General features: G+C 67.5%; 197 protein-coding genes and 3 pseudogenes (1 of these 200 cut by a window edge). 95 read left to right on the forward strand and 105 right to left on the reverse strand.

Annotation, left to right across the window (positions count from 1 at the left end):
- Nucleotides 1-561: 561 nt before the first annotated feature.
- The 3 genes from QCZ28_RS11590 (at nucleotide 562) to QCZ28_RS11600 (ending at nucleotide 3,461) form a co-directional block, all read left to right on the forward strand.
- Nucleotides 562-2,085 (forward strand): hypothetical protein, encoded by a 1,524-nt coding sequence (locus QCZ28_RS11590; protein ID WP_279516636.1) that lies wholly within the window; start codon nucleotides 562-564, stop codon nucleotides 2,083-2,085.
- A 348-nt stretch (nucleotides 2,086-2,433) separates the two neighbouring features.
- Nucleotides 2,434-3,066, forward strand: a complete 633-nt coding sequence (locus tag QCZ28_RS11595) for a transposase family protein (RefSeq protein WP_279516637.1) — start codon at nucleotides 2,434-2,436, stop codon at nucleotides 3,064-3,066.
- Nucleotides 3,067-3,302: 236 nt separating this feature from the next.
- Complete coding sequence (locus QCZ28_RS11600; RefSeq protein ID WP_279516638.1) at nucleotides 3,303-3,461, forward strand: hypothetical protein; 159 nt, start codon at nucleotides 3,303-3,305, stop codon at nucleotides 3,459-3,461.
- Between the two features lie 487 nt (nucleotides 3,462-3,948).
- Here the strand turns inward: QCZ28_RS11600 and QCZ28_RS11605 are convergent, their stop codons facing one another.
- From QCZ28_RS11605 to fxlM (QCZ28_RS11630), 6 genes are all read right to left on the reverse strand, one after another.
- Complete coding sequence (locus tag QCZ28_RS11605; protein WP_279516639.1) at nucleotides 3,949-4,875, reverse strand: IS3 family transposase; 927 nt, start codon at nucleotides 4,873-4,875, stop codon at nucleotides 3,949-3,951.
- A gap of 941 nt (nucleotides 4,876-5,816) precedes the next feature.
- Nucleotides 5,817-6,584, reverse strand: a complete 768-nt coding sequence (locus QCZ28_RS11610) for a thiopeptide-type bacteriocin biosynthesis protein (protein ID WP_279516640.1) — start codon at nucleotides 6,582-6,584, stop codon at nucleotides 5,817-5,819.
- A gap of 27 nt (nucleotides 6,585-6,611) precedes the next feature.
- Entirely contained in the window at nucleotides 6,612-7,688 is a 1,077-nt protein-coding gene (locus QCZ28_RS11615) for a lanthionine synthetase C family protein (protein WP_279516641.1), read from the reverse strand.
- Entirely contained in the window at nucleotides 7,685-10,459 is a 2,775-nt protein-coding gene (locus tag QCZ28_RS11620) for a lantibiotic dehydratase (protein ID WP_279516642.1), read from the reverse strand. Before QCZ28_RS11620 ends, QCZ28_RS11615 begins: the two co-directional genes overlap by 4 nt.
- Before the next feature lie 90 nt (nucleotides 10,460-10,549).
- Nucleotides 10,550-10,714, reverse strand: a complete 165-nt coding sequence (locus QCZ28_RS11625; protein WP_279516643.1) for an FxLD family lanthipeptide — start codon at nucleotides 10,712-10,714, stop codon at nucleotides 10,550-10,552.
- Nucleotides 10,714-11,967: a methyltransferase, FxLD system gene (gene fxlM, locus QCZ28_RS11630; protein ID WP_279516644.1), complete on the reverse strand. Its 1,254-nt coding sequence runs from the start codon at nucleotides 11,965-11,967 to the stop codon at nucleotides 10,714-10,716. The genes QCZ28_RS11625 and fxlM (QCZ28_RS11630) overlap by 1 nt, the downstream gene beginning before the upstream one ends.
- 661 nt (nucleotides 11,968-12,628) lie before the next feature.
- Between fxlM (QCZ28_RS11630) and QCZ28_RS11635 the strand changes: the two genes are divergently transcribed.
- On the forward strand, nucleotides 12,629-13,516 hold the full coding sequence (locus QCZ28_RS11635) for a DUF5677 domain-containing protein (RefSeq protein ID WP_279516645.1): 888 nt from the start codon (nucleotides 12,629-12,631) through the stop codon (nucleotides 13,514-13,516).
- Between the two features lie 270 nt (nucleotides 13,517-13,786).
- Here QCZ28_RS11635 and QCZ28_RS11640 read toward each other — a convergent pair whose 3' ends face one another.
- From QCZ28_RS11640 to QCZ28_RS11660, 5 genes are all read right to left on the reverse strand, one after another.
- Entirely contained in the window at nucleotides 13,787-14,368 is a 582-nt protein-coding gene (locus QCZ28_RS11640) for a hypothetical protein (RefSeq protein ID WP_279516646.1), read from the reverse strand.
- 370 nt (nucleotides 14,369-14,738) lie between these two features.
- Nucleotides 14,739-15,623 carry a bifunctional diaminohydroxyphosphoribosylaminopyrimidine deaminase/5-amino-6-(5-phosphoribosylamino)uracil reductase RibD gene (ribD, locus tag QCZ28_RS11645; protein WP_279516647.1) on the reverse strand — a complete coding sequence of 295 codons (885 nt, stop codon included), beginning with the start codon at nucleotides 15,621-15,623 and terminating at the stop codon, nucleotides 14,739-14,741.
- Nucleotides 15,623-16,774, reverse strand: coding sequence for a hypothetical protein (locus QCZ28_RS11650; protein ID WP_279516648.1), 1,152 nt, complete (start codon nucleotides 16,772-16,774; stop codon nucleotides 15,623-15,625). Before QCZ28_RS11650 ends, ribD begins: the two co-directional genes overlap by 1 nt.
- Before the next feature lie 384 nt (nucleotides 16,775-17,158).
- Nucleotides 17,159-17,353 carry a DUF397 domain-containing protein gene (locus QCZ28_RS11655; protein ID WP_279516649.1) on the reverse strand — a complete coding sequence of 65 codons (195 nt, stop codon included), beginning with the start codon at nucleotides 17,351-17,353 and terminating at the stop codon, nucleotides 17,159-17,161.
- Nucleotides 17,350-18,276 (reverse strand): helix-turn-helix transcriptional regulator, encoded by a 927-nt coding sequence (locus QCZ28_RS11660; RefSeq protein ID WP_279516650.1) that lies wholly within the window; start codon nucleotides 18,274-18,276, stop codon nucleotides 17,350-17,352. Before QCZ28_RS11660 ends, QCZ28_RS11655 begins: the two co-directional genes overlap by 4 nt.
- A gap of 390 nt (nucleotides 18,277-18,666) precedes the next feature.
- On the opposite strand from QCZ28_RS11660, the gene QCZ28_RS11665 reads away from it, so the two are divergent.
- The 9 genes from QCZ28_RS11665 (at nucleotide 18,667) to QCZ28_RS11705 (ending at nucleotide 26,097) form a co-directional block, all read left to right on the forward strand.
- Nucleotides 18,667-18,924, forward strand: coding sequence for a hypothetical protein (locus QCZ28_RS11665; RefSeq protein WP_279516651.1), 258 nt, complete (start codon nucleotides 18,667-18,669; stop codon nucleotides 18,922-18,924).
- 268 nt (nucleotides 18,925-19,192) lie between these two features.
- Entirely contained in the window at nucleotides 19,193-19,426 is a 234-nt protein-coding gene (locus QCZ28_RS11670; RefSeq protein WP_279516652.1) for a hypothetical protein, read from the forward strand.
- Between the two features lie 32 nt (nucleotides 19,427-19,458).
- On the forward strand, nucleotides 19,459-20,160 hold the full coding sequence (locus QCZ28_RS11675) for a GPP34 family phosphoprotein (RefSeq protein ID WP_279516653.1): 702 nt from the start codon (nucleotides 19,459-19,461) through the stop codon (nucleotides 20,158-20,160).
- A gap of 39 nt (nucleotides 20,161-20,199) precedes the next feature.
- Nucleotides 20,200-21,693 carry an APC family permease gene (locus QCZ28_RS11680; protein WP_279516654.1) on the forward strand — a complete coding sequence of 498 codons (1,494 nt, stop codon included), beginning with the start codon at nucleotides 20,200-20,202 and terminating at the stop codon, nucleotides 21,691-21,693.
- Nucleotides 21,694-21,711: 18 nt separating this feature from the next.
- On the forward strand, nucleotides 21,712-22,386 hold the full coding sequence (locus QCZ28_RS11685) for a GNAT family N-acetyltransferase (protein WP_279516655.1): 675 nt from the start codon (nucleotides 21,712-21,714) through the stop codon (nucleotides 22,384-22,386).
- 133 nt (nucleotides 22,387-22,519) lie between these two features.
- Nucleotides 22,520-22,651: a hypothetical protein gene (locus QCZ28_RS11690; RefSeq protein WP_279516656.1), complete on the forward strand. Its 132-nt coding sequence runs from the start codon at nucleotides 22,520-22,522 to the stop codon at nucleotides 22,649-22,651.
- 15 nt (nucleotides 22,652-22,666) lie between these two features.
- Entirely contained in the window at nucleotides 22,667-23,464 is a 798-nt protein-coding gene (locus QCZ28_RS11695) for an aminoglycoside phosphotransferase (RefSeq protein ID WP_279516657.1), read from the forward strand.
- A 687-nt stretch (nucleotides 23,465-24,151) separates the two neighbouring features.
- The gene (locus QCZ28_RS11700; protein ID WP_279516658.1) at nucleotides 24,152-24,418 is read left to right on the forward strand and encodes a hypothetical protein; all 267 of its coding nucleotides are present in this window, start codon (nucleotides 24,152-24,154) and stop codon (nucleotides 24,416-24,418) included.
- On the forward strand, nucleotides 24,415-26,097 hold the full coding sequence (locus tag QCZ28_RS11705) for a recombinase family protein (protein WP_279516659.1): 1,683 nt from the start codon (nucleotides 24,415-24,417) through the stop codon (nucleotides 26,095-26,097). Before QCZ28_RS11700 ends, QCZ28_RS11705 begins: the two co-directional genes overlap by 4 nt.
- A gap of 348 nt (nucleotides 26,098-26,445) precedes the next feature.
- Here QCZ28_RS11705 and QCZ28_RS11710 read toward each other — a convergent pair whose 3' ends face one another.
- The 5 genes from QCZ28_RS11710 to QCZ28_RS11730 all read right to left on the reverse strand — a co-directional run bounded on the left by QCZ28_RS11710 (nucleotide 26,446) and on the right by QCZ28_RS11730 (nucleotide 33,675).
- The gene (locus QCZ28_RS11710) at nucleotides 26,446-27,786 is read right to left on the reverse strand and encodes a Wadjet anti-phage system protein JetD domain-containing protein (protein WP_279516660.1); all 1,341 of its coding nucleotides are present in this window, start codon (nucleotides 27,784-27,786) and stop codon (nucleotides 26,446-26,448) included.
- Nucleotides 27,787-27,788: 2 nt separating this feature from the next.
- Nucleotides 27,789-31,127, reverse strand: coding sequence for an SbcC/MukB-like Walker B domain-containing protein (locus QCZ28_RS11715; RefSeq protein ID WP_279516661.1), 3,339 nt, complete (start codon nucleotides 31,125-31,127; stop codon nucleotides 27,789-27,791).
- Nucleotides 31,124-31,729 carry a DUF4194 domain-containing protein gene (locus tag QCZ28_RS11720; protein ID WP_279516662.1) on the reverse strand — a complete coding sequence of 202 codons (606 nt, stop codon included), beginning with the start codon at nucleotides 31,727-31,729 and terminating at the stop codon, nucleotides 31,124-31,126. The genes QCZ28_RS11715 and QCZ28_RS11720 overlap by 4 nt, the downstream gene beginning before the upstream one ends.
- Nucleotides 31,726-33,171 (reverse strand): DUF3375 domain-containing protein, encoded by a 1,446-nt coding sequence (locus tag QCZ28_RS11725; RefSeq protein ID WP_279516663.1) that lies wholly within the window; start codon nucleotides 33,169-33,171, stop codon nucleotides 31,726-31,728. The genes QCZ28_RS11720 and QCZ28_RS11725 overlap by 4 nt, the downstream gene beginning before the upstream one ends.
- Nucleotides 33,172-33,297: 126 nt before the next feature.
- Nucleotides 33,298-33,675 (reverse strand): hypothetical protein, encoded by a 378-nt coding sequence (locus tag QCZ28_RS11730; RefSeq protein ID WP_279516664.1) that lies wholly within the window; start codon nucleotides 33,673-33,675, stop codon nucleotides 33,298-33,300.
- Nucleotides 33,676-33,861: 186 nt separating this feature from the next.
- Between QCZ28_RS11730 and QCZ28_RS11735 the strand changes: the two genes are divergently transcribed.
- Both QCZ28_RS11735 and QCZ28_RS11740 read left to right on the forward strand, forming a co-directional pair.
- On the forward strand, nucleotides 33,862-34,533 hold the full coding sequence (locus QCZ28_RS11735) for a DUF433 domain-containing protein (RefSeq protein ID WP_279516665.1): 672 nt from the start codon (nucleotides 33,862-33,864) through the stop codon (nucleotides 34,531-34,533).
- Nucleotides 34,530-34,970: a hypothetical protein gene (locus QCZ28_RS11740; RefSeq protein WP_279516666.1), complete on the forward strand. Its 441-nt coding sequence runs from the start codon at nucleotides 34,530-34,532 to the stop codon at nucleotides 34,968-34,970. The genes QCZ28_RS11735 and QCZ28_RS11740 overlap by 4 nt, the downstream gene beginning before the upstream one ends.
- A gap of 165 nt (nucleotides 34,971-35,135) precedes the next feature.
- On the opposite strand, the gene QCZ28_RS11745 is transcribed toward QCZ28_RS11740, so the two are convergent.
- The gene (locus QCZ28_RS11745) at nucleotides 35,136-36,110 is read right to left on the reverse strand and encodes a nucleotidyltransferase domain-containing protein (protein WP_279516667.1); all 975 of its coding nucleotides are present in this window, start codon (nucleotides 36,108-36,110) and stop codon (nucleotides 35,136-35,138) included.
- A 179-nt stretch (nucleotides 36,111-36,289) separates the two neighbouring features.
- On the opposite strand from QCZ28_RS11745, the gene QCZ28_RS11750 reads away from it, so the two are divergent.
- On the forward strand, nucleotides 36,290-36,703 hold the full coding sequence (locus QCZ28_RS11750; RefSeq protein WP_279516668.1) for an Imm1 family immunity protein: 414 nt from the start codon (nucleotides 36,290-36,292) through the stop codon (nucleotides 36,701-36,703).
- Between the two features lie 129 nt (nucleotides 36,704-36,832).
- Here QCZ28_RS11750 and QCZ28_RS11755 read toward each other — a convergent pair whose 3' ends face one another.
- Together QCZ28_RS11755 and QCZ28_RS11760 are read right to left on the reverse strand one after the other, a co-directional pair.
- Nucleotides 36,833-37,714 carry a site-specific integrase gene (locus QCZ28_RS11755; protein WP_279516669.1) on the reverse strand — a complete coding sequence of 294 codons (882 nt, stop codon included), beginning with the start codon at nucleotides 37,712-37,714 and terminating at the stop codon, nucleotides 36,833-36,835.
- Between the two features lie 178 nt (nucleotides 37,715-37,892).
- Entirely contained in the window at nucleotides 37,893-38,195 is a 303-nt protein-coding gene (locus QCZ28_RS11760) for a hypothetical protein (RefSeq protein WP_279516670.1), read from the reverse strand.
- 269 nt (nucleotides 38,196-38,464) lie between these two features.
- Here QCZ28_RS11760 and QCZ28_RS11765 point away from each other — a divergent pair, with 269 nt between their 5' ends.
- The 3 genes from QCZ28_RS11765 (at nucleotide 38,465) to QCZ28_RS11775 (ending at nucleotide 40,126) form a co-directional block, all read left to right on the forward strand.
- A complete protein-coding gene (locus QCZ28_RS11765) occupies nucleotides 38,465-39,109 on the forward strand; it encodes a hypothetical protein (RefSeq protein ID WP_279516671.1) in 645 nt (214 codons plus the stop codon).
- Complete coding sequence (locus QCZ28_RS11770; protein WP_279516672.1) at nucleotides 39,100-39,315, forward strand: hypothetical protein; 216 nt, start codon at nucleotides 39,100-39,102, stop codon at nucleotides 39,313-39,315. Before QCZ28_RS11765 ends, QCZ28_RS11770 begins: the two co-directional genes overlap by 10 nt.
- Nucleotides 39,316-39,460: 145 nt before the next feature.
- The gene (locus tag QCZ28_RS11775) at nucleotides 39,461-40,126 is read left to right on the forward strand and encodes a hypothetical protein (protein WP_279516673.1); all 666 of its coding nucleotides are present in this window, start codon (nucleotides 39,461-39,463) and stop codon (nucleotides 40,124-40,126) included.
- Between the two features lie 522 nt (nucleotides 40,127-40,648).
- Here QCZ28_RS11775 and QCZ28_RS11780 read toward each other — a convergent pair.
- The 3 genes from QCZ28_RS11780 to QCZ28_RS11790 form a co-directional block, all read right to left on the reverse strand.
- Nucleotides 40,649-42,025 (reverse strand): caspase family protein, encoded by a 1,377-nt coding sequence (locus QCZ28_RS11780; RefSeq protein WP_279516674.1) that lies wholly within the window; start codon nucleotides 42,023-42,025, stop codon nucleotides 40,649-40,651.
- The gene (locus tag QCZ28_RS11785; protein WP_279516675.1) at nucleotides 42,022-42,375 is read right to left on the reverse strand and encodes a hypothetical protein; all 354 of its coding nucleotides are present in this window, start codon (nucleotides 42,373-42,375) and stop codon (nucleotides 42,022-42,024) included. The genes QCZ28_RS11780 and QCZ28_RS11785 overlap by 4 nt, the downstream gene beginning before the upstream one ends.
- Nucleotides 42,376-42,642: 267 nt before the next feature.
- Nucleotides 42,643-42,999: a hypothetical protein gene (locus tag QCZ28_RS11790; protein WP_279516676.1), complete on the reverse strand. Its 357-nt coding sequence runs from the start codon at nucleotides 42,997-42,999 to the stop codon at nucleotides 42,643-42,645.
- Nucleotides 43,000-43,166: 167 nt separating this feature from the next.
- On the opposite strand from QCZ28_RS11790, the gene QCZ28_RS11795 reads away from it, so the two are divergent.
- The gene (locus tag QCZ28_RS11795; RefSeq protein WP_279516677.1) at nucleotides 43,167-44,282 is read left to right on the forward strand and encodes a hypothetical protein; all 1,116 of its coding nucleotides are present in this window, start codon (nucleotides 43,167-43,169) and stop codon (nucleotides 44,280-44,282) included.
- A gap of 56 nt (nucleotides 44,283-44,338) precedes the next feature.
- On the opposite strand, the gene QCZ28_RS11800 is transcribed toward QCZ28_RS11795, so the two are convergent.
- Nucleotides 44,339-45,514: a glutathione-dependent formaldehyde dehydrogenase gene (locus QCZ28_RS11800; protein ID WP_279516678.1), complete on the reverse strand. Its 1,176-nt coding sequence runs from the start codon at nucleotides 45,512-45,514 to the stop codon at nucleotides 44,339-44,341.
- A gap of 86 nt (nucleotides 45,515-45,600) precedes the next feature.
- Between QCZ28_RS11800 and QCZ28_RS11805 the strand changes: the two genes are divergently transcribed.
- Nucleotides 45,601-46,050, forward strand: coding sequence for a hypothetical protein (locus tag QCZ28_RS11805; protein WP_279516679.1), 450 nt, complete (start codon nucleotides 45,601-45,603; stop codon nucleotides 46,048-46,050).
- 114 nt (nucleotides 46,051-46,164) lie between these two features.
- On the opposite strand, the gene QCZ28_RS11810 is transcribed toward QCZ28_RS11805, so the two are convergent.
- On the reverse strand, nucleotides 46,165-47,007 hold the full coding sequence (locus QCZ28_RS11810) for an aldo/keto reductase (RefSeq protein ID WP_279516860.1): 843 nt from the start codon (nucleotides 47,005-47,007) through the stop codon (nucleotides 46,165-46,167).
- 235 nt (nucleotides 47,008-47,242) lie between these two features.
- On the opposite strand from QCZ28_RS11810, the gene QCZ28_RS11815 reads away from it, so the two are divergent.
- The 6 genes from QCZ28_RS11815 (at nucleotide 47,243) to QCZ28_RS11840 (ending at nucleotide 52,527) form a co-directional block, all read left to right on the forward strand.
- Nucleotides 47,243-47,824, forward strand: coding sequence for a type 1 glutamine amidotransferase (locus QCZ28_RS11815; RefSeq protein ID WP_279516680.1), 582 nt, complete (start codon nucleotides 47,243-47,245; stop codon nucleotides 47,822-47,824).
- A 417-nt stretch (nucleotides 47,825-48,241) separates the two neighbouring features.
- Complete coding sequence (locus QCZ28_RS11820; RefSeq protein ID WP_279516681.1) at nucleotides 48,242-49,003, forward strand: SRPBCC family protein; 762 nt, start codon at nucleotides 48,242-48,244, stop codon at nucleotides 49,001-49,003.
- A 155-nt stretch (nucleotides 49,004-49,158) separates the two neighbouring features.
- Entirely contained in the window at nucleotides 49,159-50,334 is a 1,176-nt protein-coding gene (locus QCZ28_RS11825) for a glutathione-dependent formaldehyde dehydrogenase (protein ID WP_279516682.1), read from the forward strand.
- Nucleotides 50,335-50,529: 195 nt separating this feature from the next.
- Entirely contained in the window at nucleotides 50,530-51,159 is a 630-nt protein-coding gene (locus QCZ28_RS11830; RefSeq protein ID WP_279516683.1) for a TMEM175 family protein, read from the forward strand.
- Nucleotides 51,160-51,259: 100 nt separating this feature from the next.
- Entirely contained in the window at nucleotides 51,260-51,640 is a 381-nt protein-coding gene (locus tag QCZ28_RS11835; protein WP_279516684.1) for a DUF2267 domain-containing protein, read from the forward strand.
- Nucleotides 51,641-51,678: 38 nt separating this feature from the next.
- Nucleotides 51,679-52,527 (forward strand): hypothetical protein, encoded by an 849-nt coding sequence (locus QCZ28_RS11840; RefSeq protein WP_279516685.1) that lies wholly within the window; start codon nucleotides 51,679-51,681, stop codon nucleotides 52,525-52,527.
- Nucleotides 52,528-52,589: 62 nt separating this feature from the next.
- Here QCZ28_RS11840 and QCZ28_RS11845 read toward each other — a convergent pair whose 3' ends face one another.
- Together QCZ28_RS11845 and QCZ28_RS11850 are read right to left on the reverse strand one after the other, a co-directional pair.
- Nucleotides 52,590-53,246 (reverse strand): DUF1345 domain-containing protein, encoded by a 657-nt coding sequence (locus QCZ28_RS11845; protein WP_279516686.1) that lies wholly within the window; start codon nucleotides 53,244-53,246, stop codon nucleotides 52,590-52,592.
- 162 nt (nucleotides 53,247-53,408) lie between these two features.
- Nucleotides 53,409-54,575 carry a site-specific integrase gene (locus QCZ28_RS11850; RefSeq protein ID WP_279516687.1) on the reverse strand — a complete coding sequence of 389 codons (1,167 nt, stop codon included), beginning with the start codon at nucleotides 54,573-54,575 and terminating at the stop codon, nucleotides 53,409-53,411.
- Here QCZ28_RS11850 and QCZ28_RS11855 point away from each other — a divergent pair.
- A complete protein-coding gene (locus tag QCZ28_RS11855) occupies nucleotides 54,574-54,972 on the forward strand; it encodes a hypothetical protein (protein WP_279516688.1) in 399 nt (132 codons plus the stop codon). The two genes, QCZ28_RS11850 and QCZ28_RS11855, sit on opposite strands and share 2 nt — an antisense overlap.
- 1,417 nt (nucleotides 54,973-56,389) lie before the next feature.
- Here the strand turns inward: QCZ28_RS11855 and QCZ28_RS11860 are convergent.
- Together QCZ28_RS11860 and QCZ28_RS11865 are read right to left on the reverse strand one after the other, a co-directional pair.
- The gene (locus tag QCZ28_RS11860; protein ID WP_279516689.1) at nucleotides 56,390-56,893 is read right to left on the reverse strand and encodes a DUF6036 family nucleotidyltransferase; all 504 of its coding nucleotides are present in this window, start codon (nucleotides 56,891-56,893) and stop codon (nucleotides 56,390-56,392) included.
- A gap of 20 nt (nucleotides 56,894-56,913) precedes the next feature.
- Nucleotides 56,914-57,300 (reverse strand): hypothetical protein, encoded by a 387-nt coding sequence (locus QCZ28_RS11865; RefSeq protein WP_279516690.1) that lies wholly within the window; start codon nucleotides 57,298-57,300, stop codon nucleotides 56,914-56,916.
- 226 nt (nucleotides 57,301-57,526) lie between these two features.
- On the opposite strand from QCZ28_RS11865, the gene QCZ28_RS11870 reads away from it, so the two are divergent.
- Both QCZ28_RS11870 and QCZ28_RS11875 read left to right on the forward strand, forming a co-directional pair.
- Entirely contained in the window at nucleotides 57,527-62,005 is a 4,479-nt protein-coding gene (locus QCZ28_RS11870; protein WP_279516691.1) for an AAA domain-containing protein, read from the forward strand.
- Between the two features lie 11 nt (nucleotides 62,006-62,016).
- Complete coding sequence (locus QCZ28_RS11875; protein WP_279516692.1) at nucleotides 62,017-62,835, forward strand: hypothetical protein; 819 nt, start codon at nucleotides 62,017-62,019, stop codon at nucleotides 62,833-62,835.
- A gap of 517 nt (nucleotides 62,836-63,352) precedes the next feature.
- On the opposite strand, the gene QCZ28_RS11880 is transcribed toward QCZ28_RS11875, so the two are convergent.
- A complete protein-coding gene (locus tag QCZ28_RS11880; RefSeq protein WP_279516693.1) occupies nucleotides 63,353-65,614 on the reverse strand; it encodes an alpha-L-fucosidase in 2,262 nt (753 codons plus the stop codon).
- Nucleotides 65,615-65,809: 195 nt separating this feature from the next.
- On the opposite strand from QCZ28_RS11880, the gene QCZ28_RS11885 reads away from it, so the two are divergent.
- Entirely contained in the window at nucleotides 65,810-66,010 is a 201-nt protein-coding gene (locus QCZ28_RS11885; RefSeq protein WP_279516694.1) for a recombinase family protein, read from the forward strand.
- A gap of 319 nt (nucleotides 66,011-66,329) precedes the next feature.
- On the opposite strand, the gene QCZ28_RS11890 is transcribed toward QCZ28_RS11885, so the two are convergent.
- The 8 genes from QCZ28_RS11890 to QCZ28_RS11925 all read right to left on the reverse strand — a co-directional run bounded on the left by QCZ28_RS11890 (nucleotide 66,330) and on the right by QCZ28_RS11925 (nucleotide 75,241).
- Nucleotides 66,330-68,102 (reverse strand): hypothetical protein, encoded by a 1,773-nt coding sequence (locus QCZ28_RS11890; RefSeq protein ID WP_279516695.1) that lies wholly within the window; start codon nucleotides 68,100-68,102, stop codon nucleotides 66,330-66,332.
- A gap of 198 nt (nucleotides 68,103-68,300) precedes the next feature.
- Entirely contained in the window at nucleotides 68,301-69,020 is a 720-nt protein-coding gene (locus tag QCZ28_RS11895) for a cupin domain-containing protein (RefSeq protein WP_279516696.1), read from the reverse strand.
- Nucleotides 69,014-69,940 (reverse strand): PmoA family protein, encoded by a 927-nt coding sequence (locus QCZ28_RS11900; RefSeq protein ID WP_279516697.1) that lies wholly within the window; start codon nucleotides 69,938-69,940, stop codon nucleotides 69,014-69,016. The genes QCZ28_RS11895 and QCZ28_RS11900 overlap by 7 nt, the downstream gene beginning before the upstream one ends.
- Nucleotides 69,937-71,052: a Gfo/Idh/MocA family oxidoreductase gene (locus QCZ28_RS11905; protein ID WP_279516698.1), complete on the reverse strand. Its 1,116-nt coding sequence runs from the start codon at nucleotides 71,050-71,052 to the stop codon at nucleotides 69,937-69,939. Before QCZ28_RS11905 ends, QCZ28_RS11900 begins: the two co-directional genes overlap by 4 nt.
- Nucleotides 71,053-71,092: 40 nt before the next feature.
- Complete coding sequence (locus QCZ28_RS11910; protein WP_279516699.1) at nucleotides 71,093-71,983, reverse strand: ABC transporter permease subunit; 891 nt, start codon at nucleotides 71,981-71,983, stop codon at nucleotides 71,093-71,095.
- Entirely contained in the window at nucleotides 71,980-72,924 is a 945-nt protein-coding gene (locus tag QCZ28_RS11915; RefSeq protein WP_279516700.1) for an ABC transporter permease subunit, read from the reverse strand. The genes QCZ28_RS11910 and QCZ28_RS11915 overlap by 4 nt, the downstream gene beginning before the upstream one ends.
- Nucleotides 72,921-74,045: an ABC transporter ATP-binding protein gene (locus QCZ28_RS11920; RefSeq protein ID WP_279516701.1), complete on the reverse strand. Its 1,125-nt coding sequence runs from the start codon at nucleotides 74,043-74,045 to the stop codon at nucleotides 72,921-72,923. Before QCZ28_RS11920 ends, QCZ28_RS11915 begins: the two co-directional genes overlap by 4 nt.
- Nucleotides 74,042-75,241 carry an extracellular solute-binding protein gene (locus QCZ28_RS11925; RefSeq protein WP_279516702.1) on the reverse strand — a complete coding sequence of 400 codons (1,200 nt, stop codon included), beginning with the start codon at nucleotides 75,239-75,241 and terminating at the stop codon, nucleotides 74,042-74,044. Before QCZ28_RS11925 ends, QCZ28_RS11920 begins: the two co-directional genes overlap by 4 nt.
- Nucleotides 75,242-75,919: 678 nt before the next feature.
- Here QCZ28_RS11925 and QCZ28_RS11930 point away from each other — a divergent pair.
- On the forward strand, nucleotides 75,920-76,741 hold the full coding sequence (locus tag QCZ28_RS11930; RefSeq protein ID WP_279516703.1) for a substrate-binding domain-containing protein: 822 nt from the start codon (nucleotides 75,920-75,922) through the stop codon (nucleotides 76,739-76,741).
- A gap of 307 nt (nucleotides 76,742-77,048) precedes the next feature.
- Here QCZ28_RS11930 and QCZ28_RS11935 read toward each other — a convergent pair whose 3' ends face one another.
- The 5 genes from QCZ28_RS11935 to QCZ28_RS11955 form a co-directional block, all read right to left on the reverse strand.
- Nucleotides 77,049-79,037, reverse strand: coding sequence for an alpha-L-fucosidase (locus QCZ28_RS11935; RefSeq protein WP_279516704.1), 1,989 nt, complete (start codon nucleotides 79,035-79,037; stop codon nucleotides 77,049-77,051).
- A 471-nt stretch (nucleotides 79,038-79,508) separates the two neighbouring features.
- The gene (locus QCZ28_RS11940) at nucleotides 79,509-79,901 is read right to left on the reverse strand and encodes a hypothetical protein (protein ID WP_279516705.1); all 393 of its coding nucleotides are present in this window, start codon (nucleotides 79,899-79,901) and stop codon (nucleotides 79,509-79,511) included.
- A gap of 232 nt (nucleotides 79,902-80,133) precedes the next feature.
- Nucleotides 80,134-81,948 (reverse strand): family 43 glycosylhydrolase, encoded by a 1,815-nt coding sequence (locus QCZ28_RS11945; protein WP_279516706.1) that lies wholly within the window; start codon nucleotides 81,946-81,948, stop codon nucleotides 80,134-80,136.
- 41 nt (nucleotides 81,949-81,989) lie between these two features.
- Nucleotides 81,990-83,420, reverse strand: a complete 1,431-nt coding sequence (locus QCZ28_RS11950; protein WP_279516707.1) for a glycoside hydrolase family 43 protein — start codon at nucleotides 83,418-83,420, stop codon at nucleotides 81,990-81,992.
- Between the two features lie 531 nt (nucleotides 83,421-83,951).
- Entirely contained in the window at nucleotides 83,952-85,358 is a 1,407-nt protein-coding gene (locus QCZ28_RS11955) for an RICIN domain-containing protein (protein WP_279516708.1), read from the reverse strand.
- A gap of 508 nt (nucleotides 85,359-85,866) precedes the next feature.
- Here QCZ28_RS11955 and QCZ28_RS11960 point away from each other — a divergent pair.
- Nucleotides 85,867-87,258: a glycoside hydrolase family 43 protein gene (locus QCZ28_RS11960; RefSeq protein WP_279516709.1), complete on the forward strand. Its 1,392-nt coding sequence runs from the start codon at nucleotides 85,867-85,869 to the stop codon at nucleotides 87,256-87,258.
- Nucleotides 87,259-87,398: 140 nt separating this feature from the next.
- Nucleotides 87,399-88,529 carry an NAD(P)/FAD-dependent oxidoreductase gene (locus QCZ28_RS11965; RefSeq protein ID WP_279516710.1) on the forward strand — a complete coding sequence of 377 codons (1,131 nt, stop codon included), beginning with the start codon at nucleotides 87,399-87,401 and terminating at the stop codon, nucleotides 88,527-88,529.
- A gap of 137 nt (nucleotides 88,530-88,666) precedes the next feature.
- Here the strand turns inward: QCZ28_RS11965 and QCZ28_RS11970 are convergent, their stop codons facing one another.
- A complete protein-coding gene (locus QCZ28_RS11970) occupies nucleotides 88,667-91,837 on the reverse strand; it encodes a BTAD domain-containing putative transcriptional regulator (RefSeq protein WP_279516711.1) in 3,171 nt (1,056 codons plus the stop codon).
- A 121-nt stretch (nucleotides 91,838-91,958) separates the two neighbouring features.
- Between QCZ28_RS11970 and QCZ28_RS11975 the strand changes: the two genes are divergently transcribed.
- Together QCZ28_RS11975 and QCZ28_RS11980 are read left to right on the forward strand one after the other, a co-directional pair.
- Nucleotides 91,959-92,603, forward strand: coding sequence for a DUF998 domain-containing protein (locus tag QCZ28_RS11975; protein WP_279516712.1), 645 nt, complete (start codon nucleotides 91,959-91,961; stop codon nucleotides 92,601-92,603).
- A gap of 114 nt (nucleotides 92,604-92,717) precedes the next feature.
- Nucleotides 92,718-93,161: an ester cyclase gene (locus QCZ28_RS11980; RefSeq protein WP_279516713.1), complete on the forward strand. Its 444-nt coding sequence runs from the start codon at nucleotides 92,718-92,720 to the stop codon at nucleotides 93,159-93,161.
- A gap of 59 nt (nucleotides 93,162-93,220) precedes the next feature.
- On the opposite strand, the gene QCZ28_RS11985 is transcribed toward QCZ28_RS11980, so the two are convergent.
- Entirely contained in the window at nucleotides 93,221-95,923 is a 2,703-nt protein-coding gene (locus tag QCZ28_RS11985) for a LuxR family transcriptional regulator (protein WP_279516714.1), read from the reverse strand.
- A 157-nt stretch (nucleotides 95,924-96,080) separates the two neighbouring features.
- Nucleotides 96,081-96,722, reverse strand: coding sequence for a DJ-1/PfpI family protein (locus QCZ28_RS11990; RefSeq protein ID WP_279516715.1), 642 nt, complete (start codon nucleotides 96,720-96,722; stop codon nucleotides 96,081-96,083).
- A 213-nt stretch (nucleotides 96,723-96,935) separates the two neighbouring features.
- Between QCZ28_RS11990 and QCZ28_RS11995 the strand changes: the two genes are divergently transcribed.
- A complete protein-coding gene (locus QCZ28_RS11995) occupies nucleotides 96,936-97,376 on the forward strand; it encodes a hypothetical protein (RefSeq protein ID WP_279516716.1) in 441 nt (146 codons plus the stop codon).
- A 16-nt stretch (nucleotides 97,377-97,392) separates the two neighbouring features.
- The gene (locus QCZ28_RS12000) at nucleotides 97,393-98,430 is read left to right on the forward strand and encodes a medium chain dehydrogenase/reductase family protein (protein ID WP_279516717.1); all 1,038 of its coding nucleotides are present in this window, start codon (nucleotides 97,393-97,395) and stop codon (nucleotides 98,428-98,430) included.
- Here the strand turns inward: QCZ28_RS12000 and QCZ28_RS12005 are convergent, their stop codons facing one another.
- Both QCZ28_RS12005 and QCZ28_RS12010 read right to left on the reverse strand, forming a co-directional pair.
- Entirely contained in the window at nucleotides 98,431-99,933 is a 1,503-nt protein-coding gene (locus tag QCZ28_RS12005; protein ID WP_279516718.1) for a multicopper oxidase domain-containing protein, read from the reverse strand. It abuts the gene before it with no gap.
- A 126-nt stretch (nucleotides 99,934-100,059) separates the two neighbouring features.
- Entirely contained in the window at nucleotides 100,060-100,509 is a 450-nt protein-coding gene (locus tag QCZ28_RS12010) for a VOC family protein (RefSeq protein ID WP_279516719.1), read from the reverse strand.
- 118 nt (nucleotides 100,510-100,627) lie between these two features.
- Between QCZ28_RS12010 and QCZ28_RS12015 the strand changes: the two genes are divergently transcribed.
- Both QCZ28_RS12015 and QCZ28_RS12020 read left to right on the forward strand, forming a co-directional pair.
- Nucleotides 100,628-101,428: a helix-turn-helix transcriptional regulator gene (locus tag QCZ28_RS12015; RefSeq protein ID WP_279516720.1), complete on the forward strand. Its 801-nt coding sequence runs from the start codon at nucleotides 100,628-100,630 to the stop codon at nucleotides 101,426-101,428.
- A 295-nt stretch (nucleotides 101,429-101,723) separates the two neighbouring features.
- Nucleotides 101,724-102,998 (forward strand): recombinase family protein, encoded by a 1,275-nt coding sequence (locus QCZ28_RS12020; RefSeq protein ID WP_279516721.1) that lies wholly within the window; start codon nucleotides 101,724-101,726, stop codon nucleotides 102,996-102,998.
- A 390-nt stretch (nucleotides 102,999-103,388) separates the two neighbouring features.
- Here the strand turns inward: QCZ28_RS12020 and QCZ28_RS12025 are convergent, their stop codons facing one another.
- The 8 genes from QCZ28_RS12025 to QCZ28_RS12060 form a co-directional block, all read right to left on the reverse strand.
- A complete protein-coding gene (locus tag QCZ28_RS12025; protein ID WP_279516722.1) occupies nucleotides 103,389-104,522 on the reverse strand; it encodes a site-specific integrase in 1,134 nt (377 codons plus the stop codon).
- Nucleotides 104,523-105,324: 802 nt separating this feature from the next.
- On the reverse strand, nucleotides 105,325-106,977 hold the full coding sequence (locus QCZ28_RS12030; RefSeq protein ID WP_279516723.1) for an oxidoreductase: 1,653 nt from the start codon (nucleotides 106,975-106,977) through the stop codon (nucleotides 105,325-105,327).
- Nucleotides 106,974-107,465, reverse strand: a complete 492-nt coding sequence (locus QCZ28_RS12035; RefSeq protein ID WP_279516724.1) for a hypothetical protein — start codon at nucleotides 107,463-107,465, stop codon at nucleotides 106,974-106,976. Before QCZ28_RS12035 ends, QCZ28_RS12030 begins: the two co-directional genes overlap by 4 nt.
- Before the next feature lie 8 nt (nucleotides 107,466-107,473).
- Complete coding sequence (locus QCZ28_RS12040) at nucleotides 107,474-108,709, reverse strand: nitric oxide synthase oxygenase (RefSeq protein WP_279516725.1); 1,236 nt, start codon at nucleotides 108,707-108,709, stop codon at nucleotides 107,474-107,476.
- Nucleotides 108,706-109,941, reverse strand: a complete 1,236-nt coding sequence (locus QCZ28_RS12045) for a tryptophan 2,3-dioxygenase family protein (RefSeq protein ID WP_279516726.1) — start codon at nucleotides 109,939-109,941, stop codon at nucleotides 108,706-108,708. Before QCZ28_RS12045 ends, QCZ28_RS12040 begins: the two co-directional genes overlap by 4 nt.
- Nucleotides 109,938-110,978 carry an aminotransferase class V-fold PLP-dependent enzyme gene (locus tag QCZ28_RS12050; protein ID WP_279516861.1) on the reverse strand — a complete coding sequence of 347 codons (1,041 nt, stop codon included), beginning with the start codon at nucleotides 110,976-110,978 and terminating at the stop codon, nucleotides 109,938-109,940. The genes QCZ28_RS12045 and QCZ28_RS12050 overlap by 4 nt, the downstream gene beginning before the upstream one ends.
- Before the next feature lie 125 nt (nucleotides 110,979-111,103).
- Nucleotides 111,104-111,826 (reverse strand): tryptophan 2,3-dioxygenase family protein, encoded by a 723-nt coding sequence (locus QCZ28_RS12055; RefSeq protein WP_279516727.1) that lies wholly within the window; start codon nucleotides 111,824-111,826, stop codon nucleotides 111,104-111,106.
- Nucleotides 111,827-111,905: 79 nt separating this feature from the next.
- On the reverse strand, nucleotides 111,906-112,523 hold the full coding sequence (locus QCZ28_RS12060; protein WP_279516728.1) for a hypothetical protein: 618 nt from the start codon (nucleotides 112,521-112,523) through the stop codon (nucleotides 111,906-111,908).
- Between the two features lie 1,082 nt (nucleotides 112,524-113,605).
- On the opposite strand from QCZ28_RS12060, the gene QCZ28_RS12065 reads away from it, so the two are divergent.
- Nucleotides 113,606-114,460 (forward strand): hypothetical protein, encoded by an 855-nt coding sequence (locus QCZ28_RS12065; RefSeq protein ID WP_279516729.1) that lies wholly within the window; start codon nucleotides 113,606-113,608, stop codon nucleotides 114,458-114,460.
- Between the two features lie 740 nt (nucleotides 114,461-115,200).
- On the opposite strand, the gene QCZ28_RS12070 is transcribed toward QCZ28_RS12065, so the two are convergent.
- Genes QCZ28_RS12070 through QCZ28_RS12080 form a run of 3 tightly spaced genes read right to left on the reverse strand, consistent with a single transcriptional unit; the run spans nucleotide 115,201 to nucleotide 117,757 of the window.
- A complete protein-coding gene (locus tag QCZ28_RS12070; RefSeq protein ID WP_279516730.1) occupies nucleotides 115,201-116,031 on the reverse strand; it encodes an SAM-dependent methyltransferase in 831 nt (276 codons plus the stop codon).
- 8 nt (nucleotides 116,032-116,039) lie between these two features.
- Nucleotides 116,040-117,266 (reverse strand): MAB_1171c family putative transporter, encoded by a 1,227-nt coding sequence (locus tag QCZ28_RS12075; protein WP_279516731.1) that lies wholly within the window; start codon nucleotides 117,264-117,266, stop codon nucleotides 116,040-116,042.
- Between the two features lie 11 nt (nucleotides 117,267-117,277).
- The gene (locus QCZ28_RS12080) at nucleotides 117,278-117,757 is read right to left on the reverse strand and encodes a hypothetical protein (protein WP_279516732.1); all 480 of its coding nucleotides are present in this window, start codon (nucleotides 117,755-117,757) and stop codon (nucleotides 117,278-117,280) included.
- A gap of 328 nt (nucleotides 117,758-118,085) precedes the next feature.
- Here QCZ28_RS12080 and QCZ28_RS12085 point away from each other — a divergent pair, with 328 nt between their 5' ends.
- Nucleotides 118,086-118,703: a phosphoesterase PA-phosphatase gene (locus QCZ28_RS12085; protein ID WP_279516733.1), complete on the forward strand. Its 618-nt coding sequence runs from the start codon at nucleotides 118,086-118,088 to the stop codon at nucleotides 118,701-118,703.
- 51 nt (nucleotides 118,704-118,754) lie between these two features.
- On the opposite strand, the gene QCZ28_RS12090 is transcribed toward QCZ28_RS12085, so the two are convergent.
- Nucleotides 118,755-119,225, reverse strand: coding sequence for a helix-turn-helix transcriptional regulator (locus tag QCZ28_RS12090; protein WP_347815100.1), 471 nt, complete (start codon nucleotides 119,223-119,225; stop codon nucleotides 118,755-118,757).
- Nucleotides 119,226-119,942: 717 nt separating this feature from the next.
- On the opposite strand from QCZ28_RS12090, the gene QCZ28_RS12095 reads away from it, so the two are divergent.
- Complete coding sequence (locus QCZ28_RS12095; RefSeq protein ID WP_279516735.1) at nucleotides 119,943-120,812, forward strand: DUF6545 domain-containing protein; 870 nt, start codon at nucleotides 119,943-119,945, stop codon at nucleotides 120,810-120,812.
- 105 nt (nucleotides 120,813-120,917) lie between these two features.
- Here the strand turns inward: QCZ28_RS12095 and QCZ28_RS12100 are convergent.
- From QCZ28_RS12100 to QCZ28_RS12175, 16 genes and pseudogenes are all read right to left on the reverse strand, one after another.
- Nucleotides 120,918-123,200 (reverse strand): annotated as a pseudogene (locus tag QCZ28_RS12100) (EAL domain-containing protein); the annotation flags it as partial.
- A 653-nt stretch (nucleotides 123,201-123,853) separates the two neighbouring features.
- Nucleotides 123,854-124,546 (reverse strand): hypothetical protein, encoded by a 693-nt coding sequence (locus QCZ28_RS12105; protein ID WP_279516736.1) that lies wholly within the window; start codon nucleotides 124,544-124,546, stop codon nucleotides 123,854-123,856.
- A 349-nt stretch (nucleotides 124,547-124,895) separates the two neighbouring features.
- Complete coding sequence (locus QCZ28_RS12110) at nucleotides 124,896-125,153, reverse strand: hypothetical protein (protein WP_279516737.1); 258 nt, start codon at nucleotides 125,151-125,153, stop codon at nucleotides 124,896-124,898.
- 113 nt (nucleotides 125,154-125,266) lie between these two features.
- Entirely contained in the window at nucleotides 125,267-126,421 is a 1,155-nt protein-coding gene (locus tag QCZ28_RS12115) for a tetratricopeptide repeat protein (protein WP_279516738.1), read from the reverse strand.
- Between the two features lie 18 nt (nucleotides 126,422-126,439).
- Complete coding sequence (locus QCZ28_RS12120) at nucleotides 126,440-127,114, reverse strand: hypothetical protein (protein ID WP_279516739.1); 675 nt, start codon at nucleotides 127,112-127,114, stop codon at nucleotides 126,440-126,442.
- 132 nt (nucleotides 127,115-127,246) lie between these two features.
- Nucleotides 127,247-128,038: a methyltransferase domain-containing protein gene (locus QCZ28_RS12125; RefSeq protein WP_279516740.1), complete on the reverse strand. Its 792-nt coding sequence runs from the start codon at nucleotides 128,036-128,038 to the stop codon at nucleotides 127,247-127,249.
- Between the two features lie 14 nt (nucleotides 128,039-128,052).
- Nucleotides 128,053-128,415 carry a hypothetical protein gene (locus QCZ28_RS12130; RefSeq protein ID WP_279516741.1) on the reverse strand — a complete coding sequence of 121 codons (363 nt, stop codon included), beginning with the start codon at nucleotides 128,413-128,415 and terminating at the stop codon, nucleotides 128,053-128,055.
- Between the two features lie 202 nt (nucleotides 128,416-128,617).
- Nucleotides 128,618-130,129 carry an ATP-binding cassette domain-containing protein gene (locus QCZ28_RS12135; protein ID WP_279516742.1) on the reverse strand — a complete coding sequence of 504 codons (1,512 nt, stop codon included), beginning with the start codon at nucleotides 130,127-130,129 and terminating at the stop codon, nucleotides 128,618-128,620.
- Nucleotides 130,126-131,115, reverse strand: coding sequence for a branched-chain amino acid ABC transporter permease (locus QCZ28_RS12140; RefSeq protein WP_279516743.1), 990 nt, complete (start codon nucleotides 131,113-131,115; stop codon nucleotides 130,126-130,128). Before QCZ28_RS12140 ends, QCZ28_RS12135 begins: the two co-directional genes overlap by 4 nt.
- The gene (locus tag QCZ28_RS12145) at nucleotides 131,112-131,990 is read right to left on the reverse strand and encodes a branched-chain amino acid ABC transporter permease (RefSeq protein WP_279516744.1); all 879 of its coding nucleotides are present in this window, start codon (nucleotides 131,988-131,990) and stop codon (nucleotides 131,112-131,114) included. The genes QCZ28_RS12140 and QCZ28_RS12145 overlap by 4 nt, the downstream gene beginning before the upstream one ends.
- Before the next feature lie 24 nt (nucleotides 131,991-132,014).
- Entirely contained in the window at nucleotides 132,015-132,827 is an 813-nt protein-coding gene (locus QCZ28_RS12150) for a class I SAM-dependent methyltransferase (RefSeq protein WP_279516745.1), read from the reverse strand.
- 18 nt (nucleotides 132,828-132,845) lie between these two features.
- On the reverse strand, nucleotides 132,846-134,201 hold the full coding sequence (locus QCZ28_RS12155) for an ABC transporter substrate-binding protein (protein ID WP_279516746.1): 1,356 nt from the start codon (nucleotides 134,199-134,201) through the stop codon (nucleotides 132,846-132,848).
- Nucleotides 134,198-134,758 (reverse strand): hypothetical protein, encoded by a 561-nt coding sequence (locus tag QCZ28_RS12160; RefSeq protein ID WP_279516747.1) that lies wholly within the window; start codon nucleotides 134,756-134,758, stop codon nucleotides 134,198-134,200. Before QCZ28_RS12160 ends, QCZ28_RS12155 begins: the two co-directional genes overlap by 4 nt.
- Nucleotides 134,759-134,782: 24 nt before the next feature.
- The gene (locus tag QCZ28_RS12165; protein WP_279516748.1) at nucleotides 134,783-135,190 is read right to left on the reverse strand and encodes a roadblock/LC7 domain-containing protein; all 408 of its coding nucleotides are present in this window, start codon (nucleotides 135,188-135,190) and stop codon (nucleotides 134,783-134,785) included.
- A complete protein-coding gene (locus QCZ28_RS12170; protein ID WP_279516749.1) occupies nucleotides 135,187-137,646 on the reverse strand; it encodes a nitrate- and nitrite sensing domain-containing protein in 2,460 nt (819 codons plus the stop codon). The genes QCZ28_RS12165 and QCZ28_RS12170 overlap by 4 nt, the downstream gene beginning before the upstream one ends.
- Before the next feature lie 59 nt (nucleotides 137,647-137,705).
- Nucleotides 137,706-137,921 (reverse strand): hypothetical protein, encoded by a 216-nt coding sequence (locus tag QCZ28_RS12175; RefSeq protein WP_279516750.1) that lies wholly within the window; start codon nucleotides 137,919-137,921, stop codon nucleotides 137,706-137,708.
- A gap of 363 nt (nucleotides 137,922-138,284) precedes the next feature.
- On the opposite strand from QCZ28_RS12175, the gene QCZ28_RS12180 reads away from it, so the two are divergent.
- Nucleotides 138,285-138,884: a hypothetical protein gene (locus QCZ28_RS12180; protein WP_279516751.1), complete on the forward strand. Its 600-nt coding sequence runs from the start codon at nucleotides 138,285-138,287 to the stop codon at nucleotides 138,882-138,884.
- Here the strand turns inward: QCZ28_RS12180 and QCZ28_RS12185 are convergent.
- Nucleotides 138,874-139,143: a hypothetical protein gene (locus QCZ28_RS12185; protein ID WP_279516752.1), complete on the reverse strand. Its 270-nt coding sequence runs from the start codon at nucleotides 139,141-139,143 to the stop codon at nucleotides 138,874-138,876. The two genes, QCZ28_RS12180 and QCZ28_RS12185, sit on opposite strands and share 11 nt — an antisense overlap.
- 9 nt (nucleotides 139,144-139,152) lie before the next feature.
- Here QCZ28_RS12185 and QCZ28_RS12190 point away from each other — a divergent pair, with 9 nt between their 5' ends.
- From QCZ28_RS12190 to QCZ28_RS12225, 8 genes are all read left to right on the forward strand, one after another.
- A complete protein-coding gene (locus tag QCZ28_RS12190) occupies nucleotides 139,153-139,944 on the forward strand; it encodes a metal-dependent phosphohydrolase (protein ID WP_279516753.1) in 792 nt (263 codons plus the stop codon).
- A complete protein-coding gene (locus QCZ28_RS12195) occupies nucleotides 139,941-140,921 on the forward strand; it encodes a phosphotransferase (protein ID WP_279516754.1) in 981 nt (326 codons plus the stop codon). The genes QCZ28_RS12190 and QCZ28_RS12195 overlap by 4 nt, the downstream gene beginning before the upstream one ends.
- A complete protein-coding gene (locus QCZ28_RS12200) occupies nucleotides 140,918-142,021 on the forward strand; it encodes a radical SAM protein (RefSeq protein ID WP_279516755.1) in 1,104 nt (367 codons plus the stop codon). The genes QCZ28_RS12195 and QCZ28_RS12200 overlap by 4 nt, the downstream gene beginning before the upstream one ends.
- On the forward strand, nucleotides 142,018-142,617 hold the full coding sequence (tmk, locus tag QCZ28_RS12205) for a dTMP kinase (RefSeq protein WP_279516756.1): 600 nt from the start codon (nucleotides 142,018-142,020) through the stop codon (nucleotides 142,615-142,617). The genes QCZ28_RS12200 and tmk (QCZ28_RS12205) overlap by 4 nt, the downstream gene beginning before the upstream one ends.
- Before the next feature lie 15 nt (nucleotides 142,618-142,632).
- A complete protein-coding gene (locus QCZ28_RS12210; RefSeq protein WP_279516757.1) occupies nucleotides 142,633-143,427 on the forward strand; it encodes an endonuclease/exonuclease/phosphatase family protein in 795 nt (264 codons plus the stop codon).
- A 213-nt stretch (nucleotides 143,428-143,640) separates the two neighbouring features.
- Complete coding sequence (locus QCZ28_RS12215; RefSeq protein ID WP_279516758.1) at nucleotides 143,641-145,155, forward strand: helix-turn-helix transcriptional regulator; 1,515 nt, start codon at nucleotides 143,641-143,643, stop codon at nucleotides 145,153-145,155.
- Between the two features lie 72 nt (nucleotides 145,156-145,227).
- On the forward strand, nucleotides 145,228-146,250 hold the full coding sequence (locus QCZ28_RS12220) for an asparaginase (RefSeq protein WP_279516759.1): 1,023 nt from the start codon (nucleotides 145,228-145,230) through the stop codon (nucleotides 146,248-146,250).
- A gap of 11 nt (nucleotides 146,251-146,261) precedes the next feature.
- The gene (locus QCZ28_RS12225; RefSeq protein ID WP_279516760.1) at nucleotides 146,262-146,720 is read left to right on the forward strand and encodes a DUF296 domain-containing protein; all 459 of its coding nucleotides are present in this window, start codon (nucleotides 146,262-146,264) and stop codon (nucleotides 146,718-146,720) included.
- Between the two features lie 149 nt (nucleotides 146,721-146,869).
- Here the strand turns inward: QCZ28_RS12225 and QCZ28_RS12230 are convergent, their stop codons facing one another.
- Complete coding sequence (locus tag QCZ28_RS12230; protein WP_279516761.1) at nucleotides 146,870-147,457, reverse strand: CYTH domain-containing protein; 588 nt, start codon at nucleotides 147,455-147,457, stop codon at nucleotides 146,870-146,872.
- 292 nt (nucleotides 147,458-147,749) lie between these two features.
- A complete protein-coding gene (locus tag QCZ28_RS12235) occupies nucleotides 147,750-147,899 on the reverse strand; it encodes a hypothetical protein (RefSeq protein ID WP_279516762.1) in 150 nt (49 codons plus the stop codon).
- A gap of 245 nt (nucleotides 147,900-148,144) precedes the next feature.
- Between QCZ28_RS12235 and ligA the strand changes: the two genes are divergently transcribed.
- The 13 genes from ligA to QCZ28_RS12300 all read left to right on the forward strand — a co-directional run bounded on the left by ligA (nucleotide 148,145) and on the right by QCZ28_RS12300 (nucleotide 160,025).
- Nucleotides 148,145-150,247, forward strand: a complete 2,103-nt coding sequence (ligA, locus tag QCZ28_RS12240; protein ID WP_279516763.1) for an NAD-dependent DNA ligase LigA — start codon at nucleotides 148,145-148,147, stop codon at nucleotides 150,245-150,247.
- Nucleotides 150,248-150,575: 328 nt separating this feature from the next.
- Entirely contained in the window at nucleotides 150,576-151,529 is a 954-nt protein-coding gene (locus tag QCZ28_RS12245) for a DUF5954 family protein (protein WP_279516764.1), read from the forward strand.
- Between the two features lie 167 nt (nucleotides 151,530-151,696).
- Nucleotides 151,697-152,239 (forward strand): AAA family ATPase, encoded by a 543-nt coding sequence (locus QCZ28_RS12250; protein WP_279516765.1) that lies wholly within the window; start codon nucleotides 151,697-151,699, stop codon nucleotides 152,237-152,239.
- A gap of 266 nt (nucleotides 152,240-152,505) precedes the next feature.
- The gene (locus QCZ28_RS12255) at nucleotides 152,506-152,685 is read left to right on the forward strand and encodes a hypothetical protein (protein WP_279516766.1); all 180 of its coding nucleotides are present in this window, start codon (nucleotides 152,506-152,508) and stop codon (nucleotides 152,683-152,685) included.
- Nucleotides 152,686-153,065: 380 nt separating this feature from the next.
- Nucleotides 153,066-153,818 carry a hypothetical protein gene (locus tag QCZ28_RS12260; RefSeq protein ID WP_279516767.1) on the forward strand — a complete coding sequence of 251 codons (753 nt, stop codon included), beginning with the start codon at nucleotides 153,066-153,068 and terminating at the stop codon, nucleotides 153,816-153,818.
- Nucleotides 153,815-154,204: a 6-carboxytetrahydropterin synthase QueD gene (gene queD / locus QCZ28_RS12265; protein ID WP_279516768.1), complete on the forward strand. Its 390-nt coding sequence runs from the start codon at nucleotides 153,815-153,817 to the stop codon at nucleotides 154,202-154,204. Before QCZ28_RS12260 ends, queD begins: the two co-directional genes overlap by 4 nt.
- On the forward strand, nucleotides 154,201-154,917 hold the full coding sequence (locus tag QCZ28_RS12270) for a 7-carboxy-7-deazaguanine synthase QueE (RefSeq protein WP_279516769.1): 717 nt from the start codon (nucleotides 154,201-154,203) through the stop codon (nucleotides 154,915-154,917). Before queD ends, QCZ28_RS12270 begins: the two co-directional genes overlap by 4 nt.
- Complete coding sequence (locus tag QCZ28_RS12275; RefSeq protein ID WP_279516770.1) at nucleotides 154,907-155,839, forward strand: PfkB family carbohydrate kinase; 933 nt, start codon at nucleotides 154,907-154,909, stop codon at nucleotides 155,837-155,839. Before QCZ28_RS12270 ends, QCZ28_RS12275 begins: the two co-directional genes overlap by 11 nt.
- 2 nt (nucleotides 155,840-155,841) lie before the next feature.
- A complete protein-coding gene (gene tmk, locus QCZ28_RS12280; protein ID WP_279516771.1) occupies nucleotides 155,842-156,462 on the forward strand; it encodes a dTMP kinase in 621 nt (206 codons plus the stop codon).
- A complete protein-coding gene (locus tag QCZ28_RS12285) occupies nucleotides 156,459-157,844 on the forward strand; it encodes an FAD-dependent protein (RefSeq protein WP_279516772.1) in 1,386 nt (461 codons plus the stop codon). The genes tmk (QCZ28_RS12280) and QCZ28_RS12285 overlap by 4 nt, the downstream gene beginning before the upstream one ends.
- Nucleotides 157,841-158,785 (forward strand): hypothetical protein, encoded by a 945-nt coding sequence (locus QCZ28_RS12290; protein ID WP_279516773.1) that lies wholly within the window; start codon nucleotides 157,841-157,843, stop codon nucleotides 158,783-158,785. Before QCZ28_RS12285 ends, QCZ28_RS12290 begins: the two co-directional genes overlap by 4 nt.
- Complete coding sequence (locus QCZ28_RS12295; protein ID WP_279516774.1) at nucleotides 158,785-159,636, forward strand: hypothetical protein; 852 nt, start codon at nucleotides 158,785-158,787, stop codon at nucleotides 159,634-159,636. Before QCZ28_RS12290 ends, QCZ28_RS12295 begins: the two co-directional genes overlap by 1 nt.
- Nucleotides 159,627-160,025, forward strand: a complete 399-nt coding sequence (locus tag QCZ28_RS12300) for a hypothetical protein (protein ID WP_279516775.1) — start codon at nucleotides 159,627-159,629, stop codon at nucleotides 160,023-160,025. The genes QCZ28_RS12295 and QCZ28_RS12300 overlap by 10 nt, the downstream gene beginning before the upstream one ends.
- A 5-nt stretch (nucleotides 160,026-160,030) precedes the next feature.
- Here QCZ28_RS12300 and QCZ28_RS12305 read toward each other — a convergent pair whose 3' ends face one another.
- The gene (locus QCZ28_RS12305; protein ID WP_279516776.1) at nucleotides 160,031-160,513 is read right to left on the reverse strand and encodes an NUDIX hydrolase; all 483 of its coding nucleotides are present in this window, start codon (nucleotides 160,511-160,513) and stop codon (nucleotides 160,031-160,033) included.
- Nucleotides 160,514-160,662: 149 nt separating this feature from the next.
- Between QCZ28_RS12305 and QCZ28_RS12310 the strand changes: the two genes are divergently transcribed.
- The 4 genes from QCZ28_RS12310 to QCZ28_RS12325 are packed head-to-tail and all read left to right on the forward strand — an operon-like array spanning nucleotide 160,663 to nucleotide 164,507.
- Entirely contained in the window at nucleotides 160,663-161,883 is a 1,221-nt protein-coding gene (locus QCZ28_RS12310; protein ID WP_279516777.1) for a hypothetical protein, read from the forward strand.
- Nucleotides 161,880-162,455, forward strand: coding sequence for a GTP cyclohydrolase I (folE, locus tag QCZ28_RS12315; protein WP_279516778.1), 576 nt, complete (start codon nucleotides 161,880-161,882; stop codon nucleotides 162,453-162,455). The genes QCZ28_RS12310 and folE overlap by 4 nt, the downstream gene beginning before the upstream one ends.
- Nucleotides 162,456-162,463: 8 nt before the next feature.
- Nucleotides 162,464-163,483 carry a pyridoxal-phosphate dependent enzyme gene (locus tag QCZ28_RS12320; protein WP_347815101.1) on the forward strand — a complete coding sequence of 340 codons (1,020 nt, stop codon included), beginning with the start codon at nucleotides 162,464-162,466 and terminating at the stop codon, nucleotides 163,481-163,483.
- Nucleotides 163,484-163,493: 10 nt separating this feature from the next.
- The gene (locus tag QCZ28_RS12325) at nucleotides 163,494-164,507 is read left to right on the forward strand and encodes an ornithine cyclodeaminase (protein WP_279516780.1); all 1,014 of its coding nucleotides are present in this window, start codon (nucleotides 163,494-163,496) and stop codon (nucleotides 164,505-164,507) included.
- A gap of 123 nt (nucleotides 164,508-164,630) precedes the next feature.
- Here the strand turns inward: QCZ28_RS12325 and QCZ28_RS12330 are convergent, their stop codons facing one another.
- Both QCZ28_RS12330 and QCZ28_RS12335 read right to left on the reverse strand, forming a co-directional pair.
- A complete protein-coding gene (locus tag QCZ28_RS12330) occupies nucleotides 164,631-165,296 on the reverse strand; it encodes a 2'-5' RNA ligase family protein (protein ID WP_279516781.1) in 666 nt (221 codons plus the stop codon).
- Nucleotides 165,293-166,645, reverse strand: a complete 1,353-nt coding sequence (locus QCZ28_RS12335) for a helix-turn-helix transcriptional regulator (protein ID WP_279516782.1) — start codon at nucleotides 166,643-166,645, stop codon at nucleotides 165,293-165,295. Before QCZ28_RS12335 ends, QCZ28_RS12330 begins: the two co-directional genes overlap by 4 nt.
- Before the next feature lie 535 nt (nucleotides 166,646-167,180).
- Here QCZ28_RS12335 and QCZ28_RS12340 point away from each other — a divergent pair.
- Complete coding sequence (locus tag QCZ28_RS12340; RefSeq protein WP_279516783.1) at nucleotides 167,181-168,323, forward strand: hypothetical protein; 1,143 nt, start codon at nucleotides 167,181-167,183, stop codon at nucleotides 168,321-168,323.
- A gap of 98 nt (nucleotides 168,324-168,421) precedes the next feature.
- Nucleotides 168,422-169,459: a methyltransferase domain-containing protein gene (locus QCZ28_RS12345; protein ID WP_279516784.1), complete on the forward strand. Its 1,038-nt coding sequence runs from the start codon at nucleotides 168,422-168,424 to the stop codon at nucleotides 169,457-169,459.
- A 153-nt stretch (nucleotides 169,460-169,612) separates the two neighbouring features.
- Here the strand turns inward: QCZ28_RS12345 and QCZ28_RS12350 are convergent, their stop codons facing one another.
- Nucleotides 169,613-170,164, reverse strand: coding sequence for an NUDIX domain-containing protein (locus QCZ28_RS12350; protein ID WP_279516785.1), 552 nt, complete (start codon nucleotides 170,162-170,164; stop codon nucleotides 169,613-169,615).
- A 265-nt stretch (nucleotides 170,165-170,429) separates the two neighbouring features.
- Nucleotides 170,430-171,091: pseudogene (locus QCZ28_RS12355) on the reverse strand (helix-turn-helix transcriptional regulator); the annotation flags it as partial.
- A 219-nt stretch (nucleotides 171,092-171,310) separates the two neighbouring features.
- On the opposite strand from QCZ28_RS12355, the gene QCZ28_RS12360 reads away from it, so the two are divergent.
- From QCZ28_RS12360 to QCZ28_RS12375, 4 genes are all read left to right on the forward strand, one after another.
- Nucleotides 171,311-172,576, forward strand: a complete 1,266-nt coding sequence (locus tag QCZ28_RS12360; RefSeq protein WP_279516786.1) for a sigma-70 family RNA polymerase sigma factor — start codon at nucleotides 171,311-171,313, stop codon at nucleotides 172,574-172,576.
- A 492-nt stretch (nucleotides 172,577-173,068) separates the two neighbouring features.
- Nucleotides 173,069-173,323: a hypothetical protein gene (locus QCZ28_RS12365; protein ID WP_279516787.1), complete on the forward strand. Its 255-nt coding sequence runs from the start codon at nucleotides 173,069-173,071 to the stop codon at nucleotides 173,321-173,323.
- Nucleotides 173,324-173,684: 361 nt separating this feature from the next.
- Complete coding sequence (locus tag QCZ28_RS12370) at nucleotides 173,685-174,314, forward strand: hypothetical protein (RefSeq protein WP_279516788.1); 630 nt, start codon at nucleotides 173,685-173,687, stop codon at nucleotides 174,312-174,314.
- Between the two features lie 91 nt (nucleotides 174,315-174,405).
- Nucleotides 174,406-175,224 (forward strand): hypothetical protein, encoded by an 819-nt coding sequence (locus tag QCZ28_RS12375; protein ID WP_279516789.1) that lies wholly within the window; start codon nucleotides 174,406-174,408, stop codon nucleotides 175,222-175,224.
- A gap of 43 nt (nucleotides 175,225-175,267) precedes the next feature.
- Here the strand turns inward: QCZ28_RS12375 and QCZ28_RS12380 are convergent, their stop codons facing one another.
- Together QCZ28_RS12380 and QCZ28_RS12385 are read right to left on the reverse strand one after the other, a co-directional pair.
- Nucleotides 175,268-175,843 (reverse strand): restriction endonuclease, encoded by a 576-nt coding sequence (locus QCZ28_RS12380; RefSeq protein ID WP_279516790.1) that lies wholly within the window; start codon nucleotides 175,841-175,843, stop codon nucleotides 175,268-175,270.
- Nucleotides 175,844-175,845: 2 nt separating this feature from the next.
- A complete protein-coding gene (locus QCZ28_RS12385; protein WP_279516791.1) occupies nucleotides 175,846-176,706 on the reverse strand; it encodes a hypothetical protein in 861 nt (286 codons plus the stop codon).
- A gap of 421 nt (nucleotides 176,707-177,127) precedes the next feature.
- Here QCZ28_RS12385 and QCZ28_RS12390 point away from each other — a divergent pair, with 421 nt between their 5' ends.
- The 6 genes from QCZ28_RS12390 to QCZ28_RS12415 all read left to right on the forward strand — a co-directional run bounded on the left by QCZ28_RS12390 (nucleotide 177,128) and on the right by QCZ28_RS12415 (nucleotide 182,928).
- Nucleotides 177,128-178,018, forward strand: a complete 891-nt coding sequence (locus QCZ28_RS12390; protein WP_279516792.1) for a hypothetical protein — start codon at nucleotides 177,128-177,130, stop codon at nucleotides 178,016-178,018.
- A 167-nt stretch (nucleotides 178,019-178,185) separates the two neighbouring features.
- Complete coding sequence (locus QCZ28_RS12395; RefSeq protein ID WP_347815102.1) at nucleotides 178,186-178,752, forward strand: NUDIX hydrolase; 567 nt, start codon at nucleotides 178,186-178,188, stop codon at nucleotides 178,750-178,752.
- A gap of 90 nt (nucleotides 178,753-178,842) precedes the next feature.
- Nucleotides 178,843-180,084, forward strand: a complete 1,242-nt coding sequence (gene fxlM / locus QCZ28_RS12400) for a methyltransferase, FxLD system (protein WP_279516793.1) — start codon at nucleotides 178,843-178,845, stop codon at nucleotides 180,082-180,084.
- Complete coding sequence (locus QCZ28_RS12405) at nucleotides 180,081-180,632, forward strand: kinase (protein WP_279516794.1); 552 nt, start codon at nucleotides 180,081-180,083, stop codon at nucleotides 180,630-180,632. Before fxlM (QCZ28_RS12400) ends, QCZ28_RS12405 begins: the two co-directional genes overlap by 4 nt.
- Nucleotides 180,633-180,670: 38 nt before the next feature.
- Nucleotides 180,671-181,537: a phosphotransferase gene (locus tag QCZ28_RS12410; protein ID WP_279516795.1), complete on the forward strand. Its 867-nt coding sequence runs from the start codon at nucleotides 180,671-180,673 to the stop codon at nucleotides 181,535-181,537.
- Complete coding sequence (locus QCZ28_RS12415; protein WP_279516796.1) at nucleotides 181,534-182,928, forward strand: MFS transporter; 1,395 nt, start codon at nucleotides 181,534-181,536, stop codon at nucleotides 182,926-182,928. Before QCZ28_RS12410 ends, QCZ28_RS12415 begins: the two co-directional genes overlap by 4 nt.
- Nucleotides 182,929-183,193: 265 nt before the next feature.
- On the opposite strand, the gene QCZ28_RS12420 is transcribed toward QCZ28_RS12415, so the two are convergent.
- The 9 genes from QCZ28_RS12420 to QCZ28_RS12460 form a co-directional block, all read right to left on the reverse strand.
- A complete protein-coding gene (locus QCZ28_RS12420; RefSeq protein WP_279516797.1) occupies nucleotides 183,194-183,964 on the reverse strand; it encodes a carbon-nitrogen hydrolase family protein in 771 nt (256 codons plus the stop codon).
- A gap of 178 nt (nucleotides 183,965-184,142) precedes the next feature.
- Complete coding sequence (locus tag QCZ28_RS12425) at nucleotides 184,143-184,967, reverse strand: sugar phosphate nucleotidyltransferase (RefSeq protein ID WP_279516798.1); 825 nt, start codon at nucleotides 184,965-184,967, stop codon at nucleotides 184,143-184,145.
- 234 nt (nucleotides 184,968-185,201) lie between these two features.
- A complete protein-coding gene (locus QCZ28_RS12430) occupies nucleotides 185,202-188,006 on the reverse strand; it encodes an RNaseH domain-containing protein (protein ID WP_279516799.1) in 2,805 nt (934 codons plus the stop codon).
- Complete coding sequence (locus tag QCZ28_RS12435) at nucleotides 188,003-191,347, reverse strand: hypothetical protein (RefSeq protein ID WP_279516800.1); 3,345 nt, start codon at nucleotides 191,345-191,347, stop codon at nucleotides 188,003-188,005. Before QCZ28_RS12435 ends, QCZ28_RS12430 begins: the two co-directional genes overlap by 4 nt.
- Nucleotides 191,344-192,582: a hypothetical protein gene (locus tag QCZ28_RS12440; RefSeq protein ID WP_279516801.1), complete on the reverse strand. Its 1,239-nt coding sequence runs from the start codon at nucleotides 192,580-192,582 to the stop codon at nucleotides 191,344-191,346. Before QCZ28_RS12440 ends, QCZ28_RS12435 begins: the two co-directional genes overlap by 4 nt.
- Nucleotides 192,583-192,651: 69 nt before the next feature.
- Entirely contained in the window at nucleotides 192,652-193,929 is a 1,278-nt protein-coding gene (locus tag QCZ28_RS12445; protein WP_279516802.1) for a hypothetical protein, read from the reverse strand.
- A gap of 279 nt (nucleotides 193,930-194,208) precedes the next feature.
- Complete coding sequence (locus QCZ28_RS12450) at nucleotides 194,209-194,922, reverse strand: sulfotransferase domain-containing protein (protein WP_279516803.1); 714 nt, start codon at nucleotides 194,920-194,922, stop codon at nucleotides 194,209-194,211.
- Between the two features lie 339 nt (nucleotides 194,923-195,261).
- Nucleotides 195,262-195,429 (reverse strand): hypothetical protein, encoded by a 168-nt coding sequence (locus QCZ28_RS12455; protein ID WP_279516804.1) that lies wholly within the window; start codon nucleotides 195,427-195,429, stop codon nucleotides 195,262-195,264.
- A gap of 398 nt (nucleotides 195,430-195,827) precedes the next feature.
- Entirely contained in the window at nucleotides 195,828-196,472 is a 645-nt protein-coding gene (locus tag QCZ28_RS12460) for a hypothetical protein (protein WP_279516805.1), read from the reverse strand.
- Nucleotides 196,473-196,953: 481 nt separating this feature from the next.
- On the opposite strand from QCZ28_RS12460, the gene QCZ28_RS12465 reads away from it, so the two are divergent.
- Complete coding sequence (locus tag QCZ28_RS12465) at nucleotides 196,954-197,814, forward strand: phosphotransferase (protein WP_279516806.1); 861 nt, start codon at nucleotides 196,954-196,956, stop codon at nucleotides 197,812-197,814.
- Between the two features lie 61 nt (nucleotides 197,815-197,875).
- Here the strand turns inward: QCZ28_RS12465 and QCZ28_RS12470 are convergent, their stop codons facing one another.
- From QCZ28_RS12470 to QCZ28_RS12480, 3 genes are all read right to left on the reverse strand, one after another.
- On the reverse strand, nucleotides 197,876-198,817 hold the full coding sequence (locus QCZ28_RS12470) for a hypothetical protein (protein ID WP_279516807.1): 942 nt from the start codon (nucleotides 198,815-198,817) through the stop codon (nucleotides 197,876-197,878).
- A gap of 134 nt (nucleotides 198,818-198,951) precedes the next feature.
- Nucleotides 198,952-199,845 (reverse strand): IS982 family transposase, encoded by an 894-nt coding sequence (locus QCZ28_RS12475; protein WP_279516808.1) that lies wholly within the window; start codon nucleotides 199,843-199,845, stop codon nucleotides 198,952-198,954.
- Between the two features lie 195 nt (nucleotides 199,846-200,040).
- Complete coding sequence (locus tag QCZ28_RS12480; protein ID WP_279516809.1) at nucleotides 200,041-200,376, reverse strand: hypothetical protein; 336 nt, start codon at nucleotides 200,374-200,376, stop codon at nucleotides 200,041-200,043.
- 593 nt (nucleotides 200,377-200,969) lie between these two features.
- Here QCZ28_RS12480 and QCZ28_RS12485 point away from each other — a divergent pair.
- Nucleotides 200,970-202,208, forward strand: coding sequence for an IS110 family transposase (locus tag QCZ28_RS12485; RefSeq protein ID WP_279516810.1), 1,239 nt, complete (start codon nucleotides 200,970-200,972; stop codon nucleotides 202,206-202,208).
- 294 nt (nucleotides 202,209-202,502) lie between these two features.
- On the opposite strand, the gene QCZ28_RS12490 is transcribed toward QCZ28_RS12485, so the two are convergent.
- The 5 genes from QCZ28_RS12490 to QCZ28_RS12510 all read right to left on the reverse strand — a co-directional run bounded on the left by QCZ28_RS12490 (nucleotide 202,503) and on the right by QCZ28_RS12510 (nucleotide 213,841).
- Nucleotides 202,503-205,892, reverse strand: coding sequence for an NACHT domain-containing protein (locus QCZ28_RS12490; protein ID WP_279516811.1), 3,390 nt, complete (start codon nucleotides 205,890-205,892; stop codon nucleotides 202,503-202,505).
- Nucleotides 205,893-206,065: 173 nt separating this feature from the next.
- Nucleotides 206,066-207,160 carry a Wadjet anti-phage system protein JetD domain-containing protein gene (locus QCZ28_RS12495; RefSeq protein ID WP_279516812.1) on the reverse strand — a complete coding sequence of 365 codons (1,095 nt, stop codon included), beginning with the start codon at nucleotides 207,158-207,160 and terminating at the stop codon, nucleotides 206,066-206,068.
- Complete coding sequence (locus QCZ28_RS12500) at nucleotides 207,157-211,575, reverse strand: hypothetical protein (RefSeq protein ID WP_279516813.1); 4,419 nt, start codon at nucleotides 211,573-211,575, stop codon at nucleotides 207,157-207,159. Before QCZ28_RS12500 ends, QCZ28_RS12495 begins: the two co-directional genes overlap by 4 nt.
- A complete protein-coding gene (locus tag QCZ28_RS12505; RefSeq protein WP_279516814.1) occupies nucleotides 211,575-212,201 on the reverse strand; it encodes a hypothetical protein in 627 nt (208 codons plus the stop codon). The genes QCZ28_RS12500 and QCZ28_RS12505 overlap by 1 nt, the downstream gene beginning before the upstream one ends.
- 92 nt (nucleotides 212,202-212,293) lie before the next feature.
- Nucleotides 212,294-213,841, reverse strand: coding sequence for a hypothetical protein (locus tag QCZ28_RS12510; protein WP_279516815.1), 1,548 nt, complete (start codon nucleotides 213,839-213,841; stop codon nucleotides 212,294-212,296).
- A gap of 333 nt (nucleotides 213,842-214,174) precedes the next feature.
- Here QCZ28_RS12510 and lexA point away from each other — a divergent pair, with 333 nt between their 5' ends.
- Nucleotides 214,175-214,825, forward strand: a complete 651-nt coding sequence (gene lexA, locus QCZ28_RS12515) for a transcriptional repressor LexA (RefSeq protein WP_279516816.1) — start codon at nucleotides 214,175-214,177, stop codon at nucleotides 214,823-214,825.
- A 79-nt stretch (nucleotides 214,826-214,904) separates the two neighbouring features.
- On the opposite strand, the pseudogene QCZ28_RS12520 reads toward lexA, so the two are convergent.
- Nucleotides 214,905-215,092: pseudogene (locus QCZ28_RS12520) on the reverse strand (transposase); the annotation flags it as partial.
- Between the two features lie 503 nt (nucleotides 215,093-215,595).
- Between QCZ28_RS12520 and QCZ28_RS12525 the strand changes: the two are divergent.
- Entirely contained in the window at nucleotides 215,596-217,506 is a 1,911-nt protein-coding gene (locus tag QCZ28_RS12525) for a hypothetical protein (protein ID WP_279516817.1), read from the forward strand.
- A 359-nt stretch (nucleotides 217,507-217,865) separates the two neighbouring features.
- Here QCZ28_RS12525 and QCZ28_RS12530 read toward each other — a convergent pair whose 3' ends face one another.
- A complete protein-coding gene (locus tag QCZ28_RS12530) occupies nucleotides 217,866-219,107 on the reverse strand; it encodes an IS110 family transposase (protein WP_279516863.1) in 1,242 nt (413 codons plus the stop codon).
- A 228-nt stretch (nucleotides 219,108-219,335) separates the two neighbouring features.
- Between QCZ28_RS12530 and QCZ28_RS12535 the strand changes: the two genes are divergently transcribed.
- The 9 genes from QCZ28_RS12535 to QCZ28_RS12575 all read left to right on the forward strand — a co-directional run bounded on the left by QCZ28_RS12535 (nucleotide 219,336) and on the right by QCZ28_RS12575 (nucleotide 228,805).
- Nucleotides 219,336-219,653 carry a helix-turn-helix transcriptional regulator gene (locus QCZ28_RS12535; protein WP_279516818.1) on the forward strand — a complete coding sequence of 106 codons (318 nt, stop codon included), beginning with the start codon at nucleotides 219,336-219,338 and terminating at the stop codon, nucleotides 219,651-219,653.
- A gap of 512 nt (nucleotides 219,654-220,165) precedes the next feature.
- On the forward strand, nucleotides 220,166-221,437 hold the full coding sequence (locus QCZ28_RS12540) for a hypothetical protein (protein WP_279516819.1): 1,272 nt from the start codon (nucleotides 220,166-220,168) through the stop codon (nucleotides 221,435-221,437).
- Nucleotides 221,438-221,912: 475 nt separating this feature from the next.
- Nucleotides 221,913-222,110 carry a hypothetical protein gene (locus QCZ28_RS12545; protein ID WP_279516820.1) on the forward strand — a complete coding sequence of 66 codons (198 nt, stop codon included), beginning with the start codon at nucleotides 221,913-221,915 and terminating at the stop codon, nucleotides 222,108-222,110.
- Nucleotides 222,107-223,153, forward strand: a complete 1,047-nt coding sequence (locus QCZ28_RS12550; protein ID WP_279516821.1) for a hypothetical protein — start codon at nucleotides 222,107-222,109, stop codon at nucleotides 223,151-223,153. The genes QCZ28_RS12545 and QCZ28_RS12550 overlap by 4 nt, the downstream gene beginning before the upstream one ends.
- Before the next feature lie 99 nt (nucleotides 223,154-223,252).
- Nucleotides 223,253-224,383 carry a hypothetical protein gene (locus QCZ28_RS12555; RefSeq protein ID WP_279516864.1) on the forward strand — a complete coding sequence of 377 codons (1,131 nt, stop codon included), beginning with the start codon at nucleotides 223,253-223,255 and terminating at the stop codon, nucleotides 224,381-224,383.
- A 71-nt stretch (nucleotides 224,384-224,454) separates the two neighbouring features.
- A complete protein-coding gene (locus tag QCZ28_RS12560) occupies nucleotides 224,455-225,738 on the forward strand; it encodes a hypothetical protein (protein WP_279516822.1) in 1,284 nt (427 codons plus the stop codon).
- Between the two features lie 339 nt (nucleotides 225,739-226,077).
- A complete protein-coding gene (locus tag QCZ28_RS12565; protein WP_279516823.1) occupies nucleotides 226,078-226,881 on the forward strand; it encodes a hypothetical protein in 804 nt (267 codons plus the stop codon).
- Nucleotides 226,878-227,357: a hypothetical protein gene (locus tag QCZ28_RS12570; protein ID WP_279516824.1), complete on the forward strand. Its 480-nt coding sequence runs from the start codon at nucleotides 226,878-226,880 to the stop codon at nucleotides 227,355-227,357. Before QCZ28_RS12565 ends, QCZ28_RS12570 begins: the two co-directional genes overlap by 4 nt.
- A 452-nt stretch (nucleotides 227,358-227,809) precedes the next feature.
- On the forward strand, nucleotides 227,810-228,805 hold the full coding sequence (locus QCZ28_RS12575) for an ATP-dependent DNA ligase (RefSeq protein ID WP_279516825.1): 996 nt from the start codon (nucleotides 227,810-227,812) through the stop codon (nucleotides 228,803-228,805).
- Nucleotides 228,806-229,126: 321 nt separating this feature from the next.
- Here QCZ28_RS12575 and QCZ28_RS12580 read toward each other — a convergent pair whose 3' ends face one another.
- Nucleotides 229,127-229,594, reverse strand: coding sequence for a hypothetical protein (locus QCZ28_RS12580; RefSeq protein WP_279516826.1), 468 nt, complete (start codon nucleotides 229,592-229,594; stop codon nucleotides 229,127-229,129).
- Between the two features lie 505 nt (nucleotides 229,595-230,099).
- Here QCZ28_RS12580 and QCZ28_RS12585 point away from each other — a divergent pair.
- Nucleotides 230,100-230,686 carry the 5' portion of a hypothetical protein gene (locus QCZ28_RS12585; RefSeq protein ID WP_279516827.1) on the forward strand. 409 nt of this gene lie beyond the right edge of the window, so the window shows 587 of its 996 coding nt (coding positions 1-587); it begins with the start codon at nucleotides 230,100-230,102; its stop codon lies beyond the right edge, outside the window.

Genomic DNA, 230,686 nt, shown 5'->3' on the forward strand with positions numbered 1-230,686 from the left:
CAAACGCCGACTACGCGCTTGTCAGCAACAGACCGATCTCCTCGCCGGTTTCTTCGCCAGCACCGGCATGACCCTCGAACCCGAACCACCGAAATAGCCCGAACCTTGGCCCTTCAACCTCTGTAGCGCAAGGGCTGGCACATCTCGCGCTGCGACGCAGCCTAGGCCTCGGGCCAGCTTCGGTTGATCGACGGCATTCTGCCCGGCCACCGGAAATGTCGGCACCGAGGCGACCGAGCAACGAGGTGCGGAGCCGACTCGCGCGAGTGCCTTGAACGCGCTGGCCGAGATCGAGGCCGTGGCCGGTCTGAGAGCATCGTCAAGATCGGTGCGTTCGTGGCGTCGGTGCCGGGTTCACCGGTTCGACTCCGATGATCAACTCGGTCCCTGAAAGCGGGTATGACGTCTCGGCGCAGGCGCGAGCGCACCGAAAGAGCGATGTCTCACCCCTCCGGACGCAGGGTAAGTAGATCGCTCTGTCCGAGGGCTCCATGCACAATGTCCGCTATGGCTTCATCGCGGAAACGGCCGGGTCACCCGAACAGGCCCCGGGTTTCCGCCGTGCCGCACGTACCGCAGCGGATCACCGGCGTGCGGTACGACGAGTTCGTGCCGGCGGTACGCCGATACCGGCCAATCGCACTGCTGCGCCTGCTCGCTCGCACGTCGACCGCGCAGTTAAAAGGTCACCCCTTCGAGGCCGTCGACGTCCGCGATCCGATCAAGCCGTGGGCGGTCAGCCTCGTAGCCCGCGAAGCCCTCGCGGGTGGCGCCCACGTCACCCGACGAGAGCAGCCCACCCTTCAGGCCCTGCGGGCCTTGGACGCCATGGTCATCGACCTGGAGGACCCGCTGTCGCTCAACGGCGACGCGAGCGTCGGGGAGGAAACGATCACGGGCTTCATGCTGCGCACCAGTTACCAGCAATTTCCGTACCAACAGCCGATCTTCGGGGACACCGCCCGGATGCGCCCCATGTTGAAACGAGCGTTCCCGCGCCCGAAGTATCAGGTCTTGAGCGACGCCGTGATCGCCGAACTTCTCGGTGCCGACATTGACACGTACACCGACCTGGCCCCCTTCTTCCTGGCCGCGGTGATGACCAACGCCGGCACCTTCGATCCGACCTGGCTGGACCAGCCTCACTTCGCGCCGATCCGTGAGACCGTGCCCAGGGAGCAAATCCTGCGGGTGTACGACACCCGGCTCAGTGCACCGGTTGCCTCGCTCCGAAAGCTGGCCAAGGCTGGTCGTCACCAACGTCCGGAGCTGCGGCAACACGACTTCAACCCGCTCGTCAACGCCCCTTTCATCATCCTGCCGGAAGGAATCGGCGTGGCCCCGCAGCCGGCCTTCGTCACTGGCCGCTTCTCCATGGCCGCGCTCTACTACGCCGGCGTGGACCGGTACGGCAACGCGTTCGCCACCGACCTCGGGCACGTGAACGAGGAGTACACCGTCGAACAGCTCAGCCTGCTCAACCAGGCCGGAGCTGCTATCCACGGCGAGATCGCCTACCGCGACGGGAAAGAGGAGAAGTTCAGCGTCGATGGCATCGTCGTCTATCCCGACCAGGTGATCTTCGTCGAGGTGAAGAGCCTGCGCCCAAGGATGGACCAGCGTCTCGATCCCGTCAGCTACGCCAAGGGGCTGCGCCGCGACTTCGTCAAAGCCAAGGACCAACTCGTCACCACGTACAACCTGTGGCGCGGCGGGCACGACGCCTTCGCGAGCCTGCCGTCGCCGGCAGAGGGCCGAGCGATCCGTGGTCTGATCGTCGTACCAGAGCCGCTGTACCTGGCCAACCACACGATGTTCGTGCAGGCAATCGGTGCGATGCCGTTCCCGAGTGCGGTCGTCTCGCTCACCCAGTTGGAGAATCTCGTAGCTGTGGCCGCGGCGGAGCGGTCAGGTCTCGTATTCCAGGACCTCACTGCCGGGTCGCGGCACCTGGTCGCTGACCCCACAGCAGCTCTGAACCGCGCACAGCAACGCGCCGGCGTTGCCACCCCCCGCAACGAGATCCTCGATGCCTCATTTGGTGCGATCCGCTGGCCGAAGGTCGGCGGCCGGCGGCCGGGATAACCGCCACCTCACCTATCGAACGGCATCGCAGGCCCGTCGTGCTCATTGCCCCGCCTGGCAGGGCCCCGGCAAAGTCGTGATGGTGTCCGGCTTGGGCGGTTCGGAGTAGAAGCGCCGGTGTTGGTAGCAGCAAGACGGGCATGACCGGTTCAGAAGATCATCAAGGTTCTCTACGCCACGATGATCTATCCGAAGTGAGCCATGCCCGCACTGCCATCATCGCTGATCTCTTCGCTGTCCTGCGCACCGGCTCTGACCGTTGTCGAAACCGCTGGCGGGCTGCCCGCAGCGCTCGCCGGTCTGCCTGATCCGCGAGCCCGACGAGGTGTCCGGCACAGGCTGCCGGTCGTGGTGACCGCAGCGGTCTGCGCCGTGGTGGCCGGCTACCGCTCGTATACCGCGATCGCTGAATGGGTCGCCGACGTTCCGGACGCGACCGTCCTGGCCCTGGGCATCGCCCCGGATCGGCGGCCGTCCGAAGCGATGATCCGCCGGCTGTTGCAGGCCCTGGATCCGCGGTTGCTGACCGCGGCGATCGGTCTCTGGCTCGCTGGGCGTGCCACGACCAGCGCCGCGACGGGCCGGCGGGCGATCGCGGTCGACGGCAAGTCGCTGCGCGGATCCCGCACCACCGACGCTGCCGCCCGACATGTGATGGCTGCTTGCGACCAGGTCAGCAGCGTGGTCCTGGCCGACACCGACGTGGACGGCAAGACCAACGAGATCACCCGGTTCCAGCCGCGGGACAGCGACATGCCCGTTGACGTCCGCGTTGCGGGAGCACTGCTGCTGCTCTACGGGCTACCGATGACCAAGATTATCAAGCTACGAGCCGACCAGCTCACCGAGGAATCTGGTCGCCGATACCTCACCGTGAAAGCCCACCGTGCGATCATTCCGCCTGCCGTAGGTCACCTCCTGGACTTCCTACCTACACGGCTACCGGCGGACGCGCTCGTCTCGACTCAGACGTCCCGGTGACTCTTTCCCGGCCGGCAGGCGGGAAGACCCATCTCTGTGGGCGGCATGCGGGCCCGCCTGCGCCGGCACGGCATCCAGGTCCGGCCCGCACGCAACGCTGCGTTGATATGCCTCGCGGCCGAACTACCCCCGGCCGTCCTTGCGGACTACTCGGCATAAGCATCAGCAACGCCATAGCCTGGGCACGCCGGGCCGCCCGGGACTGGACCCCGTACCTTCGGGCACGCGCAGAGCAGGTGACCCAGCCCGAAGGCCCAGCCGCGAGCAGCGGCCGGCGGAGTGACGGCAGTCAGCTCATCGAGGAGACGGGCGCCCCGTCCGCGGATCTCGTCGCGGACTTCCCGGACGACCCGTTGCGGCTGGCCGGCGGGGTCGGCGACGGCCACAGCGGGTAACGGTCAGCTCGGCCGCTACCGACGGGTGCTGCCCATAGGCCAGCACTCGTTCGCGCGGTGCGCTGGTGGCGCACTTAAATCAGCGCACCGCCAGCGCGCCACGTGCTCCGAGAACCTCCCGTCATTGACCACTGCTGGCCGACGGCCTCAAAGTCGTCTCGGTGGCGCTGTGGTTGAGTTGCAGAGTGCCGATCCCGCCATACACGAGGCCGATCCTGCGATCCGGATGGGAGTCCAACCCATTCGACTGAGCCGTTGAACGCCGCCCGTTACGGGTGCTGCTCGACCAGCCGCTGCTAGGCGGTGACGCGGACGGCCACGGCGAGTTCCACGGTTACCCGTTCCTGTCGGGCGGCTCCACCGGTCTCCCCGATGCCACGGCGGTCCTGCGCTCGTACGGTCGACACGAGGCGATCGAACTGCTTTTCGTAACTGACGATCCGGAAGCTATCGGGGGTGAGGTTCCCCCGGTTTGCCGGAGGGTTGGTTACCTGGCGCCGGTGAGCTCAGGCTGAACGATAGCCGTCTCGTTCTGTCTGGCCTGGTGGGCGTGCCAGGCGGTTTCGTACTTGTCTGGGGACCGCCAGCCGAGGTCTTTTTGGATCCGGCGGGTGTTGTACCACCCATCGATGTAGCTGAAGATCGCGTTCTCGGCCTCGTCGCGGGTCCGCCACGAGTTTCGGTAGACCAGTTCGATCTTCAACGTCGACCAGAAGTTCTCCATCAGAGCGTTGTCGTAGCTGTCGCCGACCGATCCCATCGAGGGCAGGATCCCGTTGTCGGCCAGGCGTTGCGCGAAGCGGAACGACGTGTAGTTCGAGCCCTTGTCCGAGTGGTGGATCAGTTGGCCGTCGCGGACGTCGCGGGACCAGATGCCGTATTCCAGGGCGCCGAGGATCAGGTCGGTGTCGCAGCGGTCGGAGCACCGCCAGCCCACGATGCGGTTGGAGAACACGTCCCGGACGGCGGCCAGCCAGAACACGCCCTCGCCGCAGGGGACGCGGGTCGCGTCGGCGACCCACAACCGATTCGGCGCAGCAGCCGTGAACTGCCGGTTGACCAGATCCGGAGCCGGTGTCGCCTTCGGATTCGACTGCGTCGAAGGGATGCGCCACTTCTTGCGCAGGAACGCGCCTTGCAGGCCGGCGTCGCGCATCAGCCGCTCGACCCGCTTGCGGCCCACCTGGCGGCCGTTGCGGCGCAACATGGCATGCACTCTCGGGCTGCCGTAGGTGCCGCCGGAGACGTGGTGGATCTCGGCGATCTCCACCGCCAGTTCGGCGTCCTCGCGTCGCCGGGCGCACGGGTTCGCGGCCTGGGTGAGCCAGCCGTAGTAGGTGGAGACGGCAACACCGATGACCCGGAGGACGGGCTCGACCCCGAAGCGGTCGCGTAGCTCGTCGACGAGCGTCACGACCGTCGCCGGGTCGGGTCGAGTTCCGAGGCGAAAAAGCCGAGGCGGCCTTCAGGATCTCATTCGCCCGCTTCAGCTCGGCGTTCTCCCGCCGCAGCCGGCGCAACTCCTCCGACTCCGAAGTCGTCGGCCGGTCGTCACGTTGACCTCGGTCGGCTTCGTCCTGGCGGATCCAGTTGCGCAACGCCTCGTGATGCACCCCGAGCTGGCGGGCCAGTCGACGGATCACGGGCTTCGGGTCCGACTCCCGATACAAGCGCACCGCACGTTCACGCAGCTCATCGGGGTACTTCTTCGGTGCTGCCACGGATGACTCCCTTCAGCTCCATCAGAGCATGATCGAAAGCCTCCGAGCTACCGGGGCAACCTCACGCATGCCAACCCAGCAACACCCAGCATCCTGTCTGCCATCGACCCGCCCAGTGGGGTGCGGGCCGCCGCCCGGCCCGCCACGGCCCTCGAACCTCGACGCCTCGTTCGTACGCTGGCGGGCCGGGCGGCGGTCTGCTCGGCTTGCCCGGGTCGATGGCAGACAGGATGTCCTCACCGCAGCCACCCACTGAGCCGGCGGCCGCGGACGAACTCCGGCAATCCTGGAGCCGGAGCGCCCCCGCCGGAGGCGCCGTAGCCGCGGCCCTCGCGGCGGCCGACCCACGGCACGAACGCATCGTGGTCCTGGGTAGGGCAAACCTCTTCGATGGTGCCGCCGTGGGCCGCGGACAGTGCCGCGCTGAAGATGTGCGCGCTTCTAGCGGTGTGGGCATCTGTGACGCCGGGCCTCCGTCTACAAGGCCAGGCCGAGCGCTGCGCGTCCCGGGGCTGGGTCACCGATGCGCTCACTACCGGTCCGGTCGGATCGTGACGCGGCCGGGCCGCAGCGGGTTGTCGTCAAACGATCTACAAGCGGGCGAACAGAATCTGTGGCTGCAGGCGCTCCCGCGTCAGGCGCATACGTCGTCAAAGATCGCATCTTTGGCAGCTCGGGCGAGGGTGGCTTGAGTGCCCGCGCGGACTCCGAGGCGGTTCATGTGGAAGATCACGTGCATCGCGATGATTCCGCGGATTCCTCGGGTGAGCTTGCCCGACTCACGGAGGATGCGCAGCGCCTTCCCGGTGTCTTCGAAGGCGCGGAGCCAGCCGCTGGCGATGCAGTCCGTGCGAGGTGAGCCGAGTAGGAGACAGCGGACGTCGGCGGTGAGACCAGTCTCCGATCGCGGGTCCTGGGTTGGTCCTGGGCTGGCCAACGCACCACGCTGATCGGCGATCCTGGCCCAGACGTCGCCTTGCTCGTTGATGTCGAGGTCGGCGGCGCGCATGAGCGCGGTACAGAGGATGAGTGCGTGTTCCCGCCGGTCGTCGGGGTTGTCGCTGAGATAGTCCAGGAGGTGGCGGCTGTCGTGGTGGAACAGGGCGTGAGCGGCGTTCATGCTGGCGGTGCCGCCGAAGGCGTGGACCTCTGGTTCGTAGATGTCGGTGGTCCAGGTGACGCTGTCGGTGAGCAGTAGGTGCGCCGGATCGCTGGTGGACGTGGCGGGGAGGTAGCGGATCCGCCAGGGGCCTTTGCGGATGAACCACCATGAGGTGATGAGGCCCTCGGCCTCGGCCACAGGTAGCACGCGGGTGAGGTGTTCGACGGCTTGCCTCTCCCGTTGTCTGGGGTCTGGGCTGGGGAAGGCGATGTTCACCTGCTTCCAGGAGATCTGTTCCACGAGTGCGGTCCGATCGGTGTTGGTGGGTTAGCAGAGGAGTAGGCAGGCGTCCCATGAGGTCCTCGTGGTCCCGGTCGCGGCCAAGGCAGCGCCGGACGTCCCGTCGAGGAGTCCTGCGGGTCCGTTGGCAGCGGTTGGCACCTGCTCGTGGAGGCGCTGCAGTGGGGCGAGGGGTATGGGTGTGAGGGCGTCGGCGGCGATGCGACGGGTGGTCGCGAGGAGTCCGGCGGTTCCGTGGCACAGGCTGCGGTCGGTGAGTTGACCGATCTGGGTCGGGTCGTTCAGGCAGGCGATGAGTGCGCCCTCGGCGAGGTGTTGACGTGTGGCGTCGCCGAGGGCGAGCGCGGTGAGTTGCTGGGCGCGGGCGACGCCGGGGGTGCCGTAGCACCAGGATGGCCGGAGTGGTCCGCGCTGGCTCGGGTCGCCGCGGCGGAGGTCGTCGAGCGTGACGGTTTGCGGCCACCACGGCCCGGTGTTGGTGTGGCGTTGCCAGGTGTCGAGCCACTGGCAGATGCGGTTGATTGCCTGGGTGTGTCCGTCGACGGTGGTGCCGTCGCGGAGGGTGAGCGCCAGGAGCGCGAGTGGGCCGCTGATGCCGTGGGCGATGCCGTGGTTGCTGTGGCCTCCGGCCGGTCCTGGCCCGGTGCGGTTGGGGCCGTGTGGGCACCACCAGCCGGGGAGCGCGCCGATGGGTTCGGTGAGTCGTACAAGGTAGGTCAGTACCTCCCGGAGGAGGTCGATTTCCCCGATGCGACGCAGGGCGACACCGAGGCCAGTCAGGCCGCGGATGAGGTCAAACTCGGCGTACGGCGGTTGTTGCCGTTGGTCGATGCGGCGGTGAGCGGCGCCCAGTCGTCGGCGGGTCACCGTGGCGGTCCCGGCGGCTGCGAGGGCTTGGGCCCGGGTGAGCGCGGGCCGGTCGGAAGCGGCTAGTACAAAGGCGAGCGCGGGTACGCCGTAATAGAGGCTGGCGTTGTCGGTGGCGCTGACACCGCCGGCGCAGGCCTCCTGGAGCGCGGCGTACGCCGCATCCCACCTGCCGGCTTCGAGGTGCCAGAGAGCGATGCCAACTGCCCCGTCGGCGAGTGACTGTCCCGCGGTCATGATCGGCCGCGAATGAGGGTGGTGTGGGCGACGGCGCGGGCGAGGCGGAGACAGTGTTTCTCGGAGGCGACGTCGACGCCGATCATGCGGGCGTGGTGCAGGTGAAGCAGATCAGCCAGCACCTGGTCCGAGTCGAGGCCGTCTCGCTCGACGAGTGCCCGGTAGGCGGTCAGCGCCGTGGTGAGCGCCGCTGTCAGGTCATCGCTTCTGTGGGGTCGGCGGGCGTGGTGGAGCTGGTTGGGGTCCAGGCGTGGGCCGCTGCGGTGCGGGACGTGTTCGGCTATCCAGTGTGGGCCGTCGCCGGTGAAGCCGTGAGCGATGGTGATCATGTTGGCCGCAGTGGTGGCCTGCCGGTCGCCGGTCAGGTTCGCGAGGACGGCGCGGGAGTCGGCGGCGAACACGGCTTCGGCTGCGGCGAGGGTGGGTCCGCTGCCGTGCCGTGTCTCGGGCCGGTAGGTGGCCAGGCTGTAGTCAGTCAGCAATCCCTGCCCGTCCAGCCGCTCGGCCCAGACGGCAACGGCTCGGGCAACGGTGGCGAATTGGTCGGCGTCGTCATGGGGGATGCGTAGTCGCAGGTGAGGTTCCGGGTCTGGGTAGCGCAGGAACCACCAGCCGGCTGGGAACGCGCCGCGGTCGTCGGACAGGTCGGCGAGGATGTACTCGACCCGGCCGGTAACGCGTACCTCCAGCCACTGTGATTGACCGGGGTGGTGCTGAACCCTGCTGGCGGGCCGCGCTGGGCGCGGAGGTGGGTCGTCGCGTGGCGGGGTGCGGGTGAGTGTGAGCAGGAGTTCGGCCGGCCGGCCGTTGATCCAGCCAGCTGGTCCGGGGGCCTCGGTGAGTGTCGCGGTATTGTGGCGGTCGAGGTGGCGGCGGAGCAGCGCGATGTGCGCGGGGTCGTCCAGGTCGAGGCGTAGTCGTGCGTCGTCGTTGCCGAGGAGTACGTCTGCGGGTAGCCGTTGCTGTTCTCGGTGGCGTTCCCAGGCGGATTGCCACTGCTGCCAGGGCTCTGCCCGCCTGGGTAGTGCTGCCGCGGTGATGACCCACCGTGCCGGGTGCAGGATCGACCGGCCCTTCCGTACGCGTGGCAGGAACGGCAGGGTCGAGCAGCGCCCCCAGTCGAACGGGACGCACGGGGCCGTCCATGCGATGGGGATCTCCGTCAGGAGCCGGATGATCGGCTGTTGGAGGGTCGGTAGCAGTAGGGAGTTGAGCAGCATGGGTTCAACAGGCTGTCCGGTGGTGCGGGACACCAGCCACAGTCGTTGGCCGTCACCCGTGACGCACAGGCCCGCGAGAGTCCACCTTGGATTGGGGTGAAAGTCGCCGACAGGCAGTACAGGTAGTAGCTCGGGGGCGCGGGCGAGTGCGGCCAGCCGGCTGCCCAGTGGAGGGCCGGAGATCTGTACCGCGTCCGCGCCGGGCAGCACTGTCGGCAGGTGTGCGTAGACGTCGGCGAACAGCGCGAGTTCGGACGGGTTGAGCAGGTGCAGAAACCGGGCCGCCGCTGTGCCGGCGTGGCGGGCACCGCTGACGACCGTCAGCGTGAAGTCGCCTCGGTCGAGATCCCGGAGCGCCTCCGCGGCGAGGGTGAACTGGAGTTCGGTGTGTGGGACCGGAGGCCGGTCGTCGTCGCCGCGCAATCGGTCGACGAGTCCGGCGTCGAGCACCACTTCGGCACAGCCCTGCAGTGCCGCCTGCTGGGCGAGCTCCGCGAGGAGAATGTCGCGGGCGGTCAGGGTCGCCGGGTCCCGGCGCGGCGACCCGCGGTATCCGGCGGGAAATCCCAGGGTACGCAGTACGTCGCGCAGCGGTACGGCCGCGCCCGGGCCCCACCGCTCGATGAACGCCGAGTGGTAAGCGGCCCAGCCTGGTAGGCGCGGCGCCACGCTGACGAGCACCGTCGCGGCCTCGCACGCCTCGCGAACCACGGCTGGCGGCAGCATCACGGAGCAGTCGACGCGCAGGTCGGCCTGAACACGGTCGCCAGGGTCGGGCAGATCGATGTGTTGGCTGAGGTGGGCGACTGGGTCGGTCGTCGTCACCGGTGGCCGGATCTCGGAAACCAGGACACCGGCGGTAACGAGCGCGGCCAGCAGGCGCTCGGCGCCGGCAGTTCCGACGGGCAACTCCGTGACCGTCCGCTCGACCATCTGAACGGTCAGATCGGCGAACGAGATCGGTGTGCGGGCGAGTTGCGTCGCCTTTCGTATCGGACCGGTGAGGTCGACTTCGACGTCGTAGAGCCGATCACCGTCGGCGTGGCCACAGGGCACCACCCACGCCCTGCCGCGTGGATATCCGATCGGGTTCGTGACGACCTTCAGGGAGCCGAGCATGTTCAGATCCCGTTCGGCCTGCGCTGTGTGCTCGGCGATGAACTGGCCATCGGGCTTCGTGACCTCGCAGTGCGCCGCACCCCAGCCCACCTGGGCGCGGGGACCGAGCTGTACGGGCGCCACACCTGCGAACCGGCCGAAGGGGGTCGCCCGCGTCGTCCACCTCAACAGGTACCGGACTGTCGCCTCGACCGTCCGGCGCAGCCGCGAGTCGGTCACGACATCGCCGCTGAGCACACGGGCGATCTGCTCGGCGAGCTGCGGTGCGGCGTGGGTGACAGCCGCAGCAAACGCTGGTAGCGCCCATACCTGCTGCAACCACTCCCGCCATTGATCCGGCTGCTCCGCGGACAGGTCGGGCCACCTCGGCAACGTCAGATCTGAGGGGTAGGAAGCTGCCCTGATCAGGGCTGCACCAGTCGCCTGGAACACCTCGCGCTCCTTGATACCGGCGGGGCAAGGGAGGGATAGAGGGCGGGGCCCAGCCCGTTCAGGGCCGGACCCCGCCAGGTGCCGTGACTGCTACTTGCCGCCGCCGGAGCACGCGTTCGAGCCGGTGTTGCCAGAGCCGCAGCCGTCGTCGGTGGCGGTGGCGTACGCGCTCAACGCCGGGCCGGCGTCGACCAGCCGGAGATTGAGCTCGCCCTCCACGAAATCCGGGCTGACCTCGTACTCGTCGAACTCCATCAGGAATCCCTTCCCTCAGTGGTGAAGGCCAGGACCAGGCGGCTGTGCCGCTTGTCCACGGCCGTCCCGGCAGGCAAGTCGCCGTCGGGGGTCTGTGCGGGCAGGACGTGCAACACCGGCGCGGGACAGCCGGCGTTCACCCAGGCCCGCATGTGCTCGACCATCCGCTGGGCCGCTGCAGCCGCTGCGGAGGTCGCAGGGCCGTGGGCGTACGCGCCCAGGTCGAACGCGTCGCCGGTCCACCGCAGCTCCGACCGGTAGGCGAGCGTGCCGTCATGGAGGACAGCGGGGGTACCGAACCGCCACGACGGCGCGACGACGCCGGATGAGATGGCGGCGTCCTGGGCGGTCAGCACCACGAACTGCTGTCCCGCGTCGGCGGCGCGGGTGGCGAGCCACAGGTCCAGGTCCGCCAGCACGGTGGGCGGCGGCAGGCTCACCCCGGCCCAGGCCTCCTGCCGTGGCGTCTCGAGCAGACCGTCGAGGCCCGGGGATTCGAGCCGCTGGCCCTCATCGAGCCGCAGATGGACCCCATCGGCCACGTCGACGTACTGCACGTCGTACGCCCCGTCGCCCTGCACCGGCACGAACCCACACTGCCGATCACTCACGCTGACCAGACCGCCGCCGGCACGACGGAGCGCCCACGATCGCGTCATCCCGAACGTGCGCAGCGGCACCACCAGGACACCCGTATCGGTGAGCTGCTCGCACCATGCCGGTGGGATGTCCCATGCTCCGGCGGTGACGATGATCAGGTCGTACCGGCAGCCGGGCTCGACAGGATGCTCGGCGTCCGCGCACACGACCTTGACGTCGTCGTACCCCGCCGCCTTGAGGCACTCGACCGCCCGATCCGTCACGTCCGGGTCGATGTCCACGGTGGTCACGGAACCGTCCTCGCCGACGAGCTCCCGCAGCAGCGAAGCGTTGTAGCCGCCGCTGCCGACCTCCAGTACGTGACGGCCCTTCAGACCGCTCAGCGCGTCGGCGGCTTGGCCGAGCATCTCCGCGATGAGGAAGGGCGCCGATACCGAGCTGATGTTCTCCTCACCTCGCCGCTTCGTGATGACCGCCCTGTTCTCGTACGCCTCCTTCAAGGGAAGACCCGGCGTGAACAGCTCGCGAGGCACCTTCCGCATCGCCGCCTCCACCTCAGGCCGCAACGTCAAGCCCTTGTCGGCGTGATCAGCGGCCAGCTGATCGACCATCGCCTGGCGCAGGCGTTCGCTGTTCATCGTGCTGACGCTCATGAACGTCCTCTCCGAAGTATTCGAGCCGCTACGGCTCGCGGCAGCTTCGTGCATGCAACGAACATCCGCCGCGGAACCACTTCGAGCCAGCCGCGCTCTCGACCGCGGCCGGGACGTGACATCGATGGCGCCCTCCGCAGTACCTGCGGAATGCACGAATTCGAGGTCATCACTCCGTGCGCTTAGACTCCTCGAGCGCGCAGCGGTTGGGAATGCCGACTTGCGGTCCGACCTTGTGTGCCGACCTTCGGTCCGACTTGACACTGAACTGCGCGTCCGTTCGGGCGTGAGAGTTTCCTAATGCTCGTCGTGGTGCCGTGCCAAGCAGATGCGTACGCGCTGGGAGCAGTTGGTACGCACCGTGCGCGGCACGACCGGAGGCACCTGCGCCTGGACACGCCGTCGCTGGTCACGAAGGGTGACGGGGTGCTCGGTGCCGACTCGCACGGCCGCTGGCATGAATGTGGCCCGAATCGTCGGCGCTGTGACGGTCGCGGTACGACATCGGCGTCCAAAATTCGGCGGGCGCCCCGTACCTCCGCCTCTGCCGGGTTGAGGTCGCGCCGATTCGTACCAGGCCATGCGCAGCTGGCACGGGCACCGTTCGCTGCCGGCGTTATTGCCTTGGGCAGGTGCACAGCTCGGCGATAGCCTGAGCGGCGTGCCCGAAACGTACCTGTCCGTCGCCGGCCCCTTGGGGGACGTGTTCGAACCCCCCTGGGCCGAGTTGCAGGATGCCATGGACGAGAACCCCTTCATCTACGCGGGCGTTGAACTGCTCAAATCCGCCGTCATGCTGTCCCGCGGACTCGCCTACGCCCCGCGGGAAGGACCCCTACCAGTCAACGCGGCCATACGCTGCGGGCTGATGGTGCGCGCTGGCAAACTCTGCCTGGATCTGCTCGCTGACGTCTGCAACGGCCAAGGACGCCAGCAGATCGGACTCCTCCGACAGCTCACCGAGACGCTGGCGAACGTCGCCTATCTGTCTCGCGACGACGAACAAGGCACCCGGCACCGCGCCTACCTGTACGACAGCCTCATCTCCGAGCGCGAGTTCCTCAAAGTGATCGAACGCCGCCGCGCCAGTGGCGACGACACCGAATTACCGATCGAAGGACGTCTGCGGCGGTCGATCGAGGACACAGCCAGGGCCGCAGGGATCGACCTGGACGCCATTCCCGGCCGACGCCAGATCGGTTGGCCTAGCGCGCAGGACCGGATCGAACAGGCCTTCGGGGCAACGGCATATCCGTCGTACCGGGTCGGGTCCGACGCGCTACACGGCGGCTGGTTCGATCTGATCCGCAATCATTTGAACCAGGTCGACGGCGGCTTCGAACCGGAATTTCGGCCCATTAGCCAGCGTCCGCAGGCGCTGTTAGCAGCCGCGATCCAGTTGTCCATGGTCGCCCTGGTCTTCCAGCAGCATCAGCCGCCACAGATGCAGCGGTTCTTCGGGGAGCACCTAGCCGCGGTCCTCGGCCGCGCCCACCGAGTCGACGAAATGCATGAGCGCTGGCTTACCTCCGATGCCGGGTCGTCCTAAATCAAACCAAATGGCCGTCAGCGTGGAGCGGCTTGCGAGCCTTCCATTCCGGCCTGGTGTGGCGTGTTCGGTCACCGATCTCGCCCGGTCCTCGACGCGGAGGCTAATCCCTTAGAGTTATCTTTATATTTTTTTTGAGGAGTTCAGGGAGTGATTCGATTTGCCGGGAGCAGCGAAATTGCTTGATGCTCGCTGTCTGACCGCCGAACCGATCATCTAGGAACGAACAGCGGTATGCGAGGGATTTCGATCTATCCGATTGCCCGGCGTTCAATACCGTTTCCGCGTGATCTCACGGCCAACCTCTTCCAAACTGTAGCGAGTATTGTCTGCGATCTTCTCCAATACATGCGGTGCGTAAAGTGCAACATCACCGAAGGCTGAATCTACTGACAGGATTGCGACGCCCGATTTCCCACGGTGATAATGATCAAGGTACTCCACGATCACCTTCCGCTCATCCTCCGGAAGCGCCATAAACGGATCGCGCTCGGTATGGTTATGCGCCTCAGTCAGGTGAACGAACCTATTTCCAAAGTCGTAAACACGCCGCTCCCACCCGCCGCTCGGAACCATAACTGTATCCCGAATTCGTCTGACCCCGACTCCGTCATGCCTCGGGATACCAAAGCCAAGACCAGCAACGCACGCAGATAGGATCTGCGACCTGTCATGCGGGTGAGTGCGGAGATAATTTACTCGAATGAGCGAGTCGAGCTCCATGCGTAGGAGTGATCCCGTGACTGACCACCACTTATTCTCGACCGCGATGTTGATTATCTGCCGGTGCTCGGCCGAGCGTGCTTCCGTCGCCCTCGCGAAAAAAGCGAACTCCTCTTCAAGGTCTGCCATCATCGCATCGTAGGGCAGCGCGCAAGTCCGGCTCCGGCGCAATACCCGCTGCACTGCCATCGGCAGATGAGGATGGGCTCGGACGGGCGCGGTCCTGGCCGCGCAGGCTGGGCCCGCCCGCTGCGATGACTCCCCGTGTTGACAGCTGCCTCTCCGCTTCGCGGCTGGGCCCGCTGCAGCCGTTCTAATAGAACCAACTGAAGTTGTTAGCCACTCGGGCCACATATACCTGCGTGCCTCTGCAAAGACCTACTTGGACATGAACTCGTTCACCCGGCACACCCGGCTCTGCGTGTGACGACTCTCTTGCGCCTGTTAGGTGTCGGTGGGCGGTGATCAGCAGGTGCCAGGTTCGAGCCCCTGCTCCGCGCTATGCGCGGAGGCGTCGCATGCGGGCCGTCAACGAGTCGGCATGAGCCGCGAATTCGACCAGCCGGAAACCGATCGGAATGAGGTCGGATTGGACCACCGCCAACGCTCGAGACGGGTCAGTTCGCGGCACAGCGACCACGAGCTCGTCAACGGCGTGCAGGTGCGGTCGCATCGCGGCGCCGTGCTCGTGACCGACTACGAGCACGCTGCGCACGCCGCCTTCGTAAGCGGCTGACAGCCACTGCGAGGGGTCAACGCCGATATCGGCATCGTCAGGTAGCGCGAAATGGGCGCTAGCGTGCCCTCCTGGGATGCCCTCGTAGAGAGTCTTGCCCGCGATGGCAAGGTCCGCGTTCGCGCAAAGGTCCAATAGGAGCCGTTCTTCGGCCGCCGGTTGATGCCCGCCATCCGCTGCAAACGCCCAGGTGACGTAAGGCCTACGGCGCACGGTTGCGGTCAACCACGGCTCAAGGACAGTCAAGGCTTCGTCACGCAAGACGTCAGTCTCGACCTCGACGCCTGCGGCGGCGAGCATCGAAGCGCCACCTTCACCGCGGGACGTCGGATCCATGACGGCGATGAACACCCGAGAGATGCCAGCATCGATCAACTCCTGACGACAAGCCGGAGTGACGCCGACGTGGTTGCAGGGTTCAAGCGTGACGACAGCCGTACCGCCACGCGCCGCACCTCCCGCCGCGTTGAGCGCATGTACTTCAGCGTGCGGCTCGCCCTTACGGCGATGAAATCCCGCGCCCACCACCGTTCCGTGCCGGTCGAGGATGACGCACCCGACGGGCGGGTTCGGGCTCGTGGTGCCCAGCCCAAGAGCTGAGAGCGTGATGGCCTGCCGCATCGCGGACAGTTCGAGGTCCGACGCCATCAGGCAGTCTCCACAAGGTCGTCGAGGAACGCACGGACGTCGGCCAGGTGACGCTGCCCGTCAACAGCGGAGCCGATCTGGCCGAGCTGGTGCAGGATCCGGCGTGAGCCTGCTTGCCGGGCGATCGGTAGCGCGATGTGGGCCGTGGCTGCAGCTTGCTCGGGTTGGCCCGCCGCTACATGGGCTGCGGCTTTGGTTAGAAGTGCTGCGGTGAAGTCCTGCCGGTGAAGCGACGGGATTGACGGCAGCGCGGCATCGAGAACCGCGATGGCCTCGTCCGGGCGGCGCCCGATCCGCAGGCAGGTACCTCGGTGGACCTCGATGTAGCCACTCGTGCAGTAGGAGGCGTGCTCGCCCTCAGGTTTACCTGGGCGGCGGTCCGCCGCCCACTCGTGAGCGCTATCCAGAAGCTGCATGGCCTTGCGGTGCTCGCCAACGGTCGCGAGCGCATGGGCATGCTGGACGCGAAGTGCCGCCCGCACGGGGCTGGGCACCTTCTTGTCCTGAAGCATTGAGGCTTCAGCCTCCGCCACGGCGCGGTGCGGCTTTCCGGCAATAAGCCAGTGCTGGCTGCTGCGGTACGTCGCCCAGGCCGTCATGGTCGGATCAACAATCCGCTCCGCCCAGATGAGCGCCTTCCGGGTCCACAGCTGCGCGGACGGCGCGTCGTTGAGGGAGTGGTTCAACCATGCCGCCGACTCGGCGTACTGGGCAGCGAGGCGTACGAGGCTGGGGCGAAACGGCGATGGCACCTCGTTGAGGAGCCGGTTGAGCAGCGTGAGCTGTGCTGTGACCCCGATCAACGCGTACTGCGGCCCGAACAGCTTGTCGTTCTGTACCAGCAGGTGCCACTGGGCTCGTAACTGATGGATCGTCTCATCCCAGCTTCCCGACATCGGTTGACCAGTACCGTGACTCGCGGTGCTGGTGACGTCGGTACGCCGCGGGCTGTAGAGGTCGAGTTCGCCGTCGCGGGCGGCACCGAGAACGTGGCGGAGGGCAGCACGACGCTCTTCGCTGGGCCAACGGTGTTCGCCGCGCTCGAGCTTGCCGATCCATCGCGAGTCAACGTAGTGGGCAGTGAGCACCCTGCCGGGGTAGAGCCGGTCAAGAGCGACGTTGACAGCGTCGGCCAGCTCACTGCGCGACATGGACTGACCTGCCCGCCGAGGGGAAGGTCGACGCCGCCGGGCGTCACTGAGCGCCGTGTTCGGGCTGATTACCGTATCCGGGTGGCGGGGCATTAGCGGTCCCGCGAGGTTGGCAGGTCAAGGTCGAGGCCTTCGTCCCCATCACCGCTGGGCTGGCGGTCTCGTACGACAGCGGTGTCAGGATGATGTGACACTGACTCCCCCTCCCACGTTCACCCGTAGCGGGCGCATCGTTGCTGTTGGCCAGCTACTCAAAACCATGTGGATTCGATGTCCAGGATGCCAACATCGGGCCCTTAGGGCCATGTTTCATCGGGAGCGAACCCACGCGCCGAAAGCCGAGTCGCACCGGTAGCAGCCAGCTGCAGCGCACCCTCGTCAGGATCAGCGGCAGAATGCGCCGGCGCGGAGCCCGCCAGTGAAGGCGCTCCACGTAGCCGGGCGGAATTCCAGTATCGGGCCGGTGACGTCCTTCGAGTCGCGTACGCCGATGGTGCCATCGACGGCGTTGGCGACCTCGACGCAGTTGCCGTCGTCGCTGCGGGTGGACTTACGCCACTTCGTGTATCGCGGGGTCATGCGGAGACTCCTTTGCTGGTTGACAGGCCCTGCGCCGCGACACGGAGCAGGTGAACGCTGATGTCGGGCGCAAGCGCGGCGGCCTTCAGCCGACTGTGCAGGCTCAGATAAGGCTGGACCTCGTCCGGCTCTGTGTAAATCAGATCACTCGTGAGCGTGTCGGCGGCGACGGCTACGGAGTCCGGCGTGTCGCGATAGCGGTAGATCGAGTACGCGGACCTGGGCGCGCTGTGGCCCTTGATAGAGGCACCGATGGGCAGCACGCGGACGGTCACGGTTGGGTGTGCAGCGCAGACGGCGACGATGTGCAGGAGCTGGTCGGCGACGATGTGCGGGTCGGCGGCGCCGCGTTGAATCGCGATTTCGTCGAGCACGACGTCGTAGCGCGGCCCATCGACCGCGAGCAGCCGTTTCTGCCGGTAAGCACGGGCGGCGACGGCTGCTGCGGGGTCGAAGGTCTCGGTGTGACGGGCCGGGTCACTCCGCAACCGGGCGTCCGCGAATGCTGTCGTCTGGAGCAGGCCGGGCACCAGCGCCAAGGCGTACTCGGTAATGGTCTTGGTGCCACTCTCGAGATCGGCGTAGGTGGCCTGCCGGGCGCCCATCCGCTCCGCATCGGCCATCCACCAGCCGTGCGCCCAGCCGTCGGTCGCGGCATCCATGATCGCGCTCCGCCGGCTGGCGCCGACGGCCAGGTAGTCACAGATCGCGCTGACCAGGTCGATGTCGGGGCCGAGGTGCCCGTTCTCCAGGGCACTGAGCTGTTGCCGCGGAAAACCGACGGCGCGCGCGAGTGGTTCGGCTGTCATGCCGTGCTCGTTACGCAGACGTCTGATCTCGCGGCCAAGCCATCGCCGTCGGACAAGCGGACTGGGTCTGGTCACCGGCAGCCTCCACGGCTTCGTCTCAAGCCGGTCGACCATGCAGCCGGCTCGGTGAGCCCAATGTAACCCCGATTAACGGCAGAAGGATCTTGGCAGCACCCCTGCTCAAGCATGAATCGCCAGCTCAGAGCACGGTCGGACCGGAGGTCGGCACACGAGGTCGGACCAGAGGTCGGCATTCCCAGGTGTACGGCATTCCGTGATCGTTGATTCGCAATCAGTTATCCGCCGGTCGGCCACAGCCCACTCGGCGGTTGCCCAATCGCCCGAGATCAACCGGGGCAGGCGCCTTTGAGGGTGCCACCCGGTCGAGCAGGGTGCAGGGCCCGTCACGTCCCCCCGTGCGAGGCGGTCCCTGCACCCGCCGGACAGGTGCGTGGCAGGTCCGGGGAGGGTCCGGCCGCGCACCACCAGTGAGGGGAGATGACGGTGGCGAAACGATTCAAGTGGTTCGTCCCGGCCCAGGACGGTGGGCAGTACCGGCCGTTCGGCATCGACTGCGAAGGCGCGGCGACGCTGTTCGGTCACCGCGGCGGATGGAACCGAACCGGCGTGGGTGGCCCGGATCAGCCATCAGCTCGTGAGCTCGCCGCTGAAAACCGCGCCTTCTGGGCCGATTCTGATCTGCCGCCCATCGATCAGCAGCTCGCTCTCGGCTCGCGCGTCGACGAGGAGGTCGCCTCGTGAGCGTCCCCCATGCTGTGCCCGCCATCGAGCCCGGGACGCTCTTGAGGCTCGGCCCCGACGATTGGTCTCTCGGGCGGGACCTGACCCCTGGCACGCACGTCGACGTTGTCGTCGCCTGGCTTCGCACCGACCTCGCGCACCTCAGCGACGAGTGGATGTGGGTGTGTGGCCATCGACCCCAGTGCGACTACCCGCAGGTTGATCTGCACCCGGCCTGTATGGAGCTACGTGTCAGCGTCGCCGCGCTACGGCGGATTGCGCAGACGCCGTGACCGGCACCGACGAAAGCGCCCGCCCGGTCGACCGTTTCGAGTCGGCCCGCCTGACGGCGCTCCAGCACGTGGATGAAGGCACCTGCTTCCACTGCAGGGACGGCGAATGCCCGCAGCACGCCTGGGCGATCGAGGAACTCACTCACCACGACGGCGGCCGACGCCTCCTCTGCCAACTCGGGCTCCTGCCCGCCGCCGATAACTCAGCTCTGAGAGGCGAGCCGCGGTGAACAGACCACCTGACGCAGCCGATGAGCAGGCCATGCCCGCCCACAATGAGCCGGCACCGCCGCGTCGGCCGGTAAGAGCCATCGGCACCGCTGCCGCACTCAGCCCTCGCATCGCCGACGAGTTCTTCTACATGGCGCACGACGACCAGACTGGCCGGCCCCGCCTCTTCGATACGGCACTGGCCTCGGGCCTCGCCGCCGCGCTGCTGGTCGAGCTGTACTACGAACACCGCATCGCGTTCGAGGACGGGAAGGTCGAAGTCCTACAGCGTTTCCAGCCAAAGGACTGGCTGCAACACCTCGTCCTCGACCGGTTGATCGCGCAGCCGCAGCACACCGACACCCGGACCTGGCTGGCGTTCCTAGCCACCACCGCATACGAGCAGGTCGCCACACGCATGTGGCAGGTCGGGCTCCTTCAGCAGCAGCAGACCGGCCTGCTCTGGCGGCAGCGCACCGTCTATGTGCCGACAGACATCAACACTGCCGCTTGGTCGTGGGCCCGACTGTCTCAGCAGGTGCGCAACTACCGCCAGCTCGACCACTTCGACATCGCACTGGCCGGCCTGACGCTGCACACCCAGCTGGACACAGCCCTGCTCGACGGCGCGCCAGACAGCGCACACGCGCACCTACGCCGACTGGTCAACCAGTCCTGGCTGCCGCTACGCGACCTCCTCGCCGACCTCAGCAGCGTCATCGGCGCCGGCGTTCTCAGCCACCGCACCTCCTGACGTGCGTTCACACACCACCCCTTAGACGAAAGAGAAGCCATGCCCCGCTCGAAACCTGACACGGTCACAGCTGTTCTGGCGCACGGCCGGCTCGGGATCCCCTCCGTGGTGTTCTTCGTGATCGCCGCAGCCGCGCCACTCACCGTCGTCGCCGGCGGAGCAACCACCGGGTACGCCGTTACCGGTGTGACAGGCATCCCCGTGTCGTACCTGGTCGTCGCCGCCGTGCTCGCCATGTTCGCGGTTGGTTACGTGGCGATGTCCCGGCGGATCGTCAACGCCGGCGCCTTCTATACCTACGTCACCTACGGACTCGGTCGCCCGGCCGGTGTCGCCGCAGCGATGGTCGCGCTACTGGCCTACAACGCCATGCAGATCGGCCTGTATGGCGGGTTCGGCGCGGTTCTCGCCCAGTTCCTGCAGAGCCGGTACGGCTGGGAGACCACCTGGTGGCTGTGCGCGCTGCTTGCCTGGGCCGTCGTCGCAGTGCTCGGTCTCCTGCGCATCGACCTGAACGGCAAGGTCCTGGCGGTCATGCTTGTCGCCGAGTGCGCCGTCGCCCTCGTCTTCGACGCGGTAATGCTCGGCCATCCCGCCAACGGGGCGGTCGCATTCGACACCCTCGCCCCGTCGCACATCTTCGCCGCCGGAATCGGCGCCGCACTGGTCACCGCGATCACGGGTTTCGTCGGCTTCGAGGGCACCGTCGTCTTCAGCGAGGAGACCAAGGACCCCCGACGGACCGTACCGCGTGCCACCTACATCGCCGTGGCGCTCACCGGCCTGCTCTATGGCCTGTCGGCGTGGGCCATGTCCGTGGCCACCGGCCCCGACAGGATCGTGGACGCTGCCCGCTCCGACGGGACCGATCTGATCTTCAACCTCGTCTCGCCGCACCTCGGCACAAGCGTCGTCACGATCGGCCGGATCCTCTTCATCACCAGTCTGTTCGCCGCGCTGCTGTCGTTTCACCACACCGTGGCCAGGTACGCGTTCGCCCTCGGGCGTGAGCGGGTGCTCCCCGCCGCGTTGGGTCGGACCAGCCGCCGCACCGGCGCGCCGAAGATCGGCTCGATCATCCAGAGCGTCGTCGCGCTGGTCGTACTCATCGGCTATGCGGCGGCGAACGCCGACCCGATCGTGCACCTGTTCTTCTGGGTCACCGTGACCGGTGGTCTCGGCGTCCTGGCCCTGATGACCGTGACCTCTGCCGCGGTGGTCAGCTTCTTCGCCCGCATCACGCACGGCGAGGGCCCATGGCGGGCCGTCGTCGCCCCGCTGATCGCCACGGTCGCGCTGACCGCGATCCTCGTCGTCACCCTGCAGGAGTTCGACACCCTCCTGGGTGTTCACCCGCACTCGCCGCTGCGCTGGCTGTTCCCGGCTGCGTACGCCATCGTCGCCCTTATCGGCGCGGCCTGGGCGCTGATCCTTCGCGCGGCCAGGCCGGACGTCTATAGCGCCATCGGCCTCGGCGCGGAAAGCGCCACCGCGTCCCTCCGCAGTCCCGCCATCGTCCGTCAACCGGCCTGACCCCTACCAGGAGCTTCAATGACCGACATCAGCACCGGCGTGACGGTGCGCCAGGCAACCCGAGGCGACGCGGAGGGCTTGATCTCAGTTCTCGCCGAGGCGTTCTTCGACGGGCCTGTCGCCGACTGGCTGGTCCCCGACCCCAACGACCGCCGGACCGTCTACCAGCGGTACTTCGAGCTGGCCCTGAACCACGGCCTCGACAACGGTCACGTCGACACCACGGCAGACCTGTCCGCCGTCGCAATCTGGTACCCGCGCACCGATCCCGAGCCGCAGAATGCACTGGAGTATTCAGCGGCGATGGAAGCGGCTACCGGGGTGTACGCGCCGAAGTTCACCCTTCTCGACACCATGTTCGAGGCGTTTCACCCGAGCGAGCCACACCACTACCTCGCCTACGTCGCCGTCAACCCCGAGCAGCAGAACCGCGGGATCGGCGCCGCGTTGCTGAGCCACCACCACCGCCAGCTCGACGCGCTCGGCATGCCCGCGTACCTGGAGGCAAGCAACCTCCGCAACCGCGAGCTGTACGTCAGACTCGGGTACCGGGCAGGACCGCCGATGATCCTTCCCACCACCGGGCCGACAATCTGGCGGATGTGGCGCGGGCAACCAAATACCCCCGGGCCGGTTGCCTTCCCCAAGAGCAGACCGCTGCCCCGCCGCCGACCTCTGCGACCTTCGCAATGACAACCCCTCCTCGAAGGGCAGCACCGGATTCCGGCCGTCCGGAACGCCCTGCAGATCAGCGAGCCCTACGCCGCCGACTGCGAAGAGTTCGCCGGCCACGAAGTGGCATCTTCGGCCGATCCTGACCGAGGCCGTGCAGGTCGGCACCGCCATCACCTACAAACTCGCGACGCTGCACCAGACCGGCTACCGGGTCGACATGGAATTCTGGGGTGGCGAGGCCGAGTCCTGCTGTCCGCCGAACCCGCCTCAGCCGGACCAGTAGCAGAGAAGAGGACCGATGCGTAGCGACTGGACCGCTCTGCCGAAGAGCATCACGGCAGGGATCACCGAACGGATCGGCGGAACTTTCGACGTCACCCCGGCTTCCAGTGGCAACCACGCCGAGATCGCCTCGACGGTCACCGGACCCGCCGGGCAGATCTTCGTCAAGGCGGCCTCCGGTGAGTTGAGCGTTCGGTCGCTGCGCTACGAACTGGCGGCAACCCGGGCCATCGACCGGCACCCGCCCGCGGTCTTGTGGCAGTTCGAATCCGAGGGCTGGCTGGTGGTGGGGACCGAGCATCTCGCCGGTCCCCACCCCAACCTGTCACCCGGCAGCACAGACCTCGATCTGCTCCTCGCCACACTGAAAGTACTTCAAGAGACGCCAGCGGCTGGCGAGATGTGGTTCACGCCCGCAGCCCGGCTCGGGTTCGCACACCCCGCCATGGACGGCGAGACACTTATCCACTCCGACCTCAACCCGACCAACTTGATCGTGACGCCACTCGGCCTACGGATCGTCGATTGGGCGTGGGCAACCAAGGCCGCCGGATGGGTCGAACTCGCCTTGCTCGTCCAGTGGCTGATCGGCAGCGGGCACAGCGTCGAACAGGCAGAAGAGTGGTTAGCGCAGCTTCCCGCATGGAATGCGACTGACCGTCAGGTCCTGGATCACTTCGCGTTACGGAACGCAACGAAGTGGGCGGCCAAGTCCGGGAAGAGCACCGAGCTCTGGGTACACGATCTTGCAATGTGGACCGACGATTGGGCCAATCATCGGGCCTACGGCCACCAGTCAACCCATGACCCATGATCCGGGGGCACCCTCTCGCCACAGCACCGGCAGCGGTCAGCCCCAACCACTCAACCAGCCAGCAGGCCCGCTCGGAACCGCACATCAGGTCACACAGCCGAGCGTTCCATGGCGGTCCGAACCACAACCAGCCGCGCTGCTCCCAATCTGCTCTCAATGTAAGCGGCACTCACGGCGAAGCCCGTTACCGACCACTCCGGTAACGGGCTTCTGACCTGCACAGACTAAGGGTGGGCGATGCTGGTATCGAACCAGCGACCTCTTCGGTGTGAAAGGAGTGCTCTTCAACGAGTTGGCCCGCCCCGGCGCGCGGCGCGGCGCGCCGTCATGCGCTTGCCCCCACGTCAACGGCCGCCGCCAACCAACCTGACAACTGCAGAGACGTAACGCCCCCACTGCCTCACGAGCGGCCGGTGCCTGACGGCACCGGCCGCTTCTTCATGCCCGCCGGAGCAACCGGCACCGACCAACCCGAAGGACATCTCCCATGACAACCCACCCATCTGCCACGGCCTCAGTGACCAGCGCTACGAGCGGCAGCGCCACGATCGCGCCCAAGCACGCGGCCGATGCTGCCATCGCCCTCCGATCCGCCCCCTCTCACAGCGAGCTGACGGAGGTCAAGGAGCGGACGGCGCAGGCCCACCGCAGCGTGCGCCAGCCGGGGCGACCGCCGGACGGAGGCGCATGACGCTGCCGCCCGACCACCATTCTGAACATCACCAACAGCCGGATTCGACCGCGCCGGCCGACGAGCGACTTGACCGGCCGAGCGAAGACGACCGTTCATGGACGGTCGAGACCATCGACAGCAGAACACCGCCCAGCGTCACCAGCGTGGTCGTACCCGGCCAGCCACCCGAGCTGAATCCCGGCGCCGCTGCCGCGCTGCTGAAGCTACTCAGACACGTGAACGAGCGCCGCACCGACAACTCGAACCAGGAGAACCGATGACCGCCCCTCAACCGAAACCCTTCGCCTTCTACGGCCGCGTGTCGACCGAGGACAACCAGGACCCTGAATCATCCCGAAGCTGGCAAATCACCCGAGCAACCACACTCATCCAGCCTCACGGTGGACGCATCGTCACCGAGTACTTCGACGTCGGCCAGAGCCGCTCCCTCCCCTGGCAACGCAGAGTCCAGGCCAGCCTCCTTCTCGCGGCGCTGCGCGATCCCCGGCGGGGGTTCTCCGACGTCGTCGTCGGCGAACCCCACCGCGCCTTCTACGGCAACCAGTTCGGTCTCACGGTGCCGCTGTTCGCTCACTACGGCGTCGAACTGTGGGTGCCCGAGATCGGCGGCCCGATCGACCCGGACAACGAGGCCCACGAACTGGTCATGTCCGTCTTCGGCGGCATGAGCAAGGGCGAACGCAACCGCATCAAGCTGCGCGTCCGCACTGCCATGGCCGCCCAGACCCTCCTCGAAGGCCGCTACCTCGGCGGTCGCCCGCCTTACGGCTACACACTCCGCGACCTCGGACCCCACCCCAACCCGGCCAAGGCAGCCGACGGCAAACACCTCAAGGGCCTCATTCCCGACGAGCAGACCGCCCCGGTCGTGCAGCGGATCTTCGCCGAGTTCCTCTCCGGTATCGGCCTGTTCGCCATCGCCGAGGGACTCACCGCCAATCACGTGCCCTGCCCGTCAGCACACGACCGCGCCCGCAACCGGCACCGTAGCGGCATCGCCTGGTCCAAGAGCGCCGTCCGCGTCATCCTCACCAACCCCCGCTACACCGGCCGGCAGGTCTGGAACAAACAACGCACCGACGAGGTACTGCTGGACGTCGACGACGTGGCCATGGGCCACACCGGCGTCATGCGCTGGAACCCCCGCGACAAGTGGGTGGTCTCCAAGGACATCACCCACGAACCACTCATCGACGACGCGACCTTCGAACAGGCCCAAGCCATCCTGCAGCGGCGGGGCCGGGGAACCGGCGGACAACACGTCCGGCAGCGCACCCGCAACCCGTACGTCTTCCGGGGCCTCATCTACTGCGCCGCCTGCGACCGACGCATGCAGGGCCAGTACAACCACGGCGACGCCTACTACCGCTGCCGCTTCCCGCAGGAGTACGCCCTCGCCAACCAGGTCCCCCACCCCCGCAACGTGTACCTGCGCGAGGACGCCCTCACCGACCCGCTCGACACCTGGCTGGCCTCCGCCTTCGCACCCCACCACATCGCGCAGACGATCACCGCGATGATCGACGCCCAACCCCTCAACCATCCGCCCACAACGGGCACCGCAGCCCAAGCGATCATCACCGAGTGCGACGCCAAGCTGGAGCGATACCGCGGCGCCCTCGACGCCGGCGCCGACCCGGCCGTGGTCACCGGCTGGATCGCCCAAACCCAGGCCGAACGCACCCGGGCAGAAGCCGAACTACGCGCCATCGCGGGTTCCACCCCGCGCCGGATGAGCCGAGCAGAGATCACCGCCCTGGTGACCGCGCTCGGCGACATCACCACCGTGCTCCGCAACGCCGACCCCGCCGACAAGGCCGAGGTCTACCGGCAACTCGGACTCCGGCTGAACTACCAACCGGAAACGCAAACGGTGCGCGCTGAAGTTAATCTCAGCGCGCACCGTGGGGCAATGGTTTGTGTCCGAGGGGGGAGTTGAACACATATTTAGAGCATCCACGCTTAGTGTGGGTGTTCATGCAATCAACTTACCAGCTCACGAGGCTGAGACAAAGCATCCCGCCCCAGCTCCTCGATAGGGCGGCTTTGACAGTGCTGTGAACTCTCCGCAAGGAGTTGAACCGCACTACTGGCTCGATGAACTGTAATCCATTCCCGTCGCCACAAGACCTTCGCCCGAGGCGAACCCGGTGGGCGTGCAAGCCTGCAGATGACCCTGGGACGACAGTGGCGCCTCGCGCCCTGACCAGTGCGATCCGACGGTCGCAACCTCGCTGGCAGCCCCCTAGTCATGCTGTCCCGGAAGTCAACCGGAAGTCGCTGGGCGTCATTGGTTCCTTCTCCAGCAGGCCAGCGATTTTCCGTCCGTCTGGTGAGGTGTGGTAGTCGCTGGGCGCGCCAAGGATCTTGTAACCCGCGTGGGCGGCAAGTGTCTGTCCTGGCCACGGTCGGCCTGCTCGGAGTGTGTTGTTTGACCACGCTGACTATTCAGCAGGGCATCAGTGATTGCGGAGTACCGGATGTACTCCTGCTCAAGCCGCAACGAAGGCGCGAAGACATCATCGAGGAGGTCACCGAGGAGCGACCGTTCTTCTGCGGTGAGCTCTGAGAGCGCGCGGCGAGTCGGACTGGGCTCGGATCCCCAGTGTCCACGGTGGGCCAGCAACGTCTTTCGGTCCATGAGTATCGAATGTGCATGGGGAAAGATTTGCCGGATACGATTAAGGATCGCAAAGCCGTGTGTGTCGATATCGCCCCAGTAGACGATATTTCGTTCGTGAAGCCACGTTAACGGCTCGAGTTTCGCTACCGCGTAGCCGCTTCCGTGGATTACGGCCGCGTCTTCGATGGCGGGGAAGGCAAGGAAGGTGGTCTCGTTCTCGACGACGTAGATGGTCGATACGGGCGATGGCGTCGCGGCCAACTCGTCGGCGCGCACAGTGATGTCGGCGAACGGCGCGGAGCGTCGGCGTTCGTCGAGGAAGCGGATCCGAACCAGCACCGGCTTGGGTCGCAGTCCGTAACGTTCGGCGAACGCAGACGGCGGATAATCGATCTTGACCCGCTCGGCGGGTAGGTGCCGATCCATGATTTCGGCAAGGATGCCGCGGCGTGTCTCGATGAACTTCGTGTCGACGCCGGGGACGTCCACCTGCCGCAGATAGGTGGCGGGGTTGCCGTGCCGACCGATCCAGGTGGCCGTGTCGAGGAGGCGAGTCCAATCTTGGTGATGGTGAAGGACCTTCATTGGGTGCTCCATGGCCCACTGAGCGACCGCCGGTGAGGCAGAGTGGGTCAGGTCGAGCAGGACTTGGTAGCGGTCGACTAGCTGGCGAACGCCTAGCGTTCGCCAGAGGGCGTCGGGGGTGTCAATCCACGCCTTGTGCGGTAGTTGGTTGGTGCCGACCAGTCGACCGCCGACGCGTCGATATTCGACCCGTACGGTACTGCCATCGGTCTGCCGCCAGCGGGACGCCCACTGTTGGACGTCGCCGAACTGGTTGGCGATCGCCGTGATGTTCGGCCCTTTGAGTGCAAAGCTGACCGGCGTCGGCGGGGTGCCTTGGGCGACGTGACGGAGAAAGTCGCCGCGGTCCCAGCGTCGTCTGAGGCTGGCGATGACGTCCTCGAAGGTGCTCCAACCGGTGGAGTCGCTCCTCGCGGGCATAGCTAGACCTCCGCCAAGGCGTCTGTGTGGGCTTGCCGCCGGTGTTGGTATTCCTCGATGCTGAGTGTCTGTAGTCGGGAGAAGTTGCCGCTGGGGTTGTCCACGAAGCCGACGGCGGATACGTGTGGCTCGATGACGTGGATCTTCTGCAGGGGCGTGACGATCAGCAGTTGCAGGTCGAGGCGCTGAAACAGGGCGAGGGCGAAGCGGGTGGAGTCGTCAGAGCCGCGGCCGAAGGCTTCGTCGATGACGACGAAACGGAAGGTGCCGGTGGTGTCGGCGTCGAGGCGGAACTGGTAGGCCAGGGATGCTGCCAGGATGGTGTAGGCGAGTTTTTCCTTCTGCCCGCCGGACTTGCCGCCGGAGTCGGCATAGGTTTCGTACTCGGCGTTGCCGTCTCTCCAGCGTTCGGTGGCGGTGAAGGTAAACCAGTTGCGGACGTCGGTGACGCGCCTGGTCCAGGCGCGGTCGGGTTCCGTTTGGCCCTCGCGGCCTCTGAACCGTTCGATGAGGGCCTTGACCTGGAGGAACTTGCGCTCGGAGTACTGCTCTGAGTCGTCGTTGCCGAGGGCGTCGTCGGTGCATGCCCGCAGCTCGGTGCGGAACTCGCGGATTTCGACGTTGGGGGTGGGGTTTCCGTCGAGCCGGATGTATCGACCTGGGTTGTAGTCGATGCCGACGAGGGACTCGTTGATGGTCGCGATGCGTTCTTTGATGAGCGCAGCCTGCTGACGTAGCTGGGAGTGGAAGGTGGCGATGTCGCGGATGGCGTTGGTGTTGAGGTAGGTCTTGAATTCGTCCTCGAAGCGGGGCAGGTCATCGTGGACGAGGCGCTGATGCATGGCCCGGTACTCAGCATGGGCGGCGAGCGAGGCGTCCATCTCGGCGCAGTCGACGGGATACCTGCTGCGGAAGGCCGCCATCAGGCCGACGGCCTTGTTGCTCTCCTGATTCTGCTTTTTCATGGTGTCCTCGCGTTGACGGTTCAGCGTCGTCGTGAGGCTGTCGCGGAGGCGGTACCAGCCGTCCGGGGTGGCCGGCGGGGCGGGGATGAGAGCCATCAGTTGGGGGAAGTGAGCGGTCGCTGCGTCATGGCTGGGATCGCGAAGGAAGTCGTCGGCCTCGGTGCGCCGTTGCGTGGCTGCGGCTGACTCGGTTTCCGCTACCGTGATTGCTCTATGGTGTTCGTCGCGGCGGGCTTTCGCGTCGGTAATGAGACCGCTGAGGCGTTCGAGTTCGGCGGTGAGCTCCGCGATTCCCTGGGCGCCTGCCTCGATGCGTTGTTTCTCCTCACGTAGAAGCCCGGCTTGGCGGGAGGCTGCTTCCCAGTCGAGGTCGGTGAAGTCACTGAACATGGTGATTTTGTGCAGGTCCGCCAGCCGCAGGCTCAGCTTCTTGAGGGTGTCGCCATGCTTGCGCTCGGTGGCGCGTGCTGCTCGCAGGAGGGCGTCGATACGTGTTGCCTCGGCGATGAGCGCCTCGATCTTGGACTCGCTGGACCAACCAAGGACGTACTGGCTGCGGTCGTCGATGCGCCTGCGGTCGTCCTTCTCGTGTCGCCCGGATGGGTCCTTGAGCTGCCCGGTACGGGTGATCGCCTTGGGTTCGTGCCGGAAGTCCGCCATCGAGGTGACGCATCGATGCGACGCGCGGTGCCGCAGCTCCCGCTTGAGCCAGGCGCTGAGCGGGCTGTCTTGCAGGTCGAGCGTGTCACAAAGCAGGAGAGCATCGTCGGCTGTTGGCTTGTCAGCCGGCCGGAGCACGGCGAGCGGCACGCGGTAGTAAACGAGCCGCCCGCCCAGGTGGTGACCGTCAACCCAGTCGGCGACCGCTCGGTAGTGCTCTTCGGGGACGAGCAGCGAGAGCGCGAAGCCTCTCAGCACGCGCTCTGCGGCGCCCTCCCACTCCGCGTGCTCGGCACGCACCTGAATCAGTTCACCCACGTAGGGCAGCTCGCCTTCGGGCAGTTCGATTGCGGCGCACAGTCGCTGCCGGAGGGCCAGGTTGTGCCGGGGGATGTTGCTCGGCCGGCCATTGAGGCTGCGCAGCTCATCGTTGACCTCTGCGGCCTCCTTTTCGAGGTCTCGAACAGCGACACCTGCGTCGGTGGCGGCGGTGTGCAGGTCGGTGACCTCGCTGTCGTGCTGCTGAATCTCTTGCGTCACGGCCGCCTGTCGGGCAGCGAACGTGGAGGCGTCAGCGATTCGCGCTAGCTTGGCGGCGTCGAGTAGCGCGTTAAGGCTGCTCAGGCGGTTGCGCCGCAGGTCGAGGGTGCTTTCCATGTCGGTGATGTGGCGTTCGAGTTCGCCGAGGCGGCCGCCGCCGAGGCCTTCCCGGGCGAGGTCGGCGCGGCGGTACGCGTCCTCCATGCCTTTGATGTCGTGATCGACCTGGCGAACGAGCTCTTGGTTGCGTTTTCTGCCGTCGGCCAGGGCTGCGATCTGCTCGTCCAGGAGATCAGCGCTACGGCGTGCGGTCAGGTGTGGCAGCGCGGCGCGTTGGGCATCGACTGTTTCCAGGGTTCGCCCGAGTCGTTCGTGTGTGTCGCAGGCGTCGATGATCGGGGTGAGTCCGGCGATCTGCTCTCGCGCCCGGAGAACGGCGTCATGGGCGCGGTTGAGGTCGTCGAAGTGGCTGATGAGTTGACGGATCACCGCTGCGGAGTCGAAGGGCTCGAGCATGTGGCTGCGGACGAAGTCGTTGAGGTTCCCGACCGCTTTCATCGACACAGTCTGGTGGAACAGGTCCATCGCCTGCTCTGAGGCGATGCCGAGGCGGCGACGGAAGTCCTGACCGTATTCGGGGAAGTGGTCGGCGATTTTCGCTCCGTGCTGGCGTAGCCGTCGACGCAGTTGGCTGATCTCGGTGCCGAAGTTGAGGAAGTCGTCGGCGATCGTCAGTGCGGTGCCGGCGGTGACGTAAAAGCGTTCCGGTTGGCCGGTGTTCCCATCGTGCAGCCAGAACACCTGTGCGAGGGTGACCGTCGTGCCCAAGCTCTCGTCGGTGAAGACCCCGAGGATCACGGAGAAGCAGCTACCTGCGCGCAAGCCGACCGGCCGGGATGTGCCGGTCGCGTCATTGCTTTCTGACTTGTAGTACCCGAGCACGTAGGAGCGCAGTGATCGTTCGCGGGTCTCGGCTCCGGCCGCCTTGTTGTAGGAGATCTTGTTGGCCGGTAGCAGGAGGGTGGTCACCGCGTCGACGAGGGTTGATTTCCCGGAGCCGATGTCGCCGGTGAGAAGGCTGTCGGCTCCGTCGACGTGGAATGTCCAGATCCTCTGGTCGAAGGTGCCCCAGTTGCGGACTTCGAGACGGTGCAGACGGTAGCCATGTTGTGTCATGCGGCGCCTTCCGCGTCTGGGGAAAGTTCGGCGGCGTACTCGGCGAGCCGGGCGTCGAAGTCCGCGAGCCACTGGGCGTCGACGAACGCCTTGACGATCCGGCGGACCTCGAAGCTGGGCTCCTTGTCCTTTGTCCGGCGTAGGAAGCCCAACTCGATGACCTTTATCAGATGCGCATCGATCTGGTCCACCAGGCGGGCGTCGTCGGCACCCGAGGGCATGAACACGGTGAGCATGTCGATGATCTGGCGGCGAGAGAGAACGAGTCGAGGGTCGGACCCGCTGGCGTCTGCCTCGGCAAGTTTGCGGCGCAGCAATGCCAGCAGGAGACTGACGTGAAACGACAGGGACCGACGAGGCACCAGCCGCGGCACGGGCGGAAGGTCCGGGTCCTCAGGTCGGGACTTCAGATAGGCGTAGCCCTCCGACTCGTCAACGACGACGACCAGGCCGAGCACGGCGACGTGATCGCGGACGTGCGGCTGCAGGACTGACAGGTGGTGCCACGCCGCCGTGTGGGTATCGCGGTAGACCACGCCCTTCATCAGCTGGGTCACTGCCACCGACAGCGATGGCTCGTCCTGCGAATCGGTTGGAGTCACCGGTCGCTGTCCTCCCTGTCGCCGACGAACGTCACGGTCGGGGCGGTCGCCGTGCGACGTCCGCCTGCGGCATCGGTCCAGGTGATCGATTCGCGACGCGCCTCGTCGAATGTCACCGTGAACGAGCCGTCGTCCAACGACAGGTAGGCGACAAGCTCAGCTAGGCCCTCTTTCAACGGATGACGGCTCATCACGTCTCGCAGGGGCACCTGAGACTGCTCGCGCAGCAGGTCATGCACGGCGGCTATCAGGCGGGCGGGGTCGACATAGACCTGTTCGAACAGCGCGGACAGGTCGACCTGCCCGGTCGGTTCCTCGGCGGTGACGCTGTCGACAGCATGCCCAGCGCGGGGCCGATACAGCGGCCGTTCCATCGGCAACACGACATCGACCTTCGTGTCGTCAATCGACGTCTTCACCGCCGACGTGTCGCCGTCGCGCAGGATCAGCGCGTGCGCTTCGATACTGCGCAGGACATCTATGACCCTGCGATTTTCCAACCACGCTTGGTCGTCGAGGAACCGGCGGAGCTGTTCCGAGAGCAGCCGGACCGTCGATTGGGTTCGGCCGGCCGCGTTCAACCAGTCGTGCTGCACGCGGATGATGCGGTGATCGACCTGTCCGACGGCGTCCAGGGTCTGCACGCGTTCCAGCAGGTCGGTGAACTCCTCCTGTCGTCGCATCGACAGGAGGAAGTCGTAGAACGCGTCGAAGCTGCGGCCCTGGTCTGACCCGGAGATCGCGTGGCGGCCACCGACAATCTCATCGAGCAATTCGCCCTTCGACCCCTGCCAGGCCGCGATCCGCTCACGTACCCGACGGTCCAGGGCGCGAAAGTTTTCCTCTACCTCCCGCAGATCCGCGAGCAGGCTGCGCGCTGTCGCCACGAACTGTTGATACCGGTCGCGTTGGGCAGCATCGTCGAGGACCGTGAAGTCGCCCACGCGAACCCGAGCGATCTCCGCGTCGATCTCACCGCGGCGTCGTTGTAACTCCTCGAGGCGTGCGTCGGGGTCGGTCTCGGCACCAAAGGCCATCTGCCGGAGCAGATCAACCGCGATGTTGAGCCGTGACTCCGTACCAACGAACTCGCGCGCCTGCAGAGTCCGCACCCATGCCAGAGCGCGTTCGACGGCAGGGGTCGCGTCGAAGTGCACCTCGTCGGAGTCCGGCGGGTAGTACCGGCGTAGCCAGCCAGCGTCCGCCCAGTCACCGAGGTAGGCGCGGGCGTTCTTCGGAAACGTTGCCTCGCCGTACTGTTCGTTGAGCGCGAACAGGGTGTCATCGAGCCGTTCGGCCAGCTGGTCCCCCGAAATTGACCGGATGTTGTCGTCGACGAACACCTGTCCCAGGAACCGCAGCACCAGTGGGGCGTGGTCGGCGCGAAGCAGCCGCCAGGCCTGGTCCTGCCTGCGCAGCCAGTCAATCTCGTCGTACTCCACCGGCGCCTTCCCTCTCGGGCTCGCGTAGCGGCGGTAGGTTAACCGCACCCTGCGACGAAACCAATACCTGTGGTGATCAACCGACAGAGTTTCGGCTATCGCGGTGACAGCGCAGCGCGGGCTGCCTCACCGGAGCTTGCTGAGCGGCGTCCCGTCGCGCTCGCGGCGCCAGGCTGTCCAGCCGTTGGCCGCTCCAGCCGCACAGGCACTGGCAGCGTCTGATGGTGACTGATAGCGGCGGCCAGCGATCTCCAGCTCTCCCGATGCCAGGACAACAGCGATGAAGGTCTTACCAAGGCGAGGTCGATGCCAGTAAAGGCGCTCCCCCACCTGAAGATCTCCGCGGGCCATGAGAGGGGCAAGCGGACCTTTCGGCGGACCGACCGGCTGCGCCGGCGCGCTCGGCTGATCGGCGACGTCGACGACGACTCGCACTCGTAGGGGTTCCTTGCGACGCAGCCCGTCAATGACGAGTTCGTCGTCAATCACCAACGTGATCTCCACAGCCACCACTCTCCGCCTCGACTCTTCTGAGATCTTAGAGTTCTTCAGACTTCAGCGATTGTCAAGTACGGATGCGGCAATGAGCCCAACGACGACGAGCACGACGACAGCGAGTCATCGCCATGTCTCGCGCGTCATCACGAGGCGCGACCAGAAGACCCGCCGGTCCCGTGCAAGACTGTCCACGTGGCGAGCGTCCTTGAGCGTGAAGTCTTCTCCGAGGCCGAGGCGGCACGGCTGCTGCGCGTCGCCCAGTCGACGCTGCACTACTGGCTTGAGGGCGACGAACGGCGAGGCAAGAGCTACAAGCCGATCCTGCGCACCGAACCGCGCGGCGGCCGCTCCGTGACGTGGGCCGAGTTCGTCGAGGCTGGCCTACTGCGTGAGTACCGCCGAACCCACCGAGTGCCAATGGTGGAGCTGCGGGCCTTCATTGACCTGCTCCGAGAGCGGTTCGACGTCCCCTACCCCCTGGCCGACCGCCGCCCCTACGTCGCCGGCCGTAAACTGGTCCTCGAAGCACAGACGGCCGCTGGCCTCGACCCGGACTACTGCCTAGTGGCTGTCGTCGGTGGCCAACTGCTGCTCACACCACCCTCGGCCGCCTTTTGGGAACGCGTGACGTGGGACGGCGACCTTGCCGCAGGCTGGCGTCCAGACCCCAACCCCCAGTCCCCCGTGCGCATCCTGCCGGACGTCCGCTTCGGCCGGCCGTCGATCAAGGGCATCAGTACCGAAACGATCTGGGAGCAGGACGAAGTCGGGCTCAACGTCGATGAGATAGCCGAGACCTACCAACTCGACATCGCCGACGTTCGATGGGCGCTGGCATACGAGAACTCCCAGCGAGCGGCGTGAGCCGGATCAAACCCGCCGAGGTTCGCTACTACCTCGACGCTGACCTCCTCGGTCTCGCACGGGTTCTCGCAGGACTTCGCCCCGACATCACCTACCCCGGCGACCCCGGGGCAGTGATCCACAAGCGGCACCGGCCGCCATGCCCGATCGCCAGCCCCTCGGTGAAGGACACCGTGTGGATCCCGGAGGTAGCCCGTCAGGGCTGGTTGATCATCACCCGCGACCGCCACATACAAGAACACCGGCTGGAAATCGCCGCAGTGCGTGACCATGCGGCAAAGATGATCGCGCTCACCGGCGAGGACGCGTCCAGCGTGTTCGCGCAGCTCGAGGTGGTCATGAGTCGTTGGCGCGACATCGAGCGCTGCGCGGCGGAACCGGCACCCTTCATCTACGGCGTCACCCGCACTGGCATGCGCAAGATCTCGCTTTTCTAGCACCGCCCGTCATCCGGCATCCAACACCTGCAACTGGCAGACGGATCTCCCCGCTGTCGGACTCACCGAAGCCGGGCCTGGCCCGGGATACCTGCGCACCAGCTTCCCGCTGCATACGATTGTCTGAGGGGTCGCTGTGCCGGGCCCTGTCATCGCAGCTCAGCCCTACCAGCGCAACTTGCGCAGGCGCGTTCGGTCAAGCGGGCGGATCCGAAGTGCCGTCAGTTCGCCACGCAGTGTCGGACGGACAACCTCAAGCCACTCCACACCGTCGTAGTCGGCAAGGCATCGGGGCACCGAAGACAGGTACCGCAGCCCGAAGCCAGCGAAGTACGGTGTCACCTCGCCTCGGACGTCCTGCCCATGCAGGTGAATAGATCCTGAGTCCACCCCCTGCTGCTCGTAGTGGGCGAGCACGGCTTGCCCCGCTCTGAACGACACACCGCCGGGCTGCCATCTCTCCCGCAGGTACGACGCACTTTCAGCGCTATCCACGACGCGGTCCTCAAGAGCCACACGTTCCAGTTCGATCGCACGCATGGCTACCGCTTCAAGAAGCTGCTCACGCACCGGTCGCGGCAACCACCGGTCAAGCCCCTCAAACAAGGGGCTCATCGCGTCCCGTGGGGCACGGGCCGCCGTCGGATCTACCGCGATGCCACGCAGCCTCTCCAGAGCGACGCTCAGGTCGTCACCCCGGCGCCACAACAGCGTCAAGTCGAAATCCGCCCGCGCCCGCATGTTGTAGACCACCTGACATCCTCGTGTCCGGCCGACCAGCGTCCGGCGCAAGTCTCCGTGTGGATCCCGGCCAGCACTGAGCGCCTGCGCCCTCTCACCCGCAAACTGCCAATCAGTCCCATCGAACTCGATATCCAGATCAACGTCAGCAGGCTCCGGAGCCCCCCGTGCGAACGAACCAAACACGTACACCTCGATCACCAACCGAAGCGGCCATTCGTCCTGCAGCTGGTCAAGACGCTCGAGGAATTGCTCGACAAGCAGCGACGCCCGCTGTCTCTTCATGCCGCTGATAGTCACATCGCTGATCCCGAACGTCGAGCTGCTCCATGCACGCAGATCAACGAGCCCTACTCGCGCGCTGCTCACCGCGGGCCGCAGCATCACAGTGATTGCCAAGATGGTCAGCGGTCCGGTCTCCTATGTGCCGGGCGGCTCCTCCTTCAGCCACTGTCGCCGCCCCGCCGGGTTCTCGCCGCGATCCTGCCGCAAGGAACACGCCTAACGGTGTTCCTCACCGACGGCGACCGCACATGGCTCCATAAGCTGTACGTCGGAACAGGAGAAGGGATCCGGCGATGAGCATCGACATCACCTGGGGACGCGGCGACGGCGCCGCGTCGGTCAGCACCGTCGCCGAACTCGACGTCACACTGGACACGATCAGTCGCGCCCACAGCGCACAGCTGCCCTACTGCGTCACTCTCGTCGCTCCCGGCGGCGGCGAGTTTCCCGTCATGCTCGACATCTGCGTCGGGCACCCCGATCGGTCGTTCGTCTATCACGTCACTGCCGACGGCAGTAGCGCGTGGGGGTACCAGCCAGACCTCGAACCCGGGCCCGCGTTCACCTTCGACTACGCCGGCACGCCCACCGACGCCTGGCCTGAACGCACCCGCGTCACCAACGCGACCGCCCGGCAAGCGGCACGACAGTTCCTGACCGGCGGCGGGCAACGAACCGCCGCGCTGGCCTGGGAAGCCGACGAATAGCTGCGAGTGTGAATGGCTCACAGGGCAGGCGCGGCGACCACGGTAGGGCGTCAGTCGCGGGGCCGCGCCGCGTGCGGTGCACCCTGGAGCCGCCGACATCCCGGGAGCACCGCACGCGGCCCCCATCCCTTACTCGATGGTGGGTGAGACGGCGCCGCTCGCCTGCGACCACCGGTCGGCGTGATCTGCCAGACGGGCCAGCGGATGGGGTTGGCCGGTCATAGCCGACAGTGCGTTGGCCACGTCGTGCAGATCAGCCTTGACGTAGGTGGTGGTGGAAGATCCGGGGCTGTCGGTGTGACCGGCGTAGGCGCGGGCGATGCCGTAGCCGAAGTGCCGTTCCACCCAGGTAAGCGTGGTGTGGCGCAGCCAGTGGGTGGATACGCCGTGCACAGCGACCCACGGCAGGCGCTCACCGAGGCGTTTCCACAGGTGGTCGTAGCGGCGGCTCGCAATCGGTTGGCCCGCACGGTTGCGCAGCAGTGGGTCGGCGAGCAGGACCGCGCCGCGGGCGCGGGTGTGCTCGTGCAGGTGCTCGGCGAGGTCGAGGGTGATCGGTTGCCACCGTATAGTGGCGCCTTTCTCGCTGAGGCGGACGAGTCCGTTGGTGGTGTCCAGGTCGACCAGGCGCAACGCGAGGGCTCCGCCGCGGCGGCAGGCGGTTTCGGTGTGCAGGCGCAGGAGCAGTGCATCGAGGATGACATCGTTGCCGCTGGTACGAGCCTCGATATTGATTTCATCCAGCTCGTGTGGGGTCAAGGCGCGGCGCGTGCTGGGCAGGCGGCGGGGTTTCGCGACCCGGTGGGCGGGGCTGGCGGAGGCGTCGATCAGACCGTCGGCGATGGCCCGGGTGTAGAAAGCGCGCGCGGCGGCGACGACATGCTCGCCAGCATGCCGGCCGCTGCGGCTGTTGCGCCGCGACACCGCGCTGGACATCATCACCTGCTTCAATGCCTCGATATCGCTGGCGGCAATGCTGTCCAACGGTCGGTCGGGCCAGGCGGCGGCCATTCGCTCCCAGTAGGTGCCGTACGTGCGGCGCGCTCCAGGCCCGGCTGCAGCGAGAACGCGCGGCAGGTACTCCACAACCGTGGGTAGGGCGGCCCGAGCGCAAGGGTGGGCTTGGAGGTCGGCCACGGTGACGCCCAGGTGAGCCAAGACCTGGTATGCGGCGGCGACAGTCGAAGGGTTAGCGGTCACTGTCACCTCCTGCCAACTGGCGGTGCAGATCGGTGAGGAGGCGGGCGACGGTGCCGACGGGATGAACGACGAGCAGGTCATGCGTGATGAAGGCGGCCAGGAGCACAGGCTGGCCGGGCTCGATCCGGCACATCTGCCGGGCGCTCGCCGGCAAGGGCAGTTCGCCTCGGCTGCCCACCTGGTACCGGTCGTCCTGCGCGGAGGTGATGACGACCATGCCTAGGCGCAGCTGGATGTCGAGGCGATGTCCCGGCGACCAGCCGATCGAGTGCAGGAGGTGCTGCGCGGTCACCCGGCCACAGCGAGTTGGGAGAGCCATCCACAGAAGCAGCCCCGAGGCGTCGATGATTGCCGGCGGGCAAACGCGGGCGGGTAACGCTGGCAGCGGCATCGGGCGTGGGCTCGGCCGCGCGGGCAACGTAGCAGGGATGAGCGGACGAACGAGTTGCTCAAGGGCGTGGGTAGGTCGTGTCATGACGACACAACGTCGCGACTGCCGACACACCTACGGCCTGCACGTAGGGGCTTGGATCGGCGATTGGCGCCTGCGACGATGAGTTGGTGTTGCTCTACGTCAATGCCACCGCCGCTTACCGCAACGACGAAAGGTGGGGCTTTCACCTGGCTAACGAGATGGCCCGACGGCTCCGGGTCTCCTTCAGCGCTGACGAAGTGACGCGAATGCTGGAGCGAGCCGCGCTGTTTGCTCCTCCTGAGGGACCGCACTTCGTGTACGAGGACAATGTGTGGCTCTTCGCGGGACGACGAGGGCGAGGTCCCCTGCATGTCGCCTTGGACACGAATCTGTTGATCGATTACTTCACGTATGGGCATCGGCTCTGGACGGGCGACAGCGTCGTTGGTCTTGTGTCCGGCGAGGATTACGCGACAGACCTGGAATCGCTGCAACTTATTCTTGCCCTGTGGGCGGTCCGAGACATCCGCTTCATCATGCTCGCGGCGTCCGTCGACGATGCGAAGAAGACCCTGTCCCAGGAGCGTCGTGTGCACCGGCTGCTTGCCTTCGAGGAGTTCACCGCCGCGCTACGTCTTCTGGGATGGGGGGAACCGGAGGAGCGCCCCTCCCGCGAAGGGCTGCTGATCCTGCCCGAGCGAGAGATGACGCGAGCCTTGACGGCTGTTCCAGCCGGAACGACCGCCAGCTGGTGCACGACGCGCTCCAGGTCGGTGCGAACGTGTTCTTGACGCGCGACGTCGGGATCCTCAAAGCCACGAACGCGTTGCGGCCGTTTGGTCTGCTCATCGCGACGCCCGCTGACCTGTTCGAGGAGCTGTTCGCCTGCGGGGCTTTCCATTGCTTCCTCGGTCCGCGATACCTGTACTGGCCGGCACCCGACCAGCAAAGGATCGGACATCTCATCCACGCCCTCGATCCCGACAAACGACCGTAGCGCGACCGCATCAGCGTCGACAGCCTCTCCAGGGGCCTGCTGCTGTTTGGCAGGATGCCTCGGTTACCGGTACGTCGGTCCGATACACCTTCTGACGTCAGGGGTCGCTGTCATCCCTGAAGGGCTATACGGACCGAACGTCATCATGGCCGGGACGTCGCAGCTTCTCCTCGCCGTGGTCAGTGGAGGCAAGGCCGTTCACCTCGTACGCCGCAACAACCCGGCCGAAGCAGGCCGCGGCGCCCTGTCCGACGCGCACTTTTATCAGGCGGACGGCGACCGGGACCTGGTCGAGCGACGATACGACCTCGCTGCGCTTGAGGAACCGGGCTGGGAGCAGACGACGATGTGTGGTCGGGCCTGGTTGGTGATGGCCGGCGGTGATGATGGACCCGTCGGCCGGTCCCGGAAGCCGGCGTTTGCGCCAACGTGTCGACGATGTCTGGCGTTGATGGACCGTCTGTTCCCGGCTCCTGCGGTCGATGAACGGGTGCCGGTCGTGGCGCAATTGGTCGTAGACCTGTTGCGGCAGCACGGGTATGCCGAGGTGCGAAGGGTGCCTGGCGACCAACTTTCCGGACTGCGCAAAGCCATTCAATTAATGATCAAGCAGCAGCTAGGCCAGCCGTGTCGGACGTTCGTACACGACGACGTGCTGATGGTGGTACGCGAGTCACTCGGCGACCGCGAAGCCGAACAGCAGGCTGCCGTCGAAGCAGTCGAAGCAGTGCTGCCGGGGCGAGAACAACTGCCCGCAGCCCGGCCAGGACCGGAATGGGCTGTCTCGTGGAGCGCCTGGAAGCGAGGGTGACGTACCCGTTGCACATCTCCCCTCCCCCTTGTGCCTATGCCCGATTCGCCCGTGCCCCTCATCGTGAGCATCGAGACGCGAAGGATGCTGCCCAATATTGACGTTCAGGTCCTCAGCTCTTATGGGTCAGGCGAGCCGCGCCTAGATCCGTAACGTCGTCCCCGCCGGCGACGCACCGCCAATTTCGCCTCCTCGGCAGAGCAATGGTCACTAGCGCCGCGGCCATAATGGACAGGGTGTTCGATGAGCCGCGTATGACTCGATAGCGTGGAATCAGCCCGGCGGAACCGCCGGTGAATTGGTTCTTGGAGTGCACCCGGCCCCAGGCCGCGCAGGGGCGGCGCATCATCAACGAGATATACTCGCGGTTCCCCGACCGAAATGGGCGGCTGCACGCCGAGCTGCGGGCGCCGGACGACACGCGGCTGTACCACGTCGCATCTTCGACCCGGAAAGTCCTCGCCGATGTGCTCACCCCCATTGGCGGAACCGAGATAGATTTGGCGGTCATGGCTTAGATTTTTACTTGCGACGGTTGATGTAGAGAACTCTACCGCTCGCCAGGACCGCGCCACCAGAAAGCAGATTCGCCGTGACGGCGGTTCCGACACCGTGGTCGTCCCAGTTGTCGGTTACGGTCGCGGCTATCACGATGGCTTCGAGAAGCCCGGCGAGGATCCCGAGGGCCCACAGTAGGCCGCGTCCGATTGCCGCCCAAGCGCTGTTCTTGGCTGTTGATGCGCGAAGGGCGCGTGGCGGGATACCGATGGCTGTTTCGATGGCATCTCGCATCTGCTGCATTTCGGCGTTGGCGGATCTGGCAAAGGAGACTGAGGCACCGTCCTCCATGGGAGGTCGTCCCGCGCCAGGTCCGAATCGGCTGATCGGTGCTGGCTGGACGCCTTTCTGGATCACTTGTAGGTAGCCATAGTGCAGGGAGGTTGCCGGCTTGAACGAGACCCCGGCGACATCGCTGACGTGTAGGCGGCGCTCGCCCCTCATGACGGGCCCGAAGCCAGCCTTGCCGATGACGACGGACTGGCCATCAAAAGCCGCATAGCCGAGGACACCTCGCGCTCGAAGGACAGGCGCGGCGGCTCTGCCCGTCGGGGGTGATACCTGGGCGGGTATGGGCACCGGCTGTCCCAGCGGCTCAGCAACCACCATCGTCCCCTCGCCCATTCCAAGTTTGCGTGGGCGTTGGGGCGACGGCCCGTTCATGACGTGGTGGTAGACGTACTCGTACAGTTCATCGACAGTGATCCGACCGTCGCGGTTCAGGTCCGCGGCGCCGGTGGCGACGCCAGCTACAACGGCTTCTGTGAAGTAGGAGGTGCGCGCCGTGGGTGATTCGACGTCTTCGAAACTAGCCTCATGCTCACCCGACGCGGTAAGTACCGCGACCCCGCTGCCCTGAGGTAAGCCTCGGACAAGCACGTCAACGTCGGGTTCGCCGCTGGACCGGGCCTGCATGCCCGTGATGAAACTCCCGCTGAAGCAACAGTCAACAAGGATGAGCGTGGACTTTGAGCGGCTGTCATAGACTCGGTCGCGCACCCACTCGGCGCCCACCGCAGTAGCACTCAGGTATCGCTTCTCAGTGTCAGTGAACGCGAAGTACAACTTACCCTGCCTGTCCTGAAGCCCGTGCGTGGAGAAGTAGATCAAGTTCAGGGCATCATCAACCCGGGCTTCAAGCAGGAATGCTTCGACGGCACGCTGCGCCGCACGGGTGGTGCAGTCAACGTCAGCAAACACCTGCGCGTACCCCGCCTCGTACAGCATGCGGCTCATGTCCTCGACGTCGCGACGAGGCGATCTGAGCTGTGCCAGCGACGAGTCGGTGAACGTCCCGCAACCGATCAACAGCGCCCTACGCTGGCGGGTCACCTCTGTCATGACCCGCTGTTCATCCGGTTCAGGTAAGCGGCGACGAGTTCGTCGCGCTGCGCCTTCGACACACGCCCCTTGAACCGACGGCCGTCGATCTCAATCTCGACGTCGGCCGGCTGCCGGCTCAGCCACGACGCGATGACGCCCATCAGACTCTCGACCACTATCGGCGCCAGCGTCACCGCCAACGCACCAGCCGCGACCGCGATCCCAGACTTAGCCCCGGCCGGTGCATCCCCAGCCGTAGCCCATTCGGCGCCTGCTACGTCCGTGGTGAGAACCTCTCGTCGAAGCTCAGCGGTCAGGTCCTTCACACCATCCGCGTCCAACTCCGAGCAGCCCACTCGCACAGACATCCGAATGTGATTCATCAAATACCAATCCCGCCGGCGTGTCGGGGCCGGACGACCGCGGTCCCGTGGCCTGCGGCGCATACGCCTCTACTCACCGGCGAAAGGTCTGGCCCCACACGCAGCTCGGGCTACGTGTTCCTGGAGCACGCTGTCGGAGCCAATACTCGATGCAGGATACGCGGCATCCCACCGCAGATGCGCTTCCTGTCGTCGGCCCGCCGTGATGACCGGTGGCCGTCCACTGTTCACAGCGCTGCGACGGAGAATCGCTCAGACGGGGACGATCATTGACGTGCCGACGATCGGGACGGGTACGACGAGGCAGCTCGGACCGTAGACCTGCTTGACGAGGTCGCCGTTCACCAAGTTGACAAGGTCTCCCTCAGTGACGATCGCACCGTTGGACATCGCGATGAGGTGGTCGCAGTTCGATTTGGCAAGCCATTCGAGGACTTTATCGACGGTAGGGCTCCCTTCCCGGTTGCTTTCATGACCATCGAGCCGTACAACTCGTTGTGCTCTGCGTCGAGGATGGCCGGGAGTGGTGCGGTGATGTGGACCGGTCGGTCCGACATGGTCACCGGCCAGCAGGCCGGTGTGTGGCGTGACGACCTGGCTGGCGTCCACTGCCGTCGAAAGACCTAAGCCCAGCGAATCCGCTGCACCCCTCGGGGCGGTCTTTTAGGCTGCGTGGGCGGACGGCCGTCCAGTTTCACGCAGGCGTCGCATTGCCGTGTCTGGATTGGCCGGGCATCCTCGTTCACGGCCTGCCCGGCTACCGGTAAGGAGCAGCGGTGACCCAGAGCGAGCGACATCGCCCGGAGATTGTCGTGGGACTGGTGGCAACCCCACCGGACCACCCGGCCCGGGTGGCGGGCAGAGTCACGGCGGAGCTTGCCCGGGTGCTTAGGGAGCGGGTGAGTGCGGACGTGCGGTGGACCGTCCGGGAAGGCTGGGGGGAGGTGGCGCCCCGTCGCGATGGCGGTGCGGAGGCGCTGCTCGACGATCTTGCCCGGCGGCGCACGGACGATCGGTGGGACGTCGCCATCTGCCTGACCGACCTGCCGCTGCATGCTGGGCGGGCGCCTCTGGTCGCTCAGACCTCTGGTCGGCGCTACGTCGGGATGATTTCTCTGCCCGCGCTGGGACTACGCCAGATGCGCTCGGTCCGAGCAGCCGTCCCGGATTTGGTGGGCCAACTGCTGGCAGACGCCGCCGATCACCGGGTGCCGGCGGCCGAGACGACGCGGCGCCTTCCCGCTGTCCGTCGAATGATCGACGGGGCCGACGCCGGTGAGCGGCGCTACGTCGCCTCGGGGCTGATCGGCCGGGCGCGACTGTTGACCGGCATGGTTCGCGCCAACCGTCCTGGACGGGCCCTGCTTGGCCTGTCCAAGCTGTTGGTCGGCGCATTCGGCACGGCCGCGTTCGCGCTCACCACGGACACCATCTGGCAGATGGGCGATGCCCTCGGCGGACTCCGGCTCGCCGTGATCATGGTGCTCGGGTTAGGCGGGTTGGTGGCCTGGTTGATCGTTGCGCACGACCTGTGGGAGAAGCCGAGCCGCGAGACACCGGCCGAGCTGGCACGGCTGTTCAACCTGGGTACGATCCTCACCCTCAGTCTGGCCACAGCGGTGTCCTACGTGGTGCTGTTCGCGGGAACGGTGCTCGTCGGGGCGCTGCTGATCGACACGTCCGTGTTCGAGCAGGTTTTGCAGCGGCCGGTGCACGCCAGTGACTATGTGTCGCTCGCCTGGATCACCAGCTCACTTGCCACCGTGGGCGGCGCGATCGGCTCAGGGCTGGAAAACGAGAATACAGTGCGGGCCGCCGCATACGGCTATCATCCCCACCCCGGCGGCTGGCAGGACGAGAAGAGCAGGGAGCGGTCCAGCGGCGCGAGCTGAGCGGGGCCACGCTGCCGGGGCCGCGGTAAGCGCGACGGGTACTGGCGACGGTATCCTTAGTTGGTGGGCTGGAAGACGGCGCGCACGCATCCGTCGAGTTTCTGTTTGAACATCTCGTAGCCGCGCGGCGCCTCGTCCAACGGCATCGTGTGTGTCGCGAGATGTTCGGTGACCAGTTCGCCGCGGGCCATCCGCTCCAGCAGCATGGGAATGTAGCGCTGTCCGTGCTGCTGTGCGCCACGCAGCGTCAGCCCTTTGTTCATCACCGCACCGAGCGGAAACTTGTCGACCAGGGCGGCGAACACGCCCAGGATGAACACGCTTCCACCTTTGCGGCAGTTGTAGATCGCCTCCCGGGCGGCGACCGGTCGGTCGGACTCGATGCGCAGCTGCTGCTTGACCTGGTCGTACCAGAATTGCGGACCGCTGCTGTGCGACTCCATCCCCACTGCCTCAATGCACACGTCGGGGCCTCGGCCACCACTGCGCTCCAGCAATTCGCCGCTGACGTCCTGCTGCTCGTAGTTCAGCGTCTCGACACCGAGATGTGTCTGGGCCATCTGGAGCCGGTTGTCGAGCCGGTCGATCACGATCACCCGATCGGCACCAAGCAGCACGGACGCCCGAGCCGCCATCTGCCCTACCGCACCGGCACCCCAGACCGCCACGACATCGCCCGGCTTCACCCCGGCGAGGTCAGCGCCCATCCATCCCGTCGGCGCCGAGTCGGAGGCGAAGAGCGCGCGCTCGTCGCTCACCTCGTCCGGGACGGTGAAGGCGCCCTGGTCGGCGTAGGGGACGCGGATGAACTCGGCGTGGCTGCCGGCGAAGCCCCCGAGCGCGTGCGAGTAGCCGTAGCAGCCTCCGGGCGCGGCGCCCCAGACGTTCTCGGTGATCATCGGGTTCGTGTTCCCGTTGTCGCACAGCGAGAACTGTTGTTGCTGGCAGTACCAGCACTTGCCGCAGGAGACGAACGAGCAGACGACGACGCGGTCGCCCACTTTGTGGTTGCGGACCTGAGAGCCGACCTCGACGACGTCGCCGAGGAACTCGTGCCCGAGGACGTCACCGCGTTCCATGAACGGGATGTACCCGCCGAGCAGGTGCAAATCCGAACCGCAGGTCACCGTCCGTCGGACCCGCACGATGATGTCCTGCTTGTTGCGGATCTGCGGCTCCGGCACCTGCCGCACCGCGAGTTCGTTGGCTCCCTCCCACACCAGCGCCTTCACAGCCGTCCCTCCCGTCGACCCTGTGCGGTGGCCACTCGCAGTGGTTTGTTGATCGGAGTCGGCTCGGTCGTGGGCGGATAGTCCGGATGCAGGACCTCGCTGGTTTCGATCAGCTGCTTCGACTCTCGCAGCGCAGCCCGGATGGCCTGGTCGGGATCCCGGCCGATGACCCGTCGGGCCGCGACGGCAACAGGGAGTCGGGCGCCGTCGCGCAGCCGTACGGCGATCTCGGTTCCCCGGTCACCGGGGGCCGGCCGGACCTGGACCTCGACGGCGTCGCCAAGCCCGGCAAGCGGCTCGGGGAACCGGCCGCCCGGGGCGACATCACCCGCCGGGCGGTTCACCGTCGCCACATGCCACCGCGTCCCGCGCCGCCGGCCCTGAACCCGTTGCCACTGGTCACTGCCCCGGCCAGCCCCACCGAGCAGGCGCCGGACCACCATCCCTCCGGCAATCGCGACCGCACCACCGATCAGCCATCTCATGTCCGCCCCTGTCACCTGGCCTGCTCGTTCGGCACTGTCGAAGATCGGTAACCTTCAGAGCAAACCCTTTCATAAAGGGCGAGCCCCGCAGGGGCGTTTGTGACACTCGCGGAGTTCGCGCTGGTCAGGGCACTGGCACTGCTCCCGCTGGAACGGCCACCGGCCCTACAACATCTCCAACGGTTGCGCGCCAGCAGGTGGCGGAAACGCCCTGTCGAGGGCCGCGGTGTCGTCCTCGGTCAGGTGCAGGTCGCGCGCCTCCGCGTTCTGGCGGGTGTGTTCCGACTTGGACGATCGGGGAATGGCCGCGACCATCCCCTGCCTCAGCACCCAGGCCAGTGCGACCTGAGCGGGCGTCGCCCCGTGCCGGGCGGCGACCTCTGCGACCTGGTCGTGGCCGAGTAGTCTGCCCTGCTCGATCGGGGAGTACGCCATCACCGGGATCCGGTGTTCACGGAGCCACGGCAGCAGGTCGTACTCAGGCCCGCGCCGGGTGAGGTTGTACAGGATCTGGTTGGTCGCGCAGTGGTTCCCGCCCGCTTCGAATAGCTCGGTCATGTCGGAGAGGTCGAAGTTGCTCACACCCCACTGCCCGATGTCGCCGGCGTCGATGAGTTCAGCGAACGCCTCGATCGTCTCCGCGAGTGGATGCATGCCGCGCCAGTGCAGCAGATAGAGGTCGATGTGGTCGACGCCGAGTCGTTGCAGGCTGCGGCGGCAGGCCTGCACGGTCCCCTGCCGGCTGGCGTGTGACGGCAACACCTTGTCGACCAGGAACACATCGCCCCGTCGTCCGACAATGGCCTCGCCGACAAGCTCCTCCGAGGCGCCGTTGCCGTACATCTCCGCAGTGTCGATCAAGCTCATGCCCAGGTCCAGGCCAGCCTGCAGGGCGGAAATCTCATCCCGTCGCCGCGCAGGGTGCTCACCCAGGTACCACGTGCCCTGGCCGAGCACGGGCATGCTCTGGCCGGACGGCAGTTCGATGGAAGCGGTAGGGAGAGTCATGTCGGCCTTTCGGGGGCCTCGGCACCAGTGGTTCAGTGCGTTACCCGCTTCGAGCGAGGGCAGTCTCGTTGGGCGACCCATCCTCCGTCGCCCGCCGCATCGGCGGGCGCACCTATCCGTCCATCCCTGAGCGACCTTCGGTGACCTGTTTCCCGGTTCCAACACCGGGAAGGCAGCCCGCGAGCGAACGACGCGCCGTCGACGGGGCGGCGCCGCGAGGGAGAGGCCACCCGATATGGCGCAGAGCCAGCAGCCACTGACCGGCAAACCAATCGCTTGTCTCGCCGCCGACGGGGTGGAGGACGTGGAGTACACCCAGTCCCGGGCCGCCGCGGAGCAGGCGGGCGCCGAGGTCCACCTGATCTCCTTGAACCCCGGCGAGATCCAGTCGATGAACCAGGACATCGACCCGGCCAACCGCTATCGGGTGGACCGGACCGTGAACGAGGCCAACGCGGCCGACTACGACGCCCTGCTGCTGCCGGGCGGGACGGTCAACCCCGACCGGCTCAGGATGAACCCGCAAGCCATGGACTTCGTCCGGGCGTTCTTCCAGCAACAGAAGCCGGTGGCGGCGATCTGCCACGGCCCCTGGTCCTTGGTCGAGACCGGCATGGTCAGCGGCCGGACCGTCACCTCGTTCCCCAGTCTGCGCACCGACATCCGCAACGCGGGCGGGAACTGGGTGGACCAACAGGTACAGGTCGACAACAGCCTGGTCACCAGCCGCAACCCCAGTGACCTTCCGGCCTTTTGCGCCAAGATGGTCGAGGTGTTCGCCCAGGGCGAGAACGTCCGCCAGATGGCGACCGCCTGACGCGGTGAAGGGTCAAGACCCAGAGGATCAGAAACGGGCTCCTAAGCCCGCACACAGCGGCGGCGCTCTGCCGGTCGAAGCGCCGCCGCCGCGAGGCTCTTGGACCGACGTCCGGATACAGGCGCTTGGCAGGGGTCGACGACGACCTGGACGTACCGCTGCTAGCGGTAGCGGCCCGCACGCCCTGCTGAGCCGCAGGACAGGGATCACCTCCGTGCCGCGACCGATGCGCGGATTGAGGTGATTTTCGAGGGGTATGCGGGGCCTCTGTGGGTCGGGTCCGGGACCTCTTGAGCCGGAATGGCTCGGCCGGGCTGCGACCGGATACGGAGGCGACCCGTGACTCAACTAGCAACCCGAGAGGCCGCGCAGGCCAGGCAGGAAGACGTGCGACGGCGAGGGCGCCGGCTCGGCTGGATGAGTCTCGGTCTGGGGGTGGCACAGCTGGCGGCACCGGACACGGTGCGCCGGATCAGCGGGGTGGATGACTCCTCGACCTCCCGGGCCGTGGTGCCACTGGTCGGAGCACGGGAGTTGGTCCATGCGGCCGGACTACTGACGAGCCGGCGCAAGGGCATCTGGGCGTGGACCCGGGTCGTGGGCGACGCGATGGACCTCGCCTCTCTCGGGGTGGCCATCGCCCACCGTAGCGGGCACCGCCGGCGTCGCCTCGTCGGTGTCACCGGCGCCATCGTCGGGATCACGGTGGTGGACCTGCTGACCGCCGTGCAAGCCACCCGCGACACGAGGATCGGTTCGGCGCTGCCGGTACGAGGCCCACGCGAAGGAGGATCCATGGAGCTGACAGCCACGACAACCATCCGCAAACCCCCACCCACGGTCTACGCGTTCTGGCGTGACCTGGACAACCTCCCCACGTTCATGGCACACCTTGAGACGATCCGCCCCACCGGCGACCGTACGAGCCACTGGTCCGCCAGCGCGCCCTTCGGCAAGAACGTCGAGTGGGACGCGGAGATCATCGACGAGGCACCCGGGAAGAAGATCGCGTGGCGGTCCACCGGGAACGCCGACGTGCCGAACGCCGGCACGGTCCGGTTCGTACCCGCCCCGGATGGAGTCAGCACCGAGGTGCACGTCGTCATGTCGTACGACATCCCGGGCGGCGCGGTCGGCAAGGCGGTCGCCAAGTACTTCGGTGAGGAACCGCACCAGTAGCTCGACGACGACCTGCGCCGGCTCAAGCAGGTGCTGGAGACCGGGCAGGTGGTCCGATCCGAGGGCGCCCCGTGGGGCAAGCGGGCCCGCAAGGAGTTCCCGCAGCGTCCGGCGCAACCGCTGTCGGACGCCGAGCTCGCGAAGGGGGCAGACGCGTGAGGGCGAACACCTGGGCAGGCCGCAACAAGGTCAAGGTCCGTGACGTGCCGGACCCGAAGATCCTCAATGACCGCGACGCCATCGTACGGATCACCTCCACCGCGATCTGCGGCTCGGACCTGCACCTCCTCGACGGGTACGTGCCCACGATGCAGGACGGCGACGTCATGGGCCACGAGTTCATGGGCGAGGTGGTCGAGGTCGGCCGGGGCGTCGACCCGGGCCGGCTGCGCGTCGGGGATCGGGTCGTTGTGCCGTTCCCGATTGCCTGCGGCGCGTGCGGTGCCTGCGCCGCCGAGCTGTGGTCGTGCTGCGAGAACTCCAATCCGAACGCCGGCATCGCCGAGAAGATGTTCGGCCACCCGGTCGCCGGGATCTTCGGCTACTCGCATCTGACCGGCGGCTTTGCGGGCGGCCAGGCGCAGTACGCGCGGGTGCCGTTCGCCGACGTCGGTCCCCTGAAGATCGAGTCGGACCTCACCGACGAGCAGGTGCTGTTCCTCTCCGACATCCTGCCCACCGGCTACATGGGCGCCGAGATGTGCGACATCCAGCCCACCGACGTCGTCGCCGTGTGGGGCGCTGGTCCGGTCGGGCAGTTCGCGATGGACAGTGCCCGGGCGCTCGGCGCCGCGAAGGTCATCGCCATCGACAAAGAGCCGTACCGGCTGCAGATGGCCGAACGGGCGGGCCACACGCCGGTGAACTTCGAGGATGTGGACGTGCGGTCCCGGCTGCTGGAACTCACCGGTGGGCGGGGACCGGACAAGTGCATCGACGCGGTCGGCATGGAATCCACCCACGGTGCCGCGCACGTGCACGCCTACGACCGGATCAAGCAGGCAGTCCGCTCGGAGACCGAGCGGCCGCACGCGCTGCGGCAGGCGATCCTGTCCTGCCGCAGCGGCGGCATCGTCTCGGTCATCGGCGTGTACGGCGGCTTGCTCGACAAGTTCCCGGCCGGAGCGTGGATGAATCGCGCGCTGACGCTGCGTACCGGTCAATGCCACGTGCAGCGCTACATGAAACCGCTGCTGCAGCGCATCGAACGGGGGGAGATCGACCCGACCCGGGTCATCACCCACACCCTGCCGCTCGACCAGGCAGAACGCGGCTTCGAGATCTTTAAGAACAAGCAGGACAACTGCGAAAAGGTCGTCCTCAAACCCTGACCACCACCCGCATCCGGCCACCGCGGCACGCCCGGTGGCTGGATGTGGCGTCTGTCCGCGGGCACCCATCTTTAAGGACGGCCTGCATTCGCAGCCCCGGCTCTCCATCTGTTTGCAATAGACGACCCTGGGTAGGCGCAGTCGGTGAGCGGGCCAGAGGCAGACCTAGGCACCCGGTCAGACACCAGCCGCGCGGTGGCGTTCAGCGACGCCATCTTCGCCATCATCATCACGTTGCTGGTCCTGGACCTGCGGGTGCCGGACGTTCCTCCTGGCCGCCTCCTGTCCGGCCTCCTCGAGCAGTGGCCCTCGTACGCCGCGTATCTCGCGTCCTACTCGTATGTGGCCGTCGTCTGGCTCAACCACAAGGCGGCGTTCAACCGCATCCAGCAGGTCGATCGCGGCCTGCACTGGATGAACCTTTTCGTGCTGTTCAGCACGGCGCTACTGCCGTTTCCGACCTCCGTCGTGTCGGACGCGCTGCAGAAGCACAACAACGCGGACCAGCGGGTGGCAGTCGCCTTCTACGCGCTGATCGGCGCGTTGCTGTGCGCTACCTGGCTGGCGTTCTACCACTACCTGGCAAAGAACCCGGACCTGCTCAAGAACCAGGCCAAGCGCGGCTTCTTTCCCGTCGAGCGGTTCAGAGCCCTCGCCGGGGTCGTCCTGTACGTCCTCGCGGGGTTGGTCGGCTACCTGGTCGCACCGTTGATCGGCCTGGCCATCTTCATCCTCCTGCCCGTCTTCTACGCCATCACCAGCGCTGGCCTGTACCAGTCGCCCGTGACCCGACGTATCACCCACAGTCCTCCGCCACGGCCCTGAGGGCGGACGAACCGCCGTTTCACCCCGACGGCGGCGGGTACCCGCCGCAATCCGGTTCGAGAGAGGATCCGAGGTGAACTACAGCGAGTTCATTCAGTCTGTGGCAGCACGACCCACGGTTCTGCACGAAAGGGCCGAACCGATCACCCGCGCCACGCTGGAGAGCGTGGCAAGACGGGTCACCGGTGGCCAGGCGAGGGACCTTGCCTCCCAACTCCCCGAGGAGCTACGCGGCCTGGTGTCCAGGCCCACCGAAGATCCGGATCGGTTCGGCTTCAGCGAATTCCTGGAACGGATGCAGTCCCAGACAGGGGTGGATCACCAGATGGCCACCGATGGAGCGCGAGCCGTGTTGGACACCCTCCGTGAGGCTGCGAGCGCGAAGGAGTACGGGGACTTCGTCGACCAGTTGCCGCAGGAGTTCTGGCGGTTGACCGGGCCGGGGTCGGGACAGCTCCAGCCCCGCCGGATCGGCACCTAATCCCGTTCGGACGGTAGGCGAGGCCCGAGGAGTACGTGATGACCGAACCGAAGAGCCGGGACACGGGCGCACGGGAGCCGCCGACGCAACCGCGTGAGCGGGTTGATGGGCAGCGCAACGCCGGGGACGGCGCGGAATCCGCCGGTCCGGGCGAGAACCGCGGTGTCGGCGCCGGGCCGACGGATGCCGAGCCCGGCGAACGCCCCCTCGCCCCGGAGAGTGGTGCGCACGGCCTTCCTCAGCCGGCTGGCGGGCGCAGCAGCAAGACGATGTCAGACCCGGACGTCGTCCTCCAGATCCCGCAGGTCAAGGTTGAGCAGATCTACGTCGAGGTAGACGATCTGGACACCTCTGTTTCCCTGCGAGCACGGCTGGGCAGCCTGCTCCAGCTCGACGTGGGCGTTCAGGCGCATCTCGGCACGGTGAAGGTCGACATCAAGGGCGTAGAGGCCGAGGCGATGCTCGAGGTTCGCCTCGATGAGCTCCGGGGCATTCTCGACAGCGCCCTGCGTACGATCGAGCGCAACCCCCAGATCATCGAGTCGCTGGTGAAGACGGTGGACAACGCCGTCAACGAGGTCGGGCAGACGGTGCAGGAGGCGCTGGGACCCGATGGACCGCTGTCGCAGACGCTGCAGCAGGCGACCCAGCAGGTCGGCCAACAACTCGGGCAGGCCACCCAGCAGCTCGGACAGAGCACCCAACAACGTGCGCAGAGCAGCGGGACGGTGGCTGGCGGCGGCGTGGGGGGTCTCGGCGGAGTGCTGGGAGGGTCTCCGGCCCACGCCTCGTGGCAACGGATGAAGAAGATCATCAACAGTAGCCAGCCACTGAGGCAGGTCACGAGGTGGCTGGGCGGACCGCAGGGGCAACAGCCGCCGAGCTGACCGGCGCCTGCCGTGGTGGTGGCGGCAGAGCAACTGACCAGGTCACACCCACTGCCCGCAGGTCACGACTGGCCCAGATTGGTGACCAGGTTGACCGCGACGGCCAGGATGCCGGTTCCGAAGGTGTAGGAGAGCAGCGCGTGCCCGAGCGCGATCCGGCGCACCCGGTTGCTTGTCGGTTCGTTCTCGCCCGGGGCGTAGGACATGCCGACTGTGAAGGCGACGTACGCGAAGTCGGCGTACGCCGGCGGATCCTCCTGCTTGAAGTCGATGCCGCCATCGTGACGGTAGTACAGCCGGGCGTACTTCAGCGCGAAGACCGTATTCACCAGCGCCCACGCCAGGACCACCGCGACGACGCTGAGAATCACCAGCGTGACAGCCACCACGTCCTGCTGGTCCGAAGCGCGGATGAGCGCCTCGGCCACGGCGGCGAGGCTGATGGCGGACGCGATCAGGATCGCCGCGTCGGTGGACCGGGACTGCTGCTCCGCCTCGGCAAGCTGCTCGGTACGCCGTGGGTCCGCCGACCAGCACACCCGCCACACCCAGACAAGGATCGTGCCTGCCGCGATCGTCCACATCACCAGCGGCGCCAACTCCGGTGCCCCGACCAGCGCGGTGGCGGACCCTGCGACGACACCGACGGCTAACGACCACAGGGCACGCCGGACCGACAGCAGCCGTCCCCACGCCGGTCGTCCCGATTGCTGCTCCACCTACTCAGCGTTCCAGGTCGAGCGGATCATATGGGACATACCCGACGGGATTACCGGTTCAGGGTGTCAACACGCCTGAACCGTGCAGGCACCCCGGGCAGACTGACCATCACCCGCCAGAAGCTGCTCAGCCTCACGACGCGAGTACGAGGGCAGCGACGCTCAGCCGTCTACTCCGTTGGAGGTGTGCGCCGCGCCAACCGGCTTGGACTGCGAGGACCCCCGTTGTCGCAGGTAGATCGACAGCACGACCATCGAGGAGACGGCCAGTAGCTCCGACTGCCAGTTCTCCAGCGTGCGGTTCCAGAAGTCGGGCCGGAGGAGGTACTGGCCCCAGGACACCGGATCTTGGAGATTGCCGAGCTGATGCTCGTTGTAGGCGGCGACCCCGGTGACGGACTGGGCGTCGCTGCCACCACCGGAATGCCCCGCGTACTCGCGGGCCACAGCGTAGCCAAAATTCCGCTCAACCCACGTCAGCGTCGTGTGTCGCAGCCAGTGCGTACTGATCTGCTGGACATACACCCACTGCAGATGCTCGCCGATCCGCACCCACAGGTGGTCGTAGCGGCGGTACGTGATGGGCTGCCCGTTGCGATACCTCAGCAGTTGACCTGCCCCCGTCGCACCTCGCTCCTCGGCATGCCACTGCAAGTGCCTCATTAGGATCGGCGACACCGGCTGCCAGCGCACCGTGTCGCCCTTCTCCCGCAGGAGGATTAGGCACTGTTCCGGGTCCAGGTCGACCGGCCGAAGTGCCAACGCGCCACCCCGGCGACATGCCGTCTCGGTGTGTAGCCGAAGCAGGAGGCTGTCCAACGCCGGATCATCACCTGTACTCGCCGCGACGGCATTGATCTCTGCCAACCGTGTGTCGGCCACTGCTCGCCTCGTGCTGGGCAGGCGCCGTGGCTTGGCTACCTTGAGAGCGGGGTTATCCGCCGCAGCGATGTGTCCGTCAGCGACCGCCCGCCGGTAGAGGCACCGCAGCGCGGCGATCAGGTGCTCTGCCGCACTTCGGCCACCTCGTGCGTTTCGCCGAGCTACCACGTGCGTCTTGACGTACTCCGCAAGCTGCTCGATCTCCGACGGGGTGGGTTCATTGAGTCGCCTCTGCCCCCACTGTTCCAAGACCCGATTCCAATACGATCCGTAGGCACGCCGGGTTCCATCGCTGACCGCCGCCGACACGATCGGTACGTAATCTGCGAACGTCGGCGCTTGCGGACGGTTCGTCGCCGCCTCAATGAGATCAGCGGGCGAGATGCCCATCCTCGCGAGCAACAACCGAGCGGCATCCAGTTCAGCTTGGCTTGCCGTGTCACTCATGCTGTTCACCGCCGAGAGCAGCAGCGTGAATCTGAGCGACCACGGCGTCCAAGGCCGCGGGTGGATGCACGACAAGCACGCCACCATCGCGGTCCGCCGCCAGCAACAACCGGTCGCCCGGCTTGAGGCCGCACCATTTTCGAACGGCTGCCGGCAGATGAAGATGACCTTGACCCGTCAGGGTGAAGACGCCCTGCGGGTCCAGACGGACGACGATGAGCCCGGCGCTCTCGTAAATATGAAGACGGGTATCGCAGTCCCATCCGAGAGCGCGAACGATCATACGATCAGCGATCCGGCCACTGACATCGATGGCAGCCAGGCCGTAGACCGACGAGCCAGCCCGAGGGATTGGGAGGTCAGGCAGGGGCAATGGGGGACGCCGCAATGCGCCTAGCCGCCGGCCCGTCCCCTGGCCCTGCTCGGGCGGCGTCAACCGCGGGATAAGCGGAGCCACGGTCACATCAGCCACGGCGATCACCGCCGCCGAGCGTCACATCCGTGGAGGCTGTCGCGAAGATGCGATACGGGTGGTCAAGCGAGCTCGACCACCCGTACGTCAGATACAGCAGGGATGCTTCAAATCTGTGTCCGAGGGGGGATTCGAACTCTTGTACGTATCACCGGTGCTCCATCTCGGGTGCACATGCTCATAGATTACGGCACGTTCAGGGTTGGCTCAACCTCGCGCGCCTATTACCGGGCGTGAGCATGAATCGAAGTCGGGCCGCGTATGGTCCAACCTTGCCAGCCAGCTGGCTGGGTTATCGACTGACCGAAATGAACGTGCAGCATCAAGCTTGAGCCCCACCGCAGGGGTCCTGGCGAGTTCCAGTCGACCGGCGTTGACGGCAACCCGTGCCGCTCGCGTCCTTCGGTAGCGAGCACAACAGGTTCACCGCCTTCGTCGAACTCTGAAATTCACCACAACCGCGCACAGCGCCAGAGCATCCAGCGCCGACCAACGCCATGCAACGAGGTGTTCCCGCAACGTGCAGATCTGCGCTCGCACCGCCAGGGCGAGGGTCTGGATCCGCATGAGTCGCCGGACCGCCGCGGTGTCGGAGCTGGGGTAGACAGTCATGGCGACGGCATAAGCCCTGACGAGCAGGCTGGCATACCAGGCCGGGGCGGGCCTCGAGGCCACCCCGCACCTGCTTTGCGCAGAGCATCACTCCACTTGACCCTGCGCACTCTGATCGATACTTTCCGTGCATGACTCAAGCTGCGTTGTCCCTGAGTAGAGGGGACCTCGATCGGGCCTCGGGCAGCATCCGCTCATGGCTGCCCCGCGCATCAGCCCTGAAGCGTTACAACGAATGCAGTGGCAAATCCCGTCTGGACGCCGATCGGTGCCGAGAGCGTCCGACACGGGAGGTCGCTACCCTTGGCTCACTGTGACGTCTGTTGTCTGCGCCTGAAGCTCACGAAGATCAAGACTTTGCCGAAACATTACAGTGAAGAGACGTACGGCTGGCTCAGCCACGGCGCCCATGAAGGAATGCAATGGCTCGGGAACGACTCGTCACACTGCGGATCGTGATATCCCAAGACAGTGCAGGCGTCCACGCAGCCGTCAGATCTGTCCATCCTGCCGTCGCACGTCCCTCACGCTGAACAAAAACGGCAGATTCCCGAAGCACCTCTCCCCCGACGGCACCAACTGTTCCATGTCCGAGGCGAACAACCGCAGATAGGATTCTGAGCAAGCGCCGCGTATGACGGTCACGTTTCACGCGCTACCGGCGGACAGGTGAAAATCCCGCCCAGAGGCCTGGGCCATCGGAAGTGATCAGGTTGACCACCGTGCCGCATCATCCGAAAAGCTCGCGGATAACTCCCATTGCTCGTGGCGAGATCGCTTCGTCGGGGTAGAAGTCGGCGCACAGACGTAAAGCGTCGTCCACCGTTGCTACCTTGGCCAGCGCCGCCAGGGCGCGAAGGTCGTCCACGTCGCGGGTTCGCGCCGCGAGCGCTTTCATTGCGAAGATGTGCTCCGGCGAGGCGGCCATCACGCGCAGGCCAGGGTGGTCGAAGACTCGCCGCTTGCCCGGGTCGTCCTTGCCGGATACATACACGCTGGCCTGCTCGTTGAGCCACCACGGCGGTAGGCCCAGTTCGTCGGCCACTGCCCGCGCCTCATCGAGGACGACTCCGTGCGGGACGAACATCGCGTCGACGTCCCTGGTCACCCGTTTCGCGTCGTAGGCGAGCGCCATCGCGGCACCACCCACGATGAAGATGTCAGCGACGACTCCGCGGCGGACAAGCCGGTCGCCCAGGTGAGCGAACGCGCGTTCGAGTTCCGCGCGCCCCATGAGGACGCCGTCTGATCCGCTCACGCCGCGGCCAGGTCGTGAACGGAAAGGTACACACCGTGCTTCCGGAATGCAGCCGGGGCCCATGCCAGGGCGTCGGCCCGGTGGATGGCCAGTTCGGCCGGGAACCATGCCCGGCGCAGCACACGTGCGTCGACCCATGCGGGCGGTGCAAGATCTGCCTGAGCTAGCAGGTGCTCCGCGAGCGCGGCAAGCAGCGCGTCCCACCGTGGGTCTCCGGTTAGCCCGGGCTCATCCCTGAGCAGGTCAACCCTGGTTTGAGCGGGTTCCCAGCGGTACTCCTCCAGAAACTCCCATACGAGTTTCCAGCGAGTCTGGTCGGTGTCCGCGGATGCCAGATGGGGGGCCAACCTGGCCAGACTCATCGGTTCGTAGCTGGTACCCATCGGGCAGGCCTCACCTTCGAGCCGACGGCTTCATTCGTTGCAGACTATCGCGATACCCCCCCGCGAGCACCGCAGAGGTGAGGTGGCGACGGGTGCCCGATTTTGGGTCGCGCCCCTGCGCGGACCGTTCACTCATGCTGCGCGCACGACATCACCCTTGTGATCTTGGTTGTAGGCAGCGCAGTCTGTGACGTTGCCTGTCAACTAACAGGGGGTGCATGCGAGCGTGACTCTCAGTCAGGATGCGATCGAGAAGACGACGAAGTTGGTCGAGTTTCTCGCTGAGGTGACGGCCGCAGTCGAGCGGAACCCAGTGTGCGACATTCTGGAAGACCCGGACGCGCCTGATCCCGTCATCTGGCTCGATGCCCTACCGCGGGGCGTGCAGTGGATGGCTAGCCCTGCCGATGATGTGATCATGCGGCTGCGTCCGTCTCGGCCACCGACGGAGCCGACGCCGCCGGAGTTGCTCCACGAGTGGATCGACATGGACCCCGTGGGCAGGTTCGCTGGTTCTGCGCCGCGCCTGTTGGACGCTCGACTGAGCGGTGATGACAGCCACGAGGCACCGCCGGGGCGGATTGTGCGAGCTTTCGACGCTTGGGTTGAGCAATGGCAGGCATGGTCCGACGAGGCTCGACGCCTGCACGCCGTTGGGCAGTTGTATGAGCAACTTGAGCGGGCTGCCAAGACGATGGAGCAGCAGGACGACGAGTACGAGTTCGTTCTCGGGATCGGTCTGCTTCGGTGGACGGCGCCGGACGGCACCCGTTTTCGTCGTCATGTTGTGGCCGAAGGTGTAGTCGCTCGACTGGACAGAGCGACGGCCGAGGTGTCGGTGTCGATGGGGACGGGACGTAGAAGGGTCGAAGACCGGGAAATCCTTGGCGATCAGGACCTGTTCCGGGGTGAGCGTGGGAGGTATCGCCGTCAGGAGATCGTCGACGGGGATCTGCCGTGGCTAGCTTTGCTGCCTCCGATCGTGGGCCTTCTCGAGGAATGCCTGGATACGGAGGTGCACCAGGAAGCCCATCCCGCGGTGGCGGGTGAGGAGTTGCCGAGCATCCCGGTGGTCAGCTTGTCGCCGGCGCTGTTGGTACGTCGGCGAAGCCGGGTGCTCCTTGCCGAGGCTTATCAGCACATCCGAGAGGCGCTGCGCCAACCTGACGCACAGGTTCCCGTTGCGCTTGCTCAGCTTGTGGTGGACACGGAGCCCGACCAACGTAACGGCTGGCTGAGCAGTCAGGGCGCTACCAACGGCGACGTGCTCGGTGGCGACCCTCTCTTTCCCAAGGCGACGAACGATGAGCAGATGCGCGTCATCGAGCTGCTTCGCTCCGAGACGGGGATCGTGGTTCAGGGGCCGCCGGGAACCGGCAAGACGCACACGATCGCCAATCTGGTGTCGGCGCTCCTGGCGCGCGGTCAGCGGGTGCTCGTCACGAGCCAGAAGGATCAGGCGCTGCGCGAGCTTCGCGAGAAGGTACCAGCGTCGTTGCGTGATCTCTGCGTGCTGATGACCGATGGCAGAAACGCCGCCACCGAGGTCGGCTTCGGTCTTGACGCTCTGTCCCACCTGACCGCGTACGCCCACACGGAGGAACTGACCAGAAAGGTTGAGGCGCTTCGCGGCGAACGGCACACCTTGCGGTCTCGATCCGCCTACCTCAACCAGCGCATACAACAGCTACGTGAGGCGGAGTTCATCGCTCACGACCCGATCGTTCCCTGGTTCAGCACCGAGCTCTACCGGGGATCACTTGGTCAGATCGCACGCCAGGTCAAGGGCAACGCGAAGCAGTTCGACTGGATGCCGACGGCCGTACCTGACCTGCCCGACAGGCCACCCTTGACAACCGCGGAGGCTACCGAACTGGTGCATCTGCTACGAACGACGAACCCAGCTCGACGTGCCCGCCTCACCCAAGTGATCCCTGACCTGTCAGACCTGCCCACGCCGGCCGCGCTCGCCGAGGCGTTCGACGCCGAAGTCGACGCCACGGCCGCCGTCGAGGAACACACCACTATGTGGGCGCCCCGTTTAGCGGCTGCCGGTGAGGACATGCTGAAGGACCTGGACCTGCTCGGGCAGCGTTTCACCGCCATCGTGGAGCGTCTCGGTTTGGACGCGGACGCTGAGTCGTCGCCGAACTGGGTGGCACGCGCCATCGCAGATCACTTCTCGGGACGGCGGCAATCCCTGTGGCGGCACGTGGCCGAGGTCGCCGGCCGCGCCGAGCGCCTGCAGGCCAAACTTCGGGTGCACACGTTGGGCGCGGAAGTACGTTTCACGAACCTTGGTGAGCTCGACCTGGGGCAAGCCCGTCACATGCTCGCCGTGGGCCGCGAACTTCGCGCTCACCTTGCAAGTCTGACCTGTCGCACGCTTCTCGCCGTGCAACCGGCCCGCATCAAGGCCGCCGCGCTGATCAACGGCATGCGTGTCGATGGAAGGCCGCCGACTACGGTGCCTCTGCTAGACGTCGCACTTGATCATCTTGAAGTTCATATCGAAACCACGCAACTCCTGCGGTTGTGGGCCGACGTCGGAGTAGTTATCGCGCCCGGCCGTGTGACCGCGACCCTGTCCGAGCTGCAAGATTCGTACCGCCAACTTCAGCACGTCCAACAACTCGCCGGGGTCCACACCACCATCCGCGACCGCCTGGAAGCCGCTGGCCTGCCGACCAGGATGCCCACCACTGACGACGTCATCGCGGTAACCTCGTCCACCGCAGCCGCCCGCCACCACATCCGCCTGCGAGCAGCGCAGGCCGCCATAGCCGGACACCGCGACGCAGTCCGAAGGAACCTCACCCGCGAGAATCCGTGCCCCGAGGTTGAACTCCTCATCGCCGCCATCGACCAGCGATCCCTTGAGGAATACCACCACGCAATCGATGCACTGGGCACCGCGCATCGCGAGCAGCACGCCGAGCGACGCCACCTCAGCCTCACCTACCAACTGGACAGTGCACATCCGCAGCTGCTTCGCCTGCTGCAAGACAGCTGCCTCGAATCTCACTGGGACGCCCGCATACAGGATCTGCCTGCGGCATGGGCCTGGTACCACGCGGACCGTTTCGTGCGGGCCCAGCGCACAGCCGGCACGGAACAACTGATCAGACGGGACTACGACGACGTCGAAATACACCTAGCCCAGGTCACCGAGCAGCTCGCAGCGGCCGAAGCAACTCGGGCGTTCGTCAACCGCCTGACTGACGCCGACATGCGGGCCCTCCGCAGCTTCCGCGGCTTCCGCAAGCAGATTGGGGCTGGCGGCGGACGTAAGGTTCGCGAGCTGCGTCAGGCAGCGCAGGCGGCGATGGGTAAAGCCCAGAGCATCGTGCCTGCCTGGGTGATTCCCCTGCCGAGCCTACTAGAGAATCTGACCGTCGAACGCAATACCTTCGATGTGATCATCGTTGATGAAGCGAGTCAGGTTGGTCTGGAACATCTCTTTCTCTTGTGGCTGGCGCCAAGGATCATCGTTGTCGGCGACGACCAGCAATGCACCCCGGCACCCAATCGGATGGGCAGGACCTTCGACGAACACTTTCGGGCTATTGGGGAGCACCTCGGCGACCTTGATCCCGAAATTCGATACCACTTCACCCCTAAAGCTCATCTGTATGGCCTCCTCTCGGCGCGATCCGGAAGAGACGCCGTCGTCCGTTTACGGGAACACTTCCGATGCATGCCTGAAATCATCAACTGGTCGAAGGAGCAGTTCTACCGCGGTGCCAGTGAGATCATTCCGTTGCGCGAGAGGAAAGCTTCCGATCTGGAGCCGCTGCGCGTCGCTCACGTTGAGGGCGCCTACCAGGAGGGATCTGCACAGGCAATCCGCAACCCGGTAGAGGCAAAACGTATCGTGTCGCAACTGCTCGAATGCCTGAACGATCCCATGTATGCGGGCAAGACGTTTGGCGTTATCGTGCTGCACGGACATGGACAAATCAAACTCCTTGAGCACGAGATCAACGCGGCTATCGCACCGGAAGTCCGCGCCGCCCGTCAGATCAACGTTGGCTCGGCGCCCACCTTCCAAGGAGCAGAGCGTCACGTCATTTTCCTGTCCACAGTCGTCACTGCGGCGCCTCGACGGGTCGGCGAGAACCTGTACCAGAACTACAACGTCGCCGCCAGTCGCGCTCGTGATCAACTCTGGCTTTTCACCTCCGTGCCGCCCAAAGACTACAAACCCGACGACCTACGCGCTTCGCTGATCAACTACATGCTGAATCCGCCGTCCGTGTTCGGTACCTCGCCGGACCTCAAGAGCGTCAGCGCCGACCGCCAGTGCCCTCCGTTCGAATCCATTCTCGAACAGCGAGTATTTCGAATCCTCAAACGTCGCGGCTACCACGTCGTGCCCCAGTTCAAGGTCGGATCGCGCACGCTTGACCTCGTGGTTGTAGGAGACGGCGGCAGACTCGCAGTGGAATGCGACGGCCACCGCTGGCACACCCGACCGTCGGACGTCATCTCCGATGGGCGTCGCGACCGAGAACTTTTCCGCATGGGCTGGGAAGTCATCCGCATACGCGAAAGCGAATTCGAGCTCGACGCCAACAAGGAGCTCGCAACCCTGTTCACCCGGCTCGCCGAACGTGGAATCTCCCCGCGAACCGCATCGGACACACCTGCCAGCGCGTGGAAGCCGATCGAGTTGCCTTCCGAACATGAGGAGCAGAATAGATGAAAACTGATCCCATGAACAACAGCAGCGAGGCCACTGTCGAGCTCGACGGCAACGTCCTCGACCGACTCGCAGACCTCATCTGCGGCGACGACAGCACCCCCTACTATCGGACCGGCCGACAGATCACCGCCCTGTTCGAGGCCGCAGGCTGGCGCCGCGTAGGCGACGTCAACGGCGGTCGCCGTGAATGGGTCCTCCATACGTTGCGTCGCCGCCGCGACCCTGATGGGCTCCGCCGGCTGCTACTCCGCCTCGCCGACCCCCGCGAATATCTCGGCGACGACGAGGCGCGGTGTCACCTCGTCGACGACCTCAACGGGCTACTCGCCGTGGAGGGCTACCAAATCCGCTACGCATCGGGCCGGCCCGAACTCGTCACGCAGACCCCGACGATGACGCGACCTACCATGCAAGTGCCGCTGGAACTCACCGCGAGCCTCGGCAATATCCTGAAAGACCCAGACTTCGGCCGCCACCTCACCGACCGACTCAACGAGGCCCACATCTGCTGGCAATCCGGTGCCTGCACCGCCGCCGTCATCATGCTCGGAAGCCTGCTCGAAGGCGTCCTCTACGACGTGGCGCTCGCTCAACACACCGGAGGCCCGCGCCCCACCGATCACCTGGAGTCGCTGATCGATTTGGCTGCCGAGAAAAAGTGGGTCGCTCGAGACGTGACCGACTATGCCCACGTATTGCGCAACCACCGCAACCTGGTACACCCAAAGAAACAGATCAAGCAGCACTACTCGCCCGATGACGACACTGTCCGGATCGCCTGGAACGTCGTCGTAGCCGCACTGAACGACCTCGAACAGCTCAAGGCATAGACGCTGTTCCAACCGGGATCGGATCAACATGGCGCACGGGACGATCGGGCCATCCGGGGCCGCGCGATCACCACGCTGGCACCCCATCAACGCGCTTGGCCCGAGCGCGTCAGAGTCCCAACGCGACCGCTTGAGACGCCGCACGAGAAAAGACCCAACGATGGGGCAGCCGTGACGTGCTGCCCAAGAACCTCTCAACTCATGATCATGCCGTCATCGTGGGAGGCCACGAGAGCGTATTACCAAGGCAGGCAGCGCATTACTCAAGATACGTGGGCGCCTTGCCGCCAATAGCGAGCGAAGGTTTTGGACGAATTTCTCACGACACAGCTACCACCGCCCGCTGCAATGCAAGCGGCAGACGCCGCTGCGTCTCCGACCGCCATTGGGCAGGGTTTACGCTGTGGCACGCGGCCACCGCCAGATCCGGAAGTTGGTCCACAACATACCGACGATCACGCGGCGGCCGCACCTCGTCCACCCGGCCCCACCAGCAACATCCCAAACGGGCGAGGAATCAGGCTGCGGTGATGGTCCACAGCAGGTTGGTGCTGCTGTCCCAGCTCCACTGTTTGACCGGGGAGCCGGATGCGACCTGGCCGCCGCCGTCGAGCACCAGCCCGGTCGCCCGGTTGGCGATGCGGTAGCGCCGGTTGCCCTGGTCGGTGATCTGCCACTGTTGGCTGTTGCTGCCACTCCAGGACGCCTGCTGGGCTGCGGACCCGTTGGCGGTGAGCCCGTAGCCGTCGATGACCATGCCGGTGGTCCGGTTGACGATCCGGTAGTAGCCGGTGCCCAGGTCGACGATCTGCCATTGGAGATTGGTGCTGCTGTCCCAGCTCCACTGTTTCAGCGGCGCCCCGGCGGCGGTGGCGCCACCGCCGTCCAACGCCAGGCTGCTGGTGACGTTGCTGATGCGTTGGTACGTGGCGGGGTTGAAGGTCACCCGCAGAGAGGCGATGGCGTCGTTGTTGCCGGTGTTACGCAGGTCCGGGTTGTCGGCGTTGAACGTCCAGCTGGTGCCGCTGAAGTTGTCGTTCGCGTACCCGATGATCTGGTGTCCGGTCGGCACCCGGACCGACGAGACGCTGCGCAGCCCGATCCCGGCAGACTGGAGTTGGGCGGCGGTGTAGCTGCCGACGGCGAGGGCAGCCCCGGTGCCGTAGTCGACGTCGGCATACACCCCCAGCGCCGCCGTCGGGGTGGAGCCACCACCGAGGGTGGGAATGGGGCCGGAGAAGGTCAGCTTCACCACGTACGCAGGTGCGCTGAACGGCGCGCTCGACGACGGCAGGGTGATCCGGAGCCCGGAGGCGTCCTGGGTACGGGTTGGCAGGTTGAGGTAACTGCCGGCGGTCGACCCGAGGAGTTGCACCCCGGTCAGTGTGCTGAGGTTGATCCGGTTCGTCGACAGCGTGGTGATGTTCACCGTGCTGCCCGGCCAGCCGAGGATCGTCGCGTACAGGATGCGGTTGTCCTTGGTACGGGTGAACCGGATGTCCTGCGCGTTGCCGGCGACCGGTGCCACGAAGTAGCCGCCGCCCATCTTGGTCGGCCCTTCGCCGTACGCCGACCAGGCGCGCGTCGAGTAGACGGACTCGCCGAAGCGTCGGAGGTAGTCCCCGATGCCGAGCAGGATGCTGCGCTGGCCGGACGGGATGGTGCCGTCGGCCATCGGCGCGATGTTGAGGACCATGGTGCCGTTCTTGCTGACCCGGTCGATCAACGAGTGCAGCATCTGGTTCAGCGAGTAGTAGCCAATGCCGACCGTGTAGCACCAGCTGGAGCTGCTGATGCTGTCGTCGGTCAGCCAGTATGGGTTGCGGATCTCGGCGGGCCCGCCGCGCTCGTAGTCGTAGACCGTGCCGCCGTTTTCCAGGCCGTCCTTGTAGGTGGCGACGACCTCCTTGTCCCAGGCGACGGCTCGGTTGTAGTAGTACGACAGGAACTTCAGTCGTTGCGCGTCGCTGATCCGTCTCAGGTCGAAGTCCTGCCAGATGAGGTCCGGCTGGGCCTGGTCGATGACCTCGCGCAGCTTGTCGTACCAGAGCTGCTCCTGCGCGGCGGTGCCGAGTTGCCCGTAGAGCTTGCGCAGACTGGGGTCGGACTGCTGCGGCGCCCATTGGTAGAAGCCGGTGAAGTTGAACGCGTGGTGCATCGCGACCAGAACCTTGAGCCCTCGGCCGCGGATAGCGTCGGTGTGCAGGCGGAGCAGGTCGAGCTGGGGGCCCTTGGCCACCGAGTTCCATTCGTTGACCTGGCTGTTCCACATCGAGAAGCCATCGTGGTGCTCGGCCACCGGCCCGGCGAACTTCGCGCCGGCGTCGACGAACAGCTGCGCCCACTCGTCCGGGTCGAAGTTGCCGCCGGCCGACCTCAGCTTCGGCGCGAACTGCACGAACCGGCCGGACCGGTCGTACGCGCCGTTGATGAAGTTGTGGTACGGCCAGGCCGACGGGTCGCCGTAGGTGTTGCGGTGATGGTTGTTCTCGCCCGAGCCGGAGTTGTACATGTTGCGCGGGTACCACTCGTTGGCGAACGCCGGGACGCTGAACACGCCCCAGTGGTAGTAGATGCCGAACTTGGCGTCCTGGAACCACTCGGCGGCCGGGGGATGTTGGCCGACCGACGCCCAGGTCTCGGAGTAGTTGGTCGGCCCGGGGATGGCGGCGCGGGCGGGGATCGCGCGGATCAGACCACTGGCGCCAACGGCAGCGGCGGCTCCTCCCACACCGAGAGCGGACAGCAGGGTGCGACGGGTGATCGGGGGACGGGACATGGGAATCCCTCCAGGGGAAAGGTGGTGGCAGGCGGCGGGGCATGCAACTGGAAGATCCGACGTTAACCGTTCCCATTACTTGCTGTCAATGCGATTATTGTCCAATTTGATGTTTTTAGCGCAGAGAATCGGTAGGATCAATGCAGTCAGAGAATTGAAACATCAGACGTATTAGGCTTGGGTTTCGACGCTGCCATGCGCAGGAACTCCGCCAGCCCGGCCCGGTCGATCTTCGAGCAGCGGCTCGCCGACGGCGGCCTGGCCAGCATCGCCCGCGCCCTCAACGACAACGGCGCCCCATGCCCGTTCGGCGCCGACCCAGCACGCAACCCCCACCGCAGCGGCCGCCAATGGATGCTCACCACAGTCGCGGCGACCCTGGCCAACCCCCGCTAAACCGGGCGGCAGGGAACGGGAACCGCCCGCAACGCTAAGGGAAGTCACGCTTCGTGGGGAAATAATGCGTCCCGAAGGGAGAGGGTGGTCGATACCTCCGCCCCAGACGAAGCGGTGCCGCTACAGAACGGGTTCACCCACCCCGGCCTCGTCGCCCGTGCCCAGAACCGCACCAGCGCCCGGTTCAACCGGGATCCGGCCCACCTGTCCCCGGCTCGACCTGGCGAAGCGCTACCAGGTCGAGCCGCTGGCGAGCGGTGGGTCGACCGGAACGCGGTCGACCCACCACCCGACAACCCGCTCGGGACCGGGGACAGCCCTAACCGACCCTGACCAGGTCGAAACGGTCGAACACCATAACGTACCCGCTGGAGCTCGGGTTCTTGCCGACGGCAACGGCCCGGACTGTGTGGTTGCCTGCGGACAGCGACAGCGTTCCGTAGTCGGTCCCGTAGTAGCCCACGTTCCCGTACTGGTCCTGCGGTGGGCCGACCATGACACCGTCGATGTAGAGGGCGTGGAACGCCCGGTTGGTGAGGCGCTTTTCGACCGCGCGCAGGTCGTAGACGCCGGAGGTGCTCACCGGGAGGGTGAACTGGAGGTACTGACCCCTGGCGGTTCCGTCCAGGGCGGCCGCCGCACCGCCGCTGGCCCCGGCCTCGGTGAAGGCCCGGCCGGCCAGGCCCGGTGAGGCGGTCATCGGCAGCGACTCCGCCTCGTACCGGGTGACCGGTGCGCTCGCCGTGGCCGGGGTGACCAGGACCTTGTACACCGCGTTACCGGGCAGCGTGCCGAGGGAGACGGTTGCGCCGTTCGAGGCCAGCGTCACGTCCGAGTCGAACACGACAGTCGGCGCGGAGAGGGTCGATGCGTTGCTGATCCGTTCCGCCCGCACTCGGACGACGTTGGACAGCGCCAGCGCTGACGCGTTGTTCAGTCGTAGCGACACATCCTGGTCGCTGGCGGTCTGATTACCGATGAGGAGCACGCCGCGGCGCTGCCCGGTGTCCAGCGAGCCGAGCGCGTCGACCGTGGTCGCCGATGACGAGGTGACGTTCACCATCCGGCCGGTCATGGTCTTGTAGGTGTTGTAGTTCCACCACACACCCTTGGGTAGGGTCCCGGTCGCCTTGTCGGCGGAGTTGCCCAACGTGGCGATGAAGTTGCTGTCGTCGCCGATGTAGTCCCAGTCCGAGGTCAACGCGTCCTCCAGACCGTTGGGAACGCTCCGCTCGAACTGCGCGAGCCAGCGGACGTTCGGTCCCGCCGCCCAGGCGTCCGGATTGCCGTAGCTGCTGCCCTGGTACTCGGTGATCGCGATCGGCATCGGGGTGATGCCATTGGCCTGCATCCAGCTTCTGATCTGCGCCGTGTGGCCGGGCACGTCCGTCGTGGTCGGGTTCAGCTCGTGCCAGGACAGGACGTCGGGCAGGCAGCGGTTGTCGCGGCAGTAGGTAAGGAACTGCTGCAGCTTGGTGAAGTTGTAGGCGCTGAGCTCCGGAGCCTCGACCCGGTACGACGAGTTGCGGGCCTTCACCGCGTCGTAGGCCACCTTGTGGGCTTGGAAGTAGGTGGTGGTGTAACGGCTCCCCCACTGCGCTTCCGGCTCGTTCCAGGGAATCCAGGCATTGACCTGGTAGCCCTTCTGCTCCGCCTCGGACATGACGCCGTTGACGATGGTCGTCCAGGTGCTGAAGTTGCCGTTGTCGCCCGGGCGGTAGCTGCGGTACGGGCTGCTCGGGTTCGCCGTGTAGTAGTAGAGACCGACCCGCAGGTTCGCGCCGGTCGCGGAGACCCGCTGGTACGTCGCGGTGTCGTAGAGGCTCGGCAGGTTGGGGTGGTGGTCGGCGCCTCTCAGCGACCTGACCTTCACGCCGTCCACGAGATACTGCGCGGGCGAGGTCGCCGAGATTCCGTGCAGGAAGCCGCTGGCGATCTGGGTGGCCGGGCCCCGGTCGGCGCCGTAGTCGACCGTGATGGTGCTGGTGGCCGCCGCCTGCGCCGCGGGGGCCTCGACCGCGGCCAGGCCGGCGGCCACGAGGATGCCGGCGGCGACGGCGGTGAACGTTCGTCCTGTTCTGACGGATGTCATCGATCTCCTCCTGGGAAGATCCGGGGACGGGAGCCGCGGTCGCCGGAGGTCCGGCGCGCGGGCGGAACGCGCACCGTGCGGCGGTGCACGGTGCGGTGGTGCGTGGTGCGGCGGTGCGTGGTGCGGCGGTGCGTAGTGCGGTGGTGCGCCCGCACCGGTGGTGGTGGTTCCAGTGGACCGGCGGGCCGGCGACCGCGTTCAGGTCGTTCGGTAGGGGCTGAGTCGTCCGCACATGCCGAACGGCCGCTGGTCGGGCTCGGGCACCGTCCGCACGCGGACGTTCGCCTCGGCCAGGTGCGCGCCCGAGCCGTCGGCCAGGGAGCGCAGGCGACGCCGGACCTCGCGGAGGGAGGCGGCGGGACCGGCGTCGAGGATGCGGTGCCAGGCCGCGGTCCGGGTCGCGGTCAGCGACACCGCCGCGCGGTAGAGGCTCCACAGCGACGTGGGGTCACCGGCGGCCAGGTCGCGCCGGATCGCGAGGTAACCCCGCACCGCGAGGTCACGGCGGTCGCGGGCGCGGCGCTCGGCCGCCGGGGAGGTGGCGGGATCCGGCCCGACACTGGCGGCTTCGGCGTACGCGGCGGGGTCCGCGAGAATCTCCGGCGGGAAGGTGAGGACGGCGTCCCCGGCCTCCGGCAGCCCGGAGTTCTCCATGATGACCACCACCCGCAGGTCGCCGAGGTTGACCGCCCGGTGCACCGTCCCAGGGGTGAACCAGACGACGGTGCCCGGCAGCAGCGGCGTGGTACCGGGACCTGCGGGGGTCAGGGTGTGCAGCTCGCCGCGCCCGCCGACGACGACGTACGCCTCGGTGCACGCCGTGTGCAGGTGCGGCGAGCCTCCGTGGCAGCCGTCGGACGCCGCCCAGGGGTAGACCTCGAGTCCGGATACGCCGATGCCGTTTGGGAGATTCACCACGGATGCTCCTTCAGGTACTTCTCGACGCGATCGGCGTCCCACGTCCCGTCGGCGACCATGACGCGGTACCGACGTCGCAGGGTGGTGCCGGCGGGCAGGGTCACCTCGTCGGCGAACGCCAGCGATGGATTGATCGCCGGGAAGGGCTCGTTGCGGACGAACCAGACCGGCGGGCTGTCCTCGGCGGCCGGGTCGGGGACCACGACCAGGGTCGAGGCCGCGTCGACGACGTCGTGCGTGCCGGTGTAGGCGAGCCACGCCGCGCGCCGGCCCATCACCTGCGGCCCTTCCAGGCCGCCTGCGGCCAGGATGGTGCCGCCGGTCAGGTCCCGTGGTCCGCGCCAGAAGAAGCCGCTGTAACCGGCCGCCTCCCGGCCGAAGATGGTCGGGCTGCCGATCTCCAGCCGTGCGCCGCTGACGTTGGTCAGCGCGGTGGCGACGGTGAGCTCCCAGGTGCCGGCCGCCGCGTCGACGTCGTGGACGGCGATGTCGCGTCGCTCCTCGATCCAGTGCCGGCCCCGGGCGTTGTGCCAGTGCACCTGCTCGGTCAGGTCGAGCCGGTCGACCTCGGCGTCGAACCGAGAGAACGCGCGGTGTCGCAGTGAGCCGACGTTGTCCAGCCGGCGGTAGCCCGCGTCTCGCACGTAGCTGTAGCCACCCCAGAAGTTGTCCCCGGACAGGTGGGAGATCGTCATCGCGAGGCCCTTGTGCCAGCGGTGGTCGTGCGGGCGGTGCGCCGAAACGAGGTTCCCGGCGGTGGTACGGATCGGGTGGAAGAAGGGCGCCGGGCACTCCCACGGGTCCGCTTCGGCGCCGTACACGTACGACACCAGTTCCTGCTGCCGCACGCTGACCGTCACGGCTGTGCCGATGTCGTGCCGGACCCGCAGCGCGGAGCCGTCCGGGAGGTCAGGTGTCATGCGCTGCTCCTCGCCGGCGCCCAGCCGGCCGTGTGGCCGTGCAAGGCGTGGTAGAACGGGTTCTCCGGGACCAGTTCGCTCCGTCGGACCGACCGGCCGGTCAGGGCCGACTGGTAGAGGGCGGTGACGAGTTCGAGGGTGCGCCGTGCGCTCGCCCCACTGGCCGGTGGCCGCACACCGGCCCGCATTGCCGCCAACAACAGCGAGAACTGAGCCGTGTGTGAGCTGGGTACGTCGGCCTCCGGCGGCTGCCACCGCCGCTGACGGTCCTCGTCCACCTCCGGTGCGGCGGTGTACGTCCAGTCGCTGTTGCGGTAGCCGTACAGGTGGGTGAGTTCGACTGTCGCGTCGGTCAGGTCGATCCGCAGGTAGCTCTCCTCACGGGGCGACAGGACGCTGTTGGTGATGCTGGCCAGCGCGCCGTTGGTGAACCGGACGAGGGCGAGCGAGACGTCCTCGGTCTCGACGTCGCGGTCCAGCCGCCCGGCGAGTGCAGTGACCTCTTCCCAGGGCCCGAGCAGGGTCAGCAGCAGGTCCATCTGGTGGATCCCGTGTCCCATGGTCGGACCGCCTCCCTCGGACGCCCAGCTACCGCGCCAGGGGACGGCGAAGTAGGCGGGCGGGCGGTACCAGGCGGTCGTGCACTGTGCCAGCAGCGGTCGGCCCAACTCACCCGCCGTGATCAGCGCGGCGGCGTGCCGCGCGGCGGAGCCGAACCGGTGTTGGAACACCACCGAGGCGTACGCCCCGCTGGTCTCCTCGGCCACGGCAATCCGATCGAATTCGGCGAGCGTGCGGCACGGTGGTTTCTCCACCCAGGCCCAACTGCCGGCGGAGAGGACTGTTTCGATCTGCCCGATGTGTTCGGCCGGTGGCGTGCACACGTGCACCAGGTCCGGTTGTCGCGCGGCGAGCATCTCGTCGAGATCGGTGTAGCCGGCGGTGATGCCGGCCAGCTCGCAGAACTCCGCGGCCCGGGACGGGTCCGCGTCGACCGCGGCGACGAGTTCGACCCGGTCCCGGTGGGCCTGGATGGCGGGCAGGTGGCTACCGGTGGCGATTCCGCCGGTCCCCACCACGGCCACCCGGATGGGCTCGTTTCGACGTGTCACGCGGCCGACTCCTTAGAGGGTTGGTTCGAGGGCGACGGGTTCACTGGCCGGACCGCCGGTCCCGGGCGGCCACGGAGGTCGGATCGACGAACCGCAGGGCGACGAGCAGTAGCGCGAGGGTGGTCAGCATGTAGACCACCGCCATGGCGTTGATCTCCTGTGAGGCGAGCTCGCCGGCCTGGACCGCCGCGCCGTATAGCGCGACGACGAGTGTCTGGCTGTCCGGTCCGGAGACGAGAAAGGTCAGCTCGAACTGGCCGACCACCCGGACCAGGGTCAGGACACCTGCCGCGAGCAGGCCGGGCACCAGCAACGGCCCGAGGATGTGCACGAAGACACGTCGGTTCGTCGCCCCGCATACCCGAGCCGCCTGCTCGACGCGAGGATCGATCTGCTCCACGAACGGGATGAGCACCAGGACCGCGAATGGGATGGCGGGAACCAGGTTGACCAGCACGATCCCCGCCAGGGTGTCGTTGAGTCTCAGCCGGTAGACCAGGGTCGCCAGCGGCACCGCGTAGGTCATCACGGGCACCACCTGCGGTACGAGGAACAGCAACAAAAGCAGCTTGCGGCCCGGGAAGGTCAGCCGGGCCAGCACGTACGCGGTCGGCAGCGCGACCACCAGCGTGACCGCCACGACGGTCACCCCGACCTCGACCGTGGTCACCAGCAGCTGTCCCAGGTCGAAGGTGGCCCACGACTGCGTGTACCAGCGGGTGGTGTAGGCGCGCGGCAACCAGCCTTCGGCGAGCTGCGCGGTGAGCGAGGCGAGCAGGACGGTGGCCACGGCCAGCAGCAGGCCACCGACGAAGAGCCAGAGCCCGCCCCAGGTGATCGCGCCGGTGAGCGTGTGACGGATGGGCCGGCGTCCGGCTTCGGGGAGCGTGGCAGTGGTTTCCTCGGCGGACGTGACGGCGACGTCGGTCATCCCTTGCCCCCGCTGGTCGGCCCTCGGTGGAACAGACCACGCCCCCAGAGCACGAGGCCGAGGACGGCCAGCTGGACGACCGCCATGATCACGGCGGCGGCGGACGCGGTCGGGTAGTGCCCGTAGCTGTACTCGGTGTAGGCGATCTTCGAGAGCACGCGGGTCGGGCCGGCGTCGTTACCCACCAGTGTGGCGGAAGGAAACACTCCGAACGCCAGCACGAACGACAGGCAGAACGTGATCGTCATCCCGGGCAGCAGCAGCGGGAAGGTCACCAGCCAGAACCGCTGGGCGGGACGCGCACCGCAGACCGCCGCGGCCCGCTCCAGGCTGGGGTCGATGCCGGAGGTGTAGCCGACCATCAGCAGGAACGCGAAGGGCAGCCCGGTGAACACCAACGACAGCAGCACCCCGGTGAAGTTCCCGACCAGTTGCAGGGGCTGGTCGATCACCCCGGTGTTCAGCAACGCCCGGTTGAGCCAGCCGGACGGGCCGAGGAACTCCTTCATCGCCGAGGCGACGAAGACGGTGCCCAGGGTCATGGGCACCAGGACGATCGCCATGATGGTGCGCTTGGCCCGGACCGTCCCGCGCATGCGGTACGAGATCGGCACCGCCAGCGCGACGTTGATGATCGAGGCGGCGAGCGCCAGTTCCAGCGTGACCAGGATCGACTCGCGGCTTCCGTGGTTGTTCACGAGCCGGTCGGCGAAGAAATCGTGATAGGCCGAGTACCAGCCGTCCGCCCCCTGCAGGGACAGCCCGACGCCGTAGCCCAGTGGATAGACGAAGAACACGGCCATGAACACCACACCGGGTACGGCCAGCCACAGCGTCGGTATGACGCCCCGCTGGCGGGCCCGGTCCCGCCAGGTGAGCCGGTACGCCTCGGCGTGGTCGGGACCGGCGGCGGTGGCTCCGGAGTGCCCGCCCGCCCTCACGACGGCTCCCGGCCGACCAGCAGGGCACGGTCGGTGGCCGGCGCTGCCTCCGCCGGTGCGGGGAAGGTCCGGATCCGATCCGGCGCGACGACGGCGACCGCCCGTTCGCCGGGCCGGAACGGCTGGTCCGACCGACCGTGCAGCAGGCGGCCGCCGGGACCGGTCCCCTCGACGGCGAAGGTCCGGCCCTGGTACTCGCACACGCGCACGTCGATCGGCAGCTCGTTCCCCGTGCCGCCTGCGGGTTCTCGGGTGATCAGCAGGTCCTCGGGTCGGATCATCGCGACGACGCTGCCCTGCTCCGGCAGGCCGCTTGCGGGGTCGTCGATCCGTAGCGCGACGGGACCGGCGTCGACCACCCCGGCAGTCAGCTCCCCCGGCACGCTGTTGCGGTAGCCGACGAACGCGGCCACGAACGCGTTGGCCGGCCGCTCGTACACCTCGGCGGGCGTGCCGACCTGCTGGACCGCCCCGTCGCGGAGCACCACCAGCCGGTCGGCCAGGGACAGCGCCTCGACCTGGTCGTGTGTCACGTAGATCGTGGTCAGGCCGAGCTGCTGATGCAGCGACCTGATCTCGGTGCGCAGATCCAACCGCAGGCTCGCGTCAAGGTTGGACAGGGGCTCGTCCATCAGGACCAGGCGCGGTTCGACGACGACGGCGCGGGCGATCGCCACCCGTTGCTGCTGGCCTCCGGAGAGCTGGCGGGGATACCTGTCGGCCTGGGCCCGCAGCCGTACGAGGTCGAGAGCCCGCCAGACCCGCTCGCCCCGTTCGGGCTTCGGGCACCCGCGCATCCGCAGGCCGAAGGCGATGTTGTCGGCCACGGTCAGGTGCGGGAAGAGCGCGTAGTTCTGGAAGACCATGCCGATGCCGCGCTTCTCCGGTGGCAGCCGGTCGATGCGCCGGCCATCGAGGCTGATGGTGCCGGTCGTCGGTTCGAGCAGCCCGGCCAGCAGGTTCAGCGCCGTCGACTTCCCGCAACCGGACGGCCCCAGCAGCGCCACGAACTCTCCAGCCGGCACGTCGAGGTCGAGGCCTTCCAACGCGGTGAACGAGCCGAACTCGCGGCGCAGGGCGCGGATCCGCAGCGCACCACCGGCGCTGTGCTCACCGGTCATTTCTTCGAGCCGATCAGCTTGTTCCAGATGTCGTACTTGGCCTGTACGTGGTCGCCGACCACGGGGTTACGGACCTGCGCCGTCGCCAGGAGCCGCTTGTTGAAATCGGGGCTCCCGAACTGCTGGTACCGCGTCCGCGCGTCCGCGGGAGCCATCGACAGGTCCACGCCCTGGACCGGGAAGGCCGCGCGGAACGGAATCGTCAGCGCCTGCTGCTGGGGCTGCAGCAGGTACGTGATCAGGGCCAGCGCGACGGCCAGGCGAGCCGGATCGACGCCCTTCGGCACGGCGGCCCACTGCGCCACCTCGATCGTGTACGGGTTGTCGAAGGCCTGCAGGGCGAAGTGGCTGCCGAGTACACCCTTGGCCTTCATCTGGACGTCGAATCCGGTCTCACTCACCGCGATGTCGAGTGATCCCTTGGCGAGCGCGTCGAAGGTGTCGACGGTCTTGGTGGCGTAAGGCGCCGTGTACCTGTTCAGTTCCTCCAGATACGCCCAGGTCTTCGTCCAGGTCGACGGGTCGGCCGGATTCGTGTCGCCGAGCATGTGGGGCAGCGCGTCGGTGAACTGGTTGGCCGGCCCGCTGCCGGTTGGTACGGCCGCGTACCCGAACCGGCCCGGATGGGCCTTTGCCCAGGCCAGCAGGTCCTGCGCGGTCTTCGGCGGATTCGGGACCGTCCGGGTGTTGTACGCAAGCACCGGGCCGTCCGGCTGACCGGAGATGATCATACCGTTGCCCGCCAGGGCGTCCTGCAGCTGCCGGGCGGCCGGCGTCATCACGGTGGCGGGATCGGGCAGGGCGGAGGCATAGCCGGGCAGCAGCGGTACGACGGTCTGCTGCTTGGCAAGCAGGGACAGTCCCTCGGTGCCGGTGAGCACCAGATCGTCGGTGACGTTGCCCGACTGCTGCTGGGCGTAGAGCTTGCCGACCACGTCGCTAGGGGTACCGCTCTCGTACCGTACCGACGACACCAACTGCGAATGTTCCTTGGCGAAGTTCTCGATGATCGGCTTGGTCAGGGCAAGAACCCCGGACACGTCCAGGATCCGTAGTTCGACCGGCTCGGACGGCAGGTCCGGCACGGTGGTCGGGGGCGCCGTGACCGGGGCACGTTCTGGAGCGGCACAGCCGGTAACGGCCGTGACCACGAAGGCGAGGACGGTCAGGAGCGCGGCGGGACGGGAACTCGTCATGGGCGGTCCTCCTGGTGATGATATGGGGAGGCGGTGCCGGTGATGGCCGCCGACGGACGTCGGCGCACGGCGGTGCGACGGACACGCGACACACCCGACGCGGGCCGGCCCCGTTGGCCATGGGTTGCGACATGAACCACCCGGGACCAGGTCGGCGGCCCGCCCGTGGATCCACCGGACGCCAATCCGGCCAGGGTGGGGCACGAGTGCCGCCCGGAGTTCCAGCCGTGTCGAAGCGAGGCGGCCACGCCGGGTCCGAGCGCGACGGAACCGAGCGCAGTACCCTGCCAACGGACGGCAACCATCACCGACCAGCCACTGGCGAATGTGTCGAGTTACCGCAGAAAAATTAGACTGGAATCTATGTTGGATTGACGATAGTGATCGATCACTTTCTTGTCAACGTCGATCGATCACCGCCGCCCACCAGGGGGAATGAGAGAGATGGCTATCGGGCATGCCGCGTCGGACGGTCCTACCGGGAAGGCCGCCACGATCCATGAGGTCGCCCGCGTCGCCGGGGTCTCCCACCAGACGGTGTCCCGGTTCCTCAAGGGCCAGGGAGGGCTCAAACCCCAGACGGTGCAGAAGGTCACGCGGGCCATCGAGCTGCTCAACTACCGGCCGAACCTCGCCGCGAGATCGATGCGGACCCGGCGGTCGGGCAGGGTCGCCGTCGTGCTGCCCGGACCCGCCGACTACGTACCGACTCGGTTGCTCAACGGCGCCGCCGACGTGGCCCACGAGTCCGGCTACCTGTTGGACGTGGTCGGGCTCGAGGGAGATGCGTCGGCCAGGGCCGAGCGGATGCGCACCTTGCTGCACCCCGAGAATGTGGACGGCATCCTGTCCTTCACCCCGCTCAGTACCGGGATGGCGGGCGTCGACCTGACCTCCTTTACGGTGCCGGTGCTGGTCGAGGGCGAATATGACGACAACATGCGGGCGCAGGGTCTACTGGCGGATGCCTCAACGATGGCCCAGATCGTCCGCCGGCTGGCCGCCGACGGGCACCGACGTTTCGTCCACGTGGCCGGCTCCGACCTGTGGACCTCCGCGCGCAACCGCCGCATGGTGTACGAGACGACCGTTGCGCAACTCGGCCTCACCTCCTGTGCGGTTGTCGAGGGCGATTGGACCGTCCGGTCCGGCTGGGACGCCGCCACCACGGTGATAGCCCGGTGCGGGGCCACCGCCGTGCTGGCCGCCAACGACCGGGTGGCCTTCGGGATCATCCAGGGCCTGCAGAGTATGCAGGTCGACGTGCCCGGGCAGGTCAGTGTCGTCGGCTGGGACGATGAGGAGATCGGCCGGTTCATGCGGCCCGCGCTGTCGACCGTCAGCATCGATCGGGAACGGCAGGGCCGGGAGGCGATGGGGCGGCTCCTCGCCCTACTTCGCGGCGAGGCCCCGGCAAGCCTTCCGGCCCCCTCTGACTTCAGCCACCTGGTACTACGCGAATCCACCGGCCCGGCGCCGGATGCCCCGCCGCCCGTTTGAACCCGACCGTCGACACCCGGCTGGTCGCGGTGGAGCGGCCTCGGCGGGGCGTCGGGGCCAATCTCTGAGGACCGTCGTGGGAGCGAGCACCCCGCGACGCCAAGCTCGCTCACGCTCACGCCGTGCCTCCACCGCGGCGGCCCGGGCCGAGCAGGGTCCTGCTCAGCCCGGGCCAGGCGCTGGCCGGCTCGGACCGGTGTTCGGGTGGCGGCCGCGTGACCACCCGTGTTCCCACATGCGCCACCGACCAGGGTCATCGACAACGAGCTGCGCATGCTGGGCCCACCGCCTGAGGAGACCGGCGGGCTCAGATGGCGGTGATGATCCACTGGTTGTTGGCGCTGCTGTTCGGCGCCCACATCGCCACCGTGGAGCCGGAGGTGGCATTACCCATGCCGTCCAGCGCCGTGCCGGTCCCCCGGTTGATGATTTGGTAACGGCCGCTGCCCACGCTGTTGAGCCGCCACTGCTGGTTGTTTCCACCGTTCCACGGCGCCTGCAGGGCGCTGGCCCCGTTCGCGGTGTTGCCCCAACTGTCCACGACCATGCCGTTGGTGCGGTTGACGATCCGGTAATAGCCACCGCCCGCGTCGATCAGCTGCCATTGCAGGTTGGAGCTGCTGCCGTCGCTCCACTGTTTCACCACCGAGCCCGAGGCGACGCTCCCGCCGCTGTCCAGCACCAGGCCGGTCGCTCCGTTGGCGATCTTCACGTAGCCGGTGGGAGTGGGCCCGGTGCCGAGCGCGGGAATCTGGCCGGAGAAGGTCAGCTTCACCACGTACGCCAGGGCGCTGAACGGTGCGGTGGTCGACGGCATGGTCAGGCGCAGTCCGGAGCCGTCCTGGGTGCGGTTGGGCAGGTCGATGTAGGTGCCGGCCGTCGAGCCGAGCAGCCGTGCCGACGTCAGGGTGCTGAGGTTGATCCGGTTCGCGCCCAGCGTGGTGATGTTCAGGGTGCCGCCCGGCCAGCCGAGCACCGTGGCGTACAGGACGGTGTTGTCCTTGCTGCGGGTGAAGCGGATGTCCTGCCCGGTGCCCTCGCGGGGGGTCTGGAAGGAACCGCCGCCCATCTGGGTGGGGCCCTCGCCGTGGACCGACCAGGCCCGGGTGGAGTAAACCGCCTCCCCGAACCGGCGCAGGTGGTCACCGAATCCCTGCAGGATCGTGCGCTGGCCGGACGGGATAGTGCCGTCGGCCATCGGCGCGATGTTGAGCACCATCGTGCCGTTCTTGCTGACCCGGTCGATGAGCGCGTGCATCAGGGACTTGGTGGAGTAGTACCCGATGCCCTGGGTGTAGCACCAGCTCGAACTGGAGACGCTGTCGTCGGTCAGCCAGTACGGGGTCTGGATGGCCGCCGGGCCGCCGCGCTCGAAGTCGTAGACCTCACCGCGGTTGTTGAAGCCGTCCTTGTAGGTGGCGACGACGTCCTTGTTCCAAGCGACCGCCTTGTTGTAGTAGTACGACAGGAAGTTCAGCCGATACTGCTCCGGGATCTTGGACAGGTCGAAGTCCTGGTAGATGAGGTCCGGCTGATAGCCGTCGATGACCTCGCGCAGCTTGTCGTACCACAGTTGATATTCGGCTGTGGAGCCGAGTTGGCCGTAGAGCTTCTTCAGGCTGGCGTCGGACTGGGCCGGAGCCCACTGGAAGAAGCCCGTGAAGTTGAACGCGTGGTGCAAGGACACCCAGAGCTTGAGGCCCTTGGCCCGGATGGCGTCCGCCTGCAACCGCAGCAGGTCCAGACGTGGTCCCCGGGCCACCGAGTTCCACTCGTTGACCTGGCTGTTCCACATCGAGAAGCCGTCGTGGTGCTCGGCCACCGGCCCGGCGAACCTGGCCCCGGCGTCGACGAAGAGCTGCGCCCACTCGTTGGGGTCCCAGTTGCCGCCGGCCGACTTGAGCTGGGGCGCGAACTGCACCCAGTTGCCGGCCTTGTCGCGGGCCCCGTTGATGAAGTTGTGGTACGGCCACGCCGCCGGGTCGCCGTACACGCTCTTGTGGTGGTTGTTCTCGCCTGAGCCGTTGTTGTACATGTTGCGCGGGTACCACTCGTTCGCGAAGGCGGGGACGCTGTACACCCCCCAGTGGTAGTAGATGCCGAACTTGCCGTCCTGGAACCACTGGGCGGCCGGCGGGTGCTGATCGACCGACGCCCAGGTCGGGGTGTAGCTCTGCGGCCCTTCGGTGGCCAGGGCCAGCCTCATCCGGGACAGTCCGGTGGCCGTGGCGATGCCGGTGAGCCCGACGGCGGCCAACAGCCGTCGCCGGTTGAGATGCGGAGAGGTTGGATTCATCGATGACATCCCTTCTCGTGGTCCGCCCACGGACCGACGGGGCCGCGGGTCTTTCGTCGGCGCGCCTCCGCTGCGACCTCTGGCACCGGGGCTGGGGGCACGTTCGCTTCGCTGCGCAGGCGTGACCAGAGCTGGCCAGCATCCGAGGTAACACCTGCATTCGTTGGGCTGCGCCGGGTGTCCACCGCCGGTGACTGGCCGCGGCCCGGACGCCCGCTGGGCCGCCGTAACCGCCGAATCACCGACTCGCTACTGCCCTGTTATCGCTAACATGAGCTCGACGTCCTTATGTAACAGTCGAATGAACGTCGATGTCAATAGGAGATTTCTTAGTCCCATCAAGAGCCCGCGAGAAGTAGCCCGCAGCATCCACCTCTCCGTCGTCGGCTTCGCTCGCCACGCCGCCACCAATCGTCGGGTCTGACGCGTAGAGGTGTGATCACAACTGGTCAGAGGTATTACGTATTAACATCAATGCCACTCCACGCACGCGGAGGTGACCCAGGCCGCGGGCCACTTCGTCACCTGCAATCCATCCGATGCCATCGACGACCGCCGAACACAACGTCGACAGGCGCCTATGTGTACGCCACACCAATCATCGACATTAGCGTTAACATTCCCGTCATCGCCGCAGGTGTGCGTCGCGACGGTGTAGGCGGCGACGGCGGTCACCAGGAGGAGGGCCGGAGGTTGGCCGCCCGCGGGGACGGCGGCGAGCAGGGCCGAGACGGGCAGCGGCGAGACGGGCAACGGCGACCGGCGGCGCACCAGTACCAGCGTGAACGCCGCTCCGGCGGCCAGCGCGTCGAGCCGGGTCGTCGGGCGGCAGAGGATCTCCCCCGGCCGCCCGACGGCCGTCATGACGCGGATCAACGTCGCGACGGCCGCGCCGAGCAGGGCGTCGCGTACGCCGCGGCGGCAACCCGTCGCCAGGCTGGCGCCTGCTGGGTGCCCGGTTGGTCTACGAAGATCACATCACCCGGGCGATGCGCCCTTCGCTACCGCAAGTAGCGGAGGACAGTAGCCGGGTTCGTTCCGGCGGGGCCGGCGCGGCCTATGGACGCCGGCCCCGCCGGAGGCGGGTCGCCGACTGTCAGGCGCGGGACCACTGCATGCTGGCCGCAGAGGCGCAGGTCCGCTGCTCCAGGGCGGCGCCCGGGGTGGTCGAGCCGCCGACCACGTTGAGGCACTTGTTGCTGTTGAGGTTGACCAACTGGTAGTAGCCGTCGCCGGTCGAACGCCAGGTGAACACCTGGTTGGCCCCACCGTGGCAGCTGTACTGGACGATCTGCGCGCCGTCGGCGGTCGAGAAGTCGCGCACGTCCGCGCACTTGCCGCTGTTGACGCTCTGCAGGGTGACGTTGCCGTTGCCGGCGTCGTTGAACCGCCACTGCTGCCAGGGGTTGCCGTTGCTGGTCCACTGGCCGATGACGGCCAGGTCGTTCAGGTTGGGCGACTGCACGTCGATGACCTGGCCGCTGTTGCGGTTGGTGACGCGGTAGGACGTGGCGGGAGTGCTGCTGGTGGCGAACTGCCACCAGTCGAGGTTGAACAGGTCACCGCCGCCGCCGGTGAAGCGCAGGTAGAGGTCGCGGGTGCCGGTCGCGCCGGTCACCGCGCACGACGTGTTCGCCCAGGTCTGCCAGCCGCCAGTGCCCGACACCCGGCAGGTGCCGACCAGGGGCCCGCTGGTGCTGTCCAGGCGTACCTCGATCGTGCCGCCGCTGGCGGCGGACGCGGTCCGGGCGGTGAACGAGGCCGCGCCGGCACCGAACGCCACGCCCTTGACCTTGATGTGGTCGCCGTTGTTGATCGACCACACGTTCTGCGTGCCGCCGCTGGCGGGCTGCGTCTCGACCCCGGAGGACCAGGCGATGGTTTCGGCCTCCTGACGCACGTACGGGTTCAACGTGCCGACCTGCGGCGCCCCGGCCGTGGTCATGTTCATGCTCGGGATCGTGCCGTCACTCCGGTAGGTGAACTTCTCCACCGCCACCGAGCGAGTGAAGCCGCCGCCGCCAGGCAGGGCCCCGTTGTGGTAGAAGAAGTACGACCCGCCGTTGAAGTCGACGACGCCCGGATGATTGGTGAAGCTGGCACCCTGACGCGGCATGACCGTCCCCCGATAGGTCCAGGGCCCGGTGGGCGTGGGCGCGGTGGAGTAGGCGATGAACTCACCACAGCACTCGGCGGCGAACACGTTGTAGTAGAGCCCGTTGCGCTTGTAGACCCAGGGGGCCTCCTCGTACAGCGTGGGCCGGCTCGCGTTGCCGTTGCGGGTGCCGAACCCGGCGGTGGTCAGCGGGATCTTCGTCGGGCTGCCCGAATAGGAGATCATGTCGGCGTTGAGCTTGACGTACCACAGGTTGGGGTTGCCCCAGTAGAGGTACGCCTGCCCGTCATCGTCGATCATCACGTTCGGGTCGATCTCACCGTTGCCGAGCAGCGGGCGGCCGATCGCGTCGCGGAACGGGCCGGTGGGGCTGTCGGCGACGCCGACGCCGATCACCATGCCGCCACCGCGCTGCTTCACCGGCACGTACCAGTAGAACTTCCCGTTGCGGGCCGCGACGTGACCGGCCCACGCGTCGGACTCGGCCCAGGAGAACGTGGCCAGACTCATCGGCGAACCGTGATCGGTCCAGTTGACCATGTCCGCCGAGGAGAACACCCGCCAGTCCTTCATCGTGAAGTACGTCGAACCGTCCTCGTCATGCCCGGTGTAGAGGTACACCCGACCGTCGTGCACCAGCGGCGCCGGGTCAGCGGTGTAGATCGTCTGCACGATCGGGTTGTCGGCGTGGGCCGGGCTTCCCGGGAGCAGCGTCGCGATCAGGAACAGGCTCACGAGCCAGGCGCCGGCGCGTCTGATCCGGGCCCTGGCCGCAGGTGGGGTTGGGACTGCCATCGTCATCTCCTGGTGGTGGTGTGAGGGGGCCGCAGGTGCGGTCAGTAGCCGACCCGGAAGGTCGCGTTCTCCCGCTCGGTAGCGGTGGTGATCTCGTGGATGTAGAGCTGGTTTCCCTGCTGCCGCAGGTACCTGGTGGGGAAGTTGTACGAGCGGAACGACGACCAGCCCGAGTTGGCCAGGCCGGCGACCCGGTAGAAAGTCGCGTCGGCGCGGAAGAGCGCGGTGTTGTCGTTGGCCGCGAGCACCATGCTGTAGTTCGAGTGCCGTAGGTACCGTCCGGGCTGGTTGACCGACTCGAACGACACCCCGGCCGGGTCCGCGAGTCCCGGCACGAGCCGCCACTGCGAATCCTGGTACGGGTCGAACGGCATCGCGTCAACGCGGCCGACCCCGTCGGCGTGGCGGACGTACGACCCGGGGGTGCTCCAGGACTTGATGCGGTTCCACTGGGTGGTGCCGCCGTAGCGGTTGAGCAGGTTCGTGCGGTCGGTGGCGCTGATCGGGTGGATCGAGTTGTGCTTGGCATTGAGCGGGGGCGTGTAGTTGCGCTGGTTCACCGCCGTCCAGGTGCCCGCGACGATGTCGCCCTGCCAGGCGAGGAACACGCTGTTCGGACAGAACGTGTCGCCCCACAGCCACCACGTCGACGAGCTCAGCGACTTGACCAGCGTCGGCGCCTCGATGCATCCGCCGCCGGTGCCGTTGGTGTAGCGGACGAAGCTGCCGGGGTTGAGCGAGGTCGACCGGGCACCGTGCAGGGTGGAGGGAGAGTTGCTCTTGTAATAGAGATAGTTCATACCGTTGACGCCGGTGACGATGTGCGAGTCGATGACACCGCTCGGACCGCCGTCGAAGAGGACCATGGGCGAGGTGACAGTGGTGAAGTTGGCCGTGTAGACGACCATGATCACCGAGTAGTTGTAGCCGGCCGGGACGGTCGAGTAGGTGATCGCGTACTGGCCGCGCGACGCGTCCCAGTAGATCGACGGGGCCCAGGTGAATGAATTCGGGTTGGGCCAGTTGATGTTGAGCAGGCGATCCGACGACCAGTTCACCAGGTCGGGCGAAGTCCAGATGTGGATGTTCGGGTTCGGGGCCCAGAAGTTACCCCCGACGGGGATGTCGGTGGCCGCCAGCACCCAGGTGCCGTCGTTGAGTCGGAACAGAAAGGGGTCACGGATCCCCCGGGTACCGACCGTCGGCGTCAGGATCGCCTGGTTGTTGTTGAGGGGCGTCCACTCCAACGCGTCGGAACTCACCGCCAGGTGGACGCTGTTGACATTGCCGGCCCCGCTGACGGACTCCTTGAAGTACGCCATCACGTAGGCGGAGTCGGCGGCCATCGCGGGCGCGGGGGTGACGACCACCGCCGCGAGCGCGGCCATCAGCGCCATCGCCACCGCGAGCGCTGACGCGCGCAGTGGCCTCGATCCTCGTCTGGGTCCTCGCGCCACAGACTTCCCGGGCATGGGTATCTCCTCTCAGGACGGGTTTCGCCGGCCGGGCAGGGCCACCGAACCCGACGGACGGCCGTCGGACCGGGTCGGGTGAGAGTGCTGTCGCCGCGCGTGGGTGCACCCTGCCGCGCCTCGACCGCAAGCACAGCCCGACCCGCGCGGCACAACTGTGAGCGATAACATCGACTTTCGTCAAGATTTGACAAACACGGAACTGCAATTGTCAAAAAAGCTGCTGGCAGCGGCAGTTGAAGCAACGCGGCCGGCCGATGACCCGATGTTATCGCTCTCAAACCAGCCGTCCGCCCGGTCCTGCCGGTCCACGTCGGCGGCTGAGATCCCGCTTCACCCAGATCCGATGCCGCCGACCGGGATGCCGGCGATCTCGGTGCGAGGCCAGTCCGTTGTCGTCACCATTCGGTTGGCCCCTGGCTGACGGGCAGGAGGCGCCCTTCACCAGGAGCCCGCCGACGACCGTCATGGTCCTGCGGGTCGTCACCCGGCACCGCCCGCCCGCTGGTGCGCTACGGGGCCTCGGTACGGTCACTGGAACTGGGTGATGAAGCCCCACGCCGCTGCGGGAACCCAGGTCCGCGGACCACTGTCGCCGGGTGCGCCGTCCTGGGGCGCCGCGATGTGCCCGCCGTCGAACGCGGCCCAGACCACCGGATACCCGGATCGGCAGCCGGAGTAGGTGGTGACCACGTGGGTAAGACTGCCCGCCGACGGCTCGCGGGGCGACTGCGGCGTGCAGCCGTTGTTGGTGACGAATCGGTCGCGCAATGCGCGTCCGCTGGCGATGTTGTCACCGATGCCGTGCACGCCCATGTACGCCACGGGCTGGCTGCCGCCGCTGCAGCCACTGAGCGTGCCGGGCGAGGACTGCACCACGACCGCGCGGAAGATGCTCGGACGGGAGCAGGCCAGGGAGAAACTCATCGCGCCGCCGTAGCTGAACCCGATGGAGAAGCGCTGCCGCGTGTTGACGCAGAGCGCTGCCTCGATGCGGCTGAGCATGTCGTCGACGAAGGTGACGTCCTCGCCGCCGGAGTTGGCCCAGCCGTTGCCGATGCCCTGCGGCGCGACGAAGATCGTGGAGTTGTTCGCCAGCCGCTGGAGCCCGTAGTAGGACCAGGTGTTGCGATCCACGGTCTGCCCGGTGTCCACATCGATCGCCGTACCGCCCCACCAGTGGAACCCGAAGACCAGGCGGTAAGGGGTGTTCTGGTTGTAGTTGGACGGGATCCGCAGGATGAAGCTGCGGTTCTTGCCGCTGCTCGCAATGGTGTGCGTACCGCTGGCGAGGCCCGGTGCCTTGCCGCAGCCGGCGGTGCCGCTGCCCGACGGCGGCGGGGTCGTCGGCGTCGTACCACCATCGACCCGGACGAGCTGCCACTGCTGGTTCGCCCCGTTCCAGTCGGCGTACTGAACGACGTTCGCGCCGTCGGCGGTCGAGGCGTTCTGCACCTCCACCGCCTTGTTGCTGTTCCGGTTGACCAAGCGGACGTAGCCGGCGTCGGAGTCGACCAGCCGGAACTGCTGGTTGGCGGCGTTCTGGTCGGTCCACTGGTTGACGGCCGCGCCGTCGGCCGTCGACCAGTTGGCCACGTCCAGCACCTTGCCCGAGTGCCGTGACTTCAACCGGTAGTAACCCCCGCCGGAGTCCACGAACTGCCACTGCTGCTGGTTGCCGTTGTTACGTGTCCACTGGGTGATCCGCGCCCCGTCGTTCGTGGCGAAGTTGTACAGATCCAGCGCCTTGTTGCTGTTGCGGTTCAGCAGTACATACCAGGAACTGGTGTCTACCGTCGCCGCGGCGGCCGGTGTCGAGCCAACCGCGACGACCACACCACCGGCCAGCATCGCCGCCGCAGCCGCGGCGGTGGCCCGGGCCAGCCACCCGCGTGGCCGGAGCGACGCGAGCGACAGATGTCTTGCGAGAGAGACCATGATTCCTCCAATGACGATGGTTGGACCGGAGGCCCCGAACGAGCCACGCTGTGACGGAGGGCAGCCACCGAGGAGCATCTGGTTTCGGACGTTCACCAGGGCGCGCACCCGTCCGACCGAGCGGAATCCCGAGTCGACGTGTGACCCGCATGCGGACCACATCACGGGGCCCGCCCTCCGACTGTGATCGATCACATGACGTTCGTCAAGTTGTAACCATTGATGTCTTGCGCCGCTTCTACAGCGGATGCACACGACCAGCCGACTGGTCTTGCGGCGACGTTACGAGCGGGTTATGTTATCGATCACATTTACCTCGCTGCATGGCTCGCACCGACCACGCATGCCTTCGGCCTGGGTCTCGGCGCGCGCCAAGATCCGTCCGGAGCACCCGAAACCGGCGGCGTCGCAGCCCCACTCGACTCCGGTCACGCTGCGACGACAAGCCGGGGACACTCCGCGCCCCAGTCAGCCCGTACGCCGCTGCGACCAGAAAGGCCGACACACCATGGCGTTGACCCGACGGCAGTTCACCCTGGGGGCCCTCGCCTCCACCGCGCTCACCACGACCGGCCTGTCCCTCGGCCCGCGGCCCGCCTTGGCGGCCACCTACACGGCCTACGCCATGACCTACTTCACCGAGTCGCCGAGCTTCACCGGGGCCAACTACGGCCTGCACGTCGCCGTGAGCCGCGACGGTCTCAACTGGACGCCGCTCAACCAGAACAACCCGGTCGTCACCCCGACCGCCGGCGACCTCGGCCTGCGCGACCCGTACATCTACCGCAAGCAGGACGGCACCTTCGTCGTGGTCGCCACCGACCTCTACGGCACGAACTTCGGACGCAACAGCCAGTACCTGCACGTCTACGACTCGACGGACCTGACGAGCTTCACCGGGTACCGGCGAATCCAGATGCACACGTACAGCAACGTGCACACCTGGGCACCGACCGTCTTCTGGGACGCTGGACGCGGCCAGTACGGCATCGTCTACTCGGCCAACACCACCACGGACCTGTTCCTGGTCAACTACACATCCGACTTCCGCACCGTGAGCGCCCCGCAGACCTACTTCAGCCCGGGTTTCCCCGTCCTGGACGCGGACATCCGGGTCAGTGGCGGCGTGACGTACCTGTTCTACAAGAACCTCTCGAACGGCAACCTCTACGGCGCCCGGTCCGCCACCGGCGCCCCCAACAGCTTCACCACCTACACCAGCGGCCTGCGCCAGGGCAACGCCATCGAGGGCGCACACCTGGTCCCGCGCAACGACGGCGGCGCCTGGTGGCTGTGGGGCGACTCGTTCTCCCCCGTCAACAACGACATGTATCTCTGGTCCACCGGCAGTGTCGGCGGGAACTCGTGGACGGTGATGAACCAGCGGGACTACACGCCACCGCTGAACAGCAAGCACGGTTCTATCACCGGCATCACCGATGCCGAATACAACGCCGCCACCAGCCGCTGGGGCACCCCGAACTGGGTCCGGCTGAAGTCGTCCAACCTCCCTGACTACTACGTCCGGCACTCCAACGGATCGGTCCGCATCGACCCGTACCCCTTCGACCCCTACCAGGACCAGATGTGGCGCATAGTGCCCGGCCTCGCCGACTCCGCCGCGGTGTCGTTCGAGTCAGTGAACCGCCCCGGCAACTACCTGCGGCACAGCGGGTACGTGGCAGGGCTCGCCGCCAACGACAACACCGCCCTCTTCCGGGCCGACGCGACCTTCTACCGCACCGCCGGCCTGGCCGACAGCTCCTGGTCCTCGTTCCGCTCCTACAACTTCCCCGACCGCTACCTACGGCACAGCAACTACGTGCTGCGCATCGACCCCCTCAGCGCGAGTTCGCCGGCGGCGGACCGCCAGAGCGCCACCTTCCGGGTCACGTCCTAGTCGTTCCGCCCGGCGGCCGAGCGGAACGGTCCGGTGACCGCAGGACGGCTGGTGGTGCGCCGTGTCCGCGCCGTGAGAGCCAGACGTCAGCGGCGGTGGCGACTGTTGGCGAGCAGCGATCCGCGCACCGGGAGGGCATCATGAACAACCCAGTCACCATCATCGGCGCCGGGCTCGGCGGTCTCGTCCTGGCCCGAGTCCTGTCCGGGCACGGCATGCCGGTGGAGGTCTACGAAGCCGAGGCCACGGCCGCAGCACGGTCGCAGGGCGGAATGCTCGACATCCATGACTACAACGGGCAACTCGCCATCGAGGCCGCCGGGCTGACCGACGAGTTCCGCCGCATCGTCCTGGCGGGCCGCCAGGCGATGCGGTTCCTCGGCACGGACGGCACGGTGCTGTTCGAGAAGGGCGACGACGGCTCCGGCGGACGCCCCGAGGTACAGCGCGGCGACCTGAGGCGAATCCTGCTCGACTCGCTCCCGACCGGCACGGTCCGCTGGGGGGCGAAGGCCAGGACCGTACGGGGTCTCGGCCACGGTCGCCACGCGGTCACCTTCGCCGACGGCTCGACCGTGGAGACGGAACTCCTGGTCGGTGCGGACGGCGCCTGGTCACGGATCCGGCCGCTGCTGTCCGACGCCGTTCCGGAGTACACCGGTGAGTCGTACGTCGAGACCCACCTGTACGACGCCACCACCCGGCACCCGAGGGTGGCGAAGATGGTCGGTGAGGGATCGATGTACGCGCCGTCGGCCACCGAAGGGATCGTCGCCCACCGGGAGAGCGGCGACACCCTGCACGCCTACGTCTCCCTCACCCGCCCGCTGGACTGGTTCGACGACATCGACTTCACCGACCGCGCCACGGCCGCCGCCCGGATCGTTCAGGAGTTCCAGGGCTGGGCCCCCGAACTCACCGCGCTGATCACCGACGCCGACGGCGGACCGGTCCTGCGGCCGTTGCACGCACTGCCGCTCGGCCACCGATGGGATCGCGTCCCGGGCGTCACGCTGCTCGGTGACGCCGCGCACCTGGTCGCCCCGAACGGCGAGGGCGCGAACCTCGCCATGCTGGACGGCGCCGAACTCGGCAAGACTCTCGCCGCCCGCCCCGGCGACATCGAGGCCGCCATCGCGGAGTACGAACAGGCCATGTTCCCGCGTACCGCCGAGGTCCCGCAGGACGACGAGCTGATGGCCAGCATCTTCGGCGACACGCCACCCGACAGCGTGCTCGCGCTTCTGGCCGAGGAAGGTGAGCGCCCGTGAGCCGGTCCCGCCGGACGTAAGGCTTACCCGTCGACAGCAGGTCCGGCCCGTCCGCGACGGCGTGACGCGCCGCGCTACCGGTCGCTGTCGGTCACGGTGCGGGTGGCAGCCGCCACCTGCACCGTGGTCCGCTGCGCTCAGCGACGACCCGCCGCGTACGCCGCGTCGAACCCGTCCTCATCCAGCGCAGCCTTTCCCCTGCGGGTCAGCTCCCTGACCTGCGGGTCGGTGTGGTCGTGCGCGCCGCGCAGGCGGGCGGCGACACCGAGGAGCGCGGCCGATTCGTGATGTCTTCCCCGCCGGGCGGCAACCGCGGCCATCTGTACTGTCACCTGGGCGAGGACCGGCCGCTCCCGGGTGGCCCGGGCCGCCTCGTGCGCTACCGCCAGCGCCTCGTCCGCGCCGGGCAGGTCGCCCAGTTCCAGAAGGAGCGCCGCCCTGGTGCTACTCACCAGCGCGCGGGCGTGATCGGTCGGGTAGGCCGGGACGACGGACAGCCCCCGCTCGGCGGCGTCGATCAGGTCACCCGCACGGTCCAGGTCGCCGAGCCGCACCCTCAGGGCCGCCTCGTGCACGTCGATGAGGACCAGCATCTCCGTCGAGGACGCGCGCCGGGCACGCGCTCGTGCGGCGTCGAGCAGGTCTGCCGCCAGATCGGTGTCACCGCGGCGCAGGTGCAGGTCGATCCAGCGCAGGTCGCTGTGGAACTGGTCGCTGACGCCGAGCGCACCGAATCGGCCGGTCAACGTCCGGGCCTCGGTGAGGTCGGACAGGGCGCCGTCGACGTCGTCGTACCGCCGCAGGGCCGCACGCATCGGTAGCACGGCAGCCGTGGCCCACTGGTCACCGATGCGCCGGAAGTGGTCCAGCGCCACCTCGACGTGACGGCGCATCCGGTAGAGCGCCCCTTCCTTTTCAGCGATCTCGGCCTGGAACATGTGCGCCAGCCCGGCCGACCACCGGTCGTCGCCGTCGGTGAAACGCGTGAAGGTCGCGAGCGCGGCCGGCTCGTCCTGGAGAAACAGAAGGATCGAACCCAGCAGGCGGAAGTGGCCCGGCAGGTGCGGATGGGCGAGCAGCCGACCGGCCAGCTCCCGCACCGTCGTTCGTTCGTCGACCTCAGACCGCGCGGAGACGCCGGCGGTGATGTCCGCTCGGTTGAGCAGATAGGCGGCACGGGCGCAGTCGCGTGCGACGGTCCATTCGCCATTCGCCACCGCCAGCGCCTCCCCCAGCCAATGGATGCCGTCGGCATGGCGGCCACGCATCTGCCAGTACCACGTGAGGTCGAGAGCGAGAGCGATCGCACCCGTGGCGTCCCCGGCGGCGCACAGATGGTCGAGGGCGGCAAGGATGTTGTCGTACTCTGCGTCGACGATCCCGATCGCGGCCAGTTGGCCGGGTCCACGCAGCCGGGGATCCTGCTCGGCCATCAGCGCGGCGAAGTGGGCCGCGGCCAGGTCACGAGCCCGCCCGAGCGCGCCAGTCTCGGCCAGCCGCTCCCTGCCGTACTCCCTGATCGTTTCCAGCATGCGGTAGCGGCCGGTGGTCGGATCGAGCTGGAGCAACGACCGGTCGACGAGTGCGGCTAGCACATTCGGGACATCGACGCCCCCCTCGCAGACCGCGGTGGCGGAGCTGGCCGTGGCGCCGCCGGGCAGGATGGCGACGTGTTCCGCGACGGCCCGCTCGCCGGCGTCGAGCAGATCCCAACTCCACGCGATCACCGCGCGCAGGGTGCGGTGCCGCAGCGGTGCGGTGCGGCTGCCCCTGCCGAGCAGGTGGAACCGATCGGCCAGCCCCTCCGCGAGGTCGAACAGCGACAGCGTCCGAAGCCGGGCGGCGGCCAACTCCAACGCGAGAGGCATGCCGTCAAGTCCACGCACGAGGCGCACGACGTTGGGCAGCGTCGTCTCGTCGACATCGAAGCCCGGGCGTACGGCGGCAGCGCGAGCGGTGAACAGGCGTACCGACGCGGTCTGCCGCGCCTGCGCGACGCCGGCATCCGGGCCGGGCAGTTCGAGCGGAGCCAGTGGGACGAGCCCCTCGCCGTCGACCGCGAGGGGTTCACGGCTGGTGGCGAGCACCCGCAGGCCGGGACAGCGGGGCAGCAGCGAGGAGACAACGCGCGCCACGGCGTCGATCAGGTGCTCGCAGTTGTCCAGCAGGAGGAGGATCTCCCGGCCGCTGAGTTCGGTGAGGAGGACGTGGAACTCGTCGTCGCCGGTCCGCCCGAGCGGGCCGCCGGTCCGCAGACCGATCGCGGCGAGCAGAGCCATTATGATCTTGGTGGAGTCGGTGACGGATGCGAGGTCGACCAGCCGTACACCGTCATGGTAGTCGTGACGGTGGCGGCGGCCGGCTTCCAGCGCGAGGCGGGTCTTTCCGGCGCCGCCCGGTCCGACGACGGTGACCAGCCGGCCGGCCGTGAACAGGGCGGAGATCCGGGCAAGGTCGTCATCGCGGCCGACAAAGCTGGTCAGAGGCACGGGCAGGTCAGCATTCGGCCGCCCGGCCCCGAGGCTCCCGGCCGGGAGCCCGGGCACGACCGTCGGGGCGTCGGGCGCCGGTCCGGGCGGCTCGGGTCGCAGCAGTCGCAGATGACGCTCACGCAGGGCGGTACCGGGATCGGCACCCAGCACGTCGGCCAACGCCTCGCGGACCCGCTCGTAGACGGCGAGAGCCTCCGCCTGTCGCCCCAGACTGGCGAGCGCGTCCATCAGCAGGGCGGCCGCCCGCTCATGTCCCGGCTGCTCCCGTAACAGCACGGACAGCCGGGCAGTCGCGGCTTCGGCCCGTCCGGAGGACAGTTCAGCACCGGCGAGGTCGGCGACCACCTCGATCGAGGTCTGCACCAGGCGGGTCGCGACGGTGGGCGCGACCGCCGCGATGACTGCGGGCTCGACGCCGGGCCGGTCGCCCCACAGTGCCACCGCCTCGGCGAATGCCGCCTCTCGGCCGGTCGCGGCGAGTTCCTCGAACCGCACGGCGTCGACATCGGATGCCTCCACCGCCAGCCGGTATCCACCCGCGACCTGCCGGACCATGGCGGGATCCGGGGCGTCCGGGGAGAGCGCGCGGCGTAACCGGGAGACGAGTCGCTGGAGCGCCTGCGTGGGGTCGGACGGCAGGTCCTCCCCCCAGATCGCGTCGACCAGCACGGCCGGTGCGACCGGCCGGCCGCCAGCGAGCGCCAGCCGGACGAGCAGATTCCGCAGGCGCGTTCCGGGTACGGCCAGGGTGGTGTCACCACGGGCGACCCGGAAGGCGCCGAGCAGCGTGATCCGTAGCCGTTCAGCTCCGTCCATCCGCCGATCCTCCCGCGCTCAGCTGTCCGGTCCGGCGGCGGGGCGGTGTCCGCGCGATGTGTGCCGCGTGTCAGCGCCGCGCCGCAAGCTGACGCCACTGATTCACCAACAGGAGGACGTCGTGACCGACATCAGGCAGCGCACCGCGGCCGCAGTGGCACTCATGGCCAGCGGAATCATCTACTTCACCAGCGAGTTCGTCGCCGCCGCGGCGTGGACGGATCCGCCCTACAGCTACACCCACCACTTCATCAGCAATCTCGGAGTCCACGGGCCGCTCACCGCGTTCGGTCAGTACATGTACTCCCCGCTGGCCCCGGTGATGAACACCGGACTCGGGCTGACCGGCCTGGCCGCGCTGGCCGGAGTCGCCATGCTGAAGGGCCTGCCGGGTGGGCGGCGGGCGGCGACCGTCATCTCGGCGGTCGTACTGGCGGTCGGCATGGTCCTGGTGGGGCTGTTCCCAGGAGACGGCGGCACCGACGGCACCGACTACCACGGAATCGGCGCGATCCTGGCCTTCGTCGCCGGCAACGTGCTCGTCATCCTGCTCGGTCGAGCGTATCGGCTACTCGGAATGTCGTCCGGGCTGGGCCGTCTGTTGACCATGTCCGGGACGTTCGGCCTGCTCTCGCTCGTGGCCTTCGGAACCATGGTGGCCTCAGGTGCGGACGTACTCATCGGCCTCTTCGAACGCGGGATCATCTATCCGTTCCTGATCGGCTTCATCCTCGCGGGAGCGGCACTGCGCAGACGCCGCGCATAGCCGCCGGAATATTCCGGCATACGTAGGTTCTGCCGACGCGGACGCGCAATCGCCAGGGCACGGTGATCCCGTGCGGACCGCTGCGCGGTTGACCACGAGAGACATGGAGATGGCATGAGCGACGACATCACCCGCCTGGTCGGTGCCTGGAAAGCGTTGTGGAACGGAGACTTCAGCGACGTCGATGAACTGATCGCACCCGGCGTAAGGGTGCACGCGGCCCTGGCCGACGGCGGCGACGGCAGCGCGATCGACGACGCCAAGGCCATGACCGGTTGGGTGGCACAGCTTCGCGGTCCCCTACCCGACCTGGTGTTCGACATCGAGGTCGGTCCGATCGTCCAAGACGACCTGCTGGCCCTGCGCTGGCATGCCACGGGCACCTACGGCGGAGGCTTCCCCGGCGCCGGCGCACCGGTCGGCACGCCCGTCGACTTCACCGGCGTCGACCTCCTGCGCGTCCGCGACGGTCAGATCGTCGAGTACTGGCTCAACTCCGACATGCTGCTGCTCCTCACCCAACTGCGCGTGCAGCCGGCCGAGCCTTCCGCTGTCTGACCGAATTCCCCCCAGCTGGACCGGCCGGCGCCGCGCAGCCGCCGGCCGGGCCGGCGATGTCACGCGCCGAGATCGGACCGGTGCCGGAGTTGCCGGCGGGAGTTGATGCCGAGCTTGCGGAAGATGTTGCGCAGGTGGGTGTCGACGGTGCGCGGGCTGATGAACAGCTGGGCAGCCACCTCGCTTGACGTCGCACCGGCGGCGACCAGCCGGGCGATGTGCAGCTCCTGGATCGTCAGTTGGTCGTCCGCGTGTGATGACCGTTGGCGTGGCCGTTCCCCGGTGGCGCGCAGCTCGACGGCGGCCCGTCGGGCGAACGCATCGAATCCGGCCTCGGACAGCAGGCGGTGTGCCGCGCGCAGGTGCGTTCGGCAGTCCCGCCGGCGGCCCTCGCGTCGCAGCCATTCTCCGTACACGAGATGGGCTCTGGCCCGATAGGTCGACAACGGGCTTTCCTCCAGGTGCGCGACGGCGGTCCGATACTGCTCCTCGGACCCGGTCACCAGCCCTCGGGCGTACGCCGCGATGCCCAGACCGGTGGCGGTTCCGCTGGCATCGGCGCGTTCCACGAGTGATTCCAGCGCCGAACCCGCGGTGTCGGAGTCACCGCAGCGGACCGCCGCTTCGACCAGTTCGGGCAGGGAGAAACTGGCGAGGAAGAGGGTGCCGTCCGCGACGGCCCGACGAGCGGCCACCAGTGCGGCCGGATAGTCGGCGAGGCCGTTGTGCAGCACCGCCGACGCCCAGTCGATGTTGCCGGTCAGGAGACCACTGCCGCTGGTGGTCGCCGCGACCGTGGCCCTGTCGAACAACGCGAGAGCCTCGGCGCGGCGACCACGCATGGCCGCCAGATGGATCCGGTGGTAGTGCATCGGCGGCCCGCCGATCGCGTCGGCGATCGCCTCCTCCTCGGCGATCGAGGCCATCGCCAGGCCAGGGTCGGCGGTGAGCGCGCCGTACGACCCCGCCTGCGCGAGCCCGAGACGCAGCAACAGCGGCGAACCGGACTCGCGGCCGGTCCGCACCAGCCACTCGACGATCGCCGCATACCGATCGGGATCCCAGATCTCCGCCGCGAGCATGAGGGCGAGCGCGGGGTGCTCGATCCAGCCGGGCCTGCTGGAACCGTGGCGGCCGTCGAGAACCTGCCGGATCAGCGGTATCGCGCTGCGATGGCCCGCCGAGTTCAGCAGGCCCAGCGCATCCAGCACGTCCGGCGGACGCGACGCGGTCGCCGGCACCGACCGCACGGCGGCCAGCGCCAGGTCCAGCACGCCGCTGGCCCGGCCGACGAGCAGACTCGTCTCGATCGCGTCCAGGAAGCACCTGCGGGCCCGTTCCGGATCCAACCCGGCCAACCGCCTACCCGCGCGGATCATGAACTCCGGGCCGCTCTCGTCCCGATGGCTCTGGAAGGCGACCTGTCCCCGCACCAGGTCGGCGTGGGCGAGCTGGAACTCGTCGAGCCCGGTGTGCTCGACGGCCCTGACCAGGATGGCGGCCCGGTCGGGACGGCCCGCGACGAGGGCGGCCTGCGCCGCCGCGAACGTTCGTTCGACCCGGCCGGCGGGGTCCAGGGAAAGCTCGGCCGCCCGTTCCAGGAAGGCCGCCGCGGCCACCACGCCCCCGCGCGACCGGGCACGGGTGGCCGATCGGACGAGTTCCGCGGCGACGTCGTCGTCGGGGCCGACGGTGGCCTGGGCGCGGTGCCAGGCCCGCCGGTCCGGGTCGGTGCCGGCGTTGGTCGCCTCGGCCAGTGCCCGGTGGGCCCGCTGTCGTTCCCGCGCCGACGCGGCCCGGTAGACCGCGGACCGGGCCAGCGGGTGGCAGAAGCGAATGTCGGCGGCGAACTCGACAAGCCCGGTCGCGGCCACGCCGGCGCTGGCGGTCGGCACGTCGATGCCCAGCAGTCGCGCGGCCGGCCACACCAGGGCGGCATCGCCCGTCGGGTCGGCGCTCGCCGCGGTCAGCAGGAGACGGGCGTCGTCCGGCAGTGCCGACAGCCGGGCTTGGAAGCTGCGCTCGATCCTGGTCGACACCGGGGAGGTGTCCGGCGGCCCGAAGCCGCCCGCCTCGGGCAGTTCGAGCAACGCCAACGGGTTACCCCGGGCCTCGGCGAGCAGTCGGCTGAGCACCTGCTCGTCGAGGACGAGGTGCCGTCGGGCCGCGAGCACCGTCCGCGCCTCGGCGTCGGTCAACCCGGTGAGGTCGAGGCCGGGCAGTTCGTGCAGCTCGTCCGAGGCGGGCAGCCGCAGCGCGAACACCATGGCGATCGGCTCGGTGGCCACCCGCCGGCCGACGAACGTCAACGCCCTCGCCGACGCCGTGTCCAGCCAGTGGGCGTCGTCGACCACGCACAGCAGCGGGCGTACCTGGGCCGCGGCAGCCAGCAGACCCAGCGTCGCCACACCGATGTGGAAGAGGTCGGGCGTGCCCGCCGCCAGCCCGAACGCGACCCGGAGCGCGTCGGCGTGCCGGGTGGGCAGGTCCGCGAGGTGACCCAGCACCGGCACACATAGTTGATGCAGCGCGCTGTAGGGCAGCTCCCGCTCGAACTCCGCCCCGGCCACGTGGATCACACGTACGCCGGACGCCGCGTCGCGGGCGTGTGCCAGCAGCGTGCTCTTGCCGATGCCGGCCTCGCCGCGCACCACCAGCGCACCGCCCCGCCCCGCCCGCGCCTCCCCGGTCAGTTCGTGGAGAACCTTGAGCTCGACCGACCTGCCGACCAGTGAGCCCCGGGAGCCAGCCACGGTTCGCACGCCGGCCAGGCTACCTCCTGCCCGATCCGAAGGTAGCAGCCGGGAAGTCACGCTGTTCGCCTCCTGCAGTGAGCCAGACGGTTGCCGCTTCCCGCTGATGGGGGACCGAGTCAGCGACCGGGTGACCGCCCGCTGACGATCGAGCGGACGACGCGGGTCATGAGGACCAGACGGCGCCCCGGGGCTCGTACTCCAGGACCCGCGTCACCAGATCGGCGGCATCCGCGCCGAACCCACGGCGCACCAGGTGCAGTCCCAGATCGAGCCCGGAGGTGACGCCGCCGCAGGTGACCAGGTCACCATCGTCGACCACGCGGGCCTCGGTGACGATGCCGCCGAACGCCGCGAGTTTGTCCTTGACCATCTGATGCGTGATGCAGCGCCGACCACGAGTCAGACCCGCCGCGCCGAGCAGCAACGCGCCAGTGCAGACCGAGGCGACGACCAGGCCGGGGCGCGGTGCCGCGGCGAGTGTCCCCGGTAGGTCACCCTTCGCGATCTCCACTTCGACACCGGGCCGGGTCGGGCCGGTCAAGCCGCTGCCCGGCACGACCAGAAGATCCGCGTCCCACGGCGACCAACCCGTACCGACCTCGACCCGGGTGCCGCCACCGGCGGTGATCGTCCGCGGGACGTCGGCGGTGACGTAGTCGATGGTCAGCGACGCACGGGCGGCACTGCGGGCGATACTGAAGACCTCGTACGGCCCGACGAAGTCCTGCTCCTCGACGCCGTCGTACAGGAGAACCTGCACGCGCAGCGGACCGGTCGCCGCGCCGGGCCGGTGGTGAGCTGTCATGCCTCGTTAGTCGTCCCCATCGAGCCTCCGGTTCCGGCTCCATCACGTGTCGTCGACATGCCGCCTCTGGCCCGGGCGAGCCACCCGACGTCACCCGACGCATCCGCGACGACCGAAACGGTTACGCAATTCCCACCGACGCGACGCCGCTCTCCGATGACCGATGGTCTCCCTGTCCACGCGCACGAAGTGATTGAGCAGACAGGAAATCTCATGACATTCCGCACCCATGTCATCGCGGAAGCACCAGCCGCGGCACCGACACGCTGGCAGGATCGGACCGGCCGCATCCTGATGGCGATCACGGCAGCCGCCACCCTGGTGCCGTTCGTCGAGGGCGTCTCCCGCCTCGGTGGTCTCTCCGACGACCTGATCCTGACCGAGTACTGGCGGACCTGCGCCTACATCGTCTTCGCCGGGATGTGGGCCATGCTGGCGATCGCACCCCGCAAGCAGCGCGGCATGTGGGAACTCCTGCTGTTCCACAAGCTCGCGGTCACCGTCCAGGCCGCCTTCATCCTCGACGTCCCGCACGCGCTGCGGACCCTGCTCGCCGACGGGTTCGTCTCGGCGACCACCATCGCCGCCTACGTGCTGTGCCGTGGCTGGCACACCTGGCGCCGCGGGGCACTGGGCCCCGACGACAACCGCTGACCGGAGGAACGCCGTCATGACCAACCCCGTCACCACGAGCACGACCGAGATAGTCCTACCGGGCGTGGTCGACCCGAGCGGGCTGCAGGTACGCGCCCGTGAGCTGCCCGCGCCGGTTGCGGGACAGGTCGTCCTGCGGATGGAGGCGACCGGTGTGTCGTTCGCCGAGCAGCAGATGCGCCGGGGCAAGTACTACGATCAGCCGCCGTTCCCCTTCGTACCCGGATATGACCTGGTCGGCACCGTCGCGGCCGTCGGGCCCGGCGGGGACACCGACCTGGTCGGACGCCGGTTCGCCGCCGTCACCAAGATCGGCGCGTGGGCCACCCATGTGCTGGTCGAGGCCGCCGACCTGGTTCCGGTGCCGGACGGGGTGTCCCCCGCCGCCGCCGAGACCGTGGTCGTCAACGGCATCACCGCCTGGCAGATGCTGCACCGGCTGGCCAAGGTCCGCTCCGGGAACGTCATCGTCGTGCTCGGGGCGAACGGCGGGGTCGGCTCCACGCTCGTCCAGCTGGCCCGGCACGCCGGCGTCCGCGTCATCGGCACCGCCTCGCCGCGCCACCACGACGCGGTACGCGCGCTGGGCGCCACCCCTGTCGACTACCGCGAGCCCGGCATGTACCACCGGATCAGGGCGTTGGCCCCGGACGGTGTGGACGCGGTGTTCGACCACGTGGGCGGCCCCGGCGTGGAACGGTCCTGGCAGTTGCTGCGCAGGGGCGGCACGCTGGTGTCCTACGGCACGGCGGCGACGAAGGACGAGGCGGGCAACTCGCGGCTGCCGGTACTGAAGCTCTTCGCGCAGCTGAAGCTCTGGCACACCCTGCCCAACCACCGAAGCGCCTACTTCTACAACTTCTGGGCGGGCCATCGTGATCTGGCAGCCTTCCGGCGCAGCCTGGCCGAGGACCTGACCCAGGTGTTCCGGCTGCTCACCGACGGTGTGCTGGACCCGCAGATCGCCGCGGAGATCCCCCTGACCGAGGCCGCGTCGGCGCTGACGCTCGCCGAGTCCCGCACCGTCGCCGGCAAAATCATCCTGGTGCCCTGATCACGGATGCCGGTGGTGACCCGGCGGGACGCCGACCTGCTCGCCCTCGCCCAGGACGACGAACTGACCCATCATCCCGTCGTCCTCGTGGGCGAGCAGGTGGCAGTGGTACATGTACGGCGTGTTCGGATCGGTGTGGCCCCGGAAGCGCAGCGCCAGCCGGTAGCGCTTCCCCTGGACCAGCAGGACGGTGTCCTTCCAGCCGCGCAACGGTGGCTCCGGCGCACCGCCATCGACCGTCAGCACCTGGAACTGCACGTCGTGGACGTGGAAGTTGTGCAGATACCCGTTGTCGTTTGTCACCTCCCACACCTCCACGGTGCCCTCCCGGACACCGAAGTCGATCCGGTCCATCGCCATCGAGCGACCGTTGATCCGGTTCGACGCGAGCACGAAGGAGCGTTCCTGGGCAACCGTGCGGCCCGCAAGGTCCGGTGCGGCGCCGAGCACGGCGGGCACAGCGGCGGTGGCGGACAGCGAACCCGCGGCCCGGAACTGGCAGATGTCGAAGCGGTCGTCAAAGCCGTCGAGCCGTCCCAGCAACCCGCCGTGCGCCGCCGGGTAGGAACGCAGCTCCACCCGCTCCCCCGGCTCGAAGGCCACCACGATCTCCGCGCGTTCCCCTGGCGAAAGGTACAGCCGGTCGGTCTCCCACGGCGCGGCGAGCAGCCCACCGTCCGTGGCGACGAGCGAGAAGCGCCGATCATCGGAGAACCCGAAGTGGTACAGGCGCGCGTTGGAGCCGTTCAGCATCCGCAGCCGCACGAGCCGGGTAGTGACGTCGAAGTACGGCCCGATCGTGCCGTTGACGAGGATCTCGTCGCCGATCACACCCAGCGAGCCCGTCAGCGGTTCCCGCTGCACGAACTGCTGGTCCCCGTCGAACGCCCGGTCCTGCACGATCATCGGGACGTCGTCGACGCCGTACTCCGACGGCAGGTTCAGCGCCTCGACCCGCTCGTCGTCGACGAGGAACAGCCCGGCCACGCCCCGGTACATGTGGTCGGCGGTCGCGCCGTGCACGTGCGGGTGGTACCAGAGCGTCGCGGCGGCCTGGTCGATCGTCCACCGCGGCGCCCAGGTGTCTCCGGCCGCGATCGTCTGGTGCGGGCCGCCGTCCATCACCGCCGGCAGGTGCATGCCGTGCCAGTGCAGCGACGTCGCCTCGTCCAGGCCGTTGTGCACCGCGAACTCGACCCGCTCGCCGCGCCGAGCCCGGATGGTCGGGCCCAGGTACGTGCCGTTCACACCCCAGGTGCGGGTGGCCTTCCCGTCCTTGAACCGGGTCTCACCCGGCTGGATGCCGAGCGTGAAGACACGGGCGCCCGAGGCGCCGCTCGTCGACCGGGCCAGGGCGGGAATCGACAACGCCGTGTCGAAGGCAAGTTTTCCCACGGTGTCCCGCTTCACGCTCAGGTAGTAGGCGCCGAAGCCACCGCCACCCAGGGCGACCGCGCCCCCGACTCCCCACCCGAATGCCTTCAACACCGTACGACGTCTCATGAGACAAGGGTTTCGCAGCCGGCGATGCCATCGCGTCGGCGACAAGTGCGTAGCCATGAGGGCAGCACCAGGGGCCATCCCTCCGGGTCCCGGCCGAAGATGCCGGAACCCAGAGGACGGTGGCTCCTAGGCAGGCAGTTCGAAGAGTTCCAGCTGGATGCCGTCGGGATCGCGCAGGTAGAGGATCTTGGTGCCGGCCAACGCCCCCGCTTCGACACCGTCGCCGTCCTGGAGCACGACCGGATCGGCGTTGACGTGCACGCCCCGCTCCACCAGATCCCGGTGCGCCGCATCGAGGTCGTCGACCTCGAAACACAGGTGCATCACCCCGACGTCGCAGTTGCGTCCGGTGAAGGACTTCGGCTGCGGGCTGTCGTACTGGATAAGTTCCAGGAGGACGTTGTCACCGGCCAGCGCGAACGATGCCCGCATCGACGCGTTCTCGACCTCGACGACCGCACCGATCGCCGGGTTCGTGGCGGAGATCGTCACGCCGCTCGGCGCGATGCCGAGGACGTCCTCGTACCACGTCACCGATCGGGCCAGATCGCTGACCGGCACGCCAATATGGTTCATTCTCGTCACTCTGCTCATGAACCCATCCTGGCGAGCGAGCCACGGTGGTGGAAGGCACGGATCTTCCGCGTACCGCTGATACCACCCAGTCCCCAGACCGATGGCGGATCATGTGGTCATGAGTGACCTCGGCGCTGCGCTGCGGGCCTGGCGGGAGCGTACGGACCCGAATGCGGTCGGCGTCCCCAACGCATCACCTCGCCGCGTCGCCGGGCTTCGACGCGGCGAGCTGGCGACGCTGGCCGGCATCTCCCCCGAATACGTGGCACGCCTCGAACAGGGCCGGGCCGGCACGCCGTCGGCGCAGGTGTGCGCCGCCCTGGCCTGCGCGTTACGACTCTCCGACGACGAGGAGGCGCACCTGATGCGCCTTGCCGGCTTCGCCACGGCCCCGGACCGGATACCCTGCCGGATCCCCGGCAGCCTGCACCGCGTCATCGACCACCTGGGCGACGTCCCGGCGGCCGTCTACGACGCCGCGTGGCGACTTCTGCACTGGAACCGGCTGTTCGCGGCCGTCTTCGGCGATCCCACGGACGCATCCGCCGACGACCGCAACGCGCTGATCGTCCAGTTCGAATCCCGTAATCCCCGCGTCCGCCAGACCGACACCGAGCGCGCCTACTTCGAACAGTCGCTGGTGGCCGACCTGCGCGCCACCAGCGCCCGCTACCCGAATGATCCCGACGTGGCGGCGCTGGTCACCCGCATGGCGGGCAACGACCGGTTCCGCCGCCTCTGGGCCCTCGGCGCGGTAGCCCTGCACGAGAGCGCACACAAGACCGCCGTACATCCGGACGTGGGCCCAATCCCGCTGGACTCCAACGTCCTGACCACTCGGAACACCGACCTTCGCCTCGTCGTCCTCACACCCCGACCCGACACCACCGCCCGCGAAAAGCTGGACCGACTGGGTTGACGAGGGCCGGTTACGCGGCACCCCCCATCAAGACCGTCGCGGTGCGAATTCGTCGTCGAAGCCGCGGAGGTGGCGCTGACGACGCCTCCGAGATGCCCGGCTACGGTGATGAACGCCAGCGGACTACTTGTCCGACCTGACCGCGAAGATCCTTCGTAGGAATATCGGCGTGTCAGACAGCCCGCATGACGATCTGGACGATCCCCTGAATCGATGGCTCAACAGCCAACCGCAAGCCAGCGCACCACCGTCCGCACGGCGGCGCAGTGGCCTGCGGTTTGTGTTCTACGGTCGGATGTCGACCGTCGAGCACCAGGACCGGGTGACGTCCCGGCACTGGCAACGGGATTGCGCTAGTGAGCTCGTCGCCGGTCACGGGGTGATCGTCGCCGAATACTTCGATGTCGGCTGCTCTCGACGCCGCGGTTGGCGGCAGCGCCCGCAGGCCGCTGCGCTGCTGGCCGCGCTCGACGACCCAGATCGCGGGTTCGACGCAATTGTGGTCGGCGAGTACGAGCGGGCGTTCTCCGACAATCAGCTGCAGCACCTGGCACCGGTGCTCGAACAGCACGGCGTGCAGCTGTGGCTGCCCGAGACGGACGGGCCTGTCGATTACCACGACCCGACCCACCAGGCGCTGATCCTGATGCTGGGCGCCCAGTCGAAACGCGAGGTGCAGCGCGCCCGGTTCCGGGTCGTCACGGCGATGCGGGCCCAAGCGCGGGAGCAGGGACGGTATCTCGGAGGCCGGCCGCCGTACGGCTACCGACTCACCGACGCCGGCCCTCATCCGAACGCCGCCCAGGCGCGCTGGGGTCGCCGGCTTCAACGCCTCGAACCGGATCCGGCCACGGCCGCACACGTGCGGTGGATGTTCGCCCAACGCCTGGCTGGCCAGAGTCTCGCCAGCATGGCGCGCGCCCTCAACGACGCCGGCATACCGTGCCCGTCGGGCATCGATTCCGCCCGCAATCCCCACCGCAGTGGTGACCGGTGGACCTTACGAACAGTCGCGGCGATCCTCGCCAACCCGCGCTACACGGGCCGACAGGTCTGGAACCGGCAACCCGCGCACAACCACACCGATGCCAGCCGCTCGGAGCGAGAACCCGTCCGGCGGAACCCGACCGTGGACTGGGTGGTCTCCACGCAACAGGCTCACACCGCGCTGGTCAGTGAGCAGGACTTCGTCGCGGTCCAGGCCATCCGCTCCCACCGGGGCGCCCACGACGGCACCACCCGCCGCTACCTCTTCACCGGCCTACTGCGCTGCGGACCCTGCGGCCGACGACTGGAATCCCATTGGATCAACCAACGCCCCGGCTACCGATGCCGTCACGGCCACACCAGCACCCGACAGCCCACCAACCCCCGACGCAAGATCCTCTACCTTAGAGAAGACCACATCATCGCCCGACTCGCCGACCATCCACGCCTCCCCAGCGGCATCCAGACCCCACACGACCTGGTCACACTCCTACACGGGAGGAAGATCACCATCGTCTGCGACCAGGAACACTGCACACCAACCATAGAAAAATCCGCGCAGGTCAACCTGCGCGGATCATGATCGATATGTGGTAATGATGTGTCCGAGGGGATTTGAACCCCCACCGGTACCATGTGTGCACCCATCGAGTGCACATGCCTTATAGGTTACAGCCCGACTTGCTTTGGCCAGAGTAGCACGGAGGCCGCTGACATTGTGACGCTCCGTACGAAGATTCGCCGTGTCGGCCAGGATGAATCCGGCCAGAAGCGGGGGTCAGGTCACGCATGCACAGCCACGCAGCCCCCCGGGCTGCGCGCGCCGGCCGCCATCTATCCAAGGCTCCGGCCCGACCGCATTGTGAGCCCCGCTCCCGCTCCTGCTCCCGCGCAGGCAACCAGATTAGCGTCGGCAACCTCCACAATGGCGGGTGGAGCGCCGAATCGCGAAAATTCGCTCGCTTATGAGCCGCTAGTTGAGGAACTTTTTCTCAGCTAGCGGCTCATCCAGCCACAATGGCGCGGCCGGCATCGCGCCGGCATCCCGCGCGGGCCTTGGTCGTACAGTGCCGGACGCAAGCTCAGCCACTAGTGGGTGCTTTTCGCCAGAAAGCGCACTGAGCGCTTTCGCCACCTCATATATGTCCGCTTTGACGTAAGTCGTTGTCGTGCCAGCAGCAGATCTACCGTCGTGCCCTGCGTACGCGCGAGCAATCCCATAGCCAAAGTTGCGCTCTACCCACGTTAGGGTCGTGTGACGAAGCCAGTGAGTGCTAACTTGCTGCGTGGTCACCCAAGGCAACGACTTACCTAACCGTTTCCAAATGTAGTCGTAACGACGGCGCGTGATTGGCGCCCCATTCCGGTACCTCAGGAGCTGGCCGCCGGACCCTCGATCGTCGTTGAGTTGCGCAAGAGAGCGCGCCAGGGTGGGCGAAATGGGCTGCCACCGAACCGTTTCGCCTTTCTCTCGTAGTTGCACCAAACAATCGTCAAGGTCCAAGTCGTCTCGGCGAAGCGCGAGAGCACCACCCCGCCTACAGGCCGTCTCCTCGTGAAGCCTAAGCAGAATCGAGTCAAGCCAGGGATCGTTTCCGCCGCTAGCCGCCTCTTTGTTTATCGCAATCAACTGATGATCCGAGAGTGCCCTGCGAGTGCTAGCAAGGCGACGAGGCTTCGCGACGCGCACAGCAGGATTCGCCGATTCGGAAATTAGCCCATCAGCTACCGCGTAGCCGTATAGACAGCGCATAGCAGAAATGAAGTGTTCCACTGCGGTACGGCCGCCACGTGAATTCCGCCGCACGACGACGTTTTTCTTAATGAATTCGGCGAGGTGTCTTATCTCCATGGGAGACGGTTCATCGATACGCCGGTCGCCCCAGACTTCTCCGATTTTCCGCCAGTAAGTCCCGTAAACCCGCCGAGTGCCCGCGGCGACCGCGCCGGAAACCCTTGCTATGTACTCCTCGAAGGTCGGGATTTCTCTCGCCGGCTTGACGTCCTTGAAGACTTCTTCGGCTGTCACTCCTAGCCGATCGATCAGGAACCGCAGCGCCTCCAACTCTGCACCGCCTGCTGGGCGATGACGCTCGGCGTCAGCCATCAGCTGTCCTTCGCAGAGATCGCTGGAGCTCGAGTGCCCGACCGAGCCTGCCCATCGTGAATAAACGGAGTTCCAACCCTTGTGAATCCGCTGCTATCAGGAGACGATCTACCGGCCTGATAGCAGCGGCAATTCGTACACTTAGTGGAAGGCGGAGGTGGCCTTGCCTGGTAACCGTCCAACTGCCTGAATCTGACTTTGTCACAATGACTAATCCTGGCTCGACTGCATATTCGATCGGCTGAAGGGCAGCCCATCGAATGAAGCGGAGAGCCGATCGGTCGGCTAAACGGCCTCGATCGTTAACAGAGGTAACGCAACAGTAGAATGGCAAGTTCTCTTCGACTTCAATCAGGCTGACAAGAGGGAAGCCTCGGGGCCTATCTCGAAGAGAGGCTTCAGCGCCACCAACAACCGGCCGATCGGCAAATTCGCCAACGTCCCGATCGGACCAATCCTCGCTTGACAATGCCACTCCTCCCCCTCTCATCGCTTCCCTTGGTCCTTAATGGCCCGACAGCATGCGCAGATGATCCTCTGCGGAGAAGAATCACGACTCACGGGCCAACTCGACGAAATCCGGCGCTCCCGACCCCTGGTTCAGGTAGCGAGCCGGAGTACCAGGAACGCGCTGTCCGACGACTGCGCCCAGAAGCGGATTCACAATGTGAGTCGCAGAACGGCCGCTAGAGCGTCCTAGGACAATGGTCATGCCTGTCGCTCGCCCCTCCCCTTCCGGCGGTCGGGCCGCCTCGATAAACCTCTGGCCCGACCGGCCCAGAAACAGCAGCATCACTGCCCCCTACACCGCCGGGACTCCTCCCTGCGGATTGGCGCCTTCGCTGGAGGTGGAGCCCGCAGTCAAGGAGATCCTCAGGAAGGCAGTTGAGCCTTCGCATTTGACTTCAGATCGACAGTCGAGCCGCGCCACGGTGCGGAGCATCGGCGTGTTCTGTGATTGGAGATGCAGGACAACGGCCCTTCTGCCGGACTTCTCTGCGTAGTCCAGCAGGCGCCGCAGCAGGCCCGTCCCGATGCCGCGCCGCTGCCAGTCATCTCGCACAAGGAGACCGACCTCTGCATCAGCACCTTGAGCGATCAGGTTTGCCACAGCGATGATCGGCTGGCCGTGCTCTGACCGGTCCTCGCTCACGAGAAGGGTGAGGCCCTGTGGTGGATCGAGCAGGCGGCGCAGTTTCTCCGGCGTGGGCGATGAGCCGCCCATGTAGCGCTGGTAACGGCTTCGGTTTGAGCAATTTCGGTGCAGCTCCTCCACTGCCCCAACGTCTGCTGCGGTGGAGGGCCGTACTGTGAGGACCTCACCATCCGGGAGGACAAGTGGTTCTGGTCTCACGTCCGGCTGATTAGGCACCTTCCGAGGTTCGGAGGTACCGCGATCTCCGGGAAGATCGGGAGTGAGGTCGGCTGCCGCGGATCCCGCGAGAGCTGAATAGTCCACACCGCACAGTTCGACCGACAGGTCCCACAGCAGGCGGCCCGCCTGTGCGTCATGAGAGTTGGCGCTCGATCTCTCGATTGTGGCGGGACCCCGCGTCCGCCACCAACGGCTTGGCCCGAGGTATACACCGGACGGAACGTCGGCAGTGGCAGCGCGCAGTAAGGGCTGCGCGCCGCTTTCTGCCGGCTGAGCGATGAGGGTGCCGACTGCCTGTAGCGCCGCCAGGCTTGCTCGGTGTTTCGGGCTTCGCGGCCGGGGCGACAGGAGCCGTGTTGCTGCCCAGCCCGGCTGGCACGCGATGCTGCGCATCGGGGCTCCGGCTGCTGCAATCAGGCTGTGCAGGTGGTAGGCGAACAGAAGGTTCGCGAGCTTGCTCGCGGCGTAGGCGTGGTAGATGTTGGGGCTTTGTGGGCTGGGCCATTCTTGCGGGTTCAGACGTGCGACGCGGTGGGCGGTGCTGCTGACGGTGACGATCCGCGCGTCGGCCGCGGCGATCAGCTTGTCCAGCAGGAGCCCAGTCAACGCGAAGTGACCCAAGTGGTTGACGCCGAAGCAGGATTCGAAGCCGTCGAGCGTTCGCCATCCGGGCTCGCCGATCACCCCCGCGTTGTTGATCAGGATGTCGACGTGTGGGTGGCTGTCGCTGATGATGCTGGCCGCCGCTCTGATGGAACGGAGACTCCCCAAGTCGATGCTGACCTCATCGATTGCGGCGTTGGGGAACTCCTTGCGGATGGCTCGGGCCGCCTCTGCCATCCGGCCGGGGTGTCGGCAGGCCAGGACGACGGTTGCTCCTGCTGCGGCGAGTTGACGGGCGGCTTGGTAGCCGATGCCGGCGTTGGCGCCGGTGATGACGGCGATTTTGCCAGCTTGGTTTGGTGCCCGTTGGGTGTCGTTGGCTGCCCGGAGGGCAGCGCGGGACCGAAGTCCCGACGCTGCCTCCCGTTCGCCGCCCAGTCGAGGTTGATCGGTCGGCATTGTCAGCGGCTGGTTCACCAGTCACCGACCGCGTAGGCGCCGTTGTAGGTGCCGAGGTTGACACTGATCCAGATGTTGAAACGGGTGCCGTCCTTGACGTTGGTGGCCAAGTTCCTCCATTGCCCCGGCGGCACGTACGTCCAGCCGTTTGAGCAGGTCGCCCGGCCTGAGTAGACGACGCACGCATTGAAGGGTGCGCCCCAGCTGCCGCCGTCTCCGGTGTTCTTGACCTGGATGTCGCGGCACTGACTCGTGGTGCGGTAGGTCCCCGTGCGCGGTGCCGATGCGACCTCCACGCCGTCGAAGACCATGAAGTGGTCGGCCAGGCCGAAGCTGGCGCTGTAGGGCGCGCTGCGGCAGCCGGACGCTGCCTGTGCCGGTGCCGCCGCTACGGCGAGTCCGGCGGCGATGACCACCAGGCCGACGATGGCGGACATGGCGCGCCGGATCTTGCCGGTCGCCGGCCGCTGGTCGATCTCGGGCGGCGGCTGGATGGATGCTGACATTGCTCCTCCTAGGTTCTTGCGGGACAAACGGCAGCGGCCGTGGAGGGAGCGGCGCGCTCGTGGTTGGGTTCGGCGACGGGTGCCGTCGAGCCCGTGTGGGGGACCTTCAGACCGGTCCCGGCGGCGGGGATGGCCGCGGCGGGATCGGGGCAGAGGGCCGGCCGGAGGGTGGCCGGGCTGTAGTAGCGCTTCCAGGACGGGTCTTGGGGGGTCATGGGGTAGCTGTTCAACCAGGTCCAGTCGCCGACGACGGTGCGGCCGGCGGCCTCTTCGCGGCGGACGAACCGCGCGAAGTGCTCGCTTTCGCGGTGATGGTCAGTGATCGTCACGCCGGCGCGGTCGTAGCTGTGCAGGACTGCTTCCTGAAGCGCGAGCAAGGCTTTGTCGTGTCGCAGACGGTCGTTCTCGTCGAGCTTGAGGCCGTCGATGACGGCGGGTATCTGGTGGTATCGGTCGACGTCGGCAAGGTTGCGGGCGGCGATCTCGGAGCCCATGAAGAAGCCGTTGAACGGCGCGGGGTACTGCACCCCGCCGATGGAGAGCAGCATGTTGCTGATGACGGGCACCGCCGGCCACCGCAGTCCGAGGTTGGCGATCCAGCGGTGCTGCGGGTGCTGGATCGGAACCTCGAGGATGTCGGTCTGATCGACAGGTAGCGCGTGTAGGTGGCCGTCGTCGGTGGCGACGATCCACGGCAGGATGTCGAACGGCCCGCGCTCCGGCGGGCCGGGCCAGCCAAGCGCGGTAGCCAGGCGCGTGAGTGTGAGATTGGCGGGATCGCCGAGGATGTGTCCTCGATCGGTCCAGGCGGCGTACCGGACGAGCTGCGGGTTGACTATTCGTACTGGCGCAGGGCCGCCTGCCGGGACGGGCGGGAAGATGGTGATGGTCGACCGGATGCGGCCTGTATTGGTTGCATGGTGCAGGTGGCTGACGAGTGCGCGCTGCACGGCGGTGACGTCGGTGCTGTGGCGGTGGTCGTGTACCTGCAGGCTCTGCCAGCGCAGGCGGCCAATGCAGCGGGCGGAGTTGCGCCACGCGACCCGGGCACCGTAGGTCAACTCATGGGTGGTCTGCCGCCATGTGCCGGTGGTGGTGATCTCCGCGCGCACATCACGCCAGCGGCGCGTGAACCCTGCTTGGCCGGTCTCGTAGTGCAGCAGGCGGAGGAAGGCGTGCGCTTCGTCGAGGACGGAGTTGTGCGTCGTCGATGAAGATGGGTTGGCGACGTCTGCGGTGTTCATCCGTCGACTCCGGCGTCCGGGTCGGCAGATGGGTGGCGGCGGAAGACCGGCTCGTAGCGGGCGTTGTTCAGGTAGGGGGTGCCTTGGGTGTAGCCGGTGCCGCTGCGCTCGGGGCCGAGGACCCGGACGGCGAGGCGGTAGTGGGTCTGGCGCCACTGGGTGATCGCTGCGCTGAACTCGCGCATCGCGGCGGTGAGGAATGGGTCGGTGGAGGCCGACTGCCAAGCCGCTGCCAGGGCGTCATCGAGACTGACCTGGCCCTGCAGGATTGCCGTGCGGACCTCGGGAACTGACAGGTACGCGGGAGAGTTCAGACGCTCGCCGTCTGGGATCCGGCACAGCGATTCGAGCATCTTGTAGTGGCGGGACTGGATGGCGCTCGCGCCGTCGGTGTACGGGCGAAAGGCGTGAAACGCTGCGGGCTGGATCGTGGCCAGCAGGGGCCAGAGCGCAGCGCTCTCGCGTAGCAGCGACGCCGCCGCGGACAGTCTGGTCGCGGCGAGCGGCATCCGGCCGGCCTGTACGGCGTTGATGATCTCGGTGAGGTCCGTCGCCAGCATCGCGAAGGTCGTCTCGAAAGCCTGCAAGACGCGAATGAACATCCACTCGTCGTGCACCGTGTGTACCGGCAGCATGCTGACCTGCAGGGCGCGCCGATCTTCGGCGGTGAGGTCCACGGTGACGGCGGCCGTGACGCGTCGCAGCAGTGCGATCTCCGAGAGATCGGTGGAGTCGTCGACGAAGCTGAGGCGCCGCAGTGCTGGCATCACCGCGCGGAGCGCGTGTCGCAGTCTTTTGGCTGCCATGGGCGGTGTCGGGCGCTGTTGTGGTAGCGGTGCTTGGTCGTCGTGGGCAGCTCGGAGTTCGAAGGCGATGAGGTCTGTCAGCAGGATCGCGTGGAGGCGGTCGCGTTGGGCGAGCTGTTGCGCCGCACCCAGAGCCTGGTTCGGATCAGGTATCGGCAGCAGTGCCAACCCGAGATATGAGCGGTAGTCGAAGGTGCCGTCAATCTTGTCGAGCGCGCCGGAGAGGAACGCGGACAGGTAGGTGACGCTGGTGCCGTTGAGCTGCGGAAGGCGGTCCCTTGCCGCGATCAGCGCTTGTGTCCACTCGTCGGGGACGAAGTGCTTGCCGTAGTGCTGGTAGGCGGTCACGACCGCGTCGAAGGGGAACCGGGCGGCCGAGGGGCGGCGCTGTGCCAGCCACCAATGCAGAGGCTGCGCGCTGGTCACCGTGATGCTCCGATCGGTGTCCCGCTGCGGGATTTGATGCGGTACTTGGCGATGGCGTCGCAGAGCGCGTCGATGTCGCCCGCGTTGGTGTAGGCGTGCGCGGCAATGCGTACGACGCCACGGCGGGGGGCGACGGCAATGCTCTGGTCGTCAAGCCACGCGGCCATCGCCCAGGCACGTGGCTCTCTCAGCGTGAGGTGCGCCCCGCGCTCGTCGACGCTGGGCGCCAGGTCCACGACCTCGCCTTGCCGTGTGAGCCGGTCGGCGGCACAGGCCAGGAGCCGTTGCGTGTGTTCACGGACTGCGGTCAGGTCCAGGTCCTCGATGAGCGACAGCCCAGCGACTGCGGCGTACGCCGCGGGCACCGATGGTGTGCCGGTCTCGAGGCGGCGGGCGTGCGCCGGGAAGTCGAGTCGCGTCGCGTCGAAGGCGTGCGGATCGATGCGGCCGAGCCAGCCGGTCAGGGCCGGGGCGGGTCCGTTGGGGTGACGCGCGTAGAGAAAGGCGATTCCCGGTAGGCCCAGCAGGTACTTTCCGGTACCGGCCATCAGGTAGTCGCAGCGCAGCGCGTCGACGTGCAAGGGCATGACGCCGGCGGCCTGGTAGGCGTCGACGATCACGGCGGCGCCGGCGGCGTGAGCGGCGTCGACGACTCGTCGGATGTCAAGGCGGGTCCCGTCGTGGTGAGTGACGGCGGGCACGGAGACCAGCGCAGTGTCGGTGGTGATGGCGCGCAGGTAGTCAGTGGAGCTGACCCGACCGGCGCGGGGGCCGCACCAGCGCACTCGCGCTCCACGGGGCTCCTGGGCCAGCCACACGTGCGCGACGCCGGGGAATTCGGCGGTGGTGGTCAGCAGGTCGCGGCGGCGCCGCCACCGCAGGCTCGCCACGGCTTGGTGGGCGGCGACGCTGACGTTAGGAAGGATCGCGACCTGGTCGACGTCGGCACCGATGAGTCGGGCGAATCGGCGCCGGGCCTCGGTCACCTGTTCCTCGGCGGCGCTCCAGAAGCCGGGGCGGGACAGGTCGTCCAGCATCGCGGCCAGCGCCTGATCCATCGCGGTGCTGCGCGGGCCGATGCTGCACGCCGCCAGGTGCACCGTCTTGTCCAGGCTCGGAAATCGGCTGCGGATGCCCGCCGGGATCGGGATAGCTGTGGCGCTCACTGCTGGGCCTGCCTGCACTGGCGACCGCGAGGGCTGGATTCGGTCAGCTCGGTGCGCGCCTCCCAGAGCGTGGGGAAACAGCGATGCGAAATGAGCCGGCTCAAGCTGTCGACTGGGGTATTGCGGGTGCCGAGCACGCCGTCGCCGATGATGCGGGTCGCGATGGTGTAGTGCTGGGTGCGCCAGAGCGAGATCTGCTCGTCGAGAGACACGAGCGCTTCGGCGAGCCGGTACAGCGGGTCGGATGCCTGTCCGCGGTAGAGGTCGATCGGCGTGAGGTCGAGTGAGGCCAGGAGCCGGCTCACCGCGATGTCGAGTTCGGTGGTGGCCTGGCGCAGCAGTTTCCAGCCGGGCGATTCGAATCCGGAGCCGTTGCCCAACTCGCCGCGGAAGGACGCGAACTGCATCGGGTGCAGGTGCCGCAGGATGTCCAGTTGCTGCGTGACCAGCCGCAGGCTCTGCGCCGCCCGCTGGATGAGCAGCTCGGCCGCGCCGGGGTGGTCGTCGGCGATGTGGTCGAGCGCGCGCGCCAACTCGTCGTAGATCAGCTTGAACCACAGTTCCGAGGACTGGTGCACGACCTGAAACAGCAACTCGTCGGGGTGCGCTCCCTCGGTGGTGCTGCGTTGCAGCGAGAGCAGTACGTCGGTACGCATGTAGCGGGCGTAGTCGGTCGCTGCGGTGCCGGGCAGCACTGCGGGCAGGGGTGTCGTGGACAAGGGTGGTCCTCCGCTTGGATCGGATCGGTTACGCCGCGGCCCGGCGCGGATGCGGTGAGGGTTCGGCGTGAGGTAGCGGTCAGGCGCGCAGCGCGGACAGCGCGGACGCGGCCACGCGGGCCGTCGGCTCTACCAGGGCGGGGTCCGGGATTGTGTCCAGACGCAGCGGCGCGACCGTCAGCGTGAGATAGAGGTTGGCGTCGTAGGTGACGATGTGGCTACCGGCTGCGTCGGTGTACTGGTAGGCGCCAGCGCCCAGGGACGTGATGTCTCGAACAGACTCGGTCTCGTTATGAACGCGGCGCAGTCCCTCGTACATGACCCGCCCCGCCTCCGGCGCGCCGATGTTGGCCGCCACGGTCACGACGACGCCTCCGGGCAGTTGACCGAGCGTCGCGGTACACGTCAGGTTGGTGGTGGCACCGACCGGACGATTCTGGTGCTGTTGCTGTCTCACCGGGCCGAACAGTTCGCTCAGCGGCCGGAAATCCAGCGCCGGGCACAGCGCGTCAACGCTTCGGTAGGTCGCTGGTGGGCCCGTGGATGTCCCAGCAGTGCCGAATCCGGCGGTGGAGGACGGCGCCACCGGCGCGGTCACGGACGTGTCGTCGGCCTCCGAGCAGCCGGTCAGCGCCAATGCTGCAAGACCGAGGAATACAACAAGAGCCGAAGCAGCTCTGCGAGCAGGCAGGCTCACGCGGTGCCCTGCGTCATCAGCCGAGGGCATCAGCGCGAGAGCTGCCCGCCGTTCTCGGCTGCCCCTCACACCAGAGATGGATTGATTTGCTCGACCGTTCATTCGCGGCAGCACCTATCTGGGGGCGCAGCGCATCAGCCCACCGCAATATGGCGGCGAGCCTGAACCCATGTCCCTTCCCCCGTTGTTGAGGACTGGGTTGTTCGGCTTCGAATCCACCACAGCACCTTTGTGTGTGTCTACCAATGCGACTACACCTGGCCGGATGCCAAACAACCACATAGGCCAGCCGTAGCCATGTTGAGCTGCGCAAACAGTGGCTATAAAGGCAGGTCGCGGAGATGGTGAAGCTGGTGCGTCGGTGGTGGAAACGCTAGCGTCCAATCCGCCATTGGACGCGGCGGCAGTTTGCACCACCGCCGGCCAGGACCGTGCAACACGGGGAGGTATTAGATCGTGAATCAACCTGACTCGCAGGTGCGGCAACGCCTAGCGGCATTCGCGGCTTCGGCATTCGCCCTTGCGACAATCGGCGCGTTGTCCGCGTCACCAGCGAGGGCGGAGGTGAGTCCTTCGAGTTCGGCGACCGCTACGGCCAGCCCTGACAAGCCAAAGCCACAACGGTCCACCGTCGAGACGGAGCCCTCAACGTCGAAGCCGACCGCCCCCAGTGCTCCCGACCCGACCGATCCTCCGCCGGAGCCCGACCCCACCACTGCCCCGCCCGATCCCACCACCAGGCCGCCGGAGCCCGATCCGAGCACTCCCCCGCCCGACTCCCCACCCGCGCCGGAACCAACCCGGGCAAGTCCTCGGCCGTCGAGCAGTGCGCCAAGCGGGGGGCGGAATCCGCAGCAGCCAGGCGGGGGCGCCACAGATGGGGGCGACCAGCCGAGCAACGACGGCGGCGGTAACGCCGAATCATCGGCACCGTCGCTCCCGGTGACCGGCGGGAGTATCGCTCCTATCGCTGCCACTGGGGGCGCGGCCCTCATCGCCGGCGTCGCGCTGCTACTGGCCGGCCGTCGGAAGCCACGATGAGCACAAGCTGGCCCAGCTGACGCAGGCGGAAGGAGCAGCCAGTGACGACGCAGCACCCGGACCGGGCGGTCTGGCCATCCTCGATCGAGGACGTCCCCACCACCGCGCCCGGCCGGGCGCCTGCGGTCGAACCCGTTCGCCGCACCGCTGCCTCACCCAACAACGGCATCCGCACCGGCACGCAACCCGCTGGCTCCGACGCGGCACCGTCCTTGGCGGCCGGTGACCGAAGCGGCCGACGGAGGCGATGGGCGCGCGGACCCGCGGCGCTCGCTCTGGCGTCCCTGCTCACGGGCGCGTCCATCGGATTCGGCCTGCGCTACTCGGTCGTGCCACCGCCGCGTCAGACGCCGACAGCCTTGGCGCCCACCGCATCTGCCGGCGCAGCATTCGCGCAGCGCCAGGCAGCGGTCAACCGGGCTAGCCTGCCGGCGCCCGACATCGCGGACTTCGCCGATCCTTGGCTCGCCACGGTTGGAGGGTGTTCCGTCGATGCGATCAGCGAAGCGCAGCGCAGCAACGGTGAGACGACTCGAACCCGCTGTACCGCAGGCATCGTCACCGGTTACTGGATCACGTACCGCAACCTCGCCGACCGGGAGGCCGCAGAGGCCCGATACCGCAGTCAGGCGGCCAATGCGGCCACCCTGGCACCGGGTGCGGCGGCTCCGACGCAGCAGCGCACCGCGGCCGGTCGCACCGTGCAGTACATCGAGTACGCCTACCGAATCCCCACCGGCGACCGGGCGGGACAGGTCGTGGTCGCCATCTGGTGGAGCGACCTCACGAAGCCCATCGCAGGAGTCTTCACCTGCTACTGGGCTGAGCTGGCATCCTCGTGGCTGCCACTACGCGACCTGTGGGCACAGGCCGCCACGACGCCCGTTCAGCGGTAGCCGGCCAGTGCTGGCAGCCGCCCGGCGGCGATCTCCGCGACGGCGTAGGGCACAGCCGCCGCCGGTACGACGACCTCTCGGCTCGCCCACGGAACGGGAAGTGTCGCTTGCCCGCACTGCCCGCACCACGATCCCGCCTGCCAGACCTGCCACGCACGGCCAGCCAGCGTGCCGCGTCGTCGACCTCGTTAGGCTGCGACCCCGAACCACCAGAACTCGCGGTGCCAACATGGTGGTGCTGGTGTGAGTCGTCCTGATCCCTGCGGCGTAGACCGGGGCCAAATGGCGTCGACCGCCGGTGGCGCCACAACACGGGCTAGCGGCAAGAGATGACATATCACGAGTATGAACGCCTGCACCGACAATGCGATGACCGGTGCTAGACCGTCCCAGCGGGCTCATCGTAGCGATCGGCGAGCAGCCGTCCACAGGTACGGGCGCCATACGTGGTGCGCGTCCGTGCTACTCGTATCCCAGCCGCGTCGATGGCGGGGTAACGTCGCCGGCTGTTGAGCTGCACGCAGTTGGGGCATCCTGAACCAAGACTCACGAAGGGCGATTATGGCCGAAGCCATCGACATCTGGCCTAGCTCATTGGATCGATGAGGTAGGGGAAAGCGCCAACCCTCAAACCTCCGCCGGTCGCGGCTCGCTCCTCACTACGTCATCGACTGGACAGCTTTGGTCCCACGGAGGTACCTCGACCAGTACCGGTAGGTAGTCAGCTCCGACGATCAGGGTCAGCGGGTAGCGACGGCTCCGTGCATCGGCGAACGAGTCGGTGCAGTGGAGTAGGGGTCGGGCCCACTCAACTCTGGACGCCAATCACTGAGTGGCACTAGTCCGGGTGCCATAATGGTGAAGTCACCAAACAGAGCGCCGAGCTGCGCGTCCGTTCGGAGTGTGATTTCGGTGGCCGCTTGCGCTTTGAACACACTCTTTGCCGTGGAGACGGTTGTCTCGTCATAGGCGTCGGTTACGTCGACGGCGCTCAGGTGCGAAATGACCATCGCGCTTCCTGGAGCAAGCTGGTCTCGGATGGGTGCGATAACGGCATCTATCCGATTGTCGGGCACCTGCTGGAGCACCGCGCAGTAGAGCACGGCGACTGGCCTGTTCAGGTCAATCACCGTTGCTAGGTCACTGTCGCTGAGGGTGTCCAGCAGAAGCTCAGGCTGGGTGAAGTCGCCTTCCAGCGCGCGGTGCGGGCCGCCCATTAGGATTTCGTTGGATGCGACAACCGCGACTGGGTCGATGTCGACGTAGAGCACCCGGCTGTCTGGAGCGATTGCTTGCGCGACCTCGTGAACGTTACCTTGAGTAGGAATGCCCGAGCCTAGGTCCAGGAATTGCCGGATGCCGGTCTCGGCCAGCACATGTACGGCTCGGCGCAGGAACAGGCGATTCGACCAGGCAATATCCCGAGCCTCCGGGACGGCCCTCAGGAGCTGATGCGCCGCCGCCCGATCAGCGGGAAAGTTCCTCTCACCACCGAGGAGGTAGTCGTAGATACGGGCGACCGTGGCGCGACCGAAGTCCACGCCGCCGGCAGCAGTCCGCTGGTCAGTCAAGATTTCTCCTACTTTCGATGCGCGGGCACTACCGCGCTATTGGAATCCCTTGCCAGCAGCTCGATGAGCGCGTCCGATACCAAGGCCAGCCGCTGTGCATCGGCCTCAACATCCGGATGTGAAACACGCGATTCCTGCGGCTCCAGACCCGGCTCCTCCTGCAGGTCCGGCCCAGCTTTTGCCGGTGATTTGAGCCTCTGCATGGCGGCTAGAATTGCCGCTGCCTCGCCAGCCGCCGCAGCCCGGTCGAAGCTGTAACCGGCGCCTGCCGCGCTTCGCTTCGCCTCAGCAATGACTCCTGCGTCCAGCGGGCCGAGCGCTTTTAGGCCGTCGGCGATCTCTACGCATCGCCGATACAAGTGCTGTCCGGCGCCCAGCAGTACACCTCTGGCCCGCTCGGGTTTATGAGGAGGGTCAAGCGCGATAGTAGGCGTCGCCTGGAAGAGGGCGTACCACAGTGGATGTAATCGCCGATAAAGGCGACGTCGACGCGGCAGCGCTCGCACCGCATCAGCGAATTTCCATGCGGACGAAAATACGAGACTGATGCACACTAGCGGCAGCGCCAACGTGATTAGCGCCTGCGACACGATCGGTTCAGACCACGGAGGATCGATGCCTCTTAGCTTCAAGGCAATGAAGAGACCTTTGTGCACTACGTATCCGGCACCGAAAGTGGCGCCAATCGCGAGGAGTCTCATACTGACACGCAGCCGACGCTCGGCGAACTTTGCATAGCGGATCGACATTCGGAGAATGTCGCCAATTGCTACAGCTAGGCAAACTAAATAGCCCAGCATATAAATGCCGATTTCCGGCAATTCCGCATACCTCTCCGCGAAGCGCAGAGGCTCGGATACAGCGACGTCGGCCGCCACGAACATGGCTACCATCAGACAAAGTACGGCGGTAAGCACCACCAACCGGACCCGAAGCCGGCGCGGGGCCTTCTCCGGGTCACCGAGATATAGAAACAATATTTGCACCGCAGCAGCAACTACCAGAACGGAGCCGTTCTCCAGGATCTTCGTGACGTTCGGTATACCGGTGGCTTGATCGACTGCGGTATACACCGGCGCCCAGCCCACGATGACGGCCACTGCGCAGCCAAGGCAGATAGCCGCGCTCGCCTGAATTTTGGGATCCTCAGGGTCTCGCCTCAGGGCTCCGAGCTTGACCAGAAACGCCGCCATAGCGAGCACCGCAGTGACTATATGGCCGATCGCCACCAGCATGTCGGCCCCGTCTAGTCCGTCAAAGCTGCAGCAATGCGGTACACCACTGCGGCGGCGTCGTCGTGAAGGCCAGCGACGTTGACGACGTCCCCTAGGCCATCCAACCGCGCCCCGAGGTATGTTGCGACCACCTCAGCGTCTCGCTCCTGCTGCTGGTCATAGGTCCTTGGTGATCGAGCCATCACAGAGTCGACGCCCTCGACGCTGAACACTTCAGCCATGACCTCGCCGGCCCCGTCTATTACAGGCCTGCCTACGTGGTTCAGTGCCATATGCATGAGCTCGTGCAGGAGGGTCTGCACCTCCAAGACCATCGACGTCGCCCTGCTGTAGAGGACGTAGTCCGTTTCGGGCGTCGCCACCCATAGGCCGCACGGCAGGGTCGAGGTCTGAGATGTCATCGCGACCAGCTGGATCGGACGGTCTCGTGCAGCCTCCAGTGCCGCGATCAAGGACTGGACCGTCAACGGCACGGGCAGCTCAACCGCCACCCGACGGAGCAACCACTCAGCCCGGCGCTCTTGCCGCCGCCACATACCTTCACCTCCTGAGGCGGGCGCGCCGAGGCACACCGTGCGCCGAGCAGCGCCCCGGCCCCACTAAGTGGCGGCTCAGTGACTACGCTCAAGAGCCGACCACAATAGTGGTGAGACGCTAAGGGGGCAGCATAGCCACCAACACGCTCCGGAGGCACCCCCTCTACCGCTTGCAGCCATGGAACTTCCACAAAAGAGTGTCCTGAAGCATCGCCAAACGGGGCGAATCGCACTTCGCACGCGCCCACTGAGATGATGACGCGTCCACGGAGAGGCCCACCCCTTGAACGTAACTATCGACCTGCCCCAGCGCCCCAGCCTCGCCGACAGGGTGGCGCGCGCCGCGACAGAGGTGTTCGCTCCGACCCATCTCACGGGTGCTATGCCGATCGTCATCGGAATCCAAAGTGCAGCCACTGCACGCATCGGCCTTGCCTGGGGCCTGACGGCTGCGCTGTTCTGCTCGGTTTTTCCGAGGAGCGTCGTTTGGCTCGGTGTCCGCCGCGGCCAGCTCACCGACCGGCACGTCGGGCGCAGAGAGCAGCGCCGAGCACCAATGGTGTGGGGTTTGTTGTCGGTCTTGGGCGGACTTGCGATATTGGTTGGCTTCGGCGCCCCCCGTTCGTTGACGGCGTTGGTCGTCGCGACGTTCGCCATTGGACTGACTTTGACCGCGGTCAACCTCGTCTGGAAGATCAGCGTGCACGCAGCAGTCGCGGCTGGTTCGGCCGCCGTGCTGGTGAGCGTGCTTGGTCCACCGCTGCTGCTTCTCGCTGTTCCGGTTGTTGCCCTTATCGGCTGGTCCCGCATCCGGCTGCGCGACCACACGCCTGCTCAGGTGGTGGCTGGCACCGGCGCGGGTCTGGTCATCTCGATGCCGATATTCCTTGTGCTGGCTTGACCGACGCCGGGTCCACGCCCACCAGGAGCTTTGCCGTTCAGTTCAGGCCTGTCAGGCCGATCCGGGGCGACCGCCACGACGCGGCGGGGGGTTCCGCCGCGCCTCCAAAGCGGCAACCTGCTCGACAATCGCCCGCAAGGTAGCCCTTGGCATGCCGGGAGGTAGGTTTCGCGCCAGGACTGTGATCTGAGCGAGGTCAGGGTCCGCCTCGGGAGCCGAAGCATGGCCGGCAGGCGCGGCCGAGTCGAAGAAGTAGCTCGGACTAACACCCCAGAAGTCAGCCAGGCGCTGGATGTTCTTCATGGTGGGGTTATCCCGCTCGCCGCTCAAAAGATAGTTCAAATAGGACACCGACAGGCCTGTGGCGGCCGAGACCTCCTCCGGCGTGAACTTCTTCTCCGTGTCCTTGTTCAGGCGTTCGTCGAACAGAGCTTGGAGTCGACCCGCGAACGTGGAGCCTCCAGAGCCTGGCCCAGCCGAAGGGTGCGACCCTGGTCCACCCCCAGAGTCCGTCATAGTCATTCCCCAACTTCTCGACGCGCCACTATCGTGGGCAAAGTGAATTTTCGACCACAACAGTTGCGGAGCCGTGCCGCCCGGTGCGAAGCTTGCTCGGGCACGGCCACTGCTGTGGCAGTGACACGGTATCGGACAACCATAGTGTTGCAACAGGTGTCCGTTGTTCCGACACCTGGCGGAACCGGCGATGCCGTATCGGAGACGGGCAGCGCATCTAGAGGCGGGATCGGGGGGATGCGCGATGCGCGCCGGAGAGCCTGCGCCAGGCAGAAGTCCGCGGGGCAAATGCCTCCGCGGATGCCGTCACGCGGCACCCCTGCGTCGAAGCGAGCTGGCGTCAGTGGCCTCGGAGCAGCAGACTTCGGGGCCACTGCCGTTCCTGGCCGACACTCGCGGCAGCGACTTGCAACAGCACCACACGTGGCACAGCGAGTGCGGCGCTCCTTCGTACGTTGTCCTCGCAGACCGTCGCGCTCAGCGGCTTCATCTGAGCATTGGACTGCCGTCTTCACATCGCCGGCGACCGTCGCTGGGGCTCTGGTCACATACTGACTGTAATGCCAGGAGACCCACATGATTTGGGCACGCGGCCGTATCGCACGTCGCCTACGGGATGCCGGGCTGCCGCCTCCGCCCGCTCCATACACCGTCGATGCCTGGTGCGAGGCCATCGCCCACGGCCGAGGCCGCCCGATCCACCTTCGCGGCGAGCACCTCGGTATGGAACTCCCCTCTGCGTTTCTCATCAAGCTCGAGCATGCAGACGTCATCATTGTTGACTCGGCCCTACCGACGCTGCCTCGAACGCAAGGCATCCTGCACGAGCTGGCTCACCTTGTCCTCAACCACAGTGGCGACGCCCTGCATGCCGAGGTCGACGCAGCCGTTGAGGCTGAAGCGGAGCTCGCAGCGGACCTGCTCTTCCAGCGGCTGTCCAATGCTGCGACGGTCGCGAGCCGGGCATTGACCTCCGGCACCGCCAACTCGATCCGTAGCCAGCGGCTGTGGTGGCCTACGAGTTGGTGGACCGATCGCCGAACGGACTGGCAGGTCAACCAGCTGTGGATGACCCTACGAGCGGGCATGCCCGAGGCAGCCATCATCACGACCACTACTGCTGAAAGGGTCCCGGTAGAAATTGGCGGCAGCCGGCAGCGTTACCGGCGGGCCGTCGAGGTGCACGAGGCATTGCGGTTGCTGCGTCCGTGGTACTCGCGGCAGGTACACGACAGCGCCACCCAGCGTGCCCAGCGCTATCAACTGGATGCCACGAGTACGGCTGCGGTGGTCGAGGCGGCTCAGGTGGCGGTGGCGCTGCGGCGCCATCAGACCGAGCCGCCCTCGGACGACGTCCCACGGTTACCTCAGCGACGGCTTGCTGCATACGACATTCGCGCGGAGGCCCGCCGCCTGGCGCTCGTGGGTCTTGCGCTACATGACTCCCCCCTCGTCGCTGCGGAACTCGCTCGCTGGAGCCCGGTGGCCTACGGCTCGCCGCCCGAGGAACCTGGGTCCACGGCCTTCGATAGTTTCCCGATCACCCCGCTGAACAGAGCCGCGACTCGAAACGGCTGGGCCGGCGCGACGTAGACGGAGCGGTAGGACCTCCGCTCCAGCGGCGTCCAAAGCTGATGGCTGCCAGAGTGTGGCGTGATCCCTGATCTGGGACGGGAACATCTCGCCGCCAAAGTGCGGGCCGCTTCCGAGGGCGCAACCGAGAGTAGCTAGTTCGCGTCGCTCGTCGTCGCTGGCGATCCCCGGTGCGATGACTGCCAGGTCGAGATCGATCGCTAGGTCAACGGCCGCGCGGATCACCGACCGCGCGGGGCGCCAACCCGCGTCCAGCGCGTAGGCCGGGTGCACTCGCAGGAAATGCCACGGTGCCGCGTCCAGCGACTCAATGCTCCGTGTGCTACTGCCGTAGTCCTCTAACAGCAGCCGGACACCCAAATGGCGGAGTTGCTCCGAGGCATCTCCGGGAGGTAGATCCGCTGGCTGGCCTACTGCGAGCACGAGCGAGGAGGCCGCCAGGTTGCCTTGCAGCGCCTCTCGCAAGCCATCGACGAATCCGGGTGTCACGGCGCGGGCGGGGATCGGCACGACCAGTGCAGCGTGCGGGAGGGCGTTCCGCCACGTCGCGGCGGCGGCTATCGATCGGGTCAACACGGTTCTCGCGAGACCCTCCAACGCGTCTTGGTCGTCAAGGAGTTGGTACGCGTACCCGTCGGCGGCGAGCACGTCATAGCGCGAGTACAGCCAACGGGGCACGGACTGAACCATCGTGATGCTGCCACGGGCGAGATCAACGATAGGTTCGAAGGAGATCGACATGCGTGCGTGTTCGAGCTCTCGTACGAGCGGAACGCTCTGAATCGGGCCAGCCTGATACGTGACCAAACGGTCTTGGCCTTGCCGGATGGCCCACCACATCACCCGCTCCGCCGCGTCGAGTAGAGCGGCGATCTCGTCGGGAGCGCCTGAGGTCATGCCTGCGCTCACCCGGACCGCTAGCTGCGAGCCTCCGATGTTGATGGGTCGGCGCAGGGTTGCCACGGCGTAGCACGCCCGCTGGTAGGCGCTCATCTCTGTCGTAGCCCACATCACGAATGCGAACTCCGCGTCGCCAACCCGGGCGACCTCCGCCGCGTCTCTTGATGTTCGACTGAGCCGTGTCGCCAGCTCGTTCAGCAGGACAAGAGCTTTATCGCGACCGACCGCGTCAGCCAGGAACTCATAGTTCTCTAGCCGGATTGCCACCACGTGACAGGTGTCCGAAGCCTTCTCAGCAACCCGGGTGAGCAGCGTCGCCCGGTTCGGCAGGCCGGTGTCGCGGTCATGATGCGCCTCGTGCCTCACCAAGGCGTAGGCATGCGCGATGTCCAGGCTCGTCGACAGCGTCGCCGAGAATGCCCGCAGAGTCGACCGCTCGCGAGCCGACAACCTGTCGCGAGCACCCCGAAGGTAAAGCCTCAACGTGCCTTGCAGTCCAGTCGTCTTGGCACCAATCTCGTGCGCGATGGGCAGCGGGGCGCCAGCGGCGTACACAGGGACTTCTGCCGCCGGACCGTCGAACACCACCGCCGCGTCGCGATCGGCACGCACCAACCGGCCGCCGCCCGCAATCTCGATATCTGCAGCCTGAGCACCGAAGAGCTTCACCGCCCCGGCAGCCGCGGTCCGGAGCACGACATCGATGTCCCGGCTCGCCAGGGCATCGCTCAGCACAGCGAGGTGCTCCCACGCGCGCCGTTCCTCACGGATCCGAAGGCGATGTGTCAGCACCAGATGCAGGACTAACATCGCGGCAGGCAGAGCTATCAATGCCCGCATATCAAGGCCGGTGAGAACCGAAACCAAACCTGCCGTGCCGACTTCAGCGAAGCCCACGATCAGTCGTGTACGCCACATGTAGCGCAAAACCGTCAGGACGGGACGGCCCGTTGCCAGCGCCGCTGCGGCCGTCGTGACTATTTCCTGTAGAGCTAGCACCGCGATCCCTGCGACAAGGAATCCCAGTACATAAAGTTGCCACCCCGAAGTTGCCAGCCCCGAGTCCTCAAATCTCGGACGTATACCGAAGGCGTGCATAGTTACGGCGGCCAGCGCGGCGGCTACGACATCCATACTGACGTTGTGGATAGCCTTATGCAAACCAGCGGAACGTGGGTATCGTGTGAGGATTCGGGCCACGGTGACGCCGACGGCGGCGCAGATAATCACCCACGGGACTGGCAAGACTGATGCGCACAACAGCGTCGCCGTCGGCGTCAGCGTGATCCGAAAAGGTATACGGGGCGGCACAGGCGCCGAAAAGATGGCACCGACCGCCATCACGGCCGTGCCCATTATTGGGTACACCAAATAATACGGCGTCGGTTGATGTAGGTTTATCGCCGCCCACAGAACGCTTGAGAGCGCCGCCGCAAAGACTGTGATCGTCAACAGCACCAGCGCAGGCCCGCGTCGTCGGGATGACATCAATCATTCCCCCGTATTCATCAACCTCAGCCCTCTCTGCAACAGATCGTCCACATTAACAGGTGAAGCCAACCTTAGTCCCACTCAACGCCCTTGCGCATCACTGAACCCCCTCTCCCGCCTCTCCAATGGTTGGAACATATGACCGCGTGTCGACCATTATCAACTGCAAAGAGTCGTTTTCGTCACTAACCGCGCACTGGGACGCACCGACGTAACGAAAAGGCAATCGCCTGCGCACTTGGGGCGACCATTGGTGGCTTAGTGTGACCTCGCAGCCACATGAGGTGCGCCATCGCCCTTGACGCCCACAGCATGGTCACTCGGCGCAACGGACAGATGACTATGGGGATGGGCGCGCGATCCACGAACTGACAACGCCCGCCCTGGGGGGCAGCCGAGTTGGTCGTCATTCACGTGCTCGTCGACTCCCTGGCCAGGAGTTAAGCCGCCGCCTCTCCGCGCCCGCACTGGTGGCGCTATCGTCCTGATATCGACTATTTAGGACGGCCCACAGTGCGGTAGTTGTGGACCGGCAGACCCGAGGAGCCGTTGTTGCGCGGCGGCTTGCAGGACGAGCGCGGGTGGCGGATCTGTCCCCGCCGGTCTTGCGTTGTCGATTCATGCCTGCCCGACCCGACGAACCGCTTAGGTCAGGGTCGTGAGGACGGTGTGCTCGTGTAGGTGGCGGCGCGGCCGCGATCGAGGATCAGCACAAGGGAGAAGAGGCCCGCCCGAGCGCCGGTCACCTGTTCGTGGGCAGAGAGGACCTCACCGGTGCCAGGGTTGAGGATGAGCTGCGTTGTGGAGCCGTCGACAGTCACGCTGAATCCAAGGCCGGCCCGTCCGGCCAGGTCTGTCTGCTCGCCTCCGAAAGAGATGTTCGGCACGCCGGCCAGGACGCGCAAAATCTCCGCGCGCTGCTCCTGACTGAGGTATTGGCTAGTGGCGAGGCCGATGACGCCGTGGACGAGCATTCGGGGGTAGGCAGGCTCGTTAGCCAGCTCCCGTGGTGCTAGGGAGCCGGCGAGCGTGGTGGCATCGGCGGGCAGCGGTTCCGCCAGATACGGCGGCAGTTCGCCCGCCAGGTATCGCGTGGTCTTTTCTGAGGCTGCCGGGAACCTGCTCCGCTCCGCCGGTGTCGGGCGGTGGGTGAGGCCAGGCACATCGGGAAGCCGGCGTGTCAACTCCCGGCCGGAGCTGTCAGTGTCGCGGCGCCAGCGACGCACATCAGAGCGTGTAATCACGTTGGTAGCGCGGGTCCACGACTGAGTGTGCAGGTAGGTGTACGGCAGGTTGGTGGAGGCGTCGGCGGGTGTACTGCCGACGCTCGCGGCGAGGGTCATCAGGCGTTCGTGCGGGGTGAGGCCGGGATCGGTGGCGGCCGTTCGAGGGGTTGTGGTGCTCTGCTGCCGCGGTGATACGGATGCAGGTTGCGAGCCGGTTTGGCCGGCGGGGTTGCTTGATTGGCAGGCAGTGAGCAGGACTCCGAGAGCGCTCGCAGTCACCAGGTGGGCGAGAGCAGTCCGTCGGGGCATGGGCATCGTGGTGATGATTCCTCGCTGGATAGGTAAGCGGTCAGATGGCTGGCGCTGGCGCGCTTCGGCGTTGAGGCGGCCCAGCGTCGCTGTGGTCGGTTAGCAGCCGGGAGGTCTGGCACGGACGTCGATAGGGCTGCTTGGTTGGCCTGTCGCGCTAATTGGCCCTGAGCAGGTTGGTCAGCGCCTGTCGGCCGCGGTCGGTGAGCATGGCCGTCAGGGATCGCCGGTGTGGCACCTGTCGCAGGTGTCCGTCGGCGAGCAGCACGTTGAAGGTGTCGCGGACGGTGCCCTCTGAGGGCCGGTTGGTGCCCTCAGCAGGGGTGTTGACCGTGGCGGCAAGCTCACGCACCGTCCATGTCCGGGTGGGATCCGCGAGCAGCGTCGTGTAGATGCGGCGCCGCTTGCCCGCCATCGACCCACCGTCCGAGCGCAAGTCCTCACCGCCGGGTCAGATCGGCCTGCCCCGCTGTGCGCAACTGCTGTCCGCCGGTCGGCCCGCCGGTGTTGTTGTTTCGGTAAGCATGGCTAGGGCTGTGAATCATGGCGTTGAGCTCCCATCGGTGATGCCGCTGCCGAGTCGTGTGGCGGGTCGTCGATTCCGGCCGGGTGGCCGTGGCGTTGGTCGACGCAGGTGGTACGCATGCGGGTTAGTTCCTGGCGCAGGCGCGGGCCGTCGCGGTGACCTGGATGCGCGGCGCGGTGCTCGGCGGCGGCCCGGGCGAGGAGTTGACGCGCGGGTGCGCAGTGCCCGTCTTGATAGAGGACGAGGGCGAGGGTCGCTTGGGCGGCGAGGGTGGGCAGTGCCCGGGGGCCGTCGGCGGAGGTGTGGTGGCGGATGAGATCGCGGTAGCAGTCGGCCGCTTCGGGGAGTTTGCCGGTGCGGCGGTACGTGTTGGCCAGGATCTTGAGGGCGGCACGTGCCTCCGGTGATGTGGCGCCGCGCAGGCGGCGTAGGGAGCGGCACGCCCAGCGGGCCCAGGGCAATGCGGCGCTGGGACCGTCGTCCGTGAGGGTGAGTTCTGCGAGCAGGGCGGCAGCGTTTGCGGTGGCGACGTCCAATGCGGGGAGGTCGTCGGTGGGATCGATGTGTAGCAGGCCGGCCTGCAGAGCTTCGATCGCGCGTGAATGGTCGCCGTGATTGGCGTGGGCCCGGGCGTAGGTGAGGCGTTGTGCCATGGACATCCGGGGTCCGACGAGCTGTCGAGGCTCGGATCGCCACGTGATGTACAGGTCATCGGGCCCGGCACCGACCGCGACGCAATGGATGCCACCGGGGGCGTACGCGGCAGCGCAATGGATCTTGCCGCGAGGTACGAGGTGAGGGGCGCGATGCAACACGGCTTTAGCGACCGCGTCGCGCAGCGCTTGCGCTGGCACGGGTGCACGCCCGCAGGCGGGCATGCACAGGTAGACCGGCGGGCACCCGGGAAGCTGCACCAAGATCATCGGATGGCCGCAGTTGTGGCAGGTCACCAGTCCCGGCGGGACGGGGGCGGCTGGCACCGCGCGGGCACGCGCCACCCATTCGTCGATCGTGGCCTGTGATAGGCCGCGCTCGCGGGCCACCGCACTGATCGCCTGGTGTAGGTCGTGCTCAACGGCACGCTTGAGCGTCGCGGCGACCGCGTCTGCGACGAACGCAGGCGTCCATGGGGTAACCGACGTGCTCCGCGACGGCATAACGTATTCCTCTCCTGATCACGCGGTTCTCGTGCTTGATGACAAGCCGGTCAGCGCTGGCCGTGAGGGGGTTGCCTGGGTGCAGACGGCGCGGTGGTTCTCACTGGCGGGCGTCGCAGCGATGTCCGTGATGCGGGCGCCATGTGGATCGCCTTGGGGCAGGTAGCGTGCGGCGATGGTCATGGCGACGGTGAGGCAGCGCTGGGCGACGTCGCACCATCCGCAATCGCGGTAGAGGCACGCGAGGTGTGTGAGCGTTTTCAGGCTGACCGGGGCTTCGGGTCCGTGCCGTCGTGCGGCAGTGGTGTAGACGTCTGCGAGGTCTCGGATTGCCTTCTCACAGCGGCCGACGCGGTGGTGTGCCTCGGCCATGCCGGCGCGGGCGTACAGGGTCCGCTCGTGGCTGTGGCCGAGTTCGGCGGTGGCGAGGTCGACCAGGTCGCGGTAGGTGGTGACGGCCTGGTCGACGTGTCCGGTCAGCGCGGCCAGGGGTGCCAGCATCGCCGCCGCGTCGAGGCGCTCCGCGGAGTGATTAGTGCGGTGGGCGAGCGTGTGGGCGTAAACCGCCCACTGATAGGCGTCATGGAGATCACCCAGCGTCTGCCGCGCGGCGGCGTGGTCGATTGCCCACCGAGCGGGCATCTGGTGGAGCCCTCGCGCCGGTTGCGGTGCCCGGGGCATCGTGAGGTGCATGGTTGTTCCCTTGCGTTCGTCGAAAGGCAGGCGGGGACTGTGCGGCCCGGCGCGAGTCGCCGGTCAGGTGCTGCTCACGTCGGTGGGCGTGAAGTGGCAGCCAGCCGATGGGTTCCGTCCTGGCCCGGCGCGCTAGTGGGCGGGGCTTTGGGCAATGGTCGAGGTGAACTGATAGGAGCGCAGCACCACCATCGGATCGGCCATCAGCTCGGCGAAGCGGTCCAGGTCCTCTTCCGTCGCGCCGTCGACCAGCAGCTGGTCGGTCAGTTGGTGAACGTTGTCGGCGTAGAGCTGGCAGCCGGGGCCGCCGCCGGTCCAGGTACGGGCGGTGGTGCGGGCGTGCACGTGGTTCATCCCGGCGTGCAGCAGCAGAGAGGCTGCCCTGTCGCCCCAGTGCAGGTCGACGCCCTGGCTGGCGAGGACGTCGAGAACGCGGCGCACCACGTTGGCGAGTAGTTCCGCGTCTTCGGGGGAGGGAGCGCGGTGCACCCACATCTGGGCGTAAACGATGTCGCCGAGGACCAGCCATCCGCCCGGCTTCAGTAGGGAGATCATCTCGTCGAGTAAGTCGGTTCGGTTGGCAAGCGGCGCCAGCGCGCAGCGCGCATTGATCAGGTCGAACGGCGCGGCTTCGGCGGGTAGTTGCAACCCGTGGCGCAGGTCGCGTTCGTAGACGTGGACGATCGCGGTGGGGTCGAGCAGTTTCGCGTCGTCGTCTAGGGCGACGACGCGACCCGACGATCCGACCAGGCCGGCGAGGTAACGCGTGAGCGAACCAGCTCCAGCGCCGACATCGAGAGCGCGCTGCCCGCTTCGGACTCCGATACGCGCGAATTCCCGTGTCGTGATCGGGTCGAACACCTTCGTGAGGTCTAGGGGCGGCGTGCTGCTGCTTATCTGGTGGCGCTGGTGGGTGGACGTCATCGGTTCCTCCTGGTTCAACGCTGGTTCGCGAGAACGCTGGTGCCGCTGTGGGCCCAGCACAGCTCGACGGACTCGGGGCTATGGACGAGGGCCAGCTCGACAAGCCGGATCAGGTGTTGGCGTAGGTCGGCACGGGTGGACTCCTGCCATCGCTGGTAGGTAATAAGTGGCCGGGTGGCCGCGGTGCGTCGGTCGTAGGCGGCGGCGAAGCCGACAACGAGCGCTTCCAGGTGCGCCGCGTCGTACAGGACTGCGGGGCAGAAGCAGACATAGAACCTGCGACGCGGGGCAGCGGCGTAGGGCTGGAGGTACTGCTCGCAGGTGGTGCAGCGGGCCAGGTCGGTGAGCAGCCAGAGGCTGGTGTCGTCGTCATTCACGATGTCACCGCCTTTGCCTTCTTGAAGGTGGGTGGGGTGGTCGGCGGCGCCGTTCGGGTCGGCGACGCCAACCACCCACCGCCGCCCGCGATGGATGCTCGGACGGCGGCCCCGCGCCTGGTGGGACCTGACCCGCCAGGTGCAGGGGTGCAAGCGAGGCGCGGAGCTCGCCTCGCTGGGCTGTGAAGGGAGACGTTGGTGGTCATCGTGGGGATCCCGTAGGTACGGCAAGCACGTCGTGCAGGCGGGCGGGATCGGCGCGCAGGTCTGCTGCGGGGGCGTTCAGGGCGATGGTGCCCCTGTCGAGGACGGCGACGTCGTGCGCGATGTCGAGGGCGAGGGCGAGGTTCTGCTCGGCGAGTAGGACAGCGCTGCCGGTCTCGGCAAGGCCGGTGATGATCGCGGCGAGCTGGCCGACGATGGCGGGGGCGAGGCCTTCGGAGGGTTCGTCGAGTAGCAGCACCTGCGGCGCGGCGAGCAGGGCGCGGGCCAAGGCGAGCATTTGCTGTTCGCCGCCGGAGAGTTGGTGGGGCCGGTGGTGACGGCGTTCGCCCAGCGCGGGGAACAGGTCGAGGATCTGCCGTGCGGTGATGGTGCGGGGGCGGCCGGGGTGCGGTCGGGGTAGCGCTAGGTGCTCGGCGACGGTGAGGCCGGCGAACAGGCGGCGTCCTTGCGGGACGAGGCCGATGCCGGCGCGGCAGCGGCGGCGGGCAGAAAGGCCTGTCACCAGTCGGTTGTTGAGGAGGATTTCAGTACCCGACAGCGCGGGGTGTAGGCCAGCGATGGTGTTGATCAGAGTGGTTTTGCCGGCCCCGTTGCGGCCGACCACGGCGCTCACCCTCCCGGCCCGCACATTGAGCGTGACGCCGGTGAGCAGAGGTGCGCCGTGGTGCCCGGCTCGCAGGTTGCGCACCCGCAGGATGGGCGGCGCAGCTGCGGGCGGGTCGGTGGTGGCCTTCGGCGTTGTGGGCACGTGGTGGGTGGGGTCCGTCTCGGCGAGGTACACGCGGCGCACGTCCGGGTGGGTGCGCACGTCGCTGGGGGTGCCGGTGGTGAGGTGTTGGCCGTGGTGCAGGACGGTGACGGTGTCGGCGACCGCGGTGACGAAGTCGAGGTTGTGGTCGACCAGCAGCACGGCGATGTCGGTGGGCAGTGCGCGGATCAGCTCGGCGAGGCGGGTGACCTCCGTGGTGGCGAGGCCGGCGGAGGGTTCGTCGAGCAGGAGCAGTCGGGGTTGGGCGGCGAGGGCGACGGCGACTTCGAGGCGGCGTTGGTCGCCGTACGAGAGTTGGCTGGTGGGCCACTGGGCGTGCTCGGCCAGCCCGACCCGGGCCAGGGCGTCCAGGGCCGCCGCTGACGCGCGAGGCCGCAGGCGCAGCGCGGCCAGGTGCTGCCCAGGCACGGCGAGTAGCACGTTCTGGACGACCGTCAGCGGGCGGGCGAGAGCGGGATGCTGCCAGGTGCGGGCGATTCCGGCGCCGGCGCGGCGGTGGGCCGGCCAGCGGTGGATGTCGTGTCCGGCGTAGTGGATGCGCCCCGACGTCGGGCGCAGGGTGCCGGCGATTAGGTGTAGCAGGGTGCTCTTGCCGGCGCCGTTGGGTCCGATGAGGGCGTGCCGGGCCCCGGGGTGCAGGTCGAGGCTGACCTCGTCGACGGCTCGGCGGGCGCCGTAGGCGCGGCTGACGGTGTCCAGTCGCAGCAGCGGTGTGCTCATATCCGCTCCCGATCGCGTCGGCCGACGAGCCCGGCCAGCCGGTGTCGGGGTAGGTAGGCCAGGGCGAGGAAGCTCAGGCCGAGCAGGGTGCTGCCGTGGCCGCTGAGCAGGCCGCCGGCCCAGTCCCGCGCGGCCACGAGGAGGATCGCGGCGGCGCAGGCGCCGATCATGCTGCCGGACCCGATCAGCGCGGCGGCGAGGGCGATCGCGGAGATGCCCATGGCGGCGTCAGCGGGCGAGACGTAGCGGGTCACCGCAACGAGCAGCGCACCGGCCGCGCCAGCGATCCCACCGGCGAGGGTGTAGGCGGCGAGAAGGAGCCGGCTGGTGTGGTGGCCGGCGGCTTGCACACGGGGCTCGTGGGCGGCGATGCCGCGCAGAAGCAGGGCGAAGCGCGTGCGGGTGAGGACGATGACCGCGGCACCGATGATCAGGGTGCACGCGAGGACGTACAGGTACACCCAGCCGGGCCGGACCAATGGTGCCAGGCCGGGCAGCGCGACCACCGGTGGTATGTGGGTGCCTTCGCTGCCGCCCGGCGCCCACTGGCCGGCGGCGGCGTGCACGAGTTCACCGACACCGAAGGTGACCATGAGGAAGGTGGTGGTCCGGACCCGCACCGCGAGCAGGCCGGTCACGGCGGCGGCGACGGCACCGGCGGCGGTCGCCGCGAGCAACTGGACCGGACCGAGACTGGTCAGCGTGGCGAGCGTAGCGGCGGCGTAGGCCCCGACGACGAGGTACGCGGCCTGCCCCAGCGGTGGTTGCCCGACCAGCCCGACCAGCAGTTGGGCGCTCATCGCGAGCACGGCCATGACCAAGGCGGTGGCGGCGAGCGAGACGAGGTAGGCGTTGACCATCCACGGCAGCGCCACCGCCACCGCGACGACGATCCCCGAAGCGACAGGTACCAGGCGCGCCGCCCGGCTGACGGGTCGCCGTTGCGCCGTTGCGCTGGTGGGTGCGGGTGTGAGGGTGGTGGTCACGCAGGCCGTCCCGCAAGCGAAGGGCGGTGCCGGATGGTGAGAGCGACCAGCATCGCGGCGGCAAGGACAAACGCGGCGGCGCCAGGGACAAGAGCGACGCCGAGCGTGAGGATTTGTCCGACACCGAGGGCGGCGAGCAGGGCGCCGCGGATGCTGCCGAGGCCGCCGACGACGCAGACGATCAGTGAGTAGACGAGGATCGTGGTGTCCACGCCGGGGGCCGGGCCGATGACCGGGGCGCCGAGCACGCCGGCGGTGACCGCGAGGACTCCCCCACCGACCAGCACGGCGGCCCGGGTCCTGCGGGTGCGTAGTCCGGTGGCGGCGGCCATGCCAGGGTCGGCGACCACGGCCCGCACCATCGCTCCGGTGCGGGAGCGCTCGACGAGCCAGATCAGCAGCACGATGATCAGGGCGGCGACCGCGATGAACCCCAGTCGGTAGACCGGGTACTGGTAGCCGCCGAGGCTGACCGACCCGGCGAGCGCGCGGGGTGGGTCGACTGAGCGCGGTTCGGCGCCGAACACGGTGCTGAACCCGTCGGCGGCGATGTACGCCACCCCGAGGGTGGCGAGCACCTGGTCCAGCGGCCGATCCGTGAGGGGGCGCACGGCCGCGGCGAGGCCCGCGCCCCCGATGGCACCGATCAGGACCGCCGCGACGAGGGCCAGGCCGAGGCCGACCCATCCGCCGTCGGCAAGCTGCCAGGCGATGTAGGCGCCAGCGAGGTAGAGGGTGCCGTGGGCCATCGAGAACACGCCGGCCACGCCGAAGATCAGCGTGAGTCCGGCCGCGATGACGAACAGCAGCAGTCCGTACGCGACCCCGTCCAGCGCGGTGATCGTGTAGGGGTTGACCAGCCCGCTCAGGCCCACGGCACTCCTCCTTCCGAACGCAGGTCAGGCGGAGGCGAGCCGCCGGCCGATGGTGGTGTGCATCAGGTAGCCCGACAGCATCAGCTGCGGGTCCATCAGCACCTCCCGCAGCTCGGCCAGGTCATCGCGGCTCATGCCGGCAGCGACCAGCTCGTCCTCGCGCTGGATCGAGTTGGAGTGGTGCAGCTGGCAGATGCCGGTGCCGCCGCGCCACGAGCGGGACTCGATGCGGCTGTCGACGTCGACCAGGCCGAGGCGCAGCATCACCTCCGGCGCCCGCTGCGCCCAGCCCATGTCCGCCCCGCGGGACTCGCCGTAGGCGAGCAGCGCGTCTTGGAACCGCTCGATCAGCTCGGTGGCCCGAGGGCTGGGGCTGCGGCGGATCATGTCCCGCCAGGTGCAGTCCCAGTCCGCCACCACCATCGCGCCGCCTGGGGCGAGAGCGCGCGTCAGGTCGGCGAGGACCTGCTCCCGCTCCGGCAGGTGCATCAGGACCAGGCGGGCGACGATTGCCTGCTGCGACCCTGCGGGCAGTTCCATCTCGCGGATGTCGCCGGCCCGGACGGTGACGTTGGGACCCTCGGGGATGTAGCGGGGGTCGAGGTCCACGGCGGTGACGTGCCCGTCCGGGGCGACCTGGTCGGCCAGCCAGGTCGTCAGCGTGCCCGCCCCGGCGCCGATATCCGTGACGTTCCAGCCCGGCCCGACCCCCAGCTCGAACAGGGTCCGGCGAGTGCCAGCGTCGAGGATCTCAGCGAGGTGCCGCAGCTGGTTGGCGGCCTCGTCGGTGGCGTTGTCGAACATGTACCCGGCATGCGGCGTCTCGGTCGTGGTCATGATTTGTCCTTCCTGATTTCAGGAGCCGAGGGTGGTGAGCGTTTGCACCGTGCGGTTGACCCACACCTGCCCGTCCTGGGCCACTTCCCGCAGGTAGTACGCCTGGACAGGGGTGTGGTTGGTCGGTCCGAACTGCCAGGCGCCCCGCGGCGAATCGATCGACCCCACCCGCGGCAACGCCGCCGTGAGCGTCTGCGACGTCAGCCCGGTGGCCGCCCCACTCGCGGCGGCCGGCGACGCAGCCGGGCTGCTGACCGCCGGGCTGCTGCTCGGCGCAGGGCTGCCGGAGGCCGGTGCAGTGCCGGTGGCGGTGGGTGTATTCGCGGGGGCATCAGACTGAGCGAGCGCTTCCGAGATGGCCCTGTCCAACACGAGCGCCGCGTCCCACGCGCAGACGTGGTACACGTTCGGGAGCTTCCCGTCGTTACCTGCGGTGAACCGGCTTACGAAGTCTCTGTTTGCTGCGTTGTCCAGCGTCGGCGAGTAGTTCAGGGCGGTGTAGATGCCCTTGGCTTGGTCCTTCAACGCCGCCAGTGGCGCGCCTTCGGTGAGGAAGCCCGAGGCGTACAGCGGCGTGGTGATGCCGTACTGGCGGTACTGCTTGACGAACTCGATCGCGGACGCGCCGGCGTAGAAGGTGTAGACGGCCGCCGGCTGGGCCTCCTTGATCTTCGTCAGGTAGGGGGAGAACTCGGTCGTCGGCGCCGGCGCCCACGGCGTCCACGTCGGCTCCCCGCCTGGGTTCGCCAGCTGCCCGCCAGCCTTGCGGAAGGCGGTGACGAAGCCGCCGATCTGATCACGGCCGCCGATGTAGTCCGGGCCGATAACCCATACCCGGCCGTTGCCGACGGTCGTGCGCAGGTAGCCGGCGATCGACGCGCCGGTCTCCTGGCTCAGCCACGACGTCGACCACAGGTAGGTGGGATTGGCGATCGTTGAGGGCCGCCCACCCATGCCGATTAGCGGCACCTTGGACTCGTTCAGCAGCGGGTACAAGGTCTGTACGGTGTCGGCGGTACCCCCGCCGACGAGGGCGAGGACTTTGTCCTGCTCGATGAGCTTGCGCGCCGACGCGAGGGCGGTGGCCTTGCCGTCGCCCTCGTCGGCCTCGATCACCTTCACGGGTCGGCCGCCGAGCTTGCCGCCCAGCTTGTCCAGGGCCAGCCGCCACCCCGCGGCCTGGTCATCACCGATCGACTTGTAGTTGCCGGTTTTTGGCACGATCAAGCCGATGCGGATCTCGGCCGCGTTTGTATCCGCGTCGCCGAGACTCGATCCGGCACAGCCGGTGGCGAAAAGCAGGATGGTGGCAGCGATGGCGGCGATCGCCATTCGCCAGCGATGATGCCGGCGGCCGGTTGGTTGAGGAGTCACGAGAGTCGACGTCCTTCCGTTGTGAGGGGATGGTGCGAGGGCCGTGCGTGGTGCTCGGGTGGTACGACGGGGCCGGTCAGGTGGTGTAGGACGGCCAGGACGGAGGCGGGTTCCGTGGCGTCGCAGGTCAGGACCGGCACCTGCGCGCTGACCCGTAGGGCATCGCGGATCTCGCGGCGGTTGCGGGAGCCGCCGAGCGGCCGGTTGATCGCAACCAAGTACGGCAGGGCACGGGCGTCGAGGTAGTCCATTGCCGGATAGGACACCGGCAGTCGGGTGGTGTCGACCAGCACGACCGCGCTGGTGGCGCCCAGAGCGAGGTGGTCCCACACCCACCACCAGCGCCGCAGCTCCGGCGTCACGTGCAGGACGACGGTGACCCCGGTGGAGAGGGTTGCGTAACCGACCTCTCCGACCACGCCCGACTGGCCGGGCAGCGTCGCGCGGCCACGCTGAGCGGCCCGCAGGAAGCAGGACTTCCCCACACCCGCGCCGCCGGTCACCAGCACCTTGACCGTCGAGGCCGCACCCCCCATCACGCCCGAGTTCGTGCTCATGCTCATCGCCGCCCACACGCCGGCTCAGCCGGCCGTTCGCGGCCCTGGCCTGACCGCGTCGCCGATGCGCGCCGCCATGGTCGCCAGCTCGTAGGCGACCTGCGACGGGTCACAGTCGTTGCGGGCCAACGCCGCTAAAGACGACCCGTCGGGCACCTGCTGCACGACGAGGATCCCGTCTCGCATCATCAGCATCTGGAAGTGCACACCGCCGGTCTGCAGCAGGTCGGTGGCGCCGCGCGCCAGACTGACCAGCCCGGACACGATCGCCGCGAGCTGATCGCCGCGGTCGGTGTCCAGACCGTCGGTGCTGGCCAGCAGCAGACCGTCGCCGGAAACCGCAACGACGTGCGCCACTGCGGGAATCTGGCTGGCCAGGTTGTTCAGAACAGTCGCCAGCTGCGAATTGCGGGCAGTAGTGGCGAGGCTCATCGGCGTTCTCCTGTCGGGAGGGGAGGGGTGGACGGCACGGCTCGCAGGCCGCGCATCGTGCCGGCGACCTGCGCCCGAATCGCCGCCGGGTCGATTTGCACGTAAGGCTCCGATGGGGTCCGCTGTGCCGGCAGGCCACCCGGGACGACGTGTGCCTGGGGGCGACGTCGAGGCAGACCGGAGGTGGTGCGTCCATCGGTTGCTGGTTCGGCGGCGGACGCCGCCGCCTGCCAGCCCGCGTCGGCGTCGGTGCTGAAACCACGCTCGTCGCTGCGAGACGGCCACAACCACGGCGACTTGGCAGCCATCGCCTGAAACATCGGCGGATCCGGCGGTAGCGGCGCGCCCACCGGCAACGACACCGGGCCCCGCTGGCGAGGCACAGGCGGCAATTCCATCGTCATGTCCGCGCTCGGCGATGCCGGTGGCGCCGGCACTACCGGCATCTGTTGGGTCTGACCAGTCCACCCAGTCCCCGCCCACGGAGTCGCCACCGCTGGATGAGGTGCAGGCTCGGGAGCCGGCCGCGTCGGGCGTTGGATCTGGCTCGGCACCACGATCTCCCGCACGTGCACCCGCGTGACGTACTCAGCTGGCACCAGGACCTCGGCGGTCACGCCGGTCGGCTGGCTGGCACCCAGCCGTACTCGCACCCCGAATCGCGCTGCTAGGCGGGATGTCACGACCAGTCCCATTTGGTCGGTGACCGCAACCTCGATCTCCGGGCTCGCCAACAGAGCGTTAGCGCGGTCGAACTGCTCCGGGATCATCCCGAGGCCGGAATCGACGACAAGGATCTGCACGTCATGCCCAGACCACCCCGCCACCACGCGCACCTGGTCGGCGGAGAACCGGGTGGCGTTGTCCAGCAGCTCCGCGAGGATCGACTTGACCGCGTAGACCGCGCGGGCGTCGATCTCGACCTCGACCAACTGCCCCGTGGTGATTCGGGCGAAGCCTTCGATCTCGGACAAGGCCGCGTTGACCAGGTCGGCGAGCACCACCGGACTTGGCTGTGATTGGGCCGGGCCGCCGCCGGCGACGATCAAGAGATTCGACCCGTAGCGGCGCAGCTGGGTGGCCTGCTGGTCCGCCGCGAACACCATCTCCAGCCGGTCGGGGTTCGCCTCGTCGCGCTCAAGACGATCAATGCTGGCCAGTAGTTGGTCAGTCAGGGTCTGCACGCGTCGACCAACCGACGTGATCATGGCGCTGACCAAGGCGCGTCCCCGTGCCTGCCCCACCGCCGCGTCCACCGCCGCGACCAGCACCAGGTTGAACGCGCCCGCGAGCTGGCCGACCTCGTCGCGGCCAACTACCGGCACCGCCACGCCTCCGGCGCCCTCGGCCAACCGTGCCGCCGCCGCCGGATCCGATGTCGCCCGCAGCCGCGCTACCAACGCAGGCAGTTCCACGTCCGCGACCCGGCGTGCACCCTGCTCCAGGGACGACAACTGCGCGACCAGCGACCGGGCCACACGCACCGCCGTCACCGCGGCGACCAGCAGCATCAGCAACAAGATCGCGGCTTGCACCGCCGCCGCGCGGACCTGGGCCATCCACAGGTCATCAGCAGCAGCCGCGATGTCAGCGTTTACCGTTGCCTGCACCTGGGCCAACAAGTCTGCTCGAGTGGTCATCACCCGACTCCATTGCTCGGCGCCGCCCGGAAGCCGCACCGGCTCGTACACGCCGGTTCCAGAGACCAGCCCGTCAAGGCGCACCGCGGCGAGGACGTCCCCGCCGGTCAACGTCCGCCCTAACCGCGCCCTCCACGACGGGCGCGCCAAGGCGTCGAACTCACGCAGCGCCTCATCCTGGCCGGACCGGGCGGCCACAATCTCCGCGTGCAGCGCCGGAGTCAACCGCCGCGCCGCCACCGCCTGCAACACCGCCACCTGTTGCTGACCCACCGCCTCGCGGGCCCGCGACGCCGTCGCCGACGCCCGCATCTCATCCGCCAACTGCGGTTCCACACCGCTCTGCGCCACCGTCAACAGCAGATCCCCGAGATCGGCGATGACGATCCGATAGCCGAACGCCACGGCGGACAACGCCACCGGGCCATCCCCGCGCACCCGCTGCCGCTGCGCCTGCACATCCGCCAAACCCGCATCAGCACGGGCCAGGACAGCCCGCACACCCCCGGGCGGGTCTTCGAGGTCTCCACGCAGCACCCGGAACCCGGAGATCGCCTCGTCGGCGCGCTGCACGGCCCGCTCGAAATCCGCAGGCTTCACCTTCGACCCCGGTAGCAGCAGACCCACCGCGGCAATCCGCTCCGCCTGCAGACGCTGCGTCACCTCGGTCGCCGACGCACCCACAGCGAACAAATCCCCGGCACTCTTGGCGGCCCTGGCTTCCCCCACGGAAGACCACAATCCGAAACCCGCCGACACCACCGCGACCAGCACAGTCGGCAGCACGATCAGCCCGGCCTTCCACCGCACCGACATATCCGCCAACCGGCGGCCCACTCTTATCCGCGAGACCCGCGCACCGCCACTAGCCGTGCTCACACCGCCGCCCAGTTGTCCGCAGCTGCGGCACCGCTGCCACGCCCGCTCCACGCCGCGTCACGCGGCCAGCGCCGGCCGGTCGCCGAGAGAGTCGCCGTAGCAAGCGCCTGCTCGTTGACGGGCCTGCCGGCGGAGAGTTGCCGGCCGGTCGATACCAGCAGCTGCGGCGCGATGGCCAGATGCGCCACCAGCGGCGTGATCAGCAGAGGCATGAACCTCCTGGCAACAGGCACGGCGAACCTTCCCTCGGTGAGTTGGCATCGCTGGCTGGTGACTACAGCGCAGCAGCGGCGTTGATGCCGGCATAGAGCGACCTAAGACGAGATCGATCAATGTCGGCCAGCCCTGCCAAGCGGTTTTGACAATCCGCCGACATTCCCGGCATCAGCAACATCCGTTGAAGATGAATGTCAGTGGATTGTCGGAATTAGACGAAATCCCTTATCGACACCACCGGTGACGCCTTTTGATGATTGAGTCAGCGCCCGCGTGGACGTCGCTGGCGATGAGGGACCGCAGCCGCGATGCGGCGTGACGGTCTGCCGTGTCCACGACCCCTTGGGAGGGCATGCACCATGACCATTTCATCCATGCCGGAGGTTGGAGAGGTTGGCCGTCGGGCCGCCGAGATCCTCGACAACATGCAAGCGCACCCGGCCTACGGCCGGCTGCAGAGCTCGTCGATGAAGTACTCCACCTGCTGGGCCACATTCACCGGCTACCCGGCAATCAGCCGTTGGTCGCTGGAGCGCGATGCCGCTCCGCTACTGGACGAAGCGCTGCGCGTGCTGGCGCTCAAAGCTGCCGTGTTCGATCTTTCCGGCGGCGACGAGCGCGCCGCTGAACTGCTGGTGCCGGCGCCGGTGGACGAGATGATCCACGCCGTGCTGGCCCAGTTCACGCTGATGACGCGCCTCCAGAGGGACTTGGGCGTCACCTTCCCCCATGCCACCGAGTTGGAGGAGTTCACCTACACCCGCGGCAGCATCACCGACGCCTACTACGCCGCCGCCGGGTGGGGAGAGCAGCCACTGCGGTACTGGCTGGACTCGGCCGAGGTGAATCGACGTCTCGGCCTGCTCAACGAGCGCTACCAGGCCGCTGGTCTCGGCCGGGATGGACGCAGCCACGACTTCGACTTCAACGAGCCGGTCGGCGCCGGGGTCAGCGGTTAGCCAACTCCACCGACAGCACCCGCCGCAGGGCCGTCACCGCTTCCTTCGCTCCGAACCGTTCGGCGGCCAGCCGCTCGGCGCGGGCAACAGCGGCGAAGATCCCTTCGGCGGGTGCCTGCCGCAAGACGGCTACAAGCCAACCATCCAGATCGACCACGTCGGCGGGCAACTCCAGCGCCGCCGCCGTCGGCGCCGGTCGGGGCACCTGATCGGGGACCAGCTCCCCCTGCGAGGCGTACCGGCCGGCGGGAAGGCCCACCCGGAACGGATGAACGCAAACGGCGACACCGTCGGCGGTCGCCCGCCACCCCAGGTCAGGTCGGTACGCGAATTCGGGTCCCGGCCGCTCGATCACATCGAACTGGCCCGGCCCGAGCTGCTGAGCCGGACACACCACGCAGGTCTGTTCACACCACTGCGGAAGGGGCCCCGACATGCCGCCGATCGTACGGCAATCAGGAGGTACCAGGGTATGCCGGTCTTATCGCCTCCCCGCCCCGCCGACATCGAGCGCGCCCTGCGCGACGCTCGGACGTGGTGCGCGGGGCACACCATCGACGACCGACCAGCCCTGGTCCACGCGCTGCGCGTCGCGGTGACCATCGGGCAACACGTCCTCACTCCAGCACAGGACGTGATCATCGCCGCGCTCCTGCACGACGTACCGGAATTCGCCGCGGCGGAAGCGGACGTCTACCAGACCCTCACCGCCGACTACGGGAGCGAGGCCGCCCGGATCATCGCCGCTCTCCAGGTCGAACACCGCGCCCTCGACGAACCCGACCCGCCCATCCGCGTCGACGACCAGCCCGTCCTGCTCGCCTCGACCGCCGACAAAATCGTCGCGCTGACCTCGCTGCTACGCCGGGCCCACAGCACGGGCAACGCAACGGACTTTTTTGACCGGCGCCCGGTGCTGTGCGGGCTACTGCCGCACTTTCGGGCGTTCCAACGCGCCGCACATCCTCGGCTGCCCGCCAGCATGTCAGCGCATCTCGACGCCGCCCTCACGCCGCTCGAGCGCGCCACCGCTCGTGCGCACGGTGCGGGTGCACGGTGAACAGCACCATGCTCGACGAGCGGGTCGGCACGCGACTACGTGGCGACCTGCTTGCCGCATCACGACGGGTACCGACGCGGCGACACATCATCCAGACATGGGAGCTGTCCTCCGTCGAGCGCTGGTTCTACCCCGACGGCAGCAGCCTCATCTGCAAAATCGCCACCGCACCGTTCACCGGCGAAGCGAACATCCTTCGCGCGCTCAACAATCAGCAAGCCCCAGTCCCGCTGCTAAACGGCTACACGATGCGCCCCGACGGGGTGGGCATGTTGATGGAGGACCTGGGCGAGGCAAGTCGGACCGCGACGCTCGCGGAGGCTGCCGCAACGGCCCGATGGGTTCACGCCACTGCGGGCATTCCCAACCTCCCGACCTTCGACGAAGCGGGCCTGGCGCGGCTACCGGAGCAAGGACTCGACGCGTTGGACGAGCTGCGTCGGCAAGGGCGCTTCACCCGCGACGCGGAAGGGATCGAAGCGGTGCTGCAGCGACTCGCTGCCACCGCACGACACAGAGCCGACGGTGCCGAGCGACCACCGTTCGGGCTGTGCCACGGCGAATTCCACCGCACGTCGCTGCACGTCAGCCGCACCGGCTGCCGCCTCGTCGACTGGGCCAAGGCATTCACCGGACCGGGCCTGTTCGACCTGGCCACCTGGTTCGGCACCCGCACACCCACCGAACCACGACTCCTCACCAAGCTCATCCACGCCTACGTCGCCGCAGGCGGCCACCCCGACGCCGAAGCCGACCGGGGCGGGCTTCCCGCTGCCCGATGGGCGCTGGGCTGGCACCGGGTGTGGGCGGCCTGGTGGCTGCTCACGACCGCCGCCGCTGACCACCACCCAGCTTCCGCCGATCGGCGCCATAGCCAAGTCGTCCTCCGGCAACTCCAGGGCGCCGTGGACCTGTTTGGAGCACCGCTGCCCCCTAGCGCCGGCCACCCATCTCTTACTACAGGAAGATCCTCGTGAAGCGCCTCGTCGTCGACACCCACGCCTCGTCCTGCTACTTCCGCACCTCCGTCGGAGGCGACGGGCGCAAAGCCTTGGTGCAGATCACCGAACGGTGCAACCTGCACTGCGCCCACTGCTTCGTCTCGTCGACTGCCGCCGGGTCCGACCTGTCCCGACTCGATTTCACTACCCGGGTGCTGCCGCGGCTGCTCGACGCCCGGGTCGAACGCCTCACGCTCACCGGGGGCGAGCCCTTCGTGCACCCCGACCTGATCGCCATGTGCCAGGCCGTAGCCGACCGAGACCTACCGCTGGGAATCTGCACCAACGCGACGCTGACCCGCGACGCTGACATCGACGCCCTGGCTGCCTTCGGCAACGTCCACGTCAACGTGTCCTTCGACGGATTCCGTCCCGACAGCCACGGCAAGTTCCGCGGTGACCGGTCGTCCTTCGACACGACCGTCGCGACCACCCGCAAGTTCGCCGACGCCGGCTTACTCAAGGGCCTGCTGTCCACACCCAACGCGCTGACCACCCCGCAGGAGTTCGCCGACCTGTGCGCGTTCGCCGTCGACGTCGGCGCCGAATACGTGCTGATGAACCCGCTGTCGTCCTTCGGCCGAGGAGTGAAGAGCCGCAGCAAGCTCGCCGCGACCACGACTGCCATGGAGGCGATCCGGGCGGTGACCGACCGTTTCGCTGACCAGCTCGATCTCGTCCGTATTCGCTTCCCCAACGACAACCTGCCGCTGGGTGGCTGCGACGCCGGCAAGCTGATCTACGTCTTCGTCGACGGCCAGGTCGCCGTCTGCCCCTACTTGGTCTTCGCCGCCCGCACGCCCGCCTCAGCGCACCGCGACACCGAGTTCCTGACGGGCAACATCCTCGACGGGGAGGCCGCCCCCAGCCTCGACGCCTACGACTTCCACACCCGCTACCAACTCGGCGCTAACCCGACCTGCGGCTCCTGCCAGGTGGCCGGGCAGTGCGGCAAGGGCTGCCCGGCCGCGGTCGTCGCCGCAGGTGGCCGCATAGGCGACGTCGACAGCAACCAGTGCCCCATCACCACACCCAACGGCCGCCGCTTGCTGCCGCTGTCCCCGTCGAAGGGGTGAGCAGTCTGTTCATCGCCGTCGAAGGGCCCAACGGAGTCGGCAAAACCACGATCGCCCGCCTTCTAGCCGACCGTCTCGCCGAACTCGGATCGGCCGGGGTCCACCTGACCGGTGAGCCCACCCGCACACCCTTGGGCCAACTCCTGCGCCGGCAGGAATCCTTCCTACACGGCAAGGCCCTGGCCCTCGCTCTCGCGGCGGACCGGGCCGCGCACATCGAAACGGAGATCATCCCCCGCCTCGACGACGGACTGCACGTCGTGACCGACCGGTACGTCGCCTCCTCGCTGGTGCTGCAACGCATCGACGGCCTCGACCTCGGTGAGATCTGGTCCTACAACCGCTACGTCCTGCCCGCCACCGTCATCTACCTCGAAGACCACCCAGAGGTCATCCGCACCCGTCTGGCAGCCCGGCCGCATCTGACCAGGCTGGAACTTGCCGGCTCACCCGAGAAAGAACTCGCCCTCTACCGCGACGCCGCAGCTCACCTGCGCCGGCAGCAGTGGCGTCAACACGTCGTCGTCTGTCACGGCCTCACCGCCGAGCAGGTCGTGGACACTATCCTCGGCCTGCTAACCGCCGACGGCCCCTGACCAGCGAGGCTCCCCGTGCTGTCCATCCTGACCATCAACGTGCAAGCCGCCGCACTCGCACGCGCGCAGAACCTGCTGCCCTGGCTGCTGCAGCGCGACGACCACCTGATCATCCTGACCGAAACCAGCAACGGACCCGGCACCCGTCACCTTCTCACCGGCCTTCGGGCGGCCGGGATGTCCGTCACCCACCAGCCCTCAGTCGACGGCGACCGAGGCTGCGCCATCGCCAGCCGCATCCCGACCCAGCCCGCCCCAGACCTCACCACCGGAATCACCCTGCCCGGCCGAGCCCCCGCTGTCACCCTCGAAACCCACCCCGCCGTCACAATCCTCGGCCTCTACGTCCCCTCCTCCGACCGAGCACCAGCCAAACTCGCCAAGAAGCGAGGCTTCCTCACCACCGTCACCGACGCCCTGACCCGGCTATCCGCCGACGACCGCGCACACCTGGTCGTCGGCGGGGACTACAACGTCATCAGCCGCGACCACCAACCCCACTACCCCGGCTTCCGATCCTTCGAGTACGAGTTCCTCGACGCCCTCGCTGCGGTCAAGCTCACCGACGTCCACCGGACCCTGCACCCCGACATGCATGCCTACAGCTGGATCGGTAGAAACGGCAGCGGCTACCGCTTCGACTATCTCCACGCTGGCGCCGCGCTCATGCCTGCGGTGGTGTCCAGCACCTACCTACACCAGCCCCGCCAGGCGAAGCTCACCGACCATGCAGCACTCACCGCTTGCCTCAACGTCACCCCGCGCGCCGTTACTGAGCGGCTAACTACTGCCGTGCCAGCACTTTTCTGAACCAATGTCGGCCTCGAATACTGTCTGCGGTCGTCGCCGAGTCTGCTTCCCGCCGGCTGTGGGTGAGGAGCAGAGCGGACGGCGGGCTGCGCCTCGTGAATCCGTACTTCCCTGGCACGTTTCTTCACGGAATCCAGCTAGAGTCGTGACGTTAGGTCACCTCAATGCTCATGTCTTGATGGTTGTCCCGCTCGTCCTCCTCGGAGCGTGATTGTGTCCGTTGCCCCGCCGCCGGAGCTCGCCCAAGCCCGGGCTGACCTCGGCAAAAGACTCGCCGAAGCGCGCAAGGCCGCTGGCTACACGCAAGAGACGCTGGCACCGCTGACGCATTACGTCCGCAGCACGATCGCGAACGTGGAGCGCGGTCGCCAGAGCATCGGCCGAGACTTCTGGGTTCGTTGCGACGAGATCCTGCATACCGGAGGTGTGCTCGCAGCGGAGTATGACCGGCTTCGAGCCTTGGTAACGCGCAACACCGCAGGACATTTCGACGGTGGACGCGCTCGCGGGGCCACCGTCGCCACCCGCACAGAAACACCCGTGCCAACGGCGCTTTCCTTGCTCGCGCCCCAGGCAGCAAATGGCGAGTTCGCCCCCCAGACGTACGTCGTTGACCTGTGGGCACCTGACGGCAGGTTCTTCCCTGGACTGGCGATACCGGCCTATGTTCACCCTGCGGTGGCCGAGGACGGCCGAGTTCTCACGGCGGTACCGGCCGGCTACTGCGACGACCGGCTACTGCGCACACCGCGACGGAGTCTGGTGTTAGGGCGGATCGAAACCGATCAGGGTGCCCAACTGTTCGGCTTGGACGCTCGTCATGCCCGCCAACGCCTCGCCCAGGCGGCCCCTGACGCGCGGCTCGTCATCCCGCAGGCGTACCAGCTTGACGAACTGATCCTCGCACTGTTGTGGGCTGTGGCGAACCTTGACGAAGCGCTGTTGGCCGACGACGCATGTATTGAGCAGGCCACCGCTGAACTGGCCTCCTACGAGCAGATGAGCCGATCCGCAGTCAGCCACGATCTTGCTGCGGATCTTAGCGACGTCGGCCGGATGTGGCTCGGGTCGGTCTTCTGCGCCGGACACATACACCGACACGCAGACGCCCTCGCCTCGACCCCCGCCTACTGGACCCGCGAACAGCGTGGTGAGGAAGCCAGCACTTGGCTGCTGTTCGCCCATAAGCAGAGGTATCTGGACCTCACCGCCGCGCGCGCCGGAAGTCACCGCATCATCCGCGCGTTCTGCATTCCTCGCGCGGCGGTCGACGCCTCCCCTCGGGGCGAGCGGATTCTCCTGCTGTTGGCGGTGGCACTGATGGAGTCGTACGGAATCGAGGTCGTCATCACCGACGAGCCGGAGTACGCAGGCACACCCGGCTTCGTGACCGACAGCGACCGTCGCGCGGTGCTCGCCAACTGGGTCGGCGCTCAAGGTATCTGGCATGTCGACGTCACCGACGACCACCGCACCGTGCGCCAGTACGGCGCGGCCATTAAACACGCCAGCGGCCGGTCAGTTATCGCCGCTGTGTCTCCGCCCGCACGCCTGCGTGCCCTGACCGAGTACCTGGATCTGAACTGGGAGACGCTCGCCAGGCGCTGCCGAGACCTCGCCGAACAGGGGTGCGCCGCCGTTGTGCAACCCCGCAGCAGACATCTGTCTACCGCCGGCATCGACCGCGCCTGCCGCTACCTCGCCGACGCCGCCGTATTGACCGACTAGTCTTCCGACAGCGATGATCGTCGCCGTCGGGAGGCCAGAACATTGTCATCGTGCACACGAGCATCGCCGCGGGTGACGGTCTTCGGGCTTGGCGGCACCATCGCCATGACCACCTCACAGGGCGGCGGCGTCGTCCCGGCACTGACCGCCAGTGATCTTGTGGCCGCTGTGCCCGGCCTTGCCGATACCGGCATCGCGATCGACGTCGTCAACTTCCGTAGCCGCCCCGGCGCCTCCCTGACATTCGCCGACCTGGCTGACCTGGCCCGGAGCGTCCACCAGGCCGCCGCCGCAGGCACCTCCGGCATCATCATCACCCAGGGAACGGACACCCTCGAAGAAACCGCCTACTACTTGCATCTCCTGCACACCGGACCGCAGCCCATCATCGTCACCGGTGCCATGCGCAACCCCACCCTCGCCGGTCCAGACGGGCCCGCCAACCTTCTCGCCGCCACCAGGGTCGCTGCCAGCCCTCATGCCCGGGACCGGGGCGCTCTCGTCGTCATGGCCGACGAGATCCACGCCGCCGACCGTGTCCGGAAAACGCACTCCGTCAGCACTCAGGCGTTCACCTCACCCAACGGCGGCCCACTCGGCTACGTCGTGGAAGGCAAACCCCGCTTTCTCAGCCACACCGCCCCCCGCCAAGCTGTACCGACGCCCGTACGCCAGCCGCGCGTGGGCCTCTACACCGCCACAGTCGGCGACGACGCGACTTACCTGTCCGCAACGGCAGCCCACCTTGACGGCCTCGTCATCGCTGGCTTCGGCGTCGGGCACGTCCCGGACACCTGGGTCTCCACTCTCACTGCGCTCGCCCAGCAGATCCCCGTGGTCCTCGCCTCCCGCATCGGTGCGGGGCCAGTGCTCGCCAGCACCTACGGCTTCCCGGGTTCCGAGCGAGATCTCACCGAACGGGGACTCATTCCTGCGGGCTTCCTCGACCCCTACAAGGCCCGGATCCTGCTCCACCTTTCGCTTGCTGCAGGCGCAACCGCCCACGAGACGGCAACGGCGTTTCGCGCCGTGGCCGAGCCCGGAGAGCCGTGGCCATGGCCGCAGCAGCCGGCCACCAACGCCCCGACCGCCTGAAGGAGTCCCTCTTGCGCAGCCGCGAAGTCGTCCCCGGACGTACCATCGTCGTCGTCTTCGACCACGGGGAAGACTTCTACGACGCTCTCGACCGCACCTGCCGCACCCATGGCATCCGCCAGGGCTACATCCCCACGTTTATTGCCGGCCTCGCCACCGCGGACATCGTTGGCACCTGCGAACGCCTCGACAACCCCGACGCCCCCGTGTGGACGAAAGTCCATCTAACCAATGTCGAGGCCCTCGGCGGCGGCACCCTTGCCTACAACCCCGACACCGACACCGTCGAGCCGCACATCCACCTCACCGTCGGCTTGAAAGCACACAGCGCCACCGCCCACACCAGCCATCTACTCGCGGCCACCGTTCAATTCCTCACCGAAATGATCATCGTGGAGGTTACCGAACCAACGATGACTCGCGTTCGTCAAGCCGACCTCTACGGAGTGCCACTCCTGCAGTTCCCTTGAACAAGATCGAAAGCGGCGGCACAGCGACCCCCTAGTTGGGGCGCCCGATTGATGGGTAGGGCAGTTCAGGCTGACCGGTGCAATCCGCGGATCCGGCGTGGCCGCTGAGTGCACAGCCGGGGGACGGCGTCAGTCCTGATTCCACCACGTCAGACCGGTGCCGACATGCTCGCGGCAGCGATCGCCAGGTTCCATATCAACGTGTCGTAAGTGTCCACGACCCGCTGCACCGGCACGCCCAATGAACGAATCATAGCGTCGAGCCCGCGCTGCACCTGCTCACCCGAATGCTGCGAGCTAACCAGGCGCTCCACCTCAACGAAGGTACCGAGGCCCTCGACTACGTCGACGCATACCGTCACGCCGTCCCATACGCCGGTTCGGCGTTGCTTGACAATTCGCACGGTTGGCACCCAACCCATCGTGGCGAGAGCGGCGTGCATCGCGTCACGGTCGTGGATGACGCAGTCGTGCTCCAGACATGCCATCTCGTTGTCGATCGGCTTCTTCACGGTGAACAGATGGCGACCCTGCTGCGTACGTAGACGCGCAAACGGAACACCGATCTTCGACATCCCGTACGACCAGCTGGCTGGCGCGTACGCCTGGTCGTCCTGAACCGACGGCTCCGTCAACACCACCTGCCGCTGCGCGAGTTCCTTGATCAACTCTCGCAGGTCGCTGACGCGGTACTTGGCTTCAACCTCATGATCATTCTTGGCCTCCGCGCGGGTCACGAGCAGGGAGCATACGAGAATCCCAGGCCACGCGGGCTCGAGACGCCGCGAGGGCGATGTCGGAACTTTGTCGGAAGAATGTTGGAACCTGCCGCTGGCAGCCTATCGGCCTGCGGCTGCTCGACGAGGCCGGCCAGGCAGCAACAGATCTCGACCCCGCCGCACGAGCTCGCATAGCAGCCGCGCAGGCCCAGGCCTACGCCGCCCTGCGGCTTCCACGCGAGGCTACCGCCGCTCTGCAGCGGGCAAAAGCAGCGGTCAATGGACTGTCACCGGCTGACTGCGTCGGCTTCTACAGCGACTGGAGCAACGCGCGCCTCCACGTGTATGCGGGCAATACCATCTTCTTCTCGGCCAGACCGACGAGGGGCTGGTGGGTCAGCGCGGCGGTGAGCCAGCGGCTGTGGATGTACTCGAAAGTGCCGTACAAACGCTCGAACACGACCCCGCGAATGTCAACGTCGCCCTCGCAGCAGCAGTGGACCTCGCGAGCGCCTACGCCGAGACCGGCGCGCCGCTCGGGCTCTCCCCGGCACGACCCGGAACTGACAAGCCGACCCCGCTCAGCCACCCCCGCCTACCGGAGCAGCGCACAGAACCCCGCCCGTCGGCGCCGACGCGACACCGCGGATGAATCCCACCAGCGCTACCGACACGCTGTCAGGGGCAGTCAGCAGAATGGGCAGCATGACCACACCTTCCGCAGCGGCGCCCGCTGTCGACCTCGCTGACGAGGCCGCCTACCTTGAAGCCGTCGCGCAGGCGCGGAAGGCCGCCGATGCCTACTACGGCTCCGGCGAATCAGACTTGGACGACGAGACCTACGATCGGCTGCTGCGCGGGATCACCGCGTGGGAGGACGCGCACCCCGGACAGATCGCGGTCGACTCCCCGTCCCAGCAGGTCGCGGCAGGCGTGACAACGGGCGACGTCGCGCACCCCGTTCCGATGCTCAGCCTAGGCAACGTCTTCTCCGACGAGGAACTCAGGGCTTGGGCCGCGTCGCTGGAGCGGCGGCTGGGCGGAGCCGCAGTGGCAGGCTGGGCGGTGGAACCCAAGCTCGACGGTGTGGCCCTGGCAGCCCGCTACCGCGAGGGGCGGCTGGTGCAACTCGTCACCCGCGGCGACGGGACGACAGGGGAAGACGTGTCCCACGCGATCGGGGACATCACCGGCCTGCCCACGACCCTGACCGAACCGGTCACGATCGAAGTGCGGGGCGAAGTCCTCATGACCGAGGACCAGTTCGCCGCCGCGAACGAGCTGCGGGTCACGCACGGCGCCACGGCCTTCGCCAACCGCCGCAACGCCTCCTCGGGCTCACTGCGCGCCAAGGACCGGGCCTACCGAATCGGTCAGACCTTCCTGGCCTACGCCGCACTGACCCACCCCGAGCACACCGACGACCCCGCCCTCGCCGCGCTCACCCACACCCAACTCATCGCCCGCCTCGCCGATCTCGGGCTGGGGACGATGACCGACACCCCGCTCGCCACCCGCACCTACGCGACCCTTGACCAGGTCGTGAACCGGGTGCACGAGATCGGCGCCCTGCGCGCGGGACTCGACATCGAACTCGACGGTGCCGTGATCAAGGCCGACAGCCCCGCGGACCAGATCCGGGCCGGGATGGGCTCTCGCACCCCGCACTGGGCCACCGCCTTCAAGTTCCCGGCCGCCCAGAAGATCACCGTGCTGCGCGCCGTGCAGTGGAGCGTGGGCCGCACCGGTGTGATCGCCCCACGGGCCGTCCTCGACCCCGTGGACGTCGCCGGCACCACCATCACCTACGCCACGCTGCACAACCCGGCCGACATCACCCGCCGCGGTCTGATGCTCGGAGACCACGTCATCGTCTACCGAGCCGGCGAAGTCATCCCCCGCGTCGAAGGCGCGGTCGCCGGTCTCCGCACCGGCACCGAGCAGCCCATCGACTTCCCCGAACTCTGCCCACGCTGCGGCTCCGGCATCGACCGCAGCCAGGAGCGCTGGCGCTGCGCGCGGGGACGCTCCTGCGGCCAGAAAGAGGCGATCCGGTACGCCGTGGCCCGCGACGCGCTCGACATCGACGGCCTCGGCGAGAGAATCATCGTGCAACTCGTCGACAAGGGCCTGATCGAGGACTTCGCCGACCTGTTCACCCTCACCCGCGAACAGCTACTCACCCTGGACCGCATGGGGGCCAAGAGCGCCGACAACCTCCTAGCCGCGATCGAGACAGCCAAGACCAAGCCCCTCAATCGCGTCTTCTGCGCCCTCGGCATCCTCGGCACCGGCCGTTCCATGTCGCTGCGCATCGCCGCGCACTTCGGCTCCATGCAAGCCATCCGAGACGCCGACGCCGTCGCACTAGAGCAGGTCAACGGCATCGGCAACGAGAAGGCCGCAGTGATCATCGAGGAACTGACCGACCTCGCCCCGATCATCGACAAGCTCGTCGCCGCAGGTGTAAATCTGGACCAGCCCGGCTTCGCTCCCGCTGCTCCCATAGATGCTGAGGGCGATGCGGAGGCGTCCGGCCAGGCGGCGATGAGCGAGCTGCCCTTGGCGGGGCTGACCGTGGTGCTAACCGGCGCGATGACCGGGCCTCTCTCGGACCTATCCCGAACCGAGATGACCGAACTGATCGCCAAAGCCGGGGGACGCGCATCCTCAAGCGTCTCTGCCCGCACCCACCTCGTCGTCACCGGAGAAAAGGCCGGCAGCAAGCTCGACAAGGCCCGCGCACTGGGCATCGAAACCATCACACCCGAGGAACTCGCCCAGCGCCTCGCTGGACACCTAACGTGAATAGGGTGTGAATGACCAGGCCCACGTCGACCGGCGACGTTGCTGCGACTCTGGTTCGCAAAGCAGCTCATGCCTCGATCGTGGATTCCGTTGTTCCGACCGCCTTCGCTGACCTGGTCGCCGGCGAGGCCCTGATCCGAGCTGGTGGCCGACGCAAACGGCCAGTCCGTCGGGGAGACGGATATCGTGACGACTGTGGCAGACAGGCGAGGCCGTCGGGTTCAGGTCAGCCGCCGGGCGCTCCTGCAGGACGACGGTGCACGACACCACCGCGGGTAAAGGCGCGCCCTCGTGACACAGGTCATCGAGCCGACGCACAATCCGTGGCATGAGTGCCGACGAAGCGCAGCCGCCGGTGATCCTGCGGGTGCAGCAACCCGCCGACCCAGTCGGCGCGGTCACCGAGGAGGATGCGGCACGGCGAACGGTGGCCTACCCGAAGATCCGCATCGGCGCTCCACTGTTCGGCCACGCGGTGCAAGGAGATCGCGGGCGGTGGCAGGTGTACGCCGTCGTGTCGGATACGCCGCAAGCCGCGCGGAATGAGCTCGCGCACCACCTCATGGAACAGCTCGACGAGACCACCGACCCCCTGTTGGCTGGGGAGCTCACCACCGCGCTCGGTGTCCTGGACCGGGAGAAGGTGAACGAGGTGGTGATCAGCGGTCGCGTGCACCGCATCGTGCGGGTGGACACGTTCGCACGGTTCGGCCCGGACGGGCCCGAACCACCCCGACCCACCGACCGCGACCCCCGCGACGCCGAGGACCACGACAGCTTCCTCGCTCCCGAGATCGTCATCGACCCGGAGGAGGCGACCGGCCTCAGTGAGGCAATGCTGCGGGCCGAGCTGATGACCGCGCACTATCCCCGCGCCCAGGTCCCCGCCGACGTATACGCCGAGAGCGTCGCCGCCGTCGCCTCCCACCCGGTCGGGGTCATCCTGCCGACCCGCTACGCCGCCGCCGAATCTGTGGCAGGGTCGTGGCGGCCCTACAGTCGCGCGGTGGCCACGCCGCAGTTGGCCCGCGGCGAGATCGCCTTCGGCCTGCGCCACATCGAACCGCGCCTACTGCGGCTGACCGACGACCCGGCAGCCGCCTACCGACAAACCGCCGACACCCTCGACACCAATCCCGTGGACGACGTCACCGTGCTCGGACGCCACTTTCGGGTCACCCGCATCGAGACGCTGCTGCGCATGGGCGCCAGCGGCCCGGAAATGCCCCGACCATCGGACCCCGATCCGGACCAGCCACCGGGCGCGGGCGGCCAGCGCTAAGACGAACAACGGCAACACCAGAGAGCCCGGACAACCGTCCAACCCGCCGCCACCTCCTAGCCCAGGCTGCCAGGCGCCTCACACAGACCGTTCGGCGGACGCCGGGTGCCGGGGTGATCGTCACCGGGTTCTCGAATCGTGCACCATCGGCGCGTGAGGAGCGGTACATGCGGGTGATCTGGATCAACGGTGCGTTCGGCGCGGGGAAGACGACGCTGTCGGAGGCGTTGACTGCGGCGGATCCTCGGCTGTTGCTGTTCGATGCGGAGTTGCCAGGGTTCATGCTCCGCCAGATAGTTCCTCCGCCCGCGAGCGGGGATTTCCAGGATCTGCGGGTGTGGCGTCGTAGCGTGGCGGATACGGCGATAGCACTACTGCAGGAGTACGGACGCACGCTCGTGGTGCCGATGACCGTGGTGGTGCCGTCATATCTTGAGGAAATATTCGGTCGGTTGCGCGCCCACAGCGTGAGCGTCGACCATTTCTTTATCGACGTGCCCTTCCGCGTCCTACAGGCTCGAATTGAGGCGCAGTCGATCTGGCCGGATGACCCGGCTCGTGATGGGCAGGTGCGTACGTGGCGGCTGCAGCAGGTGGCACGCTGCGCTGCCGCTGTGGGCTTGTTGCCGGCTGACACGGTGGTGCTAGAAGGTGAGCTGCCGGTAGCGGAGTTGGCATCGCAGGTGTTGGCGCGGTCGGTTGGATCGTGATCAGGCGTGCGGGCCAGGGGCCATGATCGCTTGGGCTGCGGCGTTGCTGGCCGCCGACCAACCGACGGGATCGCCGCAGTCGTGGTGCTTACCGGTGAGGGGTGGATCAATACGTCGTTGTCGCGGGCGAGGGCGATGACGGCGTCGGCGGGCAGCGGGGTGCGGCTGACGCACGCAGTTGACTCGCCGTTGCGGCCGGGCTTTTCGAGCAGCTAATCGAGTAGTTGGTGACCCTCGGCTGCCCGCGAGTGGAGGATGCCGTAGCGGTGGGCTCGGTGCCGGGCACCGTTGCGGCGGCGAGCGCCTCCGGTACTTCGGCTGCGGCTCGGGACAGCGGCCAGGTTAGCCAAGTCCGATCCGCCATCGTTGCGAAAGAGGAGGTCATTGCCAGCGACGAGGAGGAAGTCGGCTCCGGCGATGAAGTCAGCCGCAACGACGGCGCGTAGCGCAGGGAGGTACCGGTCATCGCGCGGTGGCTCGATGAACGTGAAGTCGGCCTGGCGCTGCAGGTCCCGAGAGGTGCGAACTTGTCCTGCAAGCCGTGTGCGGTGAAGTAGTCCTTCTTACTGCGGGCCACCTGGTTGTCAGCGGATTGTCGGATCCGACCGGCGGCACTTACCGACATCGACGAGGACTTGATGGACTCGCCCCAAGTATCGCGGCGCAGCTGGGCGGCCAGCATCGATGTCCGGGGTGTCGCCATGGTGCGTCCTGAACCCATAAGAGCAGGGGCGCCGGGGTGGGTGCCCGTACGTGGGTGGCCGTAGCTCGCCCCGGGCCCAGTTGATAGCCGGGAATGCCGTCGAGGAGAGAAGGGGTACCTGTCATGGGTTTACCGCAGGCGTTGGCGGCCCAGGGAGTCGCCGAGAACCCCGGACTGTTCATCTGCCTTGAGGGGATCGATGGAGCTGGCAAGACGACAGCTGTTGGGTATGTCGCTGAGGCGTTGCGCGACCTTGGAATTCCGGCCGATGTCTTCGACAAGAAGAGCACAGAGTTTGGCTCCGACTACGTGCGTCGCCATGCTTGTGAGCTGCGGGCGTTGATCTGGGAGCATCCCGCTGACGACCCGTACCTCGAACTGGGCGACATGCACTGGGTGTACTTGCAAGCCGCCTGGTATTCGGCCGCGGCGCACTGTGCGGTGCGGCCCATGATCGAGGCGGGGCAGGTGGTGGTCACGGACACCTGGACCTACAAGTTTTTGGCGAAGCTCGCAATGCGACCGGGTGTGGAGTTTGCCAGGGCGGCTGCGGTGTTCGAGGGGTTGCCGAAGCCGGACCTTATCGTCCGTCTGGATCTTGACCCCGTAACAGCCGCGAGTCGCAAGGCGATCTTCGGTATCAGCGAGGCCGGAAACCACGAAGGCGACGTGACGCTGACCCGGGAGGCGTTCGTCAGCTACCAGCGACGCTTGTCCGAGGTGCTCGACTCATGGACGGTCCAGCATGGTTGGACGCCTCTGGACGTCAATGGCATGTCGCCGAAGGACGTCGGCGATGCCGTGGCCAAGTTGGTCGTGGCCAGTCAGAACGCACGACGTTGGGAGTCAACGCCTGTCAGCCCGGTGGGGATGTGATCGGGGTGTGGCGGATCGGAAAGCGGTTTTCCTTCGACGCCTCGCACCAGCTGCCGGGCCTGCCTGAAGGGCACAAGTGCGGTCGCTTGCACGGGCATACCTACACGGTCGAGGTGGTGCTGGAGGGCGACTCGCTTACCGGGCCGGGTTTCGTGACCGACTTCGGTGACCTGGCCCCGTTCGGCCGGTACATCAACGATCACCTCGATCATCGGCACCTCAACGACGTCCTGGGCGATGTCGCACCCACCAGTGAACGGCTGGCATGGCACCTCGCGCAGTGGCTGAAGGACCACCTGGCTGAATCGCTGGGCGGCCGGCTGGCTGTCGTCCGAGTGTCCGAGACGCCCAGTAGCTGGGCCGAATACGTCCTGGACGTGACGTGAGCACCGTGCTCCCGCCGATGTCCGACCGGCGGCTGTTGGTGGCGGACGTCTTCGGCCCGACGTTTCAGGGCGAAGGCCCGTCGACCGGGCAGCAGGCGATGTTTGTCCGACTCTCCCGCTGCAATCTGCGCTGTCCTGGCTGCGACACCCCCTACACGTGGGACACACGCCGCTACGACCTGCGGGAACACACGGTGGTCGCATCCGTCGAGGCCGTCACGGAGCAGGTGCTCGCCGCACCGCCGACCCTGGTGGTGATCACGGGTGGGGAGCCGCTGCTGCAACAGCCCACCGTGACCGTGCTCGCTGAGCGGCTCGCCGCCGCTGGGCGCCGAGTGGAGATCGAAACCAACGGCACGATCGCCCCAAGTCCCGCGCTAACCGCCGTGGTGGATCGGTTCAACGTCTCGCCGAAGCTGCCATCGTTCGCCGCCGACGGCGACCGGCCGATCAACGCCGCCGCGCTGGCCGCGTTCGTCGCGACGGAACGGGCGGTGTTCAAGTTCGTCGTCACCGAGCCGGGCGACCTCAACGCTATCGGCGACCTCACCGACCGGCACGGGCTGGCCCCGGTGTGGGTGATGCCGGAGGGCACCCAGTCCGGGCAACTCGTGGCGGACCTTCGCGCGCTGGCAGACGAGACGCTGCGGCGTGGGTGGAACCTGACTGGTCGACTGCATGTGCTGCTGTGGGAGGACGCCCGTGGGCGCTGACCTTGGCGCACCTCGGCTGGTCGTAGTCGGCGGTGTCTCCGTCGACCGGATCAGCACACCGCGACGGCATGGGGTGCAGGTACTTGGTGGTGGCGGCCTCTACGCGGCGCTGGCAGCGGCGACCCGCACCACCGTCGGCCTGGTCGGGATCAGCAGTGACCACCCGCTGACCGCGGGCAGGCCATGGCGGCCCGCAGTCAGCGACGCGGGACTGATCACCCTTCCTCACCGTGGCCTCGCCTTCGACATCAGCTACGACGCCGACGGCCGGGCCACCTACCACACCGACCACGCCGGCGATGAGCAGTACCTGCTCCCCGGCGACATGCCGCCGGTCTACCGGGGTGCCACCGGGTTTCACCTCTGCGCCCTGGGCGATCCCGGCGTCCAGTTGCAATACGCGACAGCTCTGCGCGGAATGTCCGGCGCCCGGCGTGCTCGGATCAGCGCTGGCACGTTCCTGGCCCGAATCGCCGCCGACCGCCGCACCGTACTGCGGATGATCGACACCTGCGACGTGTTCGTGTGCTCGGCGCCGGAAGCCGTTGCCCTCGCTGCCGTGACGCACGTGGAGGACGCGCTGGCGTGGCTGTCTCAAACGCTCGCCGGACCGGGGCGGGAGGTCGTGGTAACCGACGCGGCCAGTGGCTGTCACGTCCTGACCCACGACGCCGTGCGCAGGATTCCGACGTTCCCACGTCCCGCCGTGGACCCCACCGGTGCCGGCGAGGCGTTTTCCGGCGCGCTCGCGGCGTGCCTGGTCGAGGGTGACGAGCTGCTAAGCGCGGCCGGGTACGCATGCGCCGTCGCATCCCTGGTGGTGGAGGACTTCGGTGCGGCGGCGCTGCTGCAACCCAATCAGCAGGTGCTGGCCACGCGCGTGACCGCGGTGCGCCGTTCGGTCGTCGAGGCGGGGAGCTGACGGTGGGGTTGTTCGTAGCGGTGGAGGGCATCGACCACAGCGGCAAGACAACCCTTGTCGAGAGCCTGTGCCGGACGTTCACCGACCGGGGCGTCGTCGTTGAACGGCACAAGGAGCCCAGCCGCGCACCGATCGGGAGCCTACTGCGGAGCCTCGCGGTCGAGGAGCCTGCCTGTCCGGCCGCGCTGGCGTTGTTGTCCGCTGCTGATCGGCACCACCAGCAGCCAAGGTTGCAGGCACAGCTACGCACGGCGCAGGTCGTGGTCGGCGACCGGTACTACCTGTCCGGGTTGGCGTACCACCACGCCGACGGCATCGATCCCGCCTTCTACGCCGCCTGTGCGGGCGGGGTGCGGATGCCGGACCTGTACCTGTACCTCGACGTGCCGGCGCCGGTGGCGGCCACCCGCGTGGATCGGCCGCCGGACAGCCGCTGGGAGACGCCGGAGTTCACCAGCCGCCTACCGGACGCCTACCGCACCTGCCTTGCTCTGCTGCGCGGCCAGGGAGCCGACGTCGTCGTTCTCGATGCGCAGCAGCCCGCACCCGCCGTCCTGTCCGCCGCGTTCGCGGCGATCGAGGACCGGCTCTCCGCCCCCACGTCGAGAGGCAACGCCGCATGACCACCCTGCGATGCACCGCCCTGATCCTCGGTTCCGGACCGGCAGGGCTGTTCGCCGCCGACGCGCTGCTGCGCGCCGGGGTCACCGACATCGTGATCGCCGAGCGAGGGCGGCCGATGGCGCGGCGGCTCTGCCCACCCGGGCCTGGATGCGAGTGCCGCACCTGTCCCGTGCTCGAGGGCGAAGGCGGCGCTGGCTCCTTCTCTGACGGGAAGATCACCCTGTCCGCAGTGCGCGGCACGCACTCCCAACGCCTGTTCACCGACACCCAAGCAGAACATCTCAACACCATCGCCGCAGCCGTTCGCCGCAACGTCAGCGACGCCGTCGACTACGCCCCCGTACCGGAACTGGCCGCCCTTGCCGGGCACGAGAACCGGCTACGTGGCGAGTCGTACCCGCTGCTGCACGTAGGATCCGACGGCATCCGCGAGTTCGGCCGCCGATTCAGCACCGAGCTCCAGGACCGGGGTGTGCGGCTGCTCACCGGCGTCGACGTCACCCAGCTGCGCATCATCAACGGCCAGGTCGTCGGCGTCGTCGGCCGCAACCGCTCTGGTCCGCTCGCCATCGACGCCACAGCGGTCGTCGCCGCGGTCGGCATGGTCGGCACGCCCTGGCTGGAACAGCAGCTCACCGCCGTCGGCGTCACGTTGGAGACTGGTCCGGCGGACATCGGCATCCGGCTGGAAACCTCGGCCACCGCCCTCGACCCGCTGATCGGCCAGTTCTACGACTTCAAGGCCCACCACACCAGCCCCGGCGGTATCGACGTGCGCAGCTTCTGCGTCAACGGCCACGGCTACATCGTCAGCGAATTCCACCGCCCCCTGAACATCCGCGGCGTCAACGGCCACTCGTTCTTGCACCGGCGCAGCGACCTGTCCAACCTGGCGATCCTGGCCACCATCACCGAGGCATTCACCCCCGACCCGAAGTCGTACGTTCGAGACACCGCCAGGGCCATCACCGCCGCCACCGACGGCTACCCAGTCCGGCAGCTCCTCGCCGGGTTTCTTCCTGACGCGGCGACCGGGCAGCCGCTCTCCGTGGACGCGTCGAACCCGAAGACCCGCGCCGGTGACCTCCGGGCGGCGCTACCGCCGCCGTTGGCCGAGGCGTTCGCCAGCTACATTACCGCCCTCGGCGCCGCACTACCGCCGGTGCTCGCCCCGGACACCGTCCTGTACGCACCCGAGATCAAGTATTACAACTACCGCGTCCCCATCGACCCCGACACCTGGCAGAGCCGCGACATCGCCGGCCTGTACGTGGTGGGCAACGCCGCCGGCTACACCGCCAGCCTTTCGGCCGCCGCCCTCAGCGGCCTGATCGCCGGCCAGGCCATCGCCGGCCAAGCCCGGGTAGCGAGCCTGCGATGAGCACCACCGCAGCCGTCGGATTCGACCTGCCGTTCACCACACCACCAGACCTGGACGCCACCATGGACATCCAGATCCCCGCCCTGGCCTGGCAGCCCAATCCGGCAGGCGGCTACCGCCGCGTGCTGAACCTGGACGGCCATCCGATCGACGTCACCGTCCGCGAAGGTGACGGCGGCCTGCACGTTACCGCAAGTCAGCCTCATGACGAGTTGCCCGGACTGCTGCGTCGGATGTTCCCGATCCAGGTCGCGGACCTCGACGTCGGGACGAACCCCATCTGGACGCAGCTGCAGGCCCGGTACGGCGGTGTGATCGTCATGTGGGCGCCACCGTTCGAGGCACTGGTCATCACCGTGCTGTCACAGAACCGGACCGGCGAGATCGTCCGCCGCGTCTACCCCGCACTCGAGCAACATTGCAATGGTCTGACGCCGGAGAGCCTGGCGGCCCTCGACCGCGACGTGCTGCGCGCGGCGATCCGCTCCGCAGGGCCGTACAAGGCGGACCGGTTGGGCGAGCTCGCCGCGCTGGTCGCCGCCGACGGCCTCGACCGGTTCGACGAGCGCATCATGCACGGCTCGACCGCCGACGCGCTGGCCTACCTGGAGGCCCTGCCCGGGGTGGCGCACAAGACTGCCGCCTGCGTGCTGGTGTTCTCCGCCCGCACCACCACAACCATGCCGGTCGACGTGCACCTGTTCCGCGTCGCCGACCGGCTCGGACTGGCCCACCACGACGGCAAACTCACCCCCAGCGTGCGCAACGCCGTGATCGCCCAGCTGCTCACCCACGGCGCCGACGTCGCGCTGGCGCACTTCGTGTTCCTTCTGGTCGGCCGGACCACCTGCACCGCCGGCACACCCGCCTGCACCGCCTGCTTCCTGCGCCGCGACTGCCGCCACGGCGCCCCTGCCCCAAACGAGGAGAACCAACGTTGATGGACGTCGCGGTCATCACCAGTACACCCCACTTGGCCGACCTGTCCACAGCCGGCAGCATCGACATGGCGCTGACCCATCTCGTGCTCACCGAACCCGCGCAGGCCGCGCACTTCGCCGCGCGCGCCCAGGCCGGGGTCCGGGTCGTGCTCGACAACAGCGCCTACGAGCTGGAGGAGACCACCGGTCAGGGTATGAGCGCCGAGGCCGTCCTCCGCGCCGCGCACCTGATCAGCCCGGCGATCGTCATCTGCCACGACGTGCTCTACGACGGCCCAGCCACCGTCGAAGCCACCCGCCGGTTCCTGGCCGAAGCCGCGGACCTAGCCGAACCCGGACGTTTCGCGTACATGGCCGTGCCGCAAGGATCCACCCGCCGCGAGTGGCTCGACTGCCACGCGCGGCTCGCCGACCTGCCCGGCGTCGACATGATCGGACTGAGCAAGCTATCCGTGCCCCGGTGCTTCACCGGACCGGTCGCCGAAGCCCGACTCGACTGCCTGGCCGCACTCACCAGCGACGGCGACCCACCGCGGCCCCTGCACCTGCTGGGCGGCGACCGATCTCTGATCTGGGAGCTACGCCAGCACCGCAAGCGCGGCTACGACACGTTCATCACCGGCAACGACTCGTCCTTCGCTTTCTGGTATGCCGCCCACGACCTGCCCGCCGACGCTCGCACCGGCCGGGCTGAGCGGCAAGCCCCGGACAAACCAAACCTGCACGACCACGTCCTCGACCCGATGCGGCTCGCCGCCGCCCAAAGGCACGTCGCTCTGCTGCGCGACGCGGTCGGACTCCCGCCCCTGCCCGCCGAGGTACCCAGTGAGCAGGAGGCGGCATGGCGCTGACCCGCCACATCCATGTCACGACCCAGGTCGAAGGGCTGCACCGGTGGCCGGACGCCGGCGCTCCCGACGGCTACCTCGCCTCGTCTCACCGGCACCTGTTCGTCGCCTCCGTCGAGATCTCCGTCGAGCACGGCGACCGCGAGCTGGAGATCAACGCGGTCGCCCGCTGGCTCACCACGGTCCTCGGCTCGTTCGCTGATGCGCCCGCCCGACCAGACGGGCCGGTGGACTTCGGCGCGCAGAGCTGCGAGCACCTCGCCGAACGGCTCGTCGCCGCGATCACCGAGCGATACGGCACGCACCGGCGGGTGCGCTGCACGGTGACCGAGGACGGCATCCTCGGCGGTGGAGTCCAGTGGGACCCGTCCCCAGCGGAGGCCGGCCGGTGAACTCGTCAGGCCAGGGCGCCCGCGGCTGCTGTCAGATGCCCACGCATCAGAATGCCGTCCCGGCGCAGGGCCTGCTCGATGTCCTGGGCCGAGTAGCTGGCGACGCCAGCGTCGTTGAGAATCTGCATCACCGTCGGGTGCGGCTGCACCTCATCCACCGATGCCTGCACCACCCCGTCCACGTGATGTCCACCGGCGGTCACCCGCGTCGCGGTGCCGGCGCGGAACGCGAACATCACGAAGTGGTAGGAACCGTCCTCGGCACGGATCTCGTACACCCCGGTCGGCGTCAGCTCGCCCACCTCGAAGCCGGACTCCTCCGCCGTCTCCCGGCGGGCCGCGTCGTGCGCCGACTCCCCGAACTCCACCTTGCCGCCCGGCAGCAGCAGCCACCCCGCGTACGGGCCGCGCTGCTGCCGCACGAACACCACCCGACCCGACGCGGTGGGTACGACCGCCAGCGCGGCGATGGTCGGCTTCGTAGTCACAATCACCGGCTCCCGACATGTCCACCAGCGCCAGCACCTCGCATCAGCGGTCAACGACCGGGCGAGAGGCGCCCGTGGCACCCTACCGCCAGCCTCCTGCACGCCCTCCACGACACGCCCCAGCGAAGGGTGCAGGAAGGCGAGGGTCAATGACAGGCCCCGCCGCCGGCCAGGCGCTGCTGCTCATCGCTGACGCCGACCTGCTCCATCACCCCCGGGCACTGCGCCCGGACGAGCCGATCATTGTGGTCACCGTGCCCATACGGCCACAGCCACGGACGCCGCACACCATCATCACCAGCTTCAGCGACGACCGGCTTCTGCCGGTGATCACCCGGACCCACGACGGAACCTGCCAGAACACCCAGGAGATCCCGGCCGGCGCCCTGCTGACCGGTCTGCGCCTTGGCCGCGCGCTCACCGATGCGCTGAGCACGATCGGCGAGGCTGACCCGCGTGGCCACACACCGCTGTTCTGTGCCACCACCCATCCCGACGGATGGCACACCTACAGCCGGGTGCACCTGCATCCCGATGCCGCATGCTTCATCCGCACGACCTCTACCCCCGCCGGTGACCCGACCGATCCCGTCAGCTGGATAACCGATGCGGTCACCCGCCACGGCGTTCACGCCGCGCAGCTCAATAGCCTCGACGGTGCGATCACCCAGGCGCACGTCGGCAAGGAGATCGAAACCAAGTTCACCCTGCCGCGCGACACCCCTCTGTGGCCCCTCGCCGTCGACCTGCACGACCGCGTCGCCGCGGCCGCGCTACCCGAGATGGCACCCCGCTTCCGCGACCCCCTCGAAACGTGGGATTTCGCCAACACCCTCTTCGAGGTCCTCGGACCGCGCCCGCAGCGCGGCTACGTCTCGTTCCTCTACACCCAGCCCGGCCTCTACCAGGTCAAACGTAAGAACTACGACACCGACGCACTGGTCCGCCACGAGCACGTCGACATCGACGTCACCATCACCGAGCCCCTCGACAGCTATGTGCGCGACACCCTCGGGCTCCTCGCCCGGCCCATGCCAGCGTTCCGCCGCATGCGCTACGACATCAAGTTCGAGTCGCTGCGCACAGGCCACCACTACGGCATCTTCGTCGACCGCTGCGCCCTTCACGCCGACGCGACCGAAACACTCGTCCAGGTCGAGGTCGAATACCTGCGCAGCCGAAGCGTGCTGCCCCTGGACGAACCCGCCGTTTTCGCCGAAGTCGCGCGCATCACCGACTGGGTCGCCGGCGTCCTCGCCGAGCACGCACTGCCCGCCCAGCTCGGCTACTACTCCAAGCTGTCCTTCCTCCGCGACGTCGTGACGCGGCGTCCCCAGCTTCTGCCCCCGGTCAACAAGGACACCCCATGACCACCGACCTCAGCACGGTCACGGCCCCGCCGGACCTCGAGTCCGCGCGCGACGCCGCCACGCAACTCCTCAAGGCACTGGGCGTGGACGTCGACGCCCCGGGCACCGCCAACACCCCGACTCGGATGGTCGCCGCCTATGTCGAACTGCTTTCCCCGCGCACATTCACGCTCACCACCTTCCCGAATGACGCCGCATACGACCGCCTCGTCACCGTGCGGGCGATTCCGTTCCACAGCCTTTGCGAGCACCACATGCTGCCGTTCCGCGGGACCGCCGACGTCGCCTACCAACCCACCGACAAGATCGTGGGGCTGTCGAAGCTCGCCCGGCTCGTCGAGCACACCGCCAGACGCCCTCAGGTCCAGGAACGTCTGACTCAGCAGATCGCCACGTACCTCGGCGAACACCTCGCCCCAGCCGGCGTCGGCGTCCTCGTCCGCGCGGAACATCTGTGCATGACCCTGCGTGGCGCCCAGGCCCCGGGCACCGAGACGATCACCACCGCGCTACTCGGCACGCTGCGATCCGACACGGTGCTACGTGACGAGTTCCTGCACTCCGGCCGGTGAGTGACGAGATGACACGGACAACGCCGCAGCCGTCACTGCCCACCGCCGCCACCGGCAATGCGACGACCCCGGTCGCGGTCCTGCAGGTGCCACTGCCGTCCCGAACCGTGCGGTTGCGCCTCAAACTCGAAGCCGCAAACCGGTATGGCTCTGTCAAGGCCCGCACCGCCCAAGCCCTGCTCGACTCCCTCGTCGCTCAAGGCACTCTCCGACCCGGCGGACACGTCGTTGAGTCCACATCCGGGAACCTCGGCATCGCCCTTGCCGGCCTCTGCCGCGAGCGCGGATACCGGTGCACCCTCATGGTCGACGCCACCACACCCGCCTACAGCCTGGCACGGATGATCGAACTAGGCGCCGAACTGGTCACCGTCGACACGCCGGACCCGATCCACCAGGTCCACGCGCGCATCGACGCCGTCTACAGCTTCCGCCTCCACCACCCCGACGCCGCGTGGACCGACCAGTACGGCAACCCCGCCGGGCCGGCCGCCCACGCCGCCACCACTGGCCCAGAACTCCTCGGCCCGGCCGCCCTGGGGCCGCCCGACGCCGTCGCCATTCCCGTGTCGACCGGCGGCACACTGGCCGGTGTCATCGCACACCTACGCCGGCACGCCCCCACCGCCCGGATCGTCGCCGTTGACGCCGTCGGCTCGGCCGCAACCGGCGGGCCACTTCGGCCGCGCCCTCGCAAGCTACCCGGCTTCGGTTCCGGCCTCGCATCCCAGCTCGTCCGCCCTGACGACTGCGACCGCGTCATCCACGTCACCGACGACGACGCCACATACAGCTGTCGCATCATCCGAGCCCACACTGGCCTGTCCCTCGGGGGATCAGCCGGCGCCACCATCACCGCCGCCACCCGGCTGGCCCTTGACGACGCCACCATCAGCGACATCGCCTGCCTCTGCCCTGACGGAGGCGACCGGTACCAAAACACCGTCTACGCCGCTGCGGGGCCACCGCCGACGACCAGCGACACCGACGCCATCAGCGCCCTTCACAACGCTGCACTACTACAATGAGAAACCGTTCATGAGCCCTGAGCCGCTGCTATATCTCAGTGAGGTCGACGTCACGGAGCTGTGCCAGTCGATCGACCCCCTTGCCATCGTCGAGCACACCTTCCGCCGGGTCGCGCAGGGAGCGGCAGGCGTCACTGCGGAGGCCGCACTGAGGTGGACCGCACCGGACGGCAGCGCCGCCCGCAGCCTCGTCTTACCGGCCAACTCCGGCATCAACCACGGCTGCAAGATCATCAACTCGTGCCTTGGCAACCTTGACCGCGGGCTCCCACGAGCCCACGGCCTTATCGTGCTGCACGACTACGAGACCGCCGCGCCCACCTGCATCATGGAGGGCGGAGCCATCAGCGCGCTTCGTACAGCGGCCGTCTCCGCGGTCGCAGTTCGTGCGCTGCGCGATGTGGCCGCGGTCCGCACCATTGGCGTTCTCGGCTGCGGCCGACAAGCGGCCACCCACCTCAACCTGCTGACACCCCTGTGTGCCAACCTCCGACACGTTCTCGCCTTTGACCTCGACGTCGAGCGCGCACGACATTTCGCTGACAGCCACAGCCGCGAGATCGGAATCCATGTCGCCGACCAGGCGGAAGCAGCGGTTCGAGGCGCCGAGCTGATCGTCGCAGTCACCACCACAACGACCCCATACGTACAACTCGACTGGCTTCAGCCAGGCGCGACATTCCTCAACGTCTCCCTCGACGACGCCACCCAGGAACTTCTGCTCGGCAGCGACCATCTCATCGTCGACGACTGGAACCTCGTGAGGAACGACCATCACCGCCTACTCGGCCGGCTCGCCCAAGCAGGCAAGGTCACAGGGCCTACCAAGGCAGACACGTCCAACGGGCACAGAGTGGACGCTGATCTCGCTGCAGTCGTGTCAGGCCGTTACGAACGACGAGTTCACCCTCACCATCGCGTCGTCATCAACCCGTTCGGCATGGGAGTGCATGACATCGCGATCGCCGCTGAAGTACAGGCCGAAGCAGCTCGATCAGGTAAGGGAATGCTCTTGCCTCGATGACCGCTAACTGTTCGACCAGGAGCGAACGAAGACCGGACTCCGACCAGAGTGATTCGGCCACGGCCTCGCCGGCCAGCCGACCGGCGGATCGTAGGTTCGTCGAGGCGAAGCATGGCCAGTGGATCACAAGCCAAGGGGCGCGGTCGCCACCGTTGTCCACTCGTAACTGCGGCCTTCTCGGCGCAGCGCGATCAGCGTTGCTTGGCGGATGGTCACCCGGGCTGGTGGCTGGTGGCGGATGGCGTTGAGGCGGTCACGGATTGTTGCGGTCGGGGCGTTAGAGCTGCTGTAGGCGATTGTCACGTGTGGCCGGAATCCTTCTGCAGCCTCCGGCACGGTCTGCCATACCGACCCAATGGCATCGCGGATGGTGGCGCGGAGCTGTTCGACGCGGTCCCAGGGGCGGACGAGCAGGCCGATTCCCTCGGCATCGGGGTCGACCGGGCCAAGCGACAGCTCCAACGGCGACAGGCCAGCGCAGCGTCGCCGGGTTTCGGCGACCACTGCTTCAAGGTCGCCGTTGGCGACCTCGTCGGTGAAGCCGAGACCTTGCATGGTCAGGTGGAGCCCGTCCAGCGGCACCAGGTCCAGTCCGGGCAGGGCGAGTTCGCGTTGCACGTCGGTGACGAGGTGACGGAGTTCAGCTTGGTGTTCAAAGGTGAGGTGCCAGGTGTAGAACTGGCGGTCGGCCCGCCAGCCTGGGCGCCAGTACCAGTGGTTGGTGAGTTCGGGCAGGTCCTGGTAGGCGTTCCAGCGCTGGTGCAGGCTGGCCAGTTCCCGGCTGCTCATGACAGCGATGGTAGAGCGGCCTGTCCGGTGGCAGCGACCTGTGTGCGGTCGGCGAGCAGGTCGGCGACGTGCCGTAGCCGCGGGTGGCGGGCGAAGGGGCGGGCGACGGCGAGAAACTGACGGGCGCGCTGATGAACCGATTCGAAACGCTGATCCGCGGTGAGAACGAGGGCCTCAGCCGCCAGTGCGCCTGCTTCCTCGGGGTCGGGGTTGTCACCGTGCAAGTGCGCGGTGGCCAGGTCGAGGCGGCTGAGTGCACGCGGACCAGCCAGTCCTGCGCTGTCGAATGCGGCGATCGCGGTGGTGAGATGGTCGGTGACGCCTGCGGTACAGCCGAGCGCCAGGTAGGCGGTCGCCGCGTTGGCCGCGGTCCTGGCCGGGCAGTAGGGGCCGAGGGCGAGGCTAGCGCTGACCGCTGAGCCGGACGGGTAGTCGGACAGCATGGTGAAGGCGTGGTCGACGGCACGATCGACGCCGTACCGGTCTCCGAGACGGGCGAGGGCTCGCGCCTGACCGTTAATCGTGAGGCGGATACGGTGCCCGCTGCTGCCGCCACGGCGCAGGCCGTCCTGGGCATAGGCCAGCGCGTCATGGTAGGCACCGGCGTAGTAGGCGATCAGGCTTTGCGTGGCCCGTGCCCAGGCTTGCGCTTCGGGCTGCTCGGCAGCCTCGGCGAGGTCGAATGCTTCGGCGGCATAGGCGTGAGCCGCACCGAATGCGCCGAGGTCAAGGGCGAGTGCGCCGAGAAGTCCCGATAGGTGAGCAGCGACGGCGTAGAGCCGGGCGCGTTGCGGTGGGTGCTGCCGGCCATCCATGAGCTGGTCGACGTAGGAGCGCAGCGGTCGCATACGCGCTATGAGGATTACCGGGGTGAGGCGCTCGTTGTCGGCGATCGCCTGCCAGACCTCGCGTTCCAGGTACGCGAGGCGAATGGTGTCGTCGACGGAAGACTTCAGCGCCAGACGGCGAGCGTTGATCCTGTCCTCGGGCTCCCAAAATACAGCACTGCCGCTCGCCGTAGGAACTTCGCGGCCAGCGACGGGCGCCACCGGCACTGATGTGCTCCTGACCGCCTGGATCGCCGCTGACCGCCGTCGTTGGCGGTCCAGCTCGGTGATGCGGTCGTACTCACTGACGAGCACGTCACCGGTTTGCAGCACGACGTCGCAGCGCGCCCAAAAAGCACGGTCCGGATGCTGGTGGCCAGTCTCGGTACTCGCCACGGAACTGCGCCCGTACTGCACGAGCCGCGCCAAGTCATGCTGAGTGAGACCGCCAGCCCCGCGCAACTGAGCGAGCCGGCGGCCGAGTGCACGGCGAGCAGCCTTGATCTCATCGCTGTCCAACATCACTGCCACCCCTCCGGTCGACTGGAAACACCCTGGCTATTAGCTGCGGAGACGATAGGTGCCACCTGTGAGAATCTCGCCGGCCGGCGGAGCAGCCGAGCATCTGGGCAACCGCTGTAGCCGATGGTCGTTGCGAAGCCAGTCGAAATCGTCAGATGCTGATTATCGATAGCGGCCGCAGCCGATGGCAGGACCACAGTGTTGGAGTTTTGTCGGAGTTCAAGGCCGGCACCTGTCAAATGTCGACAACGGCGTTGCGGGCGTGTCGGCCGGCCGGCGTCTTACCCTCCTGACATACCGTCCGCGCGTCGGGACGGTCCAGCCGGCATGCCTCATGAACAGCCAACAGCCGGAAACCCATGAGATTGGAGCGTAGGGCGGACCACTCGGTCGACATCCCGGACACCCGGATTGACCTGATGTTCGAGCACGTCTGGAGGAGATCGCCCCGCGTTCGTATCCAGCGTTGCCGGCGAACCATGCAATGCACCTACCCTCGGACAGCAACGGACTGCTCAGCCTCGTAGGAGGACCCGTGCCGACCCGTCGCACCGTTATCGCTGTCACAGGCGCCGCGCTCACCGCCCCAGCCTGGACCGCGCTGCACCAACCAAGCCCAGACCTGATCGCGGCTGCCGGAGACGGCGGACCGGTCACCCCACCGCTGCTGGACATGATCGACTCCGTCGTCGCCCATGCACAGCAACTCGACGACCAGCAGGGCGGTGCCGCCCGCGGCTTCGTCAGTGACCAGTTCACCGCCGTAGCCCGGCTCCTGCGCCGAGCTTCCTACAGTGCGGAAGCCGGCCGCCGCCTAGCCGCCGCACTAGCGCAGCTCGCCCAGACCGCCGGGTTCATGGCGTTCGATGCCAACGAGGACGGCCTCGCCCAACGCTGGTACCTCACCGCTCTCCGCGCCGCGCACGCCGCGCGCGATCCCGGCCTAGCCGCCAGCATCTTGGCCCTCATGTCCAACCAAGCCGCCGACCAGGGCCACGCCCTCGACGCCCTGCAACTCGCCTCAGCAGCCCAAGAATCAGCGGCACAGACTCCACCCGCCGTCCGCTCCCTGGTAGCCGCACGCAGCACCCTCGCCCACGCCGTCGCCGGCGACCTCACCAGCTTCTTCCACACACGCGAGAACACCCTCGCACTCCTCGACACCGCCCCCGACGCCCCACTGCCCCCATGGGCGTCCTACATCGATCGAGTCGAACTGGACGCGATCACCGGCCGCGGCCTCGTCGTACTGGCCGAGCAGGTCCCGATTCAACGGCCAGCGCTCCTTCGCCAAGCTGAACGGCTGCTCCACGCCCGCGCGCACACCAGTCCAACCGACTCCCCGCAACGCTCCGCACTACGCCACGGCGCCTGGCTCAGCCTCGCCCACCACGCCGCCGGCGACCTCGACCTCGCGGTCAGCACCGCCCGCCTCGCCCTCGGCCGCCTACCCGCCGTCAGCTCCGTGCGCAGCGTCGCACTACTACACCGACTTCACGACGAACTCGCCCCCGCCGCACCGCGCTCACCAGCGGTCCGAGACATCCTCCGCGAACTTCGTGAGTTGCCGCGGGCACCACCCGCACACATTTCGAAAGGTCGTGCATGCCTCCTGCCCGCGGCATCACCGCTGCACACTCACCGAGCCCAATCGTGCTCGTATTCCCCAGCGGCTTGACATCACGCAAGAAGCAGGCCGCACATCTCCCGGGCCAAGCGGATGTCCGCAGTCGGATCGGCCGTGCGTGCCGCCTTCTCGCGTCGCGAAGGAGTTCTGTGACTGCCGTCGATCCGGTGTTCGACCGTGTGCCGGAGAGCTACTACACGCACAATGAGCACCGAGGTGAAACGCTGCACCGGTCCGCCGCAGAAGCCATCCACCGCGACGTGATCGCCCTCGACGTGAACGAAGGCACGCGCGTGCTGGAGATTGGCACTGGCACGGGATACTCCGGCGCGTTGCTCGCCGCGCGAGCCGGGACCACTGGCCACGTGACCAGCATCGACATCAGCGACCACTTAGCCGGCTGGGCAGACCGGCTCCACCGCCATCGCGGCGTCACCACGATCACCTGCCACGTCGCCGACGGGATGTCCGGCTACTTACCGCACGCCCCCTACCAGCGGATCGTGGCGTGGTGCGCTCCCCCACGGCTACCCCGGGCATGGGTGGATCAACTCACTCCGGACGGACGGATCGTGGCCTGCCTGCCCATCGCCGCGCAGCCATCCACCACCCTGATCGCCACCATCACACTGTCCGAGGGACAACCGCACGTCGAAACGGTCACCTTCGGCGGCTACGCCCAGAGCACCGCCACCGCCGTTCACGACGCCCTGACCCTCCCGGGACGCTGGGTGGACCACCACATCGACCAGCCCCAGCCGGCATGGATATCCGTCGGCTGGCGCGACCACGACGATCCGCACCACACCGGCGCCCGCACAGCCCTCAACCTGCTCCTCAACCCCGGCCATACCGAGAGCTACGACCGCGTACCCCTGTACTGGCTGTCATGGACGGCCTACTCCCTCGTCGCTGGCGGGCCACGACGGACCGTCGCCGCTCTGGGCGGTGGGATGCGCGGCATCGGGCACACCACCATGGCCACCGCCGCCGTCATCCTGACCGACGGCACCATCCTCGCCGACACCGCGAACTCCCCGTCCCTGACCGCCCTGCGGGCCTGGCTAAACCGATGGGAGCAGGCAGGACGCCCAGAGGCCACCTGGTTCGACACGAGCCTTGTGCCCAACGACGGGGATGACCTTCCCGGATGGGACTTACGAATCACCGCCGGCACCAGCGGCTGACGCCGGCACGGCCAGGAATGGCCGCCATGAATCTGCCCACGATGGCGCTACGCGTAGAGCCCTGCCAAGCTCGAAGAAATACCGGTGAGGGCCAGGGTGCGTCGGCCACCGGCGGTTCGGCTGGAGCAAACTTCACCCGGCCCGGTCAACCCGTCATGCCGGCGCACTCACCGCCCGCGCGATGCGGCGGCCGACAAGCCGCTCGGCCTCGGCTAGCGGGTACCACGCGGCACCTCGCACCTCCGACTCCTGGATCAGCCCCACATCAGCAGACGATGCCGCAAACGAAAACCCGAAGTCGAGATGGAAGTGTGCAGGTTCCCCGATGTCGGGCCGCGCCGGGACGTGCCCGTATTCAACATATGCCGGTACCTGCGAGGTCGGGACAATACCGGCGGGATCGACGCCGGTCTCCTCCACTAGCTCCCGCACCGCCGCGCCAATCAGCGTGGCATCTGTCGGCTCGAGGTGCCCTCCAGGCTGCAGCAGCATCCCATAGGCGAGGTGATCGACAAGCAGGACCTCAGCTCCGCCGCGCACCAAAAGCGCGCCGACAGTCACGTGCATAGGCAGATGAGACCGAGAGACGACGTTCGCTCCTTCGGACAACAGCCGCGTCGGCACCGACAGGGACGCGGCTTCGTGGGGGTAGAACGTGAGGTAGGCAGACAAGGCTTCCAAGATGTCCGAGTTGTCAATCGCCACGACTCGCCTCCTTTATAGGTGGTACCCGAGCACGGACAAGGTGAGCTGACCTGCGCCTGTCGGCTGCTTGCTATGGGCGCGATGGCACCTCCGGCGGCGCGGACGACGTCGTTGTGATCCCCGATGCGGGCGGATGCCCCGCCAGCTCGTTGATGTGCACGCGGATACGGTGTGGGCGTTTGTCGACCTGTCTCAGGCCACCCGCTGTATCAGTGAGGGCCTCCTGTGGATCGCTGGTGTGATTGGTGATCAGCCTCTGCGTGGAGTGGGCCCAGGCCAGTACGTCGGGCTGCTCAGCGGCGACGGCCAGGTCGGACACCTCGGCGGTGTATGCGCGCGCGATGCGAAAGGCCCCAGGTCCAGGGCGAGGGTGGCGAGTAGTCCGGACAGGTGTGCAGCGGCCGTGTAGAGCCGAGCCCGTTGCGGTGGGTGTTGCGTGGCGGCCATCAGCTCGTCGACGCACCCCCTCAGCCGACGCAGACGGGCGACCAGCGCGCTCGGCGCGAAGCGCTCGATGTCGGTGATCGCCCGTTGGATTTCGTGTTCCAAGTGTGTCAGCCGGGCGTCATCGTCTGTGCTGCCTATCAGGGCCGACCGGCGTGCGGTGATGGATTCCTCGGGCTCCCACAGCACCTCACCGCTGGCCGCCGAGGTGTCGGCTTGGGCGCGTTGACGGTGCAGGTCCAGCTCGATGATGCGGTCGTACTCGGCGGTCAATGCGCCGCCCGTTCGCAGGATCGTGTCGCAGCGGTTCCAGAACGTCCGCTCGGGTTGCTGCCGACTGGTTTCGATGCTGGCGATGGAGCTGCGGGCATACCGCACGAGAGGGGCGAGGCCATGCTGCGTGAGTCCGGCAGCCTTGCGTAGTTGCGCGAGGCGACGGCCGAGCGCCCGGCGCGCAGCACTGATCTCATCGCTGTCGCCCATCGGCCACCACCCCCCGGGTTGAGCGCTCACGATGCGCGATCACCGTAGCGACTGGCTGTGACATGTTCCGGACCGACAGCCAGCGCACCATGTGTCGAGGTAGCACCATCAGATGTCCCCGAACCTGGTCAACGTGGCGTACGTGCGTCCAGCGCATCCGACGGGTGTCGTCGAAAAATTGTTGGAACGGAACGACCGGTGAGTGTCGTGAGGTAGATCGTGGACAACAGCATCGACATCGAGGCAGGGGACATGACCATGACCGGCGAGTCCGACCATGTGCGTGACGAGGACTTCGGGCCGCTCGTCGACCCAGGGTGTGAGAGCGCGGAGCCGGAGGTCTATCCCCGGCTGTGGAACATGTCCGCCGGACACTTGGTCAGGGGTGTGATCAGAGCGGAGGATCCTTTACGGCCGGAGTACGTCGCTGTGCCTCTGCGGCCGGGTCTATGGGATGAGGCGAGTCTCAAGCTGTCCCTCGCGATCACGAAGTGGAACCTGTTGTGGGAGGCATCGCAGTTCCGCCGTCGGTTTTTTGACGACGAGGAGTTGCCGGCGCCGCTGTACAAGATCGCCGACCAGGGCGACGTCAATGTCATCTTCGTTCCGCGTACGGAGTCGCGGTACCACGAGTACGCGCCACTGTTCCATCTACTGTCTCGGACCGCCGCGCAACGGCACGGCCTTCCGCTGCTGAAGCGGGGCCAGTGGCCCTTCGTCGCTCAGCTCGAGGACATCGACGGCTATCTCCCGAGTGATTTCCGGGATCGGCTGGCGCGGGCCTGGGCCGGCACTGTCTGGCGTCATCTCATGCCGCAGCCTCAGTCCGGGATTGCCAAGTTCACCGAGGATGATCCAATCCGGATGCTGGCCCACAATTTGGACTTCTGGCTTCCACCCGTTACCCAGGTATTGGAGGACTACCTGCGGGAGTTCCCGGTGGTGGACAACGACATTGCCCCGGGCCCGGTGTCACTGGAGGACGGGTCGATACTGCGCGGGGCGACGATCGCTAACCCGCGGACGGGCGGGGACCTTTGGCGTGGTGAGCAGGAGGCCGCCGAGGCGGTGCGGCGCTCCGTCGAGGCAGCCGATGCCACTGGGCGGCTGCGGGGCATCCTTGATGCGGTCCGCTCACACCGCTGTGAGGACGACTTCTCACCCCTCTGGAGCGGCGCGCGGGAGGATTTCGAGCGCAAGCTCTATCACAAGCGGGCCAAGCTCCGGGTCCGGTTCGTCGAGCTGACTGACACGATCCCTGTGCACGGTCCGGAGGCGGAGGTCGTCGATCAGCTCCTGATCGGAGATTTCCTCGCTCTTCTGGACACGCGCGACCGAACCATCGTCGTGCTGCTTCGTAGCGGCGTCACCAAGTTGACCGAGGTTGCCGACATTATGGGTTACCAGAGCCATAGCGCCGTTTCTAAGCGGATGGATCACATCCTCCGGCGGGCGATCCGCTTCGCCCGGACCCTGGATTCGTGATCATGGCAGCGGATAGTCACGCGGTGACCGACGGCGAAGCCATCCCAGCTGCTGGTAATCATCTGGCGGGCGCTCTTGATCGTCACCATGGCCGGCACGCCGCTGCCGGCCACGCCGGCAGCAACCCAGCCGTCCCGGTGGCCCTCTGATCGACACTTACATGAATGGCGGGACACTGCCGCAGCGATGACCTGGGCGGAGCAGGACATTCCCGGCGGCTCCTGCGCCCCTGCGAGCTGCGCGGTCCCGCATGATCGGTTCACCGGCAGGATGGGCGGCTGACTGTCCGCTTCGTGACAAAGAATTTGGACACTGCGTCGCTGCCGACGGGAATGTCCCCGTCAGGCCCTTAGAGTGCATCAAGCTAGCCGGACCTGATCGATCGGGATCAAGACGGCGGCCCGGGGGGTCCAGCCCCCGGGCCGCCTCTAACAGGTCTCGTCTAGCCCAACATGTCCCGAGCAGGACCTAGTAGGAAGACAGATAGAACCTGTGTGCACCGTACCTAGGACATCTACCAATCACCAGCGCAACGCGACGAACAGCATTGAGAAAGTCCTGATCGCGGCCCTCGTGCTGGTAGCGGCGCTGGCTATCGGGGCACTCGCGTACGTCGTCAAGCTCAGCGGCGCCGAGGTGGGAAGGGTCGCGCCCGTGGCGATCCCGACCATCGGCGCGATCGGCAGTGCGGCGATCGGCGGCATCGTGGTGGTGCTGCGAAAGCGCCCCGCCCGGCAGCGCGCCTAGCCACTTGGTGGGGCCGGGAGGCTACCTACTCCCGGCCCCACCCACAGCTTGGTCAAACGGCGCCCAAAGCGGGACAACTGGACCGTCGTGATTTCACCAATCACGCTGCTGACTCGGTCTCGTCGTTGCGGGGCACGTCACCCACGCATGCGGCGGGACGCTGAGCAGCCAGGACTTGGGTTCAGGCTCCAGCCGCGCCTGGCATCCGCTCTCCAGCACCTACCCGGCGCCTCCCTGGCTTCAAGACGCCGCCCACTCCGACGATTCTCGAGGCGAGGCAGCCTCGCTAAGTTGAGTGCTGGGCTGAATGGCACGGGGGTTAGTTTTGCCGGGTTACATGGGGAACGCGGACTGGCACGACATGTCCGAGTACGTCGTCCACCTCACCGACCGCGTCGCGGTCCAAAGCATCTTCCGATCGAACACCATCGAGGCGCGTACCCGCACCGGCGTCGTCCGCCTCCTCGAAGGCATCAGCGACTCGCAGCTGTCGGTGTGCCTTAGCGAGATCCCGATCGGGCATCTCAACCGGCTGACCCGCCGCGGCTCCTACGGCATTGGCTTCCTCAAGGGGTTCGTCGAAGCCGAGAGCGGGCAGATGGTCACGTACCTTCCCAAAGGTAGTCCAGCGGCTGAGCGGTTCCAGCGGTTGGTCCGAGAGGCCATGGCAGACCGTGTGCAGCCTGGCAACCGCATCAACCCCGAGAATCCTCTGTGGTCGATCACTCAGTTTGTCGACAATCCCGGGGCCTACGGCGACACCCGCTACGAGTTCGAGTGGGAGCGCGAATGGCGTGTCCCTCACCACCTCACCTTCGACGCGGTCGACGTGGCGCTGCTGCTCGCTCCGGAGGAAGATCACGACTGGGTGCGGCAGAGTGCTTGGGTTGGCGACACGCGGTCGGCGTACCAGGGTTTAGTGCTCGATCCCCGCTGGGACATCGGCCGTGTCCAGCACGCGCTGATAACGAGCGATCGCTCTTCGGCGTAGCGACCGGCGAAGGTGGGGAAGGGTGCCCAGGGCGCATAACAGCTGGCGGTGCGCATTTTGCGGTGAGGCGGGCCGGCCCTCCAGGGAGCACGTGCTGGCCCAATGGATGCGTAGTAGCGTCGGGCCGCTGCCGATGGAGCGGTCGGCCTACGGGTCCGGCTTCGGTCTGCTGGACGACGACCGTGCGTACGCCAGTATCGGCGAGTCGGTCAGGGTGTCACGTAACTCGTTGCTGCACCAGGTAACCCGAGCCGTCTGCGCGGTATGCAACAACGGGTGGATGAGCCGCCTGGAGGCGGCTGCCAAGCCCATCCTCATGAATCTGTTCGATGCTCGCCGTACCAACACGAGCACGATGCTGTCGACGGACGAGGCGACGGTGCTCGCCCGCTGGGCCGTGAAGACCTCGTGGACCTCCGAACTGTCGGGGCTCGGTGATCAGAACCAAGAGCACGCTTGGATGCCTGCGGACATGAGACGCCGCCTGTGTCTTGAAGAGGTGCCGCCAGTTACGAGCTGGGTATGGCTCGCCGCCTGCGAAGACCTCGATCTTTGTCAACAGTTCCAGGCCCACGTCACCTACGACCGGACGACTCCGCCAACGCTCGGGGAAACCCCTCGTCGCATCCTTGCCAGTTGCCTGATCCTCAACGGCATCGCGCTACTGGTCCACAGCTTTGACAGCCGCGTGCCCTTTCCTCCGCCCCTGACTGCCCCGCACGGCCTACGTCTGTGGCCCAGCCCGTCACCGGTGGAGTTTCCGCCGCCATCCGTCTCGCAGATGGATCTATTCCTAGCGGTCGGGCGATACACGCATTGGCTGCCACTTCATGATCGGCCATTCGACCCTTCTGCTACCTGCACAATCGGGCCGGGATTCCAGGAACAACCGCACCCGCCCGAGCGGTAGTACATCCGCGCCGCTCGATCAGCGGACGCAGTCTCTTGGTCGGTTATGCCAGCTCGGATGTACGAGCGCGCGCTTCGGGGACCCTGCAGTCGCCGGGGCCAGGTGCGCCAAGCTGACCAGTCGCGTAGGCGCGCAGGTAGCGGCGATGGAGGAGTTCGACAAAATCTTCGGGCTGCCGGATTTGCGTAATATCGTCGTTGGTGATCACGATCATCTTTATTCCGCGAGGAGCTGCTGCGAGTCCGAGCGCGTGGCTGTGACGGCCTGAGAGAACGTCGCCAGTGACACCGCTTGCCGCGACGAGGACACCCAGTTCGATTGCTCGACTCGCCAGAATGTTGAAGAAGTATCCGATCGCCTGGCTGTCTACGGGGTCATTCCAATTCTTGCATTCGACGAGGATGATCGGCGGAAGCAGGCGGAGCCCGCCTGCTTCATGGATATTGCCGACGGCGATGTCGATCTGCTCGGTCCCGAAGACGTTGGTGATGTCGCGGTCGACTATGCAGCCCGGAATGGATTCGAAGAGGAAGGTTATTAGCTTCTCGTAAGCTTCGCCCTTGGCCTGGCTGTTCCCAGCAAGCGAGGCGGCCTCAAGTAGTTGCGTAAGTCCGTCCACCGTTACCCCTGATGGGCGATTCGGTTGCGTACGCTCCGGACAAACTTATCGAATTCCCCGCTCGCAACGATATCTGCGAGCGCGGTGAGTGACAACAGGAGGACCTCCGGATGGCTACCGGAGGGATTGAAGTCCGATATCGCCTCGTCGGTTACGAGTAGGCCGAGACCGGCGCCGGAACGGTCCACATACTCTTGCAGCTGATCGGCAGCGGCGTGGGCCATGGTTGGCCCAGCAGTCTTCTTCGCTTCGACAACCACGACGAACGGCGAGTCATCGCCCGCAACGAAGGCCATATCCGCCCCAGAGTCGAGGTCGCCAAGCACGAGGTCCTTCCCCGTACTTCTCAGCAATGCGGCGATCCGCTCGACAAGCCCGGATCCCCCGTGAGGCCCCTTGCCCCCATCCCCGCGCGGCGCATTCGAGGTGAGCCGCGGAGTGAGCTGTGGCGACGACGTCCGCCGCCACGCTTTCAAGCTTGCCGCACTCTGTATGAACATGCCGAGGTGGAGTTGCAGGGCGTCGGTGTTGTCAAGCGAGACGCTCACGTGCCTGATTGATGAGAGGGCCGGTGGTAGCTTCTCGTCAGGGTGAATGATCGCGAGCAACGGGATGTCGAGGCCGAGGCAAATGCCGGCCTCGACCATGAGCGCGAGGCCGCCGCGTGTGGCGAATCGGTAGGGCAAGATCACGATGCCCAGGTTGATGTCGTCGTGGGAACGCAGCTGTTCGCGCAAGTAGCTGCCCGCGCCGAGGGCCCCGCTCATGACTGGCTCAACGTTGGCGCGACGCAGGATCTCAGTGATGGGGCGCAGCGGCGGGTCCTGAAGATCGGCCGAGGTTGTAATGAGCAAGGCCCGCATGCCTGCACTGTAGCGCCGCGGCCCCGGAACTGCGCGCACCGTTGGCTGTCGGGCACACGCGCACGACAGCGTTGTGGATCCGAGGTCTCCGGCTGCGAGCCGCTAAGTGGCATCCACAGTGTCCCTTCGTAGTCGCTGGCGTGGCTTAACCGAGTGTGCCGACAGCCGGCCGCCCATGTCAGCTCGAACCTCGCTACCCTTTGGTCCGCACATAAACCCCTGGAGCGGCCGCCCTTCCCAATGTTTCTGCTGGTCATCGAGCTTTTGGTGGTTGAGGCCAATGGGTCAGAACTGGTCCGTCAGCTCGCGTCTGGCGCGCCTGGAGGCGCTGTGCTCCGACGGGCGCCCGAGCGGGACGTCTCACGCGCTCCGGCGGGTCGGGCACAAGCAACTTCGTGACGTTCGGCTCCGTCCCGCGGTCATGACTGCATCGCCAAACAGGCGGGCATTGGTATCCCGCCTCATTGCCTCGCGGGGACTCGCGCTGCAGCTCTACCTCGTCACGCTTTTTGAGTGCCAAAGCACCCGCCACGTCGGCGCTTATCACCACAATCGTCGGACAATTCAACCGGCCCGACGAGATGAGGTGTGCTGGCTTGACCTCCTCGCCGTTCCTGTCAGCCCGACGACCATCGGAACGGCGACGCGGAACGACAACCGCATCCGACAGATCAAAAGCGCCATCGCCAGGCTGGAGAGAGAAGAAGTAGTTCGCCTTCCTAACACCGAGCGCGCCCGAGACCGTTACGAAGGCTTTGTACTGCTCGACGAACACCGGGATGAGAATTGGCGTCCCGGCTCCGACTACACCATTCCGCGCGTCAGGGAAAGTTTTAAGATTCCCACGGATTTTTTTTACAACGGCTGGATCTACTGCCTAACAGACAGCGAGGTCGCCCTGTGGCTCACCTTCAAACTGCTCAGCCATGAACATCCGGCTGCTCATGCGGGTGGAGGTATTTTTCTGGCTGATAGGGAACGACTTCAGCGCTTCGGACTCTCGCGAGACGCGTATGAATCCCATGCTGCTCTGGTCGAATATGGACTACTAACAGGCGTTGATAACGCTGCGCGTTACAAAACGGCACGGTCTGCGGAGGCTCGAGGGGCGGGCGAGGCCGAGCCCCTGCATTTTCGATTGACGGACGACGGCCTTCAGGACTGCGCGTTCTGTGTGATACCCCGATCCTTGGTCCGGTCTTCGCAACTGGGAGGCTGGCAGCTGCGTGATCGAGAGTCGTGGGAAGCCAAGGTGCAGCGCGTTTGGCGACAATCTCACACGCAATTCTGTGGAAGCGGGCACGCGCGGTAGGCGCCCCGGATGCGCTGCCCACGTCAGGCTGCCCCTGGCCGCCTTTCGTCTTATCGGGCGCGAACGCAGACCGGAAGGGGCCCGGGGTTCGTCAGCCCACCGGCGGTTCGACTGAACTTCGCCCGGCCTCGTCAACCTGTCATGCCGGGGCACTCACCGCCCGCGCGATGCGGTTGATGTCGGGATCTCCCGACATTGTCGGCGCGTGGCGCTGCGGGCGTGTCGGCTGCCGGGAGTTCTACGGTGCCCTCATGCCCTCCGACCCCCCGGAAATCACCGCTGGCCTTCCGCGCAAGCGGATGGCGGCCGGACTGTTGATCATCGATTCGCAGGATCGGGTTCTGCTGGTCGAGCCGGCGTACAAGACCGACTGGGAGATTCCCGGCGGCAGTGTCGAGGCCGGCGAGTCGCCGTGGCAGGCGGCGATGCGGGAGTGCCGCGAAGAGCTCGGCGTGAGCCTGACGCCAGGTCGGCTGCTCGTCGTGGACTGGGTATCGCCCCGTAATGGTCGCACCGACGGTGTGATGCTCGTCTTCGACGGCGGTGTCCTGGACGCGGTTCAGGCCCAGCGGATCGTCGTGCCGCCCGCCGAGTTGAAGGGTTGGGCGTGGTCTACCCCGCCGCAGACGCGCCAGCGGTTGCAACCGTTGCTGGCCCGCCGCGTCAACGAGTGCCTCCAGGCGCGTGCCGATGGGTCGACCCGATACCTCGAAGACGGCGTGCCAGTCTCCTGATCTCTCGAGCTGCCGCACGCCCGCCGATCGGCCACTGCTCGTCGCGGTTGGCCGGCTGCTCACCTGATATCCGTTCGAGGAGGAGATGTCGTGGCATTTGGGAGCAGGACGACCGAGACGATGACGGCGGCGGACGCGCGCCTGCGGCTGGTCGACCAGCTGCGTGCTCAGGGTTGGATCACCCGACCGGAGGTGGCAGCTGCGTTCACCGCGGTGCCGCGGCACCTGTTCGCTCCGGCCGGTACCAGCATCGAGAGCGCGTACGCGAATGATGTTGTCGTCACTAGACGCGGCTCGGACGGAAAGGCGACCAGTTCGATCTCCGCGCCGTGGTTGCAGGCGCACATGGTGGAGACCGCCGGGCTGACCCCCGGCGCCCGGGTACTAGAGATCGGCTCGGGCGGGTACAACGCCGCGCTGATCGCCGAGATCGTCGGCCCGACCGGCACGGTCGTCAGCGTCGACATCGACGCACAGGTCGTCACCCACGCGCAACAGGCGCTGGCACGGGCCGGCTACCCGCAGGTCGAGGTGGTCCACGCCGATGGGGTCCACGGCCACCCTGCCCACGGGTTGTGGGACGCGGTGCTCGTCACGGTCGAGGCCAGTGACCTGCCACCCGCGTGGACCGACCAGCTCTCACCAGCCGGCAGGCTGGTGGTGCCGTTGCGGATGCGCGGCAACACCCGCTGCCTCACCCTGCAGTCCGCAGGTGACCACCTGACCGCAACCGCGTCCGTGCAGTGCGGATTCGTCGCGATGCAAGGCCACGGCCGGAACCCGGCCCGCCAGGTGCCGCTGCGCGGCGACGACGCCGTTCTCACCCTCGATGACGACACCACCGCCACCAACGCCGAGGCCCTGCGCGCTGCACTTGATGGGCCACGGGTTGAGGTGTCCTCCACGGTGACCCTGGACGAAACGAACATCGACACCATCGAGAGCCTGCACCTGTGGCTGGCCAGTCAACCTCGCCCGTACGGCGTGCTCAGAGTCGATCGGGACCGCACCGCCGGCCTGCTAGATCCACAGGATCGTTTCTTCTGCCCCACCCTGCTGACCAGTGACAGCCTCGCCTACCTGACCATGGACCGCCACGACACGACGACGTGGCAGCTCGGCGGGCACGGCTTCGGTCCGCACGCCACCAAACTGGCCGGCGATCTGATGGAACTGACAGTCGCGTGGGATCAGCAGTACCGGGCCGGCGGCGGCCCGGACATCACCGTGCACCCGGCCGGCACGCGACTGCCCGACACTGAGCGGACGCGACTGCTCGTGCCCCGCCGCCACACGCTGACCGCGATCACCTGGCCGGAGACACACCATTGAGCCCCACAGAGTTGCCGATCCTCATTTGCCTTCGTGGGAACTCCGGCTCCGGTAAGAGCACCATCGCCCGTGAGCTGCGGTATCGGCACGGCCGCGGCTGCGCCCTCGTCGGACAAGATCACATTAGGCGCGTCCTCCTCAGGGAACGGGACAAGCCAGGTGGCCTCGCCCCCGCACTCATCGCTCAGAACGTCCGCTTCTGCCTCGATAACGGCTACCACGTGATCCTGGAAGGGATCATGCACGCCGCCCGGTACCGGAGCATGCTCACCGAACTGCGCGACACGCACCGAGGCCGAACGCTGCTCGTGTACCTCGACGTGTCGTGGCCGGAGACTCTGCGCCGACACCAGACCCGCCCCGAGGCGCAGGAGTTCACTGCCGACACCATGCTCGGCGTGTACGCCCCGCGCGACCTCCTCGGCTGGCCCGACGAACTCGTCCTCCCCGAGACCACCACCCTGGAACACGCGATCGAGCTCATCGCCACCGCCGCCGGCCTGCCGTTGACCGGCCGCAACGACGACCTGTTCCCGGCCGTCCCATGACCGCACCACCGAGAACAACCTCAGACCATGCCGGTCGCGTGGCAGCCCAAGCGGACGACGCGTTCGCGATGCTGATCGCCCGTGCCGCTGCCGCACGGGTAGGCATCGACCGGGTGGTCCACCGCACGGACAAGGCCATCGTCGCCACCGGCCGCCGCGACGGCCGACCGGTGATCGTGAAGCTATTGACCACCGATGACCCGTACTGGGCAGGCCGGCGCCAGCACGAGCTACGCATGTACGAGCTGTTCGCCGAGCAGCCGCCGCCCGTGCGCATGCCGCAGGTCCTGTACGCCGACGCCCACCTGACCGTCCTGACCCAGCTACCCGGACAGCGCCTGGACGACCAACGCCACCTCACTCGCGACGTCAGCCCGGCCACGGCACATCTGGTCCTGGATACCCTCGGCACCTTCGCCGATTGGACGCCAGCACCGCCACTGCCGCAACCGTTCGACTACCACGGCCGCACCGACGCCGAACGCGCCGCCGGGCTCCTCGACGACGCCGACCAACACGCCCTCCACACCCTCGTCGACCAGCACGGACCGCATCGGGTCACCGCACACGGCGATCCCCTACCCGCCAACCTGCTCCTCGACCGCGAGCACTGCGCCCTCATCGACTTCGAGCACACCGGCAGCTACCTACCCGGCTACGACCTCGCAATGCTGCACATCGTCGCCGCCGCCAGCCCGACCCTCACCACCGCGATCGCCGAACGCGTACACACCGCCGACATCACCACCGCCGACTGCGTCAACATGCTCTTGCTGACCTGCCGAGAGATCCGCCTGCACACCGTGCTGCCCGCAGCCGGCGCGACCGCGTCCCGGCTCGCGTACCTGCGACAGCTACTCAGCCAGGCACGCTGCGACGTAGAGGCACTGATGCGATGGTCATGAAACGGACGAACGCCGGTACGCCGGCTCGGCGCAGCCCCGCGGGCAGCTCACCGGCGCCTCCCCCGCTGAGCCAAGACTTTCACCGCCTGTGGGGCGCGTACTCGGTCAGCCAACTGGGATCGGCCGTCGGAGCAGGCGCGCTGCCGCTGGTCGCGATTCTGCTGCTGGACTCATCGGCTCTCCAGATCTCCCTGCTCGCGGTGATCTCCGGCCTCGCCTCGGCGGCCATCGTCCTGCCCCTGGGGCCTTGGGTGGAGTTCCGGCGCAAACGGCCCGTGATGATCGGCGCCGACGTGCTGCGCTGCGCGGCCCTGACCAGCGTCCCCATCGCCGCCGCGCTCGGCGCCCTGACGTACGCGCAGCTATGCGTCGTTGCCGTCATACAGAGCGCCGGCACCATCGTGTTCAACGCCGCCAGCGGCGCACACCTGAAGCACCTAGTCACCGCCGATCAACGCGTCACCGCCAACAGCCGATTCGAGACCTCCCAGTGGACGGCGAACAGCCTCGGCGCACCCATCGGCGGTGTCCTCGTGTCCTCGCTCGGCGCTACCGCGTCCATCACCGTCGACGCCGCGAGCTTCCTGATATCCGCGCTCGGGATCCGCCGCCTCCGCAGCCCCGAACCGCCACCACCGATGCGGCAAACCGCCCCGAGCAGGGGCCGGGAAGCCATCGAAGGATGGCGGCACATCCTTCACCACGCGGGCCTGCGAGCCCTGTTCGTCAACGCCGTCATCTTCGGCGGCGCCATCACGGCCACCACGCCCATCATCGCGGTGTTCATGCTCCGCGACCTCCACCTGGCGCCCTGGCAGTACGGCCTGGCCCTCGGACTGCCCTGCCTCGGCGGCATCCTCGGCTCCCTCACCGCCGGTCCCCTCACCACCCGACACGGCCTCCGCAGGGTCCTGCTCACCACCGGCGTCGCCCGCACACTCTGGATGGGATTCATCCCCCTCGCCCCGCCCGGCACACCGGGCCTGATCATCATCACCCTCGCCGACACACTCCTGCTGTTCGTGGCGGGAGCATTCAATCCCACCTTCGCCGCCTACCGCATGAACCACACCAGCGAGCACTGCCTGTCCCGCGTCCTGACCGCCTGGTCCATCACCAGCAAACTCACCCAGCCCGTCTTCATTGGCGCCGCTGGCATCCTCGCCGCCGCCACCGGCCCCCGCGGCGCGCTCACGGCAGCCGCCGCCCTCACGCTCACCAGCGCCGCGTTCCTGCCGTGGAAGGCAACCCCGAACGGTCCGCCCCACACCGCCGACGCCAACCCGCCCAGCGGACGTCGCCTACCGGCACGTCGTTCCGGTAGCGCGAGCACCCGCCTGCCCGCCGCCGTCACGGCCACCGCCACCACACCCAGGGAGAACGCAGAATGAGCGATGGCAACGGCAGCGGCGGGCATCCCGCCGCTACACCGGCACCACGACCGATTTCGTGCTGAACGGCACCGTTGGACACTCTTCTCCCCCGACGCGGAGTACGCGGCGCTGTTCGCACCCGCCGCCCACACCCTGAACCTTGACGTTGACGTCTTCACGACGAGGTTTCCCTGCTGGAGCAGCGGATGGCGGATCACCTAACGAGGGCACCTGTGTTTCGCCCGGGGATCGCCTCGGGCTCCAAGCGGCGTCAGCGACAGCGTCACCCACACGTGGCCTGACCCGGCGGCTCACAGCGTCCGATGTCGGCGGTCGCCATGCCCGGCGTCATCGCCGCGACCTGTGCTACGACCTCGCCCTGCGGGCTGATGATGTTCGTCGGCCCGTAGCCGATCCGGTCCGCGCCACGCTCACCGGTGACGTCAGCTGACACCAGCCACATGCCGCTCTCCCGGGCCCGGGCGACGCGCATCGGGGTGTGCCGGTCCTTCCACCGCAGGGCGGAGGCGCGGCGCATCATGTTCTGCGCTGGCACGAGGAGCAGTTGCGCGCCCTGCGCCGCCACCGCCGCGGCCGCAGCGGGTACCCGAGTGTCGGAGCAGATGTTGATGCCGAACCGCACGCCTTTAACCTTGAAGGTTGGGTAGTCCTGACCTGGAGTAAAGAGCGATTCTCCCGGCATGAGGTGGGTTTTACGGTAGACGCCGAGGAGCTCACCGCCGGCCACGACGACCGCTGAGTTGAAGTACTGACCCGCCCGTCGTTCGATGACACCGAGGACAAGGGTCTGCCCGATCCGGCCCACCCGTCGCAACAGTGCAGCAAACGACGCGGAGCGCAGATCCATAGCGTGGGCGTCCAGGTGGCGCTCCTGCACGAGATAGCCCTGCAGAAAGCACTCCGGGAACAGCAGCAACTCGACATCCCGCTGATCAGCCTCGCGGCCGAACTCTTCGATGCACTGCACCGCCGCGCCGACATCGCCCAGAATCTCCGGGGTCTGACAGGCCCCCACCCGCAACACCTCGGCCACCCCGAAACCCTATCGAGGTCCGACGACGTTGCTGCCTGTGCGATGACAGTGGGACGGCGCCGCCGCTGCGGGACCTCCTGTGAGACTCGCCGGCGTGGAGGGTCACGGCACGCGCAGAAGAGCAGCGTTTCCGCCGCCGGGTTAGCCGGTTCGAAGTCGCTTGTACGACCGGGACCGGTCAGGCCTGGGGCATGGCAGCGGCGTTGTTGGCCGCGAGCCAGCCGGCGGGACTGCCGCAGTCGTGGTACTCACCGGTGACGGGGTGGATCAGTACGTCGTTGTCGCGGGCGAAGGCGATGACGGCGTCGGTGGCCTGGTACTCCCCGTTGGCAGCCGGAATCAGCTCCTGGAAGTAGGCCATCGCGTCAGCGGGTAGCAGGGTACGGCTGATGTTGATGTACGCGGTCGGCTCGTCGTAGTCATCCGGCTTTTCGAGCAGCTGATCGAGTAGCTGGTGACTCTTGGCTGCTCGCGGGTGGAGGATGCCGTAGCGGTGTGCCTCAGCGCCGGGCACCGTGGCGGCGGCGAGCGCTGCCGGTGCTCCGGCGGTGGCGCGGGCAGCGGCGAGGTCGGCCAGGTCCGATCCGCCGTCGTTACGGAGCAGGAGGTCGTCGCCTGCGACCAGGAGGAAGTCGTCGCCAGCGAAGTCAGCGGCGACGATCGCGGGCAGCGCAGTGCCGTACCGGTCGTCGCGCGGCTGTTCGATGAACGTGAAGTCGGCTTGGCTGTGCAGGTCGGCGACGGACGCGTACTTGTCCTGCCAGCCGCGTGCGGTGAAGTAGTCCTTTAGGTCGTGGTCTTCGGTGAAGTAATGACGCACCTGGCGGCCGATCTCGCCGGGGGCGGTGACGATCGCGATCTCGCGGGTGCCTGCGGCGACGCAGTCAGCGACCGCGTAGGCGACGACTGGTTGGTTGAGGATCGGCAGCATGCACTTGTTGATCGTTTTGCCGATCGGGAAGAAGCGGCTGCCCATGCCGGCGACAGCGATGACGGCCCTCACGCGCTTACCTTTCGGTTGGGTTACACCGGCCGTCAACGTGTAGCGACAGTAAGCCGGGCGGACCAATGCAGCTTACGCATCGCATTGGGTCAATTCGGGCACGTAGTGGCGCGCGACGCAGGCCGTCGGCGACGGTGATCTCGATCCCTTCGCCTACGAGAACGACCCCGGACCGGTGTCGTCTACCGAGACTCAGGCACCGAATGCACACCCCAGGCTTGACGCAGGAGCTACTTATCGTCCCGGGCCGTCCTCCTCCTCATCGGGCGACTGCGCCGTGCGGCGATATTGAGGATGGCCCTCGTCCATCTGAATGGCCGCGTGCAGTGCGACTGGATAGCGGACGCGGCCGGACCAATACATGGTCTGGTGACAGAGCTGAGCGGTGGCGACCGCAAGTGCCTCATGAGAGACACGGTCATTGAGGGCGATGGGGTAGATCTCGGTAGCGGTCATCGAGTACCACGGTTCGGGCATCTCGCTCTTGCGGCGTTCTTCGCGGTTCTCGGAGATGACGGCCCGTTTGGCGTCCCACCTGGTGTACTTCGCGCCGAGCCGGCCCGAGTTGCCACCGTCGTAGTTGCGGGGCACGTTGCACAGGACCCAGACCGGCGTGCCGAAGTCCGTCTCAATCTCGTAGAGAGCGTTGGTAGTCTCGCCTTCCCGTACGGCGTCTTTTGTGCTGAGCACGTGGGTGTAGGCGATCGGTGGGGGCACTCTGTCGTCGGCGATGTTCACGCGGATGATCGCATCGGGGCGTTCATCGTCTTGCAGGCTGTAGCCCGGCAGCCACCGCTTACTCTTTCGTTCTTCGGGTTGGCCGCCCTGCTTGCTGTTCTGCAACCCATCCCAGATGCGGCGGGCGCTGTCCTCGTCGACGGTGACGACGTACGGCCGGCCATCGAGGTACTCGGCGAGGTCCTGCAGTGCCTGTTCGACGACGTCGCCGACGTCGTCCCAGCGCTGACGGTACGACTTCTTCCCGCCGGTCTCCTGCGGGTACTCGGTCTCGTGGAACTGGTTCTGGGCTTGGCGGTAGGGCTGCCATGAGGCGACAGTCGAGCTCCAGCCGAGCAATTGCCACACGTCGCCTGGCGTCGGCGGCGGGATCAACGCGGTCGCGGTCACGACCGTTCTGGGAGAGCTCTTCTCACCCTTGCGTTTGTTCTGCTGGCGGATGTGGAAGCCGACGTGCGCGATACGGTCGGCCCCGTACCCCGCGTGTCGCTTTTCAGGACGCAGGGCGTTGGCGATGCGGTCGTCGATGATGCCGAGCGAGCGGTAGAGGTCGAGCAGCGCCATCTCTGCCGGGTGGTCGGGGTCCTTTGGCTCGATGATGCCGTTGGCGTTCCTGCCGAGCAGGTACTGGCTGGCGATGTCCTTGCTCGCCAGAATCATCTTGCTCTGTGGCTTCGCGTCCGCGTCCTCCAGTTCGGCGGGTTTGAGGCCTGGGATGTCCTCCGTGGTGGGCATGTGGGTTTCGCACCAAGCACCGATCAGGACGTCACCGCTGGTGTCGAGGGCCGCAGCCGCGGGGTTCAGTGCCTTGGTCCGCCCGTTCGGGCTACCGTGCGCGAGGAAGTTCGCCGCGAGGTGGAAGACGGCGGTGATCGTCCCGCCGAAGAGATCGATCTCTTCGCCGTCGTGCGGGTCGAGGCCCTCGGTCTCGAGGCCGTACGTCTTGGCGAGGGCAGCGATCATCCGCAGCCGAGTTTCGTCGCGGTACCAGAGGCAGACCAGGCGCAGCTTGGTGAAGCCGGCCGCCTTGACTGCGGCGGCGATGGAGGCGGGCTCGGGAAACGCGCTGCCCTTGCCGCGCAGAGCCTTCTTGGACCCGGTGGCTTCGCGTTCTGCCTTGCGGCGGTCCATCTCCGCCTTGGGCACCCGCTCGGGGTCAGTCGGTCGGTGCGGCAGAGCCATGGTGGTGGCGCGTGCGATGAGTGGCTCTGCCCGGCCCTCAAACCGGCCCAGGACGTGCTCGTTGAGGACCCGCAGGTGGTGCATGCCGGTGCCGACGCCGATGGGGAACGGCCGGCTCTTCGGCAGTACGGGCCAGATCTGGGCAGGGCGTTCACGGGAGAAGCTCAGGGTGGGCCTGCGGTCCTTGCCGGCCTCGGCGATGGCTTCGGCGCGCATACGCTGTTCGGCCTGCGAGCGGGTCGCGATGGCCTGCAGGACGGAGTAGTCCATCTCGAGGCGTCCGAGCGCCTCGAGCGCGTAGCGGCTGATGGTGCGGGCGCCGCCGCCGCCGTGCAGGCCCACTTCGAGGACCGGGCGGTTGTCACCGGGCTGGACCGCCAGCACGGTCCTGCTGTAGATCAGTGAGTCCGAGATCCGGGTCACCCGGGAGGTCACCATGAGTACGGGGGTGGCGATGTTCGGCACCGTTTGCAGCGTGAGGGCGGTACGTGACAGGGCGTACCGGCCGCCCTGGTCATTTTCCCAGGGGTCGTCGAGAGCGATTAACCCGCCGGTGACGTCTGGCCGCAGTGGGATGGCAAGGCCTTCGCGAACCGTCCAGGGGCCGGCCAGCTTCTGCGCCAGGCCCCAGGCGATGGTGCGGAACACCCAGTTCGGGGCGACTGGCTGAGTGCCGGGCTGCGGCCGGACGTGCTCGGCAAGGTAGACCTCGCTTTCCGGGGTGTCGGCGATCTTCTGTGCCAGCTCCGGCGGCTGCCGCAGGTCGATTTCGTGGATCGCTATACCATGGGCCAGCCCGTAGGTGAGGGTGAACACCCGGCAGAGGAGCTTGTTGTCGATCCGCTCCCGTGATGCGAGGAACGGCTGGGGCCCACCGGGCTCGAAGTAGACGTATCCGCCGGTGAGGACGCTGAGCACGGTGGTGGCGATCGAGTACGGGGCCTGGGCTGAGTCGTTGCCGTACCGCTTCTGGCAGGCGCGGTTCAAGTTCTCCCACAGGGTGCGTGTCTCGGCGTCCAGGTTTCTCAGGTAAACGCGGTCGTTGCCGACGAGGTCGGGGGTGCAGCGGTACGCGAGCGTGTCGAGATAGCGTCCGGGCTCGCGGTGGTGTCGGGTCACTCGTCCTCTTCTCGGAAAGCGTCCAGCACGGTGGGCTCGTTGGGGTCGATTCCGGCGTACGACAGGAACGCGTTGAGTGCCTCGCCGTACAGGTCGTTCATCTGTTTGCGCACGTCGGGCGGCCACTTCGCGTGAATGCGGCGCAGGATGGTGTCGAGGTCTGCGCTCCAGGTGTCCTCGTGGAACGCGAAGTCGACCATGTGCAGGACGGCTTCGGTACCGCCGCGGCGGGCCCGGCCGGCGAGCTGGATGAGGTCGACGATCATGCCGGCGACCACTTCCTCCTGAAGGGACTTCTGCATGGAGGCGAACTGGCTCGCCGAGCGCAGCAACAGCCTCAGCCTCTCCCATGCGGCGTCGCGGGCGCCGGCGAGCGCGGCGACGGGATCACTGCTTCCACCGGCGGGGAGAACGCGCATGCCGGCTGCGTTGATGCTCCCGTACATCTCGGACGGCTCGTTCAGCAACGCCAGGGGCCGCACGCACAGGTAGACCGACCGCACTGCGGAGCGGATGCCCTTGACGATGTTGAGGCCACGCGCGATCAGCGACAGCGGCACGACCAGGATGTTGCCCCGGTCCGGGAAGGTCTCGAACTCTTCCTGGGTCAGCCGGACGGCGAGGTTCTCGCGGGGCAGGTCCGGATTGAGGCTGTGCCGGTCCTCGGCGCGCACGGCCACGCACAGTCCGGACCGGTAGTTCCCGGACTGGGCGATGCCGCGGGCGAGCAAGGCGCACTGCTCGTAGGAGTTCGCGACGACGAGCACGTGGGCGCGGTCGGGGTCCTCGCGGGCTGCCCGTTCCAGCTCCCGGCGGATGTGCCGGTCGTACAGCTGGTCGCCGAGCTCGATCAGGGCGTCTCGTTTTCGGCTGGTGTGCAGTCCCGAGACCTTGATCGGTTCACCGAGCAGCGGGTGCCCTTTGCCGTAGTCGACACGCCGTTTCCGGGCGCGGATGGAGCGGGCTTGTGCGTCGGTCATCCACCAGCGGACCGGGGCGTGGACGTGTTCGCGGACGGCCTGCGGGAAGAACGCCGTCGCTGACAGTCCCATAACGGGCCGTTGCGTTCCGGCCAGGCTCAGCGAGACGATCCCGCCGAGTTCGGCGGTGAACAAGTGCGGGTCGCCGCCGATGGTCTGGGCGACCAGCTCGGCGCTCTTCTGCCTGTCGTCGAGGCCGGTGACCCGGTAGCCGGTCAGGGAGCGGCCGAGCATGCCGATCGGCATCACGGTGGTGATCGCCGAGTGCTGGAGCTGCTCGATGATCTTCTGAGCGGAGCGCAATCCGGACGACCGGAAGCGCTGTGCGTTCTTGCGGACCTCTGCGAGCGCCTCGTCGAGCTCGATCATCACCGCGCGGGTCGCCAGCAGGTTGATGATCTGGGCTCGCCGGTGTCCGTCCTTGATGACGTCGCCTAGCAACTCGTGCAGTTCGAGCTTGACCGCGTCAAGCAGGCTCTCACCTCGTGGTCCTACCAGTGCGCTCAGGCCCCGTTGGACGTCCGCCCACACCGGTTCGAGCGCGCCGCTCGCGCGTCCGTGCCGGTCGGCATGCTGGTAGCGCTCAGGCATCAGCGCGTTGATCCGCTCGACGGTCTCGGCGGGTATGCCCGCGTCGCCGATATCGAGATCGGGCCACAGCAGTCGGGCCAGTGTGCGGTCGCGGCCACGCGCCATGTGCCAGCGGCTGCTGGTCTGGTCGGGAATGCGTTCCTCGGCGCGCTGGTCCTCGGCAGCGTGAAGCTTGAGCGCGTTGCGGCAGATACTGAGCAGCAAGAACTCAGCCATGAGCCGCACGTGGCTGACCGACGGCAGCAGCACGTTCTCGTCGTCGATGGGCAGCCGCTTCGCGTCGGTATCGATCTCCTGAGGGGCCGAGGTCCAATGACGGCGCGAGTGAAGTTTCACGTCGCTGGCGCAGCGTTCGATGGCCCTCGACTGGAACTGATCCACCTCGTCGATGAGCACGGCATGGCAGGTACGCAGGGCAAACTCGGCAGCCGTCAAGGTCCGCACGGGGCGGCCATCGAGATTGACGCCGATCCTTAGGGCGCCCTGCAGGAAGTAGAAGTGGTTCATGACGACCACGTTCGCGTCGCACGCCTCGTAGACCGGGGTGAACTTGCTACAGGTCGGGATCCACGGGCAGGCCGAGACCCCGACGCCCTGACGGCCGAGCGAGAGGCAGGGTTCACGTCCCGGCGGGTAGTCGCCGGTGGCCTCGGTGAACTCGCGTTGCGCGCACCCGTAGGCGAGCGGGTCGATGTCGCGTTCTCCGCGTAGACCCCAGTCGCCGGGCGATTCGGGGTCTTCGTCGATCAGCGAAGCGTGCTTGACGGCCCGCTCGCGCATGCTGCTCGAGGACATCAGGTGCGCGCACGTCGGCGTGTGCTCCAGCTCCTGTTGCTCCCGGAGATAGGCCAGGTCACCCTGGATGTTCCAGGTCATCGCCAGGCAGGACTTGATGTCCGGCTGCACGAGCGTGACTCGTAGGTTGCGCAGAGCGAACCAGCTGGCCATGACCCGGACCAGCACGCTCTTGCCGGTGCCGGTGGGAGCGTGGAAGATCTCCAGGCCAACGGCCGACAGTGTCAAGGCTTCACGGGGCGAGACGACGTCGGTGGTCTGCAGCACCTCGACCAGGCCGGTGAGCGTGGTGTGCAGAAACCGCTTGTCCGGTGGGAAGCGTTCGTCGATCTGGGCGGCCAACGTCAGGAGTTCGTGCGTGGGAATCTGCAGCTCAGGCGTGTAGGGGACGGTCGACACGTGCGGCAGCTGGTCGAGGGCGAACCGCTCGGTGAAATGCGGATAGCGCGGGATCCGCACCCGCCCGTGGATCTGACCGCCGTCCTTGACGTAGATCGTGGGGGTACTCCACGTTCCGGGGCCCGCGAAGTCCGGCGGCTTCGGGCGGGCGCTTGGGCGCCGGAACCGGGCGGTCTGGCGATCGACGTAGTCCAGCAGGTTCCCGCCCACGCGAGGAAACGCGGCGTCAGCCCTGAATGGGTTACTCCCGGCGAGTTCGAAGGCCGTGATGGGTGCCTGTTCCTCGTCCGGGCCTGGATCGGAAGGGGTGAGGGCGGTGCGGGCGGCGACCGAGAAGGCGCGATGTTCCACCAGGTCGGCCGGGGCGATCGATCCGACCAGCGCGATCCGCTGCTTCTCGTCGTAGGGAAGGCTGCTCCAGCGGTCCCACACCGTGTATTTCCCGGACAGCAGGAACGCGGCGTCGGCGAACCCGGCGGCGTCACGTGTGTCACCGGGGACACGGCGCGGGAAATAGTGGGCTGCCAGGGCTAGGGCTGCGTGCACCACGCTGGTCTGCACGGTCGGGTCGCTCATGCCCACCTCACCCCCGCTTGCTTGCAGACCAGCTCACCGAATGCTGAGGCGGTGGCCACCTTCATGTCGTACTTCTGGCACACCTCGGACAACAGCGGGACTTGCCCGACCCGGTAGTCCGGGACCACGAGCCATTCGGCGCCGCCGCGGTCACCCTCCTGCGCATGGATAAGGCTCGCGAGCGTCGTCGCCGACGTGTAGTCCTTGACGTCGACCTTGAAGGATGTCTTGGTGCCGGGGATCGTCACCGTCAGGTCGTAGGCGTCCAGGGCCGGCCAGAGGTCCACCTTCAGCCCGCGTTCGACCAGCCGGTCCCGCAGTGCAAGCTCCGGAATCCCTGGCACCGTGGTGTATCGCCAGATGCCCCGGGCCAGCGCCTTGTGGTTCTCCGCCGGCCTCGGCTGGGGAACAACATCGATGTCGGGAAACAGCACCGCTTCGCGGGCGGCCAGGCGGTCCGGGCGTGGTTCGGGAAGAAGCTCGGCAGCAGAACCGTCATCGCTCGGACGGAACAGGTAGGAGGCCCCCATATCGGCGTGCGGGGTGTGCCAGCATCGGGCCGACCCCACCAGCGCACCGGCGCTCTTCGCCAACGCCAGCCGCATCGGCCACCGGCAGATAGGACACTCGTACCACCAGCCCTGGTGGATCGAGGCGTACGGGATGTCGGTGTAGAACTGGACAACGGTCGGCGGCAGCCGCAAGTCCGCCAGCTCATCGGCCGGCCCGGACGGATACCTGATCAGATCCGCACGCCCGTTTTCGTAGACCGATTGAACGCCCTGTTTGCTCAGCGCCAGATACACAGTCTCCTGCTCCACCTCCTCCCGCAGCTCGCGTACACCCACGAGCATGTCCGAGCTGCGATCGAGTTTGCGCAGAGTGTGCAGCAGCATCCTCTGCTCGAAGTCCAGATCGAAGGCGTCCTCCGTGACCTGCCCGTCCTGATCCATGACGAGTAATCCCTTGAGATCGACTGGCTCCACCCCCTCGGGCAGTAGCTGCGCAAGGTCACCCGAAAGAGCCTGCCGGAACCAGCCGAACGGCAACGGGCTTCCCGGGCCGCGGGCAGCCAGCACAATCCCGTGGCACTCCATCAAGGTCTCCAGCCGCCGCTCCGGCTTCCACCCGGCAGCAGTGAGAGCCTTCGCGGCATGCAGGGCCGCTTTGGTCACGAGGTAGCGAACGTGAAGATCGCTTAGTGTGCGCGCGTCGTCATCGACAGCATTGGTCACGAGGGCGGATGTTAGACCCACCCGGTGACAAGACGAGGTCCCGGAAGCGCTCGAGGCCAGTGTCAGAAATCAGACGATGAGGCTTTCGAGTCCGGGGCACTCCACGCGCGGATACTGCTGACGATAGGTGTCCGCGAACTCGACGACGTGACGCCGGCCGAGATCAGTCAACTGCCAACGGAACTCCACCACGTGCGTTCCGCCGGGAGCCAGCACGGGCACTGCCTCGATTAGCCCTCTGCTCGGCGGGCCACCGGCCGCGTTGCGGTAACCGACGCCAAGGAAGAACAACGATCTGCCCGCCAGCCGGTCCTCCGGCAGGCCCTCGGGCTCGGCCGCCGCGACGCGGGCCAACACACCCCACAACCACTCCGACAACAGATGCGGCTCGTGATCCACTTCGACAGTCTCATCCAGACCAACCCGAGCGGCAGCCCGTCCGCGTCGGGTGATCTTGACAGCAATGCGTACGACCTCACCGATATCCGGATGATCGATGACGTCCTCGGTCACGATCACCAGGCCCCGGCGGGCAAGGGCGTGCAGGGTCCGGCCAGCGCCCGGGTCATGAACCCCACGTCGACGCAGCCGCTCCTGGAGACGCGTATGACCCTGCTCTGACGACGCCGACTTCAGGGCCAGCGGCAACTGCCGCCACTCGGCGGCCGGCGGCACCGGCAACCGCTGCAGCCGACGCATCCACATCTCGGTCTCGGTCATCCGATCGTCGCGCATGATCTCGCCCAGATACACGCGCTGCCGCTCATTCAGCGATGCCCACGCCTCAACAGCGGCCCGCGACGGCCCCCTGCGTCCTCCGCCTTCCACCGCCGGCGCAGGATCCTGCGGTCGGGTGCGCATCCACGCGTCCAAGACCATCCGGGTCGGCACCCGATAGATCTTGGCCAGCGGCGGCAAGAGGCGACCGGTCATCACCGGCTCCGCCCAATCCCGGCCGGCCATCGACTCACCGCATTCGAGCGCAGACAGCACCTCCGCCGACACACGCAGATCCCGACCGGCCTGAGATGCCTCCAACAACTCCGATGCACGGGCCAGCGTCAGCCCGGCCAAGAAGCGCAGATCGGCAAGCGTCTCCTGGCCTGGCACGATGTCGATCAGCTCATCAGGGCGACAACCCACTGCCTCGGCCAGGCGTTCCACCTCAGCCGGAGTCGCCGCGAGCAAACCTTCCTCATAGAGGAACACCTTTCGGGCGGACAGTCTTGCGCGTACGGCCGCATCACGCCGCGCCAAGCCACACGTCAACCGCCGTGCGGCCAGCGCCCCCGGAATCAGCCGACGAGCCGCGGGCACGTTCACGCCGGCGTCGACAAGCGTCGTCACGCTGCCCACGTCGGTCCGACATCCGCAGACATAGCCTTCATAGCCATCGCAACCGTCCCCACCAGCGACGATAACCCGTTACGGGCCAAACTGCAGGCGACCTAGGGGACCGCCCTTGACTCACAGTCTTCAAGTATCGAACACATGTTTGATCGTTGCACGGATGTGTCGACTAGTCGAGCAGTGCGGTGCTGGGATGCGCCTGGCCGTCAGTACCGGATCCCGCTTGTACCGCTCGCCGACGACCCACGAACCACCTCTCGCACTGGCCGCTACCGCTCACGTTCGTTGCGAGCCGTCCGTCCACGTCCCGTAACCGAGTAGCTGCATCGCGGCCGCGTTGTCAGGTTGGGCCCAAAAAAGCTGGTGTAGCTCGTCGGACAGTTCGTCGCGATGAGTGTTGGTGAGCCCTCTACGGAAGAAGCGGCCATCGACCTGTTGAAGCTCGGTGAACGACGGAATCTGGACGTCGGCGACGGGTCGGCGCTCGGACGTCAGCGTTTGGATGACTCGCTCCACAGCAGCTCTCGGGTTCTGGGCAAGTTCTTCGTACCTCAGCACCACTCGGTGAGGCGCCGGCGGCAGCAGCCAACTCAGCACGTTGCGTCCCCAACTGCCGGTTCCGACCTCGTCCCGCCGGGTGATCATGGCATGCAGCTCGCTCTCAAATCGAGCAGCGTCTGCCTCGCTGGCCAGACGCGCCCACGAGACGAGCGCATCGCGCCCGTCCCGGACAAGGCAGACTGCTTTGTCCGCTTCATCAACCTGGTCGTCGCGCTGTCCGTGCGTTTTGACGAAGTGAACCTCTGTCGAGTCACGCATGGTTTGAATCGCTGCAGGGCGTTCGGTGAAGCCGACCAGATCGGAACCCAGACGTTCGGCCACGCCATCAATGTCATAGACGACGGATGTCCTTACGCCGTAGACCCGATTGAGGACGATCCGGAGAAAGGTGTTACCTGACCGGGGATAGGAGGACAACCACACGATCACTCAACCAGGGTAGAGAGTTCTCTCGCTCACGCGGTTCACCATGGCCTCGGCACTGCCCTCTGCGCCGACGAGTCGGGCCATGAATCTCAACCGACGTCGATCTGGGCTCCGCCAGTCTCGATCGCGGCGAACTGTCGCGCGGCGCCGCCCCCACCACCGCCGATTGGGACTACTCTTCGCCTTCCGTCGCCCGCCGATGCCACTGGACTCTGCTCTCTCCCGAACAATCCGTTCGACAGCCGACTCCCCTTGAGGCTGGCTACACGCTCCCAGCGCCCCAGAAGCGTGGCACCGAGGTGTCCCGCCGCACCCAGCGGCGGGACACCGCCCGGTACGGGGCTACTCCGTGTCGTCGTAGTCGTCCGGGTCTTGCGCATCATTGCGGTCAGCCGCCTCCTGCACCCGGTCGTCAAACCCGCTGGTCGCGGTCGGCGAGTCGGGATCGCGGTCGGCGGCCGCGCTGATGCGGTCGGCGGACTCGTGGTCCATCGGCTGAGATCGGGCCATGACGGTTCTCCTCCGTCGAGTCGTGCCCTTGGTTACGCCTGGGGCGACGCGCACCCGGACCGCATGGTGCCGTCGGGTGAATGATCCCGTGGGCTACGTCGGCGCCTGGCCCGCTTCGGCGGGCTGCCCATGCTAGTCACCGCGTGTGAGGCGTCCGGAGGAATCGCCCGGAGGTTCACGCCGTCACATAGCCGGCTGAGGAATGCCGGTCCCATCAATGCCCACCAGGCTACGCCAGTCGCGGGCGAGGCATGAGCGGCAAACCGTCGCCCCGTGCCGATCCTGCCGAATCGCGCGGGGTTTGGCCTTGCCCGCAGGCCGGGTCGACCTCACCTGCACGTCGCCCTGGCCATCACCCCCGCCTTACGAACACGCGGGGCCGCGCAAAGCGTCTGTGGCTATCGGCCGTCGAAGGGGAGCCGGCGACGCGACCGAGATTCGGTCGTGGGCTCGGGCGGCCTACTGACCTGGGACGAGTAGGAGCGGAGCCACGTCCGTGGGCCGCCGCCCCCCTCGTGGCATTCGAAGTCAAGACGCACGTTCAGCGGCGTCGAGGCCTTGTACTCGAGCATCAAGACGACTGTGAAGGCCGCTCCGGGGGCAAGATCGGTGCGCGTGACTGCCGCCTGCATGCCGTCCCAACCGCCAGCGACCCTATTGACGAATCCGCGCACGTTCGGCTGGCCGGCCACGCTGATCACCACCGACGCCAGCGGCTTGCCCGATAGGAGCTTGATCGGCACCTCCGCGTACTGCTCATCGTGGACGTGCACCATCCCGCTGGTGACCTCGAACTCAGGGCCATCAGCTTCGTCTCGTGCGTCTAGGTCAGCCTGGAACTGAAGACGCGCGAGGGCGAGGTGATCCTCGGCAGCCGTGGCTTGCCGCTCCGCCGTGGCAGCGGACTCTTTGGCAGCGATGGCCTGCTCCTTGGCACTCTGGGCCTGGCTTTTCGCGCTAAACGCTTGCCAAACCGCCACCCCGGCCCCGCCTGTCGCGAGCAGGGCGGCCCCCCACGCCGCCACGTCGATGTCGATGTTCACCGTCTGACCTCCACGCCGCGTCGCTACGATCGTGCAGGCTACGGCACACTGTCCAGACGTAACGCTCGCGCTCCACCGGCTGCCCAACAACCGTTGTAGCCGATCCGGTGCCGGTGACACGGCTGCGGTGTGACATGGCGAAGGCCTGCACTCACAGCCTCTACGCCTTCCATAACCTCATCACTCACAACGGCCCGCTGCGCCTGCCGTCGCCCAACCCAGCAGAGAGCCCACGACGACGACCGCCAGGTCCCGCCGACACAGAGCATCAAGCGAGCGCACCGGAAGTGGGACGGCAATTCGACCGCGACCAATGGACTCCTCCCCCGGTCAACAGGGAGATGAAGGACAAAACGGGCCCGCCTACGCCGCAGTGCGGAACACTTGCTTCCTGATCGCCGAACATGCCTGAAACGGCGAGGCCAAGTTCGGCTGCCCCAGAGTTCAGCTCACCCCACCATCTGACGGGAGAGAATGATCAATGCGTAGCGTCTGGACGGATCTGCCTGACAACGTCACCGCCGCGATCGCCGAACGGGTCGGTGAATCCTTCGACGTCACCCCGGCTTCCAACGGTGGCCACGCGGACATCGCCGCGACAGTCACCGGGCCAACCGCGAAGGTCTTCGTCAAGGCGGCTTCGGCCGACCTCTGCGTCCGATCACTGCGCTACGAACTGGCGGCGAGCACGGCGATCGACCGGTACCCGCCGCCGGTTCTCTGGCACTTCGAGTCCGACGGCTGGTTGGTGGTGGCGACCGAGCACCTTGCTGGCCCGTATCCCGACCTGTCCCCCGCCAGTCCCGATCTCGACCTCCTCGCCGCGACGCTCAAGGAGCTACAAAACACCCGCGCGCCGAATGGCCCCTGGTACGACCCAGCGGGCCGGCTCGGGTTCGCGCATCCGCTGATGGCCGGCGATGGGCTCGTGCACTCTGATCTCAACCCGACCAACCTGATCGTGACCGGCAGCGACCTGCGCATCGTCGACTGGGCTTTCGCGACTAAAGCAGCGCCTTGGGTGGAACTTGCACTCCTGATCCAGTGGCTAATCGGCTGCGGCCACACCGCCGGTCAGGCAGAACGCTGGGTGGCGCAGTTTCCGGCGTGGGCTGCGACTGATCGCGACGCCGTAGACGATTTCGCCATCCGCAACGCCGCGAAGTGGGCAAGAAAAGCCGAGAAGTGCGCCCAGGTGTGGGTGCACGACCTTGCGACCTGGACCAGTGTATGGGCGGCCTACCGCCGATCGAGGATCCGGGCGCGCTCCGTGGTGTCGCAGCAGCCCGGTCCCGGCGCAGACGCATCCACCCTTGCCCGGAGGGGAACCTCCAGCTGGTAGGGCTCCAGCCCATGCCATGCCATGAGATTCCGGATCGCCGCATCGCGGTACGCGCCGCTAGTCACCGGTCGGCGCCTGGGTCGCTCCAGCGGCCGATGACGGTGTGGCGTACGCCGGCGTCGAGCATCGCGTCCGCCCGGTGTCGCCCGTTGATATACGGCACGACAGCACCGGGCACGTCGGGCTGGATCGGATCGCAAAACAACGTCTCCGCAGCCTTCAACACCCGGCCGTCGAGGCCCTGGGCGCGCAGTGCGGCTACGGCAGCGAACATCCGTGCGTCCTCGGGATCATCGCTGGGCACGCGCTCGAGCGCTTCGCTGTCTGCTCGTGCCAACGCGGCGACGGCCGCATCTGACGCGGCAGCCCAATCGACGCTGTGGTACCAGCAGCAGTTCCGAAGTCTGCGGCGCGGCATCACCTGCCGGAGCAGGCGTCGCGACCAGGTCGTTCCGGCCGGCATACACGCCGGCTCGCCGTGTAGGTCTGGCCGCGGCAGTCCGATCACGGCCGCGACCTCGAATCTCATGCGGGGTTCCACCAGGGCTTCCGGGGCGACAAAGCCACCCCCGCGTCCCGCATCGACCGGGCCGCCGACCAGATGCGTTAGCTCGTCCTCGGTCAGCCGCGGTCCCCACCTCGGCGGACTGGCCACCGCGAACGGCCCCGCTACGGTGAACCCGAAGTGGCAGAACCCGAGATCCTTGCCCGTCAGCAACTGCTGGGCGATGAAGATCGGCGGTTCCGGCTCGGCCGGGCAGTGCCGCTGCCACACCGCCTCGACGAACCGCTCCGCCCGGTTCATCAGGCATGTGCCCTCTCGATCAGTCTGCGTCGCTATCGCCACCGGCCGCCGACTTGGCGCGGTGAACAGCTGCAGCCGCATCGACGACTGCCCGACGGTGAACATGTGCTCGTCAACGGTTCGCGTACGCGCTCCACCATGCTCACGGATCAGGGCCACGCCCTGCGGGCGTGGCCCCTCGTCTCCGGATGCATCCATAGCCATCACCGTAGAGTGCGAGTGCGACAGCGCCCGTTGGCTGACGAGCGGCGCGGCGATCTCCAGGCAGGCCGATCAGCTTTATCGCCTTGCCGGTCGGCCACGACGGCTAGACGAGTAAGTCCGAAGTCTGGTCAGTGGTCGTAGGCGATCAAGGACCTGGTCAGAGGTTGGCCGGTGGTCCGGTTGTGCCAGATCGCTGCGGTCATCGCGAGGAGGCGTTGCGCGATGCGTGCGGCGACGCCTTCGATGCTGCGTCCGCCGTGCAGTTCGAGGTCGAGTTGGCCCTTCAACGTGTCGTTGACGGACTCGATGAGCTGCCGGATTGGTTTGAGCAGGTGTTCGTCCGGGCGTGGGACGCGGTTGCGGTACGACGGTCTGAGCAGTCGCACCCCACGCTCTGCCAGCCACCGGTCCAGCTCCGCGGACACGTATCCCTTGTCCGCGACGATCAGCAGGCCTGGACGCTCGGCGATGAGGTCGGGATCGTGGTCACGCACCGCCACCAGGACCTGACGTTCGTCGACCTTCGGTGTCGCCAGGGCCCAGGTGATCGGCAATCCGGACGGGGTGCAGATCAGATGCAGTCGCAGTCCCCAGAAGAACCGCGAGTGCGAGGCGCAGTAGCCGTAGCCGGCCCACCCCGCCAGATCGGAGCGTTTCACCGTCGGTCGGGACCGGCCGCACTCGACCGGCGTCGAGTCGACCACCCAGGTGGCGTCGGTCCACAGGTCGGTGTCCGCCGCGACCACGCGGATCGCCCGCTTGAGCAGCGGCACCGCCGCACGCAACCGCTTGTTGTAGCCGGACTGCCCGGGCAAATACGGGAACGCCCCGGGCAGATGCCCGGGGACGAACCGCAGCCACCGGGCTTCGGACCGCACCCCGAGCAGGGCCTGCGCCACGGCAAGGGTCAGCAGTTCCGCGTCCGACAGCCTGGGCGGGCGCCCAGGCCTACGCTGCCGTCCGAGCCAGTCGTCGATCTTCACGTAGAGTGCGGTCAGAAGGGTGTTGAGGTCGGTCGTCACAAACTGATCCTCAACACCCTTCGTCTATATCCACCACCCAGGGGCGTTAGGACTTACTCGTCTAGACGATCCAGGTGGTCAGTGGAATCTCAGGCGCGCAGGCCGCTGCTGTCCTCAGGTCCTCCAGCTGGCGGAGAGGCGGACTGAGGTACGGATCCGCAGTTGCCTATTCAGCCTGTTTCATCGTGGATGGGGTTAGTCGGCGGTGAGCGGCACCGCTGGTGCGCCCTGCTCCACGCACAGCGGCACGCCCGGGTAGTGCGCAGTGACCGCGGCGGCGTCGCGTTGTGGGTCACCGACGCCGACGCTAACGCACTCCCCAATCGTCGGTCCCACCTCGTACACCGCCACACCCCGCTGCCGCCAGTAATCCATGTCGCCACTGATCTGTTCCACCCATCGGGCGAGCGCCCGCGCGGAATGCTGGGCGTCGACGAAACGCACCATGACGTGCAGACCGAGTTGACGCACCGCCTCGTCGAAACCGGCAGTAGGTATTGCGGTGCACCAGCAGCACACCAGCGGGAACATCCAGGCTCACGTCCGCGTACACGTCGGGCCAGCGCCCGCCGACGCCGTCCACGGCTTCGGCGGCGTCGCCAAGAGCATCCTGTGAAGGCCAGTACGACTGCTCAACGTTCGGGGCGCTCGGCACGGCGGACGCCGACGGCGAGGCGCAGGCGGCAGACAGGGCCAGCAGCGGCAGGGTAAGCAGCGCGGAAACACGGCGAGGCATCGTCAACCCCCTTCGGCGGACACACACCGCCAGACGGACACTACGGATAAAACGAACCAGCAGAGGGTGAGACGTACACCAGCCCCAGACGGTTCCCCGCCCGCCCTGCGAGGCCTCCAGTTCACCTGGTCCCGAGACTGCACAAAGATCTTCTGGCCTACCGCGGGCTGCTGGGACGCACGTATCGGGCATGCCGCCCGTGATCGAACGGGGGCCGAGACGGCTGGCGTGACTCGATCTTTGCCGCAAGCCGGTCTAGTGTCCATGCCGGTGATCTTCGGACACCAGCTGGTCGCGTAATGCCCATTGCGATCCTGGGCCACCGAGCCCTCAAGCGAGACCGCGCGCCCGACCAGCACCACAATTCAATCCCTCGAACGGGACGACGATGAACTACTACGCGGGCCTGGACTGGGGTGAGAACCACCACGACATGGCCGTGGTCGACGCCGACGGCCAGCTCATCAGCCACACGCGCGTGACGGACGACGCCAGCGGTCTGACTCAACTCCTAGCCGCACTTACCGCGGTGAAACGCAGCCGACGTTCGATCCCAGTCGGGATCGAGACCAGTCGCGGTCTGATAGTCGCCGGGCTCCGCAAGGCCGGCCAGCCCGTCGTCGTGCTCAACCCGACCCAGGTAGCCAATTACCGCAGCCGCCTTGCCCCGCAGCGCCAAAAATCCGACCGGGGCGATGCCCGCCTACTCGCGCACATTCTGCGCGTCGACGGCGACGCTCACCGCCCCGCACCGACGTCCTCGCCGCAAGCCAGCGCACTGCGAGAGGCGACCCGGGCGCACCGACAGGCGAGGCACACCGCCGGTCTGCTCGCCCGTCGACTCCGGTCAGTGCTACGCGACTACTACCCAGCGGCGGCGACCGCCTGGCCGCACCTACCCGGCGGGCTGACCAGACCGGAAGCCCGCCTCATCCTGACCGCCGCGCCCACCCCCACACCGGCCACTCGACTCACCAGACGTCGGCTGGAGACTCTGCTGGCCTCCGCCGGACGCACCCGCCTCATCACCGCCGAGGCGACCCGCCTCCACGAACTGTTCCACGCCCGCGCTCTCCGTCAACCAGCCGAGGTAGAAGACGCGATGGGACGTCACGCCGCCGCGCTGCTCACGCAGCTCGACGCCACCATCGCCTCAGCGCACACCCTGTGGACACACATCGACACGCTGGCCGAACAGCACCCACAGACACCGATATACCGGTCGTTCCCGGGAATGGGGCCGCTACTGGCCGCGCGACTGCTCGCCGAACTCGGCGACGACCCGCACCGATTCCCCGCCCCACGCAATCTGCGCGCACTCTGCGCGGCAACCCCGATCACCTGGGCCAGCGACACCTCCCACAAGGTCAGCCACCGTCGCAAAGCTAACCCAATCCTCGCCGAAACCGGCCACCTATGGGCCTTTGCCACCCTCACCCACTCCCCCGGCGCCCGAGCCCTCTACGACCGCCGCCGCGCCGCCGGCGATCACCACCCCGCCGCCCTGCGACGGCTCTACGCCCGCCTCCTCGGAAGCTTGCATTACTGCCTGCGCACCGGTAGCAACTACGACGAAGACCGCGCCTTCACCGCATCACCCGAACCCGAACCGGAACACGGGACTTAGGCCGGGAGCCGGGGCAACGCCCAGGATCACCCCGGGCCCACGAGCCCTCGCGCGGGTACGGCGCGCCCCGGCTCCCTTCCCAACACAGGTTCAATCGCCCACATAGGCGACCGCGGCGAGCCCGCTCGGTGACCACAGCCTCGATCTGCCGCTGTGAAGCCGAGACGTTCGGGGAGGGGAGGCGTAACCATGATGATCTTGCTGCGGAAGGCTGACCGTCGGCCATCGGCTGATTTCCAACCGATGAGTCCGGCTTGACGGCTAGATCGTTGGCCTCCCGCCGCGGAGACTGATTCAGCTTTCGCTGATCGGGCCATCGAGGTCAGCTCCGGGCAGAGGCGTCAGCCGGTCGGTGTGCGCGCGAATGAAGCTGACGAGGTGCTCGCGCCTTTGCGGGCCGACTTGCGGGAGTTGCTGATGGAGTTGGCTCGCAAGGTGGGCGTCGGTCGTCAAAATCCGGGCGGCCGACTCCGCGATCCAGGTCGAATCCGCGTTCAGTGCCGTCAGGAGCGCTTGTCGGTCGGCGTTAGTCAGCCGGCGGGAACCGATGGCGGGCAGATGCTCGTCTGTGGGGACGGTGAGGATGTCGAAGACGGACGGGTCTTCCCCCCGTTGCTGTTCGTCGATTGCGGCCTGCGCCTGTGCCGCGACGGCGCCGCGATCGAGGCCGGCCGCGTTTGCTACTGCGGTCAGCCACCCGATCAGGACGTCGGCCGGCTCGGTGCGGGCGGCGAGGTAGCCACCGGCGTCGGCCGTCGTGAGACCGATCAGGCCCACCAAGGTGCACAGTTCGGGTAAACGCCACCGGTCGTGGACGGAGATCTCGGCGAGAGGCGGTGGGCTGATATCCCTGGCGGCTTGTAGAAGCGGCAGGACGTGGGTGCCGTGTTCCAGCGGGCCACCGAACATCTGTGTAATCAGGTTGGCGTTATGTTCTCGCGAGGACAGGGGCGGATGGTAGCCACGGTCGCGAAGGACCGCCGCGATGTCCGAGTACGTTCCCAGCCGGCCCAGCCGAGCCACTCCGCAGATGTACGGGACCATGTCGTCGCCGAGCACGGACAGGTGGTCCACCGAGGACCTGGCGATGTGCAGGTTCCCGGGCAGCAGCACCTTGTAGCTGCGCGTGGTGCGAACGGCTGCGGGCATCGCGTCGGGGGAATGGACGGTGAGCGCGGTCCGGACGGCCGCGACCTCGGCCGGACTTAGCTCCCGGTGGTCGGCGGCGGCGTCGGCGAGGGCCGTCAGCGCCGCGGCCACAATCCGTACCGGCTCGGCGGTGCACAACGAGCCCAACGACTGCCGCCGCTGTTTCCGTAGGAGCGCTGGTAGCTTCAGAGCGGCCAGCTTTAGCACGTAGGTCCAGTTCTGCGGATTCTCGTGGCCGGAGCTCTCCATGGCCGATGTAGCGGCCGTGTCCAGCAGCTCCATCAACATGCGCTGCTGGGTGTCATCGAGGAGAGCGCCGCGCTCGACTAGCTCGGCGGCTGCTATGGCGCGGGCACCTCGGTGGACGGTCCCGTTGGCCAGCAGTAGGGGCAGAACTCGCGGATCGAGCTCGCCGGCGAACAGTACGGCGGCCCGACGGTTACGGCTGGTCAGCAAGGTGTCGATCCATGCGGTCAGCTCGTCGTCGGTGAGCCAGCTCACCGCCATCGCGGCGCCAATCTCGGCAAACACCCGGCTGCGCGGGGTAATCCTTCCGTCCGTCCCGGCAACGTATACGCCTACGTGTTGGTCCCAGAACCGCAAGATGTGATCGATGGATACCCTGGCGAGCCCCGGCGCCCCGATACCCCACCGCTGGCCCAGCATCGCGCTGAGCGCCTGGTCGGCGTCGGCGCGACTGGCCGATCCCTTGTCGGTCAGCAGTGTCCCGAGCACGGCGTAGCCGTCGAGCAGCTGAGCGGGGTCACCTCCCAGGCTTTGGGGGCGGTGGCGTTCCCAACGCTCGATGCTGTGCTGAATGGCGGAGTACAGCAAGCGCGCCTGGCCCTGTGCGGCGGGCGCGCTGGTCGCGCCAGCCATCTCCATGGTCATCAAGGTGGCAAGCAACGGGACCCGGCCGACGTCGCGGTGCTCGCGGCGCACGGCACGCAGCCAGCGGTGCCGGTCAGCGAGCCACCCGGAGCGCTGGGCCGGCTCAATCTGACGGGCGGCAGCGACGTGCGCAAGCAGTTCGTACAGCACCTGCTCCAAGTTGCGGGCGGGCACAAGCTCTGCGATCGGCAGACCGAGCCGGCCGACGGCGCGCTGGCCGCTGTCGCGGGTGGCGAGAATGACGCCAACCTGTGCGGGAAGAGCATCCAGGACTGCCTGGAGGCCATCGGCGAGGACCGCCTGGTTGGGGCACTCGTCGAAGGCATCGAGGAGTAGGACGGCCTGCCCGCGCCGACACTCCGCCTCCAGTTCAGCTACGAGATCCTCGTATTGACCCGCTGGTGCCGACGCAGCCGCGACCTGGCACAGCACGCTGAGCGTGACGTCGCCGGCAGTGCGACACTGGGCGGCGACCTCCAGCAACGGCACAAGGATCGGGGTTGGCGTACCGCTGGCAGTCACCCACTGGGCGGCCAACTGCCGTAACGCGGTGCTCTTGCCCATTCCGGGCAGGCCAGTCAGTAGCAGGCGCGGCCAGCGGCGGGCGACCGCCAGCAGCGACTCGATGTCGTCGACGTCCCCGGCTTTGATGCTGATGGCCACGCGTAGTCCTGCGGGCAGCCCCGCAACCGTCAGCGGCGGAACATCCTCGGCCAACAAAGCGAGATCGACGCGGCCGAGTTGTCCGGCGAGCCGGTCCCGGTAGCCCTCGATGGCCAGCTGGCGGGCGTGCTCGGCCGCCCCGGCTGGGCCCCGGCGGTCGGCGTGGAAGGTGAGCTTCGCCGCGCGCAGGATCTGGACCCAGTCGCTAAGACTGCTGGCGGCCGCCTTGCTCGCCTGGATGCCGAAGGCAGCGGACAGGGCCTGCGCCGCGGCGAAGCCCTCTCCGACACCGACCACGCCGCCCTCCAGCAAAGCCGCGGCGAACTCGAAGCCCTCGTCTCCGGCCTCGACGGACTCGTTGACCAGCACAAAGGCGGCGTCCAGCACCTGCGTCTGCAGGGTTGGGTCGGTGGTCGCGGCGGCGATTCTGGTGGTTAGTGCCCTCAGCGCCGCCACCTCATCGACCGGGCCGACGGCGTCAGGGTACTGGTGGTGGCGTTTGAGCGCGTCGCGGATGTGCTCCATAACGCCGTTCAGGCGTGCAGTAGCCAGTGCCAGGACGTCACCACCGCGCAGTGAAACCGTCTGGGCCACCCACTGTCTGACGGTCTTGCCCAGGTTCTGGTCGTCGTCGCCGCATTTTCGCTTGGCCGACACGTACATCCGCGCGCCCGAAGTCGCCGTGCAAATGACGTCGTCGGTGGGCTGATCAGACTCGAACTGCAGGCGGTGCGGCGTGAACTTAGAGCCATCGGGCAGCGTTAACGGAAAACTGGCCAGGCCGCGCGCGGCCAGCAGCACTGCAAGCCCACGGCGGTGCGCCGCTCCCCGCTCGTTGCCGACCCCGCCTCCGTCGCCTTTGGCCACCCCGGATCCCTTCTGTCGCGTGCGCCTCGTACCGCTCATCGCGGGACACAGCTCGGCTGGCGCCTCCGGGCCGCGCGACAGCGTCGGATACAGCGCCTTCGGAGAGGTTGGCACGGAGCAGACTCCTTGCGCTTAGTGAAGCCTCGCCGAAGGAAATTACACCGCCGCCGACTGTCCTGTTGCGTGGGTTCAGACACTCGCCGGGGGCGCTCCCCGAGATCGGCCCGGACGGCGCGAATCGCTTCCCCGCCGCTGAAACCTACTAACCAAGATCGCCGGAAATACCGCTAACGAAACAGCACCTCCGCCGATGGCAAGCGACCGTCCAGTTGCAGCGGGTCGAAGCAGTGGGGTTCGATGTTCGCGAGTTGTCTTCTACCGGTTGCTTCCTGGGGAATGCGTAGGCCAGCCGCGATAATGGTGCCAATGGGCGCGCGTAGGTCGGATGGAAACCAGTCGAGGATGGCGTGGTCGGCGGCGACGAGTCGCGTACGGGTCTTGGATTTGATTGGTGTGCCGGTGTCCAATAGCAGCTTGTACAGATTTGATGCTGGCGCGAGTGGTCCGAGTCCGAGGGCCTGGGCGTGGTGGTCGCCGTCGGCGGCGATTTCAATGCCGCGCAGGTCGAGGTCTCCGTAGTAGTACAGGGAGCTTGTCCAGTCTGAAGGCAGGGAGGCGAGGATCTGCGGTAGCTGACTGCCTCCAGTCCAGATGACGGTCCCGACGGACCCCTCTGCGGGTAGCCAGCGGGCAAGGCTGTGGGCGGTGGTGTGGTTCTCGACCATGAGTGCGGCGGGGCCGTCGCCGACGGGCCATTGGACGACGGGCAGGGGAATGCGCTCGCAATGCAAGTCCGCCAGGGCGAGGCGGTTCTTTGCGAATAATCTTCCCCGACTGATGGTGTCGAGTGCCTTCTCATCGTGCAGCAATTCCCAGGAGCGCTCCCTCATCGGGACGATATCGGTTGGCCGGTGTCCTGCGAGGTAGCGGTTCGCTGCGTGGAGTAGTGCGAGTTCGGCGTCGGTGGGCCGTTCGGTGGTGACGAACGACGCAGCCCAGGCGAGTCGGGCGTGCCAGGTGGTGGTAACCGCCGCCGGTTCGGATGCTGGAGGTTGCCTCGCAGCGATGCGTTGCACCCAGGTGGGTAGTGGGGGCTGGACGGTGTGGTCCCAGGCGGCGCGTTTGGCGGGTACGCGGATCATGCCGGCGGTGGTGAGTTCGTCGAGCGCGGCAGCCAATTTGCGACGGGCGTTGGGGTCGCCGGCGAGCGACAGGTCGGCGGCATGGGCCGCGGTGCGCAGAGCGCCGAGGGCTATCCGGGCGGTGCGGTGGGCGGCGACGGTGGCGGCCAGGTGGCTGGCCAGCGGGCTGAAGCTGGTCACAAGAGGCTCTCTTGCAGGGGAAGAGTGAGTCTCGCAGTGGTGATGGCGGCGGCGAAGGTGTCTTCGCTGACGTCGCGGTCGTTAACTTGGGCGTAGGTGCGGCCGTGATTGTGGGTGTTCTTCATGCGGATGATGTTGGGGAAGCGGCCAATGGCGCGCATGTCGGCGAGCCCGGACAGGAAGATGAGCTGAATGCCGTTGGCGGCGGCGACGCGTCGTTGCAGGTCGAGGAACGCGACGTAGTTGACGGTGCCGAGCGGGTTGTCCATGGGCAGGACACCGAGGCCGGGGTGGTCGGTGCCGCGGCTGGCGGCGCGTAGCCGGGCGAGCATGCAGAACAGCAGCAGGCTGATGGTGACTTTTTCGCCGCCGGACCATTTGCCCATGCGTTCGACGGGTTCGCGTTCGTCGGCGAGGTTCGTGGAGGGTTTCAGGACGCGGGCGATGAAGTTGCCGGGGCCGCCGACTGCGGCGGAGACGGCTTGCCAGGTCAAGGTTTTGCCGTCAGGCTGCGTTTTGGCTTCGCTTTGCACGAGGCCGTCGACGAGGGTGCTGATGCGGCTGCGCACGACGGCGGGGCTGGTGTCAACGCTGTGTTTGGGGCCGACGTCGAGGAATCGGCGGTTTTTGAGATGTTCTCCGAGTCCGGGCGGCAGCTGTGCTTGGGTTTGGGCACGGTGCAGCATTTTCAGCGCGCTTCGGGCTTCTTCGCATAGCGCGGAGACGACGATCTGTTTGTCCTGCTCGACCTCATCGAGCTGGCCTTGAAGGTTGGCGCGGTAGAGGGTGATCTCGGCGGTGAGGTGATCGGCTTCCTCAGCGAGGCCGCTGGTGTGTTCGCCGCTCGTGAATCGACCTTTGACTTCGGTGGAGACGGTGGCGAAACGGGATTCGCCGGCCCAGCGGCTGATGGCGTGCCCGCGTTCAGTGACGGTGATGCGGGCGGTGGTAACACCGCGATCGGCCTTGCCGAGCTCCCTGCGCACGGCTTCGGCCTCGGTCATGGCGCTCGTGATGGTGCCCGCGTAGGCGGTGGTCGGCTCGGCGCCGTCGATGGACTGCTCGTCGTCGCTGTAGAGGCTGCCTGCGAGGTTGTCGAACTGGTCGGCGTCGGTGGTCAGGCGCTCGATCGTCTTCTTAAAGTCGGCAAGAGCCGCAGCGGCAGTCTGCTGCTGTGAACGGTGCAGTTCCTGCTGTTCCTCAGCGTCCGCCTGCAGGCGCTGGGCGTGGCCGGCGTTGGCGGGTTCGGTGACCGGCAGCATCAGCTCGCCGTGGGCCGGGCGGTCGAGGATGGCTTTTTGCAGGGCGGTCCGGGCCTGCTTGGCGTCGTTGCGCTTGACGGCTGCTTCGCCAACTGCCTCGGATTCGTGGTGCTCGGCGGCGGCGGCGTGCTGGGCGGTCACGACGGGGTCGGCTGCGGCGGGGGTTGCCGCGAGGTCGTTGGCGAGTTTCTGCACGTCTTCGGCTGCTTCACCTATGGCGGCGGCTAGGCCTGTCGCCTGGTCCGCGAGGCCATCGATCTTGGCGGCCAGCACGTTGTGCGATGCCCGGAGCTGGTGGGCTTCGCGAGCGGCAGCGAAAGCACTTCGGGCCTGCGCGAGCGAGATGGCGCCGGCATCAGCGGTCGCATCACCGGCCGCGTCAACGAGCCCGGCCGCCTCGCGCTGGAGGCCCGAGATGATGCTCCGATCACGGTCGGCGGCGCCTCTCGCTTGGTGTGCGGCGCTGCTGTAATCCTGCTCTTGGATCACCGCGGTCGCTCGCGCAGCGGCGTGCTCTGCGCGCGCTGCAGGTATATGGGCCAGTCGGGCACGAATCTCGGTGATGGCCGGTAGTTGGTCGGTCAACCCGCTGAGGACCTGAACTCGGGAGCTCATGATCCTTTCCTCGCTTATTGCTCGCGTCCGCCGTTGGTTCAGCTCCACGGTGCGGGCATCGAAGTCGATCCGCAGCGCGCTGAGTTCGGCGTGGCGTTGCTGGGCCGCGGCGATACCAGCGGTGATGCGTTCGTGCTCAGCGGCGAGGTGCTCAAGATGGCCTGGAGGGCAGTTGTTGGCCAGGACGGCAAGTTCGTGGACCAGATTCTGGTCGCTCTCGCGGGCGAGCTGAAGTTGCTGCATGTGGCCGGCGCGGGTTGCGCTAGCGGCCTCGCGGCGCTCGACCTCAGTCGCGGCGGCATCACGGTCGAAGAGCGCTGCTGCCGGCGGTACGACGAAGCCGTTCACCAGGGTCGCGCCGGTGTCGATGGCATTTTGCAGGGCGCCGGTGGTGGACACGTGCACGGTGGTGCCGGGGGTGAGCGCGGCGGCGTCCAGGTGTTGCCGGGCGGTGTCCAGGTTGTCGGCGTCGTAGACCAGCAAGCCTGCGACCAGTGACGGTGCGATGGTGATGGCGTGCTGCCAGGAGGCAGGTGGTACCGCGTCGGCGAGGTAGTGCCAGCCGGTGGTGGCGGGAATCGTGTGCTCGCGCAGGACGTCGACGGCGCGGGCCAGGTCGAGCGATGCCGGGAGCAGTCCTGGTTGCTGGGCTAGCGATTGCAGGGCTCGCCGGTCGTCGGCATCTTCGACGGCGAGATCGATGCGCTCGCGGTCAATGGCGATGATCGCGTCGGTCAGTGCCTGTTGCAGGGTGCGGTTTGTGGCGACCGGGTCGACGGTGTCGGCTTGGCCCAGCAGGGTGAGCCGGGGGTGGCTGCTGAGCCGGGCGACCTGGCCAAGCAGGGGTCCGCGTTCGCTTTCAAGCTTTTGTAGAGCGGTTCCAAGCCCGGTGATTCGTTCATTGACGTCGCCGTGTTCAGCATCGATGGGTTGGCGTTCTTCGGCTAGCTCAGCGGTCGCCCTCGGTAGCTCGACGTCGATCTGGTGCACGAGGCGCGAGTGGGAGGCCGCGCACGCCGCGTGCGTGTCGGTCAGATCAGCGTCGGCTGGCAGGTGCCCATTCTCGATTGCCCGGGCGACGGCTTTCTCGAACATGGTGAGGCGGCCGGTGAGTTGGTCGCTCTCGGCGGCTAGGGCGCCGAGTTCATGATCTGCGACGCGGACCTTGTCGCGGGCCGTGCTCTGCTCGTGTTCAGCGGTGGTGGCGGCCTCGTCGTTGGCGGCGATCGCTGGTTCGAGTTCGTGTTGGGACCGTTGCAGCACTGCGATCAGCTGGGCGGCAGCATGCTGGTAGGCATGCAGGGCGGGCGCGGCGTCGATCTCGTCGCGGGCTTGCTGGTCGCGCAGGCCGGCGAGACGCGCGACCACCTGCGCGTGCCGGACCACGGTGGGAACTAGTTGCCATGCCTGACGTATCCGGCGGCACTCGGTGACCACCTCGTCGGCCTGCGCGCTTGTGGCATTAGCGGCGGTGTGCCGCAGATCGGCTACCCACCACAGGTATTCGCGGTGTAGATGCTCGTAGGCGTCGGTCTTCTCGGCGGCTTGTTTTTGGCGGTCACGGTGCTGGCCGGCCTGCTCGTGGTGCCGAGTGATCTGGGTGCGAGCTTGGGTGGCTGTCTCGGCGAAGGATGCGGCCAGGCGCCCTGCTTGGCGCCGTTTGTCGGTGCGAGTGTTCTCGTTTTCCTTCAGTCGCTGGTGGTCCTCCTTGAGTAGTTTGAGGTGCTCGACGGCTTCTTGAGTGAAGTCGAGTTCAGTACGCAGCCGCGGGTGCCGGGCGATGCTGGTGCGGTGCTTGCCCAGCATGATGGACAATTTGCGCGACGCCGTGGTGTCGGCGACCAGGCTGAGCAGGTAGCGCACGAAGTCGTCGGTGGTGGAGAACTTGAACTGCTTCTCGATGCCACCTTCACTGGCGTTGATCTTTAGGATGGCGGTGAACAGACCGGGGTCCAGACCGCGATCCTGCAACGCGCTGGTCCACTTTCCCTGATCTTTGTACTCGACCACGACCGGTTCCGCTTCGAGTGGCAGCGCCGTGATCGCGTCGGCGAACGCTTTCAGCGTCGTCGGGTGCTGATTGACATCGTCAAACGGCAGTAGGTCGATCTCGGCGGCCTGCCGTATGGGAGTGAAGGCATACCAGCGTTGTTGCAGCTGTTCCCATGAGGCGTTCGGGTCGGCAGGCTGGACACGGTCTGCCCATTCGTAGACGGCGCCGGTGACCATACGTCGACCCTCGGGGTCCTGCCATTCGATGGCGATGTGGGCAGTGTCGGCGCCCAGCACGCAGTCCTCGAGGTGACGGCCGGTCTCCGCGGTGGCGAGGTAGTCGGTGCGGGCGGGCCGGATCGACGCGCAGATGAGGGCAATGAGGGTGGACTTGCCGCCTCCGTTGCGCATCCAGAGGATGGTGTCGAGCGGGTTGCCGGTGCGGCTGCCGAACTCCAGCCACACGTTGCGGAACCGGGCCGCGGGCGCGCCGATGCGATCGAGATAGACCCGGTGGATCTTCCATAGCCGGGCGGGGGCGGCCATCAGGCGGTCTTCATGTCGCGTCGGGCGTGGCGCAGCGCTTCGAGAGCTTCGCCGCCGCCGATGTCGGCGACCAGGAGCCGGAACCTGTCGGTGAGCTGGTAGGTGGTGGCACCCATGGTCGGGGCGGGGCGGGCGGCGCCGCGGTCGACGAGCCAGCCGAGGACTTCAACGATGGCCCATTGCGTGCAGCCTTTCGCGGGGCCGGGCTGGTTGGCCTTGGGCGCGTACGCGTTCATCCGGTCGTAAACGTCGGCGGCGCGTCGCGCTTGGGCGTCGTTGCCGTCGTCGCCGGTCGTGGCGGTCACCCGTTCGACGGCGGAGCGGATGAAGGTGTCCAAGGCAACGACTTCGATGATTTTGACGTCGGTGCTGTCGAGGTCCCGGGCGTGGGGAAAGGCGTATGCGGCGATCGCGAGCGTGATCAGGCCGGCCACGAGCTTGTCGTCCGGGGTCATGGTGGTGCTGCGCAGATCGGAGGTCCGGATCGCGAAGACACTTCCGGGCTGGGTCGTCACCACGATGCCGGTGCGCGCCGGTGTCCCGAGGACGCTGAGGCCGAAGCCGCTGGCAAGCACGTCGACGGTGTCACGAAACGCCGCCTCGGTGCGGTAGCGGTGCAGCAGCATGCCATAAGGATTGCCGTCGGTTGGCTTGGCTCCGTGGCGCAGCCCGAAGCTGACCAGGGCGGCGGCGTGCCGGACGTCTTCCAGGGGAACGTTCACGAACTCACCTCGGTCGAAGAGATCATCAGCTGGTTACCCCAGACGGTCGGCCGGTCGATCGTCTGGCCTGTGCGTTCCGCCATGAGCGCCCCGAGCAGGGCGTCGACGCCGGCGGTGGGTTTGTCTCCCGGTTCGGGCTGGTCGGGGGCGTAAGCCCATAGGGCGGCGAGTGTGACCAGTTCGATCACGTCCTCGACCGCTCCGCCCACCTCCTCCGGGTCGATAGCCGCGGCGGCGTCGACAAGCTGGGTCAGCGGTACCGGCTCGAGTTCGGCCTGGCGCAAGACCCTGGTGGCCGCCGCGATCACTGCGGGTGGGTATGCCTGCGCGTCGGCCTCATCGGCGTCGCCGGGATCCTCCGGCACGTACTCGACCGGTGTCACCTGCCGGGTCGGGGCGAGCAGAGCGTCCACCAGATCACCCAGATGCAGGATTCGCGGGAGCCGGAAGCCCAAAATCCGGTCGCTGAACGCCTCGCCGACTGTCTGCGCCTCCGCGGCCGTCATCGTCAGGATCGGCTCGAACAGCTCCCGCTCGACGTTGAGCAGCCGAAGGCGTACGGGCCGGCTGAACACCTGGCGCAGCTGCGCCTGCTGGAGCACCTCTCGCGCCCCGGCGGTCCGCGACGCGAGATCAAGGTGGACGTCACGGATTCGCTGCAACGTCTGGACCAACTCGCCGGATGCACGCCGGACGGCCGCGTCGGACTCGGCGTCGATGCCCGACATGACGTGACCGATGACGTCGCCGTCCTGCTCGATCCTGATCCGCACGTGCCGCCGAGCGCGGGCCAGTCGAGTCGGCACATCCACCAGCCAATCAGCGGAACGCACGTCGCGGCGGGTGGATTCGATGATGTCGGCCAGGGTGGCCGACATCGCCACCGACGCGCGTTCGGCTGTCTCGGCCGTCCGGCCGGCGGCCTCGAAACGGCGATCCTCCAGCTGGCGGCGCAGGACCACCGACAGTGCCTCCTCGGCGTCGTCGACGTCGAGGTTCAGGCCATTGAGGTAGAGCATCACCGCCTGCGGCGAGGCCTGCACGACCGCCCCTGACGGGCTGTCCTGCAACGACAGCAGCTTGAACGGGTACTCCTCGCGGCGCGGCGGCACCGCTCTGACGTCGTGAAAGACGTACACGAACTTACTCTGGTTTTCGGCATCGTTGAGCAAGCCCCGAATGACCCATCGCGCAGCCTCGATCGCCTTCGCCGGGCTGCCATGGCCGTCCATCAGCTGCGCCAATCCGGCCACGGCGTCTACCAGTTGCGCCAGCGTGACTTGCCGAGCGAAACCCATCGAAGCAACCGCTACGTCGATCGCTGCAAGAGCCAACTGCCGCAGGTCGTAGACCCCATCATCGATGCCTGCATGGGCCGCGTTGCGGACCAGACGGGCCACTGGATCGGTGAGCACCAGAGCCCGCCACCTCGCCCGCACCGACGCGTCCGTAGCCGGGGAGCGAATCTCCATAGCCGACTGATCCGGCGATGCGTCCTCGACTGTGAACAGATCGGGCGCCTGCCCATCTTCGGCCAAGGCCATCCTCCTCACGAAATCTGCCACCTAGACGAAATCGACAGTCAGCTGTTCGTTGATGACAGATGGTGACACATGGAGCTGACATAAACCGCTACTCGCACATTTGTACTAGGCGGCTGGTCGTTGGCGATACGATCCGGGCTACGGTCGCCTCCCGGCGTTCAGCAGCTTCCAATGGCCGCGGGGCCACCTCTATCCCACGACCGTGACCGGCGTACGCCTGCAGGACACCCACGCGCCACGCGTCTCGACATCCCGCCGCGGCCACACCGCCCACGCGATTCGACACGCCCTAGTTAGTACAGGTGATCGAAGATTGCGGGTACCGTCTCAAACGTGACCGTTCTCGGCTCGTCACCGGATCCGCCCTCGCCAACGAAGCGGCAACAACAGATCCTCAACGCGATCCACGAATGGGTCGAGCGACACGGTTACCCACCAACGGTACGCGAGATCGGCGCGGCCGTCGGTTTAGGCTCCCCGTCCTCCGTGGCGCACCATTTGAAGGTCCTCCAACGACGTGGCCTGCTGCGGCGGGCCTCTGGTGGCGCGCGGGCGGTCGATACTCGACCCAGCTCCGTCGGCGCTCCGGGAGCCCAATCCGGCTCCGCTTCCGGTACGCGTGTGCCGCTGTTGGGATCCATCGCCGCAGGCACCCCAATCCTCGCCGAGGAGCACATTGAGGAGATGCTCTCCCTGCCGTCGGATCTGGTAGGCCGGGGCACCCTGTTCGCACTGCGAGTGCGAGGCGACTCTATGGTCGAGGCCGACATCTCCCCCGGCGACGTCATTGTGGTACGCCAGCAGCCGGTAGCCGACAACGGCGACATCGTCGCAGCCCTCGTTGACGGTGAGGCCACCGTCAAGCAGTACCGCAGCCGCGACGGTCACATCGAACTCGTCCCCCGCAGCCGTTACCACCCGATCATCCCAGGTGACCACGCGACGATCCTCGGCAAAGTGGTCTGCGTAATGCACCGCCGATGAACACCGCATCAACCACAACGCATCCGAGGGACAGCGACGGCAGCCGACCTGCCCGACGGCCGCCCGCCAGCGTCACCGCGCGTGCCGAGACCCGGGTGGCCCTGCCAGCGACGTTGTCGTAGCCGACGAGCATCTCCCACTCGGCGAGGGGGTGGGGCAGGGCGCGGGCGGCGTCGGCGATCACATAGGCGCCGCAGGCGTCGGTCTTGGCGTTGCCCGAGCGCAGGTCAGGGAATGTCGCATCGTCAGGCCGGGCAGGTAGGCCACCGGTGAGGCCGGCGGCATCGGCCAGAGGGCGTCGGCAGTGTCGTCGGCCTAAGGTTTCCACAGTGGAGGTGCGAGCGAGGTCGCCGTCGCCCAGCTCAAACCTCAGCGCGCACCACGCGGGGCCATCACCGGAGTGTGGGGCGGTTGGCACAGACGGGGGCTGGCTCACGCGCGGGGTATGACGCGACCCTAACCCACGCAGAACTCTATGCGGGAGCCGTGAATTTCTACCCCGACTCCGGAATACACCCCCACCATCGGACCAGCCCTGCTTGAGTGCGCCGTGGGTAGTCGCGGTGTTGTGGGCAGAGTCGTACCACTGAGTAAGGTCCGAGAATGTTTGGTTCTCGGACCTAACTCCGGCGGCTCGTCCGCCGACCGCCAGAGGGCGGCGAGGAGTCCGCAAGGTAGGTGATTGACACCGCCGTGTTGCTCTTTGAGCGCGGCATGGTTGGCGTGTCCCGACTGGACTGTTACCTTCTTCGCAACAGGAGGGTTGAGGCATGACAATGACACGTTCCCGCTCGCACACCCTGGCGCAGTTCGCCCGCCGGGCGCGGATGAGCGCCCAGCGGCTGCGGGTACTGCACGGCGAGCGCCGGCTACCGGCGCCCGATGGCGTCGACCCCGACGGCGCCGACGTGTGGAGCGCCGCCACCATCGACCGGTGGCTGCGCGCCACCGGCAGGACGGTGCCCGACGACGCGGTGTGGCCGTACGGCTGGCCTGACGCGACCGAGCCAGCCGAGGTGATCTGGTCCGGCGACGTCGACCTGCCCCGCGGGCACACCGCGGCGGTGACCATCTTCGACGGCGCCGGCCAGCCGGTCATCTACGCCGTCGGCTACGTCGGGCAGGACGTCAGCCGTGACACCATCGCCGCCGCCGCCATCGCCCGGCTCGATCCGGACCGCCGCCCCGGCGCCGTCGTCGTACAGCCCTTCCTGCTCGACCCCCGCGCCGACGGGCCGTACCCACACCTGGAGCTGTGGCGGATGCCCGAAAACCCCGAGGCGGAGGCACAGCGCGCACCGGACCCCGCACGACCAGCGCTGCCGGCGATGCTGCGTCGATTCCTGCCCGAGCGCGAGCGCGAGCCGGTCGCCGCGATGCGGCGACCCGTCATCGGCCGGCAGCGCCGCCCAGACGCGCCGGAGTATGCCGGCTCGCTGTTCGCCTCTGAGGTCGCCCGGGTACTGGGCCGGCCCGTGCCGCTGTGGTGGGCCGGCACCACCACCCCGCAGATCATGCGGACCGTCCGGTTGCTCGAACAGGTCCGCCCACTACCCATCCCTGACACCATCACTGAGTGGCCCGCCGCCATCGCCCGGCTCACCGCCGCGCTGGAGCACTCCGTGCACACCACCTACCCGCAGGCCTTCGCCCTGCTCGCCCGCGATGCCCGCGCGGTGCACCGCGACGTCTCCACCGCGCTGACATATCCAGGCACCGGCGACGGCTGGTATCTCGCCGCCGCTCCCGAGCCGCCCACCTGGCCCGCCGTGGCGGAGCAGCGCGCCGCCGTCGCCGCGGGCCGCGACCTCGACCCCGAGGCCGCCGCCGACGAACTCGACCGGCTCACCCAAGTCGAGGCCGACCTGCCCTGGCGCCCCGACGACCCGTACGGCGACGCGCTGCGTCAGGCGATCCTGCTGCTACGCGGCGAGCTCGCCGCGACCCACCCCGAGCGGGTCTACACCTTCTGCGTCACCTACAGCTGGCCCGACGCACACGGCCCAATCCACGACGAATACCGCCGACACCTCACCCGGCTCACCCCGGCCGACGCCCACGGTGACCCGGACCGTCCCACTCGTCGGCTGGTCCGCCTGCTCACCGAGGACGCCACCGACGCCGCGATTGCCCACCACCAACTGCTCGACCGGGCCCGCGAACGTTTGGTCGAGCTCTACCGCGACCCGCAGGGGCGCCTGGTAGCGCTCCTCACCGCCGGCATTGCCGGCATCGCCGACCACCTGCTCATCGAGTGGCCCACCAGCATGCCGCCGGCCAGCTGGACGGCGCAGACCGTCATCGCCGCCGACAAGACCTACTCCGCCACCGGCCTGTTCGCCCTCACCCCCGGCCCAGACGGGACGCTCCTGGCGCCGCAGCCGGTGCCCAACCCCGGAGACGAGCCGCGCTACACCTTTGGCTACGACGGCAACTCCCCCGCCGTGCTGTATCAGGCCCTCGTGCGATGCGCCCTGGGCGACTGGACCGCCGCCGCCCAGGAGAGCTGGGTACAGCAGGTCTCCGCCACCCACGACGACCGTCGTCGGCGGCCGCACAGCCGGCTGTGGCAGCAGATCGTTGCCAGCCAAAGCGCCCTGCGCCTGTCGTGGGCCGACGTGCAGCAGTGGGCCCACGACGACCAGGAAGCACTGCCCCTCCGACACCCGGACCGCCAATGACCGAGGACCCTGCCCCTCGTCAGACCTCAGCCCAACAGAAAGACCCCGACGCCGAACCCGCCGCCCTGGCCGAGGCCCTACGTCGGCTCGTGTCGCACGTCGGCACCGTGGACCGGGTATCCGGGCCGTCGACGCCGCGCTTGCGCCGCGGCCTATCCGCGTCTTCATCTGCTGCGGGTATGGCGACACGCTGCATACCAGGCATGGAGGGCTCCTTAGTGCAGTCCAGGTGGCAAAGATGCGTGGTCGCGGGCGGCCGCGCGGCCACGCGGTCGTTGGCGAGAGGGAACCGGGGTCGCCTTTCCCGCGTGAGGGCTCGTGGGCCCGGGGTGCTCCTGGGCGTCGTCCCGGCTCCCGGCTTATGCGTCCACAGTCGCGGTGCTTTGGGGTTCGGTGGTGGGGAAGGCGCGACCTTCGTCGTATGAGGTGCCGGTGCGCAGGCAGAAGTGCAGGCCGCCGAGGAAGTGGGCGTAGACGCGCCTCAGCGCCGCGGGGTGACGGTCGCCGGCAGCGCGGCGACGGTCATAGAGGCCGCGCGCGCCAGGGCTACAGGTGAGTGCGGAGAATGCCCAGAGGTGTCCGGTCTCGGCAAGAATTGGGTTGGACTTCCGGCGGTAGCTAACCTTGTGGGAGGTGCCGCTGGCCCAGGTGATCGGTGTCGCGGCGCAGAACGCGCGCAGGTTCCGGGCGCTGGGGAAGCGGGCGGGGTCATCGCCGAGTTCGCCGAGAAGCCGGGCCGCGAGGACTGGGCCGAGGCCGGGGAAGGATCGGTAGATCGGCGTGTGCGGGTGTCGCTCGGCGAGGATGTCAACGTGCGTCCACAGGCTCTGTGCGCTCTTAAGCATGGCGTCGAGTTGGGCGAGCAGCGCGGTGGCGTGCTGACCCATCGCCTCTTCGATCGTTGGTGGCTGGCGGAGGGCGCGGGTGTGGAACAGGGCGTGCAGGCGGGCCGCCTCGGCGGTGATGAGCCGGGTTCGGCCGGCCGCGGTGAGTAGCGTTTCGAGGCGTCCGGTGGTCAGCCGGGCGGCGCGGGCTGGAGTGGACGCGGCGGACAGGACAAATCGAGCCTCCGGCCGGGTGATGCCGCCGGGCAGGTGCGCCCAGGCGGTCACGGCGGCCGGGTAGTAGTCCCGCAGCACCGATCGCAGCCGCCCGGCCAGCAGCAGCCCGGCGCGTTGAGTCAGTCGATGTGCACGAGTCAGATCACGCACCGCCACCGCCTGCTCTGACAGCGTCGGCGCGGGCCGGTGAGCGTCACCGTCGACCCGCAAGACGTGCGCCAGCAGCCGGGCGTCCCCGCGGTCAGATTTCTTCCGTTGCACCGCGGTCCGGCTGCGATAGTTGGCGACTTGCGTCGGGTTGAGCACCACCACCGGTTGGCCAGCTTTACGCAGGCCCGCAACCATCAACCCCTGCCCAGTCTCGATCCCGATCGGGATCGCCCGCCGGTTCCTCTTCACCGCCCGGAGAACGCCCAGCAACTCAGACAGGCCGTTGACATCGTCGGCCACCCGTACGTGGCTGACCAGATCACCCCTGCGGTCGATCACGGCCATGTCGTGGTGACTCTCGCCCCAGTCGAGGCCCGCGTAAAACACCATGACCACCCGGTTTCCGCTACTAGAACTGCAGCTTGGGGCTGGCCGGGTGCACGATCTCGCCCGAGGGCTCACAGGCCCAGGATCGCAAGGGGCATAACCCGACCAGCCGGGACCCGAAGATCACCATCACGAATGGTAAATAAATTTACCGCGCGTGTCGAGGCGCCTCCCTCGCCCACCGATCAACACCCTGACGAGAGACATGGACGGCTCGACGGAGGGGTGACGGTGGCGCGCAGCCACGGCGAGAACGCACCCAACACCTACGTTCAGAACGGGCATTGGCCCGAGGCGACCCTTCGTCCCGACGCGCCCGGCAGCGCGCACTACGCGCAGGAGTTCGCGCGGCGCCTCGCCGCAGAAATGCGCGGACGCCCCATCAGCAACCGAGAGCTCGCCAGGTTGGCAGGCCTAAGTCATCCGACCATCGGTTCAGCGCTCAACGGAGACCGGTACGTCGATTTGCGCACCCTCGCCAACCTCGAAGTAGCCCTGGGCGTCGAGCTATACCCCGTTCGCATGTACGAGCGATTAGAGATGAAATAACCCTCTCCTACCGCATGCCGCCCTCGGCGGTCAGCGCGGAGACGTAAGGCCTCGCGATTCGCCGGGGCGGCGTGCGTCATCGGTGGTTATCTCAACTGCTCGGCGCCGCCGCCAGACTTAGGGACGTCGCCGTCGTGGGCGCCTCGGCCAGGGCCGTGGACGACGGTGCTTGGGGTGGTGGCGTGCCGGTCGGGTTGGCCGGCTGGTTGCGCCGGATGAACCGCGCCAGGCCCGCACACCTAGTGCGTTGAGGATGGCCGACACTCGCTGGAAGCTCGTTCGGGGCTGCACTCTGTCACCACCTTCTCGCATGATGTATAGATGGCGGGTGCTCCGCGCTCACCCGGCGCAACCAAGCGGCGCGGAGCACCCTGACCGACCAGCCAGTCAGCACCGATCGGCGCGGATAACTTTCCTCGACGTCCCTAATGTCGGGAAAGAGGTCCGGAGCAACTCCCGACAACATCGGTCGTTGTCGGGACCACCCTCGTGCATCAAGGACGACCGACCGCATGAGCACCGGCCAGCGCGAGCCGCGCCGCAACGCCCGCCCGTACACCGTCGACGAGGACACCATCCGCACGCGGTCCGCCAACCCGGACGCCGCCGAGTACACCCTCTACGTGCGATCCCTGATCACCGACTACCTGGGTTTCGGCGGGCAGGCGAAGGTCCTCGAGCACGCCCACAACCGGGGCTTGCACTACCCCGGTCTCAACCGGCAGAAGCTATCGGAGCAGCTCAGCCGCTACCGCCGTGGGCCGACCTGGGAGATGACCGAGCTGATCATCGCCTGCCTTCCCGACACCTGCGACACCGCCGGCATCCGCGCCCTCGCCGCCGGCTGGTACCAGTGCGCCCGCGGTCAACTGCCCGATGGTTACGACGGTCCGGTCAGCCGCCCGCCGGGCAAGCCCGGGCTGCGCAACGTCCCGGAAAGCGAACCCGCCATCTCGGTCCTGCAACGCCAGGTCGCACGCCTGCAGGAACGCCTGCGCGCGGAGACCGAGCGCCACGTCAGCAACCTGCGGACCTCGGAGAACGCCCGTAACCAGGCGGTCCGCCAAGCCAATCAGCTTGAGGTGCAGTTCCATCAGGTCAGGGAGGAACTGCTGAGGGTGCGTGGCATCGCCGCGGAAATCGCGACGATCCGCGAGGAGTACGCGCGCCAGTGCGTCGCGCTGGAACTTCTCGCCGCGCCCGGCCTGCGCACGACACCCATCATCGACCTGCCGCAGCTGCCCGCCACCCGCCGACGGATCCGCTTCGGGCTCCTCGTCGCCACGATCGACGCCCAAGCGCCACCCACCCGTAGGGCCCTGGCACGCTACCTATGCGTCTACGCCGAATTCGACGGCATCTCCCCCACCGAGCTAGCCACCCGGGCGGACATCGCGACCGCGGTGACGACGGACATCCTCGCCGGCCGTCACGTGCCCACCGCCGCCCACGCCAGCCGCCTGGCTGACGTCCTCCACTGCGAACCGGACACTCTGCGCCACCTCATCAGCGCCGCCAGCAGCAGCACCGCCGTCGACGAAGACTTCTGGAGCATCGCCCGCTCCGTCGACGCCCCACCCCCACCGGAGGCCCCGCCCACCGCCGGGGGCGTTGTCGGGATGGATCCCGACAACCCTGTCACGCGTCCACACCCCGACCCGACAACCCCGTTGGCCACCCCGATCGTGGACCGGCTGCGCCAACTCGCCGCCCTCCACCAGCAGGGCGTGATCAGCGACGGTGAACACGCCGAGCAACGTGCCCGGATCCTCGGCGAGCTGTAACGGCCACGATGTGCCTGCAGACACCCGTCGTATCTCCGCGAGCGGTTCTGAATCCCCGCGCCCCGACCACCTTCTCGTTGGTTGGCCTCAGCGATGATCGCCACGGCCAGTCGTCCGTCCCGTCAGGCACCGCGCGGGCGTCGCGCGATTCTGGGCCGGGAGGTGAGCCCGGACGGCTGTTGGCCGGGCAGCCCTGGGCCGGGCGAGCGAATCCCGGGTTGATCAAGAAGCACTTGTATGCCTGTTCACCTCTACCCGCTGACCACACCAGAACGTCTCCGCTACTTCCGTAGCACTTCTGGTGTGGTCAGCGGGCACACGGCATTCAAGATCGGCAACGAGACAACCCGGTGTGGAGCCGTCACTCTTGCATCTGGCGCTGCTGTTCGGCAGGCCGGAAATGGGGCTTCCGCCCACCATCGACCGTTGGAAGTTGGACGGCGGGCGGGAGCCCGTACCGAATGGAGAATGACACATGCTCGGCCTCGATGACCAGCACGGATGGGCGGCTGCTGTCCTGCTGATCACCCTCCCCACCATGGTGGTGTCGCTCGGTGTCGTCTTGGTGGCGGTCCTGGCGCTGGCCGCCCGCCAATCGCGGACTCGCCGCCACTGCATCGACGTACTCACCCAACTCACCCGGTTCGTCCGTGCGCTGAGGGGTGGACGGTGAGCGTCAACTCGCCGGTGCCGCCGGGTCGCCCCAGGGCGGCCCGGCCGCCCCGGGCGGCCATCAACGACCGGCTGCTCAGCGCTTGCGATGGGCCCGAGGGAAGCATTCTTCTGCACGAGGAGGTCCGGCAAAACCTGGAGGATCTCTGGCTGTACGGCGGCAATCGCGACGGCAAGACCCCAGGGCCCCGCCCCGAGTACATCTTCATCCGGCCGGAGTTCCTGCAGCAGCAGCCCGGCGCCGATCACGGGCCGGCCCTGGCCCGCCTGGTGCCCGCCAGAGGGCTGCCGCTTCGCCTGGAGCTGCTCATGCTCTTCGACGCGCAGTGTCGGTACCGCCGCGGGGAGCGGGCCCGCGTCGACCGCACATTCGAGGACGTGGAGGCAAACGCGCCGATCAAGAGCTGGCAGAAGGTGGTGCTCTCCGACACCAGCTCCGACTACCGGGAAGCCGGCGTACTGCGGGGTCGGCAGATCAAGGAAGCGCTGCGCGTGCTCGACAAGCAGCACCTGGTGGACATCGGCCCGGACAAGAGCCGCCCCGGACGGCGGGATCTCAACCGGATCACGCTGCTGTCCGAGGCCAGCAGTCCGGTCAACCGGCCGAAGTACACGGTGCCGGAGCGCGGCGTGCGCGTCTCGCGGCATTTCTTCACCAGCCTGTGGGTGTTCGCGCTGACCAACACCGAGATCGCCATTTTCCTCGCACTCTCAGCCCGACGGGCGTCCTTCCCCCTCGCTCACACGGGGGACGGTGTGTACGTAGTGAAGGAACACCGCCGCCAGTTCGGGTTGAAGGACAACACCTGGCGCAGCGCCCGTGAGCTGCATACCTACGGCCTCGTTAACCGTGTCCACGACAACGAGCGCGATACTCAGACTGGCACGATCAGCGACTTCGGCGCCCGCTGGAGGAGGGGCGAGGTCATGCCGACGCGGTTCACCATCGTCGACGCAGCGCTGGAGCAGCCGGCGGTACCCACCATCGACCGAGTCCTGAACAACCCCACCCCCGAGGATCAGTGGAGGCAGTGGTTCACCTGAACACGTCGTACGGCCTCAGGTAGGCCAGTGTCTACGACCTTGCGAAACTTGCGCTACGGGCGGCTCGTCGGGGGCTATCAGTACACTCCGGGTCTGATGATGTCCTCGCCGATACAGCGCGCGACCGCGACGGGCCGGATCACCCACGTCACCCGCCGTCGCCTGGTCGAGGGGTTCGCCGCCATGGCCACGGCACACTGGAGCGGCGACCTCGACGAGCCAGACTTCCTGGCCCGGCTCTACCCGCTGGAGCAGATGCCGAGCATCGACCCGCGCTACGACACCGCCGGTCGGGACATCGTGCAGCACCGTGTGGTCAACCCATGCGACTGGCCGGACGACTGGGTCTTCACCGATGAGCGGTTTGGGCTGGCGGACAACGATGAGGCATTGCTGGCCTTCCTCGTTGAGATGCTGCACCCCGAGGTCCGCACCAACCTGGCCGAGGTCGAAGAGCTTCGAGATTTCATCAACAAGGTACTGATCCACGACGGCTACGAGATTGTCCAGGTCGATGCCATCAGCGGTGCCCCGATCTTCGACTACCGCCTCATCGGCTCCGGCGTGCGCGGCTCCATGAAGAATCTCATCTTCGCCGCGCTCGGGCCCAAGCCGGAGATCGTGCTCGACGATGCCGTCAACAACGACCTGCACTTCGTCCGCAACGCCGACAACTGCCTGGTGTACGACCGGCCGCTGGGCGCACACGGCCTGAGGTGGGCCGAGCTGACCGACTGGTGGGCCGATCGACAAGGGATGACCGGCGAGCCGGAGCGGGACATCTCACGCAGCCTCTATCGAAGGCTGGACCAGTCGCTCGACGACAACGACGCCGAACGGCGCATCCTGCGCACCTACGCCGAGCGCTACGTCCGGCTCGGTCCCGACATCCCAGCGCTGATCCCGCAGGTCTACCTGCACTACGACCCATACACCGCGACCGAGCGACGGGCACCCGGCCGGCTCCCACGTCAACGCATGGACTTCCTACTGCTCCTGCCTCACCGGGCCCGCGTCGTCATCGAATGCGACGGCAAGCAGCACTACGCCGACGTTGACGGCCGCGCCAACCCGCGCCAGTACGCCGACATGATGCGCGCAGATCGCGACCTTCGCCTGAAGGGGTACGAGGTATACCGCTTCGGCGGCGCCGAGCTCGCCGACGACGATGCCGCCCAGCACCTGCTCGGCGCGTTCTTCGACCGCCTGCACCAGCGGTACCACTCATGACCGGGACGCAGGCACCAGGCCAGTGTCGGTGTCCTCGCCTACAGTGACACCCGTGCCCAAGGGACGACACGGTGGATAGCCGGACGAGCCAGGAACTCGCCACCGTGTCGCAGATGTTGGTCCAAGCCGGGAACCAGCACGCGGCGCGGCTACTGTCACTAGCCGAGCAGGCAGAGATCGGGCAATCGGTGCCCTGGGAGCCCGCGCCCGTTCCCGTGGTGCTGCGCGTACATCCCGCGTTCGTCGGGCTGTTCCGGCCGGCGGATCTGCAGGTGATCGCGGCGCAATTCGATCGGGTCCGGAAGTGGGGAAACGGCGACAAACACCAGGTGAGCATCGCACCCGTGCTCGCCGACCCCTTCGCCCACAACGACCTGGGCAGTGGCACGGACGCCATGCAGCTGCGCGACGAGATCGCCGAGACGTTGTGGCAGGTCAGCGCCACCAAGCTCCCGGACGTCTGCCGGGCGCTCGGGCTCGAAGATGGCGACGTCGACGAGGCGATGGCCAGCAAGCGCGCGTACGTGCGCAGCCGAACCAGCGACTACACCCTGGACCAGCTGTGCCAGCTCGGCTCACGTGTCGTCGAGCAGCACTACCGCCCTCGGCTGTGGGGGCTGCTCCAGGTGCACGCCGGCCGACGTACCGGAGTCGACTCGCCGTTCAAGAACCTCATCTTCGCCGCGGACGGTCCCAAACCGGAATTGGTGCTGACCGACGCGGTGAGCAACACCATCGAGATCAGCAAAAACGGCGAGTTCTGCCTCGTCTACGACCGCGGCTTGGACCCCAGCGGGTTGAGCTGGCGGCAACTGGTCACCTGGTGGACCGAAACCCACGCTGAGCCGGGGACCAGCGAGCAAGAGGCCGGCCGGCAGCTGTACCTGCGTCTGCGGCGCTCACTGGACCGCGACCGCAAGCCCTCCGACCCACCCGGCCCGGAGCGGCAGGTGTTCCGCGCATACGGCGGGCTGCTCCGCGAACACGGCTTCGACTTGCCGGCGCTGATTCCACAGGTCTACCTGCACTACGACCCCTACACCCGGGCCCAGCGGCGCGAGCCGGGACCGCTACCACGCCAGCGGATGGACTTCCTGCTGCTGATGCGCGGCCGTTGGCGGCTCATCCTCGAGTGCGACGGCAAGCAGCACTACGCCGACGAGGACGGGCGGGCAAGCCCTCGACGCTACGCCGAGATGGTGGCCGCAGATCGGGAACTGCACCTAGCCGGCTACGAAGTCGTGCGCTTCGGCGGCGCGGAGTTCCAGTCGCAGGAACAGTCCCTGCCGATGCTGCGCCACTACTTCACACGGTTGTTCATCGCACACGGCTACCTGCCCGAATCCACGACGTGACATCGCCGGCGGACGGCCGGACCGCATACCAGCACCTCGTATCGGCGAGCCGGGCACGTGCCATCCGAGCGGGAACCTACCTGTAGATAGGGCGTCATCTCCGGCGGTCTACTTCCGGGTACCGGGGTGACGGCGAGCCACACAAGCTTGGTGCATCAGTGTCTGGACGGCGCTCCTGACCTCGACGAGGTGTGGTCCTCCGCCGGCGCGCAGCTGCGCGCCGACGCGCCGAGCGGATGGCGCCTCGAACACGATCACCACGCCTATACGAGTTGCGCAAGGAATAGTGAAGTAGTTTGCCTCTTTACTACTTGGCAGAAGCCGCGCTATGTTGCGGACATGCCGGATCTCATTGATGACGTCGCCCGTCTCCTTCACCCACCCCCGCTGCTGCGCCTCGATGCCGACGACGCCGAGCGCGAGGCGACCGAGCACTACCGCCAGGACGTCGACGCCGCCCGCGAGGGCACCGCGGCGCAGTTGCGCACCCTGGCCGAGCGCCACGACATCGACCCCCTGCTGCACGCCCTCGCCGAACAGGTCCGCGTCCGCGACGAGGCCGAGCGCCACATCCGTCTCCTGGTCGGCTACGCCCGCGAGTGCGTCGCCCCCCGTCCGTACACCCTGGAGGCCCTGGCCGGCGCGATGCACGCCTCGACCTCCACCGTGCGCGGCGTATTCGACCACCAGGACATCGAGCAGGTCACCTCGCTGACCGGGCGCCGCAGCACCGTCGTTCAGTCCCCCGCCGATGAAGCGACGCGGCAACGACTGATCGTCGCCCTGGAGGACCGCACCCGCGAGCCGGCCCGCGCACACGTCGCCGGAGTCGCCGCAGCCCTCCACGACCTCGGCTTCACCGCCTACCCGCCGGTGTCGCGCACCGCCAACCCCAAGCATGGCCGCCAGTACATCCGCCACGAGCGGCGCTGGCCCAACGGCACCGTCATCTCGCTGTACCAGGAGCCCGCCGGCTTCGTCGCCGTCCACGGACACATGGCCGAGGACGACCCCCGCTGGTACTCACAGCTGTACGGCATCGCCGACGACGGCGAGCTTGTGAGCGCCGCCGACGTCGCCGAATCCCTCGCCGCCTACGTCGAGCGGCTCACCCGCTACGACGCCGACAAGGTCACGCGATGACAGACGACGCCCTGCCCCGCGAGGAAGCCGACCGCTTCGGCGGTCCGGACACCGAGCCGGCCGCCGTCGCTGCCAGCGCCCGCGTCAGCTACCAACTCACCTACGCCCGATCCCCCGTGACCCGCCGCTTCTCCCCCGGCGAACTCACCGGCCCGGACATCCCCTGCGCCTACGACGGCCCGATCGCCGCGTCCGGGTACTGGGAAGACAGCAGAGACCTCGACGAGCTGCGCCCCGACCGCACCGACAACGACTGGATCGGCCGCTACGCCGGCTACGCCCTCGCTGAGGCCATCCACGAAGCCCTGGAGTGGCTCCGCGTCGACGGCCAGCCCTGGCTCGACCCCCACGGCCGGCACGGCGCACAGGTACACGCCGCAGTAGACGACCTCGTAGACCATCTGGTTCGCATCAGATCCGGCGTGCCACCCGGCGACCGGCATCCGGAAGACGGAAACGGGCGTGGCGTTCGCTGAGATGGGTGCCGCCGGCCGTGCCGCGTGCGCCCACGCCGAGGCACCGGAGGGCGCAATCGCCCTCACCTATCCGGGCGCGTGGCGGCGCCGTCTGTACTCGACAACCACGGCCACAGTCAAAGCCGGTCACGCTCGGCGACGGCTGCGCGATGCCGGAGTGCCGGTCCGCGCCACTCGCACCGCCGCGCTGCTGCAACTCGCCGTAGAACTACCCGCGGGTCTGCTCGCCCCCTGGCCTGGGCATCGACATCAGCAGCGCCGTTGATTGGCAGCGTGCCGCTGCCAGTGACTGGCATTCCTACGCCGCGAGAGCTGCTGCCAATCGCGCAACAGCCGACGAGCCCTAGCGTCGCCAGGACGCAGGCTGCCCCCTACGGGTGCGGTTCGACGGATTCCGTCTCCAGTGCGCCGCGATCAACCTAGCGTCGGGGCGTTGGCGACGGGGGACACTGATGCTGCGACCACCGATCGAGTTGATGCGCGCCGCCGGCCTATCCCAGCTGCCGACACCTCAAGATTGTCGGGGTGGCTGCGCGTACGAGGTGAAGTGGGACGGCTGGCGTGCTGCCGCGTTCGTGACCGGTCCGGGCGTCGAGCTGCAGTCCCGCTCGCTCAAAGCCCTTGCCCCGTACTTCCCCGACGTTGTCGCGGCCCTGTCCCGGCTACCCGTTGGTGTCGTGCTCGATGGTGAACTGATCTACTTCGACCAAGCCGCCGGCCGCACCTCCTTCGCCGCGCTACAGCGGCGGGTGACCTCAGGCCGGGCGCTCGCCGAGCAGGTCCGAGCCCGACCGGTCACCTACGTCGCCTTCGACCTGCTGCACGATGTTTCCGGCGATCTACGCAGCCTCCCGTTCGCAGGACGCCGTGCCCGACTGGAGCAACTACTGGCCCGGCAGCCCTCCTCGTTACAGGTGTGTCCGCAGACCCTCGACTACGACGAGGCGCTGCTGTGGCTTGAGGCGTACGCACCGCTGGGCTGCGAGGGATTGATCATCAAGGATCTGGCCGGCACCTACCGGCGTAGCGGCTGGTGGAAGTTCAAGATCAGGAATACGGTCGAAGCGATCATCGGTGGCGTCGTCGGTACCCGCGACGCGCCTTCGGCAGTGCTGCTGGGCAGGCGCGACGCTCGCGGCAAGCTGCGCTACATCGGTAGCAGCGCAGCACTGACCGCTCCGCAACGGCACGAACTCGCCGGCCTCGTCACCCCGATCGCGCAGGACGCACGGCACCATTGGCCGCAGCCGCTCCCGGCGACCTGGCTCGGCCAGTTCGACCGCGCCGAGCCCCTCGCCTACCTCCCCGTGACACCGTCAGTGGTCGCCGAGATCATCGCGGATCAGGCGTACGAGAACGGCCGTTACCGTCACCCGGTCCGGTACCTACGCCTGCGGCCAGACCTAAACCCGGATGAGGTGACAACCTGGTCCGTCGACACTCCGTAGGAGACGCCGGGTCATGCAGGAACGCATCTATGGGCCTCCGACGGAGGGCGTCGACCCCGCGGGCTGCAGATCTGGCACGAGTTCGTGATCCCGTCCGAGCTGATGAATCATCGCCAAGTGAGGTTGCCCCTTACGGAGACGCTCAATTGCGCTGACTGCTAGTAGCGCGCTCCATCCGAGCGCGAGAACTTGCTCAGTATCGAGACCTGTCCCACCACTCGGCCGTAGCGCCGGAACCTGATGTTCTCCTCGCCAGTGCAGGTAGGAGGTCAGCGTCGCGAGGCTGACGTGAACGGCGCCCGCGAGATCCCGGAACAGAGGCTAGATACTTTGGGTCCCACCATCGACCTCCCTCGCGACCGCGGGAAGGTCGAACTGGGGCTCGCCTGGCGGATGCTGGAGATCCCCCCGCAGCTGCGGTGGGATGATGGTTCCGCCCCGCTGGAGGTCTTGAACGATGTTGCGGTGGATGCGGTTCATCGAGCCGATGATCTCGTCCTCGCCGCCCGCGGTGTGCACCACCCACTGCGCGGCGAGGGCGTGTTCAAGCGCGACGCGGGCGTTGACCCGCGCGGCGTAGACCAAGCCTTGATCGTGCAGGGAGAGTGCCGCGGTGACCTGCGCCATCGCGTGAGCCACGACTGGGTAGGCGGCGTTGAACTTCCTGATCGCACTGCTTTCGACCTCGAACCCGCCGGCTGCGCGCCAATGCTCGAGCGCGGCACGGGCCGCTGACAGGTGAAGCCGAGCGAGCCGCTCAAGCTCTTCCGTCTCCGCAGTGGTGTCCACCTTGACCTCTTTTCATTATCGATAGCACTTTATTCCATGCATCCCCCTTGCCGCAGGAATCGATGCCGTGGCTGCCCGGCGATTCGCCGGACCAGCCACGGACCAGAGCTGCTCGCTGTCAGCGCGAGGACCCGCACGGCACGGCGTCGGCGAAGGCCATCGCGGCAACGGACGGCGCGACCACTATCCACCTCGGGGAGTTCGCCGCGCGGATGTACGCCCTCGCGTTCGGGCCGGCAGGGCTGGATCGGGCGCAGGCGGCGCTCAGAGCCTTCACCGCCCTGTTGCTTCCTGAGCGCCCTCCTAGCCGAAACTGACCAGCCCTGCCAGCGCCGATGCCGCCGCCATCACCGCGCCGGGCACGCCGCCGGGCCCGAACAGGAACCCGGTTAGGCCCCGTCGGGGAGCTGCTGGTCGAAGCTACGGGCACGACACACCAGCAGAGCGGTGGGTCACGTAAGGCGACATCTTTGAAACTGTCAGTGGTCGACCGTAAGGTGCGTTCGTGGCGTTGATCTATGCGATTGAGGACGAGGGTGGCGGCTGGCATGGCGACCCTGGCAGGACCTACCAGGGGATGGGCCCAGCAACGTACGCGACGTTGACGTTCCGGCCGGGGGCCACCGATCCCGGGGTCGACGGCCCATTCGCCGGGCAGAGGCTGCGCGTCGCGGTGGCCAGCATCGAAGATCGGGTGGCCGGTGAGGTCGCCTACCGGCTCGATGACGGCTCGGTGCACTACGGCACCGTCGAGGTGGACGAACTCCTGTTCGGTCTTGACCTACATCGGCTGCCCATCAACTCCTGGCCGCCGCCCACGAACGACCCTGCCCCGCCCGCGTCCGGCAGGCCCGTGGCCAAGAGGCTGGCGCCTCCGGCCACACTGTCTTGGGAGGTCAGCGACGCCGGCCGCCACTACACGCTGACGCTCACCACGGGTGTTGACGGCCCGAACGTCGAGGTGATCGGCGCCGACAACGCCGGCAACCTCATCGCCGAGTTCGCCGGGTACCTGCCGGGCGGTGATCTGTCGCTGGTTGCGCGGGTGTTTCTAGCGGCCTTGACGAACCCCGGACCGTCGACGCGTCCGCC

Source organism: Micromonospora sp. DH14 (assembly GCF_029809455.1).
GTDB lineage: Bacteria > Actinomycetota > Actinomycetes > Mycobacteriales > Micromonosporaceae > Micromonospora > Micromonospora parva.

Excerpts from the sequence above, each read along its gene's own strand:
- QCZ28_RS12480 (WP_279516809.1), bottom strand. The coding sequence starts at position 200,376 with ATGTTCCCGCTGGTGTGCTGCTGGTGCACCGCAATACCTACTGCCGGT.
- QCZ28_RS12120 (WP_279516739.1), bottom strand. The coding sequence starts at position 127,114 with ATGCACCTCACGATGCCCCGGGCACCGCAACCGGCGCGAGGGCTCCAC.
- QCZ28_RS11810 (WP_279516860.1), bottom strand. The coding sequence starts at position 47,007 with ATGACTCTCCCTACCGCTTCCATCGAACTGCCGTCCGGCCAGAGCATG.
- QCZ28_RS11865 (WP_279516690.1), bottom strand. The coding sequence starts at position 57,300 with ATGGGTACCAGCTACGAACCGATGAGTCTGGCCAGGTTGGCCCCCCAT.
- QCZ28_RS11965 (WP_279516710.1), top strand. The coding sequence starts at position 87,399 with ATGAACAACCCAGTCACCATCATCGGCGCCGGGCTCGGCGGTCTCGTC.
- QCZ28_RS11615 (WP_279516641.1), bottom strand. The coding sequence starts at position 7,688 with ATGACCGCGGGACAGTCACTCGCCGACGGGGCAGTTGGCATCGCTCTC.
- QCZ28_RS12090 (WP_347815100.1), bottom strand. The coding sequence starts at position 119,225 with ATGACTATGACGGACTCTGGGGGTGGACCAGGGTCGCACCCTTCGGCT.
- QCZ28_RS12500 (WP_279516813.1), bottom strand. The coding sequence starts at position 211,575 with ATGGCCGCCCCCGCCCGGCTATGGAAGATCCACCGGGTCTATCTCGAT.
- QCZ28_RS12570 (WP_279516824.1), top strand. The coding sequence starts at position 226,878 with ATGACAGACGACGCCCTGCCCCGCGAGGAAGCCGACCGCTTCGGCGGT.
- QCZ28_RS12040 (WP_279516725.1), bottom strand. The coding sequence starts at position 108,709 with ATGAACACCGCAGACGTCGCCAACCCATCTTCATCGACGACGCACAAC.
- QCZ28_RS12320 (WP_347815101.1), top strand. The coding sequence starts at position 162,464 with ATGACACGGACAACGCCGCAGCCGTCACTGCCCACCGCCGCCACCGGC.
- QCZ28_RS12135 (WP_279516742.1), bottom strand. The coding sequence starts at position 130,129 with ATGAGCACACCGCTGCTGCGACTGGACACCGTCAGCCGCGCCTACGGC.
- QCZ28_RS11900 (WP_279516697.1), bottom strand. The coding sequence starts at position 69,940 with ATGACACCTGACCTCCCGGACGGCTCCGCGCTGCGGGTCCGGCACGAC.
- QCZ28_RS11680 (WP_279516654.1), top strand. The coding sequence starts at position 20,200 with ATGCCCCGCTCGAAACCTGACACGGTCACAGCTGTTCTGGCGCACGGC.
- QCZ28_RS12035 (WP_279516724.1), bottom strand. The coding sequence starts at position 107,465 with ATGTCAGCATCCATCCAGCCGCCGCCCGAGATCGACCAGCGGCCGGCG.
- QCZ28_RS11655 (WP_279516649.1), bottom strand. The coding sequence starts at position 17,353 with ATGACCCCGCGATACACGAAGTGGCGTAAGTCCACCCGCAGCGACGAC.
- QCZ28_RS12160 (WP_279516747.1), bottom strand. The coding sequence starts at position 134,758 with ATGAGCACGAACTCGGGCGTGATGGGGGGTGCGGCCTCGACGGTCAAG.
- QCZ28_RS12470 (WP_279516807.1), bottom strand. The coding sequence starts at position 198,817 with ATGGATGCATCCGGAGACGAGGGGCCACGCCCGCAGGGCGTGGCCCTG.
- QCZ28_RS12050 (WP_279516861.1), bottom strand. The coding sequence starts at position 110,978 with ATGCTGGACGACCTGTCCCGCCCCGGCTTCTGGAGCGCCGCCGAGGAA.
- QCZ28_RS12510 (WP_279516815.1), bottom strand. The coding sequence starts at position 213,841 with ATGGCCTTGGCCGAAGATGGGCAGGCGCCCGATCTGTTCACAGTCGAG.
- QCZ28_RS12300 (WP_279516775.1), top strand. The coding sequence starts at position 159,627 with ATGGCGCTGACCCGCCACATCCATGTCACGACCCAGGTCGAAGGGCTG.
- QCZ28_RS12010 (WP_279516719.1), bottom strand. The coding sequence starts at position 100,509 with ATGAACCATATTGGCGTGCCGGTCAGCGATCTGGCCCGATCGGTGACG.
- QCZ28_RS12295 (WP_279516774.1), top strand. The coding sequence starts at position 158,785 with ATGGACGTCGCGGTCATCACCAGTACACCCCACTTGGCCGACCTGTCC.
- QCZ28_RS11820 (WP_279516681.1), top strand. The coding sequence starts at position 48,242 with ATGAGTCTCGGTCTGGGGGTGGCACAGCTGGCGGCACCGGACACGGTG.
- QCZ28_RS11910 (WP_279516699.1), bottom strand. The coding sequence starts at position 71,983 with ATGACCGACGTCGCCGTCACGTCCGCCGAGGAAACCACTGCCACGCTC.
- QCZ28_RS12525 (WP_279516817.1), top strand. The coding sequence starts at position 215,596 with ATGACAATGACACGTTCCCGCTCGCACACCCTGGCGCAGTTCGCCCGC.
- QCZ28_RS11785 (WP_279516675.1), bottom strand. The coding sequence starts at position 42,375 with ATGTCTGTGCGAGTGGGCTGCTCGGAGTTGGACGCGGATGGTGTGAAG.
- QCZ28_RS12395 (WP_347815102.1), top strand. The coding sequence starts at position 178,186 with ATGCGGTTGATGTCGGGATCTCCCGACATTGTCGGCGCGTGGCGCTGC.
- QCZ28_RS11970 (WP_279516711.1), bottom strand. The coding sequence starts at position 91,837 with ATGGACGGAGCTGAACGGCTACGGATCACGCTGCTCGGCGCCTTCCGG.
- QCZ28_RS12415 (WP_279516796.1), top strand. The coding sequence starts at position 181,534 with ATGAAACGGACGAACGCCGGTACGCCGGCTCGGCGCAGCCCCGCGGGC.
- QCZ28_RS12465 (WP_279516806.1), top strand. The coding sequence starts at position 196,954 with ATGCGTAGCGTCTGGACGGATCTGCCTGACAACGTCACCGCCGCGATC.
- QCZ28_RS11960 (WP_279516709.1), top strand. The coding sequence starts at position 85,867 with ATGGCGTTGACCCGACGGCAGTTCACCCTGGGGGCCCTCGCCTCCACC.
- QCZ28_RS11675 (WP_279516653.1), top strand. The coding sequence starts at position 19,459 with ATGCCCGCCCACAATGAGCCGGCACCGCCGCGTCGGCCGGTAAGAGCC.
- QCZ28_RS12455 (WP_279516804.1), bottom strand. The coding sequence starts at position 195,429 with ATGGCCCGATCTCAGCCGATGGACCACGAGTCCGCCGACCGCATCAGC.
- QCZ28_RS12540 (WP_279516819.1), top strand. The coding sequence starts at position 220,166 with ATGAGCACCGGCCAGCGCGAGCCGCGCCGCAACGCCCGCCCGTACACC.
- QCZ28_RS12260 (WP_279516767.1), top strand. The coding sequence starts at position 153,066 with ATGGGTTTACCGCAGGCGTTGGCGGCCCAGGGAGTCGCCGAGAACCCC.
- QCZ28_RS11775 (WP_279516673.1), top strand. The coding sequence starts at position 39,461 with ATGGCCGGGACGTCGCAGCTTCTCCTCGCCGTGGTCAGTGGAGGCAAG.
- QCZ28_RS12250 (WP_279516765.1), top strand. The coding sequence starts at position 151,697 with ATGCGGGTGATCTGGATCAACGGTGCGTTCGGCGCGGGGAAGACGACG.
- QCZ28_RS11710 (WP_279516660.1), bottom strand. The coding sequence starts at position 27,786 with ATGCCCGCGAGGAGCGACTCCACCGGTTGGAGCACCTTCGAGGACGTC.
- QCZ28_RS12435 (WP_279516800.1), bottom strand. The coding sequence starts at position 191,347 with ATGAGCGACCCGACCGTGCAGACCAGCGTGGTGCACGCAGCCCTAGCC.
- QCZ28_RS11880 (WP_279516693.1), bottom strand. The coding sequence starts at position 65,614 with ATGTCCCGTCCCCCGATCACCCGTCGCACCCTGCTGTCCGCTCTCGGT.
- QCZ28_RS12125 (WP_279516740.1), bottom strand. The coding sequence starts at position 128,038 with ATGACGTCCACCCACCAGCGCCACCAGATAAGCAGCAGCACGCCGCCC.
- QCZ28_RS11660 (WP_279516650.1), bottom strand. The coding sequence starts at position 18,276 with ATGGTCGACCGGCTTGAGACGAAGCCGTGGAGGCTGCCGGTGACCAGA.
- QCZ28_RS11650 (WP_279516648.1), bottom strand. The coding sequence starts at position 16,774 with ATGTCGCGCAGTGAGCTGGCCGACGCTGTCAACGTCGCTCTTGACCGG.
- QCZ28_RS12025 (WP_279516722.1), bottom strand. The coding sequence starts at position 104,522 with ATGGCTGACGCCGAGCGTCATCGCCCAGCAGGCGGTGCAGAGTTGGAG.
- QCZ28_RS11945 (WP_279516706.1), bottom strand. The coding sequence starts at position 81,948 with ATGGCAGTCCCAACCCCACCTGCGGCCAGGGCCCGGATCAGACGCGCC.
- QCZ28_RS11850 (WP_279516687.1), bottom strand. The coding sequence starts at position 54,575 with ATGAGTGACACGGCAAGCCAAGCTGAACTGGATGCCGCTCGGTTGTTG.
- QCZ28_RS12110 (WP_279516737.1), bottom strand. The coding sequence starts at position 125,153 with ATGGCGGGCAAGCGGCGCCGCATCTACACGACGCTGCTCGCGGATCCC.
- QCZ28_RS11940 (WP_279516705.1), bottom strand. The coding sequence starts at position 79,901 with ATGACGGCCGTCGGGCGGCCGGGGGAGATCCTCTGCCGCCCGACGACC.
- QCZ28_RS11955 (WP_279516708.1), bottom strand. The coding sequence starts at position 85,358 with ATGGTCTCTCTCGCAAGACATCTGTCGCTCGCGTCGCTCCGGCCACGC.
- QCZ28_RS12020 (WP_279516721.1), top strand. The coding sequence starts at position 101,724 with ATGTCGACCGTCGAGCACCAGGACCGGGTGACGTCCCGGCACTGGCAA.
- QCZ28_RS12565 (WP_279516823.1), top strand. The coding sequence starts at position 226,078 with ATGCCGGATCTCATTGATGACGTCGCCCGTCTCCTTCACCCACCCCCG.
- QCZ28_RS12335 (WP_279516782.1), bottom strand. The coding sequence starts at position 166,645 with ATGTTGGACAGCGATGAGATCAAGGCTGCTCGCCGTGCACTCGGCCGC.
- QCZ28_RS11925 (WP_279516702.1), bottom strand. The coding sequence starts at position 75,241 with ATGACGAGTTCCCGTCCCGCCGCGCTCCTGACCGTCCTCGCCTTCGTG.
- QCZ28_RS11855 (WP_279516688.1), top strand. The coding sequence starts at position 54,574 with ATGCTGTTCACCGCCGAGAGCAGCAGCGTGAATCTGAGCGACCACGGC.
- QCZ28_RS11715 (WP_279516661.1), bottom strand. The coding sequence starts at position 31,127 with ATGACACAACATGGCTACCGTCTGCACCGTCTCGAAGTCCGCAACTGG.
- QCZ28_RS11780 (WP_279516674.1), bottom strand. The coding sequence starts at position 42,025 with ATGACAGAGGTGACCCGCCAGCGTAGGGCGCTGTTGATCGGTTGCGGG.
- QCZ28_RS11995 (WP_279516716.1), top strand. The coding sequence starts at position 96,936 with ATGACATTCCGCACCCATGTCATCGCGGAAGCACCAGCCGCGGCACCG.
- QCZ28_RS12105 (WP_279516736.1), bottom strand. The coding sequence starts at position 124,546 with ATGACCCTCGCCGCGAGCGTCGGCAGTACACCCGCCGACGCCTCCACC.
- QCZ28_RS11980 (WP_279516713.1), top strand. The coding sequence starts at position 92,718 with ATGAGCGACGACATCACCCGCCTGGTCGGTGCCTGGAAAGCGTTGTGG.
- QCZ28_RS12245 (WP_279516764.1), top strand. The coding sequence starts at position 150,576 with ATGAGTGCCGACGAAGCGCAGCCGCCGGTGATCCTGCGGGTGCAGCAA.
- QCZ28_RS12325 (WP_279516780.1), top strand. The coding sequence starts at position 163,494 with ATGAGCCCTGAGCCGCTGCTATATCTCAGTGAGGTCGACGTCACGGAG.
- QCZ28_RS12015 (WP_279516720.1), top strand. The coding sequence starts at position 100,628 with ATGAGTGACCTCGGCGCTGCGCTGCGGGCCTGGCGGGAGCGTACGGAC.
- QCZ28_RS12370 (WP_279516788.1), top strand. The coding sequence starts at position 173,685 with ATGTCCGAGTACGTCGTCCACCTCACCGACCGCGTCGCGGTCCAAAGC.
- QCZ28_RS11860 (WP_279516689.1), bottom strand. The coding sequence starts at position 56,893 with ATGGGGCGCGCGGAACTCGAACGCGCGTTCGCTCACCTGGGCGACCGG.
- QCZ28_RS12545 (WP_279516820.1), top strand. The coding sequence starts at position 221,913 with ATGCTCGGCCTCGATGACCAGCACGGATGGGCGGCTGCTGTCCTGCTG.
- QCZ28_RS11625 (WP_279516643.1), bottom strand. The coding sequence starts at position 10,714 with ATGGAGTTCGACGAGTACGAGGTCAGCCCGGATTTCGTGGAGGGCGAG.
- QCZ28_RS12005 (WP_279516718.1), bottom strand. The coding sequence starts at position 99,933 with ATGAGACGTCGTACGGTGTTGAAGGCATTCGGGTGGGGAGTCGGGGGC.
- QCZ28_RS12555 (WP_279516864.1), top strand. The coding sequence starts at position 223,253 with ATGTCCTCGCCGATACAGCGCGCGACCGCGACGGGCCGGATCACCCAC.
- QCZ28_RS12290 (WP_279516773.1), top strand. The coding sequence starts at position 157,841 with ATGAGCACCACCGCAGCCGTCGGATTCGACCTGCCGTTCACCACACCA.
- QCZ28_RS12165 (WP_279516748.1), bottom strand. The coding sequence starts at position 135,190 with ATGAGCCTCGCCACTACTGCCCGCAATTCGCAGCTGGCGACTGTTCTG.
- QCZ28_RS11700 (WP_279516658.1), top strand. The coding sequence starts at position 24,152 with ATGACGCTGCCGCCCGACCACCATTCTGAACATCACCAACAGCCGGAT.
- QCZ28_RS12175 (WP_279516750.1), bottom strand. The coding sequence starts at position 137,921 with ATGCCTCTGCTGATCACGCCGCTGGTGGCGCATCTGGCCATCGCGCCG.
- QCZ28_RS12530 (WP_279516863.1), bottom strand. The coding sequence starts at position 219,107 with ATGGTGTTTTACGCGGGCCTCGACTGGGGCGAGAGTCACCACGACATG.
- QCZ28_RS11640 (WP_279516646.1), bottom strand. The coding sequence starts at position 14,368 with ATGGCAGACCTTGAAGAGGAGTTCGCTTTTTTCGCGAGGGCGACGGAA.
- ribD (WP_279516647.1), bottom strand. The coding sequence starts at position 15,623 with ATGGCGTCGGACCTCGAACTGTCCGCGATGCGGCAGGCCATCACGCTC.
- QCZ28_RS12095 (WP_279516735.1), top strand. The coding sequence starts at position 119,943 with ATGGAACTCCCCTCTGCGTTTCTCATCAAGCTCGAGCATGCAGACGTC.
- QCZ28_RS11755 (WP_279516669.1), bottom strand. The coding sequence starts at position 37,714 with ATGGCCGCCGCCTGGCCCGACCGACCGTTGGACAGCATTGCCGCCAGC.
- QCZ28_RS11805 (WP_279516679.1), top strand. The coding sequence starts at position 45,601 with ATGCAGGACCTCGCTGGTTTCGATCAGCTGCTTCGACTCTCGCAGCGC.
- QCZ28_RS11840 (WP_279516685.1), top strand. The coding sequence starts at position 51,679 with ATGACCGAACCGAAGAGCCGGGACACGGGCGCACGGGAGCCGCCGACG.
- QCZ28_RS12150 (WP_279516745.1), bottom strand. The coding sequence starts at position 132,827 with ATGACCACGACCGAGACGCCGCATGCCGGGTACATGTTCGACAACGCC.
- QCZ28_RS11815 (WP_279516680.1), top strand. The coding sequence starts at position 47,243 with ATGGCGCAGAGCCAGCAGCCACTGACCGGCAAACCAATCGCTTGTCTC.
- folE (WP_279516778.1), top strand. The coding sequence starts at position 161,880 with ATGACCACCGACCTCAGCACGGTCACGGCCCCGCCGGACCTCGAGTCC.
- QCZ28_RS11705 (WP_279516659.1), top strand. The coding sequence starts at position 24,415 with ATGACCGCCCCTCAACCGAAACCCTTCGCCTTCTACGGCCGCGTGTCG.
- QCZ28_RS11935 (WP_279516704.1), bottom strand. The coding sequence starts at position 79,037 with ATGAATCCAACCTCTCCGCATCTCAACCGGCGACGGCTGTTGGCCGCC.
- QCZ28_RS12330 (WP_279516781.1), bottom strand. The coding sequence starts at position 165,296 with ATGAGCAGCCGGGAACTGGCCAGCCTGCACCAGCGCTGGAACGCCTAC.
- QCZ28_RS11695 (WP_279516657.1), top strand. The coding sequence starts at position 22,667 with ATGCGTAGCGACTGGACCGCTCTGCCGAAGAGCATCACGGCAGGGATC.
- QCZ28_RS11990 (WP_279516715.1), bottom strand. The coding sequence starts at position 96,722 with ATGACAGCTCACCACCGGCCCGGCGCGGCGACCGGTCCGCTGCGCGTG.
- QCZ28_RS12310 (WP_279516777.1), top strand. The coding sequence starts at position 160,663 with ATGACAGGCCCCGCCGCCGGCCAGGCGCTGCTGCTCATCGCTGACGCC.
- QCZ28_RS12115 (WP_279516738.1), bottom strand. The coding sequence starts at position 126,421 with ATGCCGTCGCGGAGCACGTCGGTTACCCCATGGACGCCTGCGTTCGTC.
- QCZ28_RS11950 (WP_279516707.1), bottom strand. The coding sequence starts at position 83,420 with ATGCCCGGGAAGTCTGTGGCGCGAGGACCCAGACGAGGATCGAGGCCA.
- QCZ28_RS12285 (WP_279516772.1), top strand. The coding sequence starts at position 156,459 with ATGACCACCCTGCGATGCACCGCCCTGATCCTCGGTTCCGGACCGGCA.
- QCZ28_RS12180 (WP_279516751.1), top strand. The coding sequence starts at position 138,285 with ATGACCATTTCATCCATGCCGGAGGTTGGAGAGGTTGGCCGTCGGGCC.
- ligA (WP_279516763.1), top strand. The coding sequence starts at position 148,145 with ATGACCACACCTTCCGCAGCGGCGCCCGCTGTCGACCTCGCTGACGAG.
- QCZ28_RS12505 (WP_279516814.1), bottom strand. The coding sequence starts at position 212,201 with ATGCTGCTGCACCGCTACCGCACCGAGGCGGCGTTTCGTGACACCGTC.
- QCZ28_RS11685 (WP_279516655.1), top strand. The coding sequence starts at position 21,712 with ATGACCGACATCAGCACCGGCGTGACGGTGCGCCAGGCAACCCGAGGC.
- QCZ28_RS11920 (WP_279516701.1), bottom strand. The coding sequence starts at position 74,045 with ATGACCGGTGAGCACAGCGCCGGTGGTGCGCTGCGGATCCGCGCCCTG.
- fxlM (WP_279516644.1), bottom strand. The coding sequence starts at position 11,967 with ATGAGCGTCAGCACGATGAACAGCGAACGCCTGCGCCAGGCGATGGTC.
- QCZ28_RS12190 (WP_279516753.1), top strand. The coding sequence starts at position 139,153 with ATGAACGCAAACGGCGACACCGTCGGCGGTCGCCCGCCACCCCAGGTC.
- QCZ28_RS12385 (WP_279516791.1), bottom strand. The coding sequence starts at position 176,706 with ATGCGGGCCTTGCTCATTACAACCTCGGCCGATCTTCAGGACCCGCCG.
- QCZ28_RS12170 (WP_279516749.1), bottom strand. The coding sequence starts at position 137,646 with ATGTCGGTGCGGTGGAAGGCCGGGCTGATCGTGCTGCCGACTGTGCTG.
- QCZ28_RS11750 (WP_279516668.1), top strand. The coding sequence starts at position 36,290 with ATGAGCATCGACATCACCTGGGGACGCGGCGACGGCGCCGCGTCGGTC.
- QCZ28_RS12390 (WP_279516792.1), top strand. The coding sequence starts at position 177,128 with ATGACTGCATCGCCAAACAGGCGGGCATTGGTATCCCGCCTCATTGCC.
- QCZ28_RS11890 (WP_279516695.1), bottom strand. The coding sequence starts at position 68,102 with ATGACATCCGTCAGAACAGGACGAACGTTCACCGCCGTCGCCGCCGGC.
- QCZ28_RS12075 (WP_279516731.1), bottom strand. The coding sequence starts at position 117,266 with ATGCTGGTGGCGATCGGCCATATAGTCACTGCGGTGCTCGCTATGGCG.
- QCZ28_RS11875 (WP_279516692.1), top strand. The coding sequence starts at position 62,017 with ATGAACAACAGCAGCGAGGCCACTGTCGAGCTCGACGGCAACGTCCTC.
- QCZ28_RS12485 (WP_279516810.1), top strand. The coding sequence starts at position 200,970 with ATGAACTACTACGCGGGCCTGGACTGGGGTGAGAACCACCACGACATG.
- QCZ28_RS11885 (WP_279516694.1), top strand. The coding sequence starts at position 65,810 with ATGCGCAGGAACTCCGCCAGCCCGGCCCGGTCGATCTTCGAGCAGCGG.
- QCZ28_RS12000 (WP_279516717.1), top strand. The coding sequence starts at position 97,393 with ATGACCAACCCCGTCACCACGAGCACGACCGAGATAGTCCTACCGGGC.
- QCZ28_RS12575 (WP_279516825.1), top strand. The coding sequence starts at position 227,810 with ATGCTGCGACCACCGATCGAGTTGATGCGCGCCGCCGGCCTATCCCAG.